At 71.7% G+C, this 230686-nt stretch carries 195 protein-coding genes, 2 tRNA genes, 2 rRNA genes and 5 pseudogenes (2 of these 204 cut by a window edge); 127 read left to right on the top strand and 77 right to left on the bottom strand.

Annotation, left to right across the window (positions count from 1 at the left end):
• The 5 genes and pseudogenes from EKH77_RS17010 to EKH77_RS17030 all read left to right on the top strand — a co-directional run.
• Positions 1–334, top strand: partial view of an aspartate kinase gene (locus tag EKH77_RS17010; protein ID WP_126915211.1) — the 3' end only. It extends 938 nt beyond the left edge of the window; only the last 334 of its 1272 coding nucleotides appear in the window; the start codon falls outside the window, past its left edge; the stop codon is at positions 332–334.
• Complete coding sequence (locus tag EKH77_RS17015; RefSeq protein ID WP_126915212.1) at positions 331–1461, top strand: aspartate-semialdehyde dehydrogenase; 1131 nt, start codon at positions 331–333, stop codon at positions 1459–1461. The genes EKH77_RS17010 and EKH77_RS17015 overlap by 4 nt, the downstream gene beginning before the upstream one ends.
• Before the next feature lie 405 nt (positions 1462–1866).
• Complete coding sequence (locus EKH77_RS17020; RefSeq protein WP_240667384.1) at positions 1867–2583, top strand: SigE family RNA polymerase sigma factor; 717 nt, start codon at positions 1867–1869, stop codon at positions 2581–2583.
• A gap of 71 nt (positions 2584–2654) precedes the next feature.
• The gene (locus tag EKH77_RS17025; RefSeq protein ID WP_206279863.1) at positions 2655–3755 is read left to right on the top strand and encodes a hypothetical protein; all 1101 of its coding nucleotides are present in this window, start codon (positions 2655–2657) and stop codon (positions 3753–3755) included.
• A 43-nt stretch (positions 3756–3798) separates the two neighbouring features.
• Positions 3799–4683: pseudogene (locus tag EKH77_RS17030) on the top strand (SURF1 family protein); the annotation flags it as partial.
• Here the strand turns inward: EKH77_RS17030 and EKH77_RS17035 are convergent.
• Together EKH77_RS17035 and EKH77_RS17040 are read right to left on the bottom strand one after the other, a co-directional pair.
• The gene (locus EKH77_RS17035) at positions 4565–6487 is read right to left on the bottom strand and encodes a S9 family peptidase (protein ID WP_126915215.1); all 1923 of its coding nucleotides are present in this window, start codon (positions 6485–6487) and stop codon (positions 4565–4567) included. The pseudogene EKH77_RS17030 and the gene EKH77_RS17035 sit on opposite strands and share 119 nt — an antisense overlap.
• 690 nt (positions 6488–7177) lie before the next feature.
• Positions 7178–7651: a DUF4429 domain-containing protein gene (locus EKH77_RS17040; protein WP_126915216.1), complete on the bottom strand. Its 474-nt coding sequence runs from the start codon at positions 7649–7651 to the stop codon at positions 7178–7180.
• Between the two features lie 968 nt (positions 7652–8619).
• Between EKH77_RS17040 and EKH77_RS17045 the strand changes: the two genes are divergently transcribed.
• Positions 8620–9450 carry a nuclease-related domain-containing protein gene (locus EKH77_RS17045; RefSeq protein ID WP_240667385.1) on the top strand — a complete coding sequence of 277 codons (831 nt, stop codon included), beginning with the start codon at positions 8620–8622 and terminating at the stop codon, positions 9448–9450.
• Between the two features lie 163 nt (positions 9451–9613).
• Entirely contained in the window at positions 9614–10174 is a 561-nt protein-coding gene (locus EKH77_RS17050; protein ID WP_126915218.1) for an HD domain-containing protein, read from the top strand.
• Here EKH77_RS17050 and EKH77_RS17055 read toward each other — a convergent pair.
• Together EKH77_RS17055 and EKH77_RS17060 are read right to left on the bottom strand one after the other, a co-directional pair.
• Complete coding sequence (locus tag EKH77_RS17055) at positions 10162–10632, bottom strand: NUDIX hydrolase (RefSeq protein WP_126915219.1); 471 nt, start codon at positions 10630–10632, stop codon at positions 10162–10164. The two genes, EKH77_RS17050 and EKH77_RS17055, sit on opposite strands and share 13 nt — an antisense overlap.
• Positions 10633–10667: 35 nt before the next feature.
• Positions 10668–11399 carry an XRE family transcriptional regulator gene (locus EKH77_RS17060; RefSeq protein ID WP_126915220.1) on the bottom strand — a complete coding sequence of 244 codons (732 nt, stop codon included), beginning with the start codon at positions 11397–11399 and terminating at the stop codon, positions 10668–10670.
• A gap of 155 nt (positions 11400–11554) precedes the next feature.
• On the opposite strand from EKH77_RS17060, the gene EKH77_RS17065 reads away from it, so the two are divergent.
• The 20 genes from EKH77_RS17065 to EKH77_RS17165 all read left to right on the top strand — a co-directional run bounded on the left by EKH77_RS17065 (position 11555) and on the right by EKH77_RS17165 (position 21940).
• Positions 11555–11899, top strand: coding sequence for a hypothetical protein (locus EKH77_RS17065; RefSeq protein WP_126915221.1), 345 nt, complete (start codon positions 11555–11557; stop codon positions 11897–11899).
• Positions 11900–11904: 5 nt separating this feature from the next.
• Complete coding sequence (locus tag EKH77_RS17070; RefSeq protein ID WP_430980994.1) at positions 11905–13260, top strand: FtsK/SpoIIIE domain-containing protein; 1356 nt, start codon at positions 11905–11907, stop codon at positions 13258–13260.
• Between the two features lie 95 nt (positions 13261–13355).
• Positions 13356–13547 carry a hypothetical protein gene (locus tag EKH77_RS17075; RefSeq protein WP_126915222.1) on the top strand — a complete coding sequence of 64 codons (192 nt, stop codon included), beginning with the start codon at positions 13356–13358 and terminating at the stop codon, positions 13545–13547.
• Between the two features lie 146 nt (positions 13548–13693).
• On the top strand, positions 13694–13882 hold the full coding sequence (locus EKH77_RS17080) for a hypothetical protein (protein ID WP_126915223.1): 189 nt from the start codon (positions 13694–13696) through the stop codon (positions 13880–13882).
• A 6-nt stretch (positions 13883–13888) separates the two neighbouring features.
• Complete coding sequence (locus tag EKH77_RS17085; protein ID WP_126915224.1) at positions 13889–14095, top strand: hypothetical protein; 207 nt, start codon at positions 13889–13891, stop codon at positions 14093–14095.
• 5 nt (positions 14096–14100) lie between these two features.
• On the top strand, positions 14101–14301 hold the full coding sequence (locus tag EKH77_RS17090; protein ID WP_126915225.1) for a hypothetical protein: 201 nt from the start codon (positions 14101–14103) through the stop codon (positions 14299–14301).
• Between the two features lie 258 nt (positions 14302–14559).
• Positions 14560–15243, top strand: coding sequence for a DUF2637 domain-containing protein (locus tag EKH77_RS17100; RefSeq protein WP_126915227.1), 684 nt, complete (start codon positions 14560–14562; stop codon positions 15241–15243).
• Positions 15244–15259: 16 nt separating this feature from the next.
• Positions 15260–15448: a hypothetical protein gene (locus EKH77_RS17105; RefSeq protein WP_126915228.1), complete on the top strand. Its 189-nt coding sequence runs from the start codon at positions 15260–15262 to the stop codon at positions 15446–15448.
• Positions 15449–15451: 3 nt separating this feature from the next.
• Positions 15452–15640, top strand: coding sequence for a mobile element transfer protein (locus EKH77_RS17110; RefSeq protein WP_126915229.1), 189 nt, complete (start codon positions 15452–15454; stop codon positions 15638–15640).
• Between the two features lie 26 nt (positions 15641–15666).
• Positions 15667–15852, top strand: coding sequence for a hypothetical protein (locus EKH77_RS17115; protein ID WP_126915230.1), 186 nt, complete (start codon positions 15667–15669; stop codon positions 15850–15852).
• A 27-nt stretch (positions 15853–15879) separates the two neighbouring features.
• Entirely contained in the window at positions 15880–16206 is a 327-nt protein-coding gene (locus EKH77_RS17120; protein ID WP_126915231.1) for a SpdD-like protein, read from the top strand.
• Between the two features lie 13 nt (positions 16207–16219).
• Positions 16220–16465, top strand: coding sequence for a hypothetical protein (locus EKH77_RS17125; protein WP_126915232.1), 246 nt, complete (start codon positions 16220–16222; stop codon positions 16463–16465).
• A 90-nt stretch (positions 16466–16555) separates the two neighbouring features.
• Positions 16556–16744, top strand: a complete 189-nt coding sequence (locus tag EKH77_RS17130; RefSeq protein WP_126915233.1) for a hypothetical protein — start codon at positions 16556–16558, stop codon at positions 16742–16744.
• A complete protein-coding gene (locus EKH77_RS17135; protein WP_126915234.1) occupies positions 16738–18282 on the top strand; it encodes a DNA cytosine methyltransferase in 1545 nt (514 codons plus the stop codon). Before EKH77_RS17130 ends, EKH77_RS17135 begins: the two co-directional genes overlap by 7 nt.
• A complete protein-coding gene (locus tag EKH77_RS17140; RefSeq protein ID WP_126915235.1) occupies positions 18279–18458 on the top strand; it encodes a hypothetical protein in 180 nt (59 codons plus the stop codon). The genes EKH77_RS17135 and EKH77_RS17140 overlap by 4 nt, the downstream gene beginning before the upstream one ends.
• On the top strand, positions 18451–18762 hold the full coding sequence (locus EKH77_RS17145) for a hypothetical protein (protein WP_126915236.1): 312 nt from the start codon (positions 18451–18453) through the stop codon (positions 18760–18762). The genes EKH77_RS17140 and EKH77_RS17145 overlap by 8 nt, the downstream gene beginning before the upstream one ends.
• Entirely contained in the window at positions 18762–19184 is a 423-nt protein-coding gene (locus tag EKH77_RS17150; protein ID WP_126915237.1) for a hypothetical protein, read from the top strand. The genes EKH77_RS17145 and EKH77_RS17150 overlap by 1 nt, the downstream gene beginning before the upstream one ends.
• Complete coding sequence (repSA, locus tag EKH77_RS17155; RefSeq protein WP_126915238.1) at positions 19177–20565, top strand: replication initiator protein RepSA; 1389 nt, start codon at positions 19177–19179, stop codon at positions 20563–20565. Before EKH77_RS17150 ends, repSA begins: the two co-directional genes overlap by 8 nt.
• Positions 20562–20750, top strand: a complete 189-nt coding sequence (locus EKH77_RS17160; RefSeq protein WP_126915239.1) for a helix-turn-helix domain-containing protein — start codon at positions 20562–20564, stop codon at positions 20748–20750. Before repSA ends, EKH77_RS17160 begins: the two co-directional genes overlap by 4 nt.
• Positions 20750–21940, top strand: coding sequence for a site-specific integrase (locus EKH77_RS17165; RefSeq protein WP_206279864.1), 1191 nt, complete (start codon positions 20750–20752; stop codon positions 21938–21940). Before EKH77_RS17160 ends, EKH77_RS17165 begins: the two co-directional genes overlap by 1 nt.
• A gap of 78 nt (positions 21941–22018) precedes the next feature.
• Here the strand turns inward: EKH77_RS17165 and EKH77_RS17170 are convergent.
• The 3 genes from EKH77_RS17170 to EKH77_RS17180 form a co-directional block, all read right to left on the bottom strand.
• Positions 22019–22092: transfer RNA gene (locus EKH77_RS17170), tRNA-Pro, on the bottom strand.
• Positions 22093–22138: 46 nt separating this feature from the next.
• On the bottom strand, positions 22139–22924 hold the full coding sequence (locus EKH77_RS17175; protein WP_206279865.1) for a Pr6Pr family membrane protein: 786 nt from the start codon (positions 22922–22924) through the stop codon (positions 22139–22141).
• A gap of 37 nt (positions 22925–22961) precedes the next feature.
• Entirely contained in the window at positions 22962–23888 is a 927-nt protein-coding gene (locus tag EKH77_RS17180; RefSeq protein ID WP_206279866.1) for a metallophosphoesterase, read from the bottom strand.
• A 224-nt stretch (positions 23889–24112) separates the two neighbouring features.
• Between EKH77_RS17180 and EKH77_RS17185 the strand changes: the two genes are divergently transcribed.
• Positions 24113–24577: a GatB/YqeY domain-containing protein gene (locus EKH77_RS17185; RefSeq protein WP_126915241.1), complete on the top strand. Its 465-nt coding sequence runs from the start codon at positions 24113–24115 to the stop codon at positions 24575–24577.
• A 159-nt stretch (positions 24578–24736) separates the two neighbouring features.
• On the opposite strand, the gene EKH77_RS17190 is transcribed toward EKH77_RS17185, so the two are convergent.
• Positions 24737–27103, bottom strand: a complete 2367-nt coding sequence (locus EKH77_RS17190; RefSeq protein ID WP_126915242.1) for a transglycosylase domain-containing protein — start codon at positions 27101–27103, stop codon at positions 24737–24739.
• 385 nt (positions 27104–27488) lie between these two features.
• Here EKH77_RS17190 and EKH77_RS17200 point away from each other — a divergent pair, with 385 nt between their 5' ends.
• On the top strand, positions 27489–27824 hold the full coding sequence (locus EKH77_RS17200; protein ID WP_189455966.1) for a WhiB family transcriptional regulator: 336 nt from the start codon (positions 27489–27491) through the stop codon (positions 27822–27824).
• 193 nt (positions 27825–28017) lie between these two features.
• Here the strand turns inward: EKH77_RS17200 and EKH77_RS17205 are convergent, their stop codons facing one another.
• Together EKH77_RS17205 and EKH77_RS17210 are read right to left on the bottom strand one after the other, a co-directional pair.
• Positions 28018–29661 carry an ArsA family ATPase gene (locus EKH77_RS17205; RefSeq protein WP_240667386.1) on the bottom strand — a complete coding sequence of 548 codons (1644 nt, stop codon included), beginning with the start codon at positions 29659–29661 and terminating at the stop codon, positions 28018–28020.
• A complete protein-coding gene (locus EKH77_RS17210; protein ID WP_126915245.1) occupies positions 29658–30680 on the bottom strand; it encodes an ArsA family ATPase in 1023 nt (340 codons plus the stop codon). Before EKH77_RS17210 ends, EKH77_RS17205 begins: the two co-directional genes overlap by 4 nt.
• A 97-nt stretch (positions 30681–30777) precedes the next feature.
• On the opposite strand from EKH77_RS17210, the gene EKH77_RS17215 reads away from it, so the two are divergent.
• From EKH77_RS17215 to EKH77_RS17230, 4 genes are all read left to right on the top strand, one after another.
• Positions 30778–30939, top strand: a complete 162-nt coding sequence (locus EKH77_RS17215; protein ID WP_126915246.1) for a DUF4177 domain-containing protein — start codon at positions 30778–30780, stop codon at positions 30937–30939.
• Entirely contained in the window at positions 30936–31400 is a 465-nt protein-coding gene (locus EKH77_RS17220) for a RidA family protein (RefSeq protein ID WP_126915247.1), read from the top strand. Before EKH77_RS17215 ends, EKH77_RS17220 begins: the two co-directional genes overlap by 4 nt.
• 136 nt (positions 31401–31536) lie before the next feature.
• The gene (locus EKH77_RS17225; protein WP_126915248.1) at positions 31537–32442 is read left to right on the top strand and encodes an NUDIX hydrolase; all 906 of its coding nucleotides are present in this window, start codon (positions 31537–31539) and stop codon (positions 32440–32442) included.
• Entirely contained in the window at positions 32439–33269 is an 831-nt protein-coding gene (locus EKH77_RS17230; protein WP_126915249.1) for an MBL fold metallo-hydrolase, read from the top strand. Before EKH77_RS17225 ends, EKH77_RS17230 begins: the two co-directional genes overlap by 4 nt.
• Before the next feature lie 102 nt (positions 33270–33371).
• Here EKH77_RS17230 and EKH77_RS17235 read toward each other — a convergent pair whose 3' ends face one another.
• Complete coding sequence (locus tag EKH77_RS17235; protein ID WP_004939715.1) at positions 33372–34046, bottom strand: Crp/Fnr family transcriptional regulator; 675 nt, start codon at positions 34044–34046, stop codon at positions 33372–33374.
• A 226-nt stretch (positions 34047–34272) separates the two neighbouring features.
• Here EKH77_RS17235 and nth point away from each other — a divergent pair, with 226 nt between their 5' ends.
• The 3 genes from nth (at position 34273) to EKH77_RS17250 (ending at position 37247) form a co-directional block, all read left to right on the top strand.
• Positions 34273–35154: an endonuclease III gene (nth, locus tag EKH77_RS17240; RefSeq protein ID WP_206279867.1), complete on the top strand. Its 882-nt coding sequence runs from the start codon at positions 34273–34275 to the stop codon at positions 35152–35154.
• An 83-nt stretch (positions 35155–35237) separates the two neighbouring features.
• The gene (locus EKH77_RS17245; protein ID WP_126918110.1) at positions 35238–35954 is read left to right on the top strand and encodes an NUDIX hydrolase; all 717 of its coding nucleotides are present in this window, start codon (positions 35238–35240) and stop codon (positions 35952–35954) included.
• A 93-nt stretch (positions 35955–36047) separates the two neighbouring features.
• The gene (locus EKH77_RS17250; protein ID WP_126915251.1) at positions 36048–37247 is read left to right on the top strand and encodes a MarP family serine protease; all 1200 of its coding nucleotides are present in this window, start codon (positions 36048–36050) and stop codon (positions 37245–37247) included.
• A gap of 183 nt (positions 37248–37430) precedes the next feature.
• On the opposite strand, the gene EKH77_RS17255 is transcribed toward EKH77_RS17250, so the two are convergent.
• The 6 genes from EKH77_RS17255 to EKH77_RS17280 all read right to left on the bottom strand — a co-directional run bounded on the left by EKH77_RS17255 (position 37431) and on the right by EKH77_RS17280 (position 45255).
• Entirely contained in the window at positions 37431–37649 is a 219-nt protein-coding gene (locus EKH77_RS17255) for a hypothetical protein (RefSeq protein WP_126915252.1), read from the bottom strand.
• A gap of 231 nt (positions 37650–37880) precedes the next feature.
• Positions 37881–38876, bottom strand: coding sequence for an alpha/beta fold hydrolase (locus EKH77_RS17260; RefSeq protein ID WP_126915253.1), 996 nt, complete (start codon positions 38874–38876; stop codon positions 37881–37883).
• A complete protein-coding gene (locus EKH77_RS17265) occupies positions 38873–39331 on the bottom strand; it encodes a phage holin family protein (RefSeq protein WP_126915254.1) in 459 nt (152 codons plus the stop codon). The genes EKH77_RS17260 and EKH77_RS17265 overlap by 4 nt, the downstream gene beginning before the upstream one ends.
• A 101-nt stretch (positions 39332–39432) precedes the next feature.
• The gene (gene nhaA, locus EKH77_RS17270; protein ID WP_126915255.1) at positions 39433–40830 is read right to left on the bottom strand and encodes a Na+/H+ antiporter NhaA; all 1398 of its coding nucleotides are present in this window, start codon (positions 40828–40830) and stop codon (positions 39433–39435) included.
• Between the two features lie 220 nt (positions 40831–41050).
• Entirely contained in the window at positions 41051–43018 is a 1968-nt protein-coding gene (gene acs / locus EKH77_RS17275; protein WP_126915256.1) for an acetate--CoA ligase, read from the bottom strand.
• Between the two features lie 251 nt (positions 43019–43269).
• A complete protein-coding gene (locus EKH77_RS17280; protein WP_240667387.1) occupies positions 43270–45255 on the bottom strand; it encodes a carbonic anhydrase in 1986 nt (661 codons plus the stop codon).
• 296 nt (positions 45256–45551) lie between these two features.
• Here EKH77_RS17280 and EKH77_RS17285 point away from each other — a divergent pair, with 296 nt between their 5' ends.
• A complete protein-coding gene (locus EKH77_RS17285; RefSeq protein ID WP_206279868.1) occupies positions 45552–46772 on the top strand; it encodes a hypothetical protein in 1221 nt (406 codons plus the stop codon).
• A gap of 8 nt (positions 46773–46780) precedes the next feature.
• On the opposite strand, the gene EKH77_RS17290 is transcribed toward EKH77_RS17285, so the two are convergent.
• A complete protein-coding gene (locus tag EKH77_RS17290) occupies positions 46781–47773 on the bottom strand; it encodes an ATP-binding protein (protein ID WP_126915258.1) in 993 nt (330 codons plus the stop codon).
• A gap of 101 nt (positions 47774–47874) precedes the next feature.
• Between EKH77_RS17290 and EKH77_RS17295 the strand changes: the two genes are divergently transcribed.
• Entirely contained in the window at positions 47875–48696 is an 822-nt protein-coding gene (locus tag EKH77_RS17295; RefSeq protein WP_126915259.1) for an oxidoreductase, read from the top strand.
• Positions 48697–49055: 359 nt separating this feature from the next.
• Here the strand turns inward: EKH77_RS17295 and EKH77_RS17300 are convergent, their stop codons facing one another.
• Positions 49056–49898 carry an HAD family hydrolase gene (locus EKH77_RS17300; protein WP_126915260.1) on the bottom strand — a complete coding sequence of 281 codons (843 nt, stop codon included), beginning with the start codon at positions 49896–49898 and terminating at the stop codon, positions 49056–49058.
• Between the two features lie 450 nt (positions 49899–50348).
• Between EKH77_RS17300 and ssd the strand changes: the two genes are divergently transcribed.
• The 7 genes from ssd (at position 50349) to EKH77_RS17335 (ending at position 55432) form a co-directional block, all read left to right on the top strand.
• On the top strand, positions 50349–51458 hold the full coding sequence (gene ssd / locus EKH77_RS17305; protein WP_126915261.1) for a septum site-determining protein Ssd: 1110 nt from the start codon (positions 50349–50351) through the stop codon (positions 51456–51458).
• Positions 51455–52612 carry a TadA family conjugal transfer-associated ATPase gene (locus EKH77_RS17310; RefSeq protein WP_126915262.1) on the top strand — a complete coding sequence of 386 codons (1158 nt, stop codon included), beginning with the start codon at positions 51455–51457 and terminating at the stop codon, positions 52610–52612. The genes ssd and EKH77_RS17310 overlap by 4 nt, the downstream gene beginning before the upstream one ends.
• The gene (locus EKH77_RS17315; RefSeq protein WP_126915263.1) at positions 52609–53562 is read left to right on the top strand and encodes a type II secretion system F family protein; all 954 of its coding nucleotides are present in this window, start codon (positions 52609–52611) and stop codon (positions 53560–53562) included. The genes EKH77_RS17310 and EKH77_RS17315 overlap by 4 nt, the downstream gene beginning before the upstream one ends.
• Positions 53559–54386: a type II secretion system F family protein gene (locus EKH77_RS17320; RefSeq protein ID WP_126915264.1), complete on the top strand. Its 828-nt coding sequence runs from the start codon at positions 53559–53561 to the stop codon at positions 54384–54386. Before EKH77_RS17315 ends, EKH77_RS17320 begins: the two co-directional genes overlap by 4 nt.
• Before the next feature lie 141 nt (positions 54387–54527).
• Positions 54528–54743, top strand: coding sequence for a DUF4244 domain-containing protein (locus tag EKH77_RS17325; RefSeq protein ID WP_411951132.1), 216 nt, complete (start codon positions 54528–54530; stop codon positions 54741–54743).
• On the top strand, positions 54730–55098 hold the full coding sequence (locus tag EKH77_RS17330; RefSeq protein WP_126915265.1) for a TadE family type IV pilus minor pilin: 369 nt from the start codon (positions 54730–54732) through the stop codon (positions 55096–55098). The genes EKH77_RS17325 and EKH77_RS17330 overlap by 14 nt, the downstream gene beginning before the upstream one ends.
• Positions 55076–55432 carry an Rv3654c family TadE-like protein gene (locus EKH77_RS17335; RefSeq protein ID WP_126915266.1) on the top strand — a complete coding sequence of 119 codons (357 nt, stop codon included), beginning with the start codon at positions 55076–55078 and terminating at the stop codon, positions 55430–55432. The genes EKH77_RS17330 and EKH77_RS17335 overlap by 23 nt, the downstream gene beginning before the upstream one ends.
• Positions 55433–55522: 90 nt before the next feature.
• Here EKH77_RS17335 and EKH77_RS17340 read toward each other — a convergent pair whose 3' ends face one another.
• On the bottom strand, positions 55523–58051 hold the full coding sequence (locus EKH77_RS17340) for a DEAD/DEAH box helicase (RefSeq protein ID WP_126915267.1): 2529 nt from the start codon (positions 58049–58051) through the stop codon (positions 55523–55525).
• Between the two features lie 54 nt (positions 58052–58105).
• Between EKH77_RS17340 and bldG the strand changes: the two genes are divergently transcribed.
• The 10 genes from bldG (at position 58106) to EKH77_RS17390 (ending at position 74856) form a co-directional block, all read left to right on the top strand.
• Positions 58106–58447, top strand: a complete 342-nt coding sequence (gene bldG / locus EKH77_RS17345; protein ID WP_030367299.1) for an anti-sigma factor antagonist BldG — start codon at positions 58106–58108, stop codon at positions 58445–58447.
• A gap of 202 nt (positions 58448–58649) precedes the next feature.
• Positions 58650–59126 carry an ATP-binding protein gene (locus EKH77_RS17350; protein ID WP_126915268.1) on the top strand — a complete coding sequence of 159 codons (477 nt, stop codon included), beginning with the start codon at positions 58650–58652 and terminating at the stop codon, positions 59124–59126.
• A gap of 411 nt (positions 59127–59537) precedes the next feature.
• On the top strand, positions 59538–61928 hold the full coding sequence (locus EKH77_RS17355) for a sodium-translocating pyrophosphatase (protein WP_126915269.1): 2391 nt from the start codon (positions 59538–59540) through the stop codon (positions 61926–61928).
• Between the two features lie 213 nt (positions 61929–62141).
• Positions 62142–62723 (top strand): small secreted protein, encoded by a 582-nt coding sequence (locus EKH77_RS17360; protein WP_126915270.1) that lies wholly within the window; start codon positions 62142–62144, stop codon positions 62721–62723.
• Positions 62724–62852: 129 nt separating this feature from the next.
• Positions 62853–64388: a DUF7059 domain-containing protein gene (locus EKH77_RS17365; RefSeq protein ID WP_126915271.1), complete on the top strand. Its 1536-nt coding sequence runs from the start codon at positions 62853–62855 to the stop codon at positions 64386–64388.
• 375 nt (positions 64389–64763) lie between these two features.
• Positions 64764–67619, top strand: a complete 2856-nt coding sequence (gene topA, locus EKH77_RS17370) for a type I DNA topoisomerase (RefSeq protein ID WP_126915272.1) — start codon at positions 64764–64766, stop codon at positions 67617–67619.
• A gap of 166 nt (positions 67620–67785) precedes the next feature.
• Positions 67786–71268, top strand: coding sequence for a dTMP kinase (tmk, locus tag EKH77_RS17375; protein ID WP_126915273.1), 3483 nt, complete (start codon positions 67786–67788; stop codon positions 71266–71268).
• A gap of 257 nt (positions 71269–71525) precedes the next feature.
• The gene (locus tag EKH77_RS17380; RefSeq protein WP_126915274.1) at positions 71526–72749 is read left to right on the top strand and encodes a DNA polymerase III subunit delta'; all 1224 of its coding nucleotides are present in this window, start codon (positions 71526–71528) and stop codon (positions 72747–72749) included.
• 301 nt (positions 72750–73050) lie between these two features.
• The gene (locus EKH77_RS17385) at positions 73051–74685 is read left to right on the top strand and encodes an alpha/beta hydrolase (protein ID WP_126915275.1); all 1635 of its coding nucleotides are present in this window, start codon (positions 73051–73053) and stop codon (positions 74683–74685) included.
• A 97-nt stretch (positions 74686–74782) separates the two neighbouring features.
• Positions 74783–74856: transfer RNA gene (locus EKH77_RS17390), tRNA-Thr, on the top strand.
• 45 nt (positions 74857–74901) lie between these two features.
• Here the strand turns inward: EKH77_RS17390 and EKH77_RS17395 are convergent.
• The 16 genes from EKH77_RS17395 to EKH77_RS17470 form a co-directional block, all read right to left on the bottom strand.
• Entirely contained in the window at positions 74902–76287 is a 1386-nt protein-coding gene (locus tag EKH77_RS17395) for a tyrosine-type recombinase/integrase (RefSeq protein ID WP_126915276.1), read from the bottom strand.
• Positions 76288–76338: 51 nt separating this feature from the next.
• A complete protein-coding gene (locus tag EKH77_RS17400; protein ID WP_206279869.1) occupies positions 76339–76539 on the bottom strand; it encodes a helix-turn-helix domain-containing protein in 201 nt (66 codons plus the stop codon).
• Positions 76540–76714: 175 nt separating this feature from the next.
• Positions 76715–77962 (bottom strand): DUF3631 domain-containing protein, encoded by a 1248-nt coding sequence (locus tag EKH77_RS17405; RefSeq protein ID WP_126915277.1) that lies wholly within the window; start codon positions 77960–77962, stop codon positions 76715–76717.
• Positions 77959–78132, bottom strand: coding sequence for a hypothetical protein (locus tag EKH77_RS33375; RefSeq protein ID WP_206279870.1), 174 nt, complete (start codon positions 78130–78132; stop codon positions 77959–77961). Before EKH77_RS33375 ends, EKH77_RS17405 begins: the two co-directional genes overlap by 4 nt.
• A gap of 176 nt (positions 78133–78308) precedes the next feature.
• Complete coding sequence (locus EKH77_RS17415) at positions 78309–79223, bottom strand: bifunctional DNA primase/polymerase (RefSeq protein ID WP_126915279.1); 915 nt, start codon at positions 79221–79223, stop codon at positions 78309–78311.
• A 92-nt stretch (positions 79224–79315) separates the two neighbouring features.
• Entirely contained in the window at positions 79316–79828 is a 513-nt protein-coding gene (locus EKH77_RS17420) for a hypothetical protein (RefSeq protein WP_126915280.1), read from the bottom strand.
• 9 nt (positions 79829–79837) lie between these two features.
• Positions 79838–80326, bottom strand: coding sequence for a hypothetical protein (locus tag EKH77_RS17425; RefSeq protein WP_126915281.1), 489 nt, complete (start codon positions 80324–80326; stop codon positions 79838–79840).
• Between the two features lie 168 nt (positions 80327–80494).
• Positions 80495–82534, bottom strand: a complete 2040-nt coding sequence (gene traB, locus EKH77_RS17430; protein ID WP_126918113.1) for a plasmid transfer protein TraB — start codon at positions 82532–82534, stop codon at positions 80495–80497.
• Between the two features lie 22 nt (positions 82535–82556).
• Positions 82557–83084 (bottom strand): plasmid transfer protein TraA, encoded by a 528-nt coding sequence (traA, locus tag EKH77_RS17435; RefSeq protein WP_126915282.1) that lies wholly within the window; start codon positions 83082–83084, stop codon positions 82557–82559.
• Positions 83081–83503, bottom strand: coding sequence for a hypothetical protein (locus tag EKH77_RS17440; protein ID WP_240667388.1), 423 nt, complete (start codon positions 83501–83503; stop codon positions 83081–83083). Before EKH77_RS17440 ends, traA begins: the two co-directional genes overlap by 4 nt.
• A 102-nt stretch (positions 83504–83605) precedes the next feature.
• Entirely contained in the window at positions 83606–83986 is a 381-nt protein-coding gene (locus EKH77_RS17445) for an RRQRL motif-containing zinc-binding protein (RefSeq protein ID WP_126915284.1), read from the bottom strand.
• The gene (locus EKH77_RS17450; protein WP_126915285.1) at positions 83983–84855 is read right to left on the bottom strand and encodes a hypothetical protein; all 873 of its coding nucleotides are present in this window, start codon (positions 84853–84855) and stop codon (positions 83983–83985) included. Before EKH77_RS17450 ends, EKH77_RS17445 begins: the two co-directional genes overlap by 4 nt.
• Positions 84856–84866: 11 nt before the next feature.
• A complete protein-coding gene (locus EKH77_RS17455) occupies positions 84867–85079 on the bottom strand; it encodes a hypothetical protein (RefSeq protein ID WP_126915286.1) in 213 nt (70 codons plus the stop codon).
• Between the two features lie 11 nt (positions 85080–85090).
• Entirely contained in the window at positions 85091–85396 is a 306-nt protein-coding gene (locus tag EKH77_RS17460) for a hypothetical protein (protein WP_126915287.1), read from the bottom strand.
• Positions 85393–85644 (bottom strand): DUF6284 family protein, encoded by a 252-nt coding sequence (locus EKH77_RS17465; RefSeq protein ID WP_126915288.1) that lies wholly within the window; start codon positions 85642–85644, stop codon positions 85393–85395. Before EKH77_RS17465 ends, EKH77_RS17460 begins: the two co-directional genes overlap by 4 nt.
• A 722-nt stretch (positions 85645–86366) precedes the next feature.
• Positions 86367–87083 (bottom strand): GntR family transcriptional regulator, encoded by a 717-nt coding sequence (locus EKH77_RS17470; RefSeq protein WP_126915289.1) that lies wholly within the window; start codon positions 87081–87083, stop codon positions 86367–86369.
• Between the two features lie 60 nt (positions 87084–87143).
• Here EKH77_RS17470 and EKH77_RS17475 point away from each other — a divergent pair, with 60 nt between their 5' ends.
• A complete protein-coding gene (locus tag EKH77_RS17475; protein WP_126915290.1) occupies positions 87144–87959 on the top strand; it encodes a class I SAM-dependent methyltransferase in 816 nt (271 codons plus the stop codon).
• A gap of 249 nt (positions 87960–88208) precedes the next feature.
• Here the strand turns inward: EKH77_RS17475 and EKH77_RS17480 are convergent, their stop codons facing one another.
• On the bottom strand, positions 88209–88664 hold the full coding sequence (locus EKH77_RS17480) for a hypothetical protein (protein ID WP_126915291.1): 456 nt from the start codon (positions 88662–88664) through the stop codon (positions 88209–88211).
• A gap of 115 nt (positions 88665–88779) precedes the next feature.
• Positions 88780–89955 carry an acyl-CoA dehydrogenase family protein gene (locus EKH77_RS17485; RefSeq protein WP_126915292.1) on the bottom strand — a complete coding sequence of 392 codons (1176 nt, stop codon included), beginning with the start codon at positions 89953–89955 and terminating at the stop codon, positions 88780–88782.
• Between the two features lie 254 nt (positions 89956–90209).
• Between EKH77_RS17485 and EKH77_RS17490 the strand changes: the two genes are divergently transcribed.
• Positions 90210–91100: an NAD(P)-dependent oxidoreductase gene (locus tag EKH77_RS17490; RefSeq protein ID WP_126915293.1), complete on the top strand. Its 891-nt coding sequence runs from the start codon at positions 90210–90212 to the stop codon at positions 91098–91100.
• A gap of 220 nt (positions 91101–91320) precedes the next feature.
• Complete coding sequence (locus tag EKH77_RS17495; RefSeq protein ID WP_126915294.1) at positions 91321–91899, top strand: maleylpyruvate isomerase N-terminal domain-containing protein; 579 nt, start codon at positions 91321–91323, stop codon at positions 91897–91899.
• Positions 91900–91942: 43 nt separating this feature from the next.
• On the opposite strand, the gene EKH77_RS17500 is transcribed toward EKH77_RS17495, so the two are convergent.
• Entirely contained in the window at positions 91943–92785 is an 843-nt protein-coding gene (locus tag EKH77_RS17500) for an AfsR/SARP family transcriptional regulator (RefSeq protein ID WP_206279871.1), read from the bottom strand.
• Positions 92786–93056: 271 nt separating this feature from the next.
• Entirely contained in the window at positions 93057–94601 is a 1545-nt protein-coding gene (locus EKH77_RS17505; protein ID WP_126918115.1) for an acyl-CoA carboxylase subunit beta, read from the bottom strand.
• A gap of 347 nt (positions 94602–94948) precedes the next feature.
• On the opposite strand from EKH77_RS17505, the gene EKH77_RS17510 reads away from it, so the two are divergent.
• Positions 94949–95452: a flavin reductase family protein gene (locus tag EKH77_RS17510; protein WP_126915295.1), complete on the top strand. Its 504-nt coding sequence runs from the start codon at positions 94949–94951 to the stop codon at positions 95450–95452.
• Positions 95453–95473: 21 nt separating this feature from the next.
• On the opposite strand, the gene EKH77_RS17515 is transcribed toward EKH77_RS17510, so the two are convergent.
• Positions 95474–96721 (bottom strand): IS701 family transposase, encoded by a 1248-nt coding sequence (locus tag EKH77_RS17515; RefSeq protein ID WP_126918116.1) that lies wholly within the window; start codon positions 96719–96721, stop codon positions 95474–95476.
• Positions 96722–96976: 255 nt separating this feature from the next.
• Positions 96977–97645, bottom strand: coding sequence for a ScbR family autoregulator-binding transcription factor (locus tag EKH77_RS17520; RefSeq protein WP_126915296.1), 669 nt, complete (start codon positions 97643–97645; stop codon positions 96977–96979).
• Positions 97646–97762: 117 nt separating this feature from the next.
• On the opposite strand from EKH77_RS17520, the gene EKH77_RS34350 reads away from it, so the two are divergent.
• Positions 97763–98779, top strand: coding sequence for a ScbA/BarX family gamma-butyrolactone biosynthesis protein (locus EKH77_RS34350; protein ID WP_126915297.1), 1017 nt, complete (start codon positions 97763–97765; stop codon positions 98777–98779).
• On the opposite strand, the gene EKH77_RS17530 is transcribed toward EKH77_RS34350, so the two are convergent.
• The 4 genes and pseudogenes from EKH77_RS17530 to EKH77_RS17545 all read right to left on the bottom strand — a co-directional run bounded on the left by EKH77_RS17530 (position 98769) and on the right by EKH77_RS17545 (position 125538).
• A complete protein-coding gene (locus EKH77_RS17530) occupies positions 98769–99536 on the bottom strand; it encodes a glucose 1-dehydrogenase (RefSeq protein ID WP_126915298.1) in 768 nt (255 codons plus the stop codon). The two genes, EKH77_RS34350 and EKH77_RS17530, sit on opposite strands and share 11 nt — an antisense overlap.
• 79 nt (positions 99537–99615) lie before the next feature.
• Positions 99616–106077: pseudogene (locus EKH77_RS17535) on the bottom strand (type I polyketide synthase); the annotation flags it as partial.
• 54 nt (positions 106078–106131) lie between these two features.
• Positions 106132–111630 (bottom strand): annotated as a pseudogene (locus EKH77_RS17540) (SDR family NAD(P)-dependent oxidoreductase); the annotation flags it as partial.
• A gap of 135 nt (positions 111631–111765) precedes the next feature.
• Entirely contained in the window at positions 111766–125538 is a 13773-nt protein-coding gene (locus EKH77_RS17545; RefSeq protein WP_126915301.1) for a type I polyketide synthase, read from the bottom strand.
• 328 nt (positions 125539–125866) lie between these two features.
• On the opposite strand from EKH77_RS17545, the gene EKH77_RS17550 reads away from it, so the two are divergent.
• The 5 genes from EKH77_RS17550 (at position 125867) to EKH77_RS17570 (ending at position 131425) form a co-directional block, all read left to right on the top strand.
• Positions 125867–126247 (top strand): YybH family protein, encoded by a 381-nt coding sequence (locus EKH77_RS17550; protein ID WP_126915302.1) that lies wholly within the window; start codon positions 125867–125869, stop codon positions 126245–126247.
• 122 nt (positions 126248–126369) lie between these two features.
• Positions 126370–127839, top strand: coding sequence for a flavin monoamine oxidase family protein (locus EKH77_RS17555; protein ID WP_240667393.1), 1470 nt, complete (start codon positions 126370–126372; stop codon positions 127837–127839).
• Between the two features lie 94 nt (positions 127840–127933).
• Positions 127934–128353 carry a YybH family protein gene (locus tag EKH77_RS17560; RefSeq protein ID WP_126915303.1) on the top strand — a complete coding sequence of 140 codons (420 nt, stop codon included), beginning with the start codon at positions 127934–127936 and terminating at the stop codon, positions 128351–128353.
• 127 nt (positions 128354–128480) lie between these two features.
• Positions 128481–128816 carry a winged helix-turn-helix transcriptional regulator gene (locus tag EKH77_RS17565; protein ID WP_126915304.1) on the top strand — a complete coding sequence of 112 codons (336 nt, stop codon included), beginning with the start codon at positions 128481–128483 and terminating at the stop codon, positions 128814–128816.
• A 239-nt stretch (positions 128817–129055) separates the two neighbouring features.
• Positions 129056–131425, top strand: coding sequence for a BTAD domain-containing putative transcriptional regulator (locus EKH77_RS17570; RefSeq protein ID WP_164737809.1), 2370 nt, complete (start codon positions 129056–129058; stop codon positions 131423–131425).
• A gap of 107 nt (positions 131426–131532) precedes the next feature.
• Here the strand turns inward: EKH77_RS17570 and EKH77_RS17575 are convergent, their stop codons facing one another.
• Positions 131533–133140: an aspartate aminotransferase family protein gene (locus EKH77_RS17575; RefSeq protein WP_126915306.1), complete on the bottom strand. Its 1608-nt coding sequence runs from the start codon at positions 133138–133140 to the stop codon at positions 131533–131535.
• A 97-nt stretch (positions 133141–133237) separates the two neighbouring features.
• Complete coding sequence (locus tag EKH77_RS17580; protein WP_126915307.1) at positions 133238–133990, bottom strand: thioesterase II family protein; 753 nt, start codon at positions 133988–133990, stop codon at positions 133238–133240.
• Between the two features lie 207 nt (positions 133991–134197).
• Between EKH77_RS17580 and EKH77_RS17585 the strand changes: the two genes are divergently transcribed.
• The 4 genes from EKH77_RS17585 (at position 134198) to EKH77_RS17600 (ending at position 139193) form a co-directional block, all read left to right on the top strand.
• Positions 134198–134857 (top strand): ScbR family autoregulator-binding transcription factor, encoded by a 660-nt coding sequence (locus tag EKH77_RS17585; RefSeq protein ID WP_126915308.1) that lies wholly within the window; start codon positions 134198–134200, stop codon positions 134855–134857.
• A 149-nt stretch (positions 134858–135006) separates the two neighbouring features.
• On the top strand, positions 135007–135945 hold the full coding sequence (locus tag EKH77_RS17590) for a sensor histidine kinase (protein WP_126915309.1): 939 nt from the start codon (positions 135007–135009) through the stop codon (positions 135943–135945).
• Positions 135946–136061: 116 nt separating this feature from the next.
• Positions 136062–137819 (top strand): acetyl/propionyl/methylcrotonyl-CoA carboxylase subunit alpha, encoded by a 1758-nt coding sequence (locus EKH77_RS17595; protein WP_126915310.1) that lies wholly within the window; start codon positions 136062–136064, stop codon positions 137817–137819.
• Positions 137820–138107: 288 nt separating this feature from the next.
• Positions 138108–139193, top strand: coding sequence for a type III polyketide synthase (locus tag EKH77_RS17600; protein WP_126915311.1), 1086 nt, complete (start codon positions 138108–138110; stop codon positions 139191–139193).
• Between the two features lie 187 nt (positions 139194–139380).
• Here EKH77_RS17600 and EKH77_RS17605 read toward each other — a convergent pair whose 3' ends face one another.
• Positions 139381–139836, bottom strand: coding sequence for a tellurite resistance TerB family protein (locus EKH77_RS17605; RefSeq protein ID WP_126915312.1), 456 nt, complete (start codon positions 139834–139836; stop codon positions 139381–139383).
• Between the two features lie 99 nt (positions 139837–139935).
• On the bottom strand, positions 139936–140964 hold the full coding sequence (locus tag EKH77_RS17610) for a rod shape-determining protein (RefSeq protein WP_126915313.1): 1029 nt from the start codon (positions 140962–140964) through the stop codon (positions 139936–139938).
• Between the two features lie 269 nt (positions 140965–141233).
• Here EKH77_RS17610 and EKH77_RS17615 point away from each other — a divergent pair, with 269 nt between their 5' ends.
• Positions 141234–141566: a UBP-type zinc finger domain-containing protein gene (locus EKH77_RS17615; protein WP_126915314.1), complete on the top strand. Its 333-nt coding sequence runs from the start codon at positions 141234–141236 to the stop codon at positions 141564–141566.
• Between the two features lie 78 nt (positions 141567–141644).
• Here EKH77_RS17615 and rpsN read toward each other — a convergent pair whose 3' ends face one another.
• Complete coding sequence (gene rpsN, locus EKH77_RS17620; RefSeq protein ID WP_126915315.1) at positions 141645–141947, bottom strand: 30S ribosomal protein S14; 303 nt, start codon at positions 141945–141947, stop codon at positions 141645–141647.
• Positions 141947–142183: a 50S ribosomal protein L28 gene (gene rpmB, locus EKH77_RS17625; protein ID WP_126915316.1), complete on the bottom strand. Its 237-nt coding sequence runs from the start codon at positions 142181–142183 to the stop codon at positions 141947–141949. The genes rpsN and rpmB overlap by 1 nt, the downstream gene beginning before the upstream one ends.
• A 61-nt stretch (positions 142184–142244) precedes the next feature.
• On the opposite strand from rpmB, the gene rpmG reads away from it, so the two are divergent.
• The 4 genes from rpmG to EKH77_RS17645 all read left to right on the top strand — a co-directional run bounded on the left by rpmG (position 142245) and on the right by EKH77_RS17645 (position 144329).
• On the top strand, positions 142245–142415 hold the full coding sequence (rpmG, locus tag EKH77_RS17630) for a 50S ribosomal protein L33 (protein WP_126915317.1): 171 nt from the start codon (positions 142245–142247) through the stop codon (positions 142413–142415).
• A 5-nt stretch (positions 142416–142420) separates the two neighbouring features.
• Positions 142421–142714, top strand: a complete 294-nt coding sequence (locus tag EKH77_RS17635) for a type B 50S ribosomal protein L31 (protein ID WP_126915318.1) — start codon at positions 142421–142423, stop codon at positions 142712–142714.
• Positions 142707–143858: a CobW family GTP-binding protein gene (locus EKH77_RS17640; protein ID WP_126915319.1), complete on the top strand. Its 1152-nt coding sequence runs from the start codon at positions 142707–142709 to the stop codon at positions 143856–143858. Before EKH77_RS17635 ends, EKH77_RS17640 begins: the two co-directional genes overlap by 8 nt.
• Positions 143859–144089: 231 nt before the next feature.
• Positions 144090–144329 carry a DUF397 domain-containing protein gene (locus tag EKH77_RS17645; protein WP_126915320.1) on the top strand — a complete coding sequence of 80 codons (240 nt, stop codon included), beginning with the start codon at positions 144090–144092 and terminating at the stop codon, positions 144327–144329.
• 9 nt (positions 144330–144338) lie between these two features.
• Here the strand turns inward: EKH77_RS17645 and EKH77_RS17650 are convergent, their stop codons facing one another.
• Positions 144339–144893 carry an ATP-binding protein gene (locus tag EKH77_RS17650; RefSeq protein ID WP_206279873.1) on the bottom strand — a complete coding sequence of 185 codons (555 nt, stop codon included), beginning with the start codon at positions 144891–144893 and terminating at the stop codon, positions 144339–144341.
• A gap of 312 nt (positions 144894–145205) precedes the next feature.
• On the opposite strand from EKH77_RS17650, the gene EKH77_RS17655 reads away from it, so the two are divergent.
• The 5 genes from EKH77_RS17655 (at position 145206) to EKH77_RS17675 (ending at position 152875) form a co-directional block, all read left to right on the top strand.
• Positions 145206–146069, top strand: coding sequence for a helix-turn-helix domain-containing protein (locus tag EKH77_RS17655; protein WP_126915321.1), 864 nt, complete (start codon positions 145206–145208; stop codon positions 146067–146069).
• Positions 146070–146224: 155 nt separating this feature from the next.
• A complete protein-coding gene (locus tag EKH77_RS17660; protein WP_126915322.1) occupies positions 146225–147745 on the top strand; it encodes an aldehyde dehydrogenase family protein in 1521 nt (506 codons plus the stop codon).
• A 94-nt stretch (positions 147746–147839) separates the two neighbouring features.
• The gene (locus EKH77_RS17665; protein WP_126915323.1) at positions 147840–148385 is read left to right on the top strand and encodes a DinB family protein; all 546 of its coding nucleotides are present in this window, start codon (positions 147840–147842) and stop codon (positions 148383–148385) included.
• Positions 148386–148430: 45 nt separating this feature from the next.
• On the top strand, positions 148431–149000 hold the full coding sequence (locus tag EKH77_RS17670) for a PadR family transcriptional regulator (protein WP_126915324.1): 570 nt from the start codon (positions 148431–148433) through the stop codon (positions 148998–149000).
• Positions 149001–149041: 41 nt separating this feature from the next.
• Positions 149042–152875 (top strand): HD domain-containing protein, encoded by a 3834-nt coding sequence (locus EKH77_RS17675; RefSeq protein WP_126915325.1) that lies wholly within the window; start codon positions 149042–149044, stop codon positions 152873–152875.
• On the opposite strand, the gene EKH77_RS17680 is transcribed toward EKH77_RS17675, so the two are convergent.
• The 3 genes from EKH77_RS17680 to EKH77_RS17690 all read right to left on the bottom strand — a co-directional run bounded on the left by EKH77_RS17680 (position 152853) and on the right by EKH77_RS17690 (position 154879).
• Entirely contained in the window at positions 152853–153686 is an 834-nt protein-coding gene (locus tag EKH77_RS17680) for a hypothetical protein (RefSeq protein WP_126915326.1), read from the bottom strand. The two genes, EKH77_RS17675 and EKH77_RS17680, sit on opposite strands and share 23 nt — an antisense overlap.
• A gap of 189 nt (positions 153687–153875) precedes the next feature.
• Entirely contained in the window at positions 153876–154076 is a 201-nt protein-coding gene (locus tag EKH77_RS17685; protein ID WP_126915327.1) for a DUF397 domain-containing protein, read from the bottom strand.
• Positions 154073–154879 (bottom strand): helix-turn-helix domain-containing protein, encoded by an 807-nt coding sequence (locus EKH77_RS17690; RefSeq protein ID WP_240667394.1) that lies wholly within the window; start codon positions 154877–154879, stop codon positions 154073–154075. Before EKH77_RS17690 ends, EKH77_RS17685 begins: the two co-directional genes overlap by 4 nt.
• Before the next feature lie 196 nt (positions 154880–155075).
• On the opposite strand from EKH77_RS17690, the gene EKH77_RS17695 reads away from it, so the two are divergent.
• Positions 155076–156071: a Rieske 2Fe-2S domain-containing protein gene (locus tag EKH77_RS17695; protein WP_164737810.1), complete on the top strand. Its 996-nt coding sequence runs from the start codon at positions 155076–155078 to the stop codon at positions 156069–156071.
• A gap of 4 nt (positions 156072–156075) precedes the next feature.
• On the opposite strand, the gene EKH77_RS17700 is transcribed toward EKH77_RS17695, so the two are convergent.
• Positions 156076–156705 carry a Uma2 family endonuclease gene (locus tag EKH77_RS17700; protein ID WP_240667395.1) on the bottom strand — a complete coding sequence of 210 codons (630 nt, stop codon included), beginning with the start codon at positions 156703–156705 and terminating at the stop codon, positions 156076–156078.
• A gap of 168 nt (positions 156706–156873) precedes the next feature.
• On the opposite strand from EKH77_RS17700, the gene EKH77_RS17705 reads away from it, so the two are divergent.
• Complete coding sequence (locus tag EKH77_RS17705) at positions 156874–157629, top strand: MerR family transcriptional regulator (protein ID WP_126915329.1); 756 nt, start codon at positions 156874–156876, stop codon at positions 157627–157629.
• Positions 157630–157640: 11 nt separating this feature from the next.
• Here the strand turns inward: EKH77_RS17705 and EKH77_RS17710 are convergent, their stop codons facing one another.
• Complete coding sequence (locus EKH77_RS17710) at positions 157641–158006, bottom strand: YbjQ family protein (protein WP_126915330.1); 366 nt, start codon at positions 158004–158006, stop codon at positions 157641–157643.
• 260 nt (positions 158007–158266) lie between these two features.
• On the opposite strand from EKH77_RS17710, the gene EKH77_RS17715 reads away from it, so the two are divergent.
• Positions 158267–159568 carry a DedA family protein gene (locus EKH77_RS17715; protein WP_240667396.1) on the top strand — a complete coding sequence of 434 codons (1302 nt, stop codon included), beginning with the start codon at positions 158267–158269 and terminating at the stop codon, positions 159566–159568.
• Between the two features lie 148 nt (positions 159569–159716).
• Positions 159717–161387 (top strand): threonine/serine ThrE exporter family protein, encoded by a 1671-nt coding sequence (locus EKH77_RS17720; protein ID WP_126915331.1) that lies wholly within the window; start codon positions 159717–159719, stop codon positions 161385–161387.
• A gap of 193 nt (positions 161388–161580) precedes the next feature.
• Here EKH77_RS17720 and EKH77_RS17725 read toward each other — a convergent pair whose 3' ends face one another.
• Positions 161581–162078: an inorganic diphosphatase gene (locus tag EKH77_RS17725; protein WP_126915332.1), complete on the bottom strand. Its 498-nt coding sequence runs from the start codon at positions 162076–162078 to the stop codon at positions 161581–161583.
• A 166-nt stretch (positions 162079–162244) separates the two neighbouring features.
• Here EKH77_RS17725 and dacB point away from each other — a divergent pair, with 166 nt between their 5' ends.
• The 6 genes from dacB (at position 162245) to folE (ending at position 169695) form a co-directional block, all read left to right on the top strand.
• On the top strand, positions 162245–163585 hold the full coding sequence (gene dacB / locus EKH77_RS17730; protein WP_240667397.1) for a D-alanyl-D-alanine carboxypeptidase/D-alanyl-D-alanine endopeptidase: 1341 nt from the start codon (positions 162245–162247) through the stop codon (positions 163583–163585).
• Between the two features lie 84 nt (positions 163586–163669).
• Entirely contained in the window at positions 163670–164806 is a 1137-nt protein-coding gene (locus tag EKH77_RS17735; protein ID WP_126915333.1) for a zinc-dependent metalloprotease, read from the top strand.
• Positions 164807–165017: 211 nt separating this feature from the next.
• Entirely contained in the window at positions 165018–166037 is a 1020-nt protein-coding gene (gene tilS / locus EKH77_RS17740) for a tRNA lysidine(34) synthetase TilS (protein WP_126915334.1), read from the top strand.
• A gap of 79 nt (positions 166038–166116) precedes the next feature.
• A complete protein-coding gene (hpt, locus tag EKH77_RS17745; protein ID WP_126918123.1) occupies positions 166117–166656 on the top strand; it encodes a hypoxanthine phosphoribosyltransferase in 540 nt (179 codons plus the stop codon).
• Positions 166657–166930: 274 nt separating this feature from the next.
• Positions 166931–168940: an ATP-dependent zinc metalloprotease FtsH gene (ftsH, locus tag EKH77_RS17750; protein ID WP_126915335.1), complete on the top strand. Its 2010-nt coding sequence runs from the start codon at positions 166931–166933 to the stop codon at positions 168938–168940.
• Between the two features lie 149 nt (positions 168941–169089).
• Positions 169090–169695 carry a GTP cyclohydrolase I FolE gene (gene folE, locus EKH77_RS17755; RefSeq protein WP_126915336.1) on the top strand — a complete coding sequence of 202 codons (606 nt, stop codon included), beginning with the start codon at positions 169090–169092 and terminating at the stop codon, positions 169693–169695.
• Between the two features lie 207 nt (positions 169696–169902).
• On the opposite strand, the gene EKH77_RS17760 is transcribed toward folE, so the two are convergent.
• On the bottom strand, positions 169903–171015 hold the full coding sequence (locus tag EKH77_RS17760; RefSeq protein WP_126915337.1) for an alpha/beta hydrolase: 1113 nt from the start codon (positions 171013–171015) through the stop codon (positions 169903–169905).
• A gap of 171 nt (positions 171016–171186) precedes the next feature.
• On the opposite strand from EKH77_RS17760, the gene EKH77_RS17765 reads away from it, so the two are divergent.
• The 6 genes from EKH77_RS17765 (at position 171187) to EKH77_RS17790 (ending at position 176245) form a co-directional block, all read left to right on the top strand.
• Positions 171187–173034 carry a phosphatidylglycerol lysyltransferase domain-containing protein gene (locus EKH77_RS17765; RefSeq protein WP_126915338.1) on the top strand — a complete coding sequence of 616 codons (1848 nt, stop codon included), beginning with the start codon at positions 171187–171189 and terminating at the stop codon, positions 173032–173034.
• 95 nt (positions 173035–173129) lie between these two features.
• Positions 173130–174038, top strand: coding sequence for a dihydropteroate synthase (gene folP, locus EKH77_RS17770; protein ID WP_126915339.1), 909 nt, complete (start codon positions 173130–173132; stop codon positions 174036–174038).
• Positions 174035–174505, top strand: coding sequence for a nuclear transport factor 2 family protein (locus EKH77_RS17775; protein ID WP_126915340.1), 471 nt, complete (start codon positions 174035–174037; stop codon positions 174503–174505). Before folP ends, EKH77_RS17775 begins: the two co-directional genes overlap by 4 nt.
• A 266-nt stretch (positions 174506–174771) precedes the next feature.
• Complete coding sequence (folB, locus tag EKH77_RS17780; protein WP_126915341.1) at positions 174772–175131, top strand: dihydroneopterin aldolase; 360 nt, start codon at positions 174772–174774, stop codon at positions 175129–175131.
• Positions 175128–175721 (top strand): 2-amino-4-hydroxy-6-hydroxymethyldihydropteridine diphosphokinase, encoded by a 594-nt coding sequence (folK, locus tag EKH77_RS17785; protein ID WP_126915342.1) that lies wholly within the window; start codon positions 175128–175130, stop codon positions 175719–175721. Before folB ends, folK begins: the two co-directional genes overlap by 4 nt.
• A 50-nt stretch (positions 175722–175771) precedes the next feature.
• Positions 175772–176245, top strand: a complete 474-nt coding sequence (locus EKH77_RS17790; RefSeq protein WP_206280031.1) for a DUF3180 domain-containing protein — start codon at positions 175772–175774, stop codon at positions 176243–176245.
• Between the two features lie 121 nt (positions 176246–176366).
• On the opposite strand, the gene EKH77_RS17795 is transcribed toward EKH77_RS17790, so the two are convergent.
• Positions 176367–177539 carry an ABC transporter ATP-binding protein gene (locus tag EKH77_RS17795; protein ID WP_126915344.1) on the bottom strand — a complete coding sequence of 391 codons (1173 nt, stop codon included), beginning with the start codon at positions 177537–177539 and terminating at the stop codon, positions 176367–176369.
• A 131-nt stretch (positions 177540–177670) separates the two neighbouring features.
• Here EKH77_RS17795 and EKH77_RS17800 point away from each other — a divergent pair, with 131 nt between their 5' ends.
• The 4 genes from EKH77_RS17800 (at position 177671) to EKH77_RS17815 (ending at position 181237) form a co-directional block, all read left to right on the top strand.
• Positions 177671–178384 (top strand): ABC transporter permease, encoded by a 714-nt coding sequence (locus EKH77_RS17800; RefSeq protein ID WP_126915345.1) that lies wholly within the window; start codon positions 177671–177673, stop codon positions 178382–178384.
• Complete coding sequence (locus EKH77_RS17805; protein ID WP_126915346.1) at positions 178384–179073, top strand: ABC transporter permease; 690 nt, start codon at positions 178384–178386, stop codon at positions 179071–179073. The genes EKH77_RS17800 and EKH77_RS17805 overlap by 1 nt, the downstream gene beginning before the upstream one ends.
• 44 nt (positions 179074–179117) lie before the next feature.
• Positions 179118–180098, top strand: coding sequence for an ABC transporter substrate-binding protein (locus tag EKH77_RS17810; protein ID WP_126915347.1), 981 nt, complete (start codon positions 179118–179120; stop codon positions 180096–180098).
• 185 nt (positions 180099–180283) lie between these two features.
• Positions 180284–181237 (top strand): hypothetical protein, encoded by a 954-nt coding sequence (locus EKH77_RS17815; protein ID WP_126915348.1) that lies wholly within the window; start codon positions 180284–180286, stop codon positions 181235–181237.
• 52 nt (positions 181238–181289) lie between these two features.
• On the opposite strand, the gene EKH77_RS17820 is transcribed toward EKH77_RS17815, so the two are convergent.
• Positions 181290–182432, bottom strand: a complete 1143-nt coding sequence (locus EKH77_RS17820) for an NADH-quinone oxidoreductase subunit D (protein ID WP_126915349.1) — start codon at positions 182430–182432, stop codon at positions 181290–181292.
• The gene (locus tag EKH77_RS17825; protein WP_126915350.1) at positions 182429–183448 is read right to left on the bottom strand and encodes an SAM-dependent methyltransferase; all 1020 of its coding nucleotides are present in this window, start codon (positions 183446–183448) and stop codon (positions 182429–182431) included. The genes EKH77_RS17820 and EKH77_RS17825 overlap by 4 nt, the downstream gene beginning before the upstream one ends.
• 121 nt (positions 183449–183569) lie before the next feature.
• Here EKH77_RS17825 and EKH77_RS17830 point away from each other — a divergent pair, with 121 nt between their 5' ends.
• Positions 183570–184766 carry a sensor histidine kinase gene (locus EKH77_RS17830; RefSeq protein ID WP_126915351.1) on the top strand — a complete coding sequence of 399 codons (1197 nt, stop codon included), beginning with the start codon at positions 183570–183572 and terminating at the stop codon, positions 184764–184766.
• Between the two features lie 53 nt (positions 184767–184819).
• A complete protein-coding gene (locus tag EKH77_RS17835) occupies positions 184820–185497 on the top strand; it encodes a response regulator (protein ID WP_126915352.1) in 678 nt (225 codons plus the stop codon).
• A gap of 95 nt (positions 185498–185592) precedes the next feature.
• On the opposite strand, the pseudogene EKH77_RS17840 reads toward EKH77_RS17835, so the two are convergent.
• Positions 185593–186710 (bottom strand): annotated as a pseudogene (locus EKH77_RS17840) (DUF5937 family protein).
• A 100-nt stretch (positions 186711–186810) separates the two neighbouring features.
• Here EKH77_RS17840 and EKH77_RS17845 point away from each other — a divergent pair.
• Complete coding sequence (locus EKH77_RS17845; protein ID WP_126915353.1) at positions 186811–187188, top strand: hypothetical protein; 378 nt, start codon at positions 186811–186813, stop codon at positions 187186–187188.
• Here EKH77_RS17845 and EKH77_RS17850 read toward each other — a convergent pair.
• Positions 187084–188280, bottom strand: coding sequence for a threonine aldolase family protein (locus EKH77_RS17850; protein ID WP_126915354.1), 1197 nt, complete (start codon positions 188278–188280; stop codon positions 187084–187086). The two genes, EKH77_RS17845 and EKH77_RS17850, sit on opposite strands and share 105 nt — an antisense overlap.
• 147 nt (positions 188281–188427) lie before the next feature.
• Here EKH77_RS17850 and EKH77_RS17855 point away from each other — a divergent pair, with 147 nt between their 5' ends.
• The 11 genes and pseudogenes from EKH77_RS17855 to EKH77_RS17900 all read left to right on the top strand — a co-directional run bounded on the left by EKH77_RS17855 (position 188428) and on the right by EKH77_RS17900 (position 197274).
• Positions 188428–189348, top strand: coding sequence for a Rossmann-like and DUF2520 domain-containing protein (locus EKH77_RS17855; RefSeq protein ID WP_126915355.1), 921 nt, complete (start codon positions 188428–188430; stop codon positions 189346–189348).
• Positions 189345–190211 (top strand): pantoate--beta-alanine ligase, encoded by an 867-nt coding sequence (panC, locus tag EKH77_RS17860; RefSeq protein WP_126915356.1) that lies wholly within the window; start codon positions 189345–189347, stop codon positions 190209–190211. The genes EKH77_RS17855 and panC overlap by 4 nt, the downstream gene beginning before the upstream one ends.
• Positions 190208–191878, top strand: a pseudogene (locus EKH77_RS33815) (L-aspartate oxidase); the annotation flags it as partial. The gene panC and the pseudogene EKH77_RS33815, both read left to right, overlap by 4 nt.
• 51 nt (positions 191879–191929) lie before the next feature.
• Positions 191930–192955, top strand: coding sequence for a carboxylating nicotinate-nucleotide diphosphorylase (gene nadC / locus EKH77_RS33820; protein WP_240667755.1), 1026 nt, complete (start codon positions 191930–191932; stop codon positions 192953–192955).
• Positions 192955–193752, top strand: coding sequence for a type III pantothenate kinase (locus EKH77_RS17870; protein WP_126915357.1), 798 nt, complete (start codon positions 192955–192957; stop codon positions 193750–193752). Before nadC ends, EKH77_RS17870 begins: the two co-directional genes overlap by 1 nt.
• A gap of 110 nt (positions 193753–193862) precedes the next feature.
• Entirely contained in the window at positions 193863–194504 is a 642-nt protein-coding gene (locus EKH77_RS17875) for a hypothetical protein (RefSeq protein ID WP_126915358.1), read from the top strand.
• A gap of 90 nt (positions 194505–194594) precedes the next feature.
• Positions 194595–195440, top strand: coding sequence for a hypothetical protein (locus tag EKH77_RS17880; protein WP_240667398.1), 846 nt, complete (start codon positions 194595–194597; stop codon positions 195438–195440).
• 101 nt (positions 195441–195541) lie between these two features.
• Positions 195542–195721: a hypothetical protein gene (locus tag EKH77_RS17885; protein ID WP_126918125.1), complete on the top strand. Its 180-nt coding sequence runs from the start codon at positions 195542–195544 to the stop codon at positions 195719–195721.
• A 128-nt stretch (positions 195722–195849) separates the two neighbouring features.
• Complete coding sequence (locus EKH77_RS17890; protein WP_126915359.1) at positions 195850–196245, top strand: BlaI/MecI/CopY family transcriptional regulator; 396 nt, start codon at positions 195850–195852, stop codon at positions 196243–196245.
• A gap of 9 nt (positions 196246–196254) precedes the next feature.
• Positions 196255–196773, top strand: coding sequence for an amino-acid N-acetyltransferase (locus tag EKH77_RS17895; RefSeq protein ID WP_071962335.1), 519 nt, complete (start codon positions 196255–196257; stop codon positions 196771–196773).
• A 162-nt stretch (positions 196774–196935) separates the two neighbouring features.
• Positions 196936–197274, top strand: a complete 339-nt coding sequence (locus EKH77_RS17900; RefSeq protein ID WP_126915360.1) for a histone-like nucleoid-structuring protein Lsr2 — start codon at positions 196936–196938, stop codon at positions 197272–197274.
• Here the strand turns inward: EKH77_RS17900 and EKH77_RS17905 are convergent.
• Positions 197205–197972 (bottom strand): SCO3374 family protein, encoded by a 768-nt coding sequence (locus tag EKH77_RS17905; RefSeq protein ID WP_240667399.1) that lies wholly within the window; start codon positions 197970–197972, stop codon positions 197205–197207. The genes EKH77_RS17900 and EKH77_RS17905 overlap by 70 nt on opposite strands.
• A 481-nt stretch (positions 197973–198453) precedes the next feature.
• On the opposite strand from EKH77_RS17905, the gene EKH77_RS17915 reads away from it, so the two are divergent.
• Positions 198454–200979, top strand: coding sequence for an ATP-dependent Clp protease ATP-binding subunit (locus tag EKH77_RS17915; protein WP_126915361.1), 2526 nt, complete (start codon positions 198454–198456; stop codon positions 200977–200979).
• A gap of 124 nt (positions 200980–201103) precedes the next feature.
• A complete protein-coding gene (locus tag EKH77_RS17920; RefSeq protein WP_126915362.1) occupies positions 201104–201739 on the top strand; it encodes a LysE family translocator in 636 nt (211 codons plus the stop codon).
• A 3-nt stretch (positions 201740–201742) separates the two neighbouring features.
• Here the strand turns inward: EKH77_RS17920 and EKH77_RS17925 are convergent, their stop codons facing one another.
• Together EKH77_RS17925 and EKH77_RS17930 are read right to left on the bottom strand one after the other, a co-directional pair.
• On the bottom strand, positions 201743–205036 hold the full coding sequence (locus EKH77_RS17925; RefSeq protein ID WP_126915363.1) for an NACHT domain-containing protein: 3294 nt from the start codon (positions 205034–205036) through the stop codon (positions 201743–201745).
• The gene (locus EKH77_RS17930) at positions 205033–205380 is read right to left on the bottom strand and encodes a trypco2 family protein (RefSeq protein ID WP_126915364.1); all 348 of its coding nucleotides are present in this window, start codon (positions 205378–205380) and stop codon (positions 205033–205035) included. The genes EKH77_RS17925 and EKH77_RS17930 overlap by 4 nt, the downstream gene beginning before the upstream one ends.
• A gap of 337 nt (positions 205381–205717) precedes the next feature.
• On the opposite strand from EKH77_RS17930, the gene EKH77_RS17935 reads away from it, so the two are divergent.
• Positions 205718–206461 (top strand): M23 family metallopeptidase, encoded by a 744-nt coding sequence (locus EKH77_RS17935; RefSeq protein WP_126915365.1) that lies wholly within the window; start codon positions 205718–205720, stop codon positions 206459–206461.
• A gap of 25 nt (positions 206462–206486) precedes the next feature.
• Here the strand turns inward: EKH77_RS17935 and cseC are convergent, their stop codons facing one another.
• The 5 genes from cseC to EKH77_RS17960 form a co-directional block, all read right to left on the bottom strand.
• Positions 206487–208034 (bottom strand): two-component system sensor histidine kinase CseC, encoded by a 1548-nt coding sequence (cseC, locus tag EKH77_RS17940; RefSeq protein WP_430981033.1) that lies wholly within the window; start codon positions 208032–208034, stop codon positions 206487–206489.
• Positions 207923–208633: a two-component system response regulator CseB gene (cseB, locus tag EKH77_RS17945; RefSeq protein ID WP_126915367.1), complete on the bottom strand. Its 711-nt coding sequence runs from the start codon at positions 208631–208633 to the stop codon at positions 207923–207925. Before cseB ends, cseC begins: the two co-directional genes overlap by 112 nt.
• Before the next feature lie 7 nt (positions 208634–208640).
• Positions 208641–209294, bottom strand: coding sequence for a hypothetical protein (locus EKH77_RS17950; protein ID WP_346429060.1), 654 nt, complete (start codon positions 209292–209294; stop codon positions 208641–208643).
• Complete coding sequence (locus EKH77_RS17955) at positions 209282–209833, bottom strand: SigE family RNA polymerase sigma factor (RefSeq protein ID WP_126915368.1); 552 nt, start codon at positions 209831–209833, stop codon at positions 209282–209284. The genes EKH77_RS17950 and EKH77_RS17955 overlap by 13 nt, the downstream gene beginning before the upstream one ends.
• A 287-nt stretch (positions 209834–210120) precedes the next feature.
• Positions 210121–211026 carry an A/G-specific adenine glycosylase gene (locus EKH77_RS17960; RefSeq protein ID WP_126915369.1) on the bottom strand — a complete coding sequence of 302 codons (906 nt, stop codon included), beginning with the start codon at positions 211024–211026 and terminating at the stop codon, positions 210121–210123.
• 170 nt (positions 211027–211196) lie between these two features.
• On the opposite strand from EKH77_RS17960, the gene EKH77_RS17965 reads away from it, so the two are divergent.
• Both EKH77_RS17965 and EKH77_RS33020 read left to right on the top strand, forming a co-directional pair.
• Entirely contained in the window at positions 211197–211718 is a 522-nt protein-coding gene (locus EKH77_RS17965) for a pyridoxamine 5'-phosphate oxidase family protein (protein ID WP_126915370.1), read from the top strand.
• Between the two features lie 232 nt (positions 211719–211950).
• On the top strand, positions 211951–212718 hold the full coding sequence (locus EKH77_RS33020) for a hypothetical protein (protein WP_346429061.1): 768 nt from the start codon (positions 211951–211953) through the stop codon (positions 212716–212718).
• A 156-nt stretch (positions 212719–212874) separates the two neighbouring features.
• Here the strand turns inward: EKH77_RS33020 and disA are convergent, their stop codons facing one another.
• Both disA and radA read right to left on the bottom strand, forming a co-directional pair.
• Positions 212875–214005 carry a DNA integrity scanning diadenylate cyclase DisA gene (disA, locus tag EKH77_RS17980; protein WP_126915373.1) on the bottom strand — a complete coding sequence of 377 codons (1131 nt, stop codon included), beginning with the start codon at positions 214003–214005 and terminating at the stop codon, positions 212875–212877.
• Between the two features lie 148 nt (positions 214006–214153).
• On the bottom strand, positions 214154–215629 hold the full coding sequence (gene radA, locus EKH77_RS17985) for a DNA repair protein RadA (protein WP_126915374.1): 1476 nt from the start codon (positions 215627–215629) through the stop codon (positions 214154–214156).
• 222 nt (positions 215630–215851) lie between these two features.
• On the opposite strand from radA, the gene EKH77_RS17990 reads away from it, so the two are divergent.
• Positions 215852–217555 carry a BACON domain-containing protein gene (locus EKH77_RS17990; protein WP_126915375.1) on the top strand — a complete coding sequence of 568 codons (1704 nt, stop codon included), beginning with the start codon at positions 215852–215854 and terminating at the stop codon, positions 217553–217555.
• 26 nt (positions 217556–217581) lie between these two features.
• Here the strand turns inward: EKH77_RS17990 and EKH77_RS17995 are convergent, their stop codons facing one another.
• On the bottom strand, positions 217582–218358 hold the full coding sequence (locus EKH77_RS17995; protein ID WP_126918127.1) for a hypothetical protein: 777 nt from the start codon (positions 218356–218358) through the stop codon (positions 217582–217584).
• Between the two features lie 189 nt (positions 218359–218547).
• Between EKH77_RS17995 and EKH77_RS18000 the strand changes: the two genes are divergently transcribed.
• The 4 genes from EKH77_RS18000 (at position 218548) to ilvD (ending at position 223171) form a co-directional block, all read left to right on the top strand.
• Complete coding sequence (locus EKH77_RS18000) at positions 218548–219480, top strand: Ppx/GppA phosphatase family protein (protein ID WP_126915376.1); 933 nt, start codon at positions 218548–218550, stop codon at positions 219478–219480.
• A 178-nt stretch (positions 219481–219658) separates the two neighbouring features.
• Positions 219659–220498 carry a sugar phosphate isomerase/epimerase family protein gene (locus EKH77_RS18005; protein ID WP_126915377.1) on the top strand — a complete coding sequence of 280 codons (840 nt, stop codon included), beginning with the start codon at positions 219659–219661 and terminating at the stop codon, positions 220496–220498.
• The gene (locus EKH77_RS18010) at positions 220495–221217 is read left to right on the top strand and encodes a TetR family transcriptional regulator (protein ID WP_126915378.1); all 723 of its coding nucleotides are present in this window, start codon (positions 220495–220497) and stop codon (positions 221215–221217) included. The genes EKH77_RS18005 and EKH77_RS18010 overlap by 4 nt, the downstream gene beginning before the upstream one ends.
• Positions 221218–221320: 103 nt before the next feature.
• Complete coding sequence (ilvD, locus tag EKH77_RS18015; RefSeq protein WP_126915379.1) at positions 221321–223171, top strand: dihydroxy-acid dehydratase; 1851 nt, start codon at positions 221321–221323, stop codon at positions 223169–223171.
• A 51-nt stretch (positions 223172–223222) separates the two neighbouring features.
• On the opposite strand, the gene EKH77_RS18020 is transcribed toward ilvD, so the two are convergent.
• Positions 223223–225376: a protein kinase domain-containing protein gene (locus tag EKH77_RS18020; RefSeq protein ID WP_126915380.1), complete on the bottom strand. Its 2154-nt coding sequence runs from the start codon at positions 225374–225376 to the stop codon at positions 223223–223225.
• A gap of 116 nt (positions 225377–225492) precedes the next feature.
• Between EKH77_RS18020 and EKH77_RS18025 the strand changes: the two genes are divergently transcribed.
• From EKH77_RS18025 to EKH77_RS18040, 4 genes are all read left to right on the top strand, one after another.
• Positions 225493–225768, top strand: coding sequence for an SH3 domain-containing protein (locus EKH77_RS18025; protein WP_240667756.1), 276 nt, complete (start codon positions 225493–225495; stop codon positions 225766–225768).
• Between the two features lie 79 nt (positions 225769–225847).
• Positions 225848–226360, top strand: coding sequence for a hypothetical protein (locus tag EKH77_RS18030; RefSeq protein WP_126915381.1), 513 nt, complete (start codon positions 225848–225850; stop codon positions 226358–226360).
• 517 nt (positions 226361–226877) lie between these two features.
• Positions 226878–228401, top strand: a 16S ribosomal RNA gene (locus tag EKH77_RS18035).
• Between the two features lie 272 nt (positions 228402–228673).
• Positions 228674–230686 (top strand): 23S ribosomal RNA (locus EKH77_RS18040) (it continues 1108 nt past the right edge of the window).
• The 16S and 23S rRNA genes sit together here, the layout of an rRNA operon.

Below are 230686 nucleotides of genomic sequence, written 5' to 3' on the forward strand. Positions count from 1 at the left end.
CACCCTCCCGAAGACCGAGGGCCGCAAGGCCATCGAGGCGCTGGAGAAGACCAAGCCCGGCATCGGCTTCGACTCGCTGCGCTACGACGACCAGATCGCGAAGATCTCGCTGGTCGGCGCGGGCATGAAGACGAACCCGGGTGTCACGGCGACGTTCTTCGAGGCCCTGTCCAACGCCGGGGTGAACATCGAGCTGATCTCGACGTCGGAGATCCGCATCTCGGTCGTCACGCGCGCCGACGACGTGCAGGACGCCGTGCGCGCCGTGCACACGGCGTTCGGCCTGGACAGCGAGAGCGACGAGGCCGTCGTCTACGGAGGCACTGGCCGATGACGGCCGCCGCCGTTCCCGGTGCCGCCGCGCGCGGCGCCGGGTCCGGCCGGGCCGGTCGGCCCACGCTCGCCGTCGTCGGTGCCACGGGCGCCGTCGGCGGTGTGATGCTGGAGATCCTTTCGCGGCACGCGGACATATGGGGCGAGATCCGGCTGATCGCGTCCCCGCGCTCGGCCAGCCGGAAGCTGACCGTCCGTGGCGAGGAGACCGAGGTCGTCGCGCTGAGCGAGGAGGCGTTCGAGGGCGTCGCCGTCGCGATGTTCGACGTTCCGGACGAGATCTCGGCGCGCTGGGCGCCGATCGCGGTGTCCAAGGGCGCCGTCGTCGTGGACAACTCCGCCGCTTTCCGGATGGACCCGGACGTACCCCTGGTCGTACCCGAGATCAACGCGCACGCCGCCCGGATGCGGCCGCGCGGGATCATCGCCAACCCCGGCTGCGCCACCCTGGCGATGATCGTCGCGGTGGGCGCGCTGCACTCCGCGTTCGGGCTGGACGAGCTGATCGTCTCCACGTACGAGGCGGCCTCCGGCGCCGGCCGGGCCGGGGCGGACGCGCTCCGGGCGCAGCTCGCGGCCGTGGCCGGTACGGAGCTGGGGACGCACCCCGGCGACCTGCGCCGCGCGGTGGGGGAGGGTACGGGCCCGTTCCCGGCGCCGGTGGCGCTGAACGTGGTGCCGTGGGCGGGGACGCACTCCGGCGGCGCCTCGGCCGAAGACCGGGCCGGCTGGTCCTCCGCCGAGCTGGCGATACGCGACCAGAGCCGCAAGATCCTGGGACTGCCGGGGCTGCGGGTGAGCGCGACCTGCGTCCGCGTCCCCGTGATCACGACCCACTCGCTGAGCGTCCACGCGCGCTTCGAGAACGAGGTGACCGTGGAGCGGGCGCACGAGGTGCTGGCCAACGCTCCGGGCGTGGTGCTGTGCGACAGCCCCGCCGAAGGGGAGTACCCCACTCCGGCGGACGCCGTCGGCACCGATCCGGCGTGGGTCGGGAGGGTACGACGGTCACTGGACGACCCGAGAGCGCTCGAGTTCTTCGTCTGCGCGGACAATCTGCGCAAGGGGGCCGCCCTGAACACGGCGCAGATCGCGGAATGCGTGGCGGCCGAGCTTACTGCTCCGTAATACTTGGTGGACGGCTGGGGAATGTGTGAAGGTCCTGTGATCAACTCGTTGGTCCAGACCTCTTGAACTGGGTAGATGCAGTGTTCGAGGATTTCGCTCCCCGCCCGCCGCAACCGCGCCCTGGGCGGGGGTCGTCTTTGTCGCCGTCCTTAGCGACGGTGCCGGGGCACGGGGTATGAACCGGGGCATTGAGGAAGAGCTGGTACGCATGAGGGCACATGGCGCTTCGTCATGCGGCGCGTCGTCCGACGCGTCCCATGGCGCTTCGTCGATCGCCATGCCTGGCGCGTACAACCCTGACGGGGGGAAGCGTGTCCAACAGGCGTGGCAGAGGTCATCAGCATCGCAACGGTACCGAGGCGCGGCAGCGCAGCGGTGCGTCCGCGTTCCGGAGCACCGGGCGGTATGCCGGTGATCGCTCCCTGGTCGGCCGCCCGCCCCGGGCAGCTTCCGCCGCAGGTGCCCGCACAGTCCTCCGCGACGTCCGCGCAGCCCGCCCCCGGCCCCGCCTCGGTCGCGCAGCTCGCACCCATCACGCCGATCTCCTCGGCGCTCTCCCCGCAGGCGTCACCGCAGCCGTCCACACGGCCGACGCCGCGCCCGGGGGACGCTGACGAGGCGATGGCTGAGGGCACCACAGTCGACCATCTCACCGAGACCTACCGGGCCCACTACCGGTCGCTGCTCGGCCTCGCCGCCCTGCTCCTCGACGACACCGCCTCCTGTGAGGACGTGGTGCAGGAAGCGTTCATCCGGGTCCACTCGGCGCGCAACCGCGTCCGCGACCCGGAGAAGACCCTCGCCTACCTGCGGCAGACTGTCGTCAATCTCTCCCGCTCCGCGCTCCGGCGCCGCATCCTCGGGCTGAAGCTGCTGTCCAAGCCGATGCCCGACATGGCGAGCGCGGAGGAAGGCGCGTACGAACAACTGGAGCGGGATCAATTGATCAAAGCGATGCGAGGACTGCAGCGCCGCCAGCGCGAGGTCCTCGTCCTGCGCTATTTCGCCGACATGACCGAGGCCCAGGTCGCCGAGACCCTCGGCCTCTCCCTGGGCTCGGTCAAGGCGTACGGCTCGCGGGGCATCGCGGCACTCCGGATCGCCATGGAGGCACCGGTATGAGCCACCAGCACTTCCCGCACTCCCCGGAAGGGCGTGATAAGCCGGAATCCTCCGGCCCCCGCGCGCACGACATGACACACGACACGAACCACTCCGGCGACCGGCCCCAGGGGAGCGACTCTCTCGGCTCCCTCGGCTCTCTCGACGAGCAGGCGCTGCGCCGACTGCTGCACGGCGCAGTCGACGACCTCGAGCCCTCGCCCGACGCGCTGGAGCACCTCCACCGTGCCGTACCCGCCCGGCGCACCCGGCGCCGGCAGGCCGTCGTCGGCGCCGCCGCCGCGGTGATCCTGGGCGCGACGGCCCTGCCCGCCCTCATCCACGTCGCCACCACCGCGGGCACCGCGGACGACCACGCCGCCAACGCCGCCAGCAGCCGCCAGCGCACCCACGAACTCACGGGCGGACAGCGCGGCGCCGACGGCGACGAGGTGGAGCCGGAGCACAGCCACGGCTCCACCCAGCCGGACGAGCGGAAGAAGGACGAGGAGAAGAAACGGGAGGACGAGCGGAAGAAGGACGGCGGCAGCGCCACCGGCCCGACCGGCTCCATCGCCGGCACCGCCCCCGCCCCCGGACCCACCCTCATCGCCGCCTCGCCCACCTGCGACCGCGACCAGCTCGGCAAGGGCACCAGCACCGTCGGCGCCGCCGACAAGAACGGCAAGATCTACGGCACGTTCCGCGTCGTCAACGTCTCCGGCACCGTCTGCTCCGTCGCCGGCTCCGGCGTCGTCGCCGCGCGCGCCCAGGGCAGCGCGGACAGCACCCGGGTCACCGTCGTCGACCACACGTCGGGCGACGCCGCGCCCGCGCTGCCCGACCCCTCGGTCCAGCCCAGCCAGGTCATCCTCCAGCCGGGACAGGCCTACGAGATCAAGTTCGCGTGGGTCCCGGCGGCCGACGGCGGCCCCAACGGCTGCGCCCGGCCGACGGCCCCCACGGCCACCCCGCAGACCACCGCCGCCACCGCGGCGCCCAGCGCGACGAAGGCGGAGGAGAAGGTCCAGCCCCAGGACCCGGACCAGCCCAAGCCCCCCGCCACGGTCGTCCTCAGCCACACCCCGGACGTAGGCGAACCCAAGGCCGCCGACGCCACCCTCCCCGACGCCTGCGCGGGAACGATCTACCGCACGGGACCGCTGGCGGCACCGACTTCGCCGGCGGCTTAACCCCGGCCGATAGGTGCCGGGGCGGTGCCCGTACCGTGGTGGTGTGTATCGGTTCCTGCTGACTCCCCGCTGGTGGGGGATCAACGTCTTCGCCGTGCTGGCCATCCCCTTCTGTCTCTTCATGGGGAGCTGGCAGCTCAGCCGATTCGAGACGCGTGTCGACTCGCACCACGAGCAGCAGACCCAGGCCGACGACGCCCGGGCGGCCGCCTCCGCACCCCTGCGCGAACTGCTGCCTGTGAGCACCGAGACCTCCGGACGGCAGGCCACCGCCACCGGCCGCTACGACACCGGGCACCAGCTGCTCGTACCCGACCGGGACCTCGACGAGCGCAAGGGCTTCTACGTCCTGACCCTGCTGCGCACCGACGGAGGGAAGGCCCTGCCGGTCGTCCGGGGCTGGCTCCCCGGCGCCGCCGACGCGTCCGCCGATGCCGCCAAGGTGCCCGCCCCGCCGTCCGGCGAGGTCACCGTGACCGGTGCGCTCCAGTCCTCGGAGAGCTCGACGTCCAAGGGCGTCCACTCCTCCGGAGGGCTGCCCCAGGGCCAGGTCGGCGTGATCAGCGCCGCCTCGCTGGTGAACCTGGTGCCGTACGGGGTGTACGACGCGTGGATCACCCTGCGCGAGGCGCCCGCCCCGCTGACCGCCGTGCCCCCGGCCGCCCCCCCGAACAGTGGTCTGGACCTCAAGGCCTTCCAGAACCTCGGCTACACCGGTGAGTGGTTCGTCTTCGCCGGCTTCGTCGCCTTCATGTGGTTCCGGCTCCTCCGCCGCGAGGCCGAGGCCGCCCGGGACCTGGCGCTGGGCATCACCCCCGAGGACCCGGACGCTCCGAAGCCGGACGCTCCGAAGCCGGACGCTCCGAAGCCGGACGGTCCGAAGCCGGACGGCCCAGATGACGCTCCGCAAAAGCGATCTCCAGCCGAAGCTGCTTGATCCGCTCCTCCGTCACCAGCGAGCCGTGCCCCGCGTCGTAGCGGTAGACCTCGTGCGGGTGGCCGCGCAGCTTCAGCCGCTCGACGTAGTTCTCCACCTGACGTATCGGGCAGCGGGGATCGTTCACCCCGGCCGAGATGTAGACGGGCGCGCGCACCTCGTCGACGTACGTCAGCGGTGACGACGCGGCGTAGCGCTCCGGCACCTCCTCGGGCGTGCCGCCCAGCAGGGTCCGGTCCAGAGCCTTCAATGCCTCCATCTCGTCGTGGTAGGCCGTCACATAGTCCGCGACCGGCACGGCGGCCAGGCCCAGCGCCCAGGACCCGGGCTGGGTGCCCAGGCCCAGCAGCGTCAGATAACCGCCCCAGGACCCACCGGCCAGCACCAGCCGCTCGGGGTCGGCGAGCCCCGAGGCCACGGCCCACTCCCGGACGGCGGCGATGTCCTCCAGCTCGATCAGCCCGACGCGGTGCTTGAGGGCGTCCGTCCAGGCCCGCCCGTAACCCGTGGAGCCCCGGTAGTTGACGCGGACGACCGCGAACCCGTGATCCACCCAGGCGGCGGTCGCGGCCGCGAAGGCGTCGCTGTCGTGCCAGGTGGGGCCGCCGTGGATGTCGAAGACCGTCGGGAACGGACCCTCGCCCGCAGGCTGCTGCACCAGCGCGTGGACCGTGCCGCCCGGCCCCTCGACCCAGGCGTCGGTGACCGGCACCGAGTCCGGGGCGTGGGTGACTCCGTGCGTCGCCGCCGGCGGCTCCAGCACCACGTGACCGGCCGTGGACCGCACGACCGGCGGCTTGGCGGCCGAGGACCACAGGAACTCCACCGTCCCGTCCGGCCGCGGCAGCGCCCCGGACACCGTGCCCGGCGGGGTGTCGAGCCGGGTCAGCTCACCGCTGCCCAGCTCGTACCGCCAGAGCTCGCTGCGTGCCTGGTAGCCGTGGACGATGAGCAGCGCGGAGCCGTCGGGGTACCAGTCGGCGTCGAGGTCGCCGGGCAGGTCGATGTCGAGCGGCGTCTCCTCACCCGTGACCGCGTCCCACAGCATGGGCTCCCAGCGGCCGCGCCGCTGGTGGCCGACGAGCAGCCGCGAATCCCCGTCGACGGGCGCGAAGCCCATCACGGACAGGCCCAGTTCCTCGGTGCCGCCGCAGGTGTCGTCGAGCTCGCCGACGGCCGTGCCGTCCACGCGCACGACGCGGACGGCGGAGTGCATGGCGTCACCGTGCTCGGTGTGTTCTATGGCGATGAGCGTGCCGTCGTGGGACAGATCGCCGACGCCCGCGGACTGCTGGTGCCGGTAGATCTCCACGGCGTCGTGGCCGGGCCTTATGACGTGGACGGACGAGCCCGTCTTGTCCGTGGAACGGCCGATGACGGCCGTCCCGTCCCGGCCGAGCGCCAGCCCGTCCGGGTACGACGGCTCCAGGCCCGGCGCGGCGGGCTCGTCGGGCCCGCCGTGGAAGGGCTGGCGGACCCAGACGCCGAACTCGTCCCCGTCGGTGTCGGAGAACCACCAGATCCACTCCCCGTCCGGGGACAGCACTCCGCCCGTCGTCCCGTTGGGCCGGTCCGTGACCTGGCGCTGCGTGCCCGTGGCCCGGTCCCAGGCGTACAGCTCGAAGGTCCCCGTGGCGCTGGAGGTGAACAGCGACCGGTCCGGGGCGTCCTCCGCCCACCTCGGCAGTCCTGTACGCGGCGCCCGGAAGCGCTTCTCCCAGTCCGGCATGGTGGCGATGGAGGCGATGGGCGTCTCGGCCGCGCCGCCTCGCAGGGACCCGTTGCTCTCAGTCATGCCCCCCATTCTGCGCTGCCGGCCCGACAACGCGTCGGGGAGCGGCCGAGCCTGTGGATAACTTGGCCGGCGCCCTGCTGACGGCCGCTCTGCGACCCCTGGACGCAGCGCTGTTGGGCACGTCACGACCACATTCGTCGCGAGCGCCGCTGTCACGACCGACATAGCAGTCGAGCCCGCTGACGCGAGCGTGACGGAGGCCGTTCACCTGCGTGGCCCGCGTGGCCCGCGTGGGTCGCCAGTGAGGGAAGGAGCGTCTGGGGAGCGGCGCCGGAGATGCGGCGGGCGATGTGTCCTACATCACCTGTCCGGGCCCTCGATGTGCTGCTGCGGGGCCGCCGGTAGCGGGAGCTCCGAGATTCCGCTTTTCTAGATCCACTCCAACCTCACTCCAATCGGAGCGCTCGGGCGATCCGGAAACGACTCAGGCCCGGTCTTCTCTGCGAGAAGACCGGGCCTGAGCTGGTTATTCAGCTGTCGGGGTGGCGGGATTTGAACCCACGACCTCTTCGTCCCGAAGCAACTTGGGTTCGCGGTCGCCCTGGGGCGGGGGTGTCTCTGACCTGCTGCGACTATCCGTAGGCGTGCGCGCTTGTCCGCTGCTGTGCGTGGGCGTTGTCACGCAGTTAGACACTCACTCCTCTCGGGAGCGCACAACCGTTAGACGTGTCGCCACTCTGCAGGAGAGTGTCACTGGCGCAGGAGTCGCACCTTCTGCTGCTCGAACTCGATGGGGCTCAAGATGCCCTGATCTCGCAGTGCGGCCAGCTTGATCAATTCGTCTGCCACTGAGGCAGGCGGCATGGTTGCAGGCGGTGCCTGCGGTACGTGCTGCGCGGCAATCGCCTGATCGAGGGCTGCCCGAAGCTTCTCGAACGCCGGCTGTTGCTTCTGCATGAAGACAACCGAGTTCTCATCCTTCGCGGCGCTCGCAGTTTGTCCGCCAAAGGCTGACCTGCGCTCGTTGCCCCCCGGTAGCGTGAACTGGATGAAGCCGTTCACGAATGGGCCAGCGGGCTTCCACTGGATGGCAGAGATCTGTGAGATGTGTAGGCGCTTCTCGCCCTTGCCGACAGTCGCACGTGCGAGGAACCCCTTGCGAGTGATCGTGACGTACTGGCCGTCGAACTGGATCTGGCCGCCCTGGCCGCTGGCTTCGATCACGGCGTTGCCCCCCTTTGTATCGATGGGCATCGTGGTACGAGGTTCGTCTGTTGCCACCGTTCCCTGCAGGTAGCTGCCTTCGTTCCCAGATGCAGGCGACCTCTTGGGCCCGTTGCTGAGGTCTTTCTCCTGCCGAATAAAACGATGATGATGTCTCCCGGACACGTGTCGTTGCTGTAGCGACTACGGGATAGCCGGATGGTCGGCGACCGCGATACGCGACACGAGCGGAGCGTCTCCACCGGGCTCAACCGCAGCGCGGCAGCAGCCCGCTTCCCCTCAGCCTCGGCCGACGGAGGGTCTCCTCGCGCGCGTGGGCGCATGACGGCGGGAGAACGGCGACCAGCTCGACTCAACCGCACGTGCTGACCGCCGGGCCCGGCGTGCCCCCACCCTCCCCTCGTAGCCAGCCTCCTTCCCTTGTCCCGGCTGCGGGCGGTCGGGGGAAGTCCTACATGCTCCCTCGCGGGTGCCGTGGCAACGACGACGGCTGCGACGGACGGCGGCGGGAGGGCGGCTCCGGGGCTTTGGTCGGTGTCCTGACCGGGTTGGGGTCGGGCATGGTCAGGGGGCCGTACGCTGGTTGGCAACTCGGGCAGGCTTCACCCCTGCCCGCAATGTGCACGAGTGGCCCCCTGGCCTTGCTCGACGCGGGACCCGAGCCGGGGAGGTGGGTAAAGCCCCGGAGCCGCCCGGACCCCCCCACCGGCCGGCGCTCCTCTCTCCTGGCCCCGGCCTTGTCGTCCGAGGGCGCGCGGCGGTGCAGGCGCGCGGAGCGGGCCGGAGGCAGGAGCGGCAGCGCGACCGGAGCCGCAGCGCGCCCGGCGGAGCGGCAGCGGAGCCGGGAGCCTTGATGGAGTAGAGAAACTTTGACCGGGCAGGCCGTCTTGTGGTCATGGGTCCTGGCTGCTGCCATATGGGCGGGGATGACACGAAGCTGGGGGGCTCGTGTGGATGAGCTAAGGATCGTGGAGGGGAACCAGCCCGGGCGAGATCGCGTTTTTGCGGTGCTGCCAGATGGCGTGGCCGTGGCGTGGCTCGATCGCACGACAGATGAGGTCAAGATCCTTCGAGAGGAGTACGGGCCTGCGGCGCTTGAGGCTCTGGCTCCATACAGGACGCACCCGAGCGATGACCTGCCGAAGGTGCAGCGGGCTCAGCGACCTTTGTTGCCGCCCCTCACGCCGGACCTTGATCTAGCTCGCAACCGCGCGGGGGAGCTACTGAGGGAGAAGCTCGCGTCCGAGGGGCCGAACCCCTTCGAACGCTTCCTCTCCTGGGTCCTACGTCGCGACTCCGAGTGGGACTCATGGCGCGTGGGGCTGACGGGCGAGCGACGGGTCGGACGTGAGCTTGAGCGTTTATCCGGCCAGGGCTGGCGAGCCTTGCACTCGATCCCCTTGCCGAACTCGGTGGATATAGATCACCTGCTGATAGGCCCGGGCGGGGTCTTCAACATCAATACCAAGAACCACCCAGGGAAGAGCGTTTGGGTCGGCAATGACTCTGCCAGGGTCAACCACGGCCCATGGCAGCCGTACACACGCAAGGTCCGAGCCGAGGCGCGACGAGTGCAGCGCGTGCTGGAGTCCTACACCGGAACGGCGGTTCAGGTTCAGCCCGTCTTGGTCTTCGTCGGCGTCTCGGATTTGGAGTCGGCTTCCGCCCTCACCGACGTGCGGGTATGGGAACCACGGAAGATCGCTACTCTCGGCCCGATGTCGGGGCGGCTTTCTCCAGAGGAGATCGAGACCCTTTATGCGATCGCCCGCCACCGAAGCGCCTGGCTGGAAGCCTGATGGCAGCGAAACCAGCGTCCTCAGGTGAGCTGACGTCCATCATGACAGGCCAGCGCACAACCAGGGTGAGCCAGCCACCCGAGGCTATGGCAGGGTCGCTGGCCTGCCCTGCGGATCGGGTGACGCTGTCCGAGCCCTACGGTCCTGGGCTACGGTGCGATGCATGCCGCTCGCACTTGACACACCTCTCGGAGCCGAAGAACTGGCCGGATCGATGTTGCCTCCGCTCGGGAACAGGTGGCTTCATACCCAGGCAGTGGCGGAGCGCGCTAGCGAGGCAAGTCCGGCCGTGCCCGCAGACGAACGTGGACTGCTCGTGGCCGCTGCTTGGCTGCATGACATCGGGTACGCGCCAGAGCTGCGTGAAACCGGGTTTCATCCACTCGATGGCGCCCGACATCTGGAGGCACTGGGAGCACCCCTCCGGTTGGTGCGACTCGTTGCCCATCACTCCGGGGCGGTCTACGAAGCCGAACAACGTGGCCTGACCACAGAACTGGCGCAGTACGAACGTGAGGACAGTCCGCTTCTGGATGCACTGATCTTCGCGGACATGACGACGGGCCCCTCGGGGCAGCGCTTCTCCTTTGAACAGCGCATGCGCGAGATCTTGATTCGCTACGAGTCTGGAAGCGCGGTCCACACCGCGATCAGTAACGCACACCCCTATCTCGCCGCTGCTGTTGAGAGGACCCGCCAGCGCCTCTCGGATCAGCCCAAGTAAGGGGTGGAACGGTCCGACAGGCCGTGATCGATCCTCATGCGCATCGAAGGATGAATGTTCAACTCGTTCAGCTTGCGAGGGTGAACGAAGGCAACTTCCTTGCTCTCGCTGCTCGTCCTCAGTGCTCCGCCGGTGATCCGTGCGGTGAAGCAGATGGAGAACTGCTGGCGCACTTCCCCGTCGTCGTAGGCCATGACATGGGCTGGGTTGGTATACAACCCGACGAGGCCGGTCACTTTGATGTTGAACCCGGTTTCTTCCCAGGTCTCTCGAACAGCGGCGTCCACAGCGGATTCCCCTACGTCCACCCCACCGCCTGGCAGCGCCCATAGGCCATTGTCTGTTTTGTGGATCAACAGGACTTCCCCAGCGTCGTTCCGTGCGACAACGGTCACTGAAGGAACGATGCTGTTCGCTTCCGGAGCGTTCGGATCATTGAAGTAATCGACGCGAGCCATGTGCCTAGCGTCCCACGGACCATGGCGCGGTAACCCTAGGCCCGGGTGGCCCGCTCCCACGCGTAGTCGAAGCTCTTCAAGTAGTGGCGGAACGTGCGGGCTCCGGGGATGTAGCGAAAGTGCAGCACTGGGTTCTGACCGGCCGGCGCCCCAAGGACATGCGGGTTCACCAGGACGTCGTCATCGAACCGGTAGATCGAGTTGTAGAGGATGGTGTCGTGTAGCCGCACCTCGATCCCGGGCGTCGTCATGGCCGGTTCGAGGTAGCGCCGCGTGATGCGTGCGCGGGCAGCGAGATCCCCTCCGATGCCTTCCTCCTCACCACGCTGCCGCACCATCTCGGAGTCGGGGTCACCGAGGAGGATGCGGATTGCGGCCCCTGCCTTGGCTTTCTCCGCGAGTTGATCAGGCAGGTCTGGGTGGCTGTCGAAGAGGAAGAGACCGGCGTACACGAGGATTTCCAGTTGACTCTTGGTCTTATCGATCAGGGAAGACCACAGCGAGGCAGGCACCGCCCCTCGGTGAGGGTAGTAGGTGACGAGCTCTGATGAGCTGGCCGTTTCCACCTGCTTCTCAACGCTCGGCCACAGGTAGAGCTCATCAACACCGAGGAAACTGGCGGCTTTCCACCTGTGGCCCCGGTGCGGTGTGCGACCTGTCGTGATCCAGCGTTCGACGCTCTTTGGATCAACTCCGACGTGATCGGCCAACGACTGAATGGTCTCGTTCTTTACTGAGATCGCCGCGCGTAAGCGCTCGTTCGCCATGGTGCCGTGCCCTTCCGAGGGACGCCGGGACGTTTTGACGGTAGCGGAGACGTCCCCAAACGTCCATACGGACCGTGATGTGTCCACTACCTCTGGCGGTTTCCTGATGGTGCCGACGAAAAGTCAGCACCCCCTCGAAAAGCAGGAGAAGTCAGATGCGCCAAATCCCCGTGGACACCTCGCAGATGACGGTGATGTTGATCCAGCAGCCGGAGAAGAAGGTCAAGAACAGGGAGACCGGGGAGATCGCCCGGGATCGCGCCACTGATCAGGTGCTGTTCAACGTGAATGTGGCCGTCATCGTGGATGGTAAGCCGGACGCGGTCACGATCGTGGTTCCGGAGGACGGGATCGCCGAGGCCCTGGTGCCGGGTATGCCGGTGGCTCTGCCGGGTCTGGTGGCGCGTCCGTGGGAGAACAACAACGGTCACGGCATCAGCTACCGGGCGGCCGCTGTGATGGCGAACGTGCCGGTCGCCGCGTCCAACGGCAAGGGCTGAGCGCCGTGAGCGCCGGGGACGTCCTCTTACTCGTGGCTCTCGGGCTGGCGGGTGCGGGGCTGCTGGTTCTGCGGCGGCTGCGGCCGGTCTGGTACTGGCTGAGCGTCGGTGCGCTGATCACGCTGGTACGGGTGCTGGTCACCTACCGGTCCGTGATGGAGGCGTGCGGGCTGACCGAGCGGCCGACACGGCTTCGGCTGTGGCTGGCCAGGGTGGCCGATCGCGAGCCGACGCGGCTGATCCCGAAGCTGCGCCGGGTGCGGGTCACCCGGACCGGGATGATCCTGCGGATCCGGTTGCAGCCCGGGCAAGAGCTTCACGACTTCGTGGTCGCCTCGGAGCGGCTGCGGCACTCCTGGCGGGCGCACGGCGCCTATGTCCGGTCGGTCAAGCCAGGGTGGGTGGAGATCCGGCTGATCGCCTATGACGTACTGCGGTCGGTGGTGATGCCCAAGGGACTCCCCGAAGGACTGCTGCGGGTGCCGGTCTCGTTGCGCTCCGATGGCCTGCCGCACTGGAGGGACTACCGGACCACCCCGCATGAGCTGACGATCGGCGCGACCGACTCGGGCAAGTCCGTCTACCTCCGAGGTTTGATCAAACGGCTGGCGTCCAAGCCGGTGGCCCTGGTCGGCATCGACTGCAAGTGGGGGGTGGAGTTCTCGCCCTTCGCCCCGCGCCTGTCGGCCCTGGCCTGCACTCCCGAGGAGGCTGGCGTCCTGCTGGACGTCCTCGTGACCGAGATGACCGAGCGCTACGACCTGATCCGCGCCGCCCAGCACCTTGCATCAGGTACACCTCCGGAAGAGATCGCCTCCGATGTCTGGGGCCTTCCCGAGGACATCCGCCCCGTCCCGGTCGTCGTGATCATTGATGAAGTCGCGGAACTCTTCCTCGTGGCCACGGCCGCAGAGGAGAAGCGGCGGGACCACATGATCACGCAGTTGATCCGTCTCGGTCAGCTCGGCCGCGCCGCCGCGATCTACCTCGAAGTGTGCGGACAGCGCTTCGGCTCCGAACTCGGCAAGGGCGCCACCGCTCTACGGGCGCAGCTCTCCGGTCGTACGGTCCACCGCGTCAACGATGAGGGCACCGCCAAGATGGCCCTGGCCGACATCAGTGCCGCTGCCGTGGTGGCGGCGACGAGGATCGCGGAAGACCGCCCCGGTGAAGCCGTGGCCGGCGACTCCTCCGGCGGCTGGACGGTCATCCGCAGTCCCTTCACCTCGCTCCACGACGCCACCGCTGCCTGCGTCCGGTACGCGCACCTGACACCGGACCTTCCGGCCCTGGCCTCCTTCCGCCCGGTCACTGATCCCACTGCGGGCGAAGAAGCGGTCCCGGTGTTCGAGACCGCCTGACCCACCCCCGCTCCACCGGTCGGCGCGACCGCATCGCGCCAGGTCCCTACCCCGCCTATGCCCGAAACCGGGCGTGACAACAAGAGGAGAAGCTCATGGCTCGTCGGTTCAAGAACTCGGATGAGGCTCTGACCGTGCAGGAGAACGACCTCAAGTGCCGGGACCGTGCCCGTAAGTGGGGCATGGAGGAGAGCGCCAAGAAGTGGCAGGCCAGCGCCGACCACGCCCAGGAGGAGTGGATCCGGCTTACCGAGGAGGAATTCAACGCCTCCCGCCGCAACCACTAGATCTGACGGATGCCTGATCCGCTCGGCACTTGTCGGGCGGTGACGGGGAGCACTTCAGCTCTGACCATCCCAGGACCACCGGTCGGCGCGACCGCATCGCGCCAGGTCCCAACCCCAGCCATGCCCAAACCAGGAAGGAGACCGCCGTGTCTCGACGGACCGACGACTACGACCGCAGCGCCCGCATTACCCGGGACGCCTGCAAATACGCCCAGCGAGAGGACTCCGACCCCGAGTTCGCCAGCCTGATCCTCGGCTCCATGGTCGAGCAGGGACACCGTGAGGACTACGGCACTTACCCGCCCGACGGCCACGACTTCCCCGCGGGTCGGTGATCGGGAATGTCCTCTGATTCCTTCGACCGACGGTTGGCGGATGACGACCTCTACCGCCAGCTCAACAACGACATAGAGAAGTACGTCAGCGACCCGGGGCACGACTCGGAGTTCGGCACGGTCGTCCTGTGCTCCTTGGCCGTGGAGAGCGAAGACAGGGCTTGGGGCGAGTACCCGCCCGAGGGCCACGACTACCCCGGAAAGGACCGGTGACCACTATGGGCTCGGAGTACGCAGCGAGGGTCGCGGACGACATCCTTCACGCCGATCTGGCACATGACATCGGCGACTACCTCAGCGACCCTCATCACGACGCGGAGTTCGGCGCGGTCATGTACTCCTCCAGCGTCGCGGAGTTCGTGGCCAAGGAATGTGGCGACTATCCGCCCGAGGGTCACAGCTACCCCTCCGGCCGGTGATCGACGTGGCCACCCGCAAGAGCTCTCGAGGCAAGACGACCAAGAAGCCCTGCCCTGTCTGCAGTGAGGGGCGGGTCTCGGAAACGTTCAAGGTCGGGGGCCGTAAAAAGCTCGACAGCCCTGATCGACAAGAAGCCCTGTGCCTGACCTGCATGGGATCCGGCGAAGCCACTGACTGACCCGCCCGGGGCCGGGTGGCAGATCACTCCGCCGCCCGGCCCCGGGTCCGCCCCGCTCCTTTGGAAGGAGGACCGTGCGATGACCCGACCGCCCCGCCTCGACCTGGTGCTCGTTCAAGCGGTGATCGCCGGGGCTCTGTCCTTCGCCCACCTGCACGACATCGCCCAAGCCGCCGGACAGGACGGCTGGAAGGGCTGGGCCTATCCGGTCTCCGTCGACCTGCTCCTGGTCGCCGCCTGGCGCCGCCTCCGCTCCGGCTCCGGCACCCAGCTCGGGTGGTCATGGTTCCTCATCGCCCTGGTGGCCTCGCTCGGCGCCAACGTGGCGACCGCCGGATTCCTCGACCTCGCACACCCGCCCGCCTGGCTGCGCATGCTCGTCGCCGGCTGGCCCGCCGCCGCCTTCCTCGGCGGCACCCTCCTCGCTCATGCTCCCCGCCCCGCCGACGATCCGTTGCCCGAGTCGTCCACCACCCCGGCACCAGAGGAGCCGTCCGAGGCGTTCGAACCGGAAGGACTCCCGGCCGACGAGCCCCTGCCGGAAGCCACCCGCCCCGAAGAGACAGTGCTCGAACCGGCGGTCCCCGCCCCGGCGCCTCCCGCGCCTGTCCAGGCGGCCCCGGCCGCGCTCGTGGCTCACGCCCGGAAAATCGCCGACGCCTACGCCGCCTCAACCGGCCAACCGATCGACGCCGAAACCCTACGTGCCCGCCTCGGTGTCCCGGCACCCATGGCCGAAGCCATCACCAGTCAACTCGCCTGAAAGGAAAGTCGTAATCATGACCTCCATCGAGCCACAGCCCACGATCGCTGAGTACCTCGACACAGCGCGCGAGTGCCAGGAAGCCGGTTACCCGGTTTCTGCCTGGCTGTTCGCCGAGGAAGCGGTCGAGCTCACCGACGACCCGTCCGAAGTTACCCGCATTCGTGCCGAGTTCCCCCGCCCCAACACCTCCGTGGAGGACTGAACCATGCGCCGCAAACGCTTTTGGAACCACGACCAGGTCGGACAGGTCCAGATCGCCACCCACGTCGACCGCCACGGCCGGACCGCCCACACGGCCACCTGCACGGCCCCGGGCTGCAACTGGTCGGGCGAGTACCTCAACCGCTCCGCCGCCGAACTCGCAGCCCAGAACCACCGCTGCTCGCCCCGCTGACCGGCTCAACCAGAAGGAGCCCCGTCATGAACGTCCCGCTCTGGTTCGCCATCGCCATCGCCGCCTACCTCGGCGTCAAGCTCACCCGCGTCCCGGCCTGGATGGTCGCCGTACTGCTGATCGCCGGGTTCCTCCTGGCCCACAGCTTCTTCGGCAGCCTGATCGGCTCCGGCCTCAACGGTGGCGCCTCCGTCCTCAGCGGCTCCAAGTAACCGCAGTTCGCAGAAGGGAGGCATCTGATGTTGCACCCGAAAGTCCCGATCAACCCCACGCCCACCCGCACCCTCGTCCCGCTGGACGACTCCTCGGTCGAGCTCGACGTACGACCGACCGCCCCGGTCGTCTGCCAGCATCACGCCCCCGCCCCGCCTCCGATGGTTCGTGGGGGAGTGCACCTGACGGCTGGTGCCACGGTCGCCGCCATCGGTGCGGGCACCGCTGCCGTGCTCGTCATCGGCGCGGTCCTGGTCGGGATGTTCCTGGCCATCTCCATCACGGCCGGCTCGCTCGCCATCGTCGCCCTCGTGGCGCGCTCGCTCCTGAACACTCCCCGCGACCGCGACTGAAAGGGGTCCCGCAATGGGTCTGTTCAACCGGAAGAAGGAAGAAGAGCCGCAGGTAGATCCGCAACTATCCGAACTGGGCCGGAACTACGCCATCGCCAAACGCCACGGCGACCGCCGGGCTATGAGCCGGATCGTCCGCACCGTGGAACGCGAATACGGCCTCGCGGATGCCGACTGGGCCTCCTTCAAGGATGGCCAGGACATCTACGACGCCATTCCGCCCGGCTACGCCAAACCTCGTCGCGGCCACCGCCGCTGAAAGGCCCCGGGGCGGCCTCTGTCGCCAAACATTCCGCCGCCCCGGCGCCCCTGATCCCTCCAGACCAACGTCCGAAAGGGAACTCTCATCATGCCTGAGAACAGCCCTGCACGCCCGCGCCAGTGCTCTCACTGCGGCGGCTTCCCCGCCGTCGCCGTCACCACCGGAAGCCGCACCCCGGCCGGTCACCGCGAGACGGTCACCGCCGTCTGCCCGTCCTGCCGGGGCACGGGCACCACGCGCCGTTCGGTCCGGACCGAGGCGGGTGCGACGTGCTGACCTACATCGACTTCTTCTGCGGTGCGGGCGGCTCCTCCTCCGGAGCTGCTGCCGTTCCCGGAGTCCGGGCCGTGCTCGCCGCGAACCACTGGGACCGCGCGATCACCTCGCACGCCGCGAACTTCCCCGACGCCGATCACTTCACCGGCGACCTGCACGACGCCGACGTGGCCCGTTTCCCGGCCGCTGATCTGTTCTGGGCCTCGCCGGAGTGCCCCCAGTGGTCCAACGCCCGGGGCAAGCGGCGCGACTTCGATAAACAGCCCGACCTCTTCGGCGAGACCTTGCCCGACGCGGCCGCTGACCGCTCCCGCGCCCTGATGTGGGACGTCCCCCGCTACCTGGACAGCACCGGTCGGCGTGGTCGCCCGGTCCTGGCCGGGGTGGTCGAGAACGTCATCGACGTGCGGGCCTGGGACCTGTGGCAGACCTGGCGCGACGACATCCGCAATCTCGGCTACGACACGCGTCTGATCGCCCTGAACTCCATGCACGCCCGCCCGGTCACCACCGCCTGGGCGCCCCAGTCCCGCGACCGCCTCTACCTCGCCTACTGGCATCGCTCTCTGGGTCGGACCCCGGACTGGAACAAGTGGTTACGCCCCCGCGCCTGGTGCCCGGTCTGCCAGGAGACGGTCAACGCGGTGCAGGCGTTCAAGAACCCCCGCCGGGACATGGGCCGCTACCGCCAGCAGTACGTCTACCGCTGCCCCCACGTCGCCTGCCGCAACGCCATCGTGGAACCCGAAGCCCGACCGGCCGCGACCGCCATCGACTGGAGCCTGCCCGCAGAGCGCATCGGGGACCGCCTCAAGCCGCTCGCCGCCGCCACCCTCGACCGCATCCGCGCCGGGCTCGCGAAGTACGCGGCCCCGCTCCTCGCCCCTGCGGGCGGGACCTGGCGAACCGACCCCGCACCGGTCACCGACCCGATGCCCACCCGCACCACGCGGGAGAACGACGGCCTGGCCGTGCCCCCGCTCCTGGTCCCCGTCGAAGGACGCGACGGCAAATACGCAGCCCCCGCCACCGCCCCGCTGCGCACCCAGACGGCCCGCAACGAGACCGGCCTGGCCTGGCTGCCCTACCTCATCCCGCTCCGGGGCGGAGGCGACAAGGAACGCACCCGCCCGGTCACCGACGCCCTGACCACCGTCACAGCGTCCGGCAATCACCACGGGCTCGTGATCGGGTCCGGCTTCACGCCCCAGGACGCGGCCCTCCTCGTGCCCTACTACGGCAACGGCAGTGCCCGCCCGGCCGGCGCACCCATCGGTGCCCTCACCACCCGTGACCGCTACGGGCTCGCCACAAGCACGACGACCGCGGTGGACGACGTGCGGTTCCGGATGCTGGAGCCCGGCGAGATCGGCCGCGCCATGGCCTTCGCCGACACCTATCAGGTCCTTGGCAACAAGCGCGAAAAGGTCCGCCAGTATGGCAACGCCGTCACCCCGCCCGTCGCCGAGATCCTCATCTCCGCCCTTGTCGAAGCCATCACCGGGTCGTCCCTCGACCGCCGGGAGGTGGCCCGGTGACGCTCCTGGACTGGCGCGACCACAAGCACTTCGACCACAGCGGCGACAAGCCGTGCGTGTGCTGCGGCAAGCCGACTCCCCTGCGCTCCGATCGCGGAAAGCCCGTGCACAAGGTCTGCGCGGAGCGCTGGTACGACACCCACTCCCGCGAGAAGGGGGACAGCGAAGATGCGTAAGCCCACCCGCGACGACCCCGGCCTGTACGTCTACGCCCCCGCCGGTGACGAGCGTCGACCTGAATTTCCCCCCAGCCCGAGCGGCCTTGAGCTCACCAACTGTGTTCCCGAAGACCGTGGCGACACTCCCCGCGCCGCCTACGCCTGCCACTGCGGCAAGACCGCCGAAGCCACGGGAGTGAGCCAAGTCCAGGGGCTGGTCAAGAACTGGGACGACCACGGCAAGACCTGCCCGGACAAGACGGATCGTCCCTGGGAGCGTCGCGGCATGCCTCTGCGTCCCCGGAATGGCGGGCGGCCCTGATGAACCACATCGACGTCCGCGTACTGACCCTGCGACAGCCCTGGGCGAGCTGCATCGCCTACGGCACCAAGCGGATCGACAACCGGCCCCAGTCGACCGACTACCGGGGCATCGTCCTGGTCCACGCCGGACCGAACACCGACCACACCGCGTGGAACCTGCCCCTCACTCGCCCGTTCCTGCGCCGCCCTCTGCCCTCCACCGCGATCCTCGCCGTGGCCCTGCTGGAGGACTGCCACCCCGATGACGGCTACTGCACCCTGTGGTCCGCCCACGAGCGCTGGCACTGGCGCCTGACCCGCGTGGTCCCCCTGGTCCGGCCGGTGCCCTGCCCCGGCGCAACCAACCGTCTGTGGACCCCGCCGGCGCCCCTGCTGGCCCACCCCCGCATCTGCGAAGCGCTGGAGGCGGCCCGTGCCTGACCTGCTCGACCCGACCACCCTGGGCGACCTGCTCAGGGTGGCCTCGGCCCCCGACTTCGACCGCTGGAAAGAACAGATCCGCCGTACCGGAGGCTGCGCCGACCCCATCCACCTGCGCGGCTGGACCGCCACCCGGGACACGACCACCGGCGAGATCCTCCACCGCTACAGCACCGACACCGAGCCCGGCGGACGGCTGCGCATCGCCTGCGGCAACCGCCGGGCCTCCCGCTGCCCTTCCTGCGCCTGGCTCTACGCCGGGGACACCTACCACCTCATCCGCGCCGGACTCGTCGGCGACACCGCCAAGAACATCCCGGCCGCCGTCCGCGACCACCCCCGCGTCTTCGTCACTCTCACCGCCCCGTCCTTCGGCCCCGTCCACAACCAGCCCGCCACCGGCCGCTGCCGCTGCGGCACCCGCCACCGCGACGACGACCCCGCCCTCGGCACCCCGCTCGACCCGTACACCTACGACTACGGGGCCGCCGTGATGTTCAACAACCACGCCGGGGAACTATGGGCCCGCTTCACCCGCCGCCTCCGCCGCGAGATCGCCCTACGCGCCGGACTGACCCAACGCGAGTTCCGCTGGTTCCTGCGCGTCTCCTTCGGAAAGGTCGCTGAGTTCCAGAGGCGCGGCGCCGTCCACTTCCACGCCGTCATCCGTCTCGACGGCCCCGAGGGGCCCGACGGCGACCCGCCCCGCTGGGCCACCCTCGACCTGCTCACCGACGCGACCCGCGCCGCCGTCACCCACCCCTACACCACCGTCAAGGTCCCCCCGTCCGACGACGACTACGGCTACCTGGGCTGGACGCTGCGCTGGGGCACTCAGCTCGACATCCGGCCCATCCAAGCCTTCGGCACAGGCCACGAGATCACCGAACAGGCCGTCGCCTCCTACGTCGCCAAGTACGCGACCAAAGCCGCCGAGACCACCGGCATCCTTGACCGCCGCATCGGCGAACTCGCCGAACTCGACCGCCACCCCGCCCTGCCCGAGCACACCCGCCGCCTGATCCGAGCCTGCTGGGACCTCGACCAGGCATACCCCGACCGCCGGCTCTGGGCCTGGGCCCACATGCTCGGCTTCCGGGGCCACTTCTCCACCAAGTCCCGCCAGTACTCCACCACCCTCGGCGCGCTCCGCCGGATCCGCGCCGACTACCGCGCCGCCCAACAACGACACGCCCTCGGCCTGCCCGACGACGGCCCGGACACCACCCTCGTCCTCGCCGACTGGCAGTACGCCGGACACGGCCACACCCCCGGCGAATCCGCCCTCGCCGCCGGAATCGCCGACGCCATCCGCCTCAACCGCGAAACCGCCCGCGAAGCCTCGTACGACCCACGCCCGCCGGAAGGAGCCGCCCCATGACCACCACCCACCTCGAGCTGCTGACCGTGCCAGAGGCCATGGCACTGCTCCGGCTCGGACGCTCCAAGATCTACGACCTGATCCGAACCCGCCGCCTGCCCTCCATCAAGGTCGACGGCGCCCGCCGCATCCCCGCCGACGCGGTACGCACCTTCATCCTCGACCGACTCAAGGAGGCTGCCTGATGGCCAAGCGACGCAGCCGGGGTGATGGTGGGCTCCACTGGGACGACAAGCGTCAGCGCTGGATCGCCACCGCCAGCCTCGGATACGACCCGAGCGGCAAGCGCATCGTGAAGCGGGCCAGCGGCAGGACCAAGACGGCCGCCAAGACCAAGCTGAAGGAGGTACTGAGGGACTACGAGGACGGTCTCGCCATCGCGCCGACGGGCTACACGGTCAAGGACGCGGTGACGGACTGGCTCAAGTACGGGCTTGCCGGGCGTGACGAGACGACGGTCACCACCAACACGATCCTGTGCAACACGCACGTGATCCCTGCCCTGGGCGCGCGGAAGCTCCGGGACCTCAGTGCTGACGACGTGGACAAGTGGCTCGCGGACAAGTCGAAGGTGCTCAGCACTCGCTCGCTGGAAGCCATCCGCTCGTGCCTGAACCGTTCCGTCAGGAGAGCCATGGCCCGGGACAAGGTGAAACGCAACGTGGTCGAGCTGTGCGCGGTCCCCGCAGGACGCCCCGGCCGGCCGTCCAAGTCCCTGACACTGAAGCAGGCGGAGGCGGTACTCGTCGCGGCCGAGGACTCCCCGCTCTACGCATACATCGTGGTCTCGCTCCTCACAGGTGGCCGTACGGAGGAGATGAGGCCCCTGCGGTGGGATCACGTCGACCTTGAAGGGGACCCGAACGCGATTCCCGAGATCCCGCCGCACATCGCCGTCTGGCGCTCGGTCCGCAGCTCCGGAGACACGAAGACCAAGAAGTCCCGCCGCACGCTCGCGCTGCCTGGTCGGGCCATCGACGCACTGAAGATCCAGCGGGAGCGCCAGGGCTGGCAACGAGTCGCGGCCGGTGATCAGTGGCAGGAGAACGGGCTCGTCTTCACGTCATCTATGGGGACGGAGCTGGACGCGGCGAACGTACGGCGAGAGTTCCGCAAGATTCTCGCGCGGGTGCCCAAGCTGCTCGATCCTCAGCCTCACGAGTGGGAGCCAAACGACTGGACGACGAGAGAGACCCGGACGTCCTTCGTGTCGATCTTGTCGGACCGAGGGATTGCGATCGAAGAGATCTCCCGGCTGGTCGGTCACTCCAGTACGGCCGTGACGGAAGAGGTCTACCGGAAGCAGATCCGTCCGGTGATCCAGACGGGGGCGGTGGCCATGGATGAGATTTTCAAGGCCGATCCCCGGCGGTAGTCACGCAGATAGTCACGCACAACGAATCAGGGCCCCGATCCTCGAAAGGATCAGGGCCCTGACCTGGTGTTTCACCTGTCGGGGTGGCGGGATTTGAACCCACGACCTCTTCGTCCCGAACGAAGCGCGCTGCCAAGCTGCGCTACACCCCGATGTGCGACCGGCTCCCGTTTTTTGCGGGCTCCGGAGCAACGAGGACTACTTTAGCCGACTGGAGCCCGTAGGTGAAATCCGGTTCCCGAGGCCGCGCTGGTGGGGGCGTACGCGGTCGAGGAGGACGAGGGCGAGGGCCAGGCCGTAGAAGGCCAGACCGAAGACGACGGCGTTGCCGGCGATGCCGGTGTAGCCGTGGAGATCGACGTCCAGGAAGGGGTACGGGTAGCGGCCCTCGGCGCCCGGGTCGAGGAGGGCGCCGCGGATCAGGGCGAAGGGGAGGTAGAGGAAGGGGTAGGCCAGCCACTGGCCGGCGTGGCGGAGGAGGAAGCCGCCGGGGGCCGTGAGGAGGAGCCAGTCGAGGGCGGCCGCGAGGGGGGTCGCGGTGTGGAGGAGCTGGTTGGCGATCGATTCCAGGGGCGTGCGCTGGCTGGTCATGGCGAAGCCGCTGGCGTCGTTCGACAGCACGAAATGGAAGACCAGACCCGTGATGGAGATGTAGAGCAGCGCGCCGCCCGTGATCCGCGGGGAGAGGGCCGGGCGGCCCGTCCAGGCGCGGTGGGCGGACCAGGCGCAGGCGATCGCCAGCAGGATGTTGGACTGGATCGTGAAGTAGCTGAAGAGCCGGCCCAGGTCGCCGGAGTCGATCATGTCCAGGGCGACGCCGGTGAGTGCCGCCAGGGCGATGAGCGCGCGGAAGGCCGCCGCGACGGGGCGGCGGTCCGTCGGGGCCGCCGCGGATGCCGGGACGGCCTCCGTACCGGGCTCCGTATCGGCCTCCGTAACGGGCAGGCCGGTCCGCGTGGTGGTGGGGGAAGTCGGGTCGGTCATCCCCCCACCGTACGTGCGGCCTCCGGAAGGCCCCCGGTCAGTCGCGGGGGACGAGGGTGAGCAGCGTGGCCTCGGGCGGGCAGGCGAAGCGGACCGGCGTGTAGCGGTTGGTGCCGCAGCCGGCGGAGACGTGGAGGTACGACTGGTGGCCGCCCGCGCGGTGGGTGGACAGGCCCTTCACCCGGTCGGGGTCGATGTCGCAGTTGGTGACCAGCGCGCCATAGAAGGGGATGCACAGCTGGCCGCCGTGGGTGTGCCCGGCGAGGATCAGCGGGTAGCGGTCGGCCGTGAAGGCGTCCAGGACGCGCAGGTAGGGGGCGTGGACGACGCCCATGGAGAAGTCGGCGTCCTCCTGCGGGCCACCGGCCACCCGGTCGTAGCGGTCGCGCTTGATGTGCGGGTCGTCGAGGCCGGTGAGGGCGATCTCCATCCCGTCGATCTTGAGGGAGCCCCGGGTGTTGGTGAGGTTGACCCAGCCCGCCGTGTCGAAGGCGTCGCGCAGCTCCTCCCACGGGTTGTGGATCGCGCCGACGACCGGGGCGTTGCCGTTGAGGCCGTGCCGCCCGCTGGCCCGCTCGAAGAGGTAGCGGGCGGGGTTGCGCAGCTTCGGGCCGTAGTAGTCGTTGGAGCCGAAGACGTACGCGCCGGGGAAGTTCATCAGCGGGCCGAGCGCGTCGAGGGTCTCGGGCACGCCCTCCGGGTCGGAGAGGTTGTCCCCGGTGTTGATCACGAAGTCGGGGCGCAGCCCGGCGAGCGACTGGAGCCAGCGCTGCTTCTTGCGCTGGCCGCCGACCATGTGGATGTCGGACACCTGGAGCACCCGCAGCGGTCGCATGCCCTGCGGGAGGACGGGCACGGTGACCCGTCGCAGCCGGAAGGAACGGACTTCGAAGCCGGCGGCGTAGGCGAGGCCCGCCGCGCCGACCGCCGTGATTCCCAGGGGTACTCCGTATCGCGCACGCATGTCGTCCATCGTCGCAGACGGCCGGGGGTGCGTCGGCCATGGTCCCGGGCGGGCAAGGGAGTTCATGAGAGACGTCAAGAGGTCAAAACGGGGTTAACGTCGCGCGGTCGAACCGACTGACGGCCGACCCTCGTAGCCGCCCGGTTCGCGCCCGGCGCCCGTCCCCGTTCGCGCCCGGCGGTTAATACGGGGCGCGTCAGCGGGCGGGATGCGAAGATTGCGGCATGACCACGCTGAAGTCCAAGCTCCACGACGACCTCACGGCCGCCATCAAGGCGCGCGACGAGCTGACCTCCTCCACCCTCCGTCTCACCCTGTCCGCCGTCGCCTACGAGGAGACCGCCGGCAAGACGGCCCGTGAGCTCTCCGACGACGAGGTGCTGAAGGTCATCGTGCGCGAGGCGAAGAAGCGCCGCGAGGCCGCCGAGGCGTTCGACAAGGGTGGCCGCGCCGACTCCGCCGAGCGTGAGCGCGCCGAGGGTGAGGTGCTCGCCCAGTACCTGCCGCAGCAGCTGTCGGACGAGGAGCTCACCGCGATCGTCGCGGACGCCGTGGCCGAGGTGAAGGCGGCCGGCGCCGAGGGGCCGAAGGCCATGGGCGCCGTGATGAAGATCGTGAAGCCGAAGGTGGGGGACCGCGCCGAGGGCGGCCGCGTCGCCGCTGCCGTGAAGAGCCTGCTCGTCGGCTGAGTCGGCCGTCGTAGGTACGACTGGCTGATCCGGCCCGTCAGCACGGCCGGCTGATCCGGCCTGTGCGCACGTCCGCTTCAGCCCCATCAGCGCCTCCGCGCCACGCGCGTAAAAGGGGGCGCCCCGACCGTCACGGTCGGGGCGCCCCCTTCTCGCTGTCTACTGCTGTCCCGGGCCGCTGATCACGCCCTGGGCCGCCCCGCCGGGCGTCGTCGGCGCGTCGGGCTTGCCGTCGCCGGTGGTGTCACCGGTCTGACCGCCCGGCTGGCCGCCGGGCTGGGCACCCGGCTCGGTGCCGGGCTTGCCGCCCGCGCCCGGCTTCCCGCCGCCGGGCTTGCCACCGCCCGTGCCCGGCTTGCGGCCGCCGTGGCCGTTGCCGCGCTTGTCGTCACCGGCGGAGCCGGCAGAGGTACCAGCGGCGCCACCGCCGGTACCGCCGCTGGCGCCACCGCCGGAGCCCTTGTCGGTGCCCGGCATCGGGACGGTGCCGAAGGTCGGTGCGTCCTTGCCCTCGAGCGCGCCGGTCATGGCGTCACGCCAGATGGGGCCGGGAGTGTCGGCGCCGTAGACCTTGTCGTGGTAGACGCCGCCGATGGTGATGTTCTCCATCTCGACGCCCTTGGCGCCGGGGCCGCCGACCCAGACGGCGCCGGCCATGTTCGGGGTGTAGCCGACGAACCAGGCGGCCCGGCGCTCGTCCGTCGTACCCGTCTTGCCCGCGCTGTCCCGGCCGCTGAGGCCGGCTTCCTTACCGGTGCCGTCCTCGACCACTCCCTGAAGGAGGGTGTTGACCGTGTCGGCGGTCTGTTCGGACATCGCCCGCGAGCACTTCGTCTTGGGCACCCGCAGGTTCTTGCCGTCGGGGCCGGTGGCCGACTCGACGATGACGGGGGTGCAGTACGTGCCGTGGTTGGCGAAGGTCGCGTAGGCGGAGGCCATGCTGAGGGGGGAGAGGCCCTCGGTGCCGAGCGCGATCGACGGGACCTGCTCGAACTTGCCGCCGCCGGCGGGCTTGATGCCCATCTTGTCCGCCATCTTGATCACCGGGCAGACGCCGGTGTCCTCGATCATCTGGATGAAGTAGGTGTTGACCGACTTGGCGGTCGCCTCCTTCATCCCGTACGGGCCGACCTCGCTGCGGTTCTCGTTCTGGACCATCTCGCCGCCGCTGTTCTTCCACGTCTTGCCGCACGTCTCGACCTCGTCCGGATACGGCATCCGGAACGGCGAGGAGTACGTCTTGTACGGGGAGATGCCCTGCTCGAGCGCGGCCGCCGCGAGGATCGGCTTGAAGGTCGAGCCCACCTGGAAGCCGTAGTTCGAGCCGCCCATGGCCTTGTCGGCGGAGAGGTTGATCTGCGTCATGTGGTCGCCGAAGCCGTACGGGCGCGACTGGCCCATGCCGAGGATCTTGCCCGTGCCAGGCTGGACGATCGACACGGCGGTGGCCACCGAGTCGCTCTGGTAGACGTGATCGGTGATCGACTTCTGCACGGACTTCTGCGTCTGCGGGTCGAGCGTGGTGCGGATGACCAGGCCGCCCTCGTTCCAGCGCTTGGCCCGGGCCTCCTTCGTCTTGCCGAAGACCGGGTCGTTGAGGAAGGTCTCGCGGACGTAGTCGCAGAAGAAGCCCGCGCCGTTGACGGCGGTGATGCAGCCGCTCTTGGGCCGGCTGACCTTCAGTTCCAGCGGCTTGGCCTGCTCGGCGGCCGCCTGCGCCGGGGTGATGTGCTTCAGCTCGGCCATGCGCTGGAGGACGGTGTTCCGCCGCTTGGTCGCCTCCTTGGGCGCGTAGACCGGGTCGTAGCGGCTGGGCGACTGGACGGTGCCGGCCAGCAGCGCGGACTCGCCCAGGGTGAGGTCCTTGGCGTGCTTGCTGAAGTAGCGCTGGGAGGCGGCCTCGACCCCGTAGGCCTGCTGCCCGAAGAAGGTGATGTTCAGATAGTTGTTGAGGATGCGGTCCTTGCCGAGTTCCTTCTCGACCTGGATGGCGAACTTCAGCTCCTTGACCTTGCGGCCGATCGTCTGCTGGGTGGCCACGGCGACCTTCTCGGGGTCGTCGCCCGCCTCCTCGACGAAGATGTTCTTGACGTACTGCTGGGTGAGGGTCGAGGCACCCTCGGAGACGCCGCCGGACTGGGCGTTCTTGTTGGCCGCGCGGAGCACGCCCTTCAGGTCGATCGCGCCGTGCTGGTAGTAGCGCGCGTCCTCGATGTCGACGATCGCCTGACGCATGTAGGGCGAGATGTCGTTCAGCGGCACCACGGTGCGGTCGCGGGAGTAGACCTTCGCTATCTCGCCGCCCTCGGCGTCGAGGATGGTGGTGCGCTGGCTCAGCGGCGGCGTCTTGAGGCTGGCGGGGATCTCGTCGAACCCCTCGACCGTGCCCTTGGCCACCAGGCCGAAAGCGCCGATGCCCGGTAGGGCCAGACCTGCCAGCACCACGCCCGAAAGCACGCTGACACTGAGGAACTTCGCGGCCTGTCGGGCCCTGGAGGGGCCCTCGTCCGAGCGCTTCATAGCCATGGGGGGAAGCCTACGTTCTCATTCGGCGGACAGACGCAGGTGTGTTCGCCTACGCTGTTTCACGCCAGTCACGGCGATGCTCCCCCGCATCACCTGCACTCTCACTCTTGTGAGTGATGAGAGGTGTCCGTATTGGTGTCTATGCCCCTCATTGTCGGTCGAGGGGTGGGCTGATCACCCCTCTATGGAGGGAATGGTCCGTGATGTCGTCGGCTCACTCCGTTGGGTGATCTGCCGCATACGCATAGTCCGTTCGGGCCATTCAAGATTGGGCCCGAAGGGGGTGTTGCCCCCTGTCCGCCTTCCGTAACGTCCTCAACTGGCAACGGTGAATATGCCGCTGCCGCCGTGGGGGAGCCTCGATTCGGGAGAGGACGGCGCCAGCATGGGCTGGGTAACCGACTGGAGTGCGCAGGCCGCCTGCCGCACGACCGATCCGGATGAACTATTCGTTCAGGGCGCAGCGCAGAACAGGGCGAAGGCGGTCTGCACCGGCTGCCCGGTGCGCACCGAGTGCCTGGCCGACGCGCTGGACAACCGCGTCGAGTTCGGTGTCTGGGGAGGCATGACCGAGCGCGAGCGGCGCGCCCTGCTGCGGCGCCGCCCCACGGTCACCTCGTGGCGCAGGCTCCTGGAGACCGCTCGAACGGAGTACGAGCGCGGTGCCGGGATCCTGCCGCTGGGCGAGCCCGAGTACGACGAGTACGCGGCCGTCGGCTAGCGGGCGGACGCACTCGCCGTAGGCCGACGGGGCCTGCAGCCCAAGAGCCGGCCTGGACGTCCGGTGGGGTGCCCCTACGCCCACCACGCGCGGGCGGTCCGCCGCGGAGCGGTGGTGGCCGTACGACCGTGGCGGTACGACCGCCCGCGTGCGTACAGCCTTCACTCAGCTTTCACTGGGGCGCCGCACGCCCTCAGCGCGATGCGGACGCGCCCTCGTCGGCGCCCCCGGCATCCTCCAAGGCGGCACTGGCACTTTCCCCGTAGGCGTCCGCCTGACCGTCCGTCTGGTTCGCGAGACCGTCCGTCTGGTTCGCGAGACGGTCGGCGATCGCTCGTAGCCCCGCCAGGTCGTGGACATCGCCGGGCAGCGCGGCGACCTCCGCGACCGGGACCTCGGGATGCAGCGCGGTGAAGCGGTCGCGCGTGCGGCGCTCGCGGGCGAGCACCTGCATGCGCTCGGCGTGCAGCCGCAGCAGCCCGGCGGCGATCCGTGCCGGGGACGCCGAGGACGACGACGAGGACGACGACGCCGCGGACATGGCGGAATCCGTAGGGGAGCCCGAATCCGCGGCGGGGTCGGTTTCCCCTGCGGGCCGCGGCACCGATGCCGAGGCCACCGATGCCGAGGACCCCGATGCGGAGGTCACCGGCGTTGACGTCACCGGCGCGGAGGCCACCGAGGCGCTCGTTCCTGCGGACGCGGCGGGCTGGGGGAAGCCGCTCTCGGGAGAGGACGTGTCCGTGGGAGTGAGGGTGCCAGGGTCGCCGGCGGTACGTGAGCCAGCCTGCCCGCTGCCACGATCCACAATGCCGTCGCCGTCAAGATTTTCTGCGTATTCCGGAGCCCCTTCCGAGGGCCTTCCCACCGGGTCGCCACCCGCGTCCGCCGATCCGTTCGCGAGCGCCTCCGCCGCGGCGAGAGCGCGCTCCGCGGAGAGCCCCGCCGCCCCGCTGCCGTGCACCCGGTTGAGTACCAGCCCGGCCAGCGGCATCCGCTCCGCCGCCAGCCGCTCGACGAAGTAGGCGGCCTCCCGCAGCGCGTCCCGCTCCGGTGCGGCGACGACCAGGAAGGCCGTACCCGGCGCTTGGAGCAGCCGGTACGTGGCATCGGCACGGGTACGGAATCCGCCGAACATGGTGTCCATCGCGGCGACGAAGGTCTGTACGTCCCGCAGGAGTTGGGCGCCCATCAGTTTGTTCAGCGGGCCGCTCATCACCGACATGCCCACGCCCAGGAACTTCATCCCGGCCCGGCCGCCGATCTTCGCGGGCGCCATCAGCACCTTGATGAACTTGCCGTCCAGGAACGAGCCCAGCCGGCCCGGCGCGTCCAGGAAGTCCAGCGCCGAACGGCTGGGCGGGGTGTCGACGACGATGAGGTCCCACTCGTCCCGGGCGCGGAGCTGGCCGAGCTTCTCCATGGCCATGTACTCCTGCGTGCCCGCGAAGCCGGCCGACAGGGACTGGTAGAAGGGGTTCTCCAGGATCGCCCGCGCGCGGTCCTCGTCGGCGTGCGCCTCGACTATCTCGTCGAAGGTCCGCTTCATGTCGAGCATCATGGCGTGCAGTTCGCCGCCGGCGGAGCCGTCGATCCCGGGCACCCGGCGGGGTACGTTGTCGAGCTCGTCGATCCCCATCGACTGCGCCAGCCGGCGGGCCGGGTCGATGGTGAGGACGACGACCCTCCGGCCGCGCTCGGCCGCGCGCAGGCCCAGGGCCGCCGCGGTCGTGGTCTTGCCGACGCCGCCGGAGCCGCAGCACACCACGATGCGGGTGCGCGGGTCGTCCAGGATCGGGTCTATGCCGAGCGGCTCCGCCGCCGGTTCCACGCTCACCCGCTCACTCCCTGTCGCTCGCTCGCCTCTCCCCGCGCGAACTGCTTCCTCAGCTCGCGCGCCATGCGGTACAGCCCCGCCAGGTCCACCCCGTCGCCGAGCAGCTCGAGTTCGTACGTGGGCAGGCCCAGCCGGGCCACGTCCGCACGCCCCCGGTGCTCCAGGGCCAGCCGCTCGGTGTGCTCGCGCGCCTGCCGCAACAGGGGGTCGACGAGCGGTTCGGCGAGCCCCGCGCGCCGTGCGCCACCGGAGCCCGTGCGCTCCAAGGCGTACGCGAGGGCGCGCGCGACCTCCGGGCGCCTGCCGTTGGCGGCGGCCTCCACGGCCGTCTCGTCGAGGACCTCGGGCCGCACCATGTTGATCACCACGCCGCCGACCGGCAGCCCCGCGGAGCGCAGTTCCGCGATGCCGTCCGCGGTCTCCTGGACCGGCATCTCCTCCAGCAGCGTCACGAAGTGCACCGCCGTCTCCGGTGACTTGAGGACCCGCATCACGGCCTGCGCCTGATTGTGGATCGGCCCGATCCGGGCCAGCCCGGCGACCTCGTCGTTGACGTTGAGGAAGCGCGTGACCCGCCCGGTGGGCGGCGCGTCCATGACCACGTAGTCGTAGACGAAGCGGCCCGTGCGGTCCTTCCGCCGTACCGCCTCGCACGCCTTGCCCGTGAGCAGGACGTCCCGCAGGCCCGGCGCGATGGTCGTCGCGAAATCGATCGCGCCGATCTTCTTCAGCGCCCGGCCGGCGCTGCCGAGCTTGTAGAACATCTGGAGGTAGTCCAGGAGCGCCCGTTCGGCGTCGATGGCGAGCGCGTACACCTCGCCCCCGCCCGGCGCGACGGCGATCTTCCGTTCCTCGTAGGGCAGCGCCTCCGCCTCGAAGAGCTGCGCGATGCCCTGTCTGCCTTCGACCTCGACCAGCAGCGCCCGCTTCCCCTCGGCCGCGAGGGCGAGTGCGAGGGCCGCGGCCACCGTGGTCTTGCCGGTACCGCCCTTGCCGCTGACGACATGGAGCCTGCTCATGATGCGGAGCCTAACCAGTCGCCGCGCGGGCTACGCACGAGGCCGTCGGTATCAGGCGTTACAGAGGTCGCCGGTGTCAGGCATTACAGTCGGGCCCATGACCAAGAAGTGGGAATACGCCACCGTGCCGCTGCTCGTGCACGCGACCAAGCAGATTCTGGACACCTGGGGCGAGGACGGCTGGGAGCTGGTCCAGGTCGTGCCGGGGCCGAACAACCCCGAGCAGCTCGTGGCCTACCTCAAGCGGGAGAAGTCGTGACCGCGGTCGAGGACCGGATCGCCGAGCTCGGGCTGACCCTGCCCGACGTCGTGCCGCCGCTGGCCACGTACCAGCCGGCCGTGCGCAGCGGCTCGTACGTCCACACCGCCGGTCAGCTGCCGATGGTCGACGGGGCGATCCCCGTGACCGGCAAGGTCGGTGCCGAGGTCAGCCCCGAGCAGGCCAAGGAGCTGGCGGCGCGCTGCGCGCTCAACGGCCTGGCCGCCGTGAAGTCCGTCATCGGTGACCTGGACAAGATCGTCCGTGTGGTCAAGGTGGTCGGCTTCGTGGCGTCCGCGCCGGACTTCACCGGCCAGCCGGGCGTCCTCAACGGCGCCAGCGAGCTGCTGGGCGAGATCCTGGGCGAGAAGGGCGTGCACGCCCGTTCGGCCGTGGGCGTGGCGGTGCTGCCGCTGGACGCCCCCGTCGAGGTCGAGTTCCTCGTCGAGGTCAGGGACTGATCCGCAGGGGCACGGTCTGATCCGCGGGGGCACGGGCCGGTCGCGGGGTCACGGACCGATCGGACTGATCGGACTGATCGACGGGGCCCGTCCCGGACCTCTCGAACATCCGGGCGTGAGCGCATAGCATCCGGCCATGTCGACTTCGAACGGCCAGTGGTACCCGCCGGAGTGGCCGGACCGGATCAGAGCGCTCACCCGGGGCGAGCTCCGGCCCGTGGCGCCGCGCCGTGCCGCCACCGTCCTGTTGCTGCGCGCCCGGGAGGGCGGCCTCGCCGTTCACATGCTGCGCCGACGCGCCTCCATGGCTTTCGCCGGAGGCGCGTACGCGTATCCGGGGGGCTCCGTCGACCCGCGCGACGAGCGCGACGTGCCGTGGGCCGGTCCGGCCCGCGAGGAGTGGGCCCGGCGGCTGGGGACCGACGCCGCCGGGGCGCAGGCCATCGTCTGCGCCGCCGTCCGCGAGACCTTCGAGGAAGCGGGCGTGCTGCTGGCGGGCCCCACCCCGGACACGGTCGTCGCGGACACCACGGGGGACGACTGGGAGGCCGACCGGGCGGCGCTGGTCACCCGTGAGCTGTCGTTCGCCGAGCTCCTCGAACGGCGCGGCCTGGTCCTGCGCAGCGATCTGCTGGGGGCGTGGGCGCACTGGATCACCCCGGAGTTCGAACCGCGCCGCTACGACACATGGTTCTTCGTCGCCGCGCTCCCCGAGGGGCAGCGCACCCGCAACGCCTCCACGGAGGCCGACCGCACCGTCTGGACGGCACCCGCCGAGGCGGCGGCCGGGTACGACAGGGGCGAGCTGATGATGATGCCGCCGACCATCTCCACGCTGCGTTCGCTGAGCCCCTATGGCACCGTCGACGAGGTGCTGGCCGCCTCGGGTGACCGGGATCTCACGCCCGTACTGGCGCGGGCGCGGCTCGTCGGGGAAGAGATCGTGCTGAGCTGGCCTGGCCACGACGAGTTCACCAAACACGTCGCCGCCAAACATGACACCGAGCACATCGCCCCTGGACCTTCGGGAGCCGACGCATGACGCACACGACCGATCTGCCCGGACACCCGCGCCCCGGCGCCATCGGCGGCCCCGCGACCGCCCGGGCGACCTGTGTGCTCGCGCCCAACCCGTCCGCGATGACGCTGGACGGCACCAACACATGGATCCTGGCCGAGCCCGGCTCGGACCTGGCCGTCGTGGTCGACCCGGGGCCGGCGGACGAGGCCCATCTGCGGAGGGTCGTCGAGGTGGCCGAGGCCGCGGGGCTGCGCGTCGCGCTGACGCTGCTGACGCACGGCCACGCCGACCACTCCGGCGGCGCGGCCCGGTTCGCGGAGCTGACGGGCACCAAGGTGCGGGCCCTGGACCCGGCGCTGCGGCTGGGCGGCGAGGGGCTCGGCGTGGGCGACGTCGTCACGACGGGCGGGCTGGAGCTGCACGTGATGTCCACGCCCGGCCACACGGCCGACTCGCTCTGCTTCCATCTGCCGGCGGACGACGCGGTCCTCACCGGTGACACGGTGCTGGGCCGGGGCACGACGATCGTCGCGCATCCGGACGGCCGTCTCGGCGACTACCTCGACTCGCTGCGGAGGCTGCGCGCGCTCGCGGTCGACGAGGGCGTGCGGACGGTGCTGCCGGGGCACGGCCCGGTCCTGGACGACGCCCAGGGCGTCGTCGAGTACTACCTCGCGCACCGGGCCAAGCGGCTGGCCCAGGTGGAGACGGCCGTCGAGAACGGCCACCGCACGGCGGAGGAGGTCGTCGCGGCGGTCTACGCGGACGTCGACCGGGCGCTGTGGCCGGCGGCCGAGCTCTCGGTGCGGGCGCAGCTGGACTACCTGGACGAGCACGGGTTGATCTGACCGCGGGCGGGCGGTTTCGCCCCGGGAAACGACTAGGCCGGGCCGCGTGGGGGTGCGATACGCACGCCCACGCGGCCCGGCCTGTCTGTCGTTGGCCCCGCGTCAGCGGGAGCGCTTGGCGAGGCGCTCCACGTCCAGCAGGATCACGGCGCGGGCCTCCAGGCGGAGCCAGCCGCGGCCCGCGAAGTCCGCGAGCGCCTTGTTGACGGTCTCACGGGAGGCGCCGACCAGCTGGGCGAGCTCCTCCTGGGTGAGGTCGTGCACGACGTGGATGCCCTCTTCGGACTGCACGCCGAAGCGGCGCGACAGGTCGAGCAGGGCCTTGGCGACACGGCCGGGGACGTCGGAGAAGACGAGGTCCGACATCGAGTCGTTGGTGCGGCGCAGCCGGCGGGCGACGGCGCGTAGCAGGGCGGTGGCCACCTCGGGCCGGGCGTTGAGCCAGGGCTGGAGGTCGCCGTGGCCGAGACCGAGCAGCTTGACCTCGGTGAGCGCGGTCGCGGTGGCGGTGCGCGGGCCCGGGTCGAAGAGGGACAGCTCGCCGATCAGCTCGCCGGGGCCGAGGACCGCCAGCATGTTCTCGCGGCCGTCGGGCGAGGTGCGGTGGAGCTTCACCTTGCCCTCGGTCACCACGTAGAGGCGGTCGCCGGGGTCCCCTTCGTGGAACAGGGCGTCGCCCCTCGCGAGGGTGACCTCGCCCATGGAGGCGCGCAGCTCAGCGGCCTGCTCGTCATCGAGCGCCGCGAACAGCGGGGCGCGCCGCAGAACGTCGTCCACGAGTTCTCTCCTTGTCGACATGCACAGAGGACCGTGGTCCCCATGATGCCCGTCGGTAAAACTGTGTGATCAAACACAAGTGTGGCGCATCGTCGCCCGGAGCCCTACGGCAGGGGTCCGATTGGGCTGTGGTTTTCCTGCGGTCGGGGCGGATGTCAGTGCTGGGCTTTAGTCTGGCCGGGTGTCCAATACGCCGGTGAGAGCACAGGGCAGGGGGGCCGGAAGGGTGAGCGCGGCCCGTGATTCCGCTGTGGGCGAACGCCCCGCCGCGAAGAAGACGAAATCCGCAAAAACGAACAAATCTCCGGTGGAGAAACCGGCGGCCGCCAAGGCCGGTGCGAAGGCCGAGTCGCGGACGGCGCTGGTGCGCCGCGCCCGCCGGATCAACCGTGAGCTCGCCGAGGTCTATTCGTACGCCCATCCCGAGCTGGACTTCGAGAATCCGTTCCAGCTCCTGGTCGCCACGGTCCTCTCCGCCCAGACCACCGACCTGAGGGTCAACCAGACCACGCCCGCGCTCTTCGCCGCCTACCCCACGCCGGAGGACATGGCGGCCGCCGACCCCGAGACGCTGGAGCAGCTGATCCGGCCGACCGGCTTCTTCCGGGCCAAGGCCAAGTCCCTGATAGGCCTGTCCGTCGCCCTCCGCGACCGCTTCGGCGGCGAGGTGCCCGGCCGGCTGGAGGATCTGGTGACGCTTCCCGGCGTCGGCCGCAAGACCGCCAACGTCGTCCTGGGCAACGCCTTCGGAGTGCCCGGCGTCACCGTCGACACCCACTTCGGCCGCCTCGTCCGCCGCTGGAAGTGGACGGACGCGGAGGACCCGGAGAAGGTCGAGGCGGATGTCTGCGCGCTCTTCCCGAAGAGCGAGTGGACGATGCTGTCGCATCGCGTGATCTTCCACGGCCGCCGCGTCTGCCACTCCCGCAAGCCCGCTTGCGGCGCCTGCCCGATCGCCCCGCTCTGCCCGTCGTACGGCGAGGGCGAGACGGATCCGGAGAAGGCGAAGAAGCTGCTGAAGTACGAGATGGGCGGGCGGCCGGGGCAGCGCCTCAAGCCCCCGGCGGACTATCCGGGCCTGCCCGCGAGCCCCCTGGGAGCCGAGTGACCGAGCGCACGCCGCACAACCGCATGGCACGGGACCGCGCCCCGCAGGACCGGGGCGCGGCCGACGAACACCGGGGGAGACGGATGGCGAGCACGTACGGCGCGGGCACGGGGGAGACCGGGATCGCGGGGGCCGCGGCGGTCACCGTCACCGCGCGGGGGCTGCCCGAGTGGCTCGAGCCGGTGGAGCGCGCCGCGCGCACCGTGGAGCCGCGGCAGCTCAGCCGGTTCCTCCCGCCGGAGACGGGCGGGCGGCAGTCCGCCGTGCTCATCCTCTTCGGCGAGGGCGCGCGGGGCCCCGAGCTGCTGCTCCTGGAGCGGGCCGGAGGTTTGCGCTCGCACGCCGGGCAGCTGTCGTTCCCCGGTGGCGCCCTCGACCCCGAGGACGGTGATCCGGACGGTGACGGCCCGGTGCGGGCCGCGCTGCGCGAGGCCGAGGAGGAGACCGGGCTCGACCCGTCCGGGGTGCAGGTCTTCGGCGTGCTGCCCCGGCTCTACATCCCGGTGAGCGGCTTCGTCGTCACGCCCGTCCTGGGCTGGTGGCGCGAGCCCAGCCCCGTCGCGCCGGTCTCCTCGCTGGAGACCGCTCACGTCTTCACCGTCCCCGTCTCCCACCTCACCGACCCCGCGCACCGCGCCATGGCCGTCCACCCCAGCGGCCACCGCGGCCCCGCCTTCCAGGTGGGCACCGCCCTGGTGTGGGGCTTCACGGCCGGAGTGATCGACCGGATCCTCCACTACGCGGGCTGGGAGCGGCCCTGGGACCGCGATCGGGAGGTCCCACTGGACCGCCACTCCTGACGGGCATGAGACGGTGGCCCCTCCGTCGGCCACGACGACATCAAGTCGGCCACGACGACATCCATACGAGGCGTCAATGCGAGGCATCCTTCGGTGAACGTGCTGGACATCGTGCTGCTGGTGGCCGCTGTGTGGTTCGCGGTCATCGGCTACCGCCAGGGGTTCGTCGTCGGCGTGCTCTCGGTGATCGGCTTCCTCGGCGGCGGTCTGGCCGCCGTCTACGCGCTGCCCGTGATCTGGGACAGCGCCACCGACGACGCCGAGCCGGGCACGATCGCGGCCGTCGCGGCCGTCGCCATCGTCATCCTCTGCGCCTCCGTGGGCCAGGCCGCCACCACCCACCTCGGCAACAAGCTGCGCCGTCACATCACCTGGTCCCCGGCCCGCGCGCTGGACGCCACCGGCGGCGCCGTCGTCAACGTCGCAGCCATGCTGCTGGTCGCCTGGCTGATCGGCTCCGCCCTCGCCGGTACGACCCTGCCCACGCTGGGCCGGGAGGTCCGTGGCTCCAAGGTGCTGCTCGGCGTCGCCCGCGTGGTGCCCCCGCAGACCAACACCTGGTTCGCGGACTTCAGCACGGTCCTCGCGCAGAACGGCTTCCCGCAGGTCTTCGCGCCGTTCTCCGCCGAGCCCATCACCTCCGTGCCCGCCCCCGACCCCAGGCTCGCGGGCGGCCCCGTCGCCACCGAGGCCCAGCGCAGCATCGTCAAGGTCGTGGGCAACGCGCCCAGCTGCGGCAAAGTCCTGGAGGGCACCGGCTTCGTCTTCGCGCCGCACCGGGTCATGACGAACGCCCATGTGGTGGGCGGGGTCGACGAGCCCACCGTGCAGGTCGGCGGCAAGGGCCGCCTCCACGACGCGCGGGTGGTCCTCTACGACTGGAAGCGCGACATCGCTGTCCTCGACGTGCCCTCGCTGGAGGCCCCCGAGCTGTCCTTCGCCCAGGGCGACGCGGAGACGGGCAAGAGCGCCATCGTCGCCGGCTTCCCGGAGAACGGCTCGTACGACGTGCGCGCCGCCCGCGTCCGCAGCCGGGTCCAGGCCAACGGGCCCGACATCTACCACCGCGGCAGCGTCCGCCGCGACGTCTACTCCCTCTACGCCACCGTCCGGCAGGGCAACTCCGGCGGCCCGCTGCTCACGCCGGACGGCGAGGTCTACGGCGTGGTCTTCGCCAAGTCCCTCGACGACGCCGACACCGGCTACGCGCTGACCGCGGACGAGGTCCACCAGGACGTCGTGGACGGCCGTACGGCGGCAGGCAGGGTCAACACTCAGTCCTGCGCTCTCTGACGCCCTCTGCCCCATCCGGGCCGTCACAGCGCCGCACACGGGCGCGCAAGGGCGTACGGGGGCGTGCGGGGGCACGTCGGCGTGGCTTCGGGGCGCGCGGAGGCGCTCCGGCGGCGCTTCGGGTGGTCCCGTGGTCCCTGGGGTGGTTCGCGGTGTAAGCGCGTGGCTCGGGTGACGGGGCGGCTAGCGGCTGCGGGGGTGCCGCAGCCTCGCCGACATCCAGCGCGCACGCCGGCGGATGATGCGTGGAATGCCCATCCTGCCGTCGGGCCCGGCCTGTGGCCCGTGCCTGCCCGGCTCGAGTGCCCCCGTGACCACGAGCGCGGCATCGCCGTCGGCGCCGCGCTCCTGCGTCACATCGGTCACGTCCGTCACGTCACGGTAGTCGTGCGTCCAGCCCATACCGGAAGCTCTGCCCGGGCCCAAAGGTCGGTAATCGCCCCCGGGTCCGGCAATTGGCCTATGCGCGAGGCAAGTGGCCGTTCGGTGGACGGATGTTCCGTCGGCCGTCCGGCGGCCCCGCGACCGCTCGTCCGGCAGCCGTCGCGACCGCCTTTCGACCGCCCCGCGACCGTCCGTCCGGCAGTCTCGTGACCCCTTCGCGCCCTGCTCGCGCCGCCTTCTCGTGCCGCCCTAGCGATCCGGTTCGGAGTCCTTCAGCCAGCCGATCAGCTCCGCCGAGAACGCCGCCGGGTCCTCCTCGTGCGGGAAGTGGCCGAGCCCGTCGAAGAGCCGCCAGCGGTAGGGGGCCTCCACATACTCGCCGGAGCCCGCCGCGCTGCGCGTCCGCATCACCGGATCGAGGGACCCGTGCAGATGCAGCGTCGGCACCCGGACGGGCCGCTTCATCCGGCGGTTGAACTGCATGCCGTCGGGGCGGGCCATGGACCGCACCATCCACCGGTACGGCTCGATCGAGCAGTGCGCCGTGGAGGGGATCGACATCGCCCGGCGGTAGGTCTCGACGGCCTCGTCGTCCGGCAGCCGGGGCCCCGACCACTCCCGGATCAGCCGCCCCACCAGCGCCGCGTCGTCCGCGAGCAGCCTCCGTTCGGGCAGCCACGGCCGCTGGAAGCCCCAGATGTGGGAGCTCGCCGCGCTCTGCCGGGGGTCGGCGAGCATCGCCGACCGCCAGCGGCGCGGGTGCGGCATCGAGGAGACCACGAGCCGGCGCACCAGCTTGGGCCGCATCACGGCCGCGGTCCAGGCCAGATACCCGCCCAGGTCATGGCCGACGAGGGCGGCGTCCGGCTCGCCGAGGGAGCGGACCACCCCCGTGATGTCGAGGGCGAGGTTCGCCGGGTCGTAGCCCCGGGGCGTGCGGTCGCTGCCGCCGACACCGCGCAGGTCCATCGCCACCGCGCGGAACCCGGCCTCCGCGAGGGCCGGCAGCTGATGCCGCCACGTCCACCAGAACTGCGGAAAGCCGTGCAACAGCAGCACCAGCGGCCCCTCGCCCATCTCGGCGATATGGAACCGGGCCCCGTTCGCCGCGACGTCCCGGTGGGTCCACGGACCCTCCGCCCGGACGACCGCGGCGGGCGAGGCCGCCGCTGCCGGGGCCGCGGGCGTCGCGGGCCGGCCGGGTTCGGGGGACGCGGGCGCTGCGGAGGTATCGGGCACCGTCATACGGTCGAGCGTGTCACAGATGCGTCCGTCTGGCTCGTGTCTGCCAGAGGACGCGGGTGCGGCTTGACGGTGCCCAGCACGGCCGCGGTCTCCTTCGCCGAGGCGATGGTCTTCTCCGGCTTCTTGATCTTCTTGAACTTGGCCACGGCCAGCAGCCCGAGCACCGCCGCGATCACCAGATAGGCGCTGCCGGTGATCAGGAACGACCAGGCGAGCCCGAGCCCGAGGTTGTGGATGCCATAGGCCGCCGCGAAGCTGAGGACCGGCAGTGAGAAGAGCGCCAGGACACCGGCCGCGGCGATGGCGCCGCCGCCGATGCCGAGCCGCCGGGCGTCCTGCCGCAGTTCGGCCTTGGCCAGTGCGATCTCGTCGTGCACCAGCGCGGACAGCTCGGTGGTGGCCTGTGCCACCAGCTGGCCGAGGCTGCGGTTCGCGCCGTCGTCGGCTGCGCTCATCGCCTGCTCCCTCATCGTCATCGGCTTCGTCCTCCGCGGGGCTCCGGTCCGGCTGGTCCGGGCCTTACGGGGAGCGCACCGCGGATGTAAAGACTCTCAGATCATGCCGGACCGTCGTCGCTGGTGGTGCGCCCTGCCGCCACTTCCGCCAGCTTGCGGTGCGCGGCCGCCTTGGCCTCGTACTTCGCGGCCATGCGCAGGTGGTAGTCGGGATTGTCCTGCTCGTAGATGTCCGGGATGCCGTCCTCGTCCTCGTCGCGGTCCTCTTCCTCGCAGAGCCTCTTGTACTTGTTGTCGCGCAGTTTGAGGAGAGTGCCGGAGAGGACGGCGGCTATCAGCGAACCGACGAGCACGGCCGCCTTGACCTCACCGGTGAGGACCGCGTCGCCGCTGAAGGCGAGCTCGCCGATCAGGAGGGACACGGTGAAGCCGATCCCGGCCAGGGAGGCCACGGCCAGCACATCGGGCCACTTGAGGTCCGGATTGAGCTCGGCCCTGGTGAAACGCGCCGCCGCCCAGGTGCCGCCGAAGACGCCGACGGCCTTGCCGACGACCAGGCCGAGGACCACGCCCAGCGTCTCGGGCCGGGAGAAGACGTCGGACAGCGCCCCGCCGGAGACCGCGACGCCCGCCGAGAACAGCGCGAACAGCGGCACGGCCAGCCCCGCCGACAGCGGGCGCACCAGGTGCTCGATGTGCTCGCCGGGGGAGTGCTCCTCGCCGTCGCGGCGGGTGCAGCGGAGCATCAGGCCCATGGCGACGCCGGCGATGGTCGCGTGGACGCCGCTGTTGTACATCAGCGCCCAGTTGACGACCGCGAGCGGGACGTAGACGTACCAGCCGCGTACGCCCTTGCGCAGCAGCACCCAGAAGACGGCCAGGCCCACGACGGCGAAGCCGAGGGCGGCGAAGTTCAGCTTCGACGTGAAGAAGACCGCGATGATGAGGATCGCGAAGAGGTCGTCGACGACGGCGAGGGTGAGCAGGAAGGCGCGCAGGGCGGACGGCAGGGCGGTGCCGATGACCGCGAGCACGGCCAGGGCGAAGGCGATGTCGGTGGCGGTGGGCACGGCCCAGCCGCCCAGGGAGCCACCGCCGGCCGAGGCGGTCAGGGCGTAGACGATCGCGGGCATGGCCATGCCGCACAGCGCCGCGACGACGGGCAGGATCGCCGCCTTGGGGTCGCGGAGTTCGCCCGCGACGAGCTCGCGCTTGAGCTCGATGCCGGCGACGAAGAAGAAGACCGCGAGCAGTCCGTCGGCCGCCCAGTGCTGGACGGACAGGTTCAGCCCGAGGCTTCCGGGGCCGAGGTGGAAGGAGCGGACGGTCTCATAGCTCTCCCGCACCGGGGTGTTCGCCCAGATCAGCGCGGCGACGGCGGCGACGAGCAGCAGAACGCCGCCCACGGTCTCGGTGCGCAGCGCGTCCGCGAGATAGTTCCGTTCGGGCAGGGAGAGCCTGCCGAGGAAGACGGAACGCTGGTTCTTGGACGCGGCCACGGTGGTGGACCTCCTGGGGTCGGTCTGACGGTCTGAAAACACACGCGTACACGTGTGCTGTGTTGCCGACCAGACTTCCCGGCGCGCCCTAGATTCTTGTCGCAGTATTGACGCGACAAGTACTTACCTTAGCCGGAAAGAGTGAAGGGCACCCGATGTGCTGTCGGGCGCCCTTCACCCGCAGGGCTTTGACCTGCGGTTACGCGGGTGTTTTTCGCGCTCAGTCCTCGCTGGGGGTGGCGGGGAGCTTGGCCTGGATGAGGTCCATGACCGAGGAGTCGGTCAGAGTGGTCACATCGCCGAGAGTGCGGTTTTCGGCCACGTCGCGGAGCAGGCGGCGCATGATCTTGCCGGAGCGGGTCTTGGGCAGTTCGGCCACGGGCAGGATCCGCTTGGGCTTGGCGATCGGGCCGAGCTGCTTGGCCACGTGGGCGCGCAGTTCCTCGGTGAGGCCCTCGGCCTCGGCGTCCACGCCGCTGCGCAGGATGACGAAGGCGCAGATGGCCTGGGTGGTCTGGGGGTCGGTGGCGCCGACGACGGCGGCTTCGGCGACCTTGGGGTGCGAGACGAGGGCGGATTCGACCTCGGTGGTGGAGATGTTGTGGCCGGAGACGAGCATGACGTCGTCGACGCGGCCGAGGAGCCAGATGTCGCCGTCCTCGTCCTTCTTGGCGCCGTCGCCGGCGAAGTAGCGTCCTTCGAAGCGGGACCAGTAGGTGTCGAGGTAGCGCTGGTCGTCGCCCCAGATGGTGCGGAGCATGGAGGGCCAGGGCTCGGTGAGGATGAGGTAGCCACCGTGGCCGTTGGGCACCTCGTTGCCGTCGTCGTCGACGACGGTGGCGGAGATGCCGGGGAGCGGGACCTGGGCCGAGCCGGGCTTGGTCTCGGTCACGCCGGGCAGCGGGCTGATCATCATGGTGCCGGTCTCGGTCTGCCACCAGGTGTCGACGACGGGGGTGGTGTCGGCGCCGATGTGCTTGCGGTACCAGACCCACGCCTCGGGGTTGATGGGCTCGCCGACCGAGCCCAGGATCCGCAGGCTGGAGAGGTCGAACTTGGCGGGGATGTCGTCGCCCCACTTCATGGCGGCGCGGATGGCGGTGGGGGCGGTGTAGAGGATCGTGACGCCGTACTTCTGGACGATCTCCCACCAGCGGCCCTGGTGCGGGCTGTCGGGGGTGCCCTCGTAGAGCACCTCCGTGGCGCCGTTGCTCAGCGGGCCGTAGACGATGTACGAGTGGCCGGTGACCCAGCCGACGTCGGCGGTGCACCAGAAGACATCGGTCTCCGGCTTGAGGTCGAAAACGGCGTGGTGGGTGTAGGACGCCTGGGTGAGGTAGCCACCGGTGGTGTGGAGGATGCCCTTGGGCTTACCCGTGGTGCCGGAGGTGTAGAGGATGAAGAGCGGGTGCTCCGCGTCGAAGGCCTCGGGGGTGTGCTGGTCGGACTGACGCTCGACCAGCTCGTGCCACCACACGTCGCGGCCCTCGGTCCAGTCGATGCCCTCCTGGCCGGTGCGGCGGACGACGAGCACGCTGCGGACGTTCTCGGTGCCGGGGCGGGTGAGGGCCTCGTCCACCGCGGGCTTGAGCGCGGAGGGCTTGCCGCGCCGGTAGCCGCCGTCGGCGGTGATGACGACGCGGGCGTCGGCGTCGTTGATCCGGGTGGCGAGGGCGTCGGCGGAGAAGCCGCCGAAGACCAGCGAGTGCGGGGCGCCGATGCGGGCGCAGGCCAGCATCGAGACGACCGCTTCGGGGATCATCGGCAGGTAGATGGCGACGCGGTCGCCCGCCTGGACGCCCAGCTCCAGCAGGGCGTTGGCGGCGCGGGAGACCTCGCGCTGCAGCTCGGCGTAGGTGATCGAGCGGCTGTCGCCGGGCTCACCCTCGAAGTGCAGCGCGACGCGGTCGCCCAGGCCGTTCTCCACATGGCGGTCGACGCAGTTGTACGCCACGTTGAGCTTGCCGTCGGCGAACCACTTGGCGAAGGGCGGATTCGACCAGTCGAGGGTCTCGGTCGGCTCGGTCGCCCAGCTCAGGCGGCGGGCCTGCTCGGCCCAGAAGCCCAGCCGGTCAGCCTTCGCCCGCTCGTACGCCTCGGCGGTCACATTGGCCTCGGCGGCCAGACCGGCGGGCGGTGCGAAGCGGCGCTCCTCCTTCAGAAGGTTGGCCAGGCTTTCGTTGCTCACGACATCTCCCTTTCCCAGGGGGCTCGTTACGTCCCGGCCATAGCTCATCAGGCCGGGACGCACCCTGACAAGGGGTGTGGACAAAAAGTGGTTTAGACCTTATGGAAAGTTGATGTGCCGAGGTCAGAGGGGGTGGTGCGGCCCGCGGGGCGCACCGGGGGCGTTGGACCGGAGTGCCGGGAGACGGCGCCGGGCGAGGCTTTGGGCGGAGGCTTTGAGGCGGGCGGAACGGAGTGCCGGGGCGGGGTCGGTCATACGGCGTCCAGGACGGCGGGCCGTACGGCGGTGAAGGTGCGCGAACTCCGGTCCAGGACATAGGCCTGGGCCTCGCCGACATGGAAGTACATCCCCTGGAGTTGCAGCGATCCTTCGGCCACCCGACGGGCGACACAGGCGTGAGCCATCAGATGGTCGAGCTGCTGCAGGATGTTGACGAGCGCCAGCCGCTCGACGTCGTCCGCGACGGGCCGGTCGGCCAGCGCCACCTCCCCGCGCCCCAGCCGGCCGATCCGCTGCATACGGGCGAGGCTGGGCCGGCCGTGCCGCAGCCAGCGGGTGAGCGGCGTCTGGCCGGAGACGAGGCCAAGTCCGGCGGGGGAGGCGGACAGATCCAGCAGTGCCTGCATCGCGCCGCATCCCGAGTGCCCGCAGACGGTGATGCTGCCGACCTTGAGTACCTCCACGGCGTACTCCACGGCGGCGCCGACCGAGTCGCAGCTTCCGTCGTCGCCTGGCGGGGGCAGCAGATTGCCGACATTGCGCACGGTGAACAGATCCCCGGGGCCGCTTGAGGTGATCATGCTGGTCACCAGCCGGGAGTCGGCGCAGGTGAGGAAGAGCTGGCTGGGGCGCTGTCCTTCACGGGCGAGCCTGGCCAGCTCGTCGCGGACCAGTGGGGCGGTGTCGCGCTGGAAGGCGCTCACCCCGCCGAGGAGCCGCCCGGTCTCGCAGGGCTCGGCCTCCTCACCGGCGTGGGGCGCGCGGTCGTGATGACGCCAAGGGGTCCAGGGGCGGTGGGCGGTGGAACCGGTGGGGTCCGTGACGGGCCTGCCGCCGCCCCGGAGGGTGCGTACGACCCGGGGCAGGGAGAGCAGCGCGGCGATCACCATGCCCACCACGACGCCCTGAAGTACTCCCAGCAGCAGCACCGATCCGAGCGTGGCCACGTACATGGGGAACTCCCTGTGTCGCGACAGCTGCTTGACCTGGGCGGGATCCGCCGCCCTCAGCCCGGCCGCGATGGCGAGGGTGGCCACGGAGGACAGCGGGACCAGCTCCGGCACCGCCGTCGGCAGCCCCGCGCACAGCAGCACACAGACGGCGCACACCGCCGCGCCCGCGTGGGACCCGAGCCATGCGGAGCCGGAGGACCCCGCGTCCCGAGGGCGCAGCCACTCCTGGACGGGCACCGGCAGCAGGGATCGCAGCGACTGCGCGCTCGCGGCGAGCGTGAGCGTCAGGACCGCCGCGAAGATGCCGAGCACCGGGCCGTCCGGCAGGCCGGGCAGCACTCGGGACTCCCAGGGAGCGAAGGAGATCCGGGGGGTGTCCAGGGAGAGGCTCGCGCCCATGGCCAGGGCGAGCGCGGCGAACGGAGCGGGGACGAGCCGCAGCAGCCGCCCCGCTCCGCCGGGCAGCCGGGGCCAGGCCGCCAGCACCACCGCTGTGACGGCAGCGGCCCAGAGCGCGGCGGGCTGCGGACGCGTCAACTCCGCGCCCAAGGCCCGGAGCCCGGCCAGGGCGGAGGGCTGAGGGCCCGCGCCCAGGACGACGGGCGCCTGACCGAGGACGATCGTTGCTCCCACCCCGGCGAGCATCCCGCGCGCGACCGCGGGGCTGAACGCCGACGCCATACGGGCCACTCGTGAGGCGCCGAGGGCGAGTTGCGCCAGCCCGACGAGCGCGATGACCGCGCAGGTGACCTGCCAGCCCTGGCGTTGGGCCAGCTCCGCGGCCATCAGCACCAGACAGGCGGCCGCGCCCCCGGCCCGGGCCGGGGCGGCGCCGAACACCGCTCCGGCGATGCCGGCGACGGCCGCCGCGATCAGGCAGGCATGGAAGGGGACGCTCGCCGCCAGGGCGATCCCCAGGGAGAGGGGAACGGCGGCCAGGGTGACGGCGGCGGAGGCGGGAAGATCCCGGGACCAGGCGGACCGGCTCCGCCCACCGGGCTCGCGGGGACCGTCCTGGCGGAGCGCCGGGGAGGGTGGGGTCTGCTGGGTCTGCTGAGGGGGCATCGTCGGTCCCGTCTTCATCGTCGGGGCGGCGCGGTCGCGCTGGATGCGCGGCCGTGGTCACGGCGGGCAGCGGCGGGAGCGGCTGCGACGAACAGGCGTCCATCAACTCTCGGTAAACGGATCGTAATGCAGAGTAAAGGGCTGGCGAGGGAATGCCCGGACCCTTCCCCTGAATGAGCGAATAAGTATTTTTAAATGCCTGCCTCCTTTGTTCAGTTTTGACCCCATGCGATGGTGGCGTCGCTTGAACGCCTGCCCGCCCCGCCGGACAGGCGAATCGAACGGCGAGGTGGCTCATGGCTGCTGCATGGAGAATCGCGCTCGGCGGCCTGACGGCCCTGGCGCTGGCCTCGGGGGCCGCGACACCCGACGCCCCCGCCGGCGGGCGGCGGGCGCCGGCCCGCCCGCACCCGGCCGGGCGGCCGGTCCGGCTGATCGGCGACGGCTCCACCGCCGAGACCGGCCCTCAGCCCGGCCAGCCCGTCCCGCGCCGCCTCCACCCCGGTGAACGACCGCCGCAGTTCGTCGTCTTCTCGTGGGACGGCGCGGGCGAGGACGAGCAGAAACTGTTCTCCCACTTCCGTGCCGTCGGCAGGAAGTACCACGCGACCATGACGTACTTCCTCAGCGGCGTCTACATGCTCCCCGCCACCAAGAGGAAGCTCTACGACCCACCCCGGCACCCCGCCGGCGCCTCCGACATCGGTTTCAACGACGTCGAAGGCGTGCGCGACACCGTGGCGCAGATGCGCGCCGCCTGGCTCGAGGGCAATGAGATCGGCACCCACTTCAACGGCCACTTCTGCGGCGCCCACGGTGGCGTCGGCACCTGGAGCAGCAAGGAGTGGGTGAGCGAGATCCGGCAGGCGGAGTCGTTCGTCAGGCACTGGCGGACCAACGCCGGGCTCAGGTCGGAGCCACCCCTTCCGTTCGACTACGGCAAGGAGTTGGTCGGCGGGCGGGCGCCCTGCCTGGAGGGCCAGCGCAACCTCATCCCGGCGGCCAAGGCCATGGGCTTCCGCTACGACGCGAGCTCCATCGGCGGACGGCAGGTCTGGCCCCGGAAGCTGCGAGGCATCTGGGACTTCCCCCTGCAGGACATCCCCGTCCCGGGCCGCGACTTCGAGACGCTGTCGATGGACTACAACTTCCTCGCCAACCAGTCCGGTACGACCGCGGGCGACCCCGACCGGCGGGAGGCGTGGGGCAGACAGATGCGCGACGGCCTGATGGCCGGCTTCCAGCGGGCGTACCGGGGCAACCGTGCCCCGCTCTTTGTCGGCGACCACTTCGAGTCCTGGAACGGCGGCACGTACATGCGCGCCGTCGAGAGCGTCATCAAGAAGGTCTGCCCGAAGGCGGGCGTGCGCTGTGTCTCCTTCAAACAGCTGGCGGACTGGCTGGACGCCCAGGACCCCCGGCTGCTCGCGGACCTGCGCGAGCTGGAGATCGGCAAGGCGCCGAAGAACGGCTGGGCGCGGTTCTTCGGCGCCACGGTCGGACGGGCTGCGCGGTAGCCCAACCGTCAGACGGGCTGCGCGGTAGCCAGCAGCGCCTCGTCCAGCACGAACGCGGGATCGACCTGCGCGGCGAGATCGGCGCCCGTCTTGGCGTTGCCCCAGCTCTCCGCGTTCTTGAGGTGGAAGTGGACCATCTGGCGGGTGTAGCGCTGCCAGTCGCGCCGCTCGTAGGAGGCGTCCGCGGTCTCGCGCAGGACGCGCAGCGCCTGCCGGTTGACCTCTTCCAGCAGCTCGAAGCGGGGCGGTCGGCCCTTCTCCATGGCCCGCACCCAGTCGGAGTGACCGACCGTCGTGAGCAGGTCCTCACCCACCTCGGCACGCAGGAAGTCGAGGTCGTCCTGCCCCTGCACCTTGTTGCCCACGACCTTCAGCGCGACGCCGAAGTCCCGCGCGTACTCCTTGTACTGGCGGTAGACGGACACGCCCTTGCGGGTGGGCTCGGCGACGAGGAAGGTCATGTCGAAACGGGTGAACATCCCGGAGGCGAAGGAATCGCTGCCCGCCGTCATGTCGACGACCACGTACTCGCCCGGCCCGTCCACGAGGTGGTTCAGGCACAGCTCCACCGCGCCGACCTTCGAGTGGTAGCAGGCGACGCCCAGGTCGGAATCGGTGAACGGGCCGGTGACCATCAGCCGGACGGACGCGTCGTCGTCCAGCGCCACCGTACGGGCGCACGCCTCGTAGACCGGATTGTCCTCGGTGATGCGCAGCAGCCGTGAGCCGTTGCCCGGCGGGGTCGTCTTGATCATGGTCTCCGCCGAGGCGATGCGAGGGTTGGCGCCGCGCAGATAGTCCTTGATCAAGGGGAGTCGTGCCCCCATCGCGGGCAGCGTGGCGGTATCCACCTCGTCGAGCCCGAGCGCCGCGCCCAGGTGCTGGTTGATGTCCGCGTCCACCGCGATGAGGGGGGCGCGGTCGGCGGCGAGGTGGCGGATGAACAGGGAGGAGAGCGTGGTCTTGCCGCTGCCGCCCTTCCCCACGAAAGCGATCTTCATGTTCACCAAGAGTAGGTGCAGGGGTGCGCTAAGTGAGAGCCGTGAGTGAAGAGGACCACTCTTTCGGGGGGTGTAGACCCGAAGTGCGTAGTGTCTTACCCATGAGTACGACAGCCGATCCGCTCGCCGCCCTGGGCTCGCTCCCGGGCGTTGCCGACTCCGTGGACTCCGTACGCAAGGCGGTGGACCGGGTGTATGGGCACCGGGTGATGCGCCGCCGGAGCACTGAGATCACCTCCGAGGCGGCGCTGCGCGCCGCGCGGGGCTCGGCCGCGCTGTCCGGCGCGGACTGGGCCCTCGAAGAGGTGCGCCGCCGGTCCGACTTCGGCGGTGAGGGGGAGCCGCGCACGGTGGGCGCGGCGCTGCGGCTGACCGCCGAGGCAGGCCAACTGCTGAGTGTCTGGCGCCAGTCGCCGCTGCGGGTCCTGGCCCGGCTGCACCTGGTGGCCGCCGGCGGCGACCGGCCCGACGCCTCGGTCGGACGGCCCCGGCTGGCTGGTGAGCCGGTGGTGGAGCCTCTGGTAGAGCTGCCGCTGCCGGGCGCGGACGAGGTCGCGGGGCGGCTGGAGGGGCTGGCGGGTCTGCTGATCGCGGGCAGTGCGGCCCCGGCGCTGGTGACGGCGGCCGTGGTCCATGGCGAGCTGCTCGCCCTGCGGCCGTTCGGCTCGCACAACGGCCTGGTCGCGCGGGCGGCCGAGCGCATCGTGCTGGTGGGCAGCGGACTGGACCCCAAGGCCATCTGCCCGGCCGAGGTGGGGCACGCGGAGCAGGGCCAGGAGGCCTATGCGGCCGCGCTCGAGGGCTATGTCTCGGGGACCCCGGAGGGGCTGGCGGCCTGGATCGCGCACTGCGGCCGTGCCGTCGAGCTGGGGGTGCGGGAGAGCACGGCGGTGTGCGAGGCGCTTCAGCGCGGCGCCGCCTGACCGGCGGCCTCCGGGCCGACCATGGCCGGCCTCCGGTTCGCCTCATCTCCCTTGTGGCGCACATGGGTTGCGGCGGTACCCGTACTGCTCCGGTACCGCCGCTGGCACGTCCGCCGGGTTACCATGCGTGCACGAAATTCGCCCATCAGGCCGGGGACTTCGCCCGTCACCTGGTGCGGCTGGCCCGTAATCGACGGGTCGGCGTCGCGTGGGTGCCCGGCTTTCATGCTCGGTCCGTGGGGCCTTGGTGCGTGAGGGGCGTCCTCCCGGATGTCCCTGGTCTCGCGGGCCGTTAAGTCCTTTCTACTCCTGTCGCCGCAGAAGCGGAAGCGCAAGCCACCGTTCTTTTGTTTTTAGCTTCAAAAGCGGGCAAGGCGGACATGGTCGCGGCGGCGATTGGCGAACCACATCAGCCCCGCCGTGGCCGCCGCCGCGCCGATCGCGGCGGCCATGAGTAGTGCCGGACGCGAGGGCATGGGCAGTGCGGAAATGCGCTGCTTCAGGCGCACGGGCCGGTTGAAGGAGAGGATCGGCCAGTCGCGGGACACCGCTTCGCGGCGCAACGCCCGGTCGGGATTGACGGCGTGAGGGTGGCCGACCGCCTCCAGCATCGGAATGTCGGTGATCGAATCGCTGTATGCGTAGCAGCGGCTGAGGTCGTATCCCTCCGAGGCGGCCAGCTCGCGCACGGCCTCGGCTTTGGTGGGGCCGTAGGCGTAGTACTCGATTTCCCCCGTGAAGGCGCCGTCCTCGACGACCATCCGGGTGGCGACGACCCGGTCGGCTCCCAGCAGCGCGCCGATCGGCTCGACGACCTCGGCGCCCGAGGTGCTCACGATCACCACATCCCGTCCGGCGGCGTGGTGTTCCTCGATGAGCGAGGCGGCCTCGTCGTAAATGATCGGGTCGATGAGCTCATGGAGGGTCTCGGCCACGAGCTCGCGGACCTGCTGGACATTCCAGCCCCTGCAGAGGGCGGAGAGATACTGACGCATCCGCTCCATCTGGTCGTGGTCGGCTCCGCCGGCCAGGAAGACGAACTGCGCATAGGCGGTACGCAACACGGCGCGCCTGTTGATCAAGCCGCCTTGGTAGAAGGACTTGCCGAAGGTGAGCGTGCTCGACTTCGCGATGACCGTCTTGTCCAGATCAAAGAACGCGGCTGTCCGGGGCAAGGAGTGGTTTTCCACGCCGCCGAGCATAGGGGCCCTCCATTCGGCGTAAGCTGAGGCGTGTGGGTTTGCCTGAGAAGGCTCTCGGGTACACCATGGAAGTCACGGATCGTTCGCGACCGTGTCTAACCCGGCCCGACTCCTCCCCCCCCGAGTCGGCCGTGGGGACGACCCCCGCTCTCCCCCCCGGCGGGGGTCGTCGCATGTCCGGATGCGTTTCGCTCGTCGCCATCGGGCCTCCCTCCTCCTCGTCCGCCCCGTCGGGCGTGTGACCTCCCTCCTTCATACCCGTTACGCAGCGTAATCGCCATGCTGCTCTCCGGAAGTCACCGGTATAGGTGAGCGGGATATTCACAACCGTTGAGTTGTCCACAGTTTTTGACCAAGATCCACACGATTTCCCGGTTCGCTGCACGGTGATTCCCCGCGAGTTCCGCGATGTTCGCGGAGACGAGAGCGCGGAGTGAGAGGGGAGAGACCGTGAGCGGATCCAGCACGTCCGATCGGCCCGCTTCCGGGGACGGCGAGCAGCGGCGCCCGCTGATCGTCACGGAGGACGAGGCGCTGCTCGATGATCTGCTGAGGCTGTGCGCCGCGGCGGGCGCCGTGCCCGAGGTCGTCCACGGCCCGGCCGCCCGGGGAACCGGCTGGGACGCCGCGCCCCTGGTACTGGTGGGCGACGACAGCGCCACCGGACTGGGAGCCGCCGCCCGCGGCGAGGGCGTGGTGCTCGTCGGCAGAGATCCGGACGACTCCGGCGTCTGGCGCAGGGCCGTCGCGATCGGCGCCCGCCAGGTGGCCCTGCTGCCCGAAGGGGAGGGCTGGCTCGTCGACCGGATCGCCGACGCCGTCGAGGGAGTGGGCCGCCCGGCACTGACGGTGGGCGTCGTCGGAGGGCGCGGCGGCGCCGGGGCCAGCACCCTGGCCTGCGCCCTGGCCGTGGGCGCGGCCCGCGCCGGGCGGCGCACCATGCTCATCGACGGCGATCCGCTGGGCGGCGGCCTCGACGTCCTGCTGGGCGGGGAGAGGGCCGAGGGGCTGCGCTGGCCCGCCTTCGCCGACTCACGGGGGCGAGTGGCCGGACAGGCACTGGAAGAAGCCCTGCCCGAACTGCACTCACTGCGCGTCCTGAGCTGGGACCGGGGCGACTGCACGGCCGTCCCGCCCGAGGCGATGCGCGCCGTCCTCGCCGCCGCCCGGCGGCGCGGCGGAGTCGTGGTCGTGGATCTGCCGCGCAGGCTGGACGAGCCCGCCGTCGAAGCCCTCGAACAGCTCGACCTGGGGCTGCTGGTGGTCCCCGCCGAACTGCGGGCCGTCGCCGCGGCCCACCGGATGGCCTCGACCCTGGGCATGCTGCTGAGGGATCTGCGCGCCGTCGTGCGCGGCCCGTTCGGCTCCGGCCTGGAGGCGGACGAGATCGCCCGCCTCCTGGGGATCCCCCTCGCGGGTGAACTTCCCCTGGAGCCCGGTCTGTCGGACGTGCTCGACGCCGGACGGCCGCCGGGCGGCGCCGAGCGGGGGCCGCTGGCCCGCTTCAGCGCGGAATTCTGGGCCAGGGCGCTCCCCGAGACCGAGGGAGTGCCGGCATGAGCCTCGCGTTGCTGGACGCCGTACGGCTGCGGCTGGCGGAGAGCGGGGCGGAGCCGACCCCCGCCCGGGTCGCCGAGGCGCTGCGCCGGGAGGGGCGGCTGCTGGGTGACGCCGAAGTCCTCGGCGTGGCGGCCCGATTGCGCTCCGAGCTGGTGGGCACGGGCCCTCTGGAGCCCTTGCTGGCGGCGCCCGACGTCACCGACGTCCTGGTCACCGCCCCCGACCGGGTCTGGGTCGACCGGGGCGCGGGCCTGGAGCGCACCGATGTGACTTTCCCCGACGCGGCGGCGGTCCGCGGCCTCGCCCAGCGCCTCGCCGCCATCGCCGGACGCCGGCTCGACGACGCCCGGCCCTGGGTGGACGCCCGCCTTCCGGACGGCACGCGTCTGCACGCCGTCCTGCCTCCCGTGGCCGTCGGCTCCACCTGCCTCTCGCTGCGCGTCGTCCGGCCGCGCGCCTTCGCCCTGGCGGAGCTCGCGGCAGCGGGGGCACTGCCGCCTGGCGGGGAGCGGCTGCTGCGCGCCGTCCTCGACGCCCGGCTCTCCTTCGTCATCAGCGGCGGCACGGGCTCGGGCAAGACCACTCTGCTGTCCACCCTGCTGGGGCTGGTCGCGCCCGACGAGCGGATCGTCCTCGCCGAGGACTCCGCCGAACTGCGCCCGGACCATCCGCATGTGGTGCGGCTGGAGACCCGCCCCGCCAACCAGGAGGGCACCGGCCTCGTCACCTTGCGGGATCTGGTGCGCCAGGCGCTGCGGATGCGCCCGGACCGGCTGGTCGTCGGCGAGGTGCGCGGCCCCGAGGTCACCGACCTGCTGGCCGCTCTCAATACGGGACACGAAGGAGGCTGTGGCACGGTTCACGCCAACGCCGCCGCCGATGTGCCCGCCCGGTTGGAGGCGCTGGGCTCGACAGCCGGGCTGGACCGGGCGGCGCTGCACAGCCAGCTCGCGGCCGCCCTGTCGGTGGTGATCCATATGGTCCGCGACCACGGCGGCCGCAGAAGGGTCGCGGAAGTCCATGTGCTCGACCGGGATTCCGCCGGTCTGGTGACGACCGTCCCGGCGGCGGTGTGGGGCGATGACGGCTTCGAGCGGGCGCGGGGCTGGGCCCGGCTGGCCGGGCTGTGCGGACGCGCCGGGAGTGCGCCATGAGCGGGTGGCCGTTCGGGACGCAGGTTTCTTCCGGATGCGCCGCGCTGTTGCTCTTCGCCCTGTCGCTCTGCGCCGTCGTCGCGCTGCGGGCACGGCCTGGGCCGGGTGTGCGGCGGGCCCGGCTGCTGCTGGCCGGAGGCGGGACGGCCGGAGGTGGAACGGCCGGATGTGGGCCGGGCCCCGCTGCGCCGGGCCGGATCGGCGAGTGGGTCGGGCGCTTGCGGCGGGTGGCGCGGGAGAGACGCGAGTTGCTCTGCCTGCCCGTCGGTTGCGCGGTGGCGGCGCTGGGGAAGTCGGTGCTGCCGCTGATCGTGGGAGCGCTGGCCGTGCCGCTCGTACGGCGGTGGCTGGCGGCGCGGGAGCGGCAGCGTGAGCGGGAGCTCCGGGAGTCCGCCGTGATCGACATGTGCGGCACCGTCGCGGGCGAACTCAGGGCGGGGCGTCAGCCCGGTGCGGCGGTGTCCGGGCTGAGGGACGCGGGGCTGGGCCCGGGATGGCCCGCCGTGCCGGCGGCGGCCAGGTTCGGCGGGGACGTACCGGACGCGCTGCGCAAGGCGGGGCGACGGCCGGGCGCCGAGGGGCTCCAGGGGGTGGCCGCCTGCTGGCGGGTCGCGGTTGACGGCGGTGCCGGTCTGGCCGCGGGCCTGGAACGGGTCGCGGCGGCTCTGGGAGCCGAGCGGGACCAGCGGGAGGACCTACGCGCCCAGTTGGCGGGCACCCGGTCCACCGCCGCGATGCTGGCGCTGCTTCCCGTCGTCGCGTTGCTGATGGGGGCCGCGCTGGGGGCCGAGCCGCTGCGGGTGCTGCTGCACACCCCGACCGGGCTCGGGTGCCTGGTGCTCGGCGGACTGCTGGAGGGCGCGGGCATCGCGTGGACCCGGCGGATCGTCCGGGTCGCGGAAGGGCCGGGGAAGACGAACGGGACGAACGGGAGGGAGCGGGAGAGGTGAACGGGGGTGTTGTCCACAGCCTGTGGGCGGTGGCACTGGCCGTGATCGCGACGGTGTGCGTGGCGGCGCTGGGGAGCGGTGCGCGCGGAAGACGCTCGGCGCGCGGCCGGCTGGTCTCCCTGCTCGGAAGCCAAGGCCGGGCGGAAGGCGAGACGGCGGGAGGTGGGACGTCGGGAAGCGAGGGCCGAGTGCGAAAGCGGACGCGGCGCGCGGTGCGTGGCCTGGACGGGCGGGCGGCCGTGGCGGTGGGATTCGCCGGGCTCGTTCTCGTCTGGCTGGCCGCGGGCGTCACCGGGTGCGTGGCGGGAGCCGCTGCGGCCTGGGGTGCCTGGCGATGGCGGCGGAAGGCCGAGGGAGCCGAGCGAGAGGTGCGGGCCGAGGAAGTGGGACGGCAGTTGCCCCTGGCGGCCGATCTGCTGGCCGCGTGTCTGGCCGCCGGTGCCGGGCCCAGGGAGGCCGCCGAGGCGGTCGGGGGCTCGCTGGGCGGCCCGGTCGGGGCCCGGCTGGCCCAAGCGGCGGCGGAAGTACGGCTCGGCGGTGATCCGGGCACCGCCTGGGGGCGGCTGGGCAGCCTGCCCGGCGCCGCCCCGCTGGCCGGCTGCCTGGCACGGGCCCAGGCCACCGGAGTCCCGGCGGTGGAGCCCATGGCACGGCTGGCGGCACGGCTGCGCGCGGCCCAGGGGCGGACGGCGGCGATGAGGGCCCGCCGCGCGGGGGTCCAGGCGACGGCACCGCTGGGGCTCTGCTTCCTGCCCGCGTTCCTGACGGTCGGGGTGGTGCCGGTCGTGGTCGGGCTGGCCGAGGGACTCATGCGCGGGAGCTGAACGAGGCCCGCCGCAGCAGAAGCGGAAAGGGAAAGTGACGGTGCGACGGATGAGGCCGCGCACCGCACGCATCACACGCGAATCACACATCACGAATCACACATCACGCATTACGCATCACAAGAGATGGGGGAATCGGTCATGGCAGTGACGGCGATGAAGGTCACGTCGTGGTGGGCGGCGCGCCGGGCCCGGGTGACGGGGGCCGGTGAGGCCGGGATGACGACGGCGGAGTACGCGGTGGGCACGCTGGCGGCGTGTGCGCTGGCGGCTGTTCTGTACAAGGTGGTCACCAGCGGGCCCGTCAGCGCAGCTCTTCAGCAACTGATCGTGAAGGCGCTCCATGCGACCTTCTGACGGGACGTCCGGAGGGCACTCCGACGGTGGTTATGTGACGGCCGAGGCCGCGGTGGCGCTGCCGGTGCTGGTGCTCTTCGCCCTGGCCCTGCTCTGGGGGCTGATGGCCGCGTCCGCGCAGATCCAGTGCGTGGACGCGGCCCGGGCGGGGGCGCGGGCCGCGGCCCGGCAGGATCCGCCTCCGGCGGCCGTCGCCGCGGCCCGGTCCGCGGCTCCGCCCGGGGCCCGGATCGGGCTGACACGGGAGGGCGATCTCGTCCGGGTGCGGGTCGAGGCCCGGGCCGCCGGGCCGGGGCCGTTGGCGGTACGGCTGAGTGGGGAGGCGGTGGCCCTTGCGGAGGAGACGGTGGGATGACGCGGGTCTGGCCTCGGTGTGGGTGGCGGCCGTCGCGATGGCGTCCTGCGTGGTCTTCGCGGCGCTGCTGGCCATGGGGCAGGTGGTGATGGCCCGTCATCGGGCGGGCGGAGCGGCGGATCTGGCGGCGCTCGCCGCCGCCGACCACGCCCTCCAGGGGGAGGCCGTGGCATGCGGACTCGCCCGGAAGGTCGCCTCTGCCCAGGGAGCGAGGGTGGTGCACTGCGGGGTGAAGGGTGAGTTCGCGGAGGTGGCGGCGGAGACGCGGGCCGGGCCGTACGCGCTGAGGGTACGGGCCCGCGCGGGCCCGCCGGAGGCGGCGTACACCCCGTGAGGCATCGCCGCCCGTAGCCGCCCGTAGCCGCCCGCAGCCGGCCGTAGCCCGGGCGCGTCGCCGCCCCATCGCCCCTACCCGCTCCGCCGCTCAGTCCGTGTCCGCCGGATCGTTCGGGTCGTGCAGGCCGGTCGGATCCAGCAGGCCGTCCCGGCCGTCCGAGCCATCCCGGCCGTCCGGGTCGGTCGGGGCGTCGGAGAGGAGGCGGGCGAGGAGGCGGATGGCGGCTTTCTTGTCCAGGGGGTCGTTGCCGTTGCCGCATTTGGGGGACTGGATGCAGGAAGGGCAGCCGGCGGCGCACTCGCAGGCGGCGATCGCCTCGCGCGTGGCGCCGAGCCAGCGGGCGGCGGTGTGGAAGGCGCGCTCGGCGAAGCCGGCGCCGCCGGGGTGGCCGTCGTAGACGAAGACGGTCGGCAGGAGGGTGTCGGGGTGGAGGGGGACGGAGACGCCCCCGATGTCCCAGCGGTCGCACGTGGCGAAGAGAGGGAGCATGCCGATGGAAGCGTGTTCGGCGGCGTGGAGGGCGCCGCCGAGGGCCTCGGGGGAGACCTGGGCGTCGTCGAGCTGGTCCTCGGTGACGGTCCACCACACGGCGCGGGTGCGCAGGGTGCGGGGCGGCAGGTCGAGTTTGGTCTCGCCCATGACCTCGCCGGTGATGAGTCTGCGACGAAGGAAGGAGACGACCTGGTTGGTGACCTCGACGGAGCCGAAGCACAGCCGTGCGTCCCCCCAGGGGACCTCGGTGGTGGTCTCCAGGATGGAGATGGTCGTGGTGTCGCGGGCCGTCGTGGAGTAGGGCGGGTCGGCCTGTTCCACCAGGGCGACGGAGTCCTCCAGGTCCAGGTGGCGCACGAGGTGGCTGCGGCCCTGGTGGAGGTGGACGGCGCCCTCGTGGACGGTGGTGTGGGCGGCGGCCCGGTCCACGGTGCCCAGCAGCCGTCCCGTGCCCTCCTCGACGATCTGGACGGGGCGGCCGCCCCCGCCCCGGATGTCGGTGAGGTCGGCGGCGCGCTCGCGGCGGGTCCAGTGCCAGGCGGTGCCCCGGCGGCGGAGCAGCTTGCGGGCCTCCAGCTGGGAGATCACGACCATGGCCTCGGGCCCGAAGAGTGACAGGTCGGCCTCGGTGAGGGGCAGCTCCTCGGCGGCAGCGCACAGGTGGGGCGCGAGGACGTAGGGGTTGTCCGGGTCGAGGACGGTGGATTCGACGGGCTGCCGGAAGAGGGCCTCGGGGTGGTGGACGAGGTAGGTGTCCAGCGGGTCGTCGCGGGCGATCAGGACGGCGAGCGCGCCCCGCCGGGTGCGGCCGGCGCGGCCGGCCTGCTGCCACAGGGAGGCGCGGGTGCCGGGGTAGCCGGAGAGGAGGACGGCGTCGAGGCCGGCGACGTCGACGCCCAGTTCCAGGGCGGAGGTGGCGGCGAGGCCGAGCAGTTCGCCGGTGTGGAGGGAGCGCTCGAGGGCGCGGCGCTCCTCGGGGAGGTAGCCGCCGCGGTAGGCGGCGACGCGGGAGGGGAGGGAACGGTCGACGGCGGCCAGCCGCTCCTGGGCGATGAGGGCGACCAGCTCGGCGCCGCGCCGGGAGCGGACGAAGGCGACGGTGCGCACGCCCTGGACGGCGAGGTCGGTGAGGAGGTCGGCGGTCTCGGCGGTGGCGGTGCGGCGGACGGGGGCGCCCCGCTCGCCGTGGAGCTCGGTGAGCGGGGGCTCCCAGAGGGCGAAGACCAGTTCGCCGCGCGGGGAGGCGTCCTCGGTGACCTCCGCGACGGGCAGGCCGGTGAGCCGGCCGGCGGCGGTGCCGGGCTCGGAGGCCGTGGCGGAGGCGAGGAGGAAGACGGGATCGGAGCCGTAGCGGGCACACAGACGGCGCAGCCGGCGGAGCACCTGGGCGACGTGGGAGCCGAAGACGCCCCGGTAGGCGTGGCACTCGTCGATGACGACATAGCGCAGGGCGCGCAGGAAGGAGGCCCACCGGGGGTGGGCGGGCAGGATCGAGCGGTGGAGCATGTCCGGGTTGGTCAGCGCGTAATTGGCGTACTGGCGCACCCACTCGCGTTCCTCGAAGGGGGTGTCCCCGTCGTAGACGGCGGGCCGGACGCCCTTGCCCAGGGGTTCGGCGAGGGCGCGTACGGCGCGGCGCTGGTCGGCGGCGAGGGCCTTGGTGGGGGCGAGGTAGAGGGCGGTCGCGCCTCGCCCGTTGGGGGCCTCGGAGCCGTCCAGCAGGGCGCTGAGGACGGGGGCGAGGTAGGCGAGGGACTTGCCCGAGGCGGTGCCGGTGGCCACCACGGCCGACTCGCCGCGCAGCGCGTGCTCGGCGACGCGCGCCTGATGGGCCCAGGGGCGTTCGATTCCGGCGGCCCGGATGGCGTCGATCACTTCCGGCCGGATCTTCTCCGGCCAGGGGGCATGACGTCCGGGACGAGGGGGCAAGTGCTCCGTATGAGTGATGCGTGCGGCCCGGCCCGGCCCGGCGGCGAGTCGGTCGAGGACTGTCCGGGGAGCGGGGTGCACGCCCGCCTCCGGCGGGAGTTGATCGTTGGCCATCGACACCGAGTGTGTCACCGGCTTGACGGACAATGGCGCCAAGGCGTCGTGCGCGCCTGCCGGTAAGTGATTGAATGCCATCGCGGCTGCCGATCCATGGGGGGCGACCGCTCGATGCAAGGTGCTGGAGGATCCGTGGACCTGTCCCTGTCGACCGAGACCGTAGGCGACCGTACGGTTGTCCGGGTCGGTGGCGAGATTGATGTGTACACCGCGCCCAAGCTGCGTGAGCAGCTGGTCGAGCTTGTCAACGACGGCAGCTATCACCTCGTCGTCGACATGGAGGGCGTCGACTTCCTCGACTCCACCGGGCTCGGCGTCCTGGTCGGCGGGCTGAAGCGCGTGCGCGCCCATGAGGGCTCGCTGCGGCTTGTCTGCAACCAGGAGCGCATCCTGAAGATTTTCCGTATCACCGGCCTGACCAAGGTGTTCCCGATCCACACCTCGGTCGAGGACGCGGTGCAGGCGACCGACTGACGGTCGCCCGACGGCCGGGTGGCGGTCGGCCGGCGCCTGTTGGCGGCCGCCCGCCGACACACGGCCGCGGCGCCGCACGCGTACGGCCGCACAGCCACATAGCCGCGCCGGGGGGTGACGGGCTCACGGGTCCGGCCCCTCCGCGAGTTCGCCCTGTGTTCCGGCAGTGGGGACGAGCGCACGTACCACCGAGGGGGATGGCATGGCCACCGTCGAACTGCTTTTCAGCGCCCTTCCCGAGCATGTCCGCACGGCCAGGCTCGTGGCGGCCGCGGTGGCGCGCCGGGCGGGGGTCGACGAGGCCGTGCTGGACGAGGTCCGGCTAGCCGTCGGTGAGGCGTGCTCGCGTGCCGTGAGCCTCCACCGCAGCCATGAGATCGCCGGCCCGGTGAAGGTGGTGCTGACGGAGGACGAGAAGAAGTTCTCCATCGAGGTCGCCGACGACGCCCCTCACCCCGGTGTCATGGCCGCGACGGCCGCTGTCGCGTCCGGTTCCGCCGCCCCCGCCGGTTCCCCGGCCCCCTCCGCTTCCGTCCCCGTGACGCCGGAGGAGAGCGAGGACGACATGGGGCTCGCCGTGATCAGCGGCCTGGTGGACGACGTCGAGGTGACGGCGAGCGAGACGGGCGGCCTGATCCGGATGAGCTGGCCGACGACACCGTCGGCCGTCACGCCGTAGCCGGGCGGCCGCCTTCCGCTGTAGTGCGGGGCCTGGCGCCTGTCGTAACTCTGTGTTGCCACCCCGGGTGGGAGTGCCGTTCATGGCCCCTTCGATGCCCCTGAGCCATGCCCTCGCGCCCTGTCGCGCCTTTACCGGTCGATCAATGAATGATCGTTTCTCCTCATGAATGATCGATTCTCCGGGAGATCCCCCGAAGGCCGGACGATCAATTCTTGATCTTCACGATTCCGCCGTGTGGGCGGCCTTCGCGGGAAGTCTTATTCCGTTTGCCGCGCTCTGTTTTGATCTCGCCATGCTCCCTACAATCCGTGCATCTTGAGCTCAGGACGCCTGAGCGTGGCGGCTGTTCCCATTCCTCGTGCCACGGACCGGCCGCGCGCCCATGTGCCAAACGTCTAAGGAGGACGAATGGCGGGGCATTTCACCCCTGAACAGGTGGACTTCACTCAACGACTCGCGGTCGAGCTCACCGACGGCGATCGCAACCTCGTCACGGTGATCGCCGTGGTGGCGGCCGCGGCGCTCGTGGTGGCCGTGGTGCTGGTGCGTCAGGTGCTGGCGGCCGGTGAGGGTACCGACAGCATGAAGAGAATCGCCGCGGCGGTGCAGGAGGGCGCGAACGCCTATCTCGCCCGGCAGTTGCGCACCCTCGGCGTCTTCGCCGTGATCGTGTTCTTCCTGCTGATGCTGCTGCCGGCCGACAACTGGTCTCAGCGCATGGGCCGTTCGCTCTTCTTCCTGGTCGGTGCCGTGTTCTCGGCGGCCACCGGCTACATCGGCATGTGGCTCGCGGTGCGCAGCAATGTGCGGGTGGCGGCGGCCGCGCGGGAGGCGACCCCCGCGGAGGGCGAGCCGGAGAAGGACCTGACGGCCGTCGCCCACAAGGCGATGAAGATCGCCTTCCGTACGGGCGGCGTCGTCGGCATGTGCACGGTCGGGCTCGGCCTGCTGGGCGCGTCCTGTGTGGTGCTGGTCTACGCGGCCGACGCGCCCAAGGTGCTGGAGGGCTTCGGCTTCGGCGCGGCGCTGCTGGCCATGTTCATGAGGGTCGGCGGCGGCATCTTCACCAAGGCCGCCGACGTGGGCGCCGACCTGGTCGGCAAGGTCGAGCAGGGCATCCCCGAGGACGATCCCCGCAACGCGGCCACCATCGCCGACAACGTGGGCGACAACGTCGGCGACTGCGCGGGCATGGCGGCCGACCTCTTCGAGTCGTACGCCGTGACGCTCGTCGCCGCGCTGATCCTGGGCAAGGCCGCCTTCGGCGACTCGGGCCTGGCCTTTCCGCTGCTCGTCCCCGCCATCGGTGTGGTCACCGCGATGATCGGCATCTTCGCGGTGGCGCCGCGCCGCAGCGACCGGAGCGGGATGACCGCGATCAACCGGGGCTTCTTCATCTCGGCCGTCATCTCGCTGGTGCTGGTGGCGGTGGCCGTGTTCGCCTATCTGCCCTCCAGCTACGCGGACTTGAAGGGCGTCGGCGACGCCGCCATCCGGGGGCACGGCGGTGACCCGCGCGTCCTCGCCCTGGTGGCCGTGGCCATCGGCATCGTCCTCGCGGCCCTGATCCAGCAGCTCACGGGCTACTTCACCGAGACCGGCCGGCGCCCCGTGCGGGACATCGGCAAGACGTCCCTGACCGGCCCGGCGACCGTCGTCCTCGCGGGGATCTCCGTCGGCCTGGAGTCGGCCGTCTACTCGGCCGTGCTGATCGCGCTGGGGGTGTACGGGGCGTTCCTGCTCGGTGGCACCTCGATCATGCTGGCGCTGTTCGCGGTGGCCCTCGCGGGCACCGGGCTGCTCACGACCGTCGGCGTCATCGTGGCGATGGACACCTTCGGGCCGGTCTCCGACAACGCCCAGGGCATCGCCGAGATGTCCGGTGACGTCGAGGGCGCGGGCGCGCAGGTGCTCACCGACCTCGACGCCGTGGGCAACACCACCAAGGCGATCACCAAGGGCATCGCGATCGCGACGGCCGTCCTCGCCGCGTCCGCGCTGTTCGGCTCGTACCGCGACGCGATCGCGACGGCCGTGGCGGACGTCCACGCCAAGGCGGGGGAGCTGGGCCTGAGCCTGGACATCTCGCAGCCCAACAACCTGGTCGGGCTGATCCTCGGCGCGGCCGTCGTCTTCCTCTTCTCGGGGCTCGCGATCAACGCCGTGTCGCGCTCGGCGGGCGCGGTGGTCTACGAGGTGCGGCGGCAGTTCCGCGAGCACCCCGGGATCATGGACTACAGCGAGAAGCCCGAGTACGGGCGCGTGGTGGACATCTGCACCAAGGACGCGCTGCGCGAGCTGGCCACCCCCGGTCTGCTCGCGGTGCTGGCCCCCATCGCCGTCGGCTTCTCGCTGGGCGTCGGGGCGCTCGGCTCGTACCTGGCCGGGGCCATCGGCACCGGGACCTTGATGGCCGTCTTCCTCGCCAACTCCGGTGGCGCGTGGGACAACGCCAAGAAGCTCGTCGAGGACGGGCACCACGGCGGCAAGGGCAGCGAGGCGCACGCGGCGACGGTCATCGGCGACACGGTGGGCGATCCCTTCAAGGACACCGCCGGTCCCGCGATCAACCCGCTGCTGAAGGTGATGAATCTGGTGGCGCTGCTCATCGCGCCGGCGGTGGTGAAGTTCAGTTACGGCGCCGACGCCAACAAGGGGCTGAGAATCGCCGTGGCGGTGCTGGCCGTTGTCGTCATCGTGGGCGCGGTCTATCTCTCCAAGCGGCGGGGCGTCGCCGTGGACGGGGGCGACGGCGCGGAGCGGACGGTGTCGCCGGCGGACCCGGCGGTGGTGTCCTGACGCGGCTCCTCCGGACGTAGTTCCTCCGGACGTGGTTTCCCCGACGGAAATGAGCGGAGCACACCGTCCGTACCCTCGCCGAGGTGCGGCGAACGCCACGCCAAGCTTGGTGCAAACGGCTTTAAAAGGGCACAAACGGTGTGCTCGGCTCCCGGCCCCTTCCGCGTGGACGTGTAAGTTCCCGGGCCGAGAGCCATCGAAGGGACCATTCCGGTGAACAAGAAGCTTGTGGCTGCACTGTCCGGTGGGGCGGCACTCGTCCTGGCGCTGACGGGCTGCGGTGGTGGCGACGACAGCGGCAACAAGAAGAAGCTGGACGACTGGGCCAAGCGGGTCTGCGACCAGATGCAGCCTCAGGTGAAGAAGATCACCGACGCCAACGCCTCCATCGCGTCCGTCCTGAACGAGGAGGACTCGAAGAAGATCCAGCAGATCGACTCCGCCGCCTTCCAGGCCAACGCGGACGCGTACAAGGCGCTCGCGACTTCCGTCCAGAACGCGGGCGCACCGCCCGTCAAGGACGGCGAGAGCAGCGAGAAGAACGCCGTCAAGGCGCTCAACGACCTCTCCTCCGCGTACGCCGAGCTGAAGAAGCGGGTGGACGGGCTGGACACGGGCGACAAGTCCAAGTTCAGCGACGGCCTCAAGAGCATCGCCGGGGACATCGCCAAGCTCAGCGGCCGCAGCGACGACGCGCTCAAGAAGCTCCAGTCCGGCGACGTCGGCAAGTCGATGGCGAAGACCCCGGGCTGCCAGAAGCCGGTGGGTTCCCCCACGCAGACCAAGAAGGCGTAGCCCGGCCCGGAAACGAAGGTCCGGGAAGCGAAGGCACAGCCCGGCCAGCCGGCGCGGTCGGCCCCCGGTGCGCCCGTACGGCGCGCCGGGCCTTCGTCGTTCCCCGGGGCCGCCCCCGACAATGGTCCCGTGAGTTCCGTGAGTACGCCCCGCCTTCCCGACGCCGACCCGACGCGCACCGCACGCCTGCGCGAATCCCTGCTGGCCGCCGCCTTCACCGCCGACGGCCTCCTCGACCTGCTCGGCGCCCCCGCCTACGCCGCCCTCGCCCGCAGCGAGACCGTTCCCGCCCTGCGCGCCACGCGCGGCGACGGCCCGCTCGAGACGCTGATCCGGCTCTTCCTGCTCCAGAGCCCCGTCGCCCACGACCGAGCCGCCGCCGCGCTGCCCGTGGCCGACTGCCTCGCCGACGGCTGGCTCGTCCGGGACGGCGACGAGGTGCGGGCCACCGTCGACGTCCGCCCGTACGGCGGCCCCGACGGCCAGGACTGGTGGATCGTCTCCGACCTCGGCTGCGCCGTCGGCGGCGCCGGCGGGATCGCCGGAGGCGGCGGCCCGGCCGGGGTGGACCGCTCGGAGCTCGTCCTCGGCGTCGGCGGCGCCTCCACGACGCTCGCCGGAATCACCGTCCGGACGCCCGTGGAGAGCGCCCTCGACCTCGGCACCGGGTCCGGCATCCAGGCGCTGCACGCCGCCCAGCACGCGACCAGGGTCACGGCCACGGACCTCAACCCGCGCGCGCTCCACATCACGCGGCTCACCCTCGCGCTCTCCGGCGCGCCGGAGGCCGATCTGCGCCAGGGCTCGCTCTTCGAGCCGGTCGCGGCGGAGACCTTCGACCTGATCGTCTCCAACCCGCCGTTCGTGATCTCGCCCGGCGCCCGGCTGACCTACCGCGACGGCGGCATGAGCGGCGACGACCTGTGCCGCACGCTCGTCCAGCGTTCGGCCGACCGGCTCAACGACGGGGGTTACTGCCAGTTGCTGGCCAACTGGCAGCACGTCGAGGGCGAGGACTGGCGCGAGCGGCTGTCCTCCTGGGTGCCGCGCGGCTGCGACGCGTGGATCGTCCAGCGCGACGTCCAGGACGTCGCCCAGTACGCCGAGCTGTGGCTGCGCGACGCCGGTGATCACCGCACCACGCCGGAGGAGTACGCGGCTCGCTACGACGCGTGGCTGGCGGAGTTCGAGGCCCGGAAGGCCAAGGGCGTCGGATTTGGCTGGATCACGTTGCGCAAAACGGGCAGCGACCGCCCGTCGGTGATCGCGGAGGAGTGGTCCCACCCGGTCGAGCAGCCGCTCGGCCCGGCCGTAACGGCTCATTTCGAGCGACAGGACTTCCTCCGGACGCATGACGACGCGGCGCTGCTCGCCGCCCGCTTCACGCTGGCCGACGAGGTCGTCCAGGAACAGGTCGGGCTGCCGGGCGCGGAGGACCCCGAGCATGTCGTGCTGCGGCAGAACCGGGGGATGCGCCGGGCCACCAAGGTGGACACGGTCGGGGCCGGTTTCGCGGGCGTGTGCGACGGGACGCTCCCGGCGGGCCGGATCCTCGACGCCATCGCCCAGCTCGTCGGGGAGGACCCGGTGCTGCTCCGCGACCGCACCCCGGACGCCATCCGCACCCTCGTCGAGCAGGGCTTTCTCTCGCCGGCGGGCGACTGACGGCCCTCCGTCGGCCCCTCGCCGAGCCCCGGGCGACGGCCTCGCCGAGGCCCTCGCCCGGGGCGGCGGAAGCCGTCGTCCGACTCATGGGAAGGCCGGACGGAGGGGTCGTGTTCGCGTCATGTTTCCGCCACGCGTCCCGGCCACCGGGCTCGGCCCGTGCGGCGGGCGGCGGTCGTGGGGCGGATGGGGCCTTCCCGGCAGTGGTGTGACGGTCCGGGCGGCAGACAGGACGCTTGTCGGGTTACCGTTCGAGTGGCGTTGCGGGCTTTTTCCGTTTGACACGGGGGCGGGATGTACCGTCACACTCCGCAGCGTCACGCAACGCCCACACCGAAACGCCCACACCGAGTGTCGACCGGAAGAAGAGCGAAGTTGTCCCCGACCAGCGAGACCGCACAGGGCGGCCGCCGACTCGTCATCGTCGAGTCGCCTGCCAAGGCGAAGACGATCAAGGGCTACCTCGGCCCCGGATACGTCGTCGAGGCGAGCGTCGGGCACATCCGTGACCTCCCGAACGGGGCCGCCGAGGTCCCGGCGAAGTACAAGGGTGAGCCCTGGGCCCGGCTCGGCGTCAACGTGGACAAGGACTTCCAGCCGATCTACGTCGTCAACGCCGACAAGAAGGATCAGGTCAAGAAGCTCAAGGGCCTGCTGGCCGAGTCCGACGAGCTCTTCCTCGCCACCGATGAGGACCGCGAGGGCGAGGCCATCGCCTGGCACCTCCAGGAAGTCCTCAAGCCCAAGGTCCCCGTCCGCCGGATGGTCTTCCACGAGATCACCAAGGACGCGATCCAGGCCGCCGTCGCCAACCCGCGCGAGCTGAACAAGAAGCTCGTCGACGCCCAGGAGACCCGCCGCATCCTCGACCGCCTCTACGGCTACGAGGTCTCGCCGGTCCTCTGGAAGAAGGTCATGCCCCGGCTGTCCGCCGGCCGGGTGCAGTCCGTGGCCACCCGCCTGGTCGTCGAGCGGGAGCGGGAGCGCATCGCCTTCCGGTCCGCCGAGTACTGGGACCTCACGGGCACCTTCAGCACCGGCCGCGCCGGTGACAACAGCGACCCCTCGACCCTGGTCGCCCGGCTGGCGGCGGTCGACGGCCGCCGCGTCGCCCAGGGCCGTGACTTCGGGGCGAACGGGCGGCTGAAGGACTCCGCGCAGGTCCTCCACCTGGACGAGGCGACCGCCCGCGGGCTGGCCGCCGCCCTCGCCGACGCCGCCTTCGCGGTGCGCTCGGTCGAGTCCAAGCCGTACCGCCGCTCCCCGTACGCGCCGTTCCGCACCACCACGCTCCAGCAGGAGGCCTCGCGCAAGCTGGGCTTCGGTGCCAAGGCGACCATGCAGGTGGCCCAGAAGCTGTACGAGAACGGCTTCATCACCTATATGCGTACGGACTCCACCACGCTCTCGGAGACGGCGATCACCGCCGCCCGGGCGCAGGTCACCCAGCTCTACGGCGCCGACTACCTGCCGGAGAAGCCGCGTACGTACGCCGGGAAGGTCAAGAACGCCCAGGAGGCGCACGAGGCGATCCGTCCTTCGGGTGATCGTTTCCGCACCCCCGCCGAGACCGGTCTGACCGGCGACCAGTTCCGGCTCTACGAGCTGATCTGGAAGCGGACCGTCGCCTCCCAGATGAAGGACGCGACCGGCAACTCCGTCACCGTGAAGATCGGCGGCCGGGCGAGCGACGGCCGGGACGCCGAGTTCAGCGCGTCCGGCAAGACGATCACCTTCCACGGCTTCATGAAGGCCTACGTCGAGGGCGCCGACGACCCGAACGCCGAGCTCGACGACCGCGAGCGCCGGCTGCCGCAGGTCGGCGAGGGCGACGCGCTGAGCGCCGAGGAGATCACCGCCGACGGCCACGCCACCAAGCCCCCGGCCCGCTACACGGAGGCCTCGCTGGTCAAGGAGCTGGAGGAGCGGGAGATCGGCCGCCCGTCGACCTACGCGTCGATCATCGGCACGATCCTCGACCGCGGCTACGTCTTCAAGAAGGGCACGGCGCTCGTGCCGTCCTTCCTGAGCTTCGCCGTCGTCAACCTGCTGGAGAAGCACTTCGGCCGGCTCGTCGACTACGACTTCACCGCCTCCATGGAGGAGGACCTCGACCGCATCGCCCGCGGCGAGGCCCAGGCCGTGCCGTGGCTGCGCCGCTTCTACTTCGGTGAGGGCCCCGAAGGCGGCGCCGCCGACGCCGGCAACGGCGACGGCGACCACCTCGGCGGCCTGAAGGAGCTCGTCACCGACCTGGGCGCGATCGACGCCCGCGAGGTGTCCTCCTTCCCCGTCGGTGAGGGCATCGTGCTGCGCGTGGGCCGCTACGGCCCGTACGTGGAGCGCGGCGAGAAGGACGCCGAGGGCCACCAGCGCGCCGACGTCCCGACCGACCTGGCGCCCGACGAGCTCACCGTCGAGTACGCGGAGGAGCTGCTCGCCAAGCCGAGCGGCGACTTCGAGCTGGGCACCGACCCGGGTACCGGCCACCAGATCGTCGCCCGCGACGGCCGCTACGGCCCGTACGTCACCGAGGTGCTCCCCGAGGGCACCCCGAAGACCGGGAAGAACGCCGTCAAGCCGCGTACCGCGTCGCTCTTCAAGACGATGTCCCTCGACACGGTGACGCTGGACGACGCGCTGAAGCTGATGTCGCTCCCGCGCGTCGTGGGCAAGGACGCCGAGGGCGTGGAGATCACCGCGCAGAACGGCCGCTACGGCCCGTACCTGAAGAAGGGCACGGACTCGCGCTCCCTGGAGACCGAGGACCAGCTCTTCAGCATCACGCTGGACGAGGCCCTGGCGATCTACGCGCAGCCCAAGCAGCGCGGCCGCGCCGCGGCCAAGCCGCCGCTGAAGGAGCTGGGCACCGACCCGGTCAGCGAGCGCCCGGTCGTGGTCAAGGACGGCCGCTTCGGCCCGTACGTCACCGACGGCGAGACCAACGCGACGCTGCGCCGTGACGACGACGTCGAGACGATCACGCCGGAGCGCGGCTACGAGCTGCTGGCGGAGAAGCGCGCCAAGGGCCCGGCCAAGAAGACGGCGAAGAAGGCGCCCGCGAAGAAGGCCGCCGCCAAGAAGGCCCCGGCGAAGAAGACCGCGGCCAAGAAGACGACGGCCGCGAAGAAGACCACGGCGACGAAGAAGACCGCCGCGGCGAAGAAGACGACGGCCGCCGCCAAGAAGACCGCGGCCTCGGCCTCGGCCGCGGCGGCCGACGCGGAGTAGGCGGGAAGGCTCGCGCCGAGCATGCCGCAAGGGCCGCCCCCTCGGGGGCGGCCCTTGCCTTATGCCCACCCGCCCGGTATCGCCCTGTATAGGACCCCGGACGTAAGTTCGTATATACGTTCGTATTGACAGTCGGCATCCGGACAACTCCGGATAGGCTGGCAGGATGACGCGAGCCGAGCAGCCACCTTTGGAGAGCCCCGTATCCGGAGCACTGGCCGCGGACTCCCGCGAGCGTGCCCTACGGGCCCTGCTGCGCTTCCGTCCGCTGCGGCGGCTGTGGAGCGCCCAGTCCGCCGGGGCCGTGGGTGACGGCCTCGCCGTTTTCGTCCTCATGCTGCTGGCCCTCCAGGCCGCGGTCGAGACGGGTTCCCTCGGCGGTGGCTACCGGGGCGCCGCGTTCGCCGTCGCCGCCGTGATCGGCGCGCGGCTGCTGGGCACCGTGCTCCTCGGCGCGGTCCTGCTGGAGCCGCTGTCCTCGCTCTTCTCCCCGGCCGGCCGGCTCGACCGCCGCTGGACGATGATCGGCGCGGACGGGCTGCGGCTCGCGCTCCTCGCCGTCGCGCCCCTGTGGGCCGACTGGACCGGGCGCCAGGCCGTCGTCTGGCTTCTCGTCACGGCCTTCGTCGTCGGCGGCGCCGAACGCGTCTGGACGGTCGCCAAGGACGGCGCCGTGCCCGCGCTGCTGCCCGCCCCGCCGCCCGAGGGCGACGCGGTGCGCCCGCTGCCGGACCACCAGGAGGCGCTGCGGCGGCTCTCGCTGCGCACGACCTACCTGGCGCTGCCCGTCGCGGCGGCCGCGCTCCTCGTCATCACCCTGATCGGCAATCTGCTCGGCTCGGGCATCGACTGGTTCCACCTCCACCAGGCGGCCCTCGGCTCGTACCTCGCGGCCGGGCTCTTCGCGACGTCCGGCGTGGTGCTCCACCGGATGACGCTGCCCCCGCTGCCCGATGGCGTGAAGGCGCCCCGCGCGCGCTCCCCGCTGGAGGGCCTGCGCCGCCCCAAGACCGCCCACGGCGCCGCCGACAAGGGGCGCACGGGCGCGATCCCGGTGCTCGTCCTGTCCTGCGCGGCCATCGCCGGCGCGGTCGCCGCGGCCGTCGGCGTCGCCGTGCTCCAGGCGGCCGACCTCGGCGGCGGGCCCGTCGGCTTCGCCCTGCTGGCCCTCGCGCTCACCGGCGGCCCGGCCCTGGGCATCCGCGGCGCCCGGAAGGTGCTGCCCGGCTTCTCCCGCCGCCGGCTGCTCGCGCTGGCGCTCGCCCTGACGGGCGCCGCGCTGCTCGCCGCCGGGCTGGTGCCCGACGCGACGACCGTGCTGCTGCTCGTCCTGCTGGCGGGCTGCTCCGCCGGCGTGGTCGCGAACACCGGTCACGCCCTCCTCGACCAGGAGACGGAGGAGTCCGGCCGGGCCCGCACCACCGAGCACCTCCACGGGGTCGTCCGCCTCACCGTCGCGCTGGGCGCGGTCGTGGCGCCCGTCCTCGCCGCGGTCATCGGTCCGCACCGGCTCGTGTCCGGCTCCTTCGTCTTCGCGCACGGCGGGGCGGCGTTCACGCTGATGCTCGTCGGCGCGCTGCTGCTGCCCGTCGGCGCGCTCGTGCTGGGCCGCACCGACGACCGGCACGGGGTGCCCTTCCACCGCGACCTGCTCGACGTGGTGCGCGGCGGCGACCCCGCCGAGGGCACGGCCCCCGCCGGCTTCTTCATCGCCTTCGAGGGCGGCGACGGGGCCGGGAAGTCCACCCAGGTGCGGGCGATCGCCGAGTGGATCCGCGCCAAGGGCCACGAGGTCGTCGTCACCCGCGAGCCGGGCGCCACGCCCATCGGCAAGCGGCTGCGCGCGATCCTGCTGGACGTCGCGTCGGCCGGCCTCTCCGACCGCGCCGAGGCGCTGCTCTACGCGGCCGACCGCGCCGAGCACGTCGCCTCCGTCGTACGGCCCGCCCTCGAGCGCGGCGCGGTCGTCATCAGCGACCGCTACATCGACTCGTCCGTCGCCTACCAGGGCGCCGGGCGCGACCTCTCGCCGACCGAGATCGCCCGGATCTCGCGCTGGGCCACGGACGGGCTCGTCCCGAACATGACCGTGCTCCTCGACGTCTCGCCCGAGACCGCGCGCGAGCGCTTCACGGAGGCGCCGGACCGGCTGGAGTCCGAGCCGGCGGAGTTCCACCAGCGGGTCCGGACCGGGTTCCTGACCCTGGCCGCCGCCGACCCGGCGCGCTACCTCGTGGTGGACGCCGGGCAGGAGCCCGACGCCATCACCGCCGTCGTCCGCCACCGGCTCGACCAGATGCTGCCGCTGTCCGCCGCCGAGCTCGAGGCCCGCGAGGCCGCGCGCGCGGCCGCCCTGGAGGCGGCGCGCCAGGCCGCCGAGGAGGAGGCCCGCCGCAAGGCGGAGCGGGAGGCGGAGCTCGCGGCGGAGCGCGCTGCCGCGGAGGCCGCCGCGCGTGAGGCGGCGGAAGCCGCGCGCCGCGCCGAGGAAGAGCGCCGGGAGGCGGAGAAGGCCGAGGAAGAGCGCCGCCGGGTGGAGGAGGAGCACCGCCGGGCGGAGGAGGCGCGGCTGGAGCGTGAGCGCCAGGAGCGGTTGCGCGCCGAGGAGGAGCGCGCCCGGCGCGAGGCCGAGGAGGCCGCGCGCCGCGAGGAGGAGCGCCGCGCCCGGGAGGCCGAGGAGGCGCGTCAGCGCGCCGAGGAGGAACGCGCGCGCCGCGAGGCGGAGGAGCGCGCCCGCGCCGCCGAGCAGGAACGACTGCGCGAGCAGGCCGCCGAGGAGGCCCGGCTGCGCGCCGAGGCCGAGGAACGGCGCCTGGAGAAGCAGCGCAAGGCGGAAGAGGCCCTGCTCAAGGCCGAGCAGGCGCGGGTGGCGGCGGAGGCCGCGGCGGCGGGTGCCCTGGCGGGTGCCGAGGACGGTTCCGGGGCGGGTGCTGGTCCGTCGGCTGGTTCCGGGGCCGGCGCCCCGGCGGTCCGCGGCTTCCCGTCCGGTGCCGGGGCCGGTACCCCGGCCCGTGCCGGGGGCTCGGGCGAGGACGAGGCGCCCACCGTGCCGCAGCCCTCGCTGCGCGAGCCGGAGGGGGGCGCGGGCGCCCCTTCCGGCAGCGGCGATCGCGGTTCCGTGCGGCCGCCCGTCGTGGGGACCGCTGCCTTCCGCAAGGACGCCCGGGACCCCCGCGATGCCCGGGACGCCCGTGACACCGGCGACGCGCCGACCGTCGAGACGCCCCGGCCCCCGGCCGGCTCCGAGGACCGGACGGCCGTGCTGCCGCCCGTCGTCGCGCCGACGCCGCCGACGCAGCGCGTCACCTGGGGCGTCGAGCCGAAGGACGCCCCCCGTGGCCAGGGCTCCGAGTCGGAGGAGACGGCTGTGCTGCCGAAGCCGCCGGCGGGGCCGGAGGCGCGGTCCGAGAACCCCGTGGACCGGGTGCCCGACTGGCTCTTCCGCAAGGACGACGACGCCGCCCCGGAGGCCGAGCGCACGCGCGAGCTGCCGCAGGTCGACGGGGAGGCCGAGGGCGGCGACGCGCCCGGCCGGCCCCTGCGGAAGGCGCGGCGCCACCGGCCGGAGTGGGCGGACGACGCCCCGACGCTGGCGGACGATCTGCTCGGCAAGCGGGACGCCGCCGACGGCGGCGAGGGTGAGCGGCGCTAGCCGCCGCTGGAAGTGCGGCGACGGGGTGTCGGTCGGCTGCGGCGCCGTCGTGGCCGGTCGCGCGGTTCCCCGCGCCCCTTACGGGGCCGGTGTGGGGGCCGGGCGCGCCGATACGCCCCGCGCCCCCTTACGGGGCCGGTCGCGCCCGCGCGGTGGTAGCCGCATATCGACACTGCCCCGCGCCCCTTCGGGGCCCGGGTGTCAGTGGTGTGGCCCACAATGGGTAGCCGCAGGACGGACAGCGCGGAGGAACAGCCATGGCGGTGTGGGACGACCTGGTCGGCCAGGACCGGGTGATCGAGCAGCTCGCCGCTGCCGCGCGGGACGCGGACGCGCTGGTCACGGCCGCTGGGACGGACGCCTCGGCGGCGCCGGAGGCGGCGGGCGCCTCCCGGATGACGCACGCGTGGCTGTTCACGGGCCCGCCCGGCTCCGGGCGGGCCACCGCCGCCCGGGCCTTCGCCGCCGCCCTCCAGTGCGTCAGCCCCGACCGTGCGACGGGCGGCGCCCCCGGCTGCGGCTTCTGCGACGGCTGCCACACCTCCCTCGTCGGGACGCACGCGGACGTGGAGATCGTCCGTACGGACCTGCTGTCCATCGGCGTCAAGGAGACCCGTGACCTGGTCCGCCGGGCCCAGCTGTCGCCCGCCGGCGGCCGCTGGCAGGTGATCGTCCTGGAGGACGCGGACCGGCTCACCGAAGGCGCGGGCAACGTGCTGCTCAAGGCCGTGGAGGAGCCCGCCCCCCGGACGGTCTGGCTGCTGTGCGCGCCCTCCCTGGAGGACGTGCTGCCGACGATCCGCTCCCGCTGCCGGTCCCTGACGCTGCGCACGCCTCCGACGTCGGCGGTGGCCGACATCCTCGTCCGCCGGGACGGGATCGAGCCGGAGCTCGCGGTCCGGTCGGCCCGCGCCACCCAGGGGCACATCGGCCGGGCCCGCCGCCTGGCCACGGACGAGCGCGCCCGGGCCCGCCGCGCGGCCGTGCTGAAGATGCCGCTGCGCGTGGCCGACATGGGCGGCTGCCTCAAGGCGGCCCAGGAGCTGATCGACGCCGCCGCCGAGGACGCCAAGCAGGTCGCCGAGGAGGTCGACACCAAGGAGACCGAGGAGCTGCGGGCCGCGCTCGGCGCGGCGGCGGGCACCGGCGGCCGGCTGCCGCGCGGCACCGCCGGCGCCATGAAGGAGCTCCAGGACCGCCAGAAGCGCCGCGCCACCCGCACCCAGCGCGACAGCCTCGACCTGGCCCTGACGGACCTGACCGGCTTCTACCGCGACGTGCTCGCGATACAGCTCGGCTCGCGCGTCGAGCTCGCCAACGACGACGCGCGGGACGCCCTGGAGCGCGTCGCGCGCGGCTCCGGGCCGGAGGCGACGCTGCGCCGCATCGAGGCGATCACGGCCTGCCGGCAGGCGCTCGACCGCAATGTGGCGCCGCTGCTCGCCGTCGAGGCCATGGCGGTCGCGCTGCGCGCGGGCTGACCGCGCGGGTGCCGTCGGGGGTCCCGTCCGGGGGACGGGGGGAACGGTTGAGCTGACCGGGGGAGGGTGAGTAGTACGAGGAACGGCGGGCACACCGCAGGTTGGGTGATTCCTCACTCGTATGAGGACTAGTGGGCCGTAAGGCTGGCCAAGTCGGGTATCCGTCCGGATACGCTCCGTATGCCCGCGTGGTCCTGTGCATGTCGCATGTCCGCATATCTGTATGTCCTGCGGATGTCCGACTGCCCGGACGGCCGGATGTTCGTACGCCCACCTGTCGCCCACCCCGAGGGGCCAGCCGATGGACACCAGTCGCCTGTTCCGCACCTCCGGCACGCTCGCCGCGACCGCGGCCCTGCTGATCTCCGCCGCCGTCTCGGGGGCGGCGGCGCCGGGCACGGCGGCGGCCAGACCGCGCGGCGTGGGCGAACCCGGCTCCTTCGCCTCCCTCCTCCCGCCCGGGGCGGCCGACGAACAGGGGGCGCTCCCGGAGCTGGCCCCGCTGCCCACCGTCCTGCCGCGCGCCCTCCGGCCGTACTACGACCAGAGGCTCGCCTGGCACTCCTGCGGCGGCAAGCGCGCGGACTTCGAGTGCGCCACGCTGCGCGCCCCGCTCGACTACGAGGCCCCTCAGTCCCACGACGACGTGAAACTCGCCGTCTCCCGCAAGAAGGCCACGGGCCCCGGCAAACGCCTCGGCGCCCTGATGGTCAATCCCGGTGGGCCGGGCGGCTCGGCGATCGGCTTCCTCCAGGAGTACGCGGCCTCCAGCTATCCCGGCGCGGTCCGCGACCGGTACGACATGGTCGCGATGGACCCGCGCGGCGTCGCCGCGAGCCAGCCGGTCACCTGCCTCTCCGACAAGGAGATGGACGCCTACGCCCAGGTCGACACGACGCCGGACGACGCCGCCGAGGTCCGTGAACTGGTGGCGGCGTTCAAGAAGTTCGCCCAGGGCTGCGCCGCCCGCTCGGGCAAACTGCTGGGTCATGTCTCGACCGTCGAGGCGGCCCGCGACATGGACGTCCTCCGCGCGGTCCTCGGCGACGACAAGCTCCACTACGTCGGCGCCTCGTACGGCACCTTCCTCGGCGCCACCTACGCGGGGCTCTTCCCCTCCCGCGTAGGCCGGCTCGTCCTCGACGGCGCCATGGACCCCGGGCTCGACGCCCGGCGGATCAACCGCGACCAGACGGCGGGCTTCCAGACGGCCCTGGCCTCCTTCGCGGCGGACTGCGCCCAGCACGAGGACTGCCCGCTGGAGGGCGGCCGCACGGATGTCGCGGGCGTCCGCCTCCAGCAGTTCTTCCAGCGCCTCGACCAGCACCCGCTGGCCACCGGCACCCCCCGCCGGCTCACCGAGAGCCTGGCCACCACGGGTGTGATCTCCGCCATGTACGACGAGACCACCTGGCCGATCCTCCGCAAGGCCCTGCACAACGCGCAGACCGGCGACGGCGCGCTGCTGCTGCGCCTCTCGGACCTCTACTACGAGCGCGACCAGCGCGGTCACTACACCAATCTGATGCCCGCCAACTCGGCGGTGAACTGCCTCGACCTGCCGCCCGCCTTCCGCGGGCCGGCGGCCGTCCGCCGTGCCGTCCCCGACTTCGAGAAGGCGTCCCCGTCCCTCGGCGCGAGCTTCGCCTGGTCCGCTCTGAGCTGCGCGTACTGGCCCGTGCGGGCCACCGGCGGCCCCCACCGCATCCCGGCCCGGGGCGCCGCACCCATCCTCGTCGTCGGCACCACCCGTGACCCGGCGACGCCCTACCCCTGGGCCCGCGCCCTCGCCTCCCAGCTCTCCTCCGGCCGTTTGCTCACCTACGACGGCGACGGCCACACCGCCTACACCCGGGGCAGCCGCTGCGTGGACGGCGCGATCAACGACTACCTCCTCACGGGCACCCCGCCCCCGGCCTCCCGCCGCTGCTCCTGACCTGCGAGATCCCCGTGCGAACGGCTGTGTACGGAGCACCCCTGGAAACTGTGTAGACTTAGGCGCGCTGCACACGCCAACCTTGGCTACGCAGCTTGCCGCCTTAGCTCAGTTGGCCAGAGCAACGCACTCGTAATGCGTAGGTCTCGGGTTCGAATCCCGAAGGCGGCTCCGCCGAAGCCCAGCTCAGATCTCGTCTGAGCTGGGCTTTTTCGTTCAGCGGATGCGCCGCCGACGCCGGGCGCGGGCGGCTCGGCTGTCGATGGTCTCAGTTCTGGTCTCAGATCCGGGGGAGACGGGCGGGAAGAAGGCGTCCCCCATCCGTTGCATCGCGTCCTTGGCTAGGGGGTTCCGTCCCTTCACGTATCGCCGGGTCTGGCCGATCTGGGTGTGCCGCAGGATCTCCATGATCGTGGGCATGTCCACGCCCAGCTCGTTCAGGACCGTGCCGGCCGTGTGCCGGCTCCCGTCGTACAGGCGCCGGTCGCTGAGCCCGGCCTCCTCAAGGATCTCCTTGAACTCCTCCCAGTCGTCCCGGGGGTCGATCGGCCGACCGTCGGGCCGGGCGAACACCACCTGGAAGTCGTGCCACGCGTCCCCGGCGGCCGCCCGCTGCTCGTCCTGCCACGCCTTGTGCTCGCGTAACGGGGGGATGAACACGGGCGGGATGGGGATGGGCTGCTGGCTCTTCTTGGTCTTCGGGCGGGTGAAGACGAGTCCGCCGTCCTTACGCTCCGGGCATGCGCTGGCGTGCCGGGTGCACCCTTTCGGGCATGGCTTGGGGCAGCCCCGCTTGTACCTCTTGTGGACCGTGCAGCCGGGCGGACACGGATCGAAGCGGTGGAGGCGAGCCCCGCAAGCGTGAGGGTCCTTGCAGCCGTGGCGCCACGTGAGGCGTTGAAGCTGCCAGGTGGGATGGAACAGGGCGTTGTCGAGGTCGAGGTAGGGCCAGCGCGCGCCGAGCGTCTCGCCGGGGCGTGGGCCCATCCCGATGCCGAAAGCCCAGCGCATGAAGTTGGGGCGCCTGGCGGCGGCTTCGAGAAACCGCCGGGCCTCTTCCTGCTCGAACGGGTTCGCCTCGGTCTCGTCGGCCGATGGCGGGTCGACCAGCGTGGCGACATTCTCAACGATCATCCGGCGCCTATGCGCGATCTTCAAAGCCCGAGACAAGATGCGGTGAACCTTGAGCACGTGGGACGGCGCGTGACCCTCGGCGAGCATGGCCGCGTACATCGTCTCCAGGTGCTCCGGGGCCAGCTTGTCGAGACGGTGTTGCCCGACCCCTGGGATGATGTCGTTGCGGGTCTTGGACCAGTAATCGTCCAGAGAACGCGGCTTGAGCTTCAGGGACGCGATGTTGGTCAGGTACGTGTCCATCCACGCGGCCACGGTCGGCGCGCGGCCGGCCCTGGGTGCGCGGTGCTCGTCGCGGAGCTTCTCCAGTGCCTTGACCTTTCGGACGACCTCCGGCTCGGTCCTGGCCCGCCGGTGCCGTCGATCCGGACTCCCGTCGTTTTTGAGCCCCATCGTGACGCGGCCGTGCCACCAGCCGTCATTCCCCAGGTAGACGGACGACTCCAAGTTTGGCTTGCGGGGAGCCACTTCTCTCCTTTCGGTGGCGGCCGGAGTCCAGCCCCGGCCGCCGCCCGTGTGCTAACTGGCCTGCTGTTCGAGGTTGTTCACGTAGTTCTGGAGATCGGCCACACGGATGCGCCGTGACCGGCCGCGCTTGATGAACGGCAAGGTGCCGTCGGCCATGAGCTCGTAGACCGTGGTGCGGCCGAACCTCAAGGCTTCGGCGGCTTCCTCGGGCGTATAGAGGAGCGGGACGACGGGACCGGCCGGGGCGGTCATCAGTGATTCCTCCCTACGGATCGGACGGGACGCTTCGCCTTCCTTGCCGTAAATCCGCAACATCCGCCACGCCGCAACAGTGCTGGTCAGCAGCTTGGGGGTGTGGCGGATGCTGGTTGCGTTGCGGATAGGTGCCGCCGCGCGGTGCGCGGCGGCTTGCTGGGTTGGGGTCGGGTTAGACGACGGCTCGGAGTTGGTGTGTGCCGGTTTCTGCGTGCGTGTGGCGACTCTCCATGGGGTCTTCCGCCACGGATTCACCCTCGTTGACCTGCGATGTTGCGGACGTTGCGGGTGTTGCGGACTTCCCGGGGGGAGGGGGGCAGTAGCGGGCCCATGCGTCGGTCAGGTCGTCCGCGTAGTAGCCCTTCGGGGTGCCGCTGCCGACTCGGATCCCCCGGGGGCGGATCGGGGTGTTGTCGGGGCGGACGTACTGTTTCAGGAGCGTGGAGAGGCCCCGGGCGGTCAGTGGCTTGCCGTCGTCGGTCAGGTCGGCCCAGGGGGCGTCATCGAGTCCGAGGAGGACTTCGAGGATGGCGGCGGTGGGCATGCGGTCGGCGCCGCAGAACACCTTGTCGCGCAGGTCGGTCAGCAGGCGGACCCCGAGGGAGGCTTCGTCGCCGTCCTGGGCTGCCTTGATGAGTTCGAGGCTGGCGGCGCGGGCCCGCTCGGGCCAGTGGCCGCCGGCCGCGACCGCGAGGAGCGGTTCCCACACGTCGGCGGGCCGGTCGGAGACCCCCTCCGGCATCTCGGGCCAGGCTTCGGCGACCTGGTCGTGGACGGTGGTGGCCCAGTCGGCGAGCCGGTCACGCAGGGCGTGGCCCTGCTTCTCGTGGACGCGACGGCGGTACGGTTCGGCCTTCTCGTTCGGGGCCTTCTTGCGCATCCGGATGATGACCGAGCGGGTCAGGATCGTGTCCGGGAGGGAGCCGAGTCCCGCCATGGCGACGGCGCAGAACGAGGAGAACCACTCGGTGCTCTGGTTCGAGCCGTCCCCGACGCAGCGCAGCGACTTGGCGCCCCGCCGGTAGCCGGAGTTCAGGAACCCGCGAACCTCCTCGTTGCCTCCGGCCTTCGGCCCGAAGACGGTGTCGATCTCGTCGAACAGCAGCGTCGGCGTTCCGCCGTCGGCCTCCACGAGCCGGAAGAGGGCGTTGGCGGAGGCGTTGACGGTGGTGGCCGCGCGGGGGGTGAGAGTTTCCACGATCTCCAGGGCACGGGACTTCCCCGAGCCGGGCTCGGGGGAGAGGAACGCGAGGCGGGCGGTGCCGTCAAACGCGTCGATCAGGTGGGCGTGGGCGTCCCACAGGGCGACGGCGACGTAGGCGGCTTCGCTCGGGAAAACGTTGAAGCGGCGGTGGAAGTGCTCGACCTCATCGAGCAGGGCAGCGCCGTCGATAGACGGGGCGGGCGGGGTGCTGGTCATGCGGCGTTCCTCTCTTCGGTCAGGAGCGGGCAGAGGTCGCGGTGGGCGGTGTGGTCGGTGATGAGGGCGAGCACGTGCTGGTGTCCGGCGGCGCTGCGGTTGCGGCCGCATGCGCATGTCGATGTCGCGGTGGGCACTGCGCCCCGGCCGGGGGCGACGATGCGGAGCATCCCGACGATGCGGGGCGCGGGGGTCGGGTGCTGGTCAGGGCGAAGAGCTGAAAGGACGCCCTGACGGGCGGCGACCCTCGGCGCACCACTGCCGGATCGGGCCGGGGCCAGTTCGGCGGAGCTGGGGCCGTCGGCGGTGTCGGGTGGGCTGTTAGTCGGAGAGGAGGTGCGGCCGGTCATGCCGTCTTCCGAGTACCGCTGTTCTGCTGGATGGACCAGTTGAGGGCGCTGGTGATCGCGGAGCGGTACTCGTGGGGCTTCTGGCCGGCCGCTTCCGCCCCCCGACTAATAGCCGCCTCCACCACGGCGCGGTCCAGGTCGCCGGATGCGACCAGCCGCCCCAGGGCTCGCGTGGCCCGGACGACCGCCGCGTTGCGCTGGCCCTCGGGGGCGCTGGCGACGGCTGCCTCCTCGTTGCGCAGCGCGGCGGCCGCGTACGAGCTGGCGCTGCCGCGACGGAGCGGCACCGCCGCCGTGGTCGTGGTGGTGCGTGTTCGGGGGTGGGGTGGGATGAGCAGTGTGCGCAGCCAGTCGGGCAGGGGATTGAGGAGGGTGGGGCCGCAGGTCTCGTAGCGGGCCCCGTTCACGTGGCTTCCGGCGGCGACGACGTAGCCGCCCCACGCGCGGGTGTCCACGAGCGGTGCGAGGGCCCCGGCGGTGTTGTGCAGGCGGGCTGCTGCGGGGGCGGTGAAGTACAGGTGGGTGCCGCCGCTCGCGGTCCGGATGGTGCGGGTGGTGGGGGCGGGCTGCCCGGTGCGCTCGCAGAGCGCCTGGAAGGTCGTCGCGCCGTCAGGCGCGTCCGTATTGCTCTTGGGCTTGTCCAGGTCGACCACGAGCAGCCCTGCGGGGCCGGTGGCCAGGCCGATGTTGAAGGGGCCGGCCGACCAGGCGCGGCGGATGCGCTCGGGGTCGGTGGTGGCGCGCTCCTCCCACTTCACGTGCCCGGCCCGGCAGGGGCCGGTGTGGGGGCAGCGGGTCTCGCCGTGCAGGGCGGGGCGCTTGTCGCCGGGGCGGAGCGGGAAGACGGGCCAACCACGCTCCGCAGCATCCAGCGCCGCACGCAGCAGCATGGAGCGGAGTTCTTGGGGCATGCTGGAGACCTCCACTAGGTCTGTTGATGGACGGGTGGAACCGGGGCGATCGCGCGACTTTGGCGAGACGTGGGCGGTCGCCCCGGGCGTATCTACGGCCGGGTGCTTTGGAGCCAGGCGGCGTACTCCTGGCGGACGTAGCCCCGGTGGCTGGTGCGGGCCCACAGCCGGTCCTCGGGCCCGTGCTCACCGGCCCAGCCCTTCACCCGGTCGAAGAGAGACAGGGTGAGGGCGGCGGCTTCGGCGGTCTCAACAGCCATCTCGACGGCCACGGGCGCCGAGACGGCCGCTTCCTCGATGGCCATGCGGTCCAGCAGCGCCGCCCTGCGCAGGAGGAACTCGCGCTCGACTGAGGAAGGCGGCAGCAGGCCGGCGTCGGTGTAGCAAGAGATCAGGTCGGTGAGGTCCGCCAGCTCATGCACGATGGGCGGGGCGTCGGCGTAGGCGTCGTCCCCCGTGTGATGGTCGGCGGTGATGTACAGCCGCAGACGCTTCCCCGACCGGGTCGGCTTCCGCAGGGGCGGGCTGGTGGTGAACGTGCCGGCCAGTCCCTTGGTGATCGCGTCGGCGTCGGTGGGGTCGCAGATGATCCGGATCTCGAACACGTCCGTCTCCTAGTGGTGGTTGTGGATGGTGCCGTGGGCGCGGCCGAAGAGGCCGGTGGCGGTGACCTGGACGATCTGGGTGGTTTCGGTGTGCTCCTCGCGGTGGCGGCCGGTGATGGTGCGGAGGATGGCCACGGTGCCGAGGGGGATGAGGATGAGGAGCGCTGCGGCGGCCCACAGGGCGTGGGCGGCGGCGATCAGTCCGGGTGCGGCGGCGGCGAGCCCGTAGCCGGCGGCGGCGATGCCGCCTCCGATGGTCGGGGCGAGAAGGGCGGTGGTCTTGGCCCAGGACGGGACCGGGCGCGCCACCGGTACGGGGGCGGTCTGGGGCTGGTCGGGGGTGAGGGTGTAGCCGGTGATCAGGCGCCCGTCGGGGAGCTGGATCGTCTGGACGGCGGGGAGCGGGCCGGGGTGGAGGGGGACGATCGGGGCGGGAACGGCGGGGGTGATCGGGATGGGGTGATGGGTGATCGGCGGGTGGTGTTCGGGAAGGGGCATGGTGAGCCTCCCTACGGGCATGCGGAGTGGGCCCGCGCCGGGCGGCGCGGGCCCACTGGTTGGGTGTCAGGCGTGGTCGTCAGGGGTGTCACGCGGGGTGTCAGGGTCCGCGTGACGGTGCGGCTGCCTAGGGGTTTGGGTGTCAGGGGGCCGTGACGGTGTCAGGTGTCAGGCGGCCGTCAGGGCGGGGACGATGCGCCACCGGCCGGTCTGGGCGGTGGGCTCCAGCCGGCCCTCAAGGGCGGCTTCCTTCAGCCGGGCGGAGACCCATGGGCGGGAGTAGTTGTTGGCGTCGCACCAGTCGGTGAAGTCCTTCGGGCCCACGACCATCCGGCCCTCAGACTCGAACTGCTCCAGCGCCCGGGCGAGCAAGGCCCGGGCCTCTTCGGGGGAGGGCTTACGGCCGGTCTCCTGCTGCCCGAACATCGGTACGTCGTCACCCGGTTCGGGGTCGGGCAGGTCGGCGTCCGGATCGAGCTGGGCGTCCTCGGGGTCGACCAGCGGGCCACCGTCCATCTCCATCTCGCCTTCCTCCGCGCCAGCCTGTCCGGGGGCCGGCTGGTCGGTGCCGGGGGCCGCCCGGCCGGTGTAGAGCTGTCCGGCGACCCTGGCGGCCGCCTGGGCGGTGACCGGGCCCGCCGGGGCGCCGTGGCGCTGGGCCCAGGAGGCGAGCACCTCCAGGACGGACACCGAGCGGATGGTGAAATGGAAGGTCCTGGCCGGGGAGGCGTACCGGTCCTCGGGGATGCCCGGGGAAACGAGGTAGCAGTATCCGGGGCGGCGGTTTCCCCAGGCGCCGGGGTGAGCTCCGGCGTCCAAGACCCTGCTGGGGAGGGAGAACCCTTCATCCCGTTCGTCGCAGCCGAGCGCGATCACGGACGGCAGGGACGCGCGGGTGCTGGTGCTGATCTGGTCGTAGCTGGGCCGCTGGAGGGAGACGACCAGGGCCATACCGGCGGAGCGCGCCTCCTGCGAGATTCCGGTGAACGCGTCGTCCCCCATCGCGCGCAGCGTGTTGGCGGACTCCTCCATCCATGCCACCAGGAACGGCATGCCGGGGCAGCCGCACGCGGTGCCGTCCTTGCGGCACGTGTGCTTGGTGCTGGTCTGCGTCAGGGCTGCCTCGGGCAGCCACTGGCGGTAGCCGTGAGCGCCCAGCCACTTGGTCCGGGCCGGGATGGTGGCCTTGACGGCCTCCACCATGACTTCGGTGCCGGAGCCGCCCTCCACGGCCCAGTCCAGGCCGGGCCGCAGGGGGCCGAAGTCCTGGAACATCTTCGGGTCGCTGAACCAGACGATGACGTCCCGGCGGGAAAGGATCTCGGTGAGCAGGTTGAGCGCCGCGTCGCCCTTGCCGGAACCGGAGACGCCCGCGATCAGTACGTGGGTCGAGTTCCGTTCGGCTTCCGGGTCTCCGGGCAGCCACAGCAGCAGCGGTGAGCCGTCGTCGTAGCGGCCGATGACCAGCGGTTCGGCGATGGAGCCGCCCAGGTTCGACGGCCCCGTCCACTCAACCGCCTCGGCGAGCATGTCCTCTGGGACGATGACCAGGTCGCCGCGACGGGCCGAGGCGGGGTCCGGCTGGTACCGGATGGCCGTGGTCGGCAGATCCAGCGCGGACGCGATCCGCGCCAGGCTCTTAGCGACGTCGTCGTTGGTCTGCTCCCCCGCTTCCAGCGCGACCGCCGCTGTGACGCGGTTCGGGTCGACCTTGACCGCGCCGATCTGCGCGCGGGCCAGGCCGACCTTCTCCAGCAGCCCCTTGTCCGCGCCCTGGCCGGTGGTGCCGTCGACGCTGCGGCGCATGATCATCCGCACGTTCCATGACAGGGCCAGGGCCGGGCCGCCCATCAGGTACAGGTCTGGCAGCGGCCCGGCCGTCGGACCGGCGAGACACGCGGCGGTCACCCACGCCGATCCCGCTGCCATGGTGATGGCCGAGTGCAGACGCCGCTGCTGACTGGTCGAGCGGCCCGCCCACCAGGTGGCGCTCGTGAGGGCGACGGAGGCCAGGGTCAGGCCCACGCCGGCCGCCGCGCTGGAGGACCATTCCAGGCTGCCCAGCGCACCGGCCAGACCGGCGCCGCCGACGCCGAGCCAGGGCGGGAGGTGTGGTTTGGCCCGGTGCAGCAGGTACGCCCGGACGCCCCCGGCGTCGGAGGCGCCGCGCAGTTGCTCTTCGTGCTGCTGCTCGCTGTGCTCACGCATGTCTCGCACGGCTCGAACCTCCTTACTGCTGGGTCCAGTCCATGCGCGGCACCTGCGGGCGCCGGGCACGGTGCCGGACACGGTTGATCTCTTCCTCGTACTCCTGCTGGAAGGCCGAGTAGGTGGCGGCGGCGTTCTTCGCCGCGTCCCGCAGCGCGTCCGCCGACCGCTGGAGCTTGCGCGCCACCTTGAACGCCCGGATCCGGGACGCCCCCAGACGGCCCTCGGGGTCAGGGACAGCGGCCAGCACGCCCTTGAGGATCTCGGCGCCCATGGCCACCTCGATAGCCAGCGTCACCCCCGCCGCCCGCACCGCGTTGCAGTAGTTCCTGACCTGCGCGGGAGAGGCGAAATCCGGCGGCGGCAGCAGCTCACCCCCGCCACGGTGGGCCGGAGCGGCGCTCCCGCCGCCCCGGCCGCTGCCACGGTTGGAGGTGTTGACGTTCACCGTGAAGCCGGGCGAGAACGTCGCGCTCTTGGAGTTGAACTTGGTGCTGTTCTTGAACCCGTTGGCCCCGGCGAACGGGTCATGGGCAGCCCGGGAAGTCATCGGCTCTCCTCAGTGCGCAGGAAGGGACGGGCGACGTGCCAGACGATCTGGGCGGCGATCAGGAGGACCAGCCACCACAGGGCCAGCGGGCCGGTGAGCGGGCCGAACGCGGCGGCCATGGCGATCCAGGTCAGCGCGCCGGTCGCCAGCAGGGCGAGCGCCACGCGCCAGGCCCGCACCGAGGTACTGCCAGCCGGATAGCGCTGCTGCACGCTCACCAGCCACACCAGCGGCGCGGCAGCGACCGGGGCGAGCACCAGACCCGACCACCACGCCAGCGCGTGCAGCACAGCCGTGACCACCAGGACCGACAGCGCGGACAACAGCGGGACGGCCGCGCGGCGGTGGGCCCACAGCGTCCGGCCAAGGAAGAACAGCAGCTCATGAGAGAGCGGGAGCCGTTCGGGAACGACGACCACGAACGGGTCGGAACCACGCCCGCGCCGACGTTGGCGCGGGATACGGACGGTCGTTGTACGAGGGGACACAGCAACTCCCGACGGGAGATCGAAGGCGGAGGATCAGGCAACGAGCTGGCCGTCTGCGTCGGCGCAGGCGACACAGACGCCGAGAGACGACGGGATGCAGTAGCCGGCGTCCCGCCCGCAGGCGGGGCAGGTGCGGCGGGCAGCCAGGGCCTTGCCCAGGGCCGCCCACCGGCCCGGCGTCATCGGCCGGACCGGCATGGCCGCGTCGATGCGATACAGGTAGGCGGCTCGTACTCCGGTGCGACAGCGGCGCGAGCGCCACAGGGTCTGGGCCGCGACCGGCTGGCCTCCCGGCCGCAGACCCAGGGCGCGGAGCTGGCGGCGGGTGGCCAGGCCGTCGGGGGCCAAGCGGAATGGGAACGTGGGGATGCCGTAGCGGTCGCCGGTGGGGTCGTAGAAGCGCGGCCCGCTCATACGGCAGCCGCCTCCCTGGCGTCCGCCACCGCCGCCGAGAGGGCGTTCGGCGCCGTCGCGCGCTGCTCGTCCAGACGCTTATAGACCTTGTGGACGTAGGAGGTGGAACGGGTGGACTCCCGTGCCGCCTCCGCGATCGTCCTCCTCATCACCCAGCACGCGCGGATGACGTTCAGCGCCTCCGAGGCCGACAGCTTTTCCGTCCCAGGCTCGTCGTCGCTCCCGTCGGTGGATACCGGGGGAACGGCGAGTGCATGCACCGCGCGGCCACCGCAGATGACCAGCGACGACCGCCGTGACGGCACCACCGCAGCGGGCGCACCGACTGGCGCGGGAGTCGGGGCGGGTTCAGGGATGGATGCCGGGTGAACGGGGGCGACGTCCACCGTCGTCCCCCTCGCGTTCACCAGGGCCCGAAGTTCGGTGACCTTATCGAGGATCGAGCGCCGGTAATGCGTGATCGCCTCAGCCAGGACGATCAAGAGGACCGGGGGGACGGAGTGGAGGACAAGCCCGGCCGGGTCGACCGCGTGGGGGACGCCGAACACCGTCCCCTCCGGCCAGAGTGAATCCCAGCAGTTCATCACCCAGGTCCCCATGCCGGCGAACCAGCGAAGTCCGCTGGCCCAACCGGAAGGTTGAACCCCGTACTCCAGCAGCCGTCCATCCACGATCAGCACCGCGCCCAGCGCCACGGCCACCATCGGGTCGAGGAGCCACGCGATCCACGGCGAGACGCGGTGACTGATCGCGAACAGGGTCACGTTCGTCGCGGTGAAAGCGAGCGCCACCACCGCGACCACGATCAATACGCTGGTCAGACCCGCTTGAAGGCGGGTCAGCGCCTTGATCTGGTCGGCGGGCGGCAAGTCCCCGGGCTTCACAGCCCCGCCACGTCGCGGCCGGGCCGCTCGTCCGGCCCGCTGGTGGACTGGATGACCGCCGGGCGGGTGTAGTCGTCCCGGGCGAGGTCGGGGTCGAGGTCGAGGAACTGGTGTCGCTGCTCCGTGAGGAGCGGGCCCGGCTGGCAGGCGCGCAGCTCCTCCATCAGCTCGTCCAGCAGCTTCATCTTCTGCGTGGAGGGAGTGGTCATGGCGTGCCTCCTCACGGGCGGTCGGGGATGCGGGCGTAGGCCACCAGGTCGAGCCCGGTGCCGGCGTAGGTGGTGCTCGCGCTCAGGACACGGGTCCGGCCATCGGCCTGTGTGCCGTAGGCCACGGCGTCGGGCGCGATGTCCAGGGCTTCGCGCCACGCCTCGAAGGCGTCCAGCTCGTCGTGGAAGGCGAGTTCAAGGCGCTCGGGGTCGATCGGGCTCATCCACACCGTCGGCGCCGGCAGGTACCCGAAGGTCACGGCCAGCTTGTGCAGCGGCGCGACGGCCAGGCCGCCCAGGGTCAGGAAGGCGTTCACGCCGCACCCCCCATGACCGGCAGGTTCGCCAGCGCCCGACGCGCGGCCAACACCCGGCGCCGCGCCCGCCGCAGTCGGCGCGCGTCCAGCTCCGAGACCGGCCGGTCCAGCAGGCTGATCTCGACATCCAGCAGGTCCACCTCGGCGGCGATGACCGGCGCCTCACGCTCGATGGCGTCCAGCTCGGCCGCCGTCGGCTCCACGCCATCGGCGGTAACGCCCGCCGGGAAAAGATCGATGGTGCTCACGGGTCGTGCTCCCTTCAACAGGAACGGCCCGCGCGGCCCCGGTGTGGCATCACTGGGGCCGCAGCCGTAGAGCGGAAGATCCAGCTCCCCTCAACCCCGCCCGTACGGCCCGCAGTCGCGGCCCGGACGGGCGAAGGAGGCAACCGCCGCAGCGCGACGCTGCGGAAGAAGGTGCAGGGCTTCACCGGCTGACCATTGCCATGGCCAGCCGGTCCCGAGCCCGGTCGGGCGCGTCATCGTCACTGCTCTGACGCCAGCAGGGCGGCGCGTACCAGGTGGCGGCCCCGGGGTTGACCTCCAGTGATGAAGGGATGATCCCCAGGACCGGTCTCCAGAGCTGACACGCGGGACAGGACAGGTTCACCTGCCACGAAGTGGCCGCCACGGCCACCACCCGGGCCGCTACGGGGACGGGGAGTCACACCCCGCCGATTAGCGCACTGTTGAGTTCTCAAAGAACACCCAGCTCAGGGCCCGGAGAACACGACCGAAGCCGCGTTCCAGCGAGCGATCCCGCCCGGCACGGTGGCGCACGGCGAGAAAGCCAGCTCCCGAGTCCCTCGGGGGCTTCCTGCCGCACTCACAGACTGGACCGGTGGACCGGTCCAGTCAACCTCTAAGTTCGCACTCTGTTGGGTCGCCCCGATTGTCTGTGCAGGTGGCTGGCCCTTTGAGGGCGTAAAAAGAGCTGGACCGGCGGACCGGTCCAGCTCTTTCCTAGGTCACATCGAGTAGGTGTCCACCTGCTCGTACAGGGCCCCCGGTGTCACGCCTTCCTCACACACCAACGGGCGCCCCTCCTGGTCGTACGCGGTATGCAGGACTACCGCTGCGGCGGTCGCGTCCGGCACTGCCAGGTGCTGGGCCTCGGAGGCGCTGGTCAGGCGGACCGTGGTGACGTCCACCCCCTCGACGGGGAAACGGCCGGTCTGGCGGCGGACGTACCGGGTCGTCCCTTCCGCGATGGGTGCCGTCTGGGCCAGCCGGGGAGCAGCTTCTGCCACCTCGGGCGGAAACCATGCCTCCACATAGCTGTGAGGGTTGCCGTCAGGGAGCTGGAGGATGCGGATGCGCCGTAGCGCCGGCACGCCTGACGGCATGCGCAGCGCCGCCGCTACGCGCGCTGGCGGCTCGATCCAGTCCGGCGCCCCGATGCGCAAGAACGGCATGCCGCCGGCGATGCGGGCGGATCCCGCGCGGCGTGCCCCCGCAGGGCGGGCGATGGGCGTCTCGGTCACCACAAAGCCCGTGCCTTGCCGGGCCTCGACCACCCCGTCGTTCCGCAGGACATCCATCGCCTTGACGGCGGTCGCGCGCGATACCGACCACTGCTCGGCCAGGTCGCGCCCGGATGGCAGAGTCTGACCTGGGGCGAACTCGCCGGCCGCGATGCGGGCGCGCAGTGACTCCGCGATCTCCTCGTACTTCAGCAGCGCCATGGCTTCCCCTTTGTGGTCGGTGTACTGGACTGGTCCACCGGTACACAGGATACTTTGGTCATGTCGCTTCCCGAATTGGCTCCGTCCGTCATGCGCTTTTACGGCGAGACCATCGACGAAGGCAGCCGCCTCACCCGCTCAGCGGACGGCCGCCTGGAACTGGCCCGCACGCAGGAGCTGCTGCGGCGCTTCCTCCCTCCCGCACCGGCACGCGTGCTGGACGTTGGCGGCGGGACAGGGGTGCACGCAAAGTGGCTGGCAGAAGCCGGGTACGAGGTCACGCTTGTGGATCCTGTGGCCCGGCACGTTGAGCAGGCGTCTGCGATCTGTTCGGCGTCCGTGGGCGACGCGCGAGCGCTGGACGCCTGTGACGCCAGTTATGACGTCGTGCTGCTGCTTGGTCCCCTCTACCACTTGCCCGATGAGGCTGATCGCCATCAGGCGCTCTCCGAAGCTCTGCGCGTCGTCAGGCCGGGTGGGTTGGTGGCTGCGGCGGCGATCAACAGGTACGCATCCCTTTTCGAGCACGTCACCTACGCCCACCTGCATACCGAGCGCATGCAGGATTCGATTTCCAAGATTCTCCGTACAGCCGTGCACGACGGCCCCGGTTTCACCTTGGCGTACTTCCACCGCGCGGAAGAGCTTGCCGAAGAACTCCGCAAGACGGGGCTCAACGGCGTGGAAGTCTTCGGGATCGAGGGTCCTGCGTGGTCACTGGTCAAGGCCGCCGAGCAGCAGCCAGGAGACGGCCCGACGGATGACCTGATCGCCTCTGCCCTGACGGCTGCGCGAATGGCCGAGCCCTATCCGGAGCTGCTGGCCGCAAGCTCTCATCTCCTTGCGGTTGGCCGTGCCCCCGGTGGCGTCAGGTGAGGGCTCGGCGCGGTCTCAGTTCCGGTCTCGGTTAGACGCCAGTCCGCCGTCATCCGCTGTCGTCCAGTGGGGTCCTTGTAAAGCGTTGACCTGTGGAAACGCTTCGGACGCGGACGCCTGCGGATGCCCACGGACCGAGATCGGACAACTCGTAATGCGTAGGTCTCGGGTTCGAATCCCGAAGGCGGCTCCGCCGAAAGCCCAGCTCAGACACTGTCCGAGCTGGGCTTCTTCGTACGCCTCGCAGGTCTAGAACGTGGGGCAGAGGTGTTCGTGCACGACGTCGCGGATCTTTGCCGCCTTGGTGGGGCCGAAGCCCTGCGGGTGAGTCGGCGAGGTGAACCGCAGGTTCGCGAGCTCGACCTGTTTCGCCCGGTCCTTCGGGGAATCGTGGATACTCCGGCACTCGTTGCGGCCCCGGCTGACGGCTTTGTCCTCCTTGCCGTGCACGATGTCGGGGTCGATGGCCGTCAGGGCCCGGATGTATGCGGCCTGCTTCACCGCGTCGGGCTTGGGCGGAATCCCGAGCTTCGCCTCTGCGTCCGGTACCGCGGCCTTGGACGGAGCGGCCGCGGGGGCGCTCGACGTCGCGGCCGACGGCGCGCTCGTCTTCGAGTCGGTGCCGCCCTTGTCGCCGCCGCACGCGGTGAGTGTGGCGGTGGTGGCGATCGCGAGGGTGGTTAAGGCGATGGCGGTGCGTCTCACGTGGCTCTCCCCTGGCCGGTGGTCATGATCGCCTCATCCTGGCACGCGAACGCTTCACGGCCGAAGCCCCGGCCGGGGTTCTGCCCGGCCGGGGCTTTCTCGGTCCCCGCAAACGTCAGAGGATGTCCGTGCCCGGGTCCAGGCCCAGGAGGACCCGGCCCTGGACCTCCATGTTCACGTTGACCTGGGCCAGGGCGTGGAGCGTGAAGCCCAGGATGTCGCGGTGGAAGCGCTGGAAGGGGACGTCGCGCTTGATGACCGAGGCGCCGCTCGCGGTCTGGAGGAGTTCGACGGCCTCCTTGGCGAGCTGGCCCGCGAAGGCGGTGCGGCCGCGGACGATGGCGCGCTCCTCCAGGGTGGGGTCCTCGCCCGCGTCGGCGCGGCGCTGGAGGAGCTCCAGCCACTTCGACGAGAGGGCCTCCGCCGCGTCGATCTTGTTGGCGGCGGTGGCGACCTGGATCTGGGTGAGCGGGTGCTGCTTCTGGTCGGTCCAGGAGGTGTAGGTGATGCCGCGGCCCGGGAGGCGGTCGAGGAAGAGCCCGTAGGCGCCGCGGGCCACGCCGACCGCCATCAGGGCGTAGGCGGACATGATGAACGGGACGACGCCGTACTCGCGGCCCTTCGCGGTGCTGTTCCAGCGGCCGGGGACGCCGGTGCTCATGATCTCGCCGTAGGAGGCCACGCGGTGCGCCGGGACGAAGACGTCCTTGGCCGTGGTGGTGGCGCTGCCGGTGCCGCTGCCCGAGGTGACGTCCCAGTCGTCGGTGATGGACAGCTCCGACATCGGCACGAGGGCGAGGAACTCCTCGGTGGTGCCGTCGGGGTGCTCCAGCATGGCGGCGAGGCCGTCCCAGTCGGCGCCGTGGCAGCCGGTGTTGTAGTTCCAGCGGCCGTTGAGGAGGTAGCCGCCCTCGGTGGGGACGAGGGTGCCCGTGGGGGCGAAGCCGATGGAGACGCGGACCGAGCCTCCCGCGAAGACCTCCTCCTGCGCCTTGTCGGGGTAGAAGGCGGCCATCCGGGCGCCGGTGAGCCAGACGGTCATGGCCCAGCCGGTCGACGGACAGGCGCGGGCGATCTCGGAGATGACCGCGCCCTGATCGGCGATGCCGAGGTCGAGGCCGCCGAAGCGGGCCGGTACGGCCATGCGGAAGACGCCGGCCTCCTCCAGGAGCCGGAGGTTCTGCTCGGGTACCCGGCTCTTCTCCTCGGCCTCCAGGCCGTTCGCCCGGATCAGGGGGTGCGCCTTCTCCACCGCGGCGAGCAGGTCGGTGAATTCCGAATTCGTGGCCATCAACGTACCTCCGGCAATTAATCCTGTTTCCTCCTCATGAGGTTTGCAGGAGTCCGGGCATTTGCCGTCCACCGGGGCAAGTGGAGGACCATTCGCCGGTAATTGCGGGGAGATGAACGGCCGTTGATCGGAGTAGCGTGAGGAGCACCGCTTACCTGCTGGTAAGTACCCACTTTCAAGTAGGTACTTCCCTGGCGGCGAGCGGTGAGTGAATCTGAGTGGGCAATACATTTCGTTCTTGGATAGGAGCTGTGATGGCGGGCAACGACCACGCACCGGTGACGGTCATCGGTCTCGGGCTGATGGGGCAGGCGCTGGCCGGGGCCTTCCTGAAGGCCGGGCACCCGACGACCGTGTGGAACCGCTCCGCGGACAAGGCGCAGGAGCTGGTGGGCCAGGGCGCCGTGCTCGCGGCCTCCCCGGCCGAGGCCGTGGCCGCCTCCGAGCTGATCGTCGTGTGTGTCTCGGACTACGACGCGATGCACTCGGTCCTCGACCCGCTGGGCTCCGCGCTCTCCGGGAAGGCCCTGGTCAACCTGACCTCCGGCTCCTCGGAGCAGGCCCGGGAGAAGGCCGGCTGGGCGGCCGGTCACGGCGCGAGCTACCTGGACGGCGCCATCATGACCGTCCCCGCCCTCATCGGCGGCGCCGAGACCGTGCTCTTCTACAGCGGCCCGGCCGACGTCTTCGCCGCCCACGAGGCCACCCTCAAGGTCCTCGGCGGCAACACCACCCACCTCGGCGCGGACCACGCGCTGGCCGCGCTCTACGACGTGTCGCTGCTCGGCGTCATGTGGGGCACCCTCAACAGCTTCCTCCACGGTGTCGCGCTGCTGGACACCGTCGGCGTGAAGGCGAGCGAGTTCCTGCCCTGGGCGACCGCCTGGGTCGACGCGGTGAAGGGCTTCGCCACGGACTACGCGGGCCAGATCGACGCGGGCGACGGCGAGTTCCCCGCCAACGACGCCACCATGGAGGTCCACGCCGGCGCCCTCGAGCACCTGGTGCACGAGAGCGAGGCGCAGGGCATCAACCCCGAACTGCCCCTCTTCGTCCAGGGCCTGATGGCGCGTACGATCGCCGCCGGCCACGGCAAGAACAGCTACGCCAGCATGGTCAAGGTCTTCCAGCAGCCCAAGGCTTAAGGCCCCGCCCAGTCGCCGGGGGTGCCGCCCCCGTCCCCCCGGTGAAGGGCCCGGAACCGCGTGCGCGGTCCGGGCCCCTTCGGGCATATCCGTTCGCGGGGCCGCGCCGGTGAATTCCCGGGCGTCGAACGGGGGGCGTCGAACGGGGCGTCAAAGGGGGCGCAAAACCGGGCGTCAAGGGAACATCAAACCGACCGTCCCGTATGTCATGATCGCTTACATGACTCTTTCCTGGCACGAACTCGTCACCGCCGCCACCGACTCCGCCACCGCCCTTCTCGAGAAGTCCGAGGGCGACTGGTCCCGCCCCGCGGGAACGCTGGAATGGAGCTGTCAGCAGACGGTCTCCCACCTTTCCCAGGCGGTCACCGGATACGCGGGCCTGCTGATAGCCCAGCCGAAGGACCGCTACATCACGCTCATGACCCACATCGACGCCGGGGCGCCGGCCGACGCGAAGGCGGAGGGCATCCGGATCGCCGGCCGGATGCTGGCCGGTGTCGTGCGCGAGACCTCGCCCGAGGCCCGCGCCTGGCACCCGTGGGGCACCAGTGACGTGGCGGGCTTCTCCGCCATGGCCGTCACCGAACTCCTCCTCCACAGCCGGGACATCGCCCTCACCTTCGGCCTGGACTGGGAGCCCTCGGACGAGCTCTGCGCCCCCGTGCTGGAGCGCATCTTCCCGGGCGCGCCCACGGGCCACGGCGCCGCCGAGACGCTGCTGTGGAGCACCGGCCGCGGTGACCTGCCCGGCCTCGAGCGCCCGGCCGGGTGGCGCTGGTACGGCGACGTCCGCTGACGAACGGCCACAGGGCCCGGGCGGAGGTGATCCGCCCGGGGCCTCAGCCCGTCATGGAGGACATCCACAGCGGCGCCACGGCCCGCGCGTCGCGCGGGGCCGCGACCCGGCTGAGCGAGGTCACCTCGGAGGGCTCCGGGTTGAGCACCTCGCGCTGGAGGCGCTGGAGTTCGGGCGAGGGCTCGAGGCCCAGCTCGTCGTTGAGGATGCGGTAGAGGTTCTGGTAGGCCTGCAGCGCTTCCGCCCGGCGGCCGGAGCCGTGGAGGGCCGAGATCAGCTGGCCGTGGAACCACTCGTTGAGGGGGTAGGCGTGCACCAGCAGCCGCAGCTCGGGGATCGACTCGCGCTGCCGGCCGAGCCGGGTCTGGCCCTCTATGCGCAGCTCCAGCGCCCGGATGCGCAGCTCGTCGAGGTGGGCGATGGAGCCCGCGAGCAGGTCGCCGGAGGGGATGCTGGAGAGCACCGGGCCGCGCCACAGGCCCAGCGCCTGGTTGAGGTGGTGGACGGCCGACTCGGGGTCGCCGTCCTGGAGTTCGGAGTGTCCCCGGGCGATCAGCTGCTCGAAGATCTTGATGTCGACCTCGGAGTCGTCGACCTGGATGACATATCCCGGCGCGCGCGTCGCGAGGAGGGTCCGCCCGGCGGCGGCCAGTTCCTCGCCGACGAACATGCGCCGGGCGTGGTAGATGTACGTCTGAAGCGTCGTCAGGGCACTGCGTGGTGGCTTCTGGCCCCAGAGTTCCTGGATCAGCGAGTCCGCCGTGACGATCTCGTTGGGCCGGGTCAGGAGAAGTGCCAGTGCCTGACAGACCTTCGGGGTGCTCGGTACGTAGGTCCGGCCGTCGTCGGCGACGATCTCGAACGGCCCGATGAGGTTGAACCTCACTGCGCACACTCCTGTTCCCGGCGCGACCGATGAACCCCTGCGCCGATCACCTGAAAGGGTGATTCTGACAGTAGGCATGCCAGGTACGGATTCCTACCGAAGGGAGCCAAGAGTGTCATGTTACCTAACGGTAGGTATTTTAATAAGGGGCTACTTTAATGTGCCTCCGCCCGTTGTGCCCGCCCCCTGAGCCGCCGCTCGGACCTCCGCGTACTCACGGTACGTACCGCTCATGGGCGGTACGTACCGTGAGTACGTGTCAACCCCGCCTTTACTGCGGCTGGTTGCCGTGCTTGCGCGCGGGCAGAGCGGCGTGCTTGTTGCGCAGCATGGTGAGCGCCTCGATGAGCGTGGCGCGGGTGAGCGCCGGGTCGATGACGTCGTCGACGAGGCCGCGCTCGGCCGCGTAGTAAGGGTGCATCAGCTCGTCGCGGTACTCGGCGATCCGGGCCTGCCGGGTGGCCTCCGGGTCGTCGGAGGCGGCGATCTCCCGGCGGAAGACGACGTTGGCGGCGCCCTCCGCGCCCATGACGGCGATCTCGTTGACCGGCCAGGCCAGGGCGAGGTCGGTGCCGATGGAGCGGGAGTCCATGACGATGTACGCGCCGCCGTAGGCCTTGCGCAGCACCAGGGAGATCCGGGGCACGGTCGCGTTGCAGTAGGCGTAGAGCAGCTTGGCGCCGTGCCGGATGACGCCGCCGTGCTCCTGGTCGACGCCGGGCAGGAAGCCGGGCACGTCCACGAGGGAGACCAGCGGGATGTTGAAGGCATCGCACATCTGGACGAAGCGCGCGGCCTTCTCCGAGGACTCGATGTCCAGCACGCCCGCCAGCCGCTGCGGCTGGTTGGCGACGATGCCGGTGACCTGGCCGCCCATCCGCGCCAGGGCGCAGATGATGTTGGGCGCCCAGCGCTCGTGGACCTCGAAGAAGTCGCCGTCGTCGACGATCTCCTCGATGACCGCCCGCATGTCGTACGCCTGGTTGGGGTCGGCCGGGACGAGGTCCAGCAGGACGTCGTTGCGCCGGTCCACCGGGTCGTACACCGGCTCGGCGGGCGGCAGTTCGCGGTTGTTGGAGGGGAGCAGCGACAGCAGGTGGCGCACGTCCTCCAGGGCGGACTCCTCGTCGTCGTAGGCGTTGTGCGCCACGCCGGAGGTCTCGGCGTGGACGTCCGCGCCGCCCAGCCCGTCCTGGGTGATCTTCTCGCCGGTGACCGCCTGGACGACGTCCGGGCCGGTGATGAACATCTGCGAGGTGCCGCGCACCATGAAGACGAAGTCGGTGAGCGCGGGGGAGTAGGCCGCGCCGCCCGCGCAGGGGCCCATGATGACGCTGATCTGCGGCAGCACACCGGAGTTGCGGACGTTGCGCTGGAAGATGCCGCCGTAGCCGGCGAGCGCCGTGACGCCCTCCTGGATGCGGGCGCCGGCGCCGTCGCACAGGCCCACGATGGGCGCGCCGGCCGTCTCGGCCAGGTCCATCAGCTTGTGGATCTTCTGGGCGTGGGCCTCGCCGAGGGCGCCGCCGAAGATGCGGAAGTCATGGGCGTAGGCGAAGACCGTACGGCCCTCGACCTTGCCCCAGCCGGTGATGACGCCGTCGGTGTAGGGCTTCCTGTCCTCCAGGCCGAAGCCGGTGGCGCGGTGGCGACGGAAGGGCTCGGTCTCGGTGAAGGTCCCCTTGTCGAAGAGGAGTTCCAGGCGCTCGCGGGCGGTGAGCTTGCCCTTGGCCTTCTGGGCCTCGGTGGCCTTGGCGCTCGGTCCTTCGAGGATCCGCGTCCGGAGGTCCGCCAGCTCCGCGACGCGTCCGGTCATGTCCGCGGGGGCCGTGGGGGCCGCGGGGGGCGCTGCGGCCGCCTCCGGGGCCGGCCGGTCGCTGACGTTCAGCGGCTTATCCTCGACGATGCTCACGGGTGCCTCTCTCCGGTCGGGAAAACGCGCGGCCGCGCCCTGGCTCCGGCCGGGGCGCCCGGCGGTCCCAGCGTGGCGCCCGGCGCTTGAGGCCAGCTCGAACGGTCCTGGAACCCGCTGGCGTGGCACGGGGGTTCAGGGGCCGCGACATCAGGGCTCCACCGGACCTCGATCCGGTCTCGAGCACCACGAGCCCCGGCGACAGGGCGCCCCTCGACCCCCGCTCTAGGGGTTCCGCACAGGCTTGGGGCGTGCTCACAGAGACGATCTCCCCCGACCTGTTCCGCGCCGCGCTCTCCCGCTGGGCCAGCGGCGTCACCGTGGTGACCACCACCGATGCCGACGGCCGGAACCACGGCTTCACCGCCAGTGCGTTCTCCTCGGTCTCCCTGGACCCCGCACTCGTCCTGGTGTGCCTGGACAACCGGGCGAACTGCTTCGAGGCCTTCGACAAGTCGGAGGGCTTCGTCATCCACCTGCTCGCCCAGGGCCAGGAGGGCCTGGCCGGCAAGTTCGCCAGCAAGGGCGCGGACAAGTTCGCGGGGACGGACGTGCGGCTCTCCGAGCGCGGGCTGCCGCTGCTGCCGGGCGCGCTGGCCCGGCTGGAGTGCCGCACCGAGCGCCGGATCCCCGGCGGTGACCACCTGATCCTCATCGGCGAGGTGCACCACGCCGACGCGGGCGACGGCGAGCCGCTCGTCTACTACCAGCGCGGCTTCCACGAGCTGATCCCCGCCGGGGCGACGCTCGGCTGACACCCCCGCCAGAGGCCCTTTTCAGGCGGCGCCGGCCGTGTCCGCCGGGCCGTCCGCGACCTCCGGCGCGGCCGCCGTCGCGCGCGTGGCCGGAAACGCCTCGGTGCCCGCCATGACCACGGCGAGATGGGCGGCCGACGCGAGCGTCACATGCCGGTGCCAGCCCTGGAACGAGCGGCCCACGAAGTCCCGCATGCCCACCTGGTCGGCGACGCGCCGGGCGTCGCGGTCGGCGACGGCGGTCAGCCGCGTCAGCCGCAGCAGCGCCCCGATGGGCAGGTCGGTCGCGTCGGTCAGCCATAAGCGGGCCTGCCGGCGCTCGCCCCCCGCCCATTCGCCGATCAGCCGCATGGGCCGCCATGGGTTGCCGTCCGGCCGCCCCGCCCGGTCGCGCGGGGGGCGGGGGAGCAGCACGGGGACGGTGGTGGCCACGGTGTCGCGGCGGTCGTCGCGGGTGAGCGTCCACTCGGTCGGGCGGCGCAGCCGCTTGACGGCCTCCAGCAGCTGCCCCGCGGTGGTCGTCCGCTCGCTGTAGCCCTGGAGGGCGGAGCCGTCGGCCCGCAGCCGGGTGCCCGGGTCGACGCGCATCAGCAGCGGGGCGTCCAGCGACTCCAGCCGTCGGGCGCACTCGGCGGCGTCCAGCCCGTCGACGTTCACCACGACGGGCACCCGTCCCGGCGACTCCCCGCCGGCCCGGGGCGCCAGCTGGCTGACGCAGTCCTCGGGGGTGGCGGTGCGCACGGTGGCGGGAATGCCCGCGCCCCGGCGCCGCTCGGCGTCGGCCAGCCAGCTCTCGGTCAGCAGCAGCCGCCAGTCGACGGGCACGGCGTGGGTGCCGGAGACCATCCAGGCCCCGTACGCCTGCTGGCTGTTGACCGTCTGGCCCAGGTCGGGCAGGAAGCGCGGCTCGACCCCCACCGAGTGGACCCCCGCCTTGGGGATCACCGTGGGGCGGACGACCCAGGCCTGTGGCTCCAGGAGCCGCTCGGTGTGGCGCGCCAGGGCCTGGCGCACCGGCCGCCACTCCCAGGACGAGTCGCTGATGAAGTGGTGGACGCTCTGCCGGGCGGTGGCCCCGCCGATCTGCGCCGCGATGTTCCGCAGCGTCTTGCGCCCCTCGGCGGCCAGCAGGCCGCGTACGTACTGTTCGGCCCGGAGACGCTGGTCGCTGCGCTGGAGCGACGCGAAGAGCGTGGTGCGCAGCTCCGCCAGCACCTGTTCCGGTGCCCGGTCACCCAGGCTGCCTGGACGGCTCGAGTCCGTTCCCATCATTCCCCCCACTGCGATGGCCGGACGGCCGACCTCCGAAGCATGTTGATCCGCTGTGCGTGTTGGTTATGCGTAACGGGCCTGGTACGAGCAGGCAGATATCCCCCCAGACCGGGACTTGTCACCCCTCGGGCTGACTACTGTAAATAAACCATACGAACGGTTTCGCCGGGTGAAGGTTTGGCCAATGGTCGGGGTCCGTTCAGCCCGCCCCCCTGGCGAGCCGGTCCGGGCCCCGTCCTTCGGCCGCCCCGCTCAGTTCCCGGTGGTGCCGGCGTCGCCACCCTTTTCGGGGCGGGCCGCCGCCTCGCACAGCCGCAGCGGGCGGTCCGGCGCGACGTCCAGGCGTGCCAGGACGGCCGGAACGGCGATGTTCGGCAGCAGCATCTGGTACATCAGCGAGACCTCGTGGACGAGGCTGTCGTCCTGCGGCACGGCCTCGGCCACCAGCTGGACGCCGGTCCAGGCGCCGACGAGGAAGCGGGAGGTCTCGTACGGGTCGACGTGCGCGAGCAGCTCGCCCCGGGCCTTGGCCTCGGCCAGCAGCCCGGCGCCGACCGTGATCCACTCCGGCCACTTGGTGCCGAACATCCGGCGCGCCCGCTGGTCCACCGACAGCCGCAGGGCGGCCCGCAGCAGCGGCTCGCGCGGCATGCGGTGGGCGAGCAGCAGCGAGGTGTCGGCGAGCTCCTGGAGTTTGAACTGCTGCGGAAGGACGCCTTCCGTGGTGACCGCCATGTCCAGGACACCGCGCGCCAGGTCTTCCTTGGAGCTGAAATGGAAGTAGAGGGCGCCCCGGGTCACATCGGCCCGGGCCAGGATCTGGGAAATGGTGGCCGCTTCATAGCCGCACTCGTCGAAGACGATTCCGGCGGCTTCCAGAATCACTTGACGGGTCCGCTTCGCGCGCTCCTGCTGTGCCACGGAAACCCCCTCCTTCTGTTCGGCTACCCCAGGGTTGATTTGTACCAATGGGTAGGTATCCTCAGCGGCGAGTGCCCGCCCAGGCTCAATCCCACGCATCGGCGACCGAGGGGGATCATGTCCGCAACGGTGCAGCAATCCTGCACGCTGGAGCCCGGAATTCCGAAATCGGCCGGGGCTTCGGAGGCGGCAACCGTACCGTCCCCCCGGTCTCCCGGCGGACCGGCGCCCGGACTTGCCGCCGGACCGACGCGCAAGAGAATCGCCAAGGAACTGGTGCACCTCCACGACGCGGCGGCCGTCCTCGTGGTGGACTGGGTGCGCCGCAGCGCCACCGAATTCACGCTCACGGTGGAGTGGCCCGCGTCGGCGGCCGGTGAGAGACCCGATCCGGAACTGGCCGCGCATACCCTCCGGCAGTGCGGACTGGCAATTTCGCATGCCGAGTTCGGTGTTCCGCTCGACCATCAGTCGCTCTTGCGGAAGCTTGACTTCAGCATTGCCCCCGTGGCAACGGCGGAAGGAAATGCTCCGCTGCTTCTCAGTGTCGATCTCCGGTGTTCGCCCGAGAATGGCCGCGACGGCCGGGGCCATGGTTGCGAGGCCATGGATTTCACGGTCCGCGCGGGTACGCGGACGATCATCCGCGCCCGGTCGCTCGCCACCTGGATTTCCCCCGGTGTCTACCGCCGGCTGCGCGGCGCCCACCTCTCGCCGCGCTGGGGAGAGTGGGAGATACCCCCGCCGCTGCCCCCCTCGGACGTCGGCCGCGCCCGGCCCGGCGAGGTCGTCCTGGCCGCCGGCGACGGCCCGGACCACTGGCGGCTGCGGAACGACCCGGCCAACAAGGAGATGTTCGACCACCCCGTCGACCACGTGCCCGGGCTGGCCCTCTTCACCGCCGCGTGCCAGGCGGCCCGCGCCGCCCGGACGGCCGCCTCGGCCGGGGACCTCCCGACGGGAACGGTCGAGGTGACGATGGCCTACAGCCGGTACGTCGAGTTCGACGCGCCCTGCTTCCTGGAGACGGCGGGGGCGGCGGACGACCAGGAGGTCACCGGGACGCAGGAGGGCGCGGTCGCCTTCCGCATAGGGCTGCGGTACGTGGCGGGGGCCGTGACCGCTACTGGTTGAGGAAGCCGCCGTCCACCGGCATCACCACGCCGGTGAGGAACGGCGAGCGGTCGCTGAGCAGCCAGGCGGCCGCCTCGGCGATCTCCTCCGGGGCCGCGGTGCGGCCCTGCGGGGTCATGCCGTTGACCATCTGCTCCAGGCCCGGGTTGCGGTCGAACCAGTCGGCCGTGATCTCGCTGCGCGTGGTGCCCGGGGCGACGGCGTTGACCCGGATGCCCTGCTTGGCGTACTCGTCGGCGGCGGCCCGGGTGAGCCCGATCACCGCGTGCTTGGCGGCGACGTAGGGAGCGGCGGCCGGGATGGCGACGAGCCCGGCGACGCTGCTGTTGTTGACGATCGCGCCGCCGCCGGTCTCCAGCATGGCGGAGATCTCATGGCGCAGGCAGTTCCATACGCCGCGGACGTTGGTGTCCATGATCGTGTCGTAGGCGTCGTCGCCCATCAGGTGCATCGGGGTGCGGTCGCCGCCGACGCCGGCGTTGTTGAAGGCGGCGTCCAGCCGGCCGTACCGCTCGACGGCGAACTCGACCGCGCGGCGGGCGTCGTCGGGGCGGGTGACGTCCGTGACGACGTACGAGGCCTCGGCGCCCAGCGCCGTGAGCTCCGCGGCGAGGGCGGCGAGGCGGTCCTCGCGGCGGGCCGCGAGGACGACGCGGGCGCCCTCACGGGCGAAGACGCGCGCGGCGGCGGCGCCTATACCGCTGCTGGCGCCGGTGACGAGGGTCACCTTGTGGGGAAGGAGAGACTGGCTGGTCATGGTGGGAGTTTGCCAGCCCTTTGTTTCGTTCCCGAAAGCTGGAGGGGCCGAATATTCGGCCCCTCCAGCATCGAGTGCGCTAGCCCACCGGAACCGGCGGGAAGTGGCCCTCCTCGACGAAGAAGCCGACGTACTTCTCGAAGAGCTCGCGCGTCAGCTCCGGGCAGACGATGCCGCTGCCCTCCAGCGCGGCCTCCGTCTCCTCCGTACCGATCGGCGGGTAGAAGGCGTCGGTGTCGGACGTCATCATCTCGAAGGCGTGCAGCAGCGGGTACAGCGCGTTGTCCCGGTCCGTGCGGACCGACTCGCTCCACTCGTCCCAGCCGCGCTCGCCCAGCGGGTAGCCCAGGTCGCGCAGGTAGGCGACGCAGGTGCCCAGGGAGAGCGAGCTCTGGTTGAAGAGGTGGAACGTGCCGCCGGCGCTCTTCTCCTGCCGGGAGATGCCCAGGATCGCGGCGCTCACGTAGTCCACCGGCAGCAGGTGGAAGCGGCCGCCGCTGGTCGTGGGCACCGAACCGGCCTGGAGCAGGCCCTTGAGGCTGAGCCAGACGAAGTCCGCCGTCTGGCAGGCGCCGTTCTCCTGGTCGCCGGAGATCACGTCGACGCGGTAGACCGAGACCGGCAGCCCTCGGTCGCGGGCCACTCCGATGAGCTGCTCCGCCACCCACTTGCTCTGGAGGTAGCCGCTCGGCAGCGCCTCGGCGGGGCCGGTCGGGTCGGTGACCTTCAGCGGGACGCCCTCCTCGCGCACGCCGTCGAAGACGCCGACGGTCGACACGTAGTGGACGGGCACCGTGCGGTGCCGCGCGGCCAGCCGCAGGACCTCCTCCGTGCCCAGGACGTTGGACGCCTTGAGCGAGGTGTACGGGTGGAGCCAGTGGACGCGGGCGCCGTTGTGGTAGACCACGTCGACCTCGCGGGCGAGGGCGTCGAAGGTCTCCGGCGCGAGGCCCAGGCCCGGCTCGGCGAGGTCGCCGAGGACGATCGCCAGCCGCGCGGGGTCGACCTCGTCCCAGACCCGGTAGTACTCCATGTTGGCGCGCAGCCGCGCCAGGGCGGTGGCCTCGTCCGTGCCGCGCACCAGGCAGTGGATCCGGCCCGTGGTGCTCCGCATCAGGTCGCGCAGCAGGAACGCCCCGAGGAAGCCGGTGGCTCCGGTGAGCAGGATCTCCTTCGGGTCGGCCACGACGCGGACGACCTCGTCCGCCGGGCGGACGTCCTCGGCGAGGACGATCTCCGCGGCGAAGTCCACGGTCCCGGCGGCCGCGGTGTCGCCCGCGCCGTCCGCGCCCGCGGCCAGGGCCTCGGTCAGCAGGAACGCGGCCAGGCCGTCCGGCGTGGGGTGGTCGAAGACCACCGTCGCCGGCAGCTTGACGCCGGTGGCGGCGCCCAGCCGGTTGCGCAGCTCGACCGAGGTCAGCGAGTCGAAGCCGAGGGAGGGGAAGGGCTGCGCGGTGTCGATGCCGGTGCCCCCGGAGTGCCCGAGGACTCCGGCGATCTCGGCGACGACCAGCTCCAGCACGGCCTGCCGCCGCCCGTCCGCGTCCAGCCCGGCCAGCCGCTCGGCCAGCGAGCCGTCCACCGCGTCGGAGTTGCGGGCGACGCGCCGCGCCGGGGTGCGCACCAGGGCACCGAGCACCGTGGGCGCCTGCGCCGGCTGGGCGCGCAGCGGGGTGAGGTCGAGCGGGGTGGCGACCAGGGCCGCGTCCCCGAGCTCCAGGGCCGTGTCCAGCAGCGCGGTGCCCTGGACGGCGGTGACCGGGCGGAAGCCGCTGCGGGCTATCCGCTTGAGGTCGGTGTCGTCCAGATGGCCGCTCATGCCGGCCTCCTGCTCCCACAGACCCCAGGCGAGGGACGTGGCGGGCAGGCCGTTCGCCCTGCGGTGCTCGGCGAGGGCGTCGAGGAAGACGTTGGCCGCCGCGTAGTTGGACTGGCCGGGGCCGCCGACGATGCCGGCGATGGAGGAGAAGAGGACGAAGGCGGCGAGGTTCGCCATGTCCTTGGTGAGCTCGTGGAGGTGCCAGGCGGCGTCGACCTTGGGGCGGAGGACGGCGGCGAGGCGTTCGGGGGTGAGGGAGGTGATCAGGCCGTCGTCGAGGACGCCGGCGGTGTGGATGACGGCGGTCAGCGGGTGCTCGGCCGGGATGCCGGCCAGTAGGCCGGCCACCGCGGTGCGGTCGGTGACGTCGCAGGCGGCGACGGTCACGGCTTCGGCGCCGAGTGTCTTCAGCTCGGCGGTGAGCGCCTCCACGCCGGGGGACGCGGCGCCGCGCCTGCTGCTGAGCAGCAGGTGGCGGACGCCGTGTTCTCTCACGAGGTGCTTGGCGAAAAGGGCGCCGAGGCTGCCCGTACCGCCGGTGATGAGCACGGTGCCGTGCGGGTCCAGGGTCGCGTTTGCGGGTGCGGCCCGGTGGTCGGGTTGTGCCCACCCGTCCCGCCCTGCGGGACGATTGCCCACAACCGGCGTCGTCCGGGACAGGCGCGGCACGCGCAGTTCGTCGCCCCGCAGGGCCAGCTGAGGCTCGCCCGTCGTGGCGGCGGAGGCCAGGAGCGCGTGGTCCGTGTCCGCCGCGTCCGCGTCCAGCAGGACGAAGCGGCCCGCGTGTTCCGACTGTGCCGAGCGGAGGAGGCCCCAGACCGTGGCGGCCGCCAGGTCGGTGACGTCCTCGCCGGCGGTCGTCGCCATCGCGCCGGTCGTGACGACCGTCAGCGGCGTCTCCGCCAGTCGCTCCTCGGCCAGCCACTCCTGGACCAGGCCCAGCACGCGCAGTGCCGTGGCGTGGACGCTCGCCGGGAGGTCGTCCGTGGGCTCGGCGGTCAGGGGCAGCAGCACGGTGTCGTAGCGCGTACCGGCCGCGACGGCCGTCGCGACGGCCGCCACGTCGGCGAACCCGTCGGGGTCCAGGACCGCGTACGCCGGGGCGACGTCCCGCGCGGGGAGGCCGACCGGCGTCCAGTCCATGCGGAACAGCGCGTCGTGCGGCCGGGCCAGGGCGCCCGTGACGGCGGCGGCCGTGACCGGGCCGGTGCGCAGCGCCTCGACGGAGGCGACGGGCCGGCCGGACAGGTCCGCCAGCCGCAGCGACAAGACGCCGTCGGCGGCGGGGGTGACCTGGACGCGCAGCGCCGTGGCGCCCGTCGCGTACAGCCGGACGCCCTGCCAGCGGTCCGCGATGGTGCCGGCGGGGGCGGCCGCGTGGAGGGCCGCGTCCAGGAGCGCCGGGTGGAGGGCGAAGCCGTCGAGGTCGGTGCCCTCGGGCAGCCGGACCTCGGCGAAGGTCTCCTCGCCCTGCCGCCAGGCGGCGGCGAGGCCCCGGAACGCCGGGCCGTACGTCAGCCCGGCGGCGGCCAGCCGCTCGTACACCTCCTCGGGGGCGAGTTCTTCCGCGCCCTGGGGCGGCCAGGAGGTCAGCTCGAAGGGCTCGTCAACGGATCCGGTGGCGCTCAGCGTGCCGTGGGCGTGGCGGGTCCATGGCACGTCCAGGCCGTCGGGGCGGGCGTGGACGGTGACCGTCCGGCGGCCCTCCGCGTCGGCGGGGCCGACGTGGGCCTGGAGCTGGACCTCGCCCTTGTCGGGCACGGCCAGCGGGGCGTCCAGCGCGAAGTCCGCGAGGACGCTCGCGCCCAGCTCGTCGCCGGCGCGGACGGCCAGTTCGGCCAGGGCGGCCGACGGCACCACGGCCGTGCCCAGCACGCGGTGCTCGCCGAGCCAGCAGTGGGTGCGCAGCGAGATCCGGCCGGCGAACAGGGCCTCGTCGGCGCCCGCGACGGGCAGTGCCGCGCCCAGCAGCGGGTGCCCGGCGACGGACAGGCCGAGCCCGGCGGCGTCGGCGGCCCGTGCCGCCGACTCGACCCAGAAGCGCTGGTGCTGGAAGGCGTAGGTGGGCAGGTCGACCCGGCGCGCGCCGGTGCCCTCGAAGAACGCCCGCCAGTCCACGGCCACCCCGTGGTTGTGGAGCCGGCCGAGGCCCTCGACGAGGGCGGCGGGCTCGGGGCGGCCGCGGCGCAGCAGCGCCACCGCCGCGCCGGGCTCGACCGTGTCCTGGACGAGCGCGGTGAGCACGCCGCCGGGGCCGGCCTCCACGAACGTGGTCACGCCGTGGGCGGCGAGGGCGCGGACGGCGTCGGCGAACCGCACGGCCTCGCGGACGTGACGCACCCAGTAGTCGGGCGAGGTCAGTTCCTCGGTGGTGGCGAGGGTGCCCGTGAGGCCGGAGACGACCGGGATCGTGGGCGGGTGGTAGGTGAGGCCCTCGGCGACCTTGCGGAACAGCGGCAGCATGGGCTGCATGTGCGGGGAGTGGAAGGCGTGGCTGACGGTGAGCCGCTTGGTCTTGCGGCCCTGCTCCTTCAGCCGGGCCGCGATCTCCTCGGCCGCGTCCGCGTCACCGGCGATGACGACGGCGGCGGGGCCGTTGACGGCGGCGACGGTCACCTCGTCCTCGCGGCCCGCGAGGAGCGGCAGCACCTCCTCCTCCGTCGCCTGGACGGCGATCATCGCGCCGCCCGCGGGCAGTTCCTGCATCAGCCGGCCGCGCGCGGCGACCAGCTTCGCGGCGTCCTCCAGCGACAGCACGCCCGCGACGTGCGCGGCGGCGATCTCGCCGATGGAGTGCCCGGCGAGGTAGTCGGGCCGCAGGCCCCAGGACTCGACGAGCCGGTAGAGGGCGACCTCGACCGCGAAGAGGGCGGGCTGGGTGTAGCCGGTGTCGTCCAGGCCCTCGCCGCTCGCGATCACCTCGCGGACCGGCCGCTCCAGCAGCGGGTCGAGGACGGCGGCCACCGCGTCGAAGGCCGCCGCGAAGGCCGGGTACGCCGCGTACAGCTCCTGGCCCATGCCGGGGTGCTGGGCGCCCTGGCCGGTGAAGAGGACACCGGTCTTGCCCTTGCCGCGCGCGCCCTGGACGACGTTCGGGCTCTGCTCGCCCTCCGCCAGGGCGGCGAGGCCCGCCCGCAGTCCTTCCGCGTCGGCGCCGGTGACGACGGCCCGCTGCTCCAGCGCGGAGCGCGTGGTGGCCAGCGAGTACGCCACGTCGAGGGGTGAGTTCGACGACGAGGCGGCCAGCAGTCGGCGGGCCTGCTCGCGCAGCGCCTCGGCGCTCTTCGCGGACAGCAGCCACGGCAGGACGGGCGGGACGACCGGCTCGGTGGCGGCCGTCTCCTCGGCGGGGGCCTGCTCCAGGATCAGGTGGGCGTTGGTGCCGCTGACGCCGAAGGCGGAGACGGCGGCCCGGCGCGGCCGGTCGGCCTCGGGCCACGGCCGCGCCTCGGTGAGCAGCTCGACGGCGCCGGACTCCCAGTCGACCATCGGGGTGGGCTCGTCGACGTGGAGGGTCCGGGGCAGCGTGCCGTGCTCCATCGCCTGGATCATCTTGATGACGCCGCCGACGCCCGCCGCGGCCACGGTGTGGCCGATGTTGGACTTCAGCGAGCCCAGGTAGAGCGGGCGGCCCTCGGGCCGGTCCTGGCCGTAGGTGGCGAGCAGGGCCTGGGCCTCGATGGGGTCGCCGAGGCGGGTGCCGGTGCCGTGCGCCTCGACGACGTCGACGTCGGCCGTCGACAGCCGGGCGTTGGCGAGGGCCTGGCGGATCACCCGCTCCTGGGAGGGGCCGTTGGGGGCGGTCAGGCCGTTGGACGCGCCGTCCTGGTTGACGGCGGAACCGCGGATCACCGCGAGGACCTTGTGCCCGTTCTTCCGCGCGTCCGACAGCTTCTCGACGAGCACCAGGCCGACGCCCTCCGACCAGGAGGTGCCGTCGGCGGTCGCCGAGAAGGACTTGATGCGGCCGTCGGGGGCGAGGCCGCTCTGCCGGGAGAAGTCGACGAAGCCGCCAGGGGTCGCCGTGATCGTCGAGCCGCCGGCCAGCGCCAGCGTCGACTCGCCCTGCCGCACCGACTGGACGGCCAGGTGGAGGGCGACCAGCGAGGACGAGCAGGCCGTGTCCACGGACAGCGCCGGGCCCTCGAAGCCGAAGGTGTAGGCGATGCGGCCGGAGGCCACGGAGTTGAGCTTGCTGGTCAGCAGGTAGCCCTCGAACTCCTCGGGCCCGTCGAGCCCGAGGTAGCTCTGCTCGATGACGCCCGCGAAGACGCCGACCTGGCTGCCGCGCAGCCCGGCCGGGTCGATGCCGGCCTGCTCGAAGGTCTCCCACGCGGTCTCCAGCAGCACCCGCTGCTGGGGGTCCATCGCCTGCGCCTCGCGCGGGGAGATCCCGAAGAAGCCCGCGTCGAACTCGGCGGCGCCGTCGAGGAAGCCGCCCTCACGGGTGTAGGAGGTGCCGGGGGTGGCCGGGTCCGGGTCGTAGAGCCGCTCCAGGTCCCAGCCGCGGTCGGTGGGGAACGGCGAGATGCCGTCCACGCCGCCCTCGACCATCCGCCACAGGTCCTCGGGCGAGCGCACCCCGCCGGGGAACCGGCAGGCCATGCCGACGATGGCGACGGGCTCCTGGGTGCCCGCCTCCAGCTCGGCCAGGCGCGCCCGCGCCTTCTTCAGATCGGCCGTCACCCATTTGAGGTACTCGACCAGCTTCTCTTCGTTGGAGGGTTGATTGGTCATGCTGAATCTCTCCTGGAGATACGGAAGTCGGTGAGCACCTCAGCCGGAGGAGCGGCCGAGCTCGTTGTCGATGAAGCTGAAGATGTCCTCGGCCGAGGCCGACTCCAGCTGGTCGGTGACGTCCTCCTCCGCGACCGCCGCCGTGGACTCGTTGAGCTTGGCGAGCAGCGTCTGGAGGCGTACGGAGACGGAGGCGCGGGCCGGGTCGTCGGCGCCCAGGCCGGGCAGCAGCGCCTCCAGCTTGTCCAGCCCCGCCAGCACCGGGTGCGGCGCCTCGGCGCCGTCCGGCACGAGCTGACGGAGCAGGAACGCGGTGAGCGCGGCGGAGGTGGGGTGGTCGAAGACCAGCGTCGCGGGCAGCCGGGTGCCGGCGGCCACCGTGAGCCGGTTGCGCAGCTCCACGGCCGTCAGCGAGTCGAAGCCCAGGTCCGAGAAGGCGCGTTCGGGCTCGATGCCGTCGGCGTCCGCGTGGCCCAGCACGGCCGCGACGGCGGTGCGCACCAGGCCCAGCACGGTCGCCTCCCGCTCCGGCGCGCTGAGCTCCGCCAGCCGCTCGGCCAGCGACTCGGTCTGCTCGGTCTGCGACTGCGCGGTGCGCCGGGGCGCGGCGGGGCTGACAAGGGCGCGCAGCAGCGCGGGGATGCGCTCCTGGGCGCGTACGGCGGCGGCGCCGACGGGGGTGCCGACGAGGGCCGCGCTGTCGTGGGCGAGCGCCCGGTCGAACAGCGAGTGGCCCTCGGGGCGGGCGATGGGCCGGAAGCCGTCGCGGGCGAACCGGTTGAGGTCGGCCTCGTCCAGGTCCTTGTTGATGCCGCCGGGCACCGACCACAGGCCCCAGGCGAGGGACGTGCCGGACAGCCCGTTCGCCCTGCGGTGCTCGGCGAGGGCGTCCAGGAAGGTGTTGGCGGCCGCGTAGTTGGCCTGGCCCGGGCCGCCGAGGACGCCGACGGCCGAGGAGAACAGCACGAACGCCGCCAGGTCCATCTCCTTGGTGAGCTCGTGGAGGTGCCAGGCCGCGTCCACCTTGGGGCGGAGGACGGCCGAGAGCCGCTCGGGGGTGAGGGTGGGCAGCAGGCCGTTGTCGAGGACGCCCGCGGTGTGCACGACGCCGGTCAGCGGGTGCTCGGCCGGGATGGCGGCCAGGAGCTTCGCGAGGGCCTCGCGGTCGGCGACGTCGCAGGCGGCGACGGTGACCTCGGCGCCCAGCGACTGGAGGTCGGTGACGACCTCGGTCAGCCCCTCGGTAGCCGCCCCGCCGCGACTGGCGAGCAGCACCCGCGAGATGCCGTGCTCGGCCACCAGGTGGCGGGCGAACACCGCGCCCAGGGCGCCGGTGCCGGTGATCAGCACGGTGCCGTCGGGCTTCCACTCCGGGCGCTTCGGCTTGTACTCCGGCGCGAGCAGGCGCTGCAGCCTCGGCAGGAGCACCTTGCCGCCGCGGACGGCGGCCTGCGGCTCGCCGGAGGCGACGAGCGCGGCCAGCAGCTCGGGGGTGTGGCTGCCGTCGGTGTCGACGACCGCGACGCGGTCGGGGGCCTCGGACTGGGCGGTGCGGATGAGGCCCCAGACGGCTGACGCCGTCAGGTCGGCGATGTCCTCGCCGGGGATGGCGGACACACCGCCCTGGGTCAGGACGACCAGGGGGGTGGCCGCGAGGCGGTCCTCGGCCAGCCACGTCTGCAGGAGCCGCAGGGTGTGTGCGGCGCCGCTGTGGACGGCCGCGGGCAGTTCGGCACCGCCGGAGGCGGCCGTCGTGGCCGAGGCCGGCTGCGGCGGGAGGGAATTCCCCGAACCCGCCCCGTTGCGCCCCCCGGGCGCCGAGAGGGAGGCGGTGGGCGCCAGGACCGCGTCCACCGTGCCGGAGTCCACCGCCGTGGCCACCTGGGACGGGTCCAGGAAGCGCTGGGCGTCGAGGTCCTCCGCCGTGTCGCCGAGGGCGCCCCACAGGGGGGTCTCCTCCGCCGGGGCGAGCTGGGCCGGGACCCAGTCGACGCGGAGGAGGGAGTCGCGGCCGGTGCTGTCGACGTGCGGGGTGAACTGGCCGTTGGGCACGTCGCGGAAGACGATCGACTCGACGGAGGCGACGAGCTCGCCCGCCATGTCGGTGAGCTCCATGGCGACGCTGTTCGCGTCGAGCTCGGTCACCGTCGCCTTGACGGCCGTCGCGCCCGTGGCGTGCAGCCGGACGCCGTACCAGTCGGCGGGCACCGGGATGGTGCCGTTGGCCGGGTCGGCGGCGCGGACCGGGACGGCCGCGTTCAGCAGCACGGGGTGGAGGCCGTAGCGGCCCGCCTCCTCGTGGAGCTCCTCCGGGAGCTGGAACTCGATGGTCCTGCCCTCGCCCTCCGGGCGCGCGGCGGGCTCGGCGGTCTCCGGCAGGTAGTAGCCCTCGACGTGCATGGTCCAGGGGCCGTCGGAGGAGTCCGGCCGCGAGTACAGGCACAGGCAGCGACGCTCGGAGTCGTCGTGGGTGCCCGCGCGCACCTGGAGCTGGAGGGTGCCGTCCTCGGGCAGCACCAGCGGCACCATGAGGTTGAGCTCGTCGATGACCGGGTAGCCGATCATGTCACCGGCGTGGATGGCCAGTTCGACGAGCGCGGAGGCCGGCAGCACCGGCGAGCCGAGCACGACGTGGTCGGCGAGCCAGGGGTGGGTCTTCAGCGACAGGCGGCTGGCGAACAGCAACTGGTTAGCGCCGGCCACGGTGATGGGCGAGCCGAGCACCGGGTGCTGCTTGCCGTCCGTGCCCGCGGCGACGCCGAACGGGTCGGTGGCGGTGGGCAGCTGCTCCAGCCAGAACCGCTGGTGCTGGAAGGCGTACGTGGGCAGGTCCACCCGGTGCGCGCCGGTGCCGGCGAAGACGGCGGCCCAGTCCACGGCCGTGCCCCGGGCGTGCAGCTGACCGAGCGCGGCCACGGCGGTGAGCGCCTCCGGGCGGCCGGCGCGCAGCGCGGGCACGGCGGCGACGGCCTCGGTGACGGCGCCGGCGGCCATGGCCGTCAGCACCGGGTCGGGGCCCAGCTCCAGCAGCGTGGTGACGCCCTCGGCCTCCAGCACGCGGACGGCGTCCACGAAGCGGACGGCGCCGCGCACCTGCCGCACCCAGTAGTCCGGGGTGCGCAGGTCGTCGCCGGTGGCGACCTGGCCGGTGAGGGTGGAGACGACGAGGATCTCCGGCGCGCGGTAGGTCAGGCCCGCCGCGACCGCCCGGAACTCCTCCAGCATCCCGTCCATGTGCGGGGAGTGGAAGGCGTGGCTGACGGTGAGCCGCTTGGTCTTGCGGCCCTGCTCCTTCAGCCGTGCGGCGACCTCCTCGGCCGCGTCCGCGTCGCCGGAGACCACCACGGCGTCCGGGCCGTTGACGGCCGCGATCGCGAGCCGGTCCTCGTGGCCCGCGAGCAGCGGCAGCACCTCCTCCTCGGCGGCCTGCACGGCGATCATCGCGCCGCCGCCGGGCAGCGCCTGCATCAGCTTCGCCCGTGCCGCGACGAGCTTCGCCGCGTCCGCCAGCGACAGCACCCCGGCCACGTGGGCGGCCGTGAGCTCGCCGATGGAGTGCCCGGCGAGGAAGTCGGGCCGTACGCCCCAGGACTCGACGAGCCGGTAGAGGGCGACCTCGACGGCGAACAGGGCGGGCTGGGTCCAGCCGGTGTCGTCCAGGCCGGCGCCGGAGGCGATCACCTCGCGGACGGACTTGCCGAGCAGCGGGTCCAGCTCGGCGGCCACCGCGTCGAAGGCCTCGGCGAAGGCCGGGAACGCGGCGTACAGCTCCTGGCCCATGCCGGCGCGCTGGGCGCCCTGGCCGGTGAAGAGGAAGCCCGTCCGGCCGCCGCCGCGCACACCGGAGACGACGCCCGCGCCGGGCTCGCCCTCGGCCAGCGAGCGCAGGCCCGCGAGGAGCTCCGCGCGGCCGGTGCCGGTGACCACCGCGCGGTGCTCCAGCGCCGAACGGCCCGTGGCCAGCGAGAAGCCGATGTCCGTGGGCGACGCGTCGGGGTTGGCCTCGACGCGGTCCAGGAGGCGGCGGGCCTGCGCGCGCAGCGCGTCGGGCGTGTGACCGGACACCGGCCAGGCCACGGCGGGCAGTTCGGTCGTCACGACGGGCGCCTGGGGAGCGGCGGCGGCCGGGGCGGTGCCCTCGTCCTGCTCGCCGTCCTCGGCGGGCTGCGCGGCCGTCGCCTGCTCGATGATGACGTGCGCGTTGGTGCCGCCGAAGCCGAACGAGGAGACGGCGGCGCGGCGCGGCCGGTCCGTCTCGGGCCACTTCCGCTCCTCGGTGAGGAGCTCGATCGCGCCCGCCTCCCAGTCGACGTGCGGGGACCGCTCGCCGAGGTGGAGGGTGCGGGGAATCGTCCCGTGCCCGATGGCCTGCACCATCTTGATGACACCGCCGACACCGGCCGCCGCCTGCGCGTGGCCGATGTTGGACTTCAGGGAACCCAGGTACAGCGGCCGGTCCTCGGGCCGGTCCTGGCCGTAGGTGGCCAGCAGCGCCTGCGCCTCGATCGGGTCGCCCAGCGTCGTGCCGGTGCCGTGCGCCTCGACGACGTCGACGTCCGACGGCTTCAGGCCCGCGCTGGCCAGGGCCTGGCGGATGACGCGCTCCTGGGCGGGGCCGTTGGGGGCGGTCAGGCCGTTGGACGCGCCGTCCTGGTTGACGGCCGAGCCGCGGAGGACGGCCAGCACGTGGTGGCCGTTCTTCCGGGCGTCGGAGAGCCGCTCGACGAGCAGCAGGCCCACGCCCTCGGCCCAGCCGGTGCCGTCGGCGGACGCCGCGAAGGACTTGCAGCGGCCGTCGGCGGCCAGGCCGCGCAGCCGGGAGAACTCGATGAACGCCACCGGCGTGGACATCACGGTCGCGCCGCCGGCGAGCGCCAGGTCGCACTCGCCGCGCCGCAGCGCGCCCGCCGCCAGGTGGAGGGTCACCAGCGAGGACGAGCAGGCGGTGTCCACGGTGACGGCCGGGCCTTCGAGGCCGTAGCTGTAGGCGAGCCGCCCGGAGGCGATGGAGCCCGCGCTGCCGCTGAACAGATAGCCCTCGAAGCCCTCCGGGGGCAGATTCGGCCGGGAGCCGTAGTCGTTGTACATCACGCCGGTGAACACGCCGGTGCGGCTGCCCTTGAGGGTGGCCGGGTCGATGCCGGCCCGCTCGAAGGTCTCCCACGCGGTCTCCAGCAGCAGCCGCTGCTGGGGGTCGGCGGCGAGGGCCTCGCGCGGCGACATCCCGAAGAACGCCGGGTCGAAGAGGTCGGCGTCGTGGAGGAAGCCGCCTTCACGGGAGTAGGACTTGCCGACCTGCTCCGGGTCCGGGTCGTAGAGGCCGTCCACGTCCCAGCCGCGGTTGGCGGGGAACTCGGAGACGGCGTCCACGCCGTCCTCGACCAGCTTCCACAGGTCCTCGGGCGAGGCCACCCCGCCCGGGTAGCGGCAGGCCATGCCCACGATGGCGATGGGCTCCTGGTCCTTGCCCTCCACTTCGCGCAGGCGCTTGCGGGCGTCCCGGGCGTCGGCGATGGCCCGCTTGAGGTATTCGCGGAGTTTTACCTCGTCAGCCACGTCTGTTCAGCTCCTGGTGAGTGCGTTCGTCAACTACTGGTGCGGCAACTACTGGTGATGTCCGGGTGGGGTGCGGGCCGGCCGGCTCCCCGGAGGGAGCCGGCCGTACGGTGCCGGTCATTCGAGTCCGTCGAAGAGGGCGAAGAGCTCCTCGTCGCTGGCCGCGTCGAGGTCGGCGTTCTCGTCGGCCTCCGGCTCGGCGGGCTCGCCGCCGGCCGCCTCGGCGGCCTCCAGCAGCTCCCGCAGCCGGGCGGCGATCCGGGCGCGGTCGTCCTCGCCCGTGGCCGCCGCCGACTCGATCGCCGCCCGCAGCCCGTCCAGGCCCGCCAGCACGGGCTCGGCCGGCGAGACCTCCTCGATGACCAGCTGGTCCTGGAGGTGGGCGGCGAGCGCGGCCGGGCTCGGGTGGTCGAAGACGAGCGTCGTCGGCAGCCGCAGCCCCGTGGCCTTGTTGAGGAGGTTGCGCAGCTCCACGGCGGTCAGCGAGTCGAAGCCCAGGTCCGAGAAGGCCCGGTCGGCGGTGACGCCGTTCGCGTCGGAGTGGCCCAGCACCTGCGCCACCTGCGCCCGGACCAGGTCGGTCAGGACCCGGCCGCGCTCCAGCGGCGACAGGGCCGCCAGCCGCTCGGTGAGCGACGGCCCGGCGTCCGCGCCGCCGCCCGCGGCGGCCGCCGCGCGCTTGGCGGGCGTCCGCACCATGCCGCGCAGCAGGACCGGCGGCTCGCCGCGCCGCAGCGCGGCCGTGTCCAGCCGGGTGACGGCCAGGACGGCCTCGCCGGTGCCCGGAGCCGCGTCGAACAGCTCCATGGCCTCCTTGGAGTTCAGCGGCAGCAGCCCGGAGCGGGCCAGGCGGCGCAGGTCCGCCTCCGCGAGGTGCCCGGCGATGGAACCGGTGTCCGCCCACAGGCCCCAGGCCAGCGACGTGCCGGGCAGGCCGTTCGCCCTGCGGTGCTCGGCGAGGGCGTCCAGGAAGGTGTTGCCCGCCGCGTAGTTGGACTGGCCGGCCGTGCCGAGGAGACCGGCGACGGAGGAGTAGAGGACGAACGCGGACAGGTCCGGCAGGTCCTTGGTGAGCTCGTGGAGGTTCCACGCCGCGTCGATCTTGGGGCGCAGGACCGTGGTCAGTTGCTCGGGCGTCATCTGGGCGATGACGCCGTCCTCCAGCACACCCGCCGTGTGGACGACGGCCGTGAGCGGGTGCTCGGCCGGGATGCCCGCGATGACGTCCGCGAGCGCGGCGCGGTCGACGACGTCGACGGCGGCGAGCGTCACGGTGGCGCCCAGCTCGGTCAGCTCGTCGCGCAGCTCCGCCGCCCCGGGGGCGTCGGCGCCGCGCCGGCTGAGCAGCAGCAGGTGGCGTGCGCCGTGCTGGGTGACCAGGTGCCGGGCGAGGATGCCGCCGAGGGCGCCGGTGGCGCCGGTGACGAGGGTGGTGCCGCGGTCCCAGGCGGGCGGGTTCTCCACTGTCCGCTCGGCGCGGGCCAGGCGGGGGACGAGGAGGGCCTCGCCCCGGACGGCGAGCTGGGGCTCGCCGCTCGCGACGGCGGCGGTCACCTGGTCCTCGGTCGCGCTGCCGTCGATGTCGACGATGCCGATGCGGCCCGGGTTCTCCGTCTGCGCGGAGCGGAGGAGGCCCCAGACGCCGGCGTGGGGGAGGTCGGTGACGTCCTCCTCGCCGACGGCGACGGCGTTGCGGGTGACGACGACGAGGCGGGAGTCGGTGAGGCGCTCGTCCGCCAGCCACGCGCGGGTCAGCTCCAGGGTGGCCTGGAGGGCCGCGTGGGCCGCCTCGAGGGTGTCGGCGCCCTCCGCTGCGTTCGCGGCCTGCACGAGGACGACGGCGGGGGCCGCCGTGCCCTCGTCCAGGGCCGCGGTGAGCGCGGCGAGGTCGGTGTACGACCCGATGCCGTCGGGCAGCGGGAGGCCGTGGGCGGGTGCGCCCGCGGTGGGTGCCGCGCCCGTCTCGTCGGCGCCTGCCGGCCGGTGGTCCGGTTGTGCCCACCCGTCCCGCCCTGCGGGACGATTGCCCACAACCTGGGCCCAGTTCGTCGTGTCCGGCGTGCCTGCGACAGGCGCGGGCTGCCAGGTGACCTTGAGGAGGCCGTCCTGCGCCGCGTTCCCGGCGGCCAGCAGGGCCTCCTTCGACAACGGGCGGAGGGTCAGGGAGTCCACCGTCGCCACCGGCTGGCCCGCGCCGTCGGCGACGGTCAGGGCGGCCAGGAGCGTGGTGGGCTCCGGGGACTCCAGCGAGAGGCGCACCCGCAGGACCGTGGCGCCCGTCGCGTGGACGGTCGCGCCGGACCAGGAGAACGGCAGCCACGAGGGGCCGTCCGCCGAGGCCACGCCCGGCAGCAGCGGGTGGAGCGCGGCGTCCAGCAGCGCCGGGTGGAGGGCGAACGCGGCCGCGTCGGCGCGCAGTTCCTCCGCCAGGGCCACCTCGGCGTACAGCTCGTTCTCGCCCTGCCAGACCCGGCGCAGGCCCTGGAAGGCCGGGCCGTAGCCGTAGCCCTGGTCGGCGAGCCGCTCGTAGACGCCGTCCAGCGGCACCTCGGTGGCGCCGGCCGGGGGCCAGACCACCAGGTCGGCCGGGGCGGCCCGGCCGGTGGTGAGGGTGCCGGAGGCGTGGAGGGTCCACGCCCGGTCGGCGTCGCCGTCGTCGGGCCGCGAGTGGATCTCGACGGTCCGCAGGCCCTGCCCGCCGTCCGCGCCGACGGCCAGCTGGAGCTGGACGGCGCCGCGCTCGGGCAGCACCAGCGGCGCGGCCAGGGTCAGTTCCTCCAGCGAGTCGCAGCCCGCGTGCTCGCCGGCGCGCAGCGCCAGCTCCAGCAGGCCCGTGCCGGGCAGCAGCACCGAGCCGAGGACGGCGTGGTCGGCCAGCCAGGGGTGGGTGGTGCGGGAGACCCGGCCGGTGAAGACGTACTCGTCGCGCTCGGCGAGCTGGACGGCGGCGCCCAGCAGCGGGTGGTCCGCCGCGCCCAGGCCCAGCCCGGCCGCGCCGCCGCCGGCCGAGGCCGGGGCGTTGAGCCAGTACCGCTGGTGGCGGAAGGCGTAGGTGGGCAGGGCGACCCGGCGGGCGCCGGGGAAGACGGCCGGCCAGTCGGTGCGCACGCCCCGCGCGATGAGCTGGGCGAAGGCGGCGGCGGCCGTGCGGTCCTCGGGGCGGCCCCGGCGCAGCGCCGGGGTGAGCGAGGCGGCCTCGCCGGTCAGGCTCTCCTGGACGAGGGCGGTGAGCACGCCGTCCGGGCCGAGCTCCAGCCAGTCGGTGACGCCCTGCTCCTCCAGGTACCGCACGCCGTCCAGGAAGCGGACGGCCTGGCGGATGTGGCGGGCCCAGTAGTCGGGCGAGGTCAGCTCCTCGGCGGTGGCGAGGGTGCCGGTGACGTTGGAGACGACCGGAACGCGCGGCGCGTGGAAGGTGAGCCCGGCCGCGACGGCCCGGAACTCGTCCAGCACGTCCGCCATGTGCGGGGAGTGGAAGGCGTGGCTGACGGACAGCCGCTTGGTCTTGGCGCCGCGCTCGCGCCAGAGGGCCACCAGCTCCTCGACGGCGTCCTCGTCCCCGGAGATCACCGTGGAGCGGGGGCCGTTGACGCCGGCGACCGCCACGCGCTCCCCGTCGCCGTAGGCGTCGAGGGTCGCGAGGACGTCCTCCTCCGTGGCCTGGATCGCGGCCATCGCGCCGCCGTCGCGGGCGGCCTGCATCAGCCGGCCGCGCTCGGCGACGAGGTGGCAGGCGTCCGCGAGGTCGAGGACCCCGGCCAGGTGGGCCGCGGTGACCTCGCCGATGGAGTGGCCGAGGAGGTAGTCGGGGGTCAGCCCGTGGTGGGCGGCGAGCCGGAACAGGGCGGTCTCCACGGCGAACAGGGCCGCTTGCGTGAAGACGGTCTTGTCCAGCAGGGCCGCGTCCGGGGAGCCCTCGGCGGCGAACAGCACGTCCTTCAGCGGACGCGGCAGCTCGGTGTCGAGGTGGGCGCAGACCTCGTCCAGGGCGGCCGCGAAGACCGGCGAGGACGCGTACAGCTCACGGCCCATGCCCAGGCGCTGGGAGCCCTGCCCGGTGAAGAGGAACGCGGTCTTCCCGCGCCGGCCGCCGGTGGCCCGGACGACGGCGGGGGAGGACTCGCCGTTGGCCAGGGCTTCCAGTCCGGCGAGGAGTTCGTCGCGGTCGGCGCCGACGACGGCCGCCCGGTGCTCGTGGAGGGCACGAGTGGTGGCCAGCGAGAAGCCGACGTCGACCGGCTCCAGCTCGGGGTGGGCGCCCAGGTGGGCGCGCAGCCGCTCGGCCTGGGCCCGTACGGCCTCCTCGCTGCGGCCGGAGACCAGCCACGGCAGGACGCCGTCGGCCGGACGCTCCGCCGTCTTCTCCTCGGCCGGGGCGACGGGCCGCTCGATGATGACGTGGGCGTTGGTGCCGCTGATGCCGAAGGAGGAGACGGCGGCGCGGCGGGCACGGCCCGCGTCGGGCCACGCCCGCTCCTCGGTGAGGAGCTCGATCGCGCCGGCCTCCCAGTCGACGTGCGGGGAGCGCTCGTCGGCGTGGAGGGTGCGCGGCAGCGTGCCGTGCTCCATCGCCTGGATCATCTTGATGATGCCGCCGACGCCCGCCGCGGCCTGCGAGTGGCCGATGTTGGACTTCAGCGAGCCGAGGTACAGCGGCCGGTCCTCGGGCCGGTCCTGGCCGTAGGTGGCCAGGAGCGCCTGCGCCTCGATGGGGTCGCCCAGGGTCGTACCGGTGCCGTGGGCCTCCACCGCGTCCACGTCGGACGGCTGGAGGCCGGCGTTGGCCAGGGCCTGGCGGATGACGCGTTCCTGGGCAGGGCCGTTGGGGGCGGTCAGGCCGTTGGAGGCGCCGTCCTGGTTGACGGCGGAGCCGCGCAGCACCGCGAGCACCTGGTGCCCGTTGCGCTCGGCGTCGGAGAGCCGCTCGACGAGCAGCAGACCCACGCCCTCGGCCCAGCCGGTGCCGTCCGCGTCGGCGGAGAAGGACTTGCAGCGGCCGTCGGGCGAGAGCCCGCGCTGCCGGCTGAACTCGATGAAGACGTGCGGTCCGGCCATCACGGTCACACCGCCCGCGAGCGCCATGTCGCACTCGCCCGAGCGCAGCGCGTTCGCCGCCAGGTGCAGGGCGACCAGCGAGGACGAGCAGGCGGTGTCCACGGTCACGGCCGGGCCCTCCAGCCCGTACGTGTAGGACAGCCGGCCCGAGACGACGCTGGAGAGGTTGCCCGCGAGCAGGAAGCCCTCGAACTCCTCGGGCGTGCCGGCCAGCCGCGACGCGTAGTCGTCGTACATGGCGCCGGTGAACACACCGGTGTTGGAACCGCGCACGGCGGCCGGGTCGATGCCGGCGCTCTCGAAGGTCTCCCACGCGGTCTCCAGCAGCAGCCGGTGCTGCGGGTCGGTCGCGGTGGCCTCGCGCGGCGAGATGCCGAAGAACTCCCGGTCGAACAGGTCGGCGTCGTGGAGGAAGCCGCCGTGCCGGACGTAGGAGCTGCCGGACTTCTCCGGGTCGGGGTCGTAGAGCGTGTCGAGGTCCCAGCCGCGGTTGACGGGGAACTCGCTGACGGCGTCCACGCCGTCGGCCACCAGACGCCACAGGCCCTCGGGGGAGGTGACGCCGCCGGGGTAGCGGCAGGCCATGCCGACGATGGCGATGGGCTCGTCGGCGGAGGCGGCGGAACGGACGGCCTTCGTCACGGCCTTCGTACCGCTGTCGCCCACCTTGGAGAGCAGGAACGCGGCGAGCGCGGCCGGCGAGGGGTGGTCGAAGACGGCGGTGGTCGGCAGCCGCAGAGCGGTGATGGTGTTGAGCCGGTTGCGCAGCTCCACACCGGAGAGGGAGTCGAACCCTAGCTCCTTGAAGGCCCGTTCGGGGTCGACGGTGGTGGCGTTCGCGTGGCCGAGCACGGCCGCGACGACGCCCCGGACGAGCTCGGTCACCGCACCCGCGCGCTCGCCCTCGGGCAGCGCCGCGATCGACTGCGCCCAGCCGCCCTCCTGCCCGGCACCGGCCGCCGCGCGGGCGGTCCGGCGCGGGGCGCGGGTGCGGACGAGGCCGCGCAGCAGCGCCGGCGGCTGGTCCGCCGCCGCGAACGTCGCGAGGTTCAGCGCGGCGGGCACGTACAGGGGCTCGCCGCCGGTGAGCGCCGCGTCGAACAGGGCGAGCCCGAGCTCCGGGGTGAGCGGCGAGACGCCGGCCCGCGTCCAGCGGGCCAGGTCGGCCTCGCCGAGCGTGCCGCCCATGCCGTGGGTGGCGTCCCACAGACCCCACGCGAGCGAGGTGGCGGGCAGGCCGTTCGCCTTGCGGTGCTGGGCCAGGGCGTCCAGGTAGGTGTTGGCGGCCGCGTAGTTGGCCTGGCCGGCGGTGCCGGTGATGCCGGAGACGGAGGAGAAGAGGACGAAGGCGGAAAGGGTCGCGATGTCCTTGGTGAGCTCGTGGAGATGCCAGGCGGCGTCCACCTTGGGACGCATGACGGTCTCGAGCTGCTCCTCGGTGAGGGCGGCGACGGTCGCGTCGTCGAGGACGCCGGCGGTGTGGACGACGGCGGTCAGCGGGTGCGCGTCGTCGACCTGCGCGAGGAGTCTCGCGACCGCGTCGCGGTCGGCGGCGTCGGCGGCGGCGACGGTCACTTCCGCGCCGAGGGAGTTGAGCTCGGCGACGAGCTCCTTGGCGCCGGGGGTGGCGGCGCCGCGGCGGCTGCTGAGCAGCAGATGGCTGACGCCGTGCGTGGTGACGAGGTGGCGGGCGAAGAGGGCGCCGAGGCCACCGGTGCCGCCGGTGATGAGCACGGTGCCGTGCGGGTCCAGGGTCGCGTTTGCGGGTGCGGCCCGGTGGTCGGGTTGTGCCCACCCGTCCCGCCCTGCGGGACGATTGCCCACAACCGTCGTCCTTGCCAGCCTCGGCACGCGCAGTTCGCCGCCACGTATCGCCAGCTGAGGCTCACCCGTCGCGATGGCGGAACCGAGCAGCCCGTCGTCGTCCGCGTCCACCAGGACGAAGCGACCAGGCTGCTCCGACTGCGCCGCCCGCACCAGACCCCACACCGGGGCCGAGTCCAGGCCGGTCACGTCCTCGTCCGCGCCCGCCGCGACGGCGTTGCGCGTGACGAACACCAGCCGCGATTCCTCCAGCCGCTCGTCCGCCAGGAACGCCCGCACGAGGCGCAGCGCGCCCCGAGCGTCCGCCGGGCGGGCGACGACGACCTCGGCCGCCGGCAGCGATTCCCCGTCCGTCTCGGCCCACGTGACGGCGGAGCCGTCGGCCGTGGCGACGGTCGGCCACTCCACCACGAACAGCGCGTCCGGCCCGGAAGCCTTCGGCGCGAGCTTCGCCTTCTCGACCGGCCGCAGCGTCAGCGAGCCCACGGAGGCGACCGCATCGCCCGCCGCGTCGGCCAGGTCGATGGAGACCGTGTCCGTCCCCACCGGCGAGATCCGCACCCGCAGGGCCGTCGCGCCGGCCGCGTACAGCGCGATGTCGTTCCACGCGAAGGGGAGCCGGATCTGCTCCGGCGCCGACGGGTCGGCGGCGTCCAGCACCAGCGGGTGCAGGACGGCGTCGAACAGCGCCGGGTGGAGGGCGAAGCCGTCGAGGTCGGTGCCCTCGGGCAGCCGGACCTCCGCGTAGACGTCGTCACCCGCGCGCCAGACGGCCTTGAGGCCCTGGAAGACGGGCCCGTAGCCGTAGCCGAGGGCGGCCAGCCGTTCGTAGACGTCGGTCAGAGGCTCGGCGACCGCCCCGGCCGGCGGCCACGCGGCGAGCGAGGACGCGGCGGGCGCGGCCGGCAGCGGGGCCGGGGCGAGGGTGCCGGCGGCGTGGAGGGTCCACGGCTGCGGCTCGTCGCCCCCGGAGACCTCGGGCCGGGCGTGGATGGTGAACGGGCGGCTCCCGGACGCCTCGGCCGCCGCGACGGCGACCTGGACGCGGACCGCGCCGCGCTCGGGCAGGACGAGCGGCGCCCGCAGGGTGAGCTCCTCCACCTGGCCCGTGCCGGCCCGGTCGCCCGCGGCGACGGCCAGCTCGATGAAGGCCGTGGCGGGGACGAGCACGGTGCCGTCGATGGCGTGGTCGGCCAGCCACGGGTGGGTGGTCAGGGAGAGGCGCCCGGCGAGCAGCAGGTCCTCGCGGTCGGCGAGTTCGACGGCGGTGGCCAGCAGCGGGTGCCCGGCCATGTCCAGGCCGAGGCCGCGCGCGTCGGCGGCGGGCCGGGCCGCGAGCCAGTAGTGGGCGCGCTGGAAGGCGTACGTGGGCAGGTCGGTGGCCGAGCCGCCGGGGAAGAACGACGCGGCGTCGAGCGGCGCGCCGACCGCGTGGGCCTGGGCGAGCCCGGCGATGAGGGTCTCCGCCTCGGGGCGGCCCTTGCGCAGCAGCGCGACGGCCGTGGCGCCGTCCCCGGACAGGGAGTTGCGCGCCAGCGCCGTGAGCACGGCGTCGGGGCCGAGCTCGACGAACACGGTGGCGCCCTGCTCCTCCAGCGCCCGGACGGCGTCGGCGAAGCGCACGGCCTGCCGGATCTGGTTCACCCAGTAGTCGGGCGTGGCGAGCTCGCCCGGCTCGGCCGGACGGCCGGTGACGGTGGAGACGACCGGCAGGACGGGCTCGTGGAAGGTGAGCCCGGCCGCCACGGCCCGGAACTCCTCCAGCACGTCGTCCATGTGCGGCGAGTGGAAGGCGTGGCTGACGGTGAGCCGGTGGGTCTTGCGGCCCTGCTCGCGCGACTGCGCGGCGATGGCCTCGGCGACGGTCTCGTCACCGGAGATCACCACGGCGTCGGGGCCGTTGACGGCGGCGACGGACACGGCGTCCTCGTGGCCCGCCAGCAGCGGCAGCACGTCCTCCTCGGTGGCCTGGATGGCGATCATCGCGCCGCCGGAGCGGGCGGACTGCATCAGCCGGCCGCGCGCGGCGACCAGCGCGGCGGCGTCCTCCAGCGAGAGCACGCCCGCGACGTGCGCGGCGGCGAGCTCGCCGATGGAGTGGCCGGCGAGCAGGTCGGGGGTGAGCCCGTGGTGCTCCAGCAGCCGGAACAGCGCGACCTCGATCGCGAACAGCGCGGGCTGGGTGTAGCGGGTCTCGTGGAGCAGAGCGGCGTCCTCGCCGCCCTCCTCCGCGAAGACGAGCTCCTTCAGCGGCCGCTCCAGGTGCTTGTCCAATTCCTCGACGACGGCGTCGAAGGCGGCCGCGAACACCGGCTGCCCGGCATGGAGTTCACGTCCCATGCCGACCCGCTGGGCGCCCTGACCGGTGAAGAGGAACGCGGTGCGGCCCGCGCGGGCGGCGCTGCCGGTCACCACGTTCCCGGCGTCCACGCCCTGGGCGAGCGCGCCGAGCCCGGCGAGGAACTCCTCGCTCGTCCGGCCGGTCACCACGGCCCGCCGCTCGAAGGCGGTACGGGCGGTGGCCAGCGAGAAGCCGATGTCGGCGGGGTGGGCGCCGGTGCCGTCGACCAGCTCGCGCAGCCGGCCGGCCTGCTCGCGCAGGGCGGCCTCGTCGCGGGCGGTGAGCACCCAGGGGGCGCGCACGGCGAGATCACCGGCGCCGAGGGCCTGGGGCGCCTCGTCGGCCTGCTCGATGACGACGTGGGCGTTGGTGCCGCTGATGCCGAAGGAGGAGATCGCGGCGCGGCGCGGGCGGCCCGCGTCGGGCCAGGCGCGCTCCTCGGTCAGCAGCTCCACGGCGCCGGAGGTCCAGTCGACGTGGCTGGTGGGCGTATCGACGTGGAGGGTCCGGGGGAGCTTGCCGTGCCGGATGGCCTCCACCATCTTGATGAGGCCGCCGACGCCGGCCGCCGCCTGGGCGTGGCCGATGTTGGACTTCAGCGAGCCCAGGTACAGCGGTGCCTCGCGGTCGGCGGCGCGGCCGTAGGTGGCGAGCAGCGCCTCGGCCTCGATGGGGTCGCCGAGCTTGGTGCCGGTGCCGTGCGCCTCGACGGCGTCGACGTCGGCGGGGGTGAGCCGGGCGTCGGCCAGGGCCTGGCGGATGACGCGCTGCTGCGAGGGCCCGTTGGGGGCGGTGAGGCCGTTGGAGGCGCCGTCCTGGTTGATGGCGGTGCCCCGGATGACGGCGAGGACCTTGTGGCCGTTCTTGCGGGCGTCGGAGAGCCGCTCGACGAGGAGGAGGCCCACGCCCTCGGCCCAGGAGGTGCCGTCGGCGCCCTCGGCGAAGGACTTGGATCGGCCGTTGGCGGCGAGGCCGCGCTGGCGGGAGAACTCCACGAACATGCCCGGCGAGGACATCACGGTCGCGCCACCGGCGATGGCCAGCGTCGACTCGCCCGAGCGCAGCGAGCGCACGGCCATGTGGAGGGCGACGAGCGAGGAGGAGCAGGCGGTGTCGACGGTGACGGCGGGGCCGACGAGGCCCAGCTGGTAGGCGATGCGGCCGGACATCACGCTGGAGGTGGTGCCGGTGAGCAGGTGGCCCTCGACGCTCTCGGGCGCGTCGTGCATGCGCGGGCCGTAGTCGAGGGCGGTGGCGCCGACGAACACGCCGGTGCGGCTGCCCTTGAGGCGCTCGGCGTCCAGGCCGGCCCGCTCGACGGCCTCCCAGGCGGTCTCCAGCAGCAGCCGCTGCTGGGGGTCCATGGCGAGGGCCTCGCGGGGGGAGATGCCGAAGAAGCCGGCGTCGAAGAGCGCGGCCTCGTGGAGGAAGCCGCCCTCGCGGACGGAGCTCTTGCCGTTGGCGCCCGGGTCGAGGTCGTGGAGGTCCTCGTCCCAGCCGCGGTCGGTGGGGAAGCCGGAGACGGCGTCCACGCCGCCCTCGACGAGCTTCCACAGGTCCTCGGGGGAGGTGACGCCGCCGGGGTAGCGGCAGGCCATGCCGATGATGGCGATGGGCTCGCCCTCCGCGCCCGCGACGGCCAGGTCGTCGTCGCCCTCGGCGGCGCCGGTGAGCTCGGCCTCCAGGTGGGCGGCGAGGGCCTCGGGGGTGGGGTGGTCGAAGAGCAGGCCGCTGGGCAGCCGCAGCCCGGTGGCCTCGGCCAGGGCGGTGCGCAGCTCCACGGACATCAGGGAGTCGAGGCCCAGGTCCTTGAAGGGCGAGCGGAACTCGACGCGGCGGCCCGGTCCGTACTCGAGGACGGCGGCGACGTGCGCCCCGACCAGCTCGGTCACGGCGCGGCGGCGCTCGGCCTCGGACAGCCCGGCGAGCCGGGCCCCGAGCTCGCCCCGGGGGGCGCGCGAAGCCGGTTCATGAGTGGTGGAGGGAAGCGCGGCGACGGACCGGCCGACGCCGTCGAGCCAGTACCGCTCGCGCTGGAACGCGTACGTGGGCAGGGGCACCCGTACGGCGCCGGAGCCCTCGAAGGCGGTGGCCCAGTCGACGGAGGAGCCGCGCACGGAGAGCGTGGCGAGCGCGGCCAGCAGGGTCTGCGGCTCGCTGCGGCCCTTGCGGAGCGCCGGCACGGAGGCGGCGACGGAGGCGTCCCGCAGGGATTCGGCGACCATCGCGGAGCAGACGCCGTCGGGGCCCAGCTCCAGGAAGGTGGTGACGCCCGCGTCCTCCAGGGCGCGGGTGGCGTCGGCGAAGCGCACGGGGCGGGAGACGTGCTCCACCCAGTAGTCCGGGGACGTCCACACGCCGTCGGCGATGACCTCGCCGGTGACGGTGGAGACGGCCGCGATGCGCGGCTCGTGGAAGGTCAGCCCCTCGACGACCGCGCGGAACTCCGCCAGCATCGGGGCCATCAGCGGCGAGTGGAAGGCGTGGCTGACGGTGAGCCGCTTGGTCTTGCGGCCCTGCTCGCGCAGGGTCGCGGCGATCTCCTCGGCCACGTCCTCGGCACCGGCGATGACCACCGAGCGCGGGCCGTTGACGGCGGCGACGGCCACCGCGTCCTCACGGCCGGCCAGCAGCGGCAGGACCTCGTCCTCGGTGGCCTGGACGGCGATCATCGCGCCGCCGGCGGGGAGTTCCTGCATCAGCCGGCCGCGCGCGGCGATCAGCGCGGCGGCGTCGGTGAGCGAGAGGACGCCCGCGACGTGCGCGGCGGCGACCTCGCCGATGGAGTGACCGGCCAGGTAGTCGGGGCGCACGCCCCAGGACTCCACGAGCCGGAAGAGGGCGACCTCGACGGCGAACAGCGCGGGCTGCGTCCAGCGGGTCTCGTCCAGGCCCTCGCCGCTCGCGATCACCTCGCGCAGCGGGCGCGGCAGGTGGGCGTCGAGGGCGGCGCACACCTCGGCGTAGGCGGCGGCGAAGACCGGGAAAACCCGGGCCAGCTCCTCGCCCATGCCGGCGCGCTGGGCGCCCTGGCCGGTGAAGACGACGCCGAGCAGGCCGGGCTGGACGGTGCCGGAGACCAGCCCCTGGGCGGGGGTGCCGGAGGCGAGCGCGTCCAGGCCCGCGAGCAGCGCGTCCCGGTCCTCGCCGAGGACGACGGCGCGGTGGTCGAAGACGGTCCGGGAGGAGATCAGCGACCAGCCGATGTCGGCGGGGGAGGCGGACTCGTTCCCGCGCACGGCGGCGGCCAGCCGCGCGGCCTGCGCGGAGAGGGCCTCGGGGCCGCGCGCGGAGATCGTCCAGGGGGTGACGACGGGGGCCTCGCCCGGCTCGGGGCGGGCGGCGGGGGCCGGGCCGGAGGTGAGGACGACGTGGGCGTTGGTGCCGCCCATGCCGAACGAGGAGACACCCGCGACGAGTTCGCCGTCCGGCTGCGGCCAGGCGGTCAGCTCGCGCTGGACGGCCAGGCCCAGCTCGGCGAGCGGGATCCTCGGGTTGGGCGTCTCGAAGTTGAGGCTCGCGGGCAGCCGCTCGTGGTCGAGCGCCAGCAGGGCCTTGAGCAGGCCGACGATGCCGGCGGCGCCCTCCAGGTGGCCCACGTTGGTCTTGGCCGAGCCGACCAGCAGCGGCTTGCCCTGGCGGGCGGTGCCGAGGACGGCGCCCAGGGCGGCCGCCTCGATGGGGTCGCCGACGGGGGTGCCGGTGCCGTGGAGCTCCACGTACTGCACGGCGCGCGGGTCGACGCCCGCCTTCTGGTACGCCTCGCGCAGCACCTGCTCCTGCGCGGTCTGGCTGGGGACGGTCAGGCCCGGCGTGGTGCCGTCGTTGTTGACCGCGCTGCCGCGGATCACACCGTAGACGTGGTCGCCGTCCGCGACGGCCTGGGACAGCGGCTTGAGAACGACGACGCCGCCGCCCTCGCCGCGCACGAAGCCGTTGGCGCGGGCGTCGAAGGTGTAGGTGACGCCGTCGGGGGAGAGGCCGCCGAAGCGCTCCTCGGTGACGGCGTTCTCAGCGAGCACGTTGAGGTTCACACCGGCGGCGATGGCCATCGCGGACTCGCCGGAGCGCAGCGACTCGCAGGCCAGGTGGACGGCCACGAGCGAGGAGGACTGCGCGGCGTCGACGGTCAGGCTGGGGCCGCGCAGGCCCAGGTAGTACGAGACGCGGTTGGCGATCACACCGCGGTTGACGCCCGTCATGGTGTGCTGGGTGACGGCCTGCTCGCCGTGCTGGTAGAGCAGGGCCGAGTAGTCGTCGCGCAGCGTGCCGACGAAGACGGCCGTCCGGCTGCCCTCCAGCTCGGCGGGGACGATCCCGGCGTCCTCCAGGGCCTCCCAGGCCAGCTCCAGGACCAGGCGCTGCTGCGGGTCCATGGTGGCGGCCTCGCGGGGCGAGATGCCGAAGAAGGCGGCGTCGAACGTGTCGACGCTGTCCAGGAACCCGGCCCGGCGGACCCCGAGGGCGGATCCCTCGACCCCGCCCGCCAGCGCCGACTCCCAACGCCCCTCGGGGACCTCGGTGATGGCGCTCGTACCGGTGCTCAGCAGTTCCCAGAACTCCGCCGGGCCCGCCGCCATCGGGAGCCGGCAGGACAGGCCGACGACCGCGATGGCCTCGGATCCGTCCCGGAGCGCCGTGACCCCATCGGGGGTGTGCTTCTTCGTCATCGCGCCCAGCAGCCCTTTCGTAGCTGAATTCCTCAACGGCCCATAAACATTTCGAGAACGCCGCGACCCGGCCCTGCCACCTGCTCGAATTCCGCCCGGCGGTCCCGTGCTACAACACATGAATCCTGCACAGATCCTAGGCAGTTGACGTCCTGCGGTACTTCAGCGACCGGTCACGGTGCGGTAATCGACGCGCCGCCGAAAGGGGTGAGCGGCGCATTACCCCACGGTGAGCGAGGGGTTGCGAACGCCGGGCTAGGGTCCGCTTGGATTTCCGGCCCATACCCCAAAGGCCCCCACCTCTAAAGAAAGCGGGAGCAGCCACGCCATGAGCCAGCTCACCAACGAAGTCGAAAAGCACACCGACCTCTATGTCGAGGCCTTCAACCGGGGCGACGCCGACGCCGTCAACGCCTTCTACACGGACGAGGCCGTCGCCGTCTGGGAGCCGGGCAAGCCGCTGACCGGCCAGGCCCGCAAGGACAGCGTCAAGGAGTTCCTGGCCCTCGGCCCGAAGATGACGGCCAAGGTCCGCCAGTCCTTCGTCACCGGCGACACCGCCCTGCTGATCGTCGACTGGGTCATCGACACCGTCGACGCGGACGGCGCGCCCGAGCGGCTCAAGGGCATCGGCGTCGATGTGCTGCGCCTGGGCGAGGACGGCAACTGGCGCTACGCCATCGACGACCCGTACGGCCAGGCCGAGTAAGGCCGGCGTCGGCGGCTCGCGGCCGTCCCGGCCGTGAGCCCGCCCGCGCGCTTCTCGTATCAGGTCCCATCAGCTCGTATCAGCGTCACCGGCGCTCCGGCGCCACAGGGGGAGAACTTTCCGTGAACACCGACAGCTTCGCCATCACGGCGGCCGGCGACGACGCCGCCCACCGCACCGGCCGGCGCCCCTCGCGGCGTACGGTCCTCAAGGCGGCGGGCGCGACCGCCCTGGCCGTCTCGGCCGCGAGCGCCCTGGCCGGGCCCGCGTACGCCGGGGAGGACTCCGAGGACTCCGAGTCGTCCACGCGGGACTTCATCGTCATCGGCGCGGGCTTCGCCGGTGTCACGGCGGCGCGCGAACTGCGCGCCAGGGGCAAGCGGGTGACGATCCTGGAGGCCCGGAGCCGGATCGGCGGCCGGACCTGGACCGACACCTTCGCGGGCCAGCAGGTGGAGATGGGCGGCACCTGGGTGGAGCCGACGCAGCCGCACATCGCCAAGGAGCTCAAGCGCTACAGCATCGGTCTGGAGGAGGAGGACCCGCTGGACCGCATGCTCCTGCCGACCCCGAAGGGCCCCAAGGCGTTCACCCCCGCCGAGGGCAACGCGGCGATGGGCCCCCTGTTCGAGAAGCTCTTCGAGGGCTCCAAGCAGTACTTCGAGCGCCCCTTCCAGCCGCTGTACCGCGCGGACCTGCTCCAGAAGCTCGACAAGCTGTCGCTGCGCGACCGGCTGAACGAGCTGAAGCTGTCGCCCGCCGACGAGATGCTGATCAACGGCCAGACCGCGATCTACTCGGGCGGCGCCAGCAGCGAGGGCGCCCTGACGATGCTGGCCCAGTGGTGGTCCATGGCCGGCTGGAACAACGAGGGCTGGAGCGACACCCAGCGGTACCGGATGAAGCCCGGCACCGTCGGGATGCTCAGCGCGATGATCAACGAGGCCAAGCCGACCATCGTGTTCAACGCCCCGGTGGCCTCCGTCGCCGAGTCGGGCAACCGCGTCCACGTCACCACCCGCGCGGGTAAGACGTACTCCGCCAAGGGCGTCGTGGTGGCCGTGCCGGTCAACGTCTGGCACACCATCAAGTTCACCCCCGGGCTGCCGGCCGCCCACACGGCCGCCGCCTCCCAGGGCATCGGGGTGAAGAACGCCCTGAAGATCTGGATCCACGCCCGCGAGGGCCAGGGCCGGTTCTACGGCCAGGCGGCCGAGGGCGGCTCGCCGATCCCGATGTTCATCCCCTACAAGAAGACGTCCGAGGGCCAGCTGTACGTCGGCTTCAGCGTCGACCCCAAGCTCGACCCGACGAACACCGCCCAGGTCAAGGACGCCGTGAAGAAGCTCGGCGCGGACCTGGACATCATCGGTCTGCGGGCGCAGAACTGGGGCGCGGACGAGTTCTCCCGCGGCGGCTGGGCCTTCCGCAAGCCCGGCCAGCTGACCTCGCTCTACCCCGACGTCCTGAACCAGGCCACGAACCGGATCACCTTCGCCAGCGGCGACATCGCGGAGGGCTGGACCGGCTTCATCGACGGCGCGATCGAGTCGGGCCTGCGCGCCGCCCAGTTGGCCAACGGCGAGATGTGACACCCCTCGTCCGGCGGCTCCCGCCGGACCCTCCCCCGGGGGCACCCGCGCCCGGGTGCCCGGAACAGAACAGAAGAGAAGGACGTAACCCGCCATGACGACGTTCACCGTGCCCTTCGACCCCGAGAAGCCCGACCTCACCGACGACACCTGGACCCAGAACGAGATCTTCCTCCAGGTCTTCAACTCCGGTAACGGCGAGTTCTTCGACAGCCTCTACCGCGAGGACTCCATCTCCAACTTCTCCGGCGAGCCCCTCACGGGCGAGGCCCGCCTGAAGTTCTTCAAGGAGTTCCTGGCCACCAAGCCCAAGCTCGAGGCCAAGGTGACCTTCGCCTACACGGCCGGCGACGTGGCCCTGATCGGTGTCGACTACGCCATCGACGGCGTCAACGCCGCGGGCGAGCCCTTCCACCTTGAGGGCATCTGCACCGACGTCCTGGTCAAGGTCGAGGACGGCCGCTGGCTGATGGCCATCGACCGCCCCGTGGCCCGGGGCGGCCTGGTCGCCTAAGAGCCCGGACGTAACACCCCCGAGAACCGGCGCTCCTGGAAAAGCGCGGCCCCTGCCCCCGGTCCCCCGCCGAGGGCAGGGGCCGTCGCCGCGTAAAACATACCGATTATGCGGTATGGTCGGACGTATGTCCGGTCAGTCGTTTACCGACGGTCTGGTGACCGCCCTCGGGGTCATCGGCGGCAAGTGGAAGCCCCTGATCATCGCCGAACTCCACCGGCGGCCACGCCGCTTCGGCGAGCTCAGACGCGCCCTGCCCGGCGTCAGCGAGAAGGTGCTCAGCCAGCAGCTGCGCGAGATGGAGCTGGACGGCGTCGTCGACCGCGAGGTCTGTCTGTCCATCCCGCCCCGGGCCGTGCAGTACTCGCTCACCGAACTCGGCCTGACGCTCCATGAGAGCCTGCTGCCCCTCGCCGCCTGGGGTGAGCTGCACGAACTGCGCATGCTGGCACCCTCCGGGTGAAGCTGGCACAACGCCTTCGAACGGACCTCGAGAGAACCTCTAGAGGCCGCCACTAGCGTTCCCGTCGACTTCAGTGGGTGAACGAGCGCGGGAACAGACAGCTGCACACAGAACCGAGTTCGACTCTCCGTGACGTAACGTCGCGCCGCATGACCCACGGTAAGCCGCCTTCTGAATCAACCGGCGACAACCTTTGCAAAACGATGCAAAAAGATCTTGGGTGAGCGATGCGGTTTCGAATGCTAGGTCCTCTGGAAGTCATTGACGCCGACCGCCCCGTGGCACTGGGCGGCATCAAACAGCGCGCCACGCTCGGCTTCCTGCTGTTGCAGGCCAACAGAGTGGTGGCCACCAGCCAGTTGCTGCGGGCCCTGTGGCCCGTGGACGAGGCGCCCACCTCGGCCCGGAAGATCCTCCAGAACGCCGTCTGGGGGCTGCGTGGCGTGCTCTCGGCCGGCGCGGACGGGACCGGCGGCACGAGCGCCCCGGCCCTGCTGACCCAGGCGCCCGGCTATGTCCTGCGCGTCGACCCCGACGACGTCGACCTCCACCGCTTCCAGCGCCAGGTCGAGGCGGGCCGCGCGAAGTTCTCCGCAGGCGCCCCCGAGGACGCCGCGAAGCTGCTGCGCGAGGCCCTCACCCTCTGGCAGGGCCCCGCCCTGGCCGACCTGGTGGAGACCGGCATCGCCTGGCCCGAGCTGGCCGCCGTGGAGAAGGCCCGGCTCGACGCCATGGAGGACTACTTCGAGGCCGAGCTCGCCTGCGGACGCCACCAGGCCGTCCTCGGCGAACTCGAGACCATGGTCGCCACCGAGTCCCTGCGGGAACGTTCCTGCGGACAGTTGATGCTCGCCCTCTACCGCTGCGGCCGGCAGGCCGACGCCCTCGCCGTCTACGACAAGGTGCGCACCACCCTCGTCGAGGACCTCGGCCTGGAGCCCGGCCGCTCGCTGCGCGACCTCCAGCACGCCATCCTCACCCACGACACCGCGCTCTCCCTGCCCCCGGCCCGGCTCCTGGGCACCGCCCCCTACCAGGCCGGCCGCCGCCCCGCCCGCGAGCAGACCCCCGAGATCCCGGCCCAGCGCCGCCCGGCCCCCGCCGGCGTACCCCTGGCCTCCGTGCCCGACCCGGCCCCCGCCGCCGCGGCCCCCCAGGGCCGTGCGCCCGGCGCGGCGCCCGCCGAGCGCCGGACCGGGGCGACCGTCACCGAGCGCACCCAGGTCAGCGTCGCGCTGATCGCCACCGAGCTCGCCGAGGAGACCCCGGGCGGCGCCTGGAGCGAGAGCGCCGACAACGCCCTGGAGGCCGTGGCCGGCGCCGTCCAGGAGAAGGCCGAGCACTTCGGCGGGACCGTCGTGGCCAGCATCGGTCCCGTCACCCTCGCCCTGTTCGGGGCCTGCTCCGGCGACGGCGACCGCAAGGACGCCGCCGAACGCGCCGTCCACGCCGGCCTCGCCGTCCGCGACGCCCTCGGCTCGGCCGCGTACGCCACCGGCCGGCACGGCCGCCGCCCGGCGGTCCGCGCCGCCGTCGTCACCGGCGAGGCGATCGTCCGCTACCGCCCCGACGACCCCGGCACCCCGCCCACCCTCATCGGCACCCTCCTCCACACCGGCCAGTCGCTGCTGGACCGGGTGCCCGCCGGCGAGGTCCGCGTCTGCGCCACCACCCTGGAGGCCGCCGAGGCGGCGATCACCGTCTCCCCGACCGGCGACCCGGCCACCGGCTGGGAGGTACGCGGTATCCGCCGCGAGTACCCCGGCGACCACACCGTCCCCATCGTCGACCGCGACTGCGAGCTGGACCTGCTCCGCGGCCTCCTCAGCCGCACCCGGCACCGCGCCAAGCCCCACCTCGTCACCGTCCTGGGCGACCCCGGCATCGGCAAGACCCGCTTCGTGACGGAGTTCGCCCGCACCTTCGCCGACCAGCCCGAACCCGCCCGCTTCCTGATGGGCCGCGCCCCCTCCTTCCCCGGGGACGACACCCTCGCGGTGCAGACCGAGATCCTCGCCGCCGCCTGCGGCATCCTCCCCGGCCAGGCCCCCGGTGAGGCCCGCGCCCACCTCGCCGCGACCGTCCGCCGCGTGATCACCGATGCCCGCGAGGCCGACCGCCTGCTGCGCCCGCTCACCGCGCTCGTCACCCCGGGCCACGAACCCGTCGCCCCGGCCGAGGTGCTGTCCGCCTGGCGGCGCTTCGTCGTGGCCCTCTCCGCCGAGCGCCCCCTCGTCCTGATCATCGACGACCTCCACCGGGCGGACGACGCCCTGCTGGACTGCGTCGAGGACCTGGTGGAGTCCGCCGACGCCGTACCGCTCCTCGTGGTGGCGGCGGCCCGCCCGGAGCTGCTCCAGCGCCGCCCCGACTGGGGCGCGGGCAAGCGCCACACCAGCACCCTCGGCCTGGACCCGCTCTCGGACGCGGCCATCGACCGCCTCCTGGAGTTCATGGTCGAGCCGGAACAGGTCGCCCACGTGGGCGAGGCCCCGGACGACCGCCGCCGCTACATGCGCAAACTCCTGGCCTCGGGCTCCCCCACAGGAGCCCTCCGCCACCTCTACGGCCGATCCCGCAAACAGCTGACGCTGCCGGCGGCGGTGTAGGACACGAACCCGGACGGGCTGACAAAGTCAGCCCGTCCGGCGTTTGAGGACCGGGGTTTGGGGCGGAGCCCCAAGAAACGGTGAAAGGGCGGGACCGGGGCAGACCCCTAGGCGCCAGCGCCCACCAGCCGCTCCCCATCCTGCTCCCGCAGAATCCCGCAAACATCCCGCAGCCCAACCTCCAGCTGCGCGATCTCCGCATCGCTCAGATAAACCGACGGCTCGAACCGCAGCGTATGCGCCGCACTCGCCGTCGGGAACGTCCGGATCCGATGCTCCCGCAGCAGGTACCCGGCCACCACGTACCCGAAGAACCCCGCGTTGTCGCGGATCGCCGCGGACGCCGCCTCCGACTGGTCGCTGAACTCGAACCCGAGCATGAGCCCCTCGCCGCGGATGTCCGCGACGACATCCGGGAAGTCCGCCCGCACGGACTCGAACATGGCCCGCAGTGCCGCCCCGCGCTCCGCTGCGAGCCGGTAGACGCGCCCGTCCTCCGCCTCCATCAGCTCCAGCACCTTCAGCGCCACGAAGCAGGAGAACGCGTCCTTCGCGAAGGTCGAGCTGTGCACCAGCTCGAACTCCTTGCGGTACCGGTCACGCCGCACGAGCATCACCGAGGACTTGGCGATCCCGCCGCCCAGGCTCTTGGCCAGCGCGTAGTAGTCGCCCCGCAGCCCCACCAGGGAGCTCGCGAGGAACGCGCCGCTGCGCCCCATCCCGCTCTGCACCTCGTCGAGGACGACCGGGCAGTCGATCTCGGCGGTGACCCGCTGGACCTCCGCCGCGAACTCGCGCGTGATGACGTTGATGCCGCCCTCGCCCTGGATCGGCTCCAGGACGAACGCGCAGATCACCGGCGCCTCGCGCCGCACGACCACGATCGCGCCGCCCTCGACCACGACGTCGAAGAGCTCGGCGCGCTCCGACTCGACGACCTCCTTGATGGCCTCCGGCCGGTCCCGGGGGATGAAACGGGCCTGCGCGGCCAGCGCGGAGAAGGGCGCGCGGTAGCCCTCGTTGTGGGTCAGCTGGACGCTGCCCATCAGCTTGCCGTGGAAGGAGCCCTCCAGCGTCAGGAAGACCGGCGGCCGCTGCCGGACCGCGTCGTTCCGGCGGGTGATCTCCGCGGCCAGGTCCTCGAACGCCGCCAGGTCCACCCGCTCGGTCGCGCTGAACCCGAGCGCGCCCAGCACCTCGCCGGACAGCGACGCCTCGCCGCCGAGGAGCGCCGCCCGCGCGGCCTCCAGGTGCCCGGCGATGGGGGCGGCCAGCTCGTCCATCCGCATCCTGCGGTCGAGCTCCGCGTGCTTGATGGCGGCCTCGATGGCCTCGGCACCCGTATTGGCGAAGATCGCCGAATAGGCGTCGGTAGTGCCGAGTTCCCGCTGGAGAATGGTGTTGAGCGCGCCGGCCACCTGATTGGCGTAGGGGTGCCGCGAGAACTGCGCGTGCACCGGGACGCCGCCGTCCAGCAGCGATTTGGCGAGGGCGATGATTTCGGGGTTGTTGTGCCCCAGCATCAGGGAGCCGTAACCGCCCGCGTAGTCGACCACGGGGACTTCCCCGCCGTCCGCGTCGCGGTAGTAGAGGGTGTTGCCCTCGGCGCGGACGTACTCGACGTCGAGACCGACGGAGGCGAGCCACTCGAGGAGAAAGGGCTCCGCGAGTTCGAGCTCGGGGGAGCCGGGATATCCGGGGGTATCAGCGTTCATGGCGCCCGACCATACGGCGGCGCGGTCATCGCCCGTTCTTTATCCGGTCCTCGAACTCCCCGGCGATTACCGGGAAGTTCGGGCACCGCCGGACCGGTTACCGGGCGACCGTGACGACCCCCAGCGCCTCGGCCACGAGATCGGCCACCTCGCGGGTGTGGTGGTCGAGGTAGAAGTGGCCGCCGGAGAACACGTGGACGTCCGTCCGCGCAGCCGAGAAGCCCCGCCAGTCCGAGGCCTCCTCGACCGTCACGACCGGGTCGTTGTCGCCGATCAGCACGGTGAAGGGCACGTTCAGCGGCGCCCCCGGCGTCCACGCGTACGCGCCGATCGCCCGGTAGTCGGCGCGCAGCGCCGGCATCACCATGGCCAGCAGGTCGGGGTCCTGGAAGACCCCGCCCGTCGTACCGCCGAGCCGCCGGATGGCGGAGAGGACGTGCGCGTCCGTGCGCACCTGGTCATGCGGGCTGGGCGCCGCCGTCGGCGCCCCGCGCCCGGAGAGGAACAGCCGCTCCGGCCCGGGGGCCGAGCGCTGCTCCAGGCGGCGGGCCGTCTCGTAGGCGAGCACGGCGCCCATGCTGTGCCCGAGGAAGGCGAACGGACGGCGGTCGTCCAGCGCGCTCATCTCCTCGGCCAGCCGGTCGGCGAGCCGGGCGATGTCGTCCACCGGCGGCTCCTGGTGGCGGTCCTGCCGCCCGGGGTACTGCACGGCCACCACGTCGACCGCCGGCGCCAGCGTGCGCGACAGCGGCACGAAGGCGCTGGCCGCTCCTCCGGCGTGCGGGAAGCAGACGAGGCGCGGTCCGTCCTGCGGAGCCTGGCCGTAGCGTCGGAACCAATCACTGCCCACTGCGTCTTCTCCTCGCGTGCGTTGCGGACCGTGCCGGGGCATTTTCGGTTATGCCGCTCGAGGCTGGCACGAGACGCGCACGAGGACCCCTGATCGAGACACTTCGCAAGGGCCATGAGGGCATATTCTGTGGGCCCGCAGAGCATCCACGGAGCGTAGGGAAGGCAAACCGAGCCGGGGATCGGCCGGAAGGGGAGTTGATCGGCGATGCAGGAGAGATCCGGGCGGACCCGCAGGAGGTTGCTCGAAGCCGCTGCCGCGCAGATCGACGCACGCGGATACGCGGACGCCAAACTGAGCGACATCAGCCGGTGCGCCGAAGTGACGACGGGCGCGCTGTATTTCCACTTCTCCTCCAAGACCGACCTGGCGGAAGCGGTCCAGCGGGCCGGCTGCGAGATGCTGGACGAGACGGTCGACCACCTGCTGACCCGCTGCTCGCCCATGCAGGCACTGATCGACATCACCCACGTCCTGGCCCGCTGGGTCTGCGAGGAGCCCATCGTCCGGGCCGCCCTGCGGATCGGCCGGGAGCGCGGACGGGACGGTTCCGCGATCGTCGACTTCCACGCGGTGTGCGTCCGTACCGGGCTGCGGCTGCTGCGCGACGCCCGCGCCACGCAGGGGGTGATCCGCGCCGATGTCTCCGCCGACTCCGTGGAGGGGCTGGTCACCGCCGTGCTGTCGGGCGCCGAGGCGGACGCCTGCCGGGGCATGGACCCCGACCGCCTCGCCGCCCGGCTGACGGGGATGTGGGACCTCCTCGTCGACGCCATCGTCGTACGCGAACTCCGCGCCGGGCTCCGCACGGGACCGCCCCACGCGCCGCTGCCGCACGGCCGCGCCCACGAGGCGGTCACCGCCTGACCCGTGCCACGACTCTGGTGATTACCCGCGTGATTACCCGTCGGTGAACACACAGTAGGACCCCTCCGGTTAGCTTCTCGGCCTGGGAGGAGTCCCGAGGGGGAGTTCCCCGAGGGGCTCGGACGTCCCGCGAGGTACGAGGAGTTGTGATGGATACCTCTGTCATCACAGGGGGAGCGGAGGCCGGCGCGACGACGGGAACGGGGACCGGAGCGGGGCCGGGAACGGGGACGGGAACCGGGACGGACCCCGAGGCCTGGGAATCGGTCATCGGACGGGACTTCACCCGGGCGCTCAACGAGGGCCTGGCCCGGGCCCGGGCGACCGCCCCGCCACGGACCCGGCGCGCTTCGCCCACCCCACGCCCCCGCCTGCCCCGGCCCACGTCTGCCGGAATCGACGACTCCACCAGCGGGAACCCCACCGCTGTGGGTTCAACCAGCGCCGATCCCCCCGCCACACCCGACGAGCACACGGATTGCCGCTGGCAGGAGCGCCGCCGGGTGGCCCGTGACCTCCACGACCACATCGGCGGCGCCCTCGCCACCGCCCGCCGCCTCCTCGTCGAGTGCGGCCCGGGCGTCGACGACCCGGGCCGGCTCGCCGCGGCCCAGGTCTTCCTCCACGAGGCGGAGGACCACCTGCGCGGCCTGCTGGGCGAGTTGGTCACGGCGACGGAGCTGCCGCCGCTCGGCGAGGCCATCGAGGGTTTCGCGGCGGAGGCCGCCCCGCCCGGCCTCGACGTCACCGTGAAGATCACCGGCAATGAGAACCTCGTCGCCACCGCCCACCGCCGGGCCCTGTTCCTGGCCGTCCGCGAGGCTCTGCGCAATACGTTCGAGCACGCCGGCGCGAGCCGCGTCGCGGTGTCCGTGCGCACCACCCGCTGGTGGGTCCACGCCGCCGTCGAGGACGACGGCCGGGGCTTCGACCCGGAGCGCGCGACCGACGGCGAGGGCCGCCCGGCCCGGGGGATCGCGTCGATGACCCAGCGGGTCGAGGACATCGGCGGAAAGCTGACGATCGAGAGCTCGCCCGTCGACGGCACCAGGGTCGACATGCACCTGCCGCTGCGCCCGCGTACGTAGCCGAACCCTCTCCGCCCCCCGAACTTCCCCCGACTCAACCCCCCTGCTCCCCCTGATCCCCTCCGAATCCAGTGCTGCCAGCGGGCCGGCCGATCCGCCCGCGCCGAGGAGTTGTTGTGCGCAAGGTGCTTATCGCCAATCGTGGCGAAATCGCTGTCCGTGTCGCTCGTGCGTGCCGGGACGCGGGGATCGCCAGTGTGGCGGTCTATGCCGATCCGGATCGTGACGCGTTGCATGTCCGGGCGGCCGACGAGGCGTACGCGCTGGGTGGTGAGACCCCGGCGACCAGTTATCTGGACATGGCCAAGGTCCTGGCCGCCGCGGCGGAGTCGGGTGCGGACGCGGTGCACCCGGGGTACGGGTTCCTCTCCGAGAACGCCGAGTTCGCCCAGGCCGTCCTGGACGCGGGCCTGACGTGGATCGGCCCGCCGCCGCAGGCCATCCGCGATCTGGGTGACAAGGTCGCGGCGCGGCATATCGCCCAGCGTGCCGGTGCCCCTCTCGTCGCCGGCACCCCCGACCCGGTCTCGGGGGCGGAGGAGGTCGTGGCGTTCGCGCGGGAGCATGGTCTGCCGATCGCGATCAAGGCGGCGTTCGGTGGCGGTGGGCGTGGCCTGAAGGTCGCCCGCACCCTGGAGGAAGTCCCCGAGCTGTACGACTCGGCGGTGCGCGAGGCGGTGGCGGCGTTCGGGCGGGGGGAGTGCTTCGTCGAGCGCTACCTCGACAAGCCCCGCCACGTCGAGACCCAGTGCCTGGCCGACACCCATGGCAACGTCGTCGTCGTCTCCACCCGCGACTGCTCGCTGCAGCGCCGCCACCAGAAGCTCGTCGAGGAAGCCCCCGCGCCGTTCCTCTCCGAGGAGCAGAACGCCCAGCTGTACGCCGCCTCCAAGGCCATCCTGAAGGAGGCCGGGTATGTCGGTGCGGGGACGGTGGAGTTCCTGGTGGGGATGGACGGGACGATCTCGTTCCTGGAGGTGAACACCCGTCTGCAGGTGGAGCACCCGGTGACCGAGGAGGTCACGGGCATCGACCTGGTGCGGGAGATGTTCCGGATCGCCGACGGCGAGGAACTCGGCTACGACGACCCGGCCGTGCGCGGTCACTCCTTCGAGTTCCGCATCAACGGCGAGGACCCGGGCCGCAACTTCCTGCCCGCCCCCGGCACCGTCACCACCTTCACCCCGCCCACCGGGCCGGGTGTGCGGCTGGACGCAGGGGTGGAATCCGGCAGCGTCATCGGCCCCGCCTGGGACTCCCTCCTCGCCAAGCTCATCGTCACCGGTGCCACCCGTGAGCAGGCGCTGCAGCGCGCGGCCCGCGCGCTGGGAGAGTTCCAGGTCGAGGGCATGGCCACCGCCATTCCCTTCCACCGCGCCGTGGTCACCGACCCCGCCTTCACCAGCGACCCGTTCCACGTCCACACCCGCTGGATCGAAACCGAATTCACCAACACGATCGAGCCTTTCGCCGCTCCGGCCGGTGCGGAGGAGGACGAGCCCGAGGGCCGCGAGACGGTCGTCGTCGAGGTGGGCGGCAAGCGCCTGGAGGTGACGCTGCCGTCCTCGCTCGGCGCGAGCATCGGCCGCGCTCCGGCCGCAGGTGGCGGTGCGCGACCCAAGCGCCGTGCGGCGAAGAAGGCGGGCGCGGCGGCGTCGGGCGACTCGCTGACCTCGCCGATGCAGGGCACGATCGTCAAGGTGGCGGTGGAGGACGGCCAGCAGGTCAACGAGGGCGACCTGGTCGTGGTCCTGGAGGCCATGAAGATGGAGCAGCCGATCAACGCCCACCGCTCCGGCACGGTGAAGGACCTGGCGGCGGAGGTGGGCGCGTCGCTGTCGTCGGGCGCGATCATCTGCGAGATCAAGGACTGACGAGCGACCGACGAGCACGCTGAACGCTTCGCACGCGCCGGGCGGGACGGGGGAAATACCACGGACCGCCCGGCGCGGCATGTCCTGTCAGTAGCCCGTGCGGGTCCTGTGGACTCCCTGTATGTTCGATGAACGTAAGTGCCGTTTATGGAGATAAGTCCGCTCTTCGGGTGAACTTTCAGAGCATATGTGTGGCGCGCTTCCCGATGCGGCATGCACTGGACATAGGCTGGCGCGCCATTTCGGCGGCCCTGGGCATCGAGAGAGCGCCGCGACTGGGAGGCCGACATGGCGACATTGTGCAGACCGGCCATCGCTGTCCCCGAGCACGTGATCACGAGGGAGCAGACGCTTGATCTCGCGCGCACCCTGCACGCCGATCACCCTCAGCTGGAGCTGGCGCTCCGGCTGATCGGCAACACGGGCGTGCAGACCAGACACCTCGTGCAGCCGATCGAGGACACCCTCAAACACCCCGGCTTCACCGTGCGGAACGCCCGCTACGAGCGCGAGGCCAAGGCCCGTGTCCCGGCCGTCGTGCGGCGGGCGCTCGACCACGCGGAGCTGACGGCGCGCGACATCGACCTGATCGTGTACGTGTCCTGTACGGGCTTCATGATGCCGTCGATGACCGCGTGGCTCATCAACACCATGGACTTCCGCAACGAGACCCGGCAGCTCCCCATCGCCCAGCTCGGCTGCGCGGCGGGCGGCGCCGCGATCAACCGCGCGCACGACTTCTGCCAGGCGTATCCGGAGGCGAACGTCCTGATCGTGGCCTGTGAGTTCTGCTCGCTGCTCTATCAGCCCACGGACCTCGGCGTCGGCAATCTGCTCTCCAACGGCCTCTTCGGCGACGCCATCGCCTGCGCGGTGGTGCGCGGTGAGGGCGGTACGGGCGTACGGATCGAGCGGAACGGCTCGCATCTGGTGCCCGACACGGAGGAGTGGATCTCCTACGGGGTGCGGGAGACGGGTTTCCACTTCATCCTGGACAAGCGGGTCCCGGGCACGATGGCCATGCTGGCCCCGGCCATGCGCGACATGGCCGAGCCGTACCAGTGGGACGTCTCCGAGCTCGACTTCTACATCGTCCACGCCGGCGGCCCCCGCATCCTGGACGACCTCAGCCACTACCTGGGCCTGGCTCCAGAAACGTTTCGCTACAGCCGCGAGACGCTCACCGAGCGGGGCAACATCGCCAGCGCCGTCATCTTCGACGCGCTGGAGCGCCTCTTCCAGGACGGCGGGGCGGACGATTCGGCCCGGGGCATCATCGCGGGCTTCGGCCCGGGCATCACGGCCGAGATCGCCCTGGGCACGTGGACGTCGGACCGCGAACGAGTCCCGGTGGCGATGCCGCTCTCGGCGTAGCGCTTCCAGCCCGTCCGGCGCTTGAGGCCCGGGGGCCCGGGGGCGGAGCCCCCGAAAGCGGGGGCGCGAGGGGGCCGCAGGCCCCGCTCGGAAACGGAGAAAGGGCGGGGCTGGGGCACCCTCACCGCCCCACCGGCGCAGGGGCGGGCGGAGGCGGCAAGGCGCGCCGGTCCGGAAATCCGCCTCCTCAGAGGTCGAACTCCGCGGGATTGATGCCGAGCGCGAAGCAGACCTCGCGAACAACGGCCTGCTCCGTCTTGTCGAAGTCCCCGTCCGCCCCACCGATGACGATGCCGATCTGAACGACCGCACGCGCCTCGGTCGGCTTCTTCTGAACCTTGCCGATGGTCTGAAGAACGCTGACCTTGCCGAACTCGAAATCGGCCGTCAGCTTCTGGCAGTAGTCGTTGAAACGCGCCTGGAGATCGTCGACGGGAAAGTTCCGCAGAACGTCGTTGGTGGCGATCAGCGAGGCGACACGCTGTCGCTCGGAAGCGTCGATCGAACCGTCAGCCGCCGCCACCAGAGCGCACATTGCCATGCTCGCGTCACGGAATGCGCCGCTCTTGAGCTCGTTCTTCTTCGCCAGCAGCTGGCCCTGCATTGTCGTGGCCGAGTCCTTGAGCCGGTCCCAGAGCGCCATGTGCGTAAATCTCCTTGTGAATACGGGGATGCACTGGCAGAACTGTTGAGAAGGGTAAAGAAGTTCCCAAGGGGACCGGCGGAAGTGGTTCGGCGGAGGTCAACTACGAGCCGCGTCGAGATGAAGTGGCTTGATCTTTCCCTCGATCATCGCGCCCAGCCCGAGGACGGAACACACATCGGGATTGTCGGCGATCCGCACCATCATGCCCGTGGCCTGCTCGATCATCGTGTCCAGCCCGGGGAGACGCGCGCTGCCACCCGCGAGCATGATGCCGCGCTCGGCGAGGTCGGCGACCAGATCGGGCGGGCACTCGCGCAGCACCCGGCCGATCGCGTCGAGCACGGCCGTGAGCGGGGTGTGGATGGCCTCGCGGACGTGCGCGGTGTTCACGAGCACCGTGCGCGACAGCCCCGTGGCCACGTCGCGCCCGCGCACCTCCGCCTCGCAGCCCATCCGGGCCGGGTCGTAGAGCGCGAGGTGCAGCGGGTGGAGCCCCTGGGAGGGCAGCATCAGCTCGTGGACGCTGCGCAGGTGCTGGATGACGGCGTAGTCGATGGCGTCGCCGCCGATCGCCACCTTCTCGGCGGCGACGATGGCGCCGAGCGAGAGCACGGCGACCTGGGTGGAGGCGGCGCCGCACACCACGATCATCGTGGCCTCCGGCCGCTCGACGGGCAGCCCGCAGCCGACGGCGGCGGCGATGAGCGTGTCGACGAGCTCGACGCGACGGGAGCCCAGGGCGCTCAGCACCTCAACGGCCGCCCGCTGGGCGATCGGCTCCGCGTCGTGCGGCAGACAGACGGCGGCCCGCAGCATCGGCTTGCGCCGCCAGGCCCGGCGGATCTTGTCGTTGACGAGGAAGCGCAGCATCCGCTGGGCCATGTCGATGTCGACCACCGTGCCGCCGGAGATGGGCCGCACGACCTTGATGTGCTCCGGCGTCCGCCCGGCCATCCCCCCGGCCAGCGAGCCCACCGCGATCAGCGACCCCGTCCGGGAATTGACGGCGGCGAGGCTCGGCTCGTCCACGATCAGCCCGTTGTCCTTGAGATAGACGCGGGTGCGGGACGCTCCGAGGTCGACGGCGACGGTGCAACGGGAGAGCTGTTCGAGGCTGAGGGTCATCACGGTCCTGCCCTGGGGTGCGCGATGGATGGGACGTGCGGCCATCGTGCAAGGCGGCGCGCCGCGCTGCCCGCCGAAATGGGCTGCACGGGCGCATGGGCGCGCCCGAAAGAGCGGGCGGTGGGAGCGGAGGCGAGCGGGGGCGGATACGGACACCCCCGTAGCCCGTGTCCGCACCCCGGCTCACGGGAAGGAGTCTGCCAGCCTCCACTGACAATCCCCGTGACCTCGGCTTTCGCCCCGGCGCGGAGGGGCCTACGCTCGAAGGTATGACCGAGCCGCTCTCCTGGCGGGTCGCCGCGGACCTCGAAGGCCGTCCGACGGACCGGTCCTGCGCCCATCTGGCGCAGACCGCGCACGAGGTGACCCCGAGCACGACGGAAGGGTGCGAGGACTGCCTGCGCATCGGCGCGACGTGGGTCCACCTCCGCGAATGCCTCACCTGCGGCCACATCGGCTGCTGCGACAGCTCTCCCCACCACCACGCGACCACCCACGCGGCTGAGAACGCCGGCCACGACGTCGCCCGGTCCTTCGAACCGGGCGAGACGTGGGCGTGGTGCTACGCGGACGAGGTGCTGTTGCTACCGCCGCCGCCGTAGGGGGTCCGGGGGCCCGCTCCGCAAGGCCGGGGGCACCCGCCCCGCAGGGGCCGCACGCCCGGCAGCCGGGCCGAGCTGTCAACTCCCCTTGCGCACCCCCGGCAAATACCCCCCGTGCGCCAACCCCCGCAGCGAAACCCGCGACACCCCGAACGCCCGTAGATATCCCCGGGGCCGCCCGTCCACCGCGTCCCGGTTCCGCACCCGCGTCGCGCTCGCGTCACGCGGCTGGCGCCCCAACTCGTGCTGCGCGGCCTGCCGCGCGTCCGCCGTCGTGTGCGGATCGCGGATGACGGCCTTCAGCAGCGCCCGCCGTGCCGCGTACCGCGCGACGACGACCTTCCGGGCCTCGTTCTTCGCGATCTTGCTCTTCTTGGCCATCAGACCTTCCCTCCCCGGGCCCGGATGCGGGCCACGGCCGCCTCGACGCCGATCGCGTCGACGGTCTTGATCCCCTTCGTGCTGAGCGTGAGCCGCACATGGCGGCCCTCGCTCGCGAGCCAGTAGCGCTTGCGCTGCACGTTGGGGTCGAAGCGGCGCGACGTGCGGCGGTGGGAGTGGGAGACGGAGTTGCCGAAGCCGGGCTTTCGCCCGGTCAGCTGGCAGTGGGCGGACATGACAGAGGACCCTCCCCATCTCGGCTAATGAAAATGGAAACCATTTCTGTATAGTAGCCCCATGCCCAAGTCCCGCAACGACCTGCGCCCCGTCATCAAGCTCCGCTCCACCGCCGGCACCGGCCACACCTACGTGACCCGCAAGAACCGCCGTAACGACCCCGAGCGCCTCGAACTCCGCAAGTACGACCCGGTCGCCCGCCGCCACGTGACCTTCCGAGAGGAGCGCTGACCGCCATGAAGCCCGGAATCCACCCGCCCTACGGCCCTGTCGTCTTCCGCGACCGCGCCGCGGGCTTCGCCTTCCTCACCCGCTCCACCGCGGCGGCCACGGCCACAGCCGGCGGCAGGACGATCGAGTGGGAGGACGGCAACACCTACCCCGTCGTCGACGTCGAGATCTCCTCCGCGAGCCACCCCTTCTACACGGGCACCGCGCGCGTCCTGGACACCGCCGGTCGCGTGGAACGCTTCGAACGCCGCTACGGCAAGCGCCCCAAGGGCCCCGCAAAGGGGCCCGGCGATGCGTGAGTTGCCCGTCGTCCTGGTAGCCGGCATCCACGCCGACGCCCGCCGCGCCGTGGTCGGCAGTCTCCTGCGCACCGTCCCCGGCTCCGTCGCGCTCCACCACGACCTGTCGACGGCGGCGGCCACGGGCACCGTCCGCCGGACCGTCCGCGACCGCTCCGGCACGCTCGACGCCGGCGATACGCCGCTCGTCAACGACTGCGCCTGCTGCGCCCTGCGCGAGGACCTGATCCCCGAGCTGGAGTGCCTCGCCGGGCTCGGCGCCCACCGCCTGGCCGTCGTCGAACTGTGGGATTCCGTCGAGCCCAAGGCCATGGCAGAGGTCGTGGCCGCGTACGGCGGCCCGGACACCCGGCTCTCCGGCGTGTTCACGGCCGTCGACCCGGCCCTCGTGCTGCCCACGCTCGCCAATGGCGACGACCTCGCCGAGGCCGGGATCGCCGCGGCCCCGACCGACCGGCGCACCGTGGGCGACACCTTCGCCCGGCAGCTGGAGTACGTCTCCGTACTGGCCCTGGCGCAGGGCGCCGAGCCGGCGGACGAGAGCGGCCACGCCCTGCTGCGCCAACTCGCCCCCGCCGCCCGCCTCATTCCGGCCGAATCCGTGGAGCTGGCCGCCGCGGCGGTCGCCGGGTTCGACGTGGAGGCGGCCGCCGCGCGTCTCCACCCGGCGTGCGCGCTGCTGCCGCAGGCCGCCGACGCGCACGGCGTGGCCACGCTCGTCTGGCGCCGCGACCGGCCGTTCCACCCGGGCCGGCTCTACGCCGCCCTGGAGGACCTGACCTGCGCGGCGGCCCGCAGCCGGGGAAGATTCTGGCTGGCGGACCGGCCCGACACGCTGCTGTCGTGGGACGCGGCGGGCGGCGCCCTGTGCGTCGAGAACGCCGGTCCCTGGCTGGCCGCGCTGCCGGACGCCGCCTGGGAGATGGTGCCCGCCGAGCGCCGTGTGGCCGCGGCCCTGGACTGGCACCCGGAGCACGGCGACCGCTCCCAGTACCTCACCTTCACCTCGCCCGGCCTCGACGGCGAAGAAGTGCGCTCACTGCTGGAGTCGTGCCTGCTCACGGACGCCGAGTACGCGGGCGGCCCGGCCGCGTGGCGCCGGCTGCCCCCGGCATTCGACGGCCTCCTCGACCCGGTTTCATGAGCCGGCGCCCAATCGTTCCCAGAATCTTGAATTCCCCTATTCCGGAGCGGGTCCGGACGGACGTCGGTCTTCCGCGAAGAAGTCGTGAAGTAGTGGCGGGAACACCCTGAGTGCACGTGCATCGGCTCATGCAGAGGCACATGAACGCGGCTATGATCCGGAGCAGTTGCCATCCTCGAATCCGTGTTCTGTGGATGAGGGTGCCCCCTGCAAATGATCCGGGAGAGTCCAGTGCCCCAGGCGTACAACGGCATGGCCGCCTCGGACATCGAAGATGTCGAATGGCGAAAGAGCCGGTACTCCAACTCCCAGGGCTCCTGCGTGGAGTTCGCCAAGCTGCCGGGTGGCGGGGTCGCCGTGCGCAACTCCCGCCACCCGGACGGTCCGGCGCTCGTGTACACACCCGCCGAGATCGAAGCCATGGTGCTGGGCATCAAGGACGGCGAATTCGACTACCTGCTGCGCGACTAACCCCGTGATCTAGTCGCGGTCGCGTGGCAGCCGGAACAGAGCCCAGACGACTTTGCCGTGCAGCGCGCCCGCCAGTGGGTGCCAGCCCCACGCGTCGCTGAACGACTCGACCAGGTACAGCCCGCGTCCGCACTCGTCCCCGGCGCCGGCCTCGCCGACGACCGGACCCGACTCGCTCGGATCGCGTACCGCGCACACGAGCCGCGACGTCCAGCGCATCAGATGCAGGCGTACGGGCGTCTCGTACTCCCCGACGCCCCCGTACTCGCCGATACCCGGGCCGACGGACACCGCTCCGGACGCCACTCCGGACACCGACGAGGCCGCCGGCATGGCATACCGCATCGAGTTGGTCACCAGCTCGCTGACGACGAGCGCCACCTCATCGAAAAGCCCGATCAGATCCCATCGATCGAGCGTGTTCCGGGTGAATTTCCGAGCACTTCCGACCGCTTCGAAGCGAGGCGGGAGCGAACAGGAGGCGGAAGTGGAGGCTGCGGATGAATCGATCGTGGGCAGCCCTCTCCATAAGGGGGAGAGCACAGTCGATCCTTCGGTACCCATCCGAGGCACTCCTGGCAGTCGAGTACGTGACGTGCACGTGTGCGAGCTCCATGGTTGCCAATGCGCCCGGCGGATGCAAGGGCAGATGCACGTGCACGCGGTGGATTTGGGGGCGCACAGGGGGGTTGGGGTGCAATTCTCCCTACGCCCCCTGCGGTAGAGCTCCTGCCCGTGGCTGGTCTGCGTAACCGCCCATGCACTCAACGAAGCCCGAAGATGGCAGACTTCGGCGCCGGGGGTAGCGGGGGTCGCCCTCAGAGAGGCGCGGAAACGACACACCGGAACAGGACCGGAAGAGGAAGGGTCCCAGAGATGGCCACGAGCGAGTCGAGCGGTTCCGTGGTGCGACGCATACTCCTGGGCTCGCAGCTCAGGCGGCTGCGCGAGTCGCGCGGCATCACGCGCGAGGCGGCCGGCTACTCGATCCGAGCGTCCGAGTCGAAGATCAGCCGTATGGAGTTGGGCCGGGTGAGCTTCAAGGCACGGGATGTGGAGGATCTGCTCACCCTCTACGGGGTCACGGACGGTTCCGAGCGCGATGCCCTGCTGGGCCTCGCCCGCGAGGCCAATGTCGCCGGATGGTGGCACAGTTACGGCGATGTGCTCCCGGGGTGGTTCCAGACGTACGTGGGGCTGGAGGGTGCCGCCTCCGACATCTCGATCTACGAGGTGCAGTTCGTCCACGGCCTGCTCCAGACCGAGGGCTACGCCCACGCCGTCGTCGTGCGCGGCCAGCCCAACGCCGACGAGGCGGAGATCGAGCGCCGGGTCTCGCTGCGCATGGAGCGCCAGAAGCTGCTGTTCTCCGAGCGCGCGCCCCGCTTCCACGCCGTCCTCGACGAGGCGGCCCTCCACCGTCCGTATGGTGGCGAAACGGTCATGCGCAACCAGCTCCAGCACCTCGCCGACATCTCCGAGCAGCCCAACGTGACGCTCCAGGTGATGCCCTTCGCCCACGGTGGACACGCGGCCGAGAGCGGCGCCTTCACGATGCTGCGCTTCCCCGAGTCGGACCTCTCCGACGTGGTCTACCTGGAGCAGCTGACCAGCGCGCTCTACCTCGACAAGGCCGAGGAGGTGGCCCAGTACGCCCGGGTCATGGACCGGCTCCACGAGGACAGCCTCTCCCCGGAGAAGACCCGCGATCTGATTGCGCGGCGTCTTCAACTCCTGTGACACATCAGTACGATGACGTCTCAGCGACACGTCATGGACGCGACACTGGCGCGCCATCGACGCGACATGGAGCGGCATGGAAGAGCGGTGCGCCAACGCGACGCACCTCGTGACGGGCGCCCCGGGCGCCCCGCATTTCGCAGACGGGATGGCGCATGTCCGACGGCACGCACGCATCGCACGGCACACACGGCACGCACGGATCGCCCAACGGCTACGGTTCCTGTTTCGACACCCTGGGCGCCCAGTACATCGACGGCGAGTGGCGGGCCGGCACGGGCTCCTGGGACATCGTCGACTTCAACCCCTACGACGGCGAGAAGCTCGCCTCGATCACGGTGGCCGGCGTCGACGAGATCGACCAGGCCTACCGCGCCGCCGAGCGCGCCCAGCCCGCCTGGGCCGCCGTCAATCCCTACCGCCGCCGCCTGGTCTTCGAACGCGCCCTGCGCGTCATCGACGACAACGAGGCCGAACTGACCGCCGCCATCACCGCCGAGTGCGGCGGCACGGCCGTCAAGGCCGCCTTCGAGCTCCACCTGGTCAGAGAGTTCTTACGGGAGGCCATCCAGCTCGCGCTGCGCGCCGAGGGCCGCATCCTGCCCGCCCCGGACGACACCCGCGAGAACCGCCTCTACCGCGTCCCGGTCGGGGTCGTCGGGGTGATCAGCCCGTTCAACTTCCCCTTCCTCCTCTCGATCAAGTCCGTCGCCCCGGCCCTGGCCCTCGGCAACGCCGTCGTGCTCAAGCCCCACCAGAACACGCCGATATGCGGCGGCGGCCTGGTCGCCAAGCTCTTCGAGGACGCGGGCCTGCCCGGTGGCGTCCTCAACGTCGTCGTCACCGACATAGCGGAGATCGGCGACGCGCTCATCGAGCACCCCGTGCCCAAGGTGATCTCCTTCACCGGCTCCGACAAGGTCGGCCGCCACGTCGCCACCGTCGCCGCCGCGCACTTCAAGCGGACCATCCTGGAGCTCGGCGGCAACAGCGCCCTGATCGTCCTCGACGACGCGGACGTCGACTACGCCGTGGACGCCGCTGTTTTCAGTCGTTTCATCCACCAGGGGCAGGTCTGCATGGCCGCCAACCGTGTGCTGGTGGACCGGTCCGTCGAGCGGGAATTCACCGAGAAGTTCGTCGCCAAGGTGCGGACGCTGAAGGTAGGCGACCCCGGCGACCCGGCTACGCACATCGGCCCCCTCATCAACTCCGGCCAGGCGGAGGCCATCACCAGCCTGGTGGACCAGACGGTCGCGGACGGCGCCACCGCCCTCGTCCACGGCCGGACGGACGGCACCCTGGTCGGCCCCTCCGTCCTCACGGGGCTGCCGGAGGACTCCCCGATCCTGGCCCAGGAGATCTTCGGCCCCGTCGCCCTGATCATCCCCTTCGACGGCGAGGAGGAGGCTGTCCGGCTCGCCAACGCGACCCCGTACGGGCTGAGCGGCGCCGTCCACACCGGCGACGTCGAACGCGGCGTCCGGATCGCCCGGCGGATCGAGACCGGCATGATCCACGTCAACGACGCGACCGTGCACGACGAGGCGATCGTGCCGTTCGGCGGCGAGAAGCACTCGGGCGTGGGGCGGCTGAACGGCGACTCGATGGTGGAGGCGTTCACGACGACGAAGTGGATCTCGATCCAGCACGGACGGAGCGAATTCCCCTTCTAGGACGGCAGCTGACCTACTTGGCTCCTACTGTGCCTGTGTCGCAAGAAACCGAAGAGAAGCCGACGAGACACAGGCGAGAAACACAGGGGGACTCATGCCCATTCATGTCGTCGAGAAGGACGTCACCGACGAGCGCGGCACGCTGCTGGCCTTCCTCGCGGCCCAGCGCGGCGGCGTCCGCCGCGCGCTCCTGGGCCTGACGGCCGAGCAGGCGGCGTCCGTGCCGAGCGCCAGCGAGATGTCGCTGCACGGGCTCCTCAAGCACGTGATCCAGGCCGAGACCGGCTGGATCGAGTGGGCGAAGGGCAACGCGCCCAAGTCCTTCGAGGAGACGACGGAGCGCTGGCAGCAGGGCTGGCGCCCGACCGAGGAGGAGACCGTCGAGGCCCTCCTCGCCCGCTGGGACGAGGCCGCGGCGGCGACCGAGCGATTCATCCGCTCGGTGGACCTGGAGAGCACCTTCGAGCTGCCGCCGGCCCCGTGGTTCCCGAAGGAGTCCAGCCTGTCCATGCGCTGGCTCCTGCTCCACCTCATCGAGGAGATCGCACGTCACGCGGGCCACGCCGACATCATCCGCGAGACGATCGACGGGAAGACCGCCTTCGAGCTGGTGGCCCAGGAGGAGGGCGAGGACGCCTAGGCTGGCTCGCGGCGGGGGCCGATCGAAGAGGAGACCGGAGCGAAGATGTCGGCCATCCGGCTGCTGGTCCTGGGCGCCGTCCGGCAGCACGGCCGCGCCCACGGCTACCAGGTCCGCGGCGACCTGGAGATGTGGGGCGCCCAGGAATGGTCGAGCGCCCAGCCGGGCTCGATCTACCACGCGCTCAAGGCCATGGCCAAGCAGGGCCTGCTCGTCGCCCACGACACCGCCCCCAGCGAGGCGGGCGGCCCCCCGCGCACGGAGTACGAACTGACGGAGGCGGGCGAGGCGGAGTACTTCACCCTGCTCCGCGCGTCCCTCGTCGCCCACGACCAGAAGACCGACGTCCTCACGGCGGGCGTCGGCTTCCTCGTCGACCTCCCGCGCGCCGAGGCCGTCGCCCTCCTCCGGCAGCGCGTCGCCGCGCTGGAGGAATGGCGCGCCGACATCGACCGCCGCTGGACCCCGGCCGAGGGCGAGGACTGGGGCCACATCGCCGAGATCGGCACCCTCTGGCGCGCCCTCGCCGAGGCCCGCGAAACCTGGGCCCGCGGCCTGATCGCCCGCCTGGAAGCGGGCGCGTACGTGATGGCGGGGGAGGGCGGGCCCTCCTGACTCTACGCTGGTTCCCCACTGTTGTGGGGAGGGTGGAGCGCGTGCAACGGGACGGTACGAACAACGAGTTCAACAACTCGAACGCCAAATTCGTCTTCATGGGCCGGGAGATCACCGTCCAAGGTGTGCCCTGCCCGTCCGCCCCCGCCCCCTCCGCCGACGGCTGGGTGGACCTCGCCGTCCGTTCGACGGCGTGGCGTCACGTACCGGCCGACCGCGACGCGTCCTTCTTCCGTGAGCGCGTCGCCGAGACCGTCGCGGCCCTGGCCCGCCTCCGGGACGAGGCGGAGGGCGAGCTCGCCGACGACCCCTGGCGGGACGACGCCGTCGTGCCGCGCTTCGCGGAGAGCGTGGAGTGGCTGCTGGGAGAGCCGGGACCGGAGTGCCGGCTCGACCTCTACCCGGCGGAGGCGGCTCTGCTGGTCCTGATGCCGTTCGTGTACCGCGTGCAGACCCTGCGCTTGGCGGCTTCCTTACGGGCACGGGTCGCCCCGAAGCGCCTGGACAGGCATCCCGGGCCGGGCCCCGAGCGCGCGTCGTTCGAGGTGTTCGCCGAGGGGCACGACCTGCTCGTCAAACGCGCCCTCCAGCACCCCGAGGCAGCGGAACCCATCGGCTGGTGGCTGTTCCACCGATGGCTGGCGCTGCGGGAAGAGTTCTCGGACGCGGCGACGGTCCGGACGCTATGGGAGGCGGTCGGCGCCCCGGCCGACGCGCTGGGGGAGACCGTGGACCCACGCAGGATCTGCCGCCTCCTCCACGGCCTCCGCCGCGGCCCCGACGTCTGCAACCGCGAATACCTCGACGAACTCCCCGCCGACGACGCCGCCGGAGTACGAGGCGGCGGCCCCCAGCGCATCCGCGACCAGCGGCTCGCCCTCCTCCTCGCCCTCGCCCACGGCGCGAGCCGTGAGATCACCGCCCTGCCGCAGATCGTCGTGGAGCACCTGGGCATTCCCCATCCCGTGGACCTCGTCCAGTTGCGCCGCACGCTGGAAAGATCCCGCTGGGGCGGCTCCCACGACCTCCCGGTCCTCCACGCCGAATGCCACCACGAGGCCGTCATCGAGGGCCTCCGCGCCTACACGGACCGCACGGACACCCTCCTGGCCGCCGTCCGCCGCACCGCCCGCGAACGCGTCACCCAGCCCGTGCCCGCCCTCCCGGCCCGCCTGTCGGCGGACGGCGTGACCCCGGCGGAGGACGTCTTCACCGGCTGGGCCAGCTTCCGCCTCGACGAACGCCGCGTCCGCGACCTCCTCATGGGCGTCCAGCTCTACCGCGACCGCGACCTCGCCATCCGCGAGCTCTACCAGAACGCCCTGGACGCCTGCCGCTACCGCCGCGCCCGCACGGAATACCTGGACCGGACGCGGGACGCCACGTACACGTACGACGGCCGGATCGACTTCGAGCAGGGGACGGACGACGACGGCCGCGAGTACGTCGAGTGCCGCGACAACGGCGTCGGCATGGGCGAATCGGAACTGCGCGGGGTCTTCTCCCAGGCGGGCTCGCGCTTCGTGGATCAGCTCGACTTCAAGCTGGAACGGGCGGGCTGGGCGGAGGCCGTTCCACCGGTCGAGCTGTTCCCCAACAGCCGTTTCGGCATCGGGGTGCTGAGCTATTTCATGCTCGCCGACGAGATCCGGGTGACGACGTGCCGGATGGACGCGTGGGGGCGGCTGGGGCCGCTGCTCCGGGTGTCCATTTACGGGCCGGGGCACCTCTTCCGCATCGAGCGGCTCGCCGAGCGGGGGGAGGAAGCAGGCACCCAGGTCCGGCTCTGTCTGAGGGACGCGGACGAAAGAGGGGCCCGGTGGTCATGTCTCGCGGTCCTCGAAAGGGTCCTGGGAATCGCCGAGTTCTCCACCGAGGTCCGGCATGGCGAGCACGGCAGGACGTGGGAGGCCCGTCGGCTCTCGGCGAGAAAGGCACCGGACCGGGAGCGGTTCGGGCTCGACGCCCACGGCACGCTGGTCGAGTGGGCCGAGGCCCCGGACGGCGTGCAGGTGATCTGGTGCGAGCGCGGGGGCGGGCTGCTCGTGGACGGGCTGGTCGTCCAGCCCGAGGCCCGGCAGGGCGTGCTGACCGCGCGCGCCCACTCGGGGCTGGAGGGGGTGGTGGTGAACCTCTCCGGCGGGCACGCCCCCGGGCGGCTCTCGGTCGACCGGTCCCGGATTCTGGACGATGTGTCGGGGGGCCTGCGCGACCTCCTGGTACCGGCCCTCAAGAGCCTGCTCGCGAGTGATGAGGAGCTGCCCCACTACGAGTGGATCTGCCGTCTCGTCGAATCCAGCGTGTGCCTGGCGGAGCTGATCACAAAAGCGGCGATCGACGCGGGACGGGTGCTGGAATACGAGGGCCACCGGATCGACATGGCCACGACCGGGTGTCTCCCCGCCGACATGAGGGTTCTCCCCGCGAAGACCTTCGGGGCGGACGACCGGCGCGACACGTTGCGGGACCTCCCGTGGATGAAGATCCTCGGAGAGCCGCTCGATCACATCCTGCTCTGGCGCGTCATCGCCCACGGGCCCAATGCCGCCCTGACGGCTCTGGCAGAGGTGTGCCCGGAGATCCAGGACGTACGGGTACGCCCGGCCCTGCCCTCCGACGACTTGTTGCTTTCGAGGAGCGATGAGGGCCGCTACCGGCACTGGAACATCCGCGATGTGGGATACGTCAGGGTCCTTGGTCTATGCGCCAACATGGCGGACGAGCTCGGCATCTCCTGGCAGTCGGCGGCCCGGCGCGCCGAAGAGCTGGGAATACGCACCGAGGACCGGCCCGTGTCCGTGGGGAAGCTGCGGAGCGTGGCACGGTTCATGGGAGTGGGAGCCGGAGAAGCGGCCGTGCGCTTGAGAGACTTGGGTGTTCCGGTCCGGGATGCGGTGGTGACCCTCGCGGTAGCGGACGAGCACGACCCGTTGCTCCTCAAGGACCCCGAGGGCTTCGGCCAAGCCGGCTGGCTGGACCCCGATGAGACCGTTCCCCCCGGCCATGTCGCCAAGGCGAGTCGGGTGCTGGACATCCCGGTCCCCGAAGTGTGCGCCAGGCTCGCCGCGTACGGTCTGCGCTATGACGTGACCGGTTTGCCCGATCGGCCCGACGCCAGAACCGTCGTCCTGCTGAGCGCTAACGCCGACGGGAAGTGGCCATGGCTCTCGCATGAAAAATCGATCCCCGCCGGGCAGGTGCTCATCAATTCCGAAAAGCTCGGGATTCCTCCGGGGCTATTGCTGGCGGAGCTCACGTATCTGGGCTTCACCACCCCATCGGTGTTCCCGGCCGACGCGCACCCCGATGACGCCCGACTGCTGTGGAGCCTCGGCGGCTATCTACAACCGGGCAAAGGGATCTTGTACCGGCACCTCTTCCATGACGCCGGCCGTGCACCCCAGGAGGTAATCGACCGCCTCCGGGCCTATGGCATCGACGTTCCGCTGAAGCTTCCTTCCGCGCCGACACGGCTGGACAAGGAACTGTTCACCGACGAACCCCTGTGGTGGGGTCTGAATACCGCGCAGGCCCTGCCCTACGCCCATGTCGTAAAGGCGGCGGACATGCTGCGGACGGAGCCGAGCGAGGTGGCGTGGTACCTCCGTGGCTATGGAGTCCTCCTCGCGCGGGACGACCTGCCGGAGGGGCTGACCTTCGACGAGGCGCTGACACTGATCAAAAAGGGCGACCCCGGCAAGGACTTGCGGTTCGATGTCATGGAGAACTTCTCCTTGGGGGATCTTCTTCGTACCTCGCTCCGTGTCGGCCGGCCATTGAGCCAGGCGGCCACGTGGCTTGGGGAACTGGGCCTCTGGAGCGGTTCTGTGGCGGACGCCGTGCGCAAGGCGCTCAGCCGCGTTCCGCGTGCCTGAGCCCGGCCCGCACGCGGTCGGCGTGGGCCCGTACGGCCGCCGCCCGCTCCTGCGGGCCCGGCCCCGCGCCCGGATGGACGTCCACGCCCCGGCAGACGCGGCAGAGCCCGCCGGAGAGGGCTTCCGGGCGGCCGGGTGTGCGACAGGAGGTGCACTCCATGATGCGGCGACCCAAAGGCGCTGCCGGTAGGGGTGGTTCCGGCGGCATCTTCTCCCTGAGCCGCCTTCGGGTGAAAGCGGCGGGGGAGTGGACGGAGGACGGGAGCCCGGCGGTGAGGGTGGCGATGAGCTGGGCGGGTGGGATGCCGCGTGCCAGCCATTCCGCCGCGAGGGGTTCGAGGTCGGCGCACTCTCTCGCCGAGAGGGCGAGGCGGGGGTCGGTGAGGCCGAGGGTGGCGAGGGCGTCGTAGGCGGCGGAGCGCTGCGGTGTCGCGTCGGGCTGCGGCTCGTCGCCCTCGTTCAGCCAGCGCTCCCACCACGCGTCGCTGCGCGCCGTTCGAGAAAAGAACGTGCGGAAGACCCACTGCGTGGTGCCGTCACCGGCGGGTTCCCGGATGCGGCGCAGGTGGCCCGCCTCGGAGAGGTTGTTGAGGGCGGTCCGGACGGCCTGCTGCCCGTAGGGCAGCTCCTTGGCCAGCGTCTTCGCGTCCATCGCGGCGCCGTCGGGCAGCCGGTCGATGTGGGAGGCGATGTACGCCTCGCGGGCGGGGAGGTGGGCGAACGTGTGGGGGTCGCGGGGGGCCTGGCCGGGGGCGGAGCGTTTTCCGTAGCCGGGGGAGGCCATGGGGGGACTAATGTTGGCGTCAGCCATGAGATCGATCCTTAAGGTGTGTGGCGATCTTGATGGTCAGACCCCCGTTCGGTGTTGGAGCACCGGCGGGGGTCGCTTGTTGCTGCGCACGCTACAGGGCGAGCGCGCAGCGTCGCGACTCGCTTGCGGAAAGTCACTCGGGTGTGCAAGGGGTGGGGAGGGAGGGCGGGTTGAACCCACCTCCCATTCCTAAGAGAAGGCGCTCGAATCCCGAGTCCCGAAGCTCGGGTGCTGCAGGAACGTTCCCCAGGAGGCCCTGGGGACGGCTATTCGGGGGCTGTCGTCGGACCCGAGCTTCGAGTCCCGGACGTGGACGGCGTGGGGGGAGGTGGCGACCTCCACGCACTCGCCCCCCAGGGAGCCGCTGAAGCTCGACTTGAACCATTTCATTGCGCGTCTGCCAATTCCTTGATGAATTCGATCGATTCGTTCGGGCTCATGGCCAGCTGAGTGAGGCGTGCCATCCTCTGCGCCGCCTTACTGACCGTCTCCGGTTGGCAGGACAAGGCGGCGATCAGTTGCCCTTCTTCGTAGGCGAACTGCTTGTGTTCCGGGGTTTCGAGCAGGACGAACGCCCCCTCGTTTCCTTCGGATACGCCGCCGAACCGGAGCGCCTGGATCGTCACGTTGCGGCGTTCGCCCATGGTCAGCAGGTGATGCAACTGCCGCCGGTGCTGGTCCCCGCCTGCGATCGGGAATCGGAGGGCGGGTTCACCGATCACGTAGTTGAACACTCGTGTTCGGTCGCCCAGGACAGCCTGGCGCTTCATGCGGTTCGCGACGCGTCCCTCCATAGTCTCGTCGTCGAGCGGTGGCCAGTGGCCGCTGATCTGCGTTCGTGCGTACTCCTCCGTCTGAAGCAGCCCGGGGATGCGCATGGGCTGGTACGAGCTGATGGCGATCGCCTCCTCCTCGTACTGCATGTAGTCCTGGGTCCGGACTGGAATCGGCTCCGGCTCCAGATACTTCTCCGCCGCCCGCAGCAGCCCCTTCGCCCCACAGAGCTGATCGGCGATGCGCAGCAGATGCACCGCCGGCCGTCGCCGTCCCTGCTCCACCGAAGCGATCGTTTCGCAGCCGTATCCGGCCTCCTTGGCCAGCGTCTCGCGGCTGACTCCGGCGAGGTTCCGCCAGAGCTTGATCTGCTCGCCGCAGTACTGCCACGCCATGGGCCGTGGGCGCGTGTACGTCATCGGATGAGTCCTCTCGTACTTACTCCCGTCGCTACCGCATACGACGATCCCAAGCCAGCGTGGTTTCGGCCTCGCGATCAGAAAACTTACGCACCATGTCCCTCCAGGGCCCCGATAACGGCCGTACGCCTCGACATCCCACTGAAATACACAAAAGTCCTGTTTGAGCCACCTTGACGGGCGGCAGCATGGTGATGTGGAGGGGAACCCGAACGTGCCCGCCCCGCTGCCCTATCCACGGGGCTGGTTCTGTCTGAGCTCGACCCGTGAGCTGAAGGCCGGCGCGGTCGCCACTCGGCGGCTGGCGGGCGAGGACGTCGTCCTCTACCGCACCCGTGGCGGGCGGGTACGGGCGATCCGTCCGCACTGCCCGCATCTCGGGGCCCACTTGGGCCATGGCGGCACGGTGGACGGTGAATACCTCGTCTGTCCCTTTCACCGCTTCGCCTACGGCGTGGACGGCACCTGTCGGCGCTCGCCGTACGGCCCGCATCCACCGGAGCTCTCCCTGACGTTGCTGCCGGTGTGCGAGGTCAACGGCATGATCTGCGTCTGGTACGACGAGACGGGGGCGCCGCCCGACTGGCAGCTGCCGGAGCTGCCGAAACCGGGCTTCAGCACGCCGGTGCAACGCACCCTGCAGGCGGACACCCACCCGCAGGAAGTGGCGGAAAACATCTCCGACTACGGCCACATGGGCCCGATCCACGGCTTCGTGGACACGAAGGAGCTCGTCACCGCGAGGACGGACGGCCCGGTCCGTACGGCGAAGGTGCGGGCGCGGCGCAGCCTTCCGCTGGTCGGCATAGTGCCGGTGGACTACGCGGTACGGCAGTTCGGGCTGGGGCTGGTGCTGGCCGAGGCGGAGATCCCGGCGCTCGGGGTGTCGATGCGGATGTGGGTGAACCCCACGCCGACGGGGCCGTGGCGGACGCAGTTCCGCGTCTTCGTCGGGTGCGCGATCACGGTCCCCTGGGCCGTCCCGGACCGCTTCCGCGACCCACCTCTCGCCGTGGCCTCCCACCTCCTGGCCCGCTTCGGCCTCACCTGGCTCACCCACGACGTCCGCAAGGACATCACCATCTGGCACAACAAGCGCTATCTCCCCCACCCCCGCCTGCAACGCGGCGATGGTCCCATCGGAGAACTCCGCCACTGGGCAAGGCAGTTCTATGCGACGGCGGAGCGGTGAATGGTCAGTCCGCGACCAGCTCACGGAGGTCGATATCCACCGGGAAGGGGACGGTCGTCACCAGCTTCCCGCTGTGGAAGGACCGGTCGGGGCTCGGGGCGTAGATGCCCGACTCGGGGTGCAGCCAGAACTCGTGCACCACCGGAAGGTTTTCCTCGTCCCGCTCGACGCGCCAGAAGTAGTTGATGCCGCTGGCGGCGTACATGCCCGGCTTCCGGAAGCGATCGTCCGTTCGCGAGCCCTTGGAGACGACCTCCACGGCAAGGACGACCCGCTCCACGGGGACGCATTCCATGGTGTTGCGGTCGATGTCGCGTGCGTCAAAGACGATGACGTCGGGCTTCGTGGGGTTCGCCTCGTCGATCAGGACGCAGCGTTCCGAGTTGACCCGGTACGGGCTACGCCTGGCCAGGTGAAGGGCGATCATGAGCCTGTCGCGTACATCGTCGTGCCACTGATTGGTCATCCCCCGGACCACGATCGCCCCATCCACCAGTTCCCAGTCGTATGGCAGGACCAGTTCCTTCACCTGGTCGTACGTCCAGCCGTCCGGCGGCGGGTACATCCAGTTGTCCGGGGTGGCCTTCTCCCACTTCGGGCGGTCTACTGCTTCGGCGGCCATTACTGCTCCCATGGACCAGATGGTGGGCGGGATCGTGGATACGTATCCCGTATCCGACGGTAGCGCCATCCGTCCGGGTGAGGACGGACCGTTTCTCCGACTCGCGGTGCCCCGCGACTTGCACCTCACGCCGCGTGAGCCCCCACCGTGGAGCGTGCAAGGAACGAAAGGAGCGGAGCCATGAGCTACTCCGTAGGACAGGTCGCCGCCCTCGCCGGGGTGACCGTGCGGACGCTGCATCACTACGACGAGATCGGCCTCCTCCCGTCCGGCCGCAGCCACGCGGGGCACCGGGAGTACGAGGACGCGGATCTCGACCGGCTGCAGCAGATCCTGTTCTACCGGGAGCTCGGGTTTCCGCTCGAGGAGGTGGCGGCGCTGCTGGACGATCCGGACGCCGATCCGGCCGAGCACCTGCGGCGGCAGCACGAGCTGCTGACCGGCCGGATCGACCGGCTGCAGCGCATGGCCGCCGCCGTGGAGCACGCCATGGAGGCGCGAAAGATGGGTATCAAGCTCACCCCCGAGGAGAAGTTCGAGGTCTTCGGCGACTTCGACCCCGACACACACGCGGCCGAGGCCGAACGCCGCTGGGGCGGCACCGACCCGTACAAGGAGTCGCAGCGCCGGGCCGCCGCGTACACGAAGGAGGACTGGCTGCGGATCAAGGCCGCCGCCGACGGGCTGAACGCGCGCGTCGCCGCGCTCATGGAGAGCGGCGCGGCGCCGGAGTCGGAGGAGGCGATGGATCTCGCGGAGGAGCACCGGAGGCAGATCGGCGAGTCCTTCTACGACTGCTCGTACGAGATCCACGCCGGGCTCGCCGAGATGTACGTCGCGGACGAGCGGTTCGCCGCGACGTACGAGTCGATCAGGCCCGGCATGGCCGCCTTTCTGCGGGACGCGATCCTCGCGAACGCGATCCGTAAGAGCTGACCGGGCGCGGTCTACGCCTGCGGGGAGATCACCACGGCCGTGCCGTAGGCGCAGACCTCGGTGCCGACGTCGGCGGCCTCCGTCACATCGAAGCGGAACATGAGCACCGCGTTGGCGCCGCGGGCGCGGGCCTGCTCGATCAGTCGCTCCATGGCCTGGTTGCGGGTCTCGACCAGGGTCTTGGTCAGGCCCTTGAGCTCGCCGCCGACGAGGGACTTCAGGCCCGCGCCGATCTGGCTGCCGATGTGCCGGGAGCGCACGGTGAGGCCGAAGACCTCGCCGATGACGCGGTCGACCCGGTAGCCGGGCACGTCGTTGGTGGTGACCACCAGGACGTCCTGGGACTGCTGGCCGCCGCCGTACTCGTCGATGCCCATGCATCCACCTCCGTATGTGTGTGCAGTTTTGCCGTTCGCCGTTCGGGACGCACGCCGGGGCGGCCGGGTTGCGCCGTTCGGGTGTACACGGAACATAACGGCACGTGAGCGGGCGTGCGCGCCCCGGGACGGGCGCCGGGGGCCGTCTGGAACCGGGGTCGTCGCGGGCACGTTGGTAACCTCGGGCGGCACACCGCCTCCCCCGCCTGTGCCCGGGCCTCGCAACGAGCCTGCGCCCTCCACCCAGGAGACCGTCACCCGTGACCCCCACCACTCTCGCGCTCGGCCCCCAGTGGCTGGACTCGGACTACCTGATCGGCCAATTCGGCCTGTGGGGCGTCCTGGCCATCGTCTTCGCCGAGTCGGGCCTGCTCATCGGCTTCTTCCTGCCGGGCGACTCGCTGCTGTTCACGACCGGTCTGCTGGTCACGACGAACGCGCTGAAGTATCCGCTGTGGGTGGTGTGCGCCCTGGTGATCCTCGCGGCGATCCTCGGCGACCAGGCCGGCTATCTCTTCGGCCGCAAGGTCGGCCCCGCGCTCTTCAAGCGGCCGGACTCGAAGCTCTTCAAGCAGGAGAACATCGAGAAGGCCCATGAATTCTTCGAGAAGCACGGGCCGAAGTCGCTGGTCCTGGCCCGCTTCGTGCCGGTGATCCGGACGTTCACGCCGATCATCGCCGGCGTGAGCCGGATGAACTACCGCTCGTTCCTCATCTTCAACGTCATCGGCGGCGCCCTGTGGGGCGGCGGGGTGACGCTCCTGGGTGCGGCGCTCGGCAAGATCGAGTTCGTTCACAAGAACATCGAGCTGATGCTGGTCGCGATCGTGCTGGTCTCGGTCGTGCCGATCGCCATCGAGTTCCTGCGGGCGCGGTCCAAGTCGAAGAAGGCGGCCGCCGCCGCGGCGGAGGAGGCCTCGTCCGTTCCGCCCGCTCCGGCCACGCCGTCGGACGACGGGTTCGACTGGGGCGGGTTCGGCCTGGGCGAGGACGGCCCCAGGCACGGGCAGGGGCAGGGGCAGGGGCACGGTCACGGTGGCCAGGCTCAGGGCGGCCACGGCGACGGGTACGGGAACCAGGGCGGTCAGGGCGGTCAGGGCGGCCAGGGCGGCGGCTATGGCAACCAGGGTGGCTATGGCGGCCAGGGCGGCTACGGCGGGCAGGGTGGCTACGCCGCGGCCGGTGGTTACGGGGGCCAGGGCGGGTACGCCGACCAGGGTGGGTACGCCGGGCAGGGCGGTGGCTATGGCGGCCAGCAGGCCGGCCAGGGCGGCTACGGCGGTGGTTACGGTTCCGGCGGCTACGGCCAGCCCCAGCCCCAGGCGTACCCGCAGGTCCAGGCGTACCCCCAGCAGTCCCAGCCCTACCCCCAAGGTCAGGGCCAGCCCCAGCCTCAGCCCCAGCAGTACCCCCACCCCCAGGACGGCTACGGCAACAACGCCTACGGCCAGGGCGGCTACGGCTACGGCTACAACAACGGCGGCAATGGCGGCGGCTACGACAACGGCGGCTACGACGACGGCCAGGAGCGCCCCCACCACCCCCAGCACCCTCAGCGCTGACGCGGAACGCGGCACCTTCCCGCCGTTAACGGCACATTAGGGAACCGCCAGGGAGCCCGCCGCTCCGTTTTTCCCGCCCCCGGTGCGCGGGCCCTTCTCCCTGCGTGCATCCTGGCCGTAACCGGAGGGACGCACCGAGGAGTACGTGGTGGTGGAACGCCAGCGGGGAAGCGGTACGGCGAGCCAGGACGGTGACCCCGACCGGGGCACCGAGGACCGCAAACCGCAGTCCGACGAAGCGCACAGCGCCTTCACCCCGCCCCTGGGCGTGCCCCTGCCGCCCCCGCCGCCCGAGGACGACCACCCCACGTCGGAATTCGCCCTCCCCAAGGGCGTCGTCAAGGGCGGGACGAAGGGGGTGGCGAAGGGCGGCGAGGGCGCTGCCGCGCCGTACGCCGCCTACACCCCGCCGTACGGGATACCCAAGGTCAGCCTCACCAAGGAGGCGCCCTGGCAGGACCGGATGCGCACGATGCTGCGGATGCCGGTCCTGGAGCGGCCGGTGCCCGAGCGGCCGGAGAAGCACGCGGAGGAGCCCGGTCCGCCGGTGCCGCGCATCCTGGACCTGACGCTGCGCATCGGCGAGCTGCTGCTCGCGGGCGGCGAGGGCGCCGAGGACGTGGAAGCGGCGATGTTCGGCGTCGCGCACGCGTACGGGCTGGCGCGCTGCGAGCCGACCGTCACGTTCACGCTGCTGACCGTCAGCTACCAGCCCTCGCTCGTCGACGACCCGGTCACCGCCAACCGGACGGTGCGCCGGCGCGGCACGGACTACAACCGGCTGGCGGCGGTCTTCCGGCTCGTCCACGACGTCACCACGCAGGGGCTGACCCTGGAGGAGGCGTACGGGCGCCTCGCCGAGATACGCCGCAACCGTCACCCGTACCCGAGCTGGGCGCTCACCCTCGCCTCCGGGCTGCTGGCCGGCGCGGCGAGCCTGCTCGTGGGCGGTGGGCTCGTGGTGTTCCTGGCGGCGGCGGCCGGGGCGATGCTCGGCGACCGGCTGGCGTGGCTGGCGTCGGGGCGGGGGCTGCCGGAGTTCTACCAGTTCGTGGCGGCGGCGATGCCGCCCGCGGCGATGGGCGTGGCGCTGAGCGCCACCGGTACGCCCGTCCAGGCGTCGGCGGTGATCACGGGTGGGCTGTTCGCGCTGATCCCGGGACGGGCGCTGGTCGCGGGCGTCCAGGACGGGCTCACGGGCTTCTACATCACCGCGGCGGCGCGGCTGCTGGAGGTCGGCTACCTCATCGCGGGCATCGTCTGCGGCGTGCTGGTCGTGCTGTACGGGGGTGTGCACGTCGGCGGGAAGACGCTCAACCCGGAGGCGGCGCTGGTCCACCGGGAGCGGCCGGTCATCCAGATCGTGGCGGCGATGCTGCTGGTGTTCGCGTTCGCGCTGCTGCTTCAGCAGGAACGTCACACCGTGCTGCTGGTGACGCTGAACGGCGGGGTCGCGTGGGTCGTCTACGGGGCGCTCGCGGACACGGCGGGGCTGGACCCGGTGCCCGCCACGGCGATCGCGGCCGGCCTCGTCGGCCTCTTCGGCCAGCTGCTGTCGCGCTACCGCCACACGTCGGCGCTGCCGTACGTGACGGCGGCGATCGGCCCGCTGCTGCCGGGTAGCGCCACGTACTTCGCGCTGCTGAACTTCGCGAAGAACGAGCTGAACACGGGGATCTCGGCGATCACGAAGGCGGCGGCGCTGGCGCTGGCCATCGCGATCGGGGTGAATCTGGGGAGCGAGATGTCCCGGATGTTCCTGAAGGTCCCGGGCGAGGGAGCGACGCGCCGGGCGGCGAAGCGCACGCGCGGCTTCTGAGCGGTGCCGCGCCCCGAAGGGGCGCGGGGAACTGCGCGACCGGCCACGGACGGCCCGCAGCCGCATGACCTCGCTTCGGCACCCCTGGGTACGCCAAAACCGCCGCGGCGGCGTTCTGCCACCACGGCGGTGTCCGGCGGTGCCGGGACCGGCCTCAGGCCGACCCGGCATTCACCAGGTGCACGTCAGTGCGTCAGTGGTGGGCCCCACCCGACGCCTCGAGGCGCTTGTAGGACGCCTCGATCTCCGCCTCGGCCTCCGCGCGGCCGACCCAGTCCGCGCCCTCGACGGACTTGCCCGGCTCCAGGTCCTTGTAGACCTCGAAGAAGTGCTGGATCTCCAGGCGGTCGAACTCCGAGACGTGGTGGATGTCACGGAGGTGCTCGACGCGCGGGTCGTTCGCCGGGACGCACAGCAGCTTGTCGTCGCCGCCGGCCTCGTCCGTCATGCGGAACATGCCGATGGCGCGGCACTTGATGAGGCAGCCGGGGAAGGTCGGCTCGTCGAGAAGGACCAGCGCGTCCAGCGGGTCGCCGTCCTCGCCGAGGGTGTTCTCGACGAAGCCGTAGTCGGCCGGGTAGCTGGTCGAGGTGAAGAGTCGGCGGTCCAGACGGATGCGACCGGTCTCGTGGTCCACCTCGTACTTGTTCCGCGAACCCTTCGGGATCTCGATGGTGACGTCGAACTCCACGGGTGGCTCCTTCTGATCAACACATACGTCTGGTGATTAAGTGTCCCCCACGCAGGAGTGTGGTGGCGAAAGGGGCTGGTCCGTGGTGCCGCAGGCCGGACGCCGGCAGGTCGGGTGGTGGCGGGACGCCTCTCGCGAACAACGGCGAACCGCACGGTTCGCCGCCGTGTCCGCCGTGGCCGGCCTGGCGCTGGCGACCGGCGCGGTGACAGCCGCCGGGCCTTGGGACGGGGGTCAGCGTAAGGCCGAACGGGACCTCGCCGCTGCCGGGGCACGGCCCGGTGGCGCTCGTCACGCCGACGGCGAACGCGCGCCGGGCGCCGCGCCACCGGTGCTCGCGAGCCTGAAGAACGCCGGGAAGCGCCCCGCCGACCATCTGGCCGAGGCACTGGACCCCCTCCTGAAGGACTCCGCGCTGGGCTCCGACCACGCGGCCGCCGTCGTCGACGCCACGACCGGCGAGCGGCTGTACGGGGTGGCGCAGTCGGACGCGTACACCCCGGCGTCCACGATCAAGCTGGCCACGGCGGCCGCCGCGCTGTCGGCGGTGGGGCCGGAGCACCGCATCGAGACGACGGTGATGGCGTCGGGCGGCGACGGCGTCGTCCTGGTGGGCGGCGGCGACCCCACGCTCACCGCGGCCGGCCTCGGCGACCTGGCCGACGCCACGGCCCGCGCCCTCAAGTCGCGCGGCACCGGGCGGGTGAAGGTGGCGTACGACGTCTCGCGCTACTCCGGGCCCGTGCTCCACACGATCGGACTCAACGACAACATCGCCCCCGTCAGCCCCCTGATGGTCAACGAGGGGCGCCTCGACGACTCCGACCACGGGCCCGCCGACCGTACGGCCGAACCGGCGGCGGACGCGGCCCGGAAGTTCGCGGCGCTGCTGCGGGAGAAGGGCGTGGACGTCGACGGCGAGCCGGGGGAGGGGCGCGCGGACGGGAAGGCGGCGGCGCGGCTGGCCTCGGTGGCGTCCGCGCCGGTGTCCGCGCTGGTGGAGCGGATGCTCACCAACAGCGACAACGACATCGCGGAGGCGCTGGCCCGGCAGACGGCGCTGGCCTCGGGCAAGCCGGCGAGTTTCGAGGGCGCGGCGCAGGCTGTCACGGAGCGGCTGGCGGCGCTGGGCCTGCCGATGCCGGCCGTCCGCGTCGTCGACGGCAGTGGCCTGGACCGCGCGGATCGCGCGTCGGCGGAGTTCCTCGCCCTGCTGCTGGCCCGGGCGGCGGAACCCGGCCGCCCGGCCCTCCGGCCGGTCCTCACGGGCCTGCCCGTCGCGGGCTTCAGCGGCACCCTGCGCGACCGCTACCCGCGCGACGCGGCGGGGCGCGCGGCCGTACGGGCCAAGACGGGCACGCTGACGGGGGTGAACACGCTGGCCGGGACGGTCGTCACGCCCGAGGGGCGGCTGCTCGCCTTCGCCTTCCTGGCGTCCGGGACGACGGACGCGGACGCGGCGCAGAAGGCCCTCGACCGGACGGCGTCGGCGCTGGCCGGGACGTAGCGGACCGCGAACGACCGGGATCCGGGGCGGAGCCCCGGTTTAAAGCCCTCCTCCCCGCCTACTCCCAGCACGTACGGTGAAGGCATGACGAGCGTCGGTGGTACGGAGATGGTCGACTGGAAGCTCGCGGTGGCGACCGCGACTCGGCTCGTACGGCCGGGGCCGGAGGTCAGCCGGGACGAGGCGCGCGACGTGGTCGCGGAGCTGCGCCGGCACGCGATCGCGTCGGAGGAGCACGTCCGGGCGTTCACCCGGATGACGCACCCGGAGGGGAGCGGCGGCGCGCAGCCGCCCGTCCTCGTCGTGGATCGCGCGGGGTGGGTCAAGGCGAACGTCGCCGGGTTCCGGGCCCTGATCGGCCCGCTGCTGGGGAAGATGCAGGACAAGCGCGCGAACGCCCCGGCGGGGGCGGTGCTGGGCGCGGTCGGCGGCAAGGTGACCGGCGTGGAGCTGGGGATGCTGCTGTCGTTCCTGGCGTCCCGGGTGCTGGGCCAGTACGAGACGTTCGCGCCGGCGACGCGCGACCTGCCGGGCTCCCCGGCGGGCGGCGGCCGGCTGCTGCTCGTGGCGCCGAACATCGTCCAGGTCGAGCGCGAGCTCGACGTGGCCCCGCACGACTTCAGGCTCTGGGTGTGCCTGCACGAGGAGACGCACCGGACGCAGTTCACGGCGGTGCCGTGGCTGCGGGACCACATCGAGGGGGAGATCCAGGGGTTCCTGGGGGAGACGGAGGTCGATCCGGCGACGCTGCTGGAGCGGATCCGGGAGGCGGCCCAGTCGCTGGCGGGCGGCCGGCCCCCGGCGGACGGGGAGGAGCGCGGCGGCCGGAGCATCGTGGAGCTGGTCCAGACGCCCGCCCAGCGGGAGATCCTGGCGCGGCTGACGGCCGTGATGTCGTTGCTGGAGGGCCACGCGGACTATGTGATGGACGGCGTGGGGCCGCAGGTCGTACCGACCGTGGCCGAGATCCGGGAGAAGTTCCAGAAGCGGCGGGCCACCGGTGCCGGGCGCCTGGACGCGGCGCTGCGCAAGCTGCTGGGCCTGGACGCCAAGCTGCGGCAGTACCGTGATGGCGAGCGGTTCGTACGCGCGGTGGTCGACGAGGTCGGTATGGACGGCTTCAACCGGGTCTGGACATCCCCGAACACGCTGCCGACCAAGGCCGAGATCGCCAAACCGGCGGACTGGGTCGCACGGGTGCACGGACGTGCCGACGGGTGATTCCATCCACCCCCGTCACGCCCTGCTACCGGACGAACGCTCCCGTAATCACCCTTCCGAGGGACCGTGTGCCAAGGGTGGGCGTGCGATGCTCGGGTAAAGGCTCGTCTCTGTCACCATCGACGCACACAGCGTGACGGATACTCGGAGTCGGCAAGGCCCCGGCGCCGGCTCCGGCACCCCCTCCCATGGAACGATTGGACACACGGACATGGGTCCACACCCCGCGGTCGCGGCGATACGCCTGGCGGTCCGCCGCGTTCTCCACGACGTCCTCACCCTGGCCCCCACCACCTCCTCGCCCCAGGGCGCCGGCGAGCCCCCGCTCGTGCTGGTGGCCTGCTCGGGTGGCGCCGACTCCATGGCGCTCGCCTCCGCCCTCGCCTTCGAGGCCCCCCGCCTCGGGGTCCGGGCCGGTGGCGTGACCGTCGACCACGGCCTCCAGCCGGGCTCCGACCTCCGCGCCGCCGAGGTCGTGAGCCGTCTCACCGCCCTCGATCTCGACCCCGTCGAGGCCGTCCGCGTCGACGTCGGCCGGGAGGGCGGCCCCGAGGCCGCCGCCCGTGAGGCCCGCTACGCCGCGCTGGACGCCGTCGCGGACCGCCATGGCGCCGCCGCGATCCTGCTCGGCCACACCCGTGACGACCAGGCCGAGACGGTGCTGCTCGGGCTCGCCCGGGGCTCCGGCATCCGCTCGCTGTCCGGCATGGCCACCGCCTCCGGCGCCGGCGGCCGCTACCGCCGGCCCTTCCTCGGCCTGGACCGGCAGACGGCCCGGAAGGCCTGCATGGTCCAGTCCCTGCCCGTCTGGGACGACCCGCACAACGCCGATCCGGCCTACACCCGCTCCCGGGTGCGCCACGAGGCGCTGCCCGTGCTGGAGAAGGCGCTGGGCAAGGGCGTGGTGGAGGCCCTCGCCCGGACGGCCCAGCTCTCCCGTGACGACGCCGACGCCCTCGACTCCTGGGCGGCCGCCGTGGAGCCGTCCGTGCGCGACGACTCCGGCGATCTCGAGGTCGCCAAGCTCTACGCCCTGCCCCCCGCCGTGCGCCGCCGGGTGCTGCGCCGGGCGGCCATCGCGGCCGGTTCGCCGGCCGGTTCGCTCTTCGCCCGGCACCTGGAGGAAGTGGACCGGCTGATCACCGGATGGCGCGGTCAGGGGGCCATCAATCTCCCCGGGCGCGTCGCGGTCCGCAGGCAGGGTGGCAGACTGGTCCTCCGGCAGGGCTGATGCGAGCGGGGCGGAGCGCGTCTCGCGAGCCCGACAAGGTCGTGAACGAGCGAGAGTGGCGCGGGTGGACGAGAAGGACATGGGCACCGATCTGAAGTCGGTGCTCATCACCAAGGAAGAGATCGACGCGAAGCTGGCCGAGCTGGCCGCGAAGATCGACGCGGAATACGCGGGCAAGGACCTGCTCATCGTCGGTGTCCTCAAGGGCGCCGTGATGGTGATGGCGGACCTGGCGCGCGCCCTGTCCACCCCCCTCACCATGGACTGGATGGCCGTGTCCTCCTACGGCGCGGGCACCCAGTCCTCCGGTGTGGTCCGCATCCTCAAGGACCTGGACACCGACATCAAGGGCAAGCACGTCCTGATCGTCGAGGACATCATCGACTCCGGCCTGACGCTGTCCTGGCTGCTGTCGAACCTGGGCTCGCGCGAGCCGGAGTCGCTCAATGTCGTGACGCTGCTGCGCAAGCCGGAGGCGGCGAAGGTGGCCATCGACGTGAAGTGGGTCGGCTTCGACATCCCCAACGAGTTCGTCGTCGGTTACGGTCTCGACTACGCCGAGAAGTACCGCAACCTGCCCTTCGTGGGCACGCTCGCGCCGCACGTCTACGGCGGCTGAGCACGCTCCGTCGTGGAGCCGGTACCCCGGTGGTGAACCCGGTGGCCGGGAACCCTTCCCGGTTTCCCGCCGTTGGAGCATGCGAGGGCGGGTTTGTTGACCGTCCGCGGCGGCGTCGGGTGACAATGCTGGGGTACCGTCCGAAGGTCAGCCTTTTTCAGGCCTTCGAGCCAAGCTTTCAAGGTCGAGCAGGACACCGCACGCACGCACCTCATTCCGGGGTGACCGTGCCTCACTGTGGCAGGAGGGACGGGGCGCCGAGCGCCCCGTATGGATGGACGTGAAGCGCTACTTCCGTGGGCCGGTCATGTGGATCGTGCTGGCCGTCCTCGCCGTGGTCGTGTTGATGCAGGTCGTCGGCTCGTCCGGCGGCTACAAGTCGGTGGACACCAGCCAGGTCGTACACGCGATCGACAAGAACCTGGTGAAATCGGCCGAGCTGACGACCGGCGACGAGAACAAGATCAAGATCGAGCTGATCAACGGCCAGAAGATCAAGGGCTCCAGCAAGGTCCAGGCCAACTACATCGGCGACCAGGGCGTGGAGATCTCCAAGGATCTCCAGGCCAAGGCCGATGACGACGACCCGAAGACGCTGCCCGAGGGCTACAACGTCTCGACGTCGAAGCAGAACCCCTTCGTCGGGGTGCTGCTCTCGCTGCTGCCCTTCGTCCTGATCGTCGTGGTCTTCCTGTTCCTGATGAATCAGATGCAGGGCGGCGGCTCCCGGGTGATGAACTTCGGGAAGTCCAAGGCCAAGCTGATCACCAAGGACACCCCCAAGACGACCTTCGCCGACGTGGCCGGTTCCGACGAGGCCGTCGAGGAGCTCCAGGAGATCAAGGAGTTCCTCCAGGAGCCCGCGAAGTTCCAGGCCGTCGGTGCCAAGATCCCCAAGGGTGTGCTGCTCTACGGCCCGCCCGGAACGGGCAAGACGCTCCTCGCGCGCGCCGTCGCCGGCGAGGCGGGCGTCCCGTTCTACTCGATCTCCGGCTCCGACTTCGTCGAGATGTTCGTCGGTGTGGGCGCCTCCCGCGTCCGCGACCTCTTCGAGCAGGCCAAGGCCAACGCCCCGGCCATCGTCTTCGTCGACGAGATCGACGCGGTGGGCCGCCACCGCGGCGCCGGTCTCGGCGGCGGTCACGACGAGCGCGAGCAGACGCTCAACCAGCTGCTCGTCGAGATGGACGGCTTCGACGTCAAGGGTGGCGTCATCCTGATCGCCGCCACCAACCGCCCGGACATCCTCGACCCGGCGCTGCTGCGCCCGGGCCGTTTCGACCGGCAGATCGCCGTCGACCGTCCGGACATGCAGGGCCGTCTGGAGATCCTCAAGGTCCACCAGAAGGGCAAGCCGGTCGCGCCCGACGTCGACCTGGCCGCCGTCGCCCGCCGCACCCCCGGCTTCACCGGTGCCGATCTGTCGAACGTCCTGAACGAGGCCGCCCTGCTGACGGCCCGCAGCGACCGCAAGCTGATCGACAACCACGCGCTGGACGAGGCGATCGACCGCGTCGTGGCCGGCCCGCAGAAGCGGACCCGGATCATGAGCGACAAGGAGAAGAAGATCACCGCGTACCACGAGGGCGGACACGCCCTGGTCGCGGCGGCTTCCCCGAACTCCGACCCGGTTCACAAGATCACGATCCTGTCCCGGGGCCGCGCGCTCGGCTACACCATGGTCCTGCCCGACGAGGACAAGTACTCCACCACGCGCAACGAGATGCTCGACCAGCTGGCCTACATGCTGGGCGGCCGCGCGGCCGAGGAGCTCGTCTTCCACGACCCGACCACGGGCGCGGCCAACGACATCGAGAAGGCCACCGCCACGGCCCGCGCGATGGTCACCCAGTACGGCATGACCGAGCGCCTCGGCGCGATCAAGTTCGGCTCCGACAACTCCGAGCCCTTCCTGGGCCGCGAGATGGCGCACCAGCGGGACTACTCCGAAGAGGTCGCCGCGCTGGTCGACGAAGAGGTCAAGAAGCTCATCGAGACCGCGCACAACGAGGCGTGGGAGATCCTCGTCGAGAACCGTGACGTCCTCGACAACCTGGTTCTGGCCCTCCTGGAGAAGGAGACGCTGAACAAGGAGGAGATCGCCGAGATCTTCCGCCACGTCGTGAAGCGCCCGGCCCGCCCGGCGTGGACCGGCTCCTCGCGCCGTACGCCCTCCACCCGCCCGCCGGTGCTCTCCCCGAAGGAGCTCGCCCCCAGCAACGGGGCCGCCCCCGTCGACACGGTGGAGCTCACCAAGGACAGCCCGGCCACCCCGGAGAGCTGAGCCCCCCGGGCTCCGCAAGGGCCCGGAATGGATGCCGCGTCACCCAGGTTTTAGCCTGGGGGCGCGGCATCGCGCATTTGCGCGCGGTCCGAAGAGCTCCGCAGGGGCCGCACACGGCGCGACGACGTACGAGAGAACGAGGCAAGCCCATGACCGACCCGGTGACGCTGGAGGCCGAGGGCCCGATCGGCGAGTTCGACGAGAAGCGGGCCGAGAACGCCGTCCGCGAGCTGCTGATCGCGGTCGGCGAGGACCCCGACCGGGAGGGTCTCCGCGAGACGCCGGCACGGGTGGCACGCGCGTACAAGGAGATATTCGCCGGCCTCCGGCAGGAGCCGGAGGACGTGCTGACCACCACGTTCGACCTCGGGCACGACGAGATGGTGCTGGTCCGGGACATCGAGGTGTACAGCACCTGCGAGCACCACCTCGTGCCCTTCCACGGCGTGGCGCACGTCGGCTACATCCCCTCGACGACCGGCAAGATCACGGGCCTGTCGAAGCTGGCCCGGCTGGTGGACGTCTACGCCCGCCGCCCGCAGGTCCAGGAGCGGCTGACCACGCAGATCGCGGACTCCCTGATGGACATCCTGGAGCCGCGCGGCGTCGTCGTGGTCATCGAGTGCGAGCACATGTGCATGTCCATGCGGGGCATCCGCAAGCCCGGCGCCAAGACCCTGACCTCGGCGGTCCGCGGCCAGCTCCGCGACCCGGCGACGCGGGCCGAGGCCATGAGCCTGATCATGGCGCGCTGACGCAGGGCATACGAAAGGGGCCCGTCGTATGACGGGCCCCGTCAGCTGCGCCCGGTAAGGGGCGCGGGACTGTGTTTTCCCGGGGGATAACCCCCGGGCCCCCAGCCATGCCGGGTGCGCCCCGTAAGGGGCGCGGGGAACTGCGCGACCAGCCACAGGCGATGCGCAGTCGGCGGACGGCCCAAGACCGCCCACCCGGAAAAGCCGCTAGGCGGAAAGCCGGCTGCCCATCCACTTGAGCGTCGGGTTCAGCTCACGCCGCCACGTGTTGAAGTTGTGGCCACCGCTGTCGAGGACGATCGACGAGACACGCGTCGGGGACTTCGACGCCATGTCGATGAACTTCATCGTGTCCTTGTAGTTGTGCTCACCCTTCTTGCTGGTGGTCACCAGCAGCGAGACGGGCGGCAGGCTCTTGTTCTTCAGGCGCCACAGCAGGTCGTTCTCCTGCTCCAGCTGCTTGCTGCCGCCGAAGAGGGAGCCGGTCGTCGGGTCCTGCGGGGCCTTGTAGTAGCCGGAGAGCGAGGCGGCCGCGCTGTACGCGTCGGGGTGGCGCATCGCGATCTTCAGTGCGCAGTAGCCGCCGGTGGAGTCGCCGATCATGCCCCAGTTCTTCGCCTTGTCGCCGACGCGGTAGTGCTCCGAGATGGCCTTGCGCAGATCCTTGGCGAAGAAGGTCTCGGTCTGCGGGCCGCCGGGTATGTCCATGCATTCGGTGTCACGCGGCGGGGCGACGGTGGGACGCATCATCACCAGGATGGTGGGCTGCATCTTCTTGTCCTTGGCGAGCTTGTGCGCGCGCACCGGGTAGTCCAGACCCTGGATCAGCGCCTCGGCGGTGCCCGGGTAGCCGGTCAGCGCGACGGAGGCGGGAAAGGTCTTGTCGGCGAACTGCGGCTGAAAGTACTCCGGCGGCAGGTAGACATACGCCGGGCTGGAGATCTTGGACTCCACGCCCACGATGTTGATCTTCTCGATCTTGCCGCCGACGCGGGGCACATTGCCGCGCGGCACCTTGACCTGCTGGGCGCTGACCACCTGCACCCGCTTGGCCCCGGCGCTGTGGTCGACCACCACGCCCTCGTTCTTGACCTGACCGAAGAGGTCGGCCCAGGAGCCGTAGAAACCGAAGGACTGGTTGGCCCAGAGGCCGATCGCCGCGAACAGCGACAGCTGCGTGGCGATCATCATGCCGACGCGGGCCAGAACGGAGCCGATGCCCTTCCTGCCCAGGCGGGGCCAGAGCCAAATGGTCAATGCGAACAGCACGACCGCAGCCACAATGGCAATGATCAGTACTGCCATGCTGGTGAGACCCATGAGGTGCTTTCTGCCGAGCGCCCCGGCGCGCGGGGTCGCGGAATGGTTACTTCTTTCCGGGCTCGGCCCCCCACGGAACCTCAACCCCGAAACCGTCGTCCTACAGGGCGCACATTGTCCGGGTGCTGCCGCCAAGTGGCGCAGGCCCACTCGACAGGACGACGGGAAGAGATGTCTGTCAGGGTAGATGGCAAAAAGTCCGACGAGGTTCCTTCGGGGTCGAAGAGGCTCGCGGGGCTTGCGCGTCTTATCAAGGGGCCCAAGCCCGAGAACGTGCCTGCCGTCGTGGGCACGATCGGGGCCCTGATCGGCCTCGCTGACATCGCGGCCGGGGTCATCCCCCGGTTCCGGTGGAGCAGGGTGCACGCCCTCTCCGAGGTGCTGCCCGGCTCCGTGACCCAGCTGGCGGCCGCCGGCTCGATCATCGTCGGCATCCTGCTGCTGATGATCGCCCACGGCCTGAAGCGCGCCAAGCAGCAGGCCTGGCTGGCCGCCGTGATCCTGCTGCCCATCGGTGCCGCCGCGCAGCTGATCTACCGCCACTCGATCCCGGGTACGGTCCTCTCCCTGCTGCTCTTCGTCTACCTGCTCCGGCACAAGAAGTCCTTCGCCGCGCTGCCGGACTCCCGCAGCCGCTGGAAGGCGCTGGCCAACCTGATCCTCATGGGCGGCGTCAGCTTCGCCCTCGGCTGGGTGATCGTCGGGTCCCACGCCAACAAGATGATCGGCGACCCGCCGGTGCTGGAGCAGATCGAGCACGTCCTCTGGGGCCTCTTCGGCTTCGAGGGCTCGATCCGCTACACCGACCACGTCGACTACACCGTCGGCTACTCGCTGGGCGCCCTCGGTCTGCTGACCGTCCTCACCACCGCCTTCCTGGCCTTCCGCCCGGCCTACCCGGCCCCCCTCCTCACCGAGGAGGACGAGGACAAGCTGCGCGAGCTGCTGGCCAAGCACGGTGACCGCGACTCGCTCGGCCACTTCGCCCTGCGCCGCGACAAGAGCGTCGTCTTCTCCCCGTCGGGCAAGGCCGCCGTCTCGTACCGCGTCGTCTCCGGTGTGATGCTCGCCAGTGGTGACCCGATCGGTGACGTCGAGGCCTGGCCGGGCGCCATCGAGAAGTTCATGGAGCTGGCCAAGCGCCACTCCTGGACCCCCGCCGTCGCCGGTTGCAGTGAGACCGGTGGTGAGGTGTGGACCCGTGAGACGGGTCTGGACGCCCTGGAGATGGGCGACGAGGCCATCGTCGACGTGGCCGACTTCAGCCTGACCGGCCGTTCCATGCGGAACGTCCGCCAGATGGTCAAGCGCATCGAGCGCAACGGCTACAGCACCAAGACCCGCCGCGTCGGCGACCTGAGCCCCGAGGAGCTGGAGGCCGTCCAGAAGGCCGCCAACGCCTGGCGCGACACCGAGGACGAGCGCGGCTTCTCCATGGCCCTGGGCCGCATCGGCGACCCCAAGGACCTGGACGCGATCATCGCGACCGCCCACAAGGACCCGGAGGAGGGCGAGGACCTCCCCTTCGGCGACCTCCGCGCCATGCAGCACTACGTGCCCTGGGGCAAGGACGGCAGCTCGCTGGAGCTGATGCGCCGCGACCGCAGCGCCGACCCGGGCATGAACGAGCTGCTGATCGTGGCCTTCCTCCAGGCCGCGCCCGAGCTCAAGATCAAGCGCCTGTCGCTGAACTTCGCGTTCTTCCGCTCCGCCCTGGAGCGCGGCGGCAAGCTGGGCGCGGGCCCGGTGGTCCGCGTCCAGCGCGCGGTGCTGATCTTCCTCTCGCGCTGGTTCCAGATCGAGTCGCTGTACAAGTTCAACGAGAAGTTCCGGCCCCGCTGGGAGCCCCGCTTCATCGTCTTCCCCAACAGCCGCGACCTGCCCCGCATCGGCTTCGCGATGATGCAGGCCGAGGGCTTCCTGGAGCTGCCGCGACTGCTGCGTCGCCGCCCGGCCCCGCCGGAGGAGGTCCTGGAGCAGGAAGCTCCCGAGCAGAGCGAGGTCACGCGCGCCGCGTGACACGGGCCGACCCCGCCCCGCGACCCCTCCCCGGCCACCCGCCGGGGAGGGGTCGCGTCGTTCACCGGCCTCGTCGCACGCCCTAGGCTGGTTCCATGAGTACGTTGCGCGGCCGTATCGGGCCGGTCGGACTGCCCGAGTGGGACCGCTGTGCGGTGATGGGTGTGGTGAACGTCACTCCCGACTCGTTCTCCGACGGCGGTCACTGGTTCGACACCGCGCTGGCGGTCAAGCGGGGGCTGGAGCTCACCGCCGCCGGCGCCGACCTGGTCGACGTGGGCGGCGAGTCCACCCGGCCGGGCGCGGTACGGATCGACCAGGAGGAGGAGCTCCGCCGGGTGGTCCCCGTCGTCCGCGAGCTGGCGGGCGAGGGCGTGATCGTCTCCGTGGACACCATGCGGGCCGCCGTCGCCGAGGCCGCCGTGGAGGCGGGCGCGGTACTGGTCAACGATGTGAGCGGTGGCCTCGCCGACCCCGCGATGGTGCCCGTGGTGGCCGCCGCCGGGGTGCCGTTCGTGGTGATGCACTGGCGGGGCTTCAGCGCCGACATGAACAGCCGCGCGGTCTACGGCCCCGATGTGGTCGGCGACGTCGTCGACGAGCTGCGGCAGCGGCTGGACGCGGTGGTCGACGGCGGCATCGAGCCCGACCGGATCGTCGTGGACCCTGGCCTGGGCTTCGCCAAGCACGCCGAGCACGACCTCGCCCTGGTGGCCGGCCTCGACCGGTTCCGCCGGGAGCTGGAGCTGCCGATGCTGGTGGCCGCCTCCCGCAAGCGCTTCCTGGGCCGGGTGCTCGCCGGGCCCGAGGCCGATCCGCCGCCGGCCCGCGAGCGGGACGCCGCCACGGCCGCCGTCTCGGCGCTCGCCGCGCGCGAGGGCGCCTGGGCGGTCCGGGTCCACGAGGTACGGGCCAGCGCCGACGCCGTCCGGGTGATCCGGGCGGTGGAACGGGCCGCCGCCGCGCCCGTCGCCGGCCGGCGCGCCGCCGAGGGGGCCGAGTGAGCGCCGCCCGCACGGACGCCGAGCGGGTCGAGCTGGCGAACACCGCCCTCTACGAGGCGATGGAGCGCGGCGACACGGCCGCCATGGACCGGCTCTGGCTGGACGACCCCGACACCGAGGTCTCCTGCGTCCACCCCGGCTGGCCCGTGCTGCGCGGCCGGAGCGAGGTGCTGCGCTCCTACGCCCTGATCATGGCGAGTACGGACTACATCCAGTTCTTCCTCACCGATGTGGAGATCGCGGTCGTCGGCGACACGGCCCTGGTGACCTGCACGGAGAACATCCTCAGTGGCGCCCCCTCGGAGACCGAGGGCGAGCTCGGCCCGCTGGTCGGCCAGCTCGTCGTGGCCACCAATGTCTTCCGGCGCGCGGGCGACGGCTGGAAGGTGTGGTCCCACCACGGCTCACCCGTGCTCGCCGGGCGCGAGGACGAGGAGGAGGACGACGCGGCCGAGCCGGGTGCGTGAGAAGCCGGGCGCGTGAGAAGCCAGGTACGTGAGAAGACGGGTACGTGACGGCCGTCACGGCGCCACACGTCAGTGTGAGGAAAAGTGGCCACTCGTTCGAGCTGCTCGACGCCCGGGTAGGGGTTGAGCACGTGACTCTCGGGTAAGCGCGGCGCGAACCGCCCGGCACCCGAGGTCGGGCGCTGTCGGTGCCCGCAGGTAGATTCGAAGGTGGGCAACCCGGTCGAAGGCGGGTCCTTACCGACAACCAGCAGGAGCTGATTCGTGTGGATCGTGTCGCGCTGCGCGGCTTGAAGGCTCGCGGCCACCACGGGGTGTTCCCCAAGGAACGCGAGGAGGGCCAGACCTTCATCGTGGACCTGGTGCTGAGCCTGGACACCCGGCCCGCCGCGGCCGACGACGACCTCGCGAAGACCGTGCACTACGGCATCGTGGCCGAGGAGGTCGTGGACGTCGTCCAGGGCGAGCCCGTCGACCTCATCGAGACCCTCGCCGAGCGGATCGCCCAGCAGTGCCTCAAGCACGAGGCGGTCCGGGAGGTGGAGGTCGTCGTCCACAAGCCGGACGCTCCCATCACCGTTCCCTTCGACGATGTGACGATCACTATCACCCGGAGCCGAGTATGAGCAGCAGCGACCCGACCGTGCAGCCGGTTCCCGCCTCCGTGGTGGAACGAGTGGACGCGGCCGATGTGACCCTGAGCAACCCCAAGCGCGCCGTGATCTCCATCGGCAGCAATCTGGGCAACCGCCTGGAGACCCTCCAGGGCGCGATCGACGCCCTGGAGGACACCCCCGGCCTGCGCGTCAAAGCCGTCTCCCCGGTCTACGAGACGGAGCCCTGGGGCGTCGAGCCGGGCACCCAGCCGTCGTACTTCAACGCCGTGGTGCTGGTGAAGACCACGCTCCCGCCGGACTCCCTGCTGGAGCGCGGCCACGCGATCGAGGAGGCCTTCGAGCGCGTGCGGGACGAGCGCTGGGGCCCCCGGACGCTCGACGTCGACATCGTCACCTACCAGGACGTCGTCTCCGACGACCCGGTGCTGACGCTGCCGCATCCCCGCGCGCACGAGCGTGCCTTCGTGCTCGCCCCGTGGTACGACGTGGATCCCGAGGCCGTGGTCCCGGGCCGCGGTTCGGTGAGCGAGCTGCTGGCCGGTATCGGCCGTGAGGGCGTGGCGCCGCGCGCCGACCTGGAACTGCGGCTGCCCGAGTAGCCGTTGGGCCTACGTAGTTTTTCCGGATGACGAAGAGGGGCGACAGCTCGGTGAAGCAACTTCGGATCGGGGTGCTGGCCGGCCTCTTCGCCGTGGCCGGGGTCCTGTCATGGGCCGCCGCCCGCCTGTGGGACTCCTTCGGCACGCTGCCCAGCGTGCCGGTGGCGGCGCCCATCGTGCTGGCCGTCATCGCGGTGGTCCTCTTCGCCACGGCCCTGTCCCTGCGCGCCCGGCTGCGGGCCCAGCGCGAGCGCCGGCCGGGCGCGAAGGGCGTCGACCCCCTGGTGGCCGCGCGAGCGGTCGTCTTCGGCCAGGCCAGCGCCCTGGTCGCGGCCCTGGTCGCGGGCATGTACGGCGGAGTGGGCGCCTTCCTCCTCATGGCCGGCCTCGACGTCCCCGCCCACCGCGACCAGGCCATCTACGCGGCCGCGTCCGTCCTGGCAGGCGCCTGCGTGATAGCGGCGGCGTTCTTCATGGAACGCGTGTGCAAGCTCCCGGAGGACGAGGACGAGGGCACCGCCTGACGGTTGTGGGCAGACGTGCCCGCGCCTAGCGGGTTTGTGGGCAATCGTTCCGCAGGGCGGAACGGGTGGGCACAAACCCGCCCACCGGGCCGCACCACCCCGGGGGCACCCCGGCGCGGGGTCACGCACCCGGCACGGTCACCACGTGCGCCTCGCTGCGCGCGGCACCCCGCGCGTCGGCCTCAATGCTCCGCCGCAGCGCCTCATGCAACCGCGCGGGGGTCAGCACCCCCAGGAAGTGGTCCGCGTCATCGCCGTCCAAGACGGCGATCCACCCCGCGTCATGCTGCAACATCGTGCTGAACGCCTGCTTCAACGACGCCCCCAGCGGCAGCCACGCGTCCATCCGCCGCGCCCGCTCCCGCACCCGTGCCGTCCCCGCGCCGGAGGCGATCGCGTCGGCGGAGACCCAGCCGTGCAGCCGGTCCGCGTCGTCCAGGACGACGGCCCAGCGCGCGTCGTCCACGGCGAGCCGCGCCCGCGCGTCGGACAGCCGGTCGTCGAGGTGGACCACCGGCGGCTGCTCCAGATCCCCCGCCTCGATCGGCGTCACCGAAAGCCGCTTCAGCCCCCGGTCCGCGCCGACGAAGTCGGCGACGTACGGCGTGGCGGGCGCGCCCAGCACCACCGCCGGGGCGTCAAGCTGTTCGATTTTCCCGTGGCCGTAGACCGCGATGCGGTCACCGAGCCGGACCGCCTCCTCGATGTCGTGCGTCACGAACAGCACCGTCTTGCGCACCTGCGACTGCAGCCGCAGGAATTCGCTCTGCAGCCGTTCCCGCACGACCGGGTCGACCGCGCCGAAGGGTTCGTCCATCAGGAGGACGGGCGGGTCGGCGGCGAGCGCCCGGGCGACCCCGACGCGCTGGCGCTGGCCGCCGGAGAGCTGGTCGGGGTAGCGGTCGCCGTAGACGGACGGGTCGAGCCCGACGAGGTCGAGGAGCTCGGCCGCCCGCTCACGGGCCCGCTTCCGCTGCCAGCCGAGCAGATGGGGGACGGTCGCGGTGTTCTCCAGGACCGTCTTGTGGGGGAAGAGGCCGACCTGCTGGATCACATAGCCGATGCGGCGCCGCAGCTCGACGGGGTCCACGCCGGCGATGTCCTCGCCGGCCACCCGGATGCGTCCGCTCGTGGGCTCGATCAGCCGGTTGACCATCTTCATCGTGGTGGTCTTGCCGCAGCCCGACGGTCCGACGAGCGTGACCAGCTCGCCCTCCGCGACCTCGAAGGAGAGGTCGTCCACGGCGGCCGTGCCATCGGCGTAGCGCTTGGTGACGTGCTCGAAGCGGATCATGGTTCCCCATTGTCGCCGTACTGTCCTTCGAACATTGTTGCCGTTGGACCCTGGTCGGAGGCGAATGTCAGTGCTCCGGGTTAGGGTCGCCAGTAACCGACCGTGAAAGCCGAGGGGGAGGTGAGGCACGGATGGCGGGTCAGAACTGCCTGATCGCCAACGACTGGTTCTGCGGCGAGTACGTGCGCACGCGCGGCCAGGAGCTGACGGACGCCACGCTCCAGCACGTCGGCATCACCCTGGTGTCCGTTGCGATCGGCCTGCTCGTCGCCTTCCCGCTGGCGCTGCTCGCGCGCCGCTGGCGGGCGTTCCAGGGCCCGGTGCTCGGCGCGACCACGATTCTCTACACCGTGCCCTCGCTGGCCATGTTCTCGTTGCTGGTGCCGGTGTTCGGCCTGTCGGCGGCCGTCGTGGTGACGGGCCTGGTGCTCTATTCGCTGACGATCCTCGTGCGGAACATCCTGGCCGGCCTCGCCGCCGTCCCGGAGGAGGCCCGCGAGGCCGCGCGCGGCATGGGGTACGGGCCGATACGGCTGCTCTTCGGTGTCGAACTGCCGCTGGCCGTCCCCGCGCTGATGGCCGGTCTGCGGATCGCCACGGTCTCGACCGTCTCGCTCACGACGGTGGGCGCGATCATCGGCTACGGCGGCCTGGGCAATCTGGTCTATGAGGGAATGCGCAGCTATTTCAAGGCGCAGGTGCTCACCGCGTCGGTGCTGTGTGTGGCGCTGGCCGTCGCCGCCGATCTCCTGCTGTTGTTCGTCCAGCGGCTGTTGACGCCCTGGGCGCGGACCGGCCGCCGTGCGGTGAACCGCCGCGCGTCCGAAGAGGCGGTGGTGGTCTGATGGACGTCATCGGACGGACGTGGGACTGGCTGACGACCGCCGCGCACTGGTCCGGCACGGACGGTGTCTGGCACCGGCTGGGGGAGCACCTCTTCCTGACCGCCGTGTGCCTGCTGATCGCGTGTGCCATCGCGCTGCCCGTCGCCGTGCTCCTCGGCCATCTGGGCAAGGGGGGCGCCCTCGCGGTCAACCTCTCCAACGCGGGCCGCGCGGTGCCGACGTTCGCGGTGCTGGTGCTGTTGCTGCTGAGCCCGCTCGGTACCCACGGCTCCTGGCCCACCATCATCGCCCTGGTCCTCTTCGCGATACCCCCGGTGCTGACCAACGCCTATGTGGGGATGCGCGGGGTGGACCGGGACATGGTCGAGGCCGCCCGGGGCATGGGTATGACGGGCGGTCAGGTGATGGCCAGGGTCGAGCTGCCCCTGGCCTTTCCGCTGATCGTGACCGGGGTGCGGTCCGCCGCCGTCCAGGTCGTGGCCACCACCACGCTCGCCGCGCTCCCCGGGGGCGGCGGCCTCGGCCGGGTCATCACGGCCGGTTTCCGGCTCACCGACACCGCGCAGGTGGTGGCCGGTGCCCTGCTGGTCGCGGTGCTCGCGCTGCTGGTGGAGGGCGCCTTCGTCCTGCTCCAGCGACGGCTCGACCCGCTGCGGGTCCGGGCCCGCGCGGTGCGTACCCCCGCATGAACCCCGCATGACGAACGCTCAAGCCTGACTGGATGGAGTCTCGTATGACCAGGACACCGCGTCGAGCGCGGACCACTCGCGCCCTGCTGGCGGTGGCCGGCGTCGCGGCCCTCACGGCGGGTCTCGCCGCGTGCGGCGGCGACAGCCTGGAGAAGTCCAAGGAGGCCGGGAGCTCCACCGGATCGGAGAAGGGGTCGCTGGTCGTCGGCTCGGCGTCCTTCACCGAGTCGAAGGTGCTCGCGGAGATATACGCGGGGCTGCTCAAGGACGCCGGATATTCGACGTCCATCCAGACCGTCGACGCCCGGGAGCTGTATGAGCCGGCGCTGGAGAAGGGGCAGATCGATGTGGTCCCGGAGTATGCCGCGACGCTCACCGAATTCCTGAACAAGAAGCAGAACGGGAAGGACGCCGCGCAGGTCGCCTCGGGCGACTCGGAAGCCACGGTGAAGGCCCTCCGTAAACTCGCCGAGCCGCGCGGCCTGAAGGTGCTGGACGCCGGGTCGGCGGTCGACCAGAACGCCTTCGCGGTTACCGGTGAGTTCGCGAAGAAACACCAGCTCAAGACGCTTTCCGATCTTGGAAAGTCGAAGGAGAAGGTGCGGCTCGCGGCGGGCGACGAATGCTCCCAGCGCCCCTTCTGCCAGCCGGGTCTGCAGAAGACCTACGGCATAGACGTCGAGGGCCTCGACCCGCTGGAGGTCGGCAGCACCCAGGCCAAGCAGGCGGTCAAGGACGGCAAGGACCAACTGCTGCTGACCACCACCACGGACGCCACGCTCGCGCAGTTCGGACTCGTCCTTCTGGAGGATGACAAGAAGCTTCAGAACGCGGACAACGTCCTGCCCGTCGTGAATGCCAAGAAGGCGGGTTCGCAGAAGATCGCCGATGCGCTCGGCAAGCTGAACAAGGTGCTGACCACCGCCGATCTCACCGAACTCAACAAGAAGGTCGACGCCGAGCGGCTCAAGCCCGCCGATGTCGCGGCTCAGTACCTCAAGGAGAAGAAGCTTCTGACGAAGTGACGGGGTAGGAGGGAAGTAAGATCAAGGGAAGAGTTTGGCGGTGGGCTCACACGTTCGCGGCGACGCACGGTAAGTTTCAGGCCATGCCACGAGGACGCCACCGCCATTCCGCCCCCCTCCACCGGCTTCTTCCCCCGCTGACGGTCGCCGCGACATCTGTCGCCTGCGCCGCGGGTGCGCTGGCGGTGGGTGAAACCGCTGTCATCCGCGGCCTCGCCGTGGCCGCCGCCGCGGCCACGGTGGTCGGCTCGGTGATGATGCGCCGCTGGGACCGCGCCGCGGGCAGACGCGTCGCCCAGCTCACCGCCGCCCGTACGCGGGAGGAGTGGAAGACCGAGGAACGCGTGGCCGAGCTGGAGACGGACCTCGAGGAGACCCGCCTGGCACGCACCGGCCTGGAGACCAAGCTCCGCGCCAAGCGCGCCGAACTCGCCCGCCTCCGCACCGAGCACGCCGACCTCCTGCGCCGCTACGCCTCGGCCGAAACCGGCCGGGCCAGCGCCCTGGAGGGCCGCCGCCTCCTGGAGAAGACCGGCAAGCCGGCTCCCGCCGAGACCGACAAGCCGGCCGCGCCGAACGCGGAGGCGTACCGCAAGGCGGCGGACGCGCTGAAGAAGCTGGGAGACGCCGCGGAGGCGCCGAAGGCGCCCAAGACGCGTGCGGCCGAAGACGGCGCAAGGGTTGTGGGCAATCGTCCCGCAGGGCGGGACGGGTGGGCACAACCCGCCCCCCGGCCCGCAGCCGAAAACGCTCCCCAGCCCACGAAGGCGGAGAAGCCCGCTGCGGCGCCGGCGCCTCAGCCCACCAAGACGACCCCGCCGACCAAGGCGCCCGCCCCCGCCAAGGCGCCCGCCCCCGCCAAGGCTGCCGCGCCCGCCCCCGCCAAAACGCCCCGCCCCGCCGGCACGGTCGTCCCGGCGGCCCGCCGCCAGGCAGGCGGCTTCGACTTCTTCGGCAATGGAAAGGGCAACGGCAACGGCAACGGCGCCGGCAAGAAGAAGGCCGTCGAGGAGCAGGACCTCGCGGACGTCGTCGGCGAGGAGCTCGAGAGGGACGCGGACGGCAAGGTCATAGACCTCACCGCCCACGACGACACCGAGCAGATAGACGTCGTGGAGCTGCGCAGCGCGATCTCGTAAAAAGCGTAAAAAGAAGGCCCGGGGCAATCCCCCGGGCCTTCTCCCGTTCCGGCTACTTGTCGATGTCGCCCACGACGAAGAACAGCGAGCCCAGGATCGCCACCATGTCCGCGACCAGCGTCCCCGGCAGCAGCTCGGTCAGGGCCTGGATGTTGTTGAACGAGGCCGACCGGAGCTTCAGCCGCCAGGGCGTCTTGTCGCCCTTGGAGACCAGGTAGTAGCCGTTGAGGCCCAGCGGGTTCTCGGTCCAGACGTAGGTCGCGCCCTCCGGGGCCTTGAGGACCTTGGGCAGCCGCTGATTGATCGGGCCGGGCGGCAGCCCGTCCAGCCGGTCCAGGCAGGCGTCGGCGAGGTCCAGCGAGTTGTGCGTCTGCTCCAGCAGGCACTCGAAGCGCGCCAGGCAGTCGCCCTCCTCGCGGGTGACGACCTTCAGGACGTCCCCCAGCTCGCCGTACGCGAGGTACGGCTCGTCGCGCCGCAGGTCGAAGTCGACGCCCGACGCGCGGGCGATCGGCCCGCTCACCCCGTACGCGTGGACGGCCTCCGGCGTGAGGACGCCGACGCCGCGCGTCCGGCCGCGGAAGATCTCGTTGCCGAGCACCAGCCGGTCGTACACGTCCATCCGCGAGCGCACCTCGGCGACCGCGTGCCGGGCCCGGCCGAGCCAGCCCGCGGGCAGGTCCTCCTTCAGGCCGCCGACGCGGTTGAACATGTAGTGCATCCGGCCGCCGGAGACCTCCTCCATGACCGTCTGGAGCTCCTCGCGCTCGCGGAACGCGTGGAAGACCGGGGTGATGCCGCCGAGCTCCAGCGGATACGAGCCGAGGAACATCAGGTGGTTGAGCACCCGGTTCAGCTCGGCCAGCAGCGTGCGCGTCCACACCGCGCGCTCGGGGACCTCCATGCCGAGCATCCGCTCGACGGCCCCGACGACGCCCAGCTCGTTGGAGAACGCCGACAGCCAGTCGTGCCGGTTGGCGAGCATGACGATCTGGCGGTAGTCGCGGGCCTCGAACAGCTTCTCCGCGCCCCGGTGCATATAGCCGATCACCGGCTCGGCGCTCTGGACCCGCTCGCCGTCCAGGACGAGGCGCAGTCGCAGCACACCGTGGGTGGACGGGTGCTGGGGCCCGATGTTGAGCACCATGTCGGTGCTCTCCGCCGCGCCGCCGATCCCGACTGTCGTCTCCGTCATGGGGTTAGTTTCTCAAACCCCAGCGCCTCCGGCCGGAGCCCCACCGGCTGGAGCAGCCAGCCGAAGCCGCCCAGGCCCGCCGGGGCGGTCAGCTCCGCCGCCTCGCCGGCCGCGCCGAGGGCCCGTACATAGGCGGCCGGGTCGGTCGAGGCGAGCGAGAGCGGCGGACGGGCGCCGTCCACCCCGAGGGCGCGCAGCGCCGCGCGCTGGCTGACGACCGAGCCGCCCGGCAGGGCGGCCGCGTCCAGCGCCACGTGCGCGGTGATGTCGCACGAGCCGTCCGGCACGGGCCGCACCTCGCGTCCCTCGCGGAAGCCGGTGAGGGTGCCGTAGGGGGGTCGGGCGGCGCGCCCGTGCGCGTAGTCGACCGCCACCGCCAGCCCGGACCGCAGGGTGCCGACCGCCCGCCGCCAGGCGGCGTCGCGCGGGCGGCCGATCTCGGCGCGCGAACCGGGGGGCGCGCCCTCCAGGGGCCACCAGCGCTTCAGCCAGTTGGCGTCATCGCCGGAGACCGGGTCGCCGAGCAGTTCCTCGCCGTCGTCGCGGACGAGCACCTGGCGGGGCGTGCCCTCGCCGTCCGTCTCGGCGACGTCCACCGGTACGTTGTCGAGCCACTCGTTGGCGAAGAGCAGCCCCCGGACGCCTTCGGGCGGGGTGTCCCGCCAGTCCACCCGGGGGTCGAGATCCTCCGGGCGGCCGGCGAGCTCCACGGCGTACGGGCGCAGCCGGCCGGCGAGCTCGGCGGGGCACCGGGCGAGCACCCCGGCCACCAGCTCGCCGCGCCCCGCCCCGACGTCGACGAACGCCAGCTCCGCCGGGCGCCCCAGGGCTTCGTCGACGCGGCACAGCAGCTCCACGACGGCCCCCGCGTACAGGGGGGAGGCGTGGACGGACGTACGGAAGTGACCCGCGGGGCCCTCGGGGCGGCGATAGAAGCCGTCGGGGCCGTAGAGGGCCGTCTCGGTCGCCTCCCGCCAGGTCCTCGCACCGCTCGACACGTTCGTTCCGCTTCCCATACGCACACGTTAAGCGGGCCCACCGGACACCCGCCCTCCACCTTGGGGAGTAGACGGAAACCGACCGGATCGATCGCCGGGCTGACCCGTGCGGCGACCCGGCGTGCCTACGCTGGGTGACGTGCAGCGCCTCTACGACTTCCTTCGCAGACACCCCACCGGTGTGGACACCTTCTGGGCCCTCCTGCTGCTGGGGTTCAGCGCGCTGTCCATCGCCGACGGGAGCGCGCACGGGCCGACGGCACTCAAGGTCCTCGCGGCCTTCGCGCTCTGCGCGGTGATCGCGCTGCGCCGCCGCTGGCCGGAGAAGATGCTGCTGCTGACGGCCGTGACCGGGGTGTGCCAGGTCGCCTTCGACGTCTCGCCCGACATCGCGGATTTCGCGATGCTGGTGATCATCTACACGGTGGCCTCCGGCAATACGCGCTGGGCGTCGCGATTCGCGCTGGTGGGCGGCCTGCTGGCGGCGCCGATCTCCGCTGTCCGCTGGCCCACGCCGCACAGCGAGGTGGGCAACGCCGTGCTGGGCGCGGTGTTCGTCAGCGTCCCGTTCATCCTCGCCTGGGTCCTCGGCGACTCGATGCGCACCCGCCGCGCGTACTGGGCGCAGCTGGAGGAGCGCGCCACGCGCCTGGAGAAGGAGCGCGAGCAGCAGGCGAAGATGGCGGTGACCGCCGAGCGGGCGCGCATCGCCCGCGAGCTCCACGACGTCGTCGCGCACAACGTGTCGGTGATGGTGGTGCAGGCCGACGGCGCCGCCTACGTTCTGGACGCGTCGCCGGAGCAGGCCAAGCAGGCCCTGGAGACGATCTCCAGCACCGGCCGCAAGGCCCTCACCGAGATGCGCCGCCTGCTGGGCGTGCTGCGCACGGAGGAGGGCGGGGAGAGCGGTGAGACGTATGTGCCGCAGCCGGACGTGGAGCAGATCGGCGAGCTCGTCGAGCAGGTGCGGGGCGCGGGCCTGCCGGTGGACTTCACCGTCGAGGGCGCGCCGCGGCCGCTGCCGAGCGGTGTGGAGCTGACGGCCTACCGGATCGTCCAGGAAGCGCTGACCAACACCCGCAAACACGGCGGCCCGGACGTCGGCGCGAGCGTCCGGCTGACGTATTTCGACGACGGCCTGGGGCTGCTGGTCGAGGACGACGGCCGGGGCGCGCAGCACGAGCTGTACGAGGACGGTGGCGCCGACGGCATGGGACACGGTCTGATCGGTATGCGCGAGCGCGTCGGCATGGTGGGCGGCACGCTGGACGCGGGGCCGCGACCGGGCGGCGGCTTCCGGATCAGTGTGCTGCTCCCGGCCAGGTCCGGCCGCTGAAACCCTCGGGCCATCAGGTTTGATTCGTAGTACGCCTCTGAAAGGGACCCCGCATGTCGATCCGTGTCCTCCTCGTAGACGACCAGGTGCTCCTCCGTACCGGATTCCGCATGGTGCTGGCGGCCCAGCCGGACATGGAGGTCGTCGCCGAGGCCGGGGACGGCGTGGAGGCGCTGAAGGCGCTGGAGGGCACCGAGGTGGACGTCATCCTGATGGACGTCCGCATGCCGCACATGGACGGCGTGGAGGCCACCCGCCGGATCTGTCTGGGGGAGAACCCGCCGAAGGTGCTGATCCTCACCACCTTCGACCTCGACGAGTACGCCTTCTCCGCGCTGAAGGCCGGCGCGAGCGGTTTCATGCTCAAGGACGTGCCGCCCGCCGAGCTGCTGGGCGCGATCCGGGCGGTGCACAGCGGTGACGCGGTGGTCGCGCCCAGCACCACCCGCCGGCTGCTGGACCGCTTCACCCCGATGCTGCCGAGCGCGGGCCCCGAGCCCACCACCGCGGAGATCAGCCGGCTCACGGACCGGGAGCGCGAGGTGATGCTGCTGGTGGCGCAGGGCCTGTCCAACGGCGAGATCGCGGCGCGGCTGGTGCTGTCGGAGGCGACGGTGAAGACGCACGTGGGCCGCATCCTCACCAAGCTGGGCCTGCGGGACCGGGTGCAGGTGGTCGTGATGGCGTACGAGACGGGCCTGGTCCGCGCGGGCGGAGGAACCGCGCACTGAGGGTGCGCCCCGAAGGGGCGCGGGGCTGTGTCGATATGCGGCTACCGCCGCGTGGGCGCGACAAGCCCCCATTGGCCCGCAGGTGACCCGACCGCTCAGCGAAGCACCCCCTCAAGAAAATCGCTCCCCAGCCGGGCCACCACCGTCAGATCCAGCTGATGAAGCACATACCGCCCGCGCCGCCGCGTAGTGATCAGCCCCGCCTTCTTCAGCACCGCGATGTGCCGTGACACCTCCGGCGGGCTGATCTCGTGCGCGGTCGCCAGCTCGCCCGTGGTGAACGCGGCCCGTGCCAGATAGCGGCACATCTTGATCCGCATCGGGTGCGCCAGCGCCTCCAGGCGGAGGGTGAGCAGGTCGAGGGACTGCGGCCCGGGCAACTCGGGGCGGCCACCGGGTAGTGGATCACCGGCCGCCAGCCGGGGGCGTGCAGTACCCACAGATGGGGCCAGCCGAGGGACGACGGGACGAACGTGACGCCCGCGCCGACGGCCGGGTCGACGGCGGTCGTATGGCCGCTGGTGAGCTTGTCGACGACGATCCGGGAGCCGTCGGGGGAGAGCGTGACGGCGGGCGAGACCTCGGCGAGGGCCTCGGCGAGGCCCTTGCGCCGCAGGATCTCCGTCTTGTGGCGGGCGTCGTTGGCGAGCTGGACGCGCACCCGCTGCCAGACGTCGTTGAAGAAGGCGTCCGCGCTGTCCTCGAACAGGCGCCGCAGCCAGGACCGGACCGCCGGGGGGTCCTGGAGCAGTCGCTTGGCGAACTGCAGCTGGCGGGGGCCGCGCGCGGTGGCGCGCTCCAGGGCCTGCTCGCGGATCTGCGCGTTCACCAGCGGCGACGGGCCGCGCAGGGTGTATCTGCTGGAGCAGGAGATCTCCAGGGCGGCGTCGACGAACAGCTCGTCGTCCAGCCGGTCCATCATGTCCAGGTCCTCGGCGAGGGTGGCGCCGGGCTGGCCGTGGGTGCCGGGGAGGGCGGCGAAGGCGTGCGAGATGTCGGAGAAGGTCGAGCTCCACAGGAAGTCCGCCTCGCACAGCCGGTCGGCGAGGTCGGGCTTGAGCCCCGCGTTCGTCGCGGTGGTCCAGCCGTGGAGCCCGGGGTGGTGCCCGGGCTCGGCCAGGGCGTGGAGGGCGGTGCACAGCTCGGCCAGCGGAGAGGCCCGGAAGACCAGCCGCTCGGACGGCAGGCCCGCGATGTCGATCGTCACGCTCATGTCGCCATCGTGCCTTCCTTTTTCGCAGGTCGGGCCGCCGATTGACGGTCCTCGTCAATTCACGCGCCGAACGGGTGGGCCGGGCCGCACGGTGGAGGACATGAGCGCGAACCAGCAATACCTGCTCGACCTGTACCGCACCGCCCGCCACGGCGAGACCCCGCCGCCCGCGCCGGGCACCGGCGACCGCCAGGCCGTCCGGGAACTCCGCACGTGGTGGGTCTTCCGGGCCGTCGTCGACGAGCGCGTAGCCGCCCGCCGGGCGCGGTGGACCCGTTGGACCCGATGGACGACGGCCCTCCGCCCCGCCCGCCCCGTACGAACGGCGGCCGCCACCCGCCCGGCCCCGACGTCCCCGGCGCCCATACGCCCGTCAGCCGACCGGAGCGCCGCCCCCGCCCCCGTCCGGCCGGTCCAGCCGCTCCAGGAGCGCTCCGACCGCGTCGCGAACGGCTGCGGGAGTCCATGCGAGCGCTGACGCGGCCACCGAGACCTCGGTGACGGCCAGCCCGGGCACCGGGGCCGCGTCCCAGCGGTTGAAGACCCACGTGCCGGTCTCCTCCGCGAGCCGCACCCCCGCCGCCGTCAGCGCCTCCGGCGGATACGGCAGCCACACCTGGAACTGATGGGTGTGCGGCACGTCCGGATGCACCCGGAACCAGGGCACCCCGGCCGCGCGGAAGGCGTCCTTCAGGGCCTCCGCGACCACCTTGGCGTGCGCCACGTACGCCGGCAGCCGGGGGAGCTCGCGATCCAGCCCGGCGAGCCCGGCGAGCGCCACGGGCCACTGCTGGAACAGCGTGCCCCCGTACCGGTGGCGCCAGGCCTTCGCCTCCTCCACGAACGAGGACGGGCCCGCCAGCACGGCCCCCGATATGCCGTCGAGGGACTTGTAGAGCGAGACGTACACCGAGTCCGCGAGCGCGGCGATCTCCGGCAGTTCCACCCCGAAGTGCGAGGCGCACTCCCACAGCCGCGCCCCGTCGAAGTGCACCACCGCGTCACGGTCGCGGGCGGCCGCCACCACCTCCGTCAGCTCCTCCCACGTGGGGAGCACGAAGCCCGCGTCCCGCAGGGGCAGCTCCAGCGTCAGCGTGCCGAACGGCTCGTCCAGCTCCCGGATCTCCTCGGCCGTCGGCGGCCGGGGATCGCTCGTGGGGTGAACCATGCGCAGGCCGGAGACCGTCGCGTACGCGTTCCGCTCGTGGACCTCCAGGTGCGACAGCGGGTGCGCGGCCACCACCGGGCTGCCCGTGCGCCCCGCCCAGCAGCGCAGAGCCACCTGCTGGGCCATCGTCCCGGTGGGGAAGAAGGCGGCGGCCTCCATGCCCAGCAGCCCGGCGACCCGGCGCTCCAGCTCCTCCACGACCCCGTCGCCGTAGATGTCGACGCCCTCGCCGAGGTCGTACGCCTCCGGGGCCTCGGCGGCCAGCCGGGCCAGCCTGTCGCCGATCGTCAGGGCGAGCGAGTGGCCCGACAGGACCCGCTCGGCGCCGCGCAGCGCGGCCATCCTGCGGGCCCGGTCCACCGGCGGGTCCACCGGGTGCTCGGTTTTCTGTTCGTCTGCCATGAGGGGATCATCATGGGCGGGTACGACAGGGGCAACGAGTTATCCACAGGCCTGGGGACGGCCCGGGACCGCCCGACGCGCCTCGCGTAGCATGACAAAGGAATCGTCCGGTACCCCCGCGGACTGGAACGGAAGGCATCCCGCCGCGTGAACGCACACCTCTCCTCCGAGCACACGAGCCCCCAGGACCGCCCCGCCAGGCTCACCGTCGGCGTGGTCGGCGCCGGCCGTGTCGGTCCCGCCCTGGCCGCGTCCCTGCAGCTCGCCGGGCACCGTCCCGTCGCCGTCTCGGGCGTCTCCGACGCCTCGCTGCGCCGCGCGGCCGCCATGCTGCCGGACGTGCCCGTCATGGCGCCCGCCGATGTGCTCGCCCACGCCGAGCTGGTCCTGCTGACCGTGCCCGACGACGCCCTGCCGGGCCTGGTCGCCGGGCTCGCCGAGACCGGCGCCGTCCGCCCCGGCCAGCTGCTCGTCCACACCTCCGGCCGGCACGGCACCGCCGTCCTCGACCCGGCCACCCGCGCCGGCGCCCTGCCGCTGGCCCTCCACCCCGCGATGACGTTCACCGGCACCCCCGTGGACGTCCAGCGCCTGGCCGGCTGCTCCTTCGGCGTCACCGCCCCCGAGGAGCTGCGGCTGGCCGCCGAGGCGCTGGTCATCGAGATGGGCGGCGAGCCCGAGTGGATCGAGGAGAGCGCCCGCCCGCTCTACCACGCGGCCCTCGCCATCGGCGCCAACCACCTCGTCACCCTCGTCGCCCAGAGCATGGACCTGCTGCGCACCGCCGGGGTCGAGCACCCCGCCCGGATGCTCGGCCCGCTCCTGGGCGCCGCCCTGGACAACGCCCTGCGCAGCGGCGACGCCGCCCTCACCGGCCCGGTCGCCCGAGGCGACGCCGGCACGGTCGCGGCCCACGTCGCCGAGCTGCGCGCCCACGCTCCCGGAGCCGTCGCCGGATACCTGGCGATGGCCCGCACCACCGCGGACCGCGCCCTCGCGCACGGCCTGCTCAAGCCGGAACTTGCGGAGGACCTGCTCGGCGTCCTCGCGGACGGAGGCAATCAGTGACCACCCAGCTCATCCGTACCGCGAAGGAGCTGCACTCCCTCCCGCGCGGCGGCCGCCGCGCGGTCGTCATGACGATGGGCGCCCTCCACGAGGGCCACGCCACCCTCGTCCGCGAGGCGCGCCGGCTGGTGGGCCCGGAGGGCCAGGTCGTCGTCACCGTCTTCGTCAACCCGCTCCAGTTCGGCGCCGGCGAGGACCTCGACCGCTACCCGCGCACCCTCGACGCCGACCTCGCGATCGCCGCCGAGGCCGACGCCGACTTCGTCTTCGCCCCGTCCGTCGACGAGGTCTACCCCGGCGGCGAGCCCCAGGTGCGGATCACCGCCGGCCCCATGGGCGAGCGCCTCGAAGGCGCCAGCCGCCCCGGCCACTTCGACGGCGTCCTCACCGTCGTCGGCAAGCTCCTCCACCTGACCCTGCCGGACGTCGCGCTGTTCGGGCAGAAGGACGCCCAGCAGCTCGCCCTGATCCGCCGCATGGCGCGCGACCTCAACTTCCCCGTGGACATCGTGGGCGTGCCCACGGTCCGCGAGGGCGACAACCTCGCCCTCTCCAGCCGCAACCGCTACCTCTCCGACGCCGACCGGGCCACGGCGCTGGAGCTCTCCCGCGCCCTGCTCACCGCCGGCACCTCGGCGGGGAAGGGCGCGGCCTCCGTCCGGCGCTCCGCCATGGTGATCCTGGACAGCGCCGCGCGGATGGAGCCCCCGCTCCGCCTCGACTACCTGGCGCTCGTCGACCCCTCCGACTTCACCGAGGTCCCCGACGACTACAGCGGCGAGGCCATCCTCGCCGTCGCCGCCAAGGTCGGCACCACCCGTCTGATCGACAACATCCCCCTCACCGTCGGAGCGGCGCGATGACCGGCATACGACTCCACGCCCCCCGCCCCGGCTGGTCCGTCGACGCCGACGTCGTGGTCGTCGGCTCCGGCGTGGCGGGCCTGACCGTGGCGCTGCGCTGCGCGGCGGCCGGCGCGAGCGTCGCCGTCGTCACCAAGGCGTGCCTCGACGACGGCTCCACCCGCTGGGCCCAGGGCGGCATAGCGGCCGCCCTCGGCGACGGCGACACCCCGGAGCAGCACCTCGACGACACCCTCGTCGCCGGCGCGGGCCTCTGCTCGGAGGAGGCCGTCCGGATCCTGGTCACCGAGGGCCCCGACGCCGTGCGCCGCCTCATCGCCACCGGCGCCCGCTTCGACACCGACGCCGGCACCGGCGAGATCCTGCTGACCCGCGAGGGCGGCCACCACCGCGACCGCATCGCCCACGCCGGAGGCGACGCCACCGGCGCCGAGATCTCCCGTGCCCTCGTCGACGCCGTGCGCGCGGCGGGCATCAAGACCATCGAGCACGCTCTCGTGCTCGACCTCCTCAAGGACGCCGAGGGCCGCGCGGCGGGCGTCTCCCTCCACGTCATGGGCGAGGGGCAGCACGACGGCGTCGGCGCCGTCCGCGCCCGCTCCGTCGTCCTGGCCACCGGTGGCATGGGCCAGGTCTTCTCCGCCACCACCAACCCCGCCGTCTCCACCGGCGACGGCGTCGCCCTCGCCCTGCGCGCCGGCGCCGAGGTCTCCGACCTGGAGTTCGTCCAGTTCCACCCGACCGTGCTGTGGCTCGGCCCCGACGCCGAGGGCCAGCAGCCCCTGGTCTCGGAGGCCGTCCGCGGCGAGGGCGCCCACCTGGTCGACGCCGACGGCGACCGCTTCATGCTCGGCGCCCACGAGCTGGCCGAGCTCGCCCCGCGCGACATCGTCGCCAAGGGCATCATGCGGCGCATGCGCGAGACGGGCGCCGAGCACATGTACCTGGACGCCCGCCACTTCGGCCGGGAGAAGTGGGAGCGCCGCTTCCCCACGATCCTGGCGGCCTGCCGGGCGCACGGCATCGACCCGGTCACCGACCTCGTCCCCGTCTCGCCCGCCGCGCACTACGCCTCGGGCGGCGTACGCACGGACCTGCGCGGCCGGACGACCGTGCCGGGCCTGTACGCGTGCGGCGAGGTCGCCTGCACGGGGGTCCACGGCGCGAACCGCCTGGCGTCCAACTCCCTCCTGGAGGGCCTGGTCTTCGCGGAACGCATAGCGGAGGACATCACCCACGACGGCCCGGCCTTCGGGGCAACGGGTGGGCGGGTGGGAGGAACCCCCCCGACGGCGGGAGAGCCGGAAGCACTCCTGATCGCCCCCGAATCCCGCGCCGAAATCCAGCGCGTCATGACGGCCGGCGCCGGAGTCCTCCGCTCACGCCGAAGCCTGGAAGAAGCCGCTTCGCGGCTGGCCCGCATCCGCGAGGAAGCCACCGACAAACAGCCCGTCCCCGGCACCGACGCCTGGGAGACGACCAATCTCCTCCTCGTCGCCCAGGTCCTCGTCGCCGCCGCCCTCCGCCGCGAGGAGACCCGCGGCTGCCACTGGCGCGAGGACTTCCCCGACCGCGACGACGAGCACTCCCGCCGTCACCTCCTGGTGACGATGCGCCCGGATCGCACCCTCGCGGTCGCCACCACCGGGTCGGCCGCGTTCCCGCCCGTCCAGCCCGTATCGCAGCCCGTATCTGCCTCCGCCCCCAAGGAGAACAGCGTGAGCACCCCCGAAGACGCCCCCCTGCACCAGATCGGCCGTTCCGGCCGGGAAGCCGCCGAGCCCGAGGCGACCGGCGGCTGCGGCGACGCCTGCGGCTGCTCCGGCGGGGACTACGAAGCGGACGCCTTCGAGTGCGGGCTCGACCCCGAGCTCGTCCGGCTGCTGGTCGCGGCCGGCCTGGACCCGCTCCAGGTCGAGGATCTCGCCCACCTCGCCATCGAGGAGGACCTCGACGGCGGCAAGGACATCACCACCTTCGCGACCGTCCCCGAGGACGCCGTCGCCTCCGGCGACTTCACCGCCCGCGAGGCCGGCACGGTCGCCGGTCTGCGCGTCGCCGAGGCCATCCTCTCCGTGGCCTGCACCGACGAGTTCGAGGTCGAGCGGCACGTCGAGGACGGCGACCGGGTGGAGGCGGGCCAGAAGCTGCTGACCATCCGCACCCGCACCACGGACCTGCTCACCGCCGAGCGCAGCATGCTCAACATCCTCTGCCACCTCTCCGGCATCGCCACCGCCACCCGCGCCTGGGTCGACGCCCTGGAGGGCACCGGCGCCGCCGTCCGCGACACCCGCAAGACCACCGTCGGGCTGCGCGCGCTGGAGAAGTACGCGGTCCGCTGCGGCGGCGGCGTCAACCACCGCATGTCGCTGTCCGACGCCGCGCTGGTGAAGGACAACCACGTGATCGCCGCCGGCGGTGTCGCCGAGGCGTTCCGGGCCGTGCGCCAGGAGTTCCCGGACGTGGACATCGAGGTCGAGGTCGACCGGCTCGACCAGATCCCGCCGGTCCTCGCCGAGGGCGTCGACCTGATCATGCTGGACAACTTCACCGTCGAGCGGACCCGCGAGGCCGTCGAGCTCGTCGCGGGCCGCGCCAAGCTGGAGTCCTCGGGCCGGCTGACCCTGGCCAACGCCCGCGCCTACGCCGAGACCGGCGTCGACTACCTGGCCGTCGGCTCGCTGACCCACTCCTCCCCGATCCTGGACATCGGCCTGGACCTCCACGAGGAGGCCTCCTGATGCTGCTCACCATCGATGTCGGCAACACCCAGACCGTCCTCGGCCTGTTCGACGGCGAGGACATCGTCGAGCACTGGCGCATCTCCACCGACCCGCGCCGCACCGCGGACGAACTGGCGGTCCTGCTCCAGGGCCTGATGGGCCGCCATCCGCTGCTCGGCGACGAGCTGGGCGACGGCATCGAGGGCATCTGCATCTGCTCGACCGTCCCCTCCGTGCTCCACGAGATGCGCGAGGTGACCCGCCGCTACTACGGCGACGTCCCCGCCATCCTGGTCGAGCCGGGCGTGAAGACCGGCGTGCCGATCCTCATGGACCAGCCCAAGGAGGTCGGCTCGGACCGCATCATCAACGCGGTCGCCGCCGTCGAGCTCTACGGCGGCCCGTGCGTCGTCGTCGACTTCGGCACGGCGACGACGTTCGACGCGGTGAGCGCGCGCGGCGAGTACGTCGGCGGCGTGATCGCCCCCGGCATCGAGATCTCCACGGAGGCCCTGGGCGTCCGTGGTGCCCAGCTCCGCAAGATCGAGATCGCCCGCCCGCGCAGCGTCATCGGCAAGAACACCGTCGAGGCCATGCAGTCCGGCATCCTCTACGGCTTCGCGGGCCAGGTCGACGGAGTCGTCGGCCGCATGGCCCGTGAGCTGGCCGACGACCCCGACGACGTCACCGTCATCGCCACGGGCGGCCTGGCCCCCCTGGTCCTGGGCGAGGCGTCGGTCATCGACGAGCACGAGCCGTGGCTGACCCTCATCGGCCTGCGCCTGGTCTACGAGCGCAACCTGATGCGGGGCTGACGTCCGGCTGTCGCGCGCCATCGGGGCGGGGGACGCAACCAAACCCCCGCCCCCGACGGTCTGACAGCACGCAGGACGGACGGACCGGATCCAAGGGCGGGCGGACACGCGTGAAGCCGAAGCGAACAGCGCGCCGGACAGCGGCGGCCGCGGCCGCCCTCGCCCTCGCCGCCCTGACGGGCGGCACCGCGGCCGCCACCTCGCCGCCCCGGCCCGCCGACTACCAGGCCATCGCCCACCCGGTCGCGGGCCGCGTGGGCCAGACGGTCGACGTCGAGGTCGGCGTGCGCAACGGCGGCCCCGGCCCGGCCGCAGCCGACCGCCGGGCCTACGCGGTCACGGCGCCCGAAGGCACCACCATCGCCCCCGAAGGCGACGCCGGCCACCGCTGCGCCCCGCACGACACGGCTGCCCGCACCTACCTCTGCGCCATCGGCGGCGACTTCGCCGCCGGCGACCGCGAGACGCTGCGCTTCCGGATCCGCATCGACAAGAAGGTCGAGGGCGCGGAGGGCTGGGTCCGGATCCTCGGCCCCGGCAGCACCCCCGACCCGGATCCGGCCAACGACAGCGCGCCGATCATCGTCGACGTCACCGGCCGCGCGCCCGGCGCCCGGCCCGGCGACACGCCCCGCCATCCGTCCCCGGACGACGGCGTCGCCTCCGCGACCCTGCTGCTCGCCACCACCTCCGGGACCGCGCTGTCCGCCGGTGCCATAGCCCTGGGCGCCGCCCGCCGGCGCGAGCACTGAGGCGTTCACCGCTGAGCCGTCCACCGTTTATGCCACGCCCGAAATAACCAGCTAAGCGAATTTTGTCCACTTAGCACTTAAAGTCGGCCCATGCCCACGCCTTATGGATCCCGCGGCGGCATGGCGTTCAGCGCGGACGAGCTGCGCGTGCTGCGCCGTGCCCTCGACATCGCACTCCGCCCCGACTCCGTTCCCACCCGGCCCGGCCCCGCACGGGACGCCGAGGTCCGGGACTGCCTCCGGCTCGCCGAAGCCATGGCCGAGGCCGGCCACGAGGCCGACCGGCTCCGCGCCTTCCTGCTGGCGGAGCTCGCCCGCTACCGCGCCGCGCTGCCCGGCGCCGCGCCCGGCTACGCGCGGCTGCTCAAGGACGCCCTCGTGGACGGCTATCTGCCCGGCCCCGAGGACCTCGCCGCCCTGCGCTCGCTGTGCGCGCTCCCGACGGGCGGCACCGAGGCCGGTCATCGCCGCGCCCTGCTGCGGCGCTGCGAGCACCTCGCCGAGCAGACGGTACGGACCCGACCCGCGACGACGCACCCCGCGACTGCCGCGCCCGCGACGGCCCGACCCGCGCCCCGGGCCACCGCCGCCACCCCGGGCGTCCCCGGCGCCCGCCCCCACCCGGGACACGAACCGGGGTATGAACCGGTGCACACCCACTCCTCGTGCGCCCTCCCTGTGCGGACGCGCCTGCTCGCGCTCCCGGGCGGCCGTACCCCGCACGCCGCCGAGGCCGCCGACCCCAAACCCGGGGTCAAGCCCCCGCCCCCGGGCAAGCCCGCCCCCACCGCTCCGCCGCCCGCCACGCCCCAGCCGAAGGCGCCACCACGGCCAGACCGGCCCATTCCGACCCCCGGCGAGGTATTCCCGCCCCGCCGCAAACCCGCTCCGCCGCCGGGCGCCGCGTACGGCCTCCCGGCGGCCCGCCCGGCCTGACACCCCGGTGCCCCCGGCATTCCCGGGGGAAAAGGCGGATGCGTAATCTGGACGAGTCGCGCAGTCGGCGCGAAACCCCGATCCAGAAGGAGCCGACGGCCATGGACTATGTCGCCGCGCTGGTCCCGCCCCTGGTGATGGCGATCGCCTTCACCGCACTGGTCGTGACGATCGTCAAGAGCCAGGGTGGTGCGAACAAGGCGAAGGAAGACGCCTTCGTCGACGCCGCACTGGCCCGGGTGGAGGCCGCCCAGCAGCCCTCGAAGGCCGCCGGCGCCTGAGACCGCGGCACAGAGGGCGTACGGTCCGGGGCCATTCCCGGGACGTACGCCCTTTTCGCCGCGCGGATTGCCGCGCTGAACCGCGCCGATAAACCGGCATTCGCGACATCTCCCACTATTATTCGCGTGTGGTTCGACGCCTGGGTGAGCTGGAAGACGCCGTGATGACGCGCGTGTGGGAGTGGAACCGGCCGGTCACCGTCAGAGAAGTCCTGGAAGACCTTCAGCAGGAACGGTCCATCGCGTACACGACCGTGATGACCGTAATGGACAACCTGTATCAGAAGGGCTGGCTCCGCAGGGAAGCCGAAGGCCGCGCCTATCGATATGAGGCGGTCTCCAACCGGGCCGCCTACTCGGCCGCACTGATGAACGAAGCCTGGTCCCTCAGCGACAACCCCGCCGCCGCTCTCGTCGCCTTCTTCGGCATGATGTCGGCCGAACAACGGGAAGCGCTCCGCGACGCGATCCGGGTCGTGCAACTCGACGGGCCCGACGAGACCCCGGGAGCCCCGGGGCGATAGCGTCCGGTCATGTCCGCTCTAACTAAAGTCGTCACCGTCCGCAGGGCCCGCACCAGCGATGTGCCCGCCGTCCGCCGGCTCATCAACGCCTACGTACGGGACCGCATCCTGCTCGACAAAGCGACCGTGACGCTTTACGAGGACATCCAGGAGTTCTGGGTCGCCGAGCGGGACGAGGACGGTACCGTCATCGGATGCGGTGCTCTCCACGTGATGTGGGAAGACCTCGCGGAGGTGCGCACTCTGGCGGTCGACCCGGATGTGCGGGGCGGCGGAGTCGGCCACCAGGTACTGGACAAGCTGCTCCAGACCGCGCGCTGGCTCGGGGTGCGGCGTATTTTCTGCCTCACCTTCGAAGTCGACTTCTTCGCGAAGCACGGCTTCGTCGAGATCGGGGAGACGCCGGTGGACGGTGATGTCTACAGCGAGCTGCTGCGTTCCTATGACGAGGGTGTTGCCGAGTTCCTGGGTCTCGAACGAGTGAAGCCGAACACCCTTGGCAACAGCCGGATGCTTCTGCATCTGTGATCGCGGTCCCTATGTCCGAATCGCGCCCCTATCGCGGACGCCCGGAAGCCATCGTTCCCACGGGGAACGCCAGCTGAACCTTCCCGGAGGGTTTGTGTTTTTCCGGGAAAGGCGGTTTGCTATTCCTCCGTAATCCTTTTCCGCTGATGAAAGGAATCCCCCGTGGCGCAGAAGGTTCAGGTCCTTCTTGTCGACGACCTCGACGGCGGCGAGGCCGACGAGACCGTGACGTTCGCCCTCGACGGCAAGTCCTACGAGATCGACCTCACGACCGGCAACGCGGACAAGCTGCGTGAGGCGCTCGCGGACTACGTGAAGGCCGCCCGCCGTACCGGCGGTCGTGCCGCCGCGGCCCGCGGCAAGGGTCGCGTCGCCACCGCCGCCGGCAGCCCGGACACCGCGAAGATCCGCGCCTGGGCCAAGGAGAACGGCTACAGCGTCAACGACCGCGGCCGTGTCCCGGCCGAGATCCGCGAGGCGTACGAGAAGGCCAACGCCTGATCGTCCGGCTCTCCCGCCGGTCCTCCCGGGCGGTCCCCCGGCGGCTGATTCCTGCGCGCCCCCTCGGCGCGCAGCAGTCGGGCCCGATGGCACTCCGTGGCCGCCGCGCCCACGAGCCGCACGAGATCGGGGGCGCCACCGCTGCCGTCCACGCCGACAACGGGCAGCGTCGGCTCCACCTCGCACCCCGGCTCGGGAGGTCGCACCCAGACGGCCTCCGCGCCCTCCTGGGGGCCGTACGGGCCGCACCGACCGGCCCGGCCGGAGCGGCCGCGCCGGCCGCGTTCCCCGGGCCCGCCGGGATCCGGGCGGACTCCGGCGCCCACGGGGGCCGGAGCGACGATCCGGCCGCCGGCGCCCAGGGCGGTCAGCTCCAGGGCCACCCCGCCCCACTCCAGCCAGCCGAGCAGCCCCGGCAGCTCGTCGGCGGTGCCCACGGCGGTCAGGAACCACATCGTCCGGCTCCGCCGGTCCAGCGCGACCGGACCGGTCGGCGGAACCCGCCCGAGCACCGCGCGACCGGCCTCCGCGGGCATCCCCAGGGCGTCGAACCGGACCCCGGTGAGCAGCTCCACGGGCCGCCCGCCCGTGGTCGGCCCCGTCGGCCAGCCGAGCACGCACTCGTACCACTGGCGCCAGCGGCGCCGCGTGCCCGGATCGTCCGAGGGGCGGCACGGGCGCTGGAGGACTACCGTCATGAACGGTGCAACTGTGGAAGACCTCAGAGGTTACGCATTGTTGCCGTTCGAACACTCCGCGTATAACACAAGCGGAGCGCATACGCGCACTCGGTAGTGCGGGGGTGTTCGCCCGTAGCGGATGCACGGGGGGTGCGCCGCATGGACTGTCAGTCCTTGCGGGTAAGACATTCCCCGAGGGAAGAGGCGGTACAGCGGGCCTCGGAGCGGGCCGCCAGCGATGGTGGCCGGGCCGGGGGCGGGCGTGTCGGCCCAGGTGGGCGTTCGCCGTGGGCGTACTGATGGTGGGCGTATATGCCTGGCCTGCGGGAACATCGTCTCCCACCATCAGGTTGGAGCAGATGTCGGCTGTTCGGGGCAGGAGGCCAAGGACGGGTGTCGGCAGTTGGAATGAGCTGTCCCGCCCAGCGGGACTAGCATGCGGAAGGACAGGGAGGGGACCGACCCCTAACTGCCTGACCGCTCTGAGGAGCGATTAACGATGTTCGAGAGGTTCACCGACCGCGCGCGGCGGGTTGTCGTCCTGGCTCAGGAAGAAGCCCGGATGCTCAACCACAACTACATCGGCACCGAGCACATCCTCCTGGGCCTGATCCACGAGGGTGAGGGTGTCGCCGCTAAGGCCCTGGAGAGCCTCGGGATTTCGCTCGAGGCGGTCCGCCAGCAGGTGGAGGAGATCATCGGGCAGGGCCAGCAGGCTCCGTCCGGCCACATCCCCTTCACCCCCCGTGCCAAGAAGGTCCTGGAGCTGTCGCTCCGCGAGGCCCTCCAGCTCGGCCACAACTACATCGGCACGGAGCACATCCTGCTCGGCCTGATCCGTGAGGGCGAGGGCGTCGCCGCCCAGGTCCTGGTCAAGCTGGGCGCCGACCTGAACCGGGTCCGGCAGCAGGTCATCCAGCTGCTCTCCGGCTACCAGGGCAAGGAGGCCGCCACCGCCGGCGGCCCGGCCGAGGGCACCCCCTCGACCTCGCTCGTCCTGGACCAGTTCGGCCGCAATCTCACGCAGGCCGCTCGCGAGTCCAAGCTCGACCCGGTCATCGGGCGCGAGAAGGAGATCGAGCGGGTCATGCAGGTGCTGTCCCGCCGCACCAAGAACAACCCGGTCCTCATCGGCGAGCCCGGCGTCGGCAAGACCGCCGTCGTCGAGGGCCTGGCCCAGGCCATCGTCAAGGGCGAGGTGCCCGAGACCCTCAAGGACAAGCACCTCTACACCCTCGACCTCGGCGCCCTGGTCGCCGGCTCCCGCTACCGCGGTGACTTCGAGGAGCGCCTGAAGAAGGTCCTCAAGGAGATCCGCACCCGCGGCGACATCATCCTGTTCATCGACGAGCTCCACACCCTGGTCGGTGCGGGCGCCGCCGAGGGCGCGATCGACGCCGCCAGCATCCTCAAGCCGATGCTGGCCCGTGGCGAGCTGCAGACCATCGGTGCCACCACGCTCGACGAGTACCGCAAGCACCTGGAGAAGGACGCCGCCCTCGAGCGCCGCTTCCAGCCCATCCAGGTCGCCGAGCCGTCGCTGCCGCACACCATCGAGATCCTCAAGGGTCTGCGCGACCGCTACGAGGCCCACCACCGCGTCTCCATCACCGACGAGGCGCTGGTCCAGGCCGCCACGCTGGCCGACCGCTACATCTCGGACCGCTTCCTGCCGGACAAGGCCATCGACCTGATCGACGAGGCCGGCTCCCGAATGCGCATCCGCCGGATGACCGCGCCGCCGGACCTCCGCGAGTTCGACGAGAAGATCGCCGACGTGCGCCGCGAGAAGGAGTCCGCGATCGACTCGCAGGACTTCGAGAAGGCCGCTTCCCTCCGAGACAAGGAGAAGCAGCTGCTGGCCGCCAAGGCCAAGCGGGAGAAGGAGTGGAAGGCCGGCGACATGGACGTCGTCGCCGAGGTCGACGGCGAGCTCATCGCCGAGGTCCTCGCCACCGCCACCGGCATCCCGGTCTTCAAGCTGACGGAGGAGGAGTCCTCCCGCCTGCTGCGCATGGAGGACGAGCTCCACAAGCGCGTCATCGGCCAGAAGGACGCCATCAAGGCGCTCTCCCAGGCCATCCGGCGCACCCGCGCGGGCCTCAAGGACCCGAAGCGCCCCGGCGGATCGTTCATCTTCGCCGGCCCGTCGGGTGTCGGTAAGACGGAGCTGTCCAAGACGCTCGCCGAATTCCTCTTCGGCGACGAGGACGCGCTGATCTCCCTCGACATGTCGGAGTTCAGCGAGAAGCACACCGTCTCGCGTCTCTTCGGCTCCCCGCCCGGATACGTGGGCTACGAAGAGGGCGGCCAGCTGACGGAGAAGGTCCGCCGCAAGCCGTTCTCGGTGGTCCTGTTCGACGAGGTCGAGAAGGCCCACCCGGACATCTTCAACTCGCTCCTGCAGATCCTGGAGGACGGTCGCCTGACCGACTCCCAGGGCCGCGTGGTCGACTTCAAGAACACCGTCATCATCATGACGACGAACCTCGGCACCCGGGACATCTCCAAGGGCTTCAACCTGGGCTTCGCCGCCCAGGGCGACGTCAAGACCGGCTACGAGCGGATGAAGGCCAAGGTCAACGAGGAGCTCAAGCAGCACTTCCGGCCCGAGTTCCTCAACCGTGTCGACGACACGGTGGTCTTCCACCAGCTGTCCCAGGAAGACATCATCCAGATCGTTGACCTGATGATCGCCAAGGTGGACGAGCGGCTCAAGGACCGCGACATGGGCATCGAGCTCAGCGGTGACGCCAAGCTGCTCCTGGCCAAGAAGGGCTACGACCCGATCCTGGGCGCCCGCCCGCTGCGCCGGACCATCCAGCGCGAGATCGAGGACATCCTCTCCGAGAAGATCCTCTTCGGCGAGCTCCGCCCCGGCCACATCGTGGTCGTCGGCACCGAGGGCGAGGGTGAGGAGAAGAAGTTCACCTTCCGCGGCGAGGAGAAGTCGGCCCTGCCCGACACCCCGCCGGTCGAGTCCGCCGCCGGTGGCGCGGGCCCGAACCTCTCGAAGGACGCGTAAGCGCGCGTAGCGCGCTGATCGGCCCCGGGACCGTGGAGACACGGTCCCGGGGCCGACCCGTTTTCGGATATCACGGTCGCCGAACCATGGCCCAGGGATCACCGCCCGATTAGCCTGACATCCCATGGTCATCACCGCACTGTGGTCATTCGCCCTGGTCGTAGGGCTCCTCACCATCACCCCGGGCCTCGACACCGCCCTCATCCTGCGCACCGCCGCACGCGGCGAGCAGCGCCGCGCGTGGGGCGTCGTCCTGGGCATCCAGACCGGCACCCTGTGCTGGGGCGCCCTCACCTCGGCCGGCGTGACCGCCCTCCTGGCGGCCTCCCGCCTCGCCTACGAGACGCTGCGCTGGGCGGGAGCGGCGTACCTGCTGTGGATGGGCGCGCGAATGCTGTGGGAGGCGCGGAGCCGTGCCACGGCGTCGGCGGAGCCGGAGCCCGCCGAGCCCGCCGCCCCGGGCGGCTTCGCCGCCGGCTGGCGGCAGGGGCTCGTCACCAACCTGCTCAACCCGAAGATGGGCGTCTTCTACGTCGCGGTCCTGCCGCAATTCATCCCGGCGTCGGCGCCGCACTTCCTGATGGGGCTGGCACTGACTTCCGTGCACGCGGTGCTGGGTGTGCTGTGGGCGGCGGTGCTGGTGGGCTTCGCCCGGGCGCTGCGCGACTGGCTCCGGAAGCCGGCGGCCCGGAGGGCCATGGACCGGATCACGGGGACGGCGATCGTGGGATTCGGGGTGAAGCTGGCGGTGGGGGAGTAGGGCTCAGGTGCGGTGGCTGCTCCTGATGGTGAGACGGTCGCCGAGGTGCTCGGCGCCGATCACTTTCAGCTCCTGCTGTTCGCTGGTCCACACCTTCAGCGAGACGCGTGCCGTGAGCTGATCGGAGACGTCCAGTTCCATGAGGCCCGGGACGGCCGGCCTGAGGTGCAGCTCGTCGAGTTCGGGAAACGCCCGGAACAGTCCGGCGCGCACTTTGAGGTTCTCGGTGAGCACGAGGCCGAGGGAGCGCACCTGGCGGAGCGGTTTCACATCCGCGAGATCCCCGGCCGCCTTGATGCGGAGTTCGAGGGTATGCAGCCGGTTCAGCCCCGCCAGCGTGTCGAGCTCCGCCGGGGACGACAGATCCGCCTCGATATGCAGGGACCGGAGGCCCTCCAGAGCCGAGATGCCATCGAGCCGAACAGGGTCTCCTCGATGGGAGAGACTGAGGGCGGAAATCTCCGGTGGCAGTGGAGGAATTCTTCCCCCACTATCGGACGGCAGGCCGAATAGCCGCAGCGATGCGAGAGCCGGCAGCTCGGCCAGGGCGTTCAGGGCAGCGACCGAAAGATGTTCCGCGTCCAGCGTGAGATCCTGAATCCCCGAATCGGCCAGGGCCGTCATGTCGTATAGCCCACGGCACCCGATAATCCGCATTCTGTGAATCTCCGGATGGTCGCGGAGGAAATTCAGATTCGATGCGACAAGGTTTTCGGTGAGGCTCAGACCTGTCAGGGGTCGGCCGGAAAGGTACCGGCCGATGCTGTCCGATGTGTGGCCGCCCACAATGTCCAGAGAACCGACGGGGCCGAGGGCCGGGAGCTGGGCGAGTTCTTCCGGTGAGGAGACGACGAGCCGGATGTCGTCCAGTCGCACGCCCGTAAGGACGTGTTCGACGAAGGAGCGAGCCTCGAAACGTCCCCACACGTCAGCCACCTGGCCCCGGACCCGCGCCGACGTGTGCTGCCCATAGCGCTTGAGAAGCGGCAGCGCGGCGTCCCCGAGGGAACTGAGTACTTTCACGACGTGCTGTGCGGGCTCGGCGGCCAGTCTTTCGGGCCCCGGCAGCACCGGCAGGATCTCCGGACCGAATGCCGAGAGGAGTTCCGCCTCCCGCTGAGTGGTCGGCGGGCCGAGGGCCTCGAGCCCGTCCCAGACCGACTTGTGCAGTTCGTCGTCCAGATATGCCGCACTGATCGCGCACTCCACCGCCAGCGTGCGCAGTGCCCATCGGGCCCACCGCCCGTCGGTCACGTCGGCGGTCTCGACCAGTCCGGCGATGACCCGCCGGGCCTCCCCCCGCCCGCAGTGGCCGATCACCAGGCGGATCACGTCCTGCCATTGCTCTTCCGCCGCGTGCCCCAGCAGTTCGTCGAGGGAATCGCTGTCTTGGAACTCCTTCGCCGCCAGGTAGTCCTGGAAGGTGCGGTGGATGAACTGGAGGGAATCCGCGGTGCGTTCCTGTAGCAGCCCGCTGCGATTGAGGAGATGCGTCAGGACCCGTTCCGCCGAGCCCTGCTCACGGACCCTGCGCAGGCCCTTCATCGCTTGTTCGAGCTGGCGCGTGGCCTGCTCGGCCGAGAGCTCGGCGCGGCCGTTCCGTACCAGCCAGACCGCGATGCGCTGGAGCATCTGCCGGCTGTCCTCGATCGTCACGTCGATGCCCTCCGGGCTGCCGACGCGGCGGTGGGCGTCGCGGTTGCCGAGCAGCATGGCGAGCGCGGCCTCGTAGAGGTGCCAGCGGGTGCGGGGGAGGAGGCCCTGGCGGCGCCGGTGGAGGGCGCAGATCACCGCGCACAGCAGCGGCGTCCGGGCCAGGTCGCGCAAGCCCGCGTTGCGCTGGAACTCCTGGGCGAGGTCGCGTTCCAGGGCGGCGAGGTGGGCACGTTCCTGCTCTGCCCGCGAGCCGCGGCACTCCAGGCGGGCGGCCTCGTGCCAGACGGTCACGAAGGACTGGATGTCGTCATCGCTCATGGGCAGGAGCTGCAGTTCCTCGAAGCCTTCGGAAGCCAGCCAGGAGTGCTCGACCGCGAGCGGTCGCACGGTCACCAGACAGCGGGTGTCCGGGTACATCCGCAGCAGGTCGGCGAGCCACTTGCGGGCCGGGCCGCGGTCGGGCTGCGGGAGTTCGTCCAGGCCGTCGACGAGCAGCAGGGCGCGCCCCGCCTCCAGGACGCGGCCGGCCCACCCGCTCGGGGCCTTGTCCACCTGGAGCCGGGCGATGGTGGGCAGCAGGGCGGGGGTGGGCGTGGTGATGCCCTGGGCGGTGAGGCTGCGCATGGGGACCACGAAGGGGATCAGGCCGTTCAGGGCGGCGAGCTCCTCCGGCAGGGTCCGGCAGGCGGCGTGCGACGCCAGCCACCACACGAGCGTCGTCTTCCCGGCCCCCGCCTCCCCGCGCAGCACCGCACGCGGACGTGAGCCCAGCAGTTCCTCGATCCGCTGGGGCTCGGGGCGGAGGTTCGCGCTGTCAGGACGGTCGGGACGGTCCGTGACGCGCGGAGCCAGCGCTTCCAGGCTCAGATACGCCGTGTCCAGGTCCCAGCTGTTCTCGTTGCTGCCCAGGTCGTCGAGGCCGAAGACCTCCATGCGGCTGTAGCGGGCCTTGACCGCCTTGGCGTACAGGTCCTCGTAGGGGAAGTCCGCTGGATTCTCCGGGGAGAGCGCTTCCAGCGCGGGCCTCAGGCCGTGCACCAGGGCGGAGGAGGAGAAGGCCGGGCTCAACAGGATCTTCTCGATGGGTAGGGCGTCGATGGCGGAGTGCTGCCAGCCCGGGCGGTCCTCGACGACCATGCCCAGGAGGACGGGACCCGAGAAGACGGGCCCTCCCGACAGGCCCGCCCACGGTGAGCCGTCGCGGAGGGGACGCGGCGGGTGGTGCCTGCTGTGCAGCACGTAGCGCTCGCGCAGCCAGCCGGACGTGGGCATCAGGGTGCACAAGACCTGCACGGCCTCCAGCTGGTCATCCGCGAACCGCTGGACCTGCGGGAAGCCGAACACCTGGCAGTTGTGCACGGCCCCGGCTTGGGTGAGGGTGCCGTAGCGCAGCGGCGGCAGGATGCCGTCGGGCACGAGGTCCCGCTCGGCTACCAGCAGGGACGCGTCGCAGTCCCCCGGGGCTCCGGTCCAGACGCGCCTGCAGCGCGCCGCCTCGCGCTCACCAGGGACCGCGACCATCGCGGACAACCCGTCCCCGAGCACATGCGCCGCCGTCAGCACCAGCCGTTGCGTCAGCAGCACCCCGCTGCCCTGCCGCACCCCCAGGACCGCCACCATGCGGGCTTCGGCGAGCCTCACTGCTCGTCCACGAGCCCGAATCCCGACAGCCCCGCCGGCCGGTCGTTGCCGACCTTCCAGCTCTCGCCCGTGCGCCGGTCCTTCGGGGTCAGCTTGAAGGCGACCTTGTGGGTCCGCGTAGACCCCCGCGACGCGTCCGTGCCCGCGTCGACGACCCAGGCCTTCACGCCGCCCCGGCCCTTCACGTCCCGTCGCAGCTCGACCGTGAACTCCATGGCGATCTCGCCCACGTCGAACGTCAGGTCCTCCCCGGATTCGGCCCCGGCCGCCGCCGCGCTGGTCAGTCCGTCGCGTATGGCCCGGACCGCGTCCGACAGCTCGATGATGTCGTCGAAGTCGCCCATGGTGATCCCCCCCGGTGTGATCCCCCCGGCACGTTTCCCGGAGCGTATCGCCCTTGCCGGGACTTTGGTCCCGGAATCCATAGGGTCGTTGGTCCCGCCGCGGTGACAAGACCCACAGGCCGTTTCGCCGCCACTAAGCCGCTTAGTGGAAATCCTCGCGGGAGGAAATGCCTGATTCGCCCCCGTGGGCGTGGCTGCAACCTCCAAGATCCTTTTCCTCATTACGGCCCGCCCTAGTAGCGGCCCCCTTTGTCAGCGCCCCCGAGCGCGGGTTACCAAGGAATGGCGATCCCGGTCCGACGGCCGGGACCTGTTCTTTTTCCGGAGGTTTTCCCGTATGCCGAAGCCGAAGCGCACCGCTTTCCGTGACCCGAGCAAGTCCGTTTCCCGCGTCCGTGCCGCCGCTCTCGTGGCAGCCGGGCTCGGGGCGTCGGTCGCGCTCGGTTCCGGGGTCGCGCTCGCGGCCGACGTCGCCGCCTCGGCCGGCGTCCTCCCCGGCTTCGCGGCCGCCGCGCCGCTGGGCGACGCGCTGCACGCGCAGGCCGAGACGCAGCAGAAGGCGGCCGAGAAGGAGAAACAGGAGGCCGCCAAGCGCGCGGAGGAGGCCCGGAAGCGGGCCGAGGACGCCCGCAAGGAGGCCGAGGCCTCGCGCAGCCGCGCCAACGCCTGGGTGCACCCCGTCGACGGCTATCAGATCGGCCAGCCGTTCGGTAAGGCCGGCAGCATGTGGGCCAACAAGCACAGCGGCCAGGACCTGGTCGTCAACTCCGGTACGCCCGTGAAGGCCGTTCACGCCGGTACGGTCGTCAAGGCCGGCCCCAACGGTGGCGGCGACGGTCCCGCGTACGGCAACGCCGTCGTGATCAAGCACGCCGACGGCCAGTACTCGCAGTACGCGCACATGTCCTCGGTGAAGGTCTCCGTGGGCCAGCGGGTCATGACCGGCCAGGACATCGGCCTGTCCGGCTCCACCGGCAACTCCAGCGGTCCCCACCTGCACTTCGAGATCCGTACGACCCCGGACTACGGCTCCGCCGTCGACCCGGTCGCCTTCATGGGCGCCCGCGGCGGCGCGCTCTGATCACAGAGGACCGCAGAGGCCACCGTCAGACGCTGATCACCGGGAACGTCCCCGTACTCGTCGGCGACGACTCCGGCAGCCACAGCACCGCGATCGCGCCGCTGCCGCCCTCCACCACCGGGTCCGCGTTGCGGAAGGTCAGCCGGGCGCCCAGCACCCGGGCCTGACCTGCCGCGATCGTCAGGCCCAGGCCGTGGCCCTTGCCCGCCCGGTCCTCGCTGCCCGTCCGGAAGCGGCTCGGGCCCTCCCGCAGCAGCTCCTCCGGGAAGCCGGGGCCGTGGTCGCGCACGCGCAGCACCCGGCCCTCCACTGTGACCTCGACCGGCCCCTTGCCGTGCTTGGCCGCGTTGGCCAGCAGATTGCCCAGGATGCGCTCCAGACGGCGCGGGTCGGTGGAGACGTACGCCGTCCGCAGGACGGTCACCTCCGCCTCCGGGGCCGCCGCCCGCACCCGGCGCTGCACGAACTCGCCCAGCTCGATGTCCTGCATCTCCGCGCGCTCCGCGAAGCCGTCCAGCCGGGCGACCTCCAGGACGTCCTCGACCAGCGTGCGCATGGCCTGCGCCCGGTCCCGTACCAGCTCGGTGGGCCGGCCCGGCGGCAGCAGCTCGGCGGCGGTGAGCAGGCCCGTGACCGGGGTGCGCAGCTCGTGGGCGATGTCGGCGGTGACGCGCCGCTCCGCCTCCAGCCGGTCGCGGAGCGCCTCGGCCATGCCGTCGACGGCCCGGGCGAGATCGTCGGTCTCGTCGCGCACACGGCCGCCGATGGCGTCGCGGACGCGGATGTCGGACTCGCCGTCCGCGAGCTTGCGGGCGGCCGTGGCGGCCTTGCGCAGCCGCCGGGAGAGCTGGCCGCCGACGAGGATGCCCAGCGCGGTGCCGCCGAGGACGACGGAGACGGAGCCGATGATCAGGGCCCGGTCGAGGTCGTTGAGGATGTCGTAGCGGTCCTTGAACCGGGTGTGGATCGAGAGGATCTTGCCGTCGCGCAGCGGGGTGGAGGCCCACACCTCGGGGGCGCCGGAGCCGTTGTCCTGGAGGTAGGTGGCGCGCAGCCCGAGCTCGGCGGCCTCGCGCAGCTGCTTGGGCAGCGCGGGGTCGTTGACCTGGGCGCGCAGCATCCGCTTGCCGCCGGTGGACTCGTAGTAGCGCTGCGCGATCTGGACCCGGTCGTCCATCTGGTCGCGGCTGCTGTTGAGCATGGAGACGCGGGCCGCGTTGTGGACGACCAGGCTGAGCGCGACGGCGACGAGCGCGCCGACGCAGGCGATGGCCAGACTGACCTTCCAGCGCAGGCCACTGCGCAGAGCGAGCTTCACCACGACTTCACCCTGACACGACCGGGCCCTTTGGGACGACCGAGCCCTGGGAAACGAACCGCTCCGAGCCGTCGGAAACCGATCGCTCCGAGCCGTCGGAAACCGATCGCACCGGGCCGTGGAAAACGAACCGCACCGGGCCGTCAGCCCCGGAGTTTGTAGCCGAAGCCACGGACCGTCTCGATGCGGTCCTGGCCGATCTTGCCGCGCAGCCGCTGCACATGGACGTCCACGACCCGGGTGTCGCCGCCCCAGCCGTAGTCCCACACGCGCTCCAGCAGCCGGTCGCGGGAGAGGACCGTGCCGGGCGAGGCGGAGAACTCCAGCAGCAGCCGCATCTCGGTGGGGGTCAGAGCGACGGGCGTGCCCGCCTTGCGGACCTCCATGCCCTCCGTGTCGACCTCCAGGTCGCCGAAGCGCAGCACCCCGCCCTCGATGCCCTGGGCCTCCTCGGCCGCCGCGTTGCCCCCGGCGGCCCCGCTGGCGTGGCCGAAGCGGCGCAGCACGGCCCGGATGCGGGCGACGAGCACGGCGCCGTCGAAGGGCTTGGTCACATAGTCGTCGGCGCCGGCCTCCAGGCCCAGCACGACGTCGATGGAGTCGGCCCGCGCCGACAGCATGATCACGGGGACGGTGGACTCGTCGCGGATCCGGCGGCACAGGCTGACCCCGTCCAGGCCCGGGACCATCACATCGAGCAGGGCGATGTCGGGCTGCTTGGCCCGGAAGCTCTCCAGCCCCAGCAGTCCGTCCGGCACCGCCGTCACCATGAAGCCGTCGCGCTCCAGAGCGAGCTGCGTCGCCTCGCGAATGACGTCGTCGTCCTCGACGAAAAGCACATGCGTATCGGCCACGCCGCTCTCAGCCCTCCGATCCTTCGCTCGGCACCTTGCCGGTGTTGCCGACCTTGTTGTAGTCGGTGTGGGTACGGCCCATCTCGTGGAACGTGCCGTCCGACCAGTGGTACGTCAGGACGTCGACCCCCGAGGGGCAGCAGACCGCGTCACCCGGACCGTAGACCTGCTTGGTGATCGTGAGATCCCTGCGGTCGATGTCCGCGTACACGGGCGACTGCTCGACCGTGAACACATTCTCGTACGTGTCCCCCTTGGGACGGTACACATACGAGCCGATGCCGAGGGAGTCCCCGCACGTCAGGACGTTCACCACGACGTCGGCGCCGCCGCTGTCCGTCAACTGGCCGTAGGTGACGTCGACCGGGTACTGGTCCTTGACGCAGGGCTTGAGGTTCTTCTTGATCTGATCGCTGACCTTGGGGTCGGCCTTGATCAGCTTGATCGCGTCGACCTTCTGGGCCGGGGTGGCGGTCGCCGCGGGCGTACGCGTGACCGCCTTCGCGGCGGGCTGGTTCTGCGCCGGCCCCTCCTTGCGCACCCCGTCACCGCTCGTCCCGCAGCCGGCAAGCAGAAGACCGGCGGCAGCGGCCATGGCAGTGACCGCTCCACCGGTGATCATCGCCGGCCCGAAGCCGGCGGCGCGCTTCAGGCGGCGCACCGTTCCTGCCCCCGATCGACGCGCTCGAGGGCGTGGAAGTCCAGGTCCCGGCTCTCCAGCTCCTGACGCAGCCGGGCCAGTGCGCGGTGCAGCGTGCTCTTGACCGTCCCCGTGGACATGCCGAGCGCCTCCGCGGTCTCCTCGGTGCTCATCTGCTCCCAGTGTCGCAGCACGACGACGCTGCGCTGCTTGGGCGCGAGAACCCCGAGGATGTCCATCAGCAGCGCGCGGTCGGCGTGCTGCTCCGTGCCGTCCTCGACGCTCGCGTCGGGGAGCTGCTCGGTGGGCACCTCGTCGAGCTTGCGGGCGCGCCACCACTCCGTACGAGTGTTGATCATGACGCGGCGGAGGTAGGCGTCGGCCAGCGACTTGTCCGCTATTCCGTCCCAGCGGCCGTAGGTGCGCACGAGGGCGGTCTGGAGCAGGTCCTGCGCGTCGATCGGGTCCGGGACGAGACGCCGGGCGCTGCGCAGGAGGGCGTCCTGACGGTTGCGCACGTACTCCTCGAAGTCCAGCACCTTGCCGCTGCTGCCTGCCATAACCGCAGCCTCCATTCCACTCGCGTTCCCCGCGCCACGCTGGTGGTCCTCCAGCACGGGTAGGACGCTACGGAGGAGCTGTTGCGGCGCGATGTGCGAGAGCCCGTCGGCTGTGGCACAGCTATCCATAGGTTGTGTAACAGCCGGAGGAATAGATCAAAGAAAGACCGGCTCTGTCCGTTTCGGAAGCAAGGCGGAGGCGGCTCGCGACGATGGCTTTGTGACCGCTGTATGACGGCTGTGTGCGTACGGCCGCCCCCGGGCTCACCCTCGTTACGTCAGCCTCGTTACGTCAGCGGCAGCCGGTAGCGGCCGTCGGCCAGCGGCTCGACGAGCCCGTCGGCCACGAGGCCGTCCAGCGCCCGTGCCCGCTGCACCGGCTCGTGCCACACCGCGTCCAGCGCGGCCTGCGGCACCGGCGTGACCGCCTCCCGCAGCACCGCCAGCAGCTTGCCGCGCACCTGCCGGTCGGTGCCCGCGTAGGTCTGGCCCCGGCGCGGCGGCCCGTCGTGAGCGGGCGAGCCGGCGGCAAGCCACGCGCACTCGGCGGCGATCGGACAGGTGCCGCACGAGGGCGTGCGGGCGGTGCAGACCAGCGCGCCCAGTTCCATCGTCGCGGCGGCCCAGCGCGCGGCCACCGGCTCCTCCTCGGGCAGCAGGGCGCGGGCCAGCCGGCGCTCGGCGGCGGTCGTGGCGTTCGGCGGGTACTGGGCGCCGGTCACCGCGCGCGCGAAGACCCGGCGGACGTTGGTGTCGAGCACGGCATGCCGCTGCCCGTAGGCGAAGGACGCCACGGCCGCCGCCGTGTACTCGCCGACACCCGGCAGCGCCAGCAGCTTGGCGTGATCGCTCGGTACCTCGCCGCCGTGCCGCTCGGTGATCGCCGAGGCGGCGGCGTGCAGCCGCAGGGCCCGGCGCGGATAGCCCAGCCGCCCCCAGGCGCGCACCGCCTCGCCGGGCGGCTCCGCCGCCAGGTCGGCCGGGCGCGGCCAGCGGGCCAGCCACTGCTCGTACACCGGCAGCACCCGGCTCACGGGGGTCTGCTGGAGCATGAACTCGCTGACCATCACCCCCCACGGCCCGGCCTCCGGGCGGCGCCAGGGCAGATCACGGGCGTGCACGGCGAACCAGTCGATCACCGGGGCGTGCAACAGGGTGGACGTCTGGGGTGTGGTGGCAGGCATCGCAGTCATGTCGTCTCCGATCCTGGCACGCCCACGCGAGGCGGCGAAACGGCTGGGGCCCGCGTCGGCCACCCAAGCCCCTGGCTGCCCCGATCGAGTGAGCGCCCCCACGGCCGACCGGCCCCGTGCGAGCCGCTTCGTCCACTTCCTGGGCTGATCCCATTTCCTAGGCTGATCCCATGACCGACCCGACAGACCAGTCGTTCGCGCCGCCCGCCGAGATCCGGGCCGCCCTGGACGCGCACACGACCCTGACCCTGGCGTACGTGGACGAGGATGGTCCGCAGGCGTGCGCCGTGCTCTACGCGGTGTCCACGGCGGCCACCGGGGGGTTCGGCGGGTCCGGTGAGTCCGGTGGGTCCGTCCCGTCGCTCCTCTTCGTCACCTCCGGCACCACCCGTCACGGCCGTGCCCTGCTCGCCGGCGATGGTCGCGTCGCCTTCACAGCACAGCGCGACGGACAGGACTGGACCTCGCTCACCGGCGTCCAGGGTCGAGGCACCTGCCGCCTCCTGGAGGGCGTCGACCGCGAGACCGCGTGGCACGCGTACAGCGCGCGCTTCCCGTACGTGGAGCGGACCGACCGGCTGCGGCAGGCGATGGAGCGCACGGGGCTGTGGGAACTGCGCCCGGACTGGCTGAGGCTGGTCGACAACGGCCGTGGGTTCGGGCACAAGGCCGAGTGGCACAAGACCTTCTGACGAGCCTTCTGGAGAGCCGTACGAACGCTCGCAGACCGTGCCGGTGACCGGTCGGACCGTCACCACGGTCCCAGTTGCGGGCAGATGATGGGAAAAGCAGGCACTCCTACGGCGGGTACTGGCTGGTCCCCCGGCCGATCTCTCGTAGAGTTTTCGCGTGGGATCTCTGCGCAATCCGATCGGGCCGCTTCCTTCCTCCATCTACTGGCGGCGGAGGGCAGTTGCACTTGGCGTGCTCGGACTTCTGGCTCTGGTCGTCATCTGGTTCCTCGCCATGGACGGCGGCGGGGGCGGCTCCGAGGGCGACCAGAGCGAGGGCGCCAAGAACGGCCAGACGCCGACGGCGGACGCCACGATCACTCCCGGCCCGACGCCTTCGGGACCGCACATCGGTCAACGACCGGGCGGCCGTGGTGATTCGGGTGGCGGCGGAACCGGCGGCTCCGGCGGCGGCTCCGGCGACCGTGCCGGGAGCGGCGGCGGATCGGGAGCGGCCGGCGGCGCGGGCGGCGCGGCCGCCGCGGCCGGTGGTTTCGGCGGTGGCCCCGGACTGGCGGTGACCGGTGACAGCAAGCCGGTGGCGGCCGCGTCGAGCCTGCCCGACTGCACGCCGGGCGCGGTGCGGCTGAGCGTGCGCAGCGTCAAGGAGTCCTACCGCCCGGACGAGAAGCCCAAGTTCGAACTCGTCGTGAAGAATTCCGGTGGCAGCGCCTGCAAGGTGAACTTCGGGGCCACCGCCGCCATGTTCGTCATCACCGACGACAAGGGCGAGGAGCACGTCTGGAACTCCGGCGACTGTGTCCGGGGCACGGGCGCGGTGCTCTTCGAGGTGCCGGGCTCCGGCGAGACCAAGCGCACCGTCGAATGGGACCGCAGGCGCAGCGCCCCCCAGTGCGCTACGCCCTCCGGCCCCACGGCAGCGGTACCGGGGACCTACCGGGTCGAGGTGAAGGTGGCGGGAGTCACGGACCGCACGGAATTCACCTTGGAGAAGGCCTGAGCCCCGTAAGGGGCGCGGGGCTGTAACACTGTGCGGCTCCGCCGCGCGGGCGCGAGCAGCCACGGGGCGCCCCGTAAGGGGCGCGGGGAACTGCGCGAGCAACCACAGCCGGCCCGCAGCGGGCCTGACCGCTCAACCAGCGGAAACCGGCGGAGCCTAGACGTACCGCTCCAGAATCGACGACTCCGCCAGCCGCGAGAGCCCCTCGCGCACGGACCGCGCGCGGGCCTCGCCCACGCCGTCCACGGTCTGGAGATCGTCCACGCTGGCGGCGAGAAGCTTCTGGAGCCCCCCGAAGTGGTCCACGAGCCGCTCGATGATGGCGCCGGGCAGCCGGGGCACCTTCGCCAGCAGCCGGTAGCCGCGCGGCGAGACGGCGGAGTCCAGCGTCTCGGGGGAGCCGCTGTAGCCCAGGGCACGGGCGACGATGGGCAGTTCGAGGAGCTCGGCGTGGGAGAGGGAGTCCAGGTCGGAGAGGGCCTCGGGGACCGTGCGGGTGCGCTTGGCGGTCGGCTCGGGGACGTAGTCCCGCACGACCAGCTCCCGTTCGGGCTCGACGCCCGCGATCAGCTCGTCGAGCTGGAGGGAGAGCAGCCGGCCGTCCGTGCCGAGCTCGACCACGTACTCGGCGATCTCCGTGGCGATGCGGCGGACCATCTCCAGCCGCTGGGAGACGGCCGTGACGTCCCGGACGGTGACCAGGTCCTCGATCTCCAGGGCGGACAGGGTGCCCGCCACCTCGTCCAGGCGGAGCTTGTAGCGCTCCAGGGTGGCCAGCGCCTGGTTGGCGCGGGAGAGGATCGCGCCGGACTCCTCCAGGACGCGGCGCTCCCCGCCCACGTACAGGGCGATCAGCCGCATCGACTGGCTGACGGAGACCACGGGGAAGCCCGACTGGATGGAGACGCGCTGCGCGGTGCGGTGGCGGGTGCCGGTCTCCTCGGTGGGGATCGACGCGTCGGGGTACAGCTGGACGCCCGCCCGCACGATCTTGCTGATGTCCTTGTCGATGATCAGCGCGCCGTCCAGCTTGCACAGCTCGCGCAGCCGGGTGGCCGTGAACTCCACGTCGAGGACGAATCCGCCGGTGCACATCGACTCGACGGTCTTGTCCATGCCGAGGACGATGAGCCCGCCGGTGTTGCCGCGGAGCACGCGCTCCAGGCCGTCACGCAGGGCCGTGCCGGGCGCGACGGCGCTCAGCGTGCGCATCAGCCCGTCGACCCCGGAGCCACCGGAGGCGCCTCCGGACTTGCCGGGGCCCGATGCCCGGTCGTTGGCTGCCACTGCACTCCTCAGGTCGCAAGGTCAACGGTGCCGCGGGCCGCCCTGCTGTCGCGTACGCGCCGTCGTGCACGCCGTGCGCGTCGCGCGCTGTGGTGTGCGGCGGAGCGTACGTGCGGGCGGGACCAGGGAAAGTCTACTGGCGCCCAGCCTATTCGGGAGTGGTCCTCGGGCTCGCCTCCCCGCCCGGCTCCTGGCCCGCCTTCCGGCCGGTCTCCTTGCCCGCCCCCCGGGCCGGCTCGCGGCGGGGGCGCTTGGGCAGCACCCGGAGGGCCTCGCCTATGTCCGAGACCTCCAGCACCTTCATCCCGCTGGGCACCTTGCCGGGGTCGCCGGGCACGAGGGCGTGGGTGAAGCCGAGCCGGGCCGCCTCGGCCAGCCGCCGCTGCACGCCCGTGACCCGTCTGACCTCGCCCGCCAGGCCCACCTCGCCGATGGCCACCAGGTTCTTCGGCAGGGGGGTGTCGCTGGCGGCGCTGGCCAGGGCGAGGGCGACGGCCAGGTCGGCGGCGGGCTCGGAGAGCTTCACGCCACCGACCGTGGCGCTGTAGATGTCGCGCTTGCCGAGGGCGCTGATGCGGCCGCGCTGCTCCAGCACGGCGAGCATCATCGAGACGCGCGAGGTCTCCAGGCCCGAGGTCGTCCGGCGCGGGGAGGGGATCTGGGAGTCGACGGTCAGCGCCTGCACCTCGGCCACCAGCGGACGGCGGCCCTCCAGCGTCACCGTCAGACAGGTGCCCGGCACGGGCTCGGCGCGACGGGTGAGGAAGAGGCCGCTGGGATCGGCGAGGCCGGTGATGCCCTCGTCGTGGAGCTCGAAGCAGCCGACCTCGTCCGTGGCGCCGTAGCGGTTCTTCACGCCGCGCACCAGGCGCAGCCGCGCGTGCCGGTCGCCCTCGAAGCTCAGTACGACGTCGACCAGGTGCTCCAGCAGGCGGGGGCCCGCGATGGCGCCGTCCTTGGTGACGTGACCGACCAGGAGCGTGGCCATGCCGCGCTCCTTGGAGGCCCGGATGAGGGCTCCGGCGACCTCGCGGACCTGGGCCATGCCGCCGGGCGCACCGTCGATCTCGGGGGAGGCCACGGTCTGGACGGAGTCCAGGATCAGCAGCGAGGGCTTGACCGAGTCGAGATGCCCGAGGACGGCGGACAGGTCCGTCTCGGCGGCGAGATAGAGATGGTCGGAGAGGGCGCCGATGCGGTCGGCGCGCAGCCGGACCTGGCTCGCGGACTCCTCGCCCGTCACATACAGCGTGCGGTGCTCGTCGCTGGCCGCCTTGGCCGCCACGTCCAGCAGCAGGGTCGACTTGCCGACGCCGGGCTCGCCCGCGAGCAGCACCACGGCGCCGGGCACCAGGCCGCCGCCGAGCACCCGGTCCAGCTCGGGGACGCCCGTGCCGCGCGCGGTGGCCTGACGGCCGTCGACCTGGGCGATGGGCACGGCGGCGGTGGTCACCCTGCCGGGCGCGGTCGTCCGCACGGCGGGCGCGCCGCCGAACTCCTCGACGGTGCCCCACGCCTGGCACTCGGGGCAGCGGCCGAGCCACTTGGCGGTGGTCCAGCCGCACTCGGTGCAGCGGTAGGAGGGCCGGTCCTTGGCGGACGAGCGAGAAGTACGGGCAGCCATGCGGAACACCGTAGCGGTGGGCACTGACAGTCCGGTCGCGAGCTCGGTCGTCAGTTTCGGTCGTCGGTTCGGTCGTCAGTACGTACCGCGCTGTCCGGAGCTCGGCCAATCGGGGCGGAATGTTGGGCTCCTGTCCCCCTTTGAGGGAGAGAGTCACCCGTATGGGCTAAACCTCTGTGAGCAGGGCGGACGAGGGCGCGACACCGGCCTACCGTCGCCGGGATGATGACGAGCAGGCCCGAGCCCCCCACGCATGCCACCGGCGCGCACCGCGCACCCAGCAGTGCGCCGCGCGCGGACCGCCACCAGGTCGTCGAGAGCACCACCAGCACCACCGAGCACATCGAAATCGAATACGACCACGACGAGGAAGACCTCGACGAGAACAGCCCGCACCTCGACGGCCTGTTCACCTACTGCCTGTCCGTCCTGTGCGACCACGAGTCCGCCATCGCCGCCCTCGGCGAGACCCTGGCGCTCGCCGAGCGCCGGGCCGACCGCGCCCCCGCCGCCGAGGAGGCGCACCGCGCCTGGCTGTACGCCCTCGCCCGCTGGGGGTGCCTGCGCAGGCTCGCCGAGCGTGGCCCCGGCGACCCGCCGCCCGCCCCCGACGCGGGCGCCCGCGCGGAACTGGCCCTGCTCGCCTGGCCCGAGGCCGCCGGCACCACCGCCGAGCAGCGCGAGGCCCTGGAACTGGCCGTGCGCCACGGGCTCGCCCCCCACGAGGTCGCCGCCGTGCTCCGCCTGGACCTCGACGCGGCGCGCGTCCTGCTCTCCAGCGCCGCCTGCGAGGTCGAGCGCACCCGCACCGCGCTCGCCGTCGTCGAGTCGGGCCGCTGCCCGGTGGTCACCCGCTTCGTGGGCGACCGGGAAGTGCTGCTGGGCGCCGCGCTCCGGCGCGAGCTCGTCCGCCACGTCGATGAGTGCGCCGACTGCCGCCGTACCGCCGAGCGGGCCGTCGCGGGCGAGCCCTGGCCCGGCACGGCCGCGTCCCCGGCCGCCGCCCTGCCCGTCCTCCGCGCCCCCCGCGCCGCCGCGCGCGCCGCGATGCGCGGCGCCCTGGACGCACGCCCCCCGCGTCGGCGCGCGAGCGCGCAGCGCGCCGCGACCCCGCGCTTCGACCGTGGCGGCTTCCCCCTCGCCCCCAAGGACCGCGCCGCCCGCCGCAGCAGGCTGCGCAGCCGGGCCGTGACCACCACTGTCGTCGCCACGGTCGTCGCCGCGCCCCTCCTCGCGCTGTGGGCCGCCTACCGGGGCACCCCGGTCGGCGAGGGCTCGGGCGCCGCCCCGGTGCCCGTCACCGAGACCGACAGCCTGGGCGGCAGCCCCCACGAGGGCATGTACGAGGGCGCCTACGACGATCCGTACGAGGCGACCGCCCCGGCGGGCCCCACCCGGCGCGTCAACGGCACCCCGGGGCCCATCGGCCACCGCTTCCCGGACGTCTCCGTGGCCGTCCTCGGCCCGGACGGCGGCACCGCCCCGGCCCCGCGCTCCGCCGGCACCGCACCCCCGGCCGCCACCACGCCGCCGCATGCTCCAGCGGGCCGTCCTGCCGGACCTGCCGGACCCGCCGGACCCGCCGGACCCGCCGGACCCGGCAGGCTGACGGTCGAGGCGCAGCCCAGCGGCACGGCCACGCTCATCAAGCTCACCGCCGACGGTGGCGAACCGGTCAGCTGGTCGATGTCCGCCGGGGCGCCCTGGCTACGGCTGAGCCAGCCCGGGGGAGTGCTGCGCCCGGGGCAGTCCGTGACGGTCACCGTGCTCGTCGATCACAGCCGGGAACCGGCGGGCCCCTGGAGCGCCCGAGTGGCCATCGCCCCGGGCGGCACGGTCGTCACCATCGAAGGCTGCGGCACCCCCCGCCCGACACCGACCCCGTACCCGTCGACGACCCACCCGTCGGCGCCCCCGAGCCCTTAGCGGTGCCTCGGGGGCGAAGCCCCCGGCTACTCCCGGGCGTCCGCCGGATGCGGAGCCATAGGCAGCAGCGACCCCATCCGCTCCTCGCACAGCTTCACCAGCCGCGCGTACCCCCGCTCACCCATGAGCTCCACCAGCTCCGCCCGGTACGACACGTACACCGGATCCGCACCCACGTGCGCGGACCGCGCCGACGTGCACCACCAGTGGAGGTCGTGCCCGCCCGGACCCCAGCCCCGTCTGTCGTACTCGCCGATCGAAACCTGCAGCACCTGCGTGTCGTCCGGCCGGTCGATCCAGTCGTACGTACGCCGCACCGGCAGCTGCCAGCAGACGTCCGGTTTCGTCTCCAGCGGCTCGCGGCCTTCCTTCAGCGCCAGGATGTGCAGCGAGCAGCCCGCACCGCCCTCGAAGCCGGGCCGGTTCTGGAAGATGCAGGAGCCCTTCCAACGCCGGGTCTGCCGCTCGCCGTCCTCGTCGACCTGCGTCCACCCGGACTCCGCGCCCACCTCGTGGAACTGCCAGATCTCCGGCGTCAGCCGCGCCACGTGCCCGGCGACCCGCTGCTCGTCCTCCTCGTCGGAGAAGTGCGCGCCCAGCGTGCAGCAGCCGTCGGCGGCGCGCCCGGCCCGGATGCCCTGGCAGCCGTCGCCGAAGACGCACGTCCAGCGGGAGGTCAGCCAGGTCAGGTCACAGCGGAAGACCTGTTCGTCGTCGGCCGGGTCGGGGAACTCGACCCAGGCGCGGGCGAAGTCGAGCCCGACCTCGTCGGGCGCGGGGGCGCCCTTGGCGGCCTTCACCACTTTGGACCCGAGCTTGTCCGTCTTGCCGGAACCGTTCCCGCCGGAACTGTTCTTGCCGGAGCCGTTCTCGCCGGAACCGTCGACCTGCTTGCTGGAGGCTCTTTCCCGCTCTTTGTCCGGTTTGGCCTTCTTCGTCTTCGCCACCCCTCAAGACTAAGTGCCCTCGGCCACCGCAGTAGCGTTCAGGCCATGAGACTCGGTGTCCTCGACGTGGGTTCGAATACGGTCCACCTGCTGGTGGTCGACGCACACCCCGGCGCCCGCCCGCTGCCCGCCCACTCCCACAAGACCGAGCTGCGCCTCGCCGAGCTGCTGGACGACTCCGGCGCGATCAGCGACGACGGGATAGAGCGGCTCATCGGCGTGATCCAGGAGGCGCTCCAGGCCGCCGAGGACAAGGGCGTCGAGGAAGTGCTCCCCTTCGCCACCTCGGCCGTCCGCGAGGCCCCCAACGCCGACGCCGTCCTCAGCCGCGTCCAGCAGGAGACCGGCGTCACGCTGCCCGTCCTCACGGGCGAGGAGGAGGCCCGGCTCACCTTCCTCGCCACCCGCCGCTGGTTCGGCTGGTCGTCCGGAAAGCTCCTTGTCCTCGACATCGGCGGCGGCTCCCTGGAGATCGCCTTCGGCCTCGACGAGGAACCCGGCGCGGCGGCGTCCCTCCCCCTCGGCGCCGGCCGCCTCACCAAGGCCTGGCTCCCCGGCGACCCGCCCGACCCCTCGGACGTCCGGGCGCTCCGCCGCCACGTCCGCACCGAGATCGCCCGTACCGTCGGCGACTTCGCCCGCCTCGGCGCGCCCGATCACGCCGTCGCCACCTCCAAGACCTTCAAGCAGCTCGCCCGGATCGCGGGCGCGGCCCGCTCCGCCGAGGGCCTCTACACCCAGCGCACGCTCAGCCGGAAGGCGCTGGAGGAGTGGGTGCCCAAGCTGGCCACGATGAACACCGCCCAGCGCGGCAGGCTCCCCGGAGTCTCCGACGGCCGCGCGCCGCAACTGCTCGCGGGCGCGCTCGTCGCGGAGGCGGCGCTGGAGCTGTTCGGGGTCGAGGAGATCGAGATCTGTCCGTGGGCGCTGCGCGAGGGCGTCATCCTGCGCCGCCTGGACCACCTGCCCACGCCCTGACCCGGACCACCCGGTGGGGCGCCACGGCCCGCCCCGCCGGGTCGTCGGGTCCGCACCACTGGTGCGTCCGGTCCACCCCGCCGGGTACGTCCGGTCCGCACCACCGTGACGTACCCGACGTACCCCTCGTACGGAACCACCTGCCCGCCGCCGGAGGGGCGGGCATACGCTGTCCCTCGTGACAGAGCCAGTGGTGCGCATTCCGGATGCGAAGGTCGCGCTGTCCACGGCATCGGTCTACCCCGAGTCGACGGCGACGGCCTTCGAGATCGCCGCCCGGCTGGGTTACGACGGTGTCGAGGTCATGGTGTGGACCGACCCGGTCAGCCAGGACATCGACGCGCTGCGTCGCCTGTCCGACTACCACCAGGTGCCCATCCTGGCCGTCCACGCGCCCTGTCTGCTGATCACCCAGCGCGTCTGGTCGACCGACCCGTGGGTCAAGCTCCAGCGCGCCCGCGCGGCGGCGGAGAAGCTGGGCGCGAGCACCGTCGTCGTCCACCCGCCGTTCCGCTGGCAGCGCTCCTACGCGCGGGACTTCGTCCAGGGCCTGTGGCGCATGGCGGGCGAGACCGACGTCCGGTTCGCCGTCGAGAACATGTACCCGTGGCGCTACCGCGACCGCGAGATGCTCGCCTACGCGCCCGACTGGGACGTCACCAAGGACGACTACCGCCACTTCACGGTCGACCTGTCGCACACCTCGACGGCCCGCACGGACGCCCTCCAGATGATCGACCGGATGGGCGACCGGCTCGCCCACATCCACCTCGCCGACGGCAACGGCTCCGCGAAGGACGAGCACCTCGTCCCCGGTCGCGGCAAGCAGCCCTGCGCCGAGGTGCTGGAGCGCCTGGCGACGAACGGTTTCGACGGGCACATCGTGATCGAGGTCAACACCCGCCGGGCCATGTCCGCCGCCGAGCGGGAAGCGGACCTGGCCGAGGCCCTGGCCTACACCCGCCTCCACCTCGCCTCCCCGACGGGAGTGCCGAGGACGGGGGTGCCGAGACCATGACGACGAGCGAGGAACCGCCGACCGGGGACCAGGGCAGCGCTGAGGTCCGGGACAGCGCCGAGGTCCAGGGCCCCGCCCAAGGCCAGGCGAACGGCCCCACGCCCCCCGCCCCCCGCCGCCGCGGCCGTCCCGCCCGTACCGACGCGGGCGACGGCCCCGGCGCGCGCGAGCGGATCCTCGCCGCCGCCCGCGCCGAGTTCGCCGAGCGCGGCTACGACAAGGCGTCCATCCGCGGCATGGCCAGGAGCGCGGGCGTCGACCCCGCGCTCGTCCACCACTACTTCGGCCCGAAGGCACGGATCTTCGCCGCGGCCGTCGAGACGGCCTTCGCGCCCGCCCTCGACGCCCAGGCGGTCGTCGTCCAGGGCCCGCTGGACAGCGCGGGCGAGCGGCTGACCCGCTTCGTCCTCGGGCTGTGGGAGGACCCGGTCACCCGCGAGCCGCTGCTCGCGATCGTGCGGTCGGCCGTGGCCAACGAGGCCGCCGCCGAGGTCTTCCGGAACCTGGTCTACACCCGGCTGATGACCCGCATCGCCGCCGAGCTGACGGCCACCGACGCACAACTGCGGTCCGAACTGGCGGCGGCACACCTGGTGGGCGTGATCATGCTGCGGCACGTCATCAAGATCGAACCGCTGGCGTCCAGGGAGATCGACCAGGTCGTGGCGATGGTCGCCCCGGCGGTCCAGCGCCACCTGACGGGCGACCCGGCCGGGTAAGGGCCCCGGAGGCCCCACGCCGCATCTCGCATCCCGGAAACCCTGTCCGCCTCGCGGACCGGCGGCGTAGGCTCGGACGTCCGAGACACAAGGAGTGAGCAGGATGCCCGAGCTGAGGTCCCGCACTGTCACCCACGGCCGCAACATGGCGGGCGCCCGAGCCCTTCTGCGGGCCGCGGGCGTAGCGCGCGAGGACTTCGGCAAGCCGATCATCGCGGTCGCGAACAGCTTCACGGAGTTCGTGCCCGGCCACACCCACCTCCAGCCGGTCGGCCGGATCGTCTCCGACGCGATCAAGGCGGCGGGCGGCATCCCCCGCGAGTTCAACACCATCGCCGTCGACGACGGCATCGCCATGGGCCACGCGGGCATGCTCTACTCGCTGCCCTCCCGAGACCTGATCGCCGACTCCGTCGAGTACATGGTCGAGGCCCACCGCGCCGACGCCCTGATCTGCATCTCCAACTGCGACAAGATCACCCCGGGCATGCTCATGGCCGCGCTGCGCCTGAACATCCCCGTCGTCTTCGTCTCCGGCGGCCCCATGGAGGCCGGCCAGGCCACCCTCGTCGACGGCACGGTCCGCAAGCTCGACCTGATCAACGCCATCGTCGACTCGGTCGACGAGAACGTCTCCGACGAGGACGTCCTGCGCATCGAGGAGAACGCCTGCCCGACCTGCGGCTCGTGTTCCGGCATGTTCACCGCCAACTCGATGAACTGCCTCACCGAGGCCATCGGCCTCTCCCTCCCGGGCAACGGCTCCGTCCTCGCCACCCACACCGCCCGCAAGGCGCTCTACGAGAACGCCGGCCGCACGGTCGTGGAGATCACCAAGCGCTACTACGACCAGGGCGACGAGTCCGTCCTGCCGCGCAACATCGCCACCCGCGCCGCCTTCGACAACGCCATGGCCCTCGACATCGCCATGGGCGGCTCCACCAACACGATCCTCCACCTGCTCGCCGCCGCCCAGGAGGCCGGGCTCGACTACGACCTCAAGGACATCGACGCCGTCTCGCGCCGCGTCCCCTGCCTGGCCAAGGTCGCCCCGAACATCGCCCCCGGCGGTACGTACTACATGGAGGACATCCACCGCGCCGGCGGCATCCCCGCCATCCTCGGCGAGCTCTACCGCGCCGGCCTCCTCGACGAGGACGTCCACTCCGTGCACTCGCCGACGCTGGCCGAGTGGCTCAAGACCTGGGACGTGCGCGGCGGCTCCCCCTCCGCCGAAGCCGTCGAGCTGTGGCACGCCGCCCCCGGCTGCGTCCGCTCCGCGACCGCCTTCTCGCAGTCCGAGCGCTGGGAGTCCCTCGACGTGGACGCGGCCGGCGGCTGCATTCGCTCCGTCGAGCACGCGTACTCCAAGGACGGCGGACTGGCCGTCCTCAAGGGCAACCTGGCCGTCGACGGCTGCGTGGTGAAGACCGCCGGCGTCGACGAGTCGATCTGGACGTTCGAGGGCCCCGCCGTCGTCTGCGAATCGCAGGAGGAGGCCGTCGACAAGATCCTGTCCAAGGTGGTGAAGGAGGGCGACGTCGTCGTCATCCGCTACGAGGGCCCGCGCGGCGGTCCCGGCATGCAGGAGATGCTCTACCCGACGTCCTTCCTCAAGGGCCGTGGCCTCGGCAAGGCCTGCGCCCTGGTGACGGACGGCCGCTTCTCCGGCGGCACGTCGGGGCTGTCGATCGGCCACGCCTCGCCCGAGGCCGCCTCGGGCGGCACGGTCGCCCTCGTCCACGACGGCGACCGCATCCGCATCGACATCCCGTCCCGCTCGATCGAACTCCTCGTCCCGGAGGACGAACTGGCCGCCCGCCGCGAGGCCCTCGGCGGCACGTACGCGCCGAAGAACCGCGACCGCAAGGTCTCGGCGGCCCTCCGCGCCTACGCGGCGATGGCGACGAGCGCGGACAAGGGCGCGGTGCGGGACGTCAGCAAGCTGGGGTGAGAACGGGCCCTCGACAGGGGTGAGAACGGGCCCTCGGCGGGGCGGCGCTCCCTACCGCCACCCCGACGGATTCCGCGCGTCCACCGCGAACACCGTCCCGTCCGGCGCCGCGCCGAACACCTTCCCGTCCGCGACGACCGGCGCGGGGAGCAGCTCCAGGAAGCCCCGCCCGGCCCGCCCGAGGCGGGGCGACGTCTGCCCCAGCAGCGCCCCACGCCCGGCGTCCACGGCCAGCAGCCGCCCGTCGGCGGCGGAGAAGTACAGCCGACGCCCGTCCTCGTCGGGGACCAGCGCCGACGCGTTGGCCACGGACGTCTCCATCCGCCACAGCTGCCCCGGGGTATGCCCAGGCGGCGTGTCCGCCGTATCGACCGCCGTCAGCCCGCCGTCCGAGGACAGGACGTAGACCAGGTCCCCCTTCGCGACGACGCTCGAGGCGTCCAGCGGCGCAGGGAGCGGTATCCGCCGCTCCCGCCCGATCCCCGGGGCGTACCGGACGACAGCGGAAACCTGCGTCCGCGCATTGGCCTCGCTGAGATAAACGCTGCCGTTCGGCCCGGCGCCGACGGCCGTCAGCGCACCGTCCGCCGTCCACCGCCACAGCGTCGTGCCCCGCGCCGGGTCGACGCCGACGACCTGGGTGTGCCGCCCGTCGGGCGCGAGGGCGACGCCGATGGCGTCCCGCCCGTAGAAGGAGAAGACGGGCTTGATCCCACCGGGCAGCGCGTGCCGCCACCGCTCCCGGTTCGTCGCCCCGTCGACCGCCGTGATCACACCGTCCCCGGCGACCAGCAGTACCGTGTCGCCCGCGTGGTAGACCCGGCCGTCGTACGCCGACACATCGCGGGTCCAGCGCGGCTCACCCGTGGCCGGGTCGAGCGCGGACAGCTCCCGCTTGTCCGGCGACAGCGCGTGCACCAGCCCACCGGACACATGCGGCGCACGCGCCCCGCTCACACCGGTCACACCAGGCCGGTCACTGTTCGCCGCCGGCCGTCGCCAGACGACCTTGCCGGAGGCGGCGTCCATACGGGCCGCGTGCACGTCCCGCCCGGCGCAGTACAGGGCACCGTCCGCGTACGTACAGAACCCGGCCCGCACCTCACCGTTCCCGGCGGGGTCCGCGAGGACGGACGTCTCCCACGGGCGCCAGGTCGAACCCGCGGGAGTGGGGTGGTCGCTGTGCGCCGGTCGCTTGCCGAGGTCCTCCACCTCCTCCATCACCCAGGCGCCGCCCGCTATCAGCGCGACGGCGGCCACGGCGGCCGCCGCGACCCGCCGGAACCGTGGCATCCGCCGGGAGGAAGGAGGAGGGGCAGAGGAAGGAGCAGGCGAGGCGACCGGAGAGGCCGCGACCGGAGAGGCCGTCACCGGCCCGGGCTCCGGCGTCGGCAGCATCGCCATGATCGCGTCGGGCGTCGGCCGGTCCGCCGGCTCCTTCGCGAGACAGGCCCGGATCAGCGGTACGAGATCGTCCGGCACCCCCGCCAGATCGGGCTCGTCGTGGACGACCTGGTACGCGACGATGTACGGACTCTCCGACTCGAACGGCCCCCGCCCGGTCGCCGCGTGCACCAGCAAAGACGCCAACGCGAACACATCCGCCGCCGGCCCCACCTCACGCGGCCGCTGGAACTGCTCCGGGGCCATGAAGGGCGGCGTACCGATCAGCTTGCCCGTCTCGGTGCGCAGCTCGCTGTCGTACGGCCGGGAGATCCCGAAATCGATCACCTTCGGACCGTCGTCGGCGAGCAGCACATTGCTGGGCTTGAGGTCCCGGTGCACGACGCCCGCCCGGTGGATGTCGCGCAGCGCCTCCGCGAGCCCGGCCGCCAGCCGCCGCACCTCGTCGGAGCTCAGCGGCCCGTTCCGCTTCACCTGCTCGGAGAGCGTGGGACCGGGGATGTAGAGGGTGGCCATCCACGGCCGTTCACCATCGGGATCGGCGTCCACGACGGACGCGGTGAACGCACCGCTCACCCGTCGCGCCGCCGCGACCTCCTGCCGGAAACGTGCCCTGAACTCGGGATCCACCGCGTACTCGGCGTGCACCACCTTGACCGCGATGCGCAGCCCGGAGGGCGAGCGCGCCAGATGGACGACGCCCATGCCGCCCGAGCCGAGGCGCCCCTCCAGCCGGTACCGACCCGCGTACTGCGGATCGTCCGCTTCCGGCCCGGCCCCCGTACTGCGCAGCGGCGGCATGCCCCACCCCCGTGTCACCCGTGTGATTCGACCGCTTTCGGCGGCTTGCGGAGCCTAATCGATGGGGCAGGGGGTACCGGGGAGGCGGAGCCGCGCGTTGCTAGCCTGCGCATGTCATTCAGCTCACGGGGGAGAACACCATGGCGTACTACCCGATCGCTCCCGGATATCAGGTCAATGTCCGCCGGGGTCCCAGCAGCGACAGCGAACTCGTCAAGGTCCTCCCGCAGGGCTCCAGCGTCTCCATCCGCTGCCAGACCCGCGGCGAGACCGTCTCCGGCCCGTGCGGCACGACGGACGTCTGGGACTGCATCGCCCCGGGCCAGTACGTGTCCGACGCGTATGTGAAGACGGGCAGCAGCGGCTACGTGGCCGTCGCCTGCTCGGGCTGAGGCCGACGGATCGCTTCACTTCGCTGCCGTCTCACTGCCGCCTCGCCGCTCTACGCGCGGCCCTGGCGATAATCGACGTATGAGTGGCGAGCACGAAATGGCGACCGGGCCCCGGCCCGAACCGATCCGGTTCTTCGGTACGACCTGGGTCGAGCACGACGGCGGCTACGCCCTGCGCCGGGCCGGGCTCGCCGTGGGCTCCCTGGCAGCGGCGGCGGCCGGCGCGTTCGTCCTCCGCCTGGGGTACGAGGGCCTGGCCATCGCCCAGGTGGGCGGACTGATCAACGCGATGGTCGTCGTGGCCTTCGCCGTCTGCAGCGCCCTCGCCTTCCGTCGTACATGGGAGCGGTTCGTCCGCCGCCCGGAGGGCCCGGCGGACGCGGCGGCCGAACGCTCGATGCAGAGCATCATGATGATCGGCTTCCTGGGCACCCTGCTCGCCTACTTCTTCCGCAGCCTCATGGAGGCCCCGGGCGAGAAGCTCCACCGCGCCGAGTACGACGCGGCCCGCGCCCGCCATGAGCGCCGCCGCACGACCCGCACGGGCAACCCGGCGGCGCGGGGGCCCAAGGGGCGGCGCAAGCACCCCTGAACCTCGTGTAGAGTTCTCCGAGTTGCCACACGGCAACGACCTCCACTACTTGGACGGCTCCCCTGAACGGGAAGAATTTCGGCTTGCCGAAATTCGGAACGGGCACCGATTAGGCGCCCCGGGGAAAATCCGCTAAAGTAGTGATCACGCCGGGGGCCGAAAGGCCGAAAGCGAGAAACCCCGCTCCAACAGGGGGCCGGAAACGAAATCCGAACCGGGAACGGAACGGAAAACGGATCTGGTAAGGTTGGAAACACCGAAGGGAAGCCCGGAGGAAAGCCCGAGAGGGTGAGTACAAAGGAAGCGTCCGTTCCTTGAGAACTCAACAGCGTGCCAAAAGTCAACGCCAGATATGTTGACACCCCGTCCATCTCGATGGATGAGGTTCCTTTAAAAAGTCCTTCCGCTGCCATTTGGCTGGTGGGAGGCAACACACAGCGAGGACGCTGTGAACGACCGGGCCTATTCCGCCTGGTTGTTCCGCTCAACGCGAGTGTCACCCGATTACGGGTAAACATTCACGGAGAGTTTGATCCTGGCTCAGGACGAACGCTGGCGGCGTGCTTAACACATGCAAGTCGAACGATGAAGCCCTTCGGGGTGGATTAGTGGCGAACGGGTGAGTAACACGTGGGCAATCTGCCCTGCACTCTGGGACAAGCCCTGGAAACGGGGTCTAATACCGGATACGACTACTGACCGCATGGTTGGTGGTGGAAAGCTCCGGCGGTGCAGGATGAGCCCGCGGCCTATCAGCTTGTTGGTGGGGTGATGGCCTACCAAGGCGACGACGGGTAGCCGGCCTGAGAGGGCGACCGGCCACACTGGGACTGAGACACGGCCCAGACTCCTACGGGAGGCAGCAGTGGGGAATATTGCACAATGGGCGAAAGCCTGATGCAGCGACGCCGCGTGAGGGATGACGGCCTTCGGGTTGTAAACCTCTTTCAGCAGGGAAGAAGCGAAAGTGACGGTACCTGCAGAAGAAGCGCCGGCTAACTACGTGCCAGCAGCCGCGGTAATACGTAGGGCGCAAGCGTTGTCCGGAATTATTGGGCGTAAAGAGCTCGTAGGCGGCTTGTCGCGTCGGATGTGAAAGCCCGGGGCTTAACCCCGGGTCTGCATTCGATACGGGCAGGCTAGAGTTCGGTAGGGGAGATCGGAATTCCTGGTGTAGCGGTGAAATGCGCAGATATCAGGAGGAACACCGGTGGCGAAGGCGGATCTCTGGGCCGATACTGACGCTGAGGAGCGAAAGCGTGGGGAGCGAACAGGATTAGATACCCTGGTAGTCCACGCCGTAAACGTTGGGAACTAGGTGTGGGCGACATTCCACGTCGTCCGTGCCGCAGCTAACGCATTAAGTTCCCCGCCTGGGGAGTACGGCCGCAAGGCTAAAACTCAAAGGAATTGACGGGGGCCCGCACAAGCAGCGGAGCATGTGGCTTAATTCGACGCAACGCGAAGAACCTTACCAAGGCTTGACATACACCGGAAACGGCCAGAGATGGTCGCCCCCTTGTGGTCGGTGTACAGGTGGTGCATGGCTGTCGTCAGCTCGTGTCGTGAGATGTTGGGTTAAGTCCCGCAACGAGCGCAACCCTTGTCCTGTGTTGCCAGCATGCCCTTCGGGGTGATGGGGACTCACAGGAGACTGCCGGGGTCAACTCGGAGGAAGGTGGGGACGACGTCAAGTCATCATGCCCCTTATGTCTTGGGCTGCACACGTGCTACAATGGCCGGTACAATGAGCTGCGATGCCGTGAGGTGGAGCGAATCTCAAAAAGCCGGTCTCAGTTCGGATTGGGGTCTGCAACTCGACCCCATGAAGTTGGAGTTGCTAGTAATCGCAGATCAGCATTGCTGCGGTGAATACGTTCCCGGGCCTTGTACACACCGCCCGTCACGTCACGAAAGTCGGTAACACCCGAAGCCGGTGGCCCAACCCTTGTGGAGGGAGCCGTCGAAGGTGGGACTGGCGATTGGGACGAAGTCGTAACAAGGTAGCCGTACCGGAAGGTGCGGCTGGATCACCTCCTTTCTAAGGAGCACATAGCCGACTGCGAGCGAATGACTCGCACGGTTGCTCATGGGTGGAACGTTGACTATTCGGCACAGTTCTTGAGGGTTCACTAGTACTGCTTCGGCGTGGAACGTGAAACCTGGGAATTGGGTCGGGCACGCTGTTGGGTGTCTGAGGGTACGAGCGCTGCTCGACCTTCATACGCCGGCCCCGGTAAAGGTCTGCTTCGGCAGGGTGTGACGGGTGGCTGGTCGTTGTTTGAGAACTGCACAGTGGACGCGAGCATCTGTGGCCAAGTTTTTAAGGGCGCACGGTGGATGCCTTGGCACCAGGAACCGATGAAGGACGTGGGAGGCCGCGATAGGCCCCGGGGAGCTGTCAACCGAGCTTTGATCCGGGGGTGTCCGAATGGGGAAACCCGGCAGTCGTCATGGGCTGTCACCCGCTGCTGAACACATAGGCAGTGTGGAGGGAACGCGGGGAAGTGAAACATCTCAGTACCCGCAGGAAGAGAAAACAACCGTGATTCCGGGAGTAGTGGCGAGCGAAACCGGATGAGGCCAAACCGTATGTGTGTGATACCCGGCAGGGGTTGCGCATGCGGGGTTGTGGGATCTCTCTTCAACAGTCTGCCGGCTGTTGGACGAGTCAGAAACCGTTGATGTAGGCGAAGGACATGCGAAAGGTCCGGCGTAGAGGGTAAGACCCCCGTAGCTGAAACATTAGCGGCTCGTTTGAGAGACACCCAAGTAGCACGGGGCCCGAGAAATCCCGTGTGAATCTGGCGGGACCACCCGCTAAGCCTAAATATTCCCTGGTGACCGATAGCGGATAGTACCGTGAGGGAATGGTGAAAAGTACCGCGGGAGCGGAGTGAAATAGTACCTGAAACCGTGTGCCTACAAGCCGTGGGAGCGTCGCACAAGGGCTTGCTCTTGTGTCGTGACTGCGTGCCTTTTGAAGAATGAGCCTGCGAGTTTGCGGTGTGTTGCGAGGTTAACCCGTGTGGGGAAGCCGTAGCGAAAGCGAGTCCGAATAGGGCGATTGAGTAGCGCGCCCAAGACCCGAAGCGGAGTGATCTAGCCATGGGCAGGTTGAAGCGGAGGTAAGACTTCGTGGAGGACCGAACCCACCAGGGTTGAAAACCTGGGGGATGACCTGTGGTTAGGGGTGAAAGGCCAATCAAACTCCGTGATAGCTGGTTCTCCCCGAAATGCATTTAGGTGCAGCGTCGTGTGTTTCTTGCCGGAGGTAGAGCACTGGATAGGCGATGGGCCCTACCGGGTTACTGACCTTAGCCAAACTCCGAATGCCGGTAAGTGAGAGCGCGGCAGTGAGACTGTGGGGGATAAGCTCCATGGTCGAGAGGGAAACAGCCCAGAGCATCGACTAAGGCCCCTAAGCGTACGCTAAGTGGGAAAGGATGTGGAGTCGCAGAGACAACCAGGAGGTTGGCTTAGAAGCAGCCACCCTTGAAAGAGTGCGTAATAGCTCACTGGTCAAGTGATTCCGCGCCGACAATGTAGCGGGGCTCAAGCGTACCGCCGAAGTCGTGTCATTCATACAACAGCCCCAACGGGTGTATGGATGGGTAGGGGAGCGTCGTGTGCCGGGTGAAGCAGCCGTGGAAACGAGTTGTGGACGGTTCACGAGTGAGAATGCAGGCATGAGTAGCGATACACACGTGGGAAACGTGTGCGCCGATTGACTAAGGGTTCCTGGGTCAAGCTGATCTGCCCAGGGTAAGTCGGGACCTAAGGCGAGGCCGACAGGCGTAGTCGATGGACAACCGGTTGATATTCCGGTACCCGCTTTGAAACGCCCAATATCGAATCAGGCGATGCTAAGTCCGTGAAGCCGCCCTGGAGTCTTCGGACAAAGGGGAGTGGTGGAGCCGACGAACCAGACTTGTAGTAGGTAAGCGATGGGGTGACGCAGGAAGGTAGTCCAGCCCGGGCGGTGGTAGTCCCGGGGTAAGGGTGTAGGGCGTTGTCCAGGTAAATCCGGACAGCATGAAGCCTGAGACCTGATGCCGAGCCGATTGTGGTGAAGTGGATGATCCTATGCTGTCGAGAAAAGCCTCTAGCGAGTTTCATGGCGGCCCGTACCCTAAACCGACTCAGGTGGTCAGGTAGAGAATACCGAGGCGTTCGGGTGAACTATGGTTAAGGAACTCGGCAAAATGCCCCCGTAACTTCGGGAGAAGGGGGGCCATTTCTGGTGATGAGCTTCGCGCTCTGAGCTGGGGGTGGCCGCAGAGACCAGCGAGAAGCGACTGTTTACTAAAAACACAGGTCCGTGCG

The organism is Streptomyces luteoverticillatus, assembly GCF_003970715.1.
GTDB classification, from domain to species: Bacteria; Actinomycetota; Actinomycetes; order Streptomycetales; family Streptomycetaceae; genus Streptomyces; species Streptomyces abikoensis.

Coding starts and splice junctions, on each gene's coding strand:
- EKH77_RS17015 (WP_126915212.1), top strand. CDS start 331: ATGACGGCCGCCGCCGTTCCCGGTGCCGCCGCGCGCGGCGCCGGGTCC.
- EKH77_RS17020 (WP_240667384.1), top strand. CDS start 1,867: ATGCCGGTGATCGCTCCCTGGTCGGCCGCCCGCCCCGGGCAGCTTCCG.
- EKH77_RS17025 (WP_206279863.1), top strand. CDS start 2,655: ATGACACACGACACGAACCACTCCGGCGACCGGCCCCAGGGGAGCGAC.
- EKH77_RS17035 (WP_126915215.1), bottom strand. CDS start 6,487: ATGACTGAGAGCAACGGGTCCCTGCGAGGCGGCGCGGCCGAGACGCCC.
- EKH77_RS17050 (WP_126915218.1), top strand. CDS start 9,614: ATGCCGCTCGCACTTGACACACCTCTCGGAGCCGAAGAACTGGCCGGA.
- EKH77_RS17055 (WP_126915219.1), bottom strand. CDS start 10,632: ATGGCTCGCGTCGATTACTTCAATGATCCGAACGCTCCGGAAGCGAAC.
- EKH77_RS17060 (WP_126915220.1), bottom strand. CDS start 11,399: ATGGCGAACGAGCGCTTACGCGCGGCGATCTCAGTAAAGAACGAGACC.
- EKH77_RS17065 (WP_126915221.1), top strand. CDS start 11,555: ATGCGCCAAATCCCCGTGGACACCTCGCAGATGACGGTGATGTTGATC.
- EKH77_RS17075 (WP_126915222.1), top strand. CDS start 13,356: ATGGCTCGTCGGTTCAAGAACTCGGATGAGGCTCTGACCGTGCAGGAG.
- EKH77_RS17085 (WP_126915224.1), top strand. CDS start 13,889: ATGTCCTCTGATTCCTTCGACCGACGGTTGGCGGATGACGACCTCTAC.
- EKH77_RS17090 (WP_126915225.1), top strand. CDS start 14,101: ATGGGCTCGGAGTACGCAGCGAGGGTCGCGGACGACATCCTTCACGCC.
- EKH77_RS17100 (WP_126915227.1), top strand. CDS start 14,560: ATGACCCGACCGCCCCGCCTCGACCTGGTGCTCGTTCAAGCGGTGATC.
- EKH77_RS17105 (WP_126915228.1), top strand. CDS start 15,260: ATGACCTCCATCGAGCCACAGCCCACGATCGCTGAGTACCTCGACACA.
- EKH77_RS17110 (WP_126915229.1), top strand. CDS start 15,452: ATGCGCCGCAAACGCTTTTGGAACCACGACCAGGTCGGACAGGTCCAG.
- EKH77_RS17115 (WP_126915230.1), top strand. CDS start 15,667: ATGAACGTCCCGCTCTGGTTCGCCATCGCCATCGCCGCCTACCTCGGC.
- EKH77_RS17120 (WP_126915231.1), top strand. CDS start 15,880: ATGTTGCACCCGAAAGTCCCGATCAACCCCACGCCCACCCGCACCCTC.
- EKH77_RS17125 (WP_126915232.1), top strand. CDS start 16,220: ATGGGTCTGTTCAACCGGAAGAAGGAAGAAGAGCCGCAGGTAGATCCG.
- EKH77_RS17130 (WP_126915233.1), top strand. CDS start 16,556: ATGCCTGAGAACAGCCCTGCACGCCCGCGCCAGTGCTCTCACTGCGGC.
- EKH77_RS17145 (WP_126915236.1), top strand. CDS start 18,451: ATGCGTAAGCCCACCCGCGACGACCCCGGCCTGTACGTCTACGCCCCC.
- EKH77_RS17150 (WP_126915237.1), top strand. CDS start 18,762: ATGAACCACATCGACGTCCGCGTACTGACCCTGCGACAGCCCTGGGCG.
- EKH77_RS17160 (WP_126915239.1), top strand. CDS start 20,562: ATGACCACCACCCACCTCGAGCTGCTGACCGTGCCAGAGGCCATGGCA.
- EKH77_RS17165 (WP_206279864.1), top strand. CDS start 20,750: ATGGCCAAGCGACGCAGCCGGGGTGATGGTGGGCTCCACTGGGACGAC.
- EKH77_RS17175 (WP_206279865.1), bottom strand. CDS start 22,924: ATGACCGACCCGACTTCCCCCACCACCACGCGGACCGGCCTGCCCGTT.
- EKH77_RS17180 (WP_206279866.1), bottom strand. CDS start 23,888: ATGCGTGCGCGATACGGAGTACCCCTGGGAATCACGGCGGTCGGCGCG.
- EKH77_RS17185 (WP_126915241.1), top strand. CDS start 24,113: ATGACCACGCTGAAGTCCAAGCTCCACGACGACCTCACGGCCGCCATC.
- EKH77_RS17190 (WP_126915242.1), bottom strand. CDS start 27,103: ATGGCTATGAAGCGCTCGGACGAGGGCCCCTCCAGGGCCCGACAGGCC.
- EKH77_RS17200 (WP_189455966.1), top strand. CDS start 27,489: ATGGGCTGGGTAACCGACTGGAGTGCGCAGGCCGCCTGCCGCACGACC.
- EKH77_RS17210 (WP_126915245.1), bottom strand. CDS start 30,680: ATGAGCAGGCTCCATGTCGTCAGCGGCAAGGGCGGTACCGGCAAGACC.
- EKH77_RS17215 (WP_126915246.1), top strand. CDS start 30,778: ATGACCAAGAAGTGGGAATACGCCACCGTGCCGCTGCTCGTGCACGCG.
- EKH77_RS17225 (WP_126915248.1), top strand. CDS start 31,537: ATGTCGACTTCGAACGGCCAGTGGTACCCGCCGGAGTGGCCGGACCGG.
- EKH77_RS17230 (WP_126915249.1), top strand. CDS start 32,439: ATGACGCACACGACCGATCTGCCCGGACACCCGCGCCCCGGCGCCATC.
- EKH77_RS17245 (WP_126918110.1), top strand. CDS start 35,238: ATGGCGAGCACGTACGGCGCGGGCACGGGGGAGACCGGGATCGCGGGG.
- EKH77_RS17255 (WP_126915252.1), bottom strand. CDS start 37,649: ATGGGCTGGACGCACGACTACCGTGACGTGACGGACGTGACCGATGTG.
- EKH77_RS17260 (WP_126915253.1), bottom strand. CDS start 38,876: ATGACGGTGCCCGATACCTCCGCAGCGCCCGCGTCCCCCGAACCCGGC.
- EKH77_RS17265 (WP_126915254.1), bottom strand. CDS start 39,331: ATGAGCGCAGCCGACGACGGCGCGAACCGCAGCCTCGGCCAGCTGGTG.
- EKH77_RS17280 (WP_240667387.1), bottom strand. CDS start 45,255: ATGCCCCCTCAGCAGACCCAGCAGACCCCACCCTCCCCGGCGCTCCGC.
- EKH77_RS17285 (WP_206279868.1), top strand. CDS start 45,552: ATGGCTGCTGCATGGAGAATCGCGCTCGGCGGCCTGACGGCCCTGGCG.
- EKH77_RS17290 (WP_126915258.1), bottom strand. CDS start 47,773: ATGAAGATCGCTTTCGTGGGGAAGGGCGGCAGCGGCAAGACCACGCTC.
- EKH77_RS17295 (WP_126915259.1), top strand. CDS start 47,875: ATGAGTACGACAGCCGATCCGCTCGCCGCCCTGGGCTCGCTCCCGGGC.
- EKH77_RS17300 (WP_126915260.1), bottom strand. CDS start 49,898: ATGCTCGGCGGCGTGGAAAACCACTCCTTGCCCCGGACAGCCGCGTTC.
- EKH77_RS17310 (WP_126915262.1), top strand. CDS start 51,455: ATGAGCCTCGCGTTGCTGGACGCCGTACGGCTGCGGCTGGCGGAGAGC.
- EKH77_RS17315 (WP_126915263.1), top strand. CDS start 52,609: ATGAGCGGGTGGCCGTTCGGGACGCAGGTTTCTTCCGGATGCGCCGCG.
- EKH77_RS17325 (WP_411951132.1), top strand. CDS start 54,528: ATGGCAGTGACGGCGATGAAGGTCACGTCGTGGTGGGCGGCGCGCCGG.
- EKH77_RS17330 (WP_126915265.1), top strand. CDS start 54,730: ATGCGACCTTCTGACGGGACGTCCGGAGGGCACTCCGACGGTGGTTAT.
- EKH77_RS17340 (WP_126915267.1), bottom strand. CDS start 58,051: ATGGCATTCAATCACTTACCGGCAGGCGCGCACGACGCCTTGGCGCCA.
- EKH77_RS17350 (WP_126915268.1), top strand. CDS start 58,650: ATGGCCACCGTCGAACTGCTTTTCAGCGCCCTTCCCGAGCATGTCCGC.
- EKH77_RS17355 (WP_126915269.1), top strand. CDS start 59,538: ATGGCGGGGCATTTCACCCCTGAACAGGTGGACTTCACTCAACGACTC.
- tmk (WP_126915273.1), top strand. CDS start 67,786: ATGACGCGAGCCGAGCAGCCACCTTTGGAGAGCCCCGTATCCGGAGCA.
- EKH77_RS17380 (WP_126915274.1), top strand. CDS start 71,526: ATGGCGGTGTGGGACGACCTGGTCGGCCAGGACCGGGTGATCGAGCAG.
- EKH77_RS17385 (WP_126915275.1), top strand. CDS start 73,051: ATGGACACCAGTCGCCTGTTCCGCACCTCCGGCACGCTCGCCGCGACC.
- EKH77_RS17400 (WP_206279869.1), bottom strand. CDS start 76,539: ATGACCGCCCCGGCCGGTCCCGTCGTCCCGCTCCTCTATACGCCCGAG.
- EKH77_RS17405 (WP_126915277.1), bottom strand. CDS start 77,962: ATGACCAGCACCCCGCCCGCCCCGTCTATCGACGGCGCTGCCCTGCTC.
- EKH77_RS33375 (WP_206279870.1), bottom strand. CDS start 78,132: ATGCTCCGCATCGTCGCCCCCGGCCGGGGCGCAGTGCCCACCGCGACA.
- EKH77_RS17415 (WP_126915279.1), bottom strand. CDS start 79,223: ATGCCCCAAGAACTCCGCTCCATGCTGCTGCGTGCGGCGCTGGATGCT.
- EKH77_RS17425 (WP_126915281.1), bottom strand. CDS start 80,326: ATGCCCCTTCCCGAACACCACCCGCCGATCACCCATCACCCCATCCCG.
- traB (WP_126918113.1), bottom strand. CDS start 82,534: ATGCGTGAGCACAGCGAGCAGCAGCACGAAGAGCAACTGCGCGGCGCC.
- traA (WP_126915282.1), bottom strand. CDS start 83,084: ATGACTTCCCGGGCTGCCCATGACCCGTTCGCCGGGGCCAACGGGTTC.
- EKH77_RS17445 (WP_126915284.1), bottom strand. CDS start 83,986: ATGAGCGGGCCGCGCTTCTACGACCCCACCGGCGACCGCTACGGCATC.
- EKH77_RS17455 (WP_126915286.1), bottom strand. CDS start 85,079: ATGACCACTCCCTCCACGCAGAAGATGAAGCTGCTGGACGAGCTGATG.
- EKH77_RS17470 (WP_126915289.1), bottom strand. CDS start 87,083: ATGGCGCTGCTGAAGTACGAGGAGATCGCGGAGTCACTGCGCGCCCGC.
- EKH77_RS17475 (WP_126915290.1), top strand. CDS start 87,144: ATGTCGCTTCCCGAATTGGCTCCGTCCGTCATGCGCTTTTACGGCGAG.
- EKH77_RS17485 (WP_126915292.1), bottom strand. CDS start 89,955: ATGGCCACGAATTCGGAATTCACCGACCTGCTCGCCGCGGTGGAGAAG.
- EKH77_RS17490 (WP_126915293.1), top strand. CDS start 90,210: ATGGCGGGCAACGACCACGCACCGGTGACGGTCATCGGTCTCGGGCTG.
- EKH77_RS17495 (WP_126915294.1), top strand. CDS start 91,321: ATGACTCTTTCCTGGCACGAACTCGTCACCGCCGCCACCGACTCCGCC.
- EKH77_RS17505 (WP_126918115.1), bottom strand. CDS start 94,601: ATGACCGGACGCGTCGCGGAGCTGGCGGACCTCCGGACGCGGATCCTC.
- EKH77_RS17515 (WP_126918116.1), bottom strand. CDS start 96,721: ATGGGAACGGACTCGAGCCGTCCAGGCAGCCTGGGTGACCGGGCACCG.
- EKH77_RS34350 (WP_126915297.1), top strand. CDS start 97,763: ATGTCCGCAACGGTGCAGCAATCCTGCACGCTGGAGCCCGGAATTCCG.
- EKH77_RS17530 (WP_126915298.1), bottom strand. CDS start 99,536: ATGACCAGCCAGTCTCTCCTTCCCCACAAGGTGACCCTCGTCACCGGC.
- EKH77_RS17545 (WP_126915301.1), bottom strand. CDS start 125,538: ATGACGAAGAAGCACACCCCCGATGGGGTCACGGCGCTCCGGGACGGA.
- EKH77_RS17550 (WP_126915302.1), top strand. CDS start 125,867: ATGAGCCAGCTCACCAACGAAGTCGAAAAGCACACCGACCTCTATGTC.
- EKH77_RS17560 (WP_126915303.1), top strand. CDS start 127,934: ATGACGACGTTCACCGTGCCCTTCGACCCCGAGAAGCCCGACCTCACC.
- EKH77_RS17565 (WP_126915304.1), top strand. CDS start 128,481: ATGTCCGGTCAGTCGTTTACCGACGGTCTGGTGACCGCCCTCGGGGTC.
- EKH77_RS17570 (WP_164737809.1), top strand. CDS start 129,056: ATGCTAGGTCCTCTGGAAGTCATTGACGCCGACCGCCCCGTGGCACTG.
- EKH77_RS17575 (WP_126915306.1), bottom strand. CDS start 133,140: ATGAACGCTGATACCCCCGGATATCCCGGCTCCCCCGAGCTCGAACTC.
- EKH77_RS17585 (WP_126915308.1), top strand. CDS start 134,198: ATGCAGGAGAGATCCGGGCGGACCCGCAGGAGGTTGCTCGAAGCCGCT.
- EKH77_RS17590 (WP_126915309.1), top strand. CDS start 135,007: ATGGATACCTCTGTCATCACAGGGGGAGCGGAGGCCGGCGCGACGACG.
- EKH77_RS17600 (WP_126915311.1), top strand. CDS start 138,108: ATGGCGACATTGTGCAGACCGGCCATCGCTGTCCCCGAGCACGTGATC.
- EKH77_RS17605 (WP_126915312.1), bottom strand. CDS start 139,836: ATGGCGCTCTGGGACCGGCTCAAGGACTCGGCCACGACAATGCAGGGC.
- EKH77_RS17610 (WP_126915313.1), bottom strand. CDS start 140,964: ATGACCCTCAGCCTCGAACAGCTCTCCCGTTGCACCGTCGCCGTCGAC.
- EKH77_RS17615 (WP_126915314.1), top strand. CDS start 141,234: ATGACCGAGCCGCTCTCCTGGCGGGTCGCCGCGGACCTCGAAGGCCGT.
- rpsN (WP_126915315.1), bottom strand. CDS start 141,947: ATGGCCAAGAAGAGCAAGATCGCGAAGAACGAGGCCCGGAAGGTCGTC.
- rpmB (WP_126915316.1), bottom strand. CDS start 142,183: ATGTCCGCCCACTGCCAGCTGACCGGGCGAAAGCCCGGCTTCGGCAAC.
- rpmG (WP_126915317.1), top strand. CDS start 142,245: ATGCCCAAGTCCCGCAACGACCTGCGCCCCGTCATCAAGCTCCGCTCC.
- EKH77_RS17635 (WP_126915318.1), top strand. CDS start 142,421: ATGAAGCCCGGAATCCACCCGCCCTACGGCCCTGTCGTCTTCCGCGAC.
- EKH77_RS17640 (WP_126915319.1), top strand. CDS start 142,707: ATGCGTGAGTTGCCCGTCGTCCTGGTAGCCGGCATCCACGCCGACGCC.
- EKH77_RS17650 (WP_206279873.1), bottom strand. CDS start 144,893: ATGGGTACCGAAGGATCGACTGTGCTCTCCCCCTTATGGAGAGGGCTG.
- EKH77_RS17655 (WP_126915321.1), top strand. CDS start 145,206: ATGGCCACGAGCGAGTCGAGCGGTTCCGTGGTGCGACGCATACTCCTG.
- EKH77_RS17660 (WP_126915322.1), top strand. CDS start 146,225: ATGTCCGACGGCACGCACGCATCGCACGGCACACACGGCACGCACGGA.
- EKH77_RS17665 (WP_126915323.1), top strand. CDS start 147,840: ATGCCCATTCATGTCGTCGAGAAGGACGTCACCGACGAGCGCGGCACG.
- EKH77_RS17670 (WP_126915324.1), top strand. CDS start 148,431: ATGTCGGCCATCCGGCTGCTGGTCCTGGGCGCCGTCCGGCAGCACGGC.
- EKH77_RS17680 (WP_126915326.1), bottom strand. CDS start 153,686: ATGGCTGACGCCAACATTAGTCCCCCCATGGCCTCCCCCGGCTACGGA.
- EKH77_RS17685 (WP_126915327.1), bottom strand. CDS start 154,076: ATGAAATGGTTCAAGTCGAGCTTCAGCGGCTCCCTGGGGGGCGAGTGC.
- EKH77_RS17690 (WP_240667394.1), bottom strand. CDS start 154,879: ATGACGTACACGCGCCCACGGCCCATGGCGTGGCAGTACTGCGGCGAG.
- EKH77_RS17700 (WP_240667395.1), bottom strand. CDS start 156,705: ATGGGAGCAGTAATGGCCGCCGAAGCAGTAGACCGCCCGAAGTGGGAG.
- EKH77_RS17705 (WP_126915329.1), top strand. CDS start 156,874: ATGAGCTACTCCGTAGGACAGGTCGCCGCCCTCGCCGGGGTGACCGTG.
- EKH77_RS17710 (WP_126915330.1), bottom strand. CDS start 158,006: ATGGGCATCGACGAGTACGGCGGCGGCCAGCAGTCCCAGGACGTCCTG.
- EKH77_RS17735 (WP_126915333.1), top strand. CDS start 163,670: ATGACGAGCGTCGGTGGTACGGAGATGGTCGACTGGAAGCTCGCGGTG.
- tilS (WP_126915334.1), top strand. CDS start 165,018: ATGGGTCCACACCCCGCGGTCGCGGCGATACGCCTGGCGGTCCGCCGC.
- hpt (WP_126918123.1), top strand. CDS start 166,117: ATGGGCACCGATCTGAAGTCGGTGCTCATCACCAAGGAAGAGATCGAC.
- ftsH (WP_126915335.1), top strand. CDS start 166,931: ATGGACGTGAAGCGCTACTTCCGTGGGCCGGTCATGTGGATCGTGCTG.
- folE (WP_126915336.1), top strand. CDS start 169,090: ATGACCGACCCGGTGACGCTGGAGGCCGAGGGCCCGATCGGCGAGTTC.
- EKH77_RS17760 (WP_126915337.1), bottom strand. CDS start 171,015: ATGGGTCTCACCAGCATGGCAGTACTGATCATTGCCATTGTGGCTGCG.
- EKH77_RS17765 (WP_126915338.1), top strand. CDS start 171,187: ATGTCTGTCAGGGTAGATGGCAAAAAGTCCGACGAGGTTCCTTCGGGG.
- folP (WP_126915339.1), top strand. CDS start 173,130: ATGAGTACGTTGCGCGGCCGTATCGGGCCGGTCGGACTGCCCGAGTGG.
- folK (WP_126915342.1), top strand. CDS start 175,128: ATGAGCAGCAGCGACCCGACCGTGCAGCCGGTTCCCGCCTCCGTGGTG.
- EKH77_RS17795 (WP_126915344.1), bottom strand. CDS start 177,539: ATGATCCGCTTCGAGCACGTCACCAAGCGCTACGCCGATGGCACGGCC.
- EKH77_RS17800 (WP_126915345.1), top strand. CDS start 177,671: ATGGCGGGTCAGAACTGCCTGATCGCCAACGACTGGTTCTGCGGCGAG.
- EKH77_RS17805 (WP_126915346.1), top strand. CDS start 178,384: ATGGACGTCATCGGACGGACGTGGGACTGGCTGACGACCGCCGCGCAC.
- EKH77_RS17810 (WP_126915347.1), top strand. CDS start 179,118: ATGACCAGGACACCGCGTCGAGCGCGGACCACTCGCGCCCTGCTGGCG.
- EKH77_RS17820 (WP_126915349.1), bottom strand. CDS start 182,432: ATGACGGAGACGACAGTCGGGATCGGCGGCGCGGCGGAGAGCACCGAC.
- EKH77_RS17825 (WP_126915350.1), bottom strand. CDS start 183,448: ATGGGAAGCGGAACGAACGTGTCGAGCGGTGCGAGGACCTGGCGGGAG.
- EKH77_RS17835 (WP_126915352.1), top strand. CDS start 184,820: ATGTCGATCCGTGTCCTCCTCGTAGACGACCAGGTGCTCCTCCGTACC.
- EKH77_RS17845 (WP_126915353.1), top strand. CDS start 186,811: ATGAGCGCGAACCAGCAATACCTGCTCGACCTGTACCGCACCGCCCGC.
- EKH77_RS17850 (WP_126915354.1), bottom strand. CDS start 188,280: ATGGCAGACGAACAGAAAACCGAGCACCCGGTGGACCCGCCGGTGGAC.
- EKH77_RS17870 (WP_126915357.1), top strand. CDS start 192,955: ATGCTGCTCACCATCGATGTCGGCAACACCCAGACCGTCCTCGGCCTG.
- EKH77_RS17880 (WP_240667398.1), top strand. CDS start 194,595: ATGCCCACGCCTTATGGATCCCGCGGCGGCATGGCGTTCAGCGCGGAC.
- EKH77_RS17885 (WP_126918125.1), top strand. CDS start 195,542: ATGGACTATGTCGCCGCGCTGGTCCCGCCCCTGGTGATGGCGATCGCC.
- EKH77_RS17895 (WP_071962335.1), top strand. CDS start 196,255: ATGTCCGCTCTAACTAAAGTCGTCACCGTCCGCAGGGCCCGCACCAGC.
- EKH77_RS17905 (WP_240667399.1), bottom strand. CDS start 197,972: ATGACGGTAGTCCTCCAGCGCCCGTGCCGCCCCTCGGACGATCCGGGC.
- EKH77_RS17915 (WP_126915361.1), top strand. CDS start 198,454: ATGTTCGAGAGGTTCACCGACCGCGCGCGGCGGGTTGTCGTCCTGGCT.
- EKH77_RS17920 (WP_126915362.1), top strand. CDS start 201,104: ATGGTCATCACCGCACTGTGGTCATTCGCCCTGGTCGTAGGGCTCCTC.
- EKH77_RS17930 (WP_126915364.1), bottom strand. CDS start 205,380: ATGGGCGACTTCGACGACATCATCGAGCTGTCGGACGCGGTCCGGGCC.
- EKH77_RS17935 (WP_126915365.1), top strand. CDS start 205,718: ATGCCGAAGCCGAAGCGCACCGCTTTCCGTGACCCGAGCAAGTCCGTT.
- EKH77_RS17955 (WP_126915368.1), bottom strand. CDS start 209,833: ATGGCAGGCAGCAGCGGCAAGGTGCTGGACTTCGAGGAGTACGTGCGC.
- EKH77_RS17960 (WP_126915369.1), bottom strand. CDS start 211,026: ATGACTGCGATGCCTGCCACCACACCCCAGACGTCCACCCTGTTGCAC.
- EKH77_RS17965 (WP_126915370.1), top strand. CDS start 211,197: ATGACCGACCCGACAGACCAGTCGTTCGCGCCGCCCGCCGAGATCCGG.
- radA (WP_126915374.1), bottom strand. CDS start 215,629: ATGGCTGCCCGTACTTCTCGCTCGTCCGCCAAGGACCGGCCCTCCTAC.
- EKH77_RS17990 (WP_126915375.1), top strand. CDS start 215,852: ATGATGACGAGCAGGCCCGAGCCCCCCACGCATGCCACCGGCGCGCAC.
- EKH77_RS18000 (WP_126915376.1), top strand. CDS start 218,548: ATGAGACTCGGTGTCCTCGACGTGGGTTCGAATACGGTCCACCTGCTG.
- EKH77_RS18010 (WP_126915378.1), top strand. CDS start 220,495: ATGACGACGAGCGAGGAACCGCCGACCGGGGACCAGGGCAGCGCTGAG.
- ilvD (WP_126915379.1), top strand. CDS start 221,321: ATGCCCGAGCTGAGGTCCCGCACTGTCACCCACGGCCGCAACATGGCG.
- EKH77_RS18020 (WP_126915380.1), bottom strand. CDS start 225,376: ATGCCGCCGCTGCGCAGTACGGGGGCCGGGCCGGAAGCGGACGATCCG.
- EKH77_RS18030 (WP_126915381.1), top strand. CDS start 225,848: ATGAGTGGCGAGCACGAAATGGCGACCGGGCCCCGGCCCGAACCGATC.